Below are 230686 nucleotides of genomic sequence, written 5' to 3'. Positions count from 1 at the left end.
TATACTTAATGATTATTAAAAGAAAGTTTAAGATATTGATTAATTCATTGATGATATTTATAACGTTACTATTTACATCGACAAGCTTATTTCTGCTGTTTCTTTGGTATGGGAAAAGCTATTTTGATATCTTTGCTTATTATAGAGTTGTAAATAGAGTATTGCCATACTTTTCAGGTAATTTAGATAAGGCTCAGGATACAGATAGAGTCGATAAAATGCATTATTACCTGTTTGAATATAGTTATGACATGTTGCCTAGTGGCTTTATTATGAGAGCAAGAGGCTTAACAGGTGATTTTAATGACATTTCGCTGATAAACTTATTAATTACATTCGGGTTTGTACTAGGACTATTTATCATACTGGGTTTAATAGCTGCTGGTTTAAAATCTTTATTTAGATGTTTGCATAGCTCTAATGTTAGTAATATAGAAATTGCTTGCCTTTCTTTCGTGCCTTTTTTCTGCTTCTTATTGTTTGTAAATGGTAGATATCTTTATATTTCATACGAATGTGTTCTTTTTGGTATTGTGATTGGGCAATGGCTTAGCTCGCTTAATTCCTCAAGGATTACATCAAGAATTTCGGCATAAGTTATAAATCAGTTAGCAGTAATTGCAATAGTTACAGAGTTATATGTGGTTTTGTTATCATTTAATAAGTTTATTTTTAAGGTGGGGTAATGAAACAAGCGATTATTATAGTGGCCTTTAATAGGTCATTTGAATTAAATAGACTATTAGAATCAATTGCAAACTCGAAGATAGTTAGTGAAATTGACCTCGTGATCTCTATTGATCATAGTGCTTCGCAAGATGCGATAAAAGATATTGCCCATGACTTCGAGTGGATCTATGGTAATAAAAGAGTAATACTTCACAAGCAAAATCTAGGTTTAAAAAAACATGTCATAAGTTGTGGTGATTTGGGTTCCGAGTATGACATGTTCATAATGCTAGAAGAAGATATTGTAGTATCCCCATTTTTCTTACAATATACAAAAGATGCAATAAACTTCTACAAAGCTGATGACTCTATTTGCGGAGTCTCCCTCTATTCTTACATGGTTAAAGAGAGTGATAAGCAGCCACTGTATCCCGTCATAGATGGATATGATAATTTCTTCATGCAATTCCCTTCTTCTTGGGGACAAGCTTGGACTAGTAAACATTGGTTTGATTTTAAAGACTGGTTAATCCATAATGATTCTGAAACTAAGATTGATGGTGTAACTCCAGAATATATACTTAGATGGCCTAGTAGTTCTTGGAAAAAACAATTCGCAAGATATATGTGCCATAAAGATAAATACTTCGTGTATCCGCGTGTCAGTCTAACGACTAATTGTGGAGCTAAAGGACAAAATCATAGTTTTGTCTTTGATTTGTTTTCTACGCAATTATTGCTAGGTCATTATGAGTGGAGATTTTTATCATTTGATACAGCGCATATAAGATATGATAGTAGGTTCGAATTGAATGTTAGTGATGAATATATCAATAAATATCTACCGTATCTAAGGCTTGAATTTAATAATGGAGAGCATGGAAGTAGAAAATTCTTCAGAAAGTATCCTTACAGTTTCTTGTTCTATGGAAGATTAGCTGTGCTGTCATTTATTAATGACTTTAAAAAATCTATCGTTAAAATTGGGAAAAGTTTAAAATGAAAAAAGTTGCATTGATCACAGGCGTGACAGGACAAGACGGTTCTTATCTTGCCGAACTTTTGCTTGAAAAGGGGTATGAGGTGCATGGTATCAAGCGCCGTGCGTCGCTATTCAATACTCAACGTGTGGATCACATCTATCAGGACCCGCATGTTAAAAACCAGAACTTTGTCCTACACTATGGCGATCTCTCGGATTCTTCCAATCTGACGCGTATCATTCAAGAGGTGCAGCCGGACGAAATCTATAATCTGGCCGCTCAATCTCATGTTGCCGTCAGCTTCGAATCACCGGAGTACACCGCTGATGTCGATGCTCTGGGTACCCTGAGAATCTTGGAAGCGATTCGTCTACTGGGCCTGGAGAAGAAGACCAAGTTCTACCAGGCTTCTACCTCAGAACTCTTCGGTGAAGTGCAGGAAGTTCCGCAGCGCGAAACTACGCCTTTCTATCCGCGCTCTCCGTATGCGGCTGCCAAGATGTATGCTTACTGGATTACGGTCAACTACCGTGAGTCCTACGGCATGTACGCCTGTAACGGGATTCTCTTCAATCACGAATCTCCGCGCCGTGGTGAGACTTTCGTAACACGCAAGATTACTCGTGGCCTCGCCAATATTGCGCAGGGCCTGGAAGAGTGCCTGTACATGGGTAACATGGATGCCCTGCGTGACTGGGGGCATGCCAAGGACTATGTGCGCATGCAGTGGATGATGCTTCAGCAGGAAGAAGCTGAAGACTTCGTTATTGCGACAGGCAAGCAGATTTCAGTTCGTGACTTCATTCGACTGAGTGCCCAGGAGCTGGGTGTCACCTTGCGCTTTGAAGGTGAAGGGGTTGACGAGCAAGCCATTGTTGATCACATCGAAGGCGATAAGGCACCGGCTCTCAAGATTGGCGATGTGCTTGTGCGTGTTGATCCGCGTTACTTCCGTCCCGCTGAAGTCGAAACGCTGCTGGGTGATCCGTCCAAGGCCAAAGCCAAGCTTGGCTGGGAGCCGGAAATCACGGTAGAAGAAATGTGTGCTGAAATGGTGATGGAAGATCTCAAGGTCGCCAAGCGTCATGCTCTGCTCAAGGAGCATGGCTACGAGATCCCGGTTTCGGTGGAGGGTTGATCATGGCTCGCGATCTTGATCAGACAGTATTTGTCGCAGGCCATCGCGGTATGGTGGGGTCTGCCATCGTGCGTCACCTCCAGAAGCTTGGATACCGCAATATCCTGACGGCTAGCCGCGAAGAGCTGGATCTGCTAGATCAAGCCCAAGTGCAGGCTTATTTCAAGGCGCATGCCATTGATCAGGTTTACCTCGCAGCAGCCAAGGTCGGCGGGATTCAAGCTAATAACACGTATCCGGCTGACTTCATCTATCAAAACCTGATGATTGAAGCGAACATCATTCACGCTGCTCATCTGGCTGATGTGGACAAACTGCTTTTCCTGGGGTCTTCCTGCATTTACCCCAAGCATGCTGAGCAGCCGATGCGTGAAGAAGCGCTTCTTACTGGCACCCTGGAGCCTACCAACGAGCCGTATGCCATCGCCAAGATCGCCGGTATCAAGCTTTGTGAGAGCTATAATCGTCAGTTCGGGCGTGACTACCGCAGCGTGATGCCGACGAATCTTTATGGTCCACATGACAACTTCCACCCACAGAATTCTCATGTGATTCCTGCCTTACTGCGTCGCTTCCATGAAGCCAAGCAGCAAGGGGAAAAAGAGGTCGTTGTCTGGGGCAGTGGCACCCCGATGCGTGAGTTCCTGCATGTCGATGATATGGCAGCGGCCAGTGTGCACGTCATGGAACTCGACGATAGCATCTATCAGGCCAATACCTCACCGATGCTGTCTCATATCAATGTGGGGACTGGTGTTGATTGCACCATCCGCGAGCTGGCAGAGACAGTGCAGCGTGTTATCGGGTTTGAGGGTGAACTCACCTTTGATGCCAGCAAGCCTGATGGCACGCCTCGCAAGTTGATGGATGTTTCACGCCTCAAGGCATTGGGATGGGAAGCAAGCATTACCCTGGAAGAGGGGCTTGATGATGCCTATGGCTGGTTTATCGAAAATCAGGATCGCTTCCGTGGCTGAGCCTCATGCATGAGTTGCCAGCTATCACGCAGGGTGTTCTGGTCAAGTGAGAGCGGACACATTTTTAAGCCGCAGCAGCCAGTTCAATATCCCTCGGCGTTCGGTAGCCTAAGGTCGAGTGGAGTCGGCAGCTGTTGTACTCCATCTCGATATATTCGATCACATCTCGCCGTGCTGCTTGGCGGGTTCCATATCGCTGGTCAGCCAGCCACTCGCTTTTCAGTGAGCCGAAGAACCGCTCCATAACAGCATTGTCCCAGCAGTTTCCCTTGCGGCTCATGGAGGTCTGGAACCCGTGCCGATCCAGCGTGGATCGGTAGTCATGTGACGCGTACTGGCTGCCGCGGTCGCTGTGGTGGATCAATCTGCTCTTGGGTTGCCGGCGCCCTACGGCCATCTCCAAGGCGTCCAGAACCAACTGTGTGCGCATGTGGTCTGCCATCGCCCAACCAACAAGTTGCCGGTCGTGGAGATCGAGCACTGCCGCCAAGTAGAGCCACCCTTCCAACGTCCAGATCGCCGTGATATCGGCCACCCAGGCCCGGTTCGGTTCCGACACCAAAAACTGACGGTTGAGCAGGTTGGGCGCCACCGGGAGGCTGTGCTCACTGTCGGTCGTATGACGCCAGCGGCGCCGCTGCTTTGCTTCTACGCCGGCTTCCCGCATCAGACTCCGGGCCTGGTAACGGCCAACCTCGTAGCCACGACGTTGCAGCTCTTTGGCGATGCGGCGGCTGCCGTAGCTGCCTCGCTTCCGGCGGTGGATCTCTCTGACCTCACGGTGAAGGGCCTGGCGATGATCATCTGGGCCACGCCGTCGCCAGTCATAGAAACCACTCCGGCTGACCTGCATGACCCGACACAGCAAGGCCACTGGATAGGCGGCCTTCTCCGATTCGATGAACTGATATCTCAGCTCGATTCTTTGGCGAAGAAGGCCGCCGCCTTTTTTAAAATATCCTTTTCAATCTGAAGCTTACGAACCTCTTCGCGGAGCATCTTGATCTCGTCGTCGCGATCATCCGCGTGTTGGCTCGAGGCGCCTGAAGTCTGTTGACGTTGCTTGCGGCACCAACGGTCCAACAAGCTACGGTCAACTCCCAGGCGCCGAGCTGCCTCGGATACGGTATATCCCTGATCGCTCACCAGGCTCACCGCATCGGCCTTGAATTCATCGGAATACCGACGTCGAGTCTTCTTGGTCATGAACACCTCCATCGCCTCTATTATGAGGCTTATCGGGGTGTCCGCTCCAATTGGACCACTTCAGGGTTGGCTGAGCAGTGATGACTTTCGGCATATCGTATCGCATACACCGCTTGTCTCCATGGATTTTGTAATTACCAATCCTCAAGGCGAATGGTTATTGGGAGAGCGGCTGAATCGTCCGGCGCAGGGCAGTTGGTTCGTCCCTGGTGGGCGAATACTCAAGGGAGAAACTCTTGACGCGACTGCCCTGCGTTTGACTCAGGATGAGCTGGGTCAATCGGTACCGCTTTCAAGCATGTGCTTTCTCGGCGTCTATCAACATTTCTACATCGATAGCATGTTTGATGCCGAGATCTCGACACACTATATAGTGCTCGCTTATCAATTGAATATTGATATTGATCTCGCAACCTTGCCTCGCCAGCAGCACGGTGGCTACCAATGGTGGCCACCGGGCGCTATCGCACAAGACCAGAGAGTGCATGTCAATACCCGCGCCTACCTGCCAGCAGTAACACTCTGACATTTTCAAAAGGAATTACCATGATTACTCCCGTCATCATGGCCGGGGGCAGTGGCTCTCGGCTGTGGCCACTGTCACGTCAATTGAATCCCAAGCAGTTCCTGCCTCTCACCGGTGAAGGCAGCATGCTGCAGGAAACACTCAAGCGCCTTGAACCCCTTGATCATCGTGCCCCATTGCTGATCTGCAATGAAGAGCACCGTTTTCTGGTCGCAGAGCAAGTGCGTCAGCAAGGGGTATCTGACGCCCGTATATTGCTTGAACCAGAAGGCCGCAATACGGCACCTGCTATTGCTGTAGCCGCACTGCAAGCCATAGCGGAAGAGCCGGATGCGCTACTGCTGGTACTTGCGGCTGATCACCTGATCCGTGATGTCGAGAAATTTCATGAAAGTATCAGCCATGCGCAAACATTGGCTGAGGGAAATCATTTGGTCACGTTCGGGATCGTACCGACTCACGCTGAAACTGGATATGGGTACATTCAGCGTGGCGAAGGCCTCAATGACTTCGGTTTCCGCGTCAAGCGCTTCGTCGAGAAGCCCGACACCGATACCGCTGAAGATTACCTGGTCTCAGGTGGCTATTATTGGAACAGTGGGATGTTCCTCTTTTCTGCCAAGCGCTACCTGGAAGAACTGGAGCGCTTCCAGCCAGCCATGGTCGAGGCGTGTCGCGCGGCACTGGCTGGCGCGAGTCAAGATCTCGACTTCACGCGATTGGATGCGGAAGCCTTCAAGGCCTGTCCATCAGACTCCATCGATTATGCTGTGATGGAGCGAACTGAACAGGCGGCTGTTGTGCCACTTGAAGCAGGTTGGAGTGATATAGGCTCCTGGTCAGCGCTGTGGGACGTCAAGGAACATGATGCGCAGGGGAATGCCTGTCATGGGGATGTCATGCTTCACGATAGTCATGGCTTGATGGTGCATGCAGATCATCGCCTGGTGGCTACAGTCGGTGTTGAAGACTTGGTCGTGGTAGAGACCAAGGATGCTGTACTGGTCGCTCACAAGGACCGGGTGCAGGAAGTCAAGAAGATTGTCGAACGTCTCAAGCGCGAAGATCGACAGGAGCATATCAATCATCGCGAGGTTTACCGCCCTTGGGGTGTCTACGACAGTATTGATAAAGGCGATCGTTACCAGGTCAAATGCATTACCGTGAAGCCTGGCGCGAAACTCTCCGTTCAGATGCATCATCATCGTGCTGAGCATTGGATCGTCGTCTCTGGGACGGCGAAGGTTACCATTGGCGACAAGACTCAGCTTGTCAGCGAGAATGAGTCAACCTATATCCCGATCGGGCAGGTTCATGCGTTGGAAAACCCCGGCAAGATACCCCTGGAGCTGATTGAAGTTCAGTCCGGTTCTTATCTGGGCGAAGACGACATCATACGTTTCAATGATCGATATGGACGTACCTGATGGAGGATCAGTTGAAAATCTCCGTCGTGACGGCCTGCTTCAATAGTCAGGCCACGATAGGCGAAGCGATAGCCACACTGAAGCGTCAAAGCTGGGGCAATGTCGAGCATGTAGTCATTGATGGCGCCTCCAAGGATGATACTGTTGAGGTTGCGCGTAGAACCCTGGGCCCGGTCGATGTATTGGTATCAGAGCCAGACAAGGGTATCTACGACGCGCTCAACAAAGGTATCGTGAATTCGACAGGTGATATTGTCGGTTTCTTGCACTCTGACGATCTGTACGCGCATGACGAAGTCTTGTCACGTGTGGCTGACTGCTTTGAGGATCCTGAGATTGGTGCCGTATATGGCGACCTTCAGTATGTGAAAGCGGCCAATACTGCCCATGTCATTCGCCATTGGAAGTCGGGCAGTTTCAGCACTGGCAAGTTGAAATATGGCTGGATGCCACCGCATCCGACGTTTTTCATGCGTCGAGAACTCTATGAAGAGCTGGGGGGCTTTGATCTCGCTTACCGTATTGCCGGCGACTATGATGCATTGCTTCGCTATCTTGCCAGTGACAAGGTCAAGGTACATTACCTGCCTGAGGTTTTGGTGAAGATGCGTCTGGGAGGCGCCAGCAATGGTAGTTTGAAGCAGATCATCCGCAAGTCACGAGAAGATATATCCGCCATGATGAAGAATGGGGTTAATCCTGTGCTTGCGTTGCCTTACAAGAATTTATCCAAACTTCCACAGTTCATTATGAAAGGGTCGCAGTAAAGTTAGTGCTATCTTTTCGTGCTATATCTCAGGAAGTACGTGCTTGATTCAATTTGTCTCAGGGAACTTATTGTCACTTTTGTGGTTAGATAGAGACAGGATTTCTCGTGGCCTCAAGCACAAACGATAGTTGACACAGGATTGCAAATGAAAATTGCCATCGCAGGCACCGGCTATGTCGGCCTCTCCAACGCCATGCTGCTCGCACAGCATCATGAAGTGATCGCACTGGATATCGTGCCGGAGAAAGTGGAAGGGCTGAACCGTGGTGTCGCCCCGATTGAAGATGCTGAGATTGTCGAGTTTCTGGCACGTGGGGACCTGAGTTTCCGCGCTACCCTCGACAAGGAAGAGGCCTATCGTGGTGCCGATTTCGTGATCATCGCGACGCCGACGGATTACGATACCACCACCAACTACTTCAATACTTCCAGTGTTGAAGCGGTGATTCAGGACGTGCGCGACATCAATCCTGACGCGGTGATGGTGATCAAGTCCACCGTGCCGGTGGGCTACACGGCTGAGGCGCGTGAGCGTTTCAATACCGAGAATCTGATCTTCTCGCCGGAGTTCCTGCGTGAAGGCAAGGCACTGTATGACAACCTGCATCCGTCACGCATCATTGTTGGTGAGCGCTCCGAGCGTGCCGAGGTGTTCGCCGGGTTGCTCAAGGAAGGTGCCATCAAGCAGGGTGTCGATGTGCTCTTCACTGACAGCACCGAGGCAGAGGCCATCAAGCTGTTCGCCAATACCTACCTGGCAATGCGCGTCGCCTACTTCAACGAGCTGGATACCTACGCCGAATCACATGGCCTGGATGCCAGGCAGATCATCGAAGGGGTGGGGCTGGACCCGCGCATCGGCCAGCACTATCACAACCCGTCCTTCGGGTATGGGGGTTACTGCCTGCCGAAGGATACCAAGCAGTTGTTGGCCAATTATCAGGAAGTGCCCAACAACATGATCCAGGCCATCGTCGATGCCAACACCACGCGCAAGGACTTCATTGCGGAATCTGTGCTCAAGCGCAACCCGCAGGTGGTGGGGGTGTATCGTCTGGTGATGAAGTCCGGCTCTGACAACTTCCGCGCCAGTGCCATGCAGGGCGTGATGAAGCGCATCAAGGCCAAGGGGATTGAAGTTATCGTTTACGAGCCGGTGCTGGAAGAAGATACCTTCTTCGGCTCACGCGTCATGCGAGACCTAGGGGCGTTCAAGCAGGAAGCGGATGTCATCCTGAGCAATCGCATGGCGGAAGAGCTCGCCGATGTGGTCGACAAGGTCTATACCCGTGATCTGTTCGGCAACGATTGATCCAGAGCTCTGATTCTTGCTCGAAACGAAACGCCGCATCCTAGTGATGCGGCGTTTTCGTATGGGTTCACAGGCACGGGGGGAGAGGGATCAGGTGAAGACTTTCATGCTGCGCGCCTGATGCCAAGGTGAAGGGCAGTTGTGTCAGGCTATCCCGCTTATCAAGCTCACGATGGCGCTCTGCCGTATTCGGTTTAGTTGCCCGTATCACCGATTACATCGTCATCATTGGATCAGGAAGGCCAGGTATGCCGTCATTCACTTCTGCTGCGCGCTCGGATTCATCCGGTGTTGCTCGGTATTTTTCCCCTATGATCTCGCGCGCCGTTTCCTGCAGTGTCTTCCTGTTCGGCTTGCTCAGCCTGGTGATGCCTTCTGGCTATAGCATCGGGCCGGCATTGCTGGTGTTGATCAGTGGCTATTGTCTGTTGCGAGAGCCGCGCGCGCTGTTGGGGGCCGTCCACAAGGAAGACCTGTCGGTGATCGGCGTGGTGGCAGGCCTCGCGGCCCTGTTGCTGGTGAGCATCTTGCTGCAGGGGGATGCGTGGCAGACGACAGGCGTGCCTATCCGCCTGTTGCTGGCCGTTCCGGTGCTGTTGCTGGTGTTGTCGTGCCCACCCTCGCTCGGGGCCATGTGGGGCGGTTTGGTCCTCGGCAGTGTGCTGACCGGCAGTTGGGCGATGTGGCAGAAGCTGGTGTGGGGGTTGCATCGCGCAGGTGGCTTTACCAACACCATCAACTTCGGCGATATCTGCATGCTGATGGGGCTGATGTGTCTCGCGGGACCTGGCTGGGCGATGAGTCAGGTGGGAGCTCGGCGGCGCTATTGGTTGCTGGCGCTGCTGGTTGGCGGTGCGTTCGGCATCATCGGCTCGTTGATGTCGGGGACTCGCGGCGGTTGGATCGGCTTTCCCTTCGCGGCCTGGGTGCTGTATCGCAGTTATGGTGAGGTGATTTCACGCCGTGTGCTCAGGCTGGGCGTCTTCATGTGTGCTGGTGTGATCGCCTTGATGGTGATGACACCGGCAACCGGTATCCAGCAACGTGTCGAAGCTGGTGTCTCGGATGTCACGAAGTACGTGGAGGACCGCAATGCCGGTACTTCCGCGGGGGCGCGACTCGAGATGTGGCGGGGCGCCTTGCTGATGATTGCCGAGCAGCCTTGGCTGGGCAGGGGTGAGACGGGGTATGCCGATGCGCGCGATGCGATGATCGAACAGGGTGAGCTGAGCCGCCACGTGCAGGAGTATTCGCACCCCCATAACGAGTTTCTCGATGCGTGGGTCAAGCGCGGAGTGTTGGGGCTGCTTGCGTTGCTGGCCCTCTATCTGGTGCCGCTGCGCCTCTTCTATCGTTGCCTGGACAGTGACGACCTGACATTGCGCTCACTGGCTGTCGCCGGGGTACTGCTGCCGCTGACTTTCCTTGACTTCGGGATAACCTGGGTGATGTTTTCCCAGGCCAGCGGCGTGATGGTCTACGCCTTCTGGTTGGCGATCGTCTGGGGCACACTGCGCGCCCATGAGCGTGGCCTTGAGACACTACAGACACGCTGAGTATTTTGACCTGCGAAGGTGACGGGTCTACAGTACGCGCAAATTTGAGCAGTCGCTCACTAATATTGACGAGCGGTGAGGCGTGTTGCCTCGCTGATCAGGAGAATGGATATGCAAGACAAGCTCAAGATCGACATCGTCTCCGATGTGGTGTGCCCGTGGTGCATCATTGGTTACAAGCGCCTCGAGAACGCCATCCAGTCACTGGGCCTGGAAGACAGGGTCGAGATCGAATGGCAGCCCTTCGAGCTGAATCCGGACATGCCGGCGCATGGCGAGAACCTGCGCGCGCACTCTGAGCGCAAGTACGGCACCACGCCCAAGGGCAGTGTCGAGGCGCGCCAGAACCTCGCCAACCTGGCGGCTGAGGAAGGGCTGGTCTTCAACTACTTCGACGACATGCGCATGGTCAATACCTTCGAGCTGCACGTACTGCTCGAGTACGCCGCCGAGCAGGGCATGCAGCATGACCTGATGATGCAGTTCTTCGCGGACTTCTTCACGCTGCAGAAGGACATGTCGGACCGCGCCGTGATGGCGGACTCGCTGGCAGCGGTCGGGCTGGATGCCACGGAAGGGCTCGCGCAGCTCGATGACGCCGAGGCACGCGAGCAGGTCGTTCAGCACGAGAACCACTGGAAGCAGATGGGGATCTCCAGCGTGCCCACCTTCGTCTTCAACCGCCGCAGTGCCCTGAGCGGTGCTCAGCCCAAGGAAGTGTTCGAACAGGTGCTGAGTGAGCTAATGGCAGAGCAGTCTTGAGCCACTGATACCTGGCTTCGCCACTGACCCCTGTCGTGACAAAAACGCGGCCCCGCTGAAAAGCAGGGCCGCGTTTTTCGTTGTGGGGTGTGTCAGTCACTCAGAAGAGCACAGACATCCCCATCAAGAACGCTTGGGCGGATTGTTGCCACGTCCGCCTCCGGATGGGTTGCCGGTCGTGCTCGGCAGGTTCGGCGCTTTCGGAGCCGGGGTTTTGCGTGCTGGGGATTTGGAGGTAGTGGCTTGAGTCTTGGTCGTGTTTTTCATTGTGATAGCTCTCATTGAAGATGGTTTATTGGTCGACTTCAGATGCTTGTAGGCGACGCTTACTTGCAGGCTCCCTCGACGCGACAAGCGCATGAGGTAGGTACGTGACAAGCATGATCCTGACAACGCATTGCCTGTGATTCAGTGCCGCCGCCCGGATAGGCGCCAAAGTGCTTTTCATACAGCGCGACCGTCTGTGCAAAGGCATCCTTCAATTGCTGGTAGTCGTCTTCACCGTAGATGCCGAAGTAGGGATAGTGGTCAATGAAGCGACCGAATACCTGGTGGCAGTCTTCGCGGTAAGCACGCGTGTCCAGGATGTGCGCATGCCATAAGGCATCGACTTCCTTGCTGGGCACGAGTGAGACAGCAGGATAGAAGGCCTTCAGTGACAGGAAGCGGCGATACTCACGCTCCGCTTTATCCCAGGACTCGACTGTCATTTCGGCTTCACTGGAGGCCGTGTACTTGTGCTTCAGACGAGCAAAGTCGAGACGGCTGACATTGATGTCCAGTCCGTGGCGATCCACGAGGGGTTGGTTCAGAGAAACGATGGCATTCATGATCAAGACTCCTGTGAGGGGTGATTGCAGAACTTGATGTCCCGCCTTCGTTTCATCTCACGATCGAAGCTCTGACGACTGATCAAGGCACAGGGCTCATAGCCATTGGCGGTCAGCTGATAGAGCAGGCGCCAGGCATGGCCGATCTTGAAGCGCAGATAGCCTTTGCGGCAGCGCAGGCGTTTTCCGCCAAGTGATCGGTAGGGCGTGCCGTTGGCCATGGCTTGATCTATCTGGATGGCCTTGGACTGGTAACAGCTGCTGACCTCATGGGGACAGCGGGCGAGGATGGTATCGATGGTTGGCATGACTGGCTCCGTCTTGGTTGACGAAACCAGTATTTATTTGTGGATTCCACAACCCGCATGCTTCAGACATCTTTTTTGCGGAAGGTGTCCAGCAGTTCGTCGAAGGAGGTCGCATCCTCGTATCGTCGGATGATCAGCTTGCGATATTTCGCCAGGACCTCGTTGTCTGTCTCGATCGGGAGCGCTTGTTGATAGGCCTTTTCGAGATCACCACTCAAGTAGGCGGCCATCATGCTGTCCCCCTGGGAGAGGGCCGCCGTCTGAGCGGCTAGCCCCTTGAGAACATTCCCCTGTAGATGGCCCAGTCCCATCTGCGGTAGTGCATCGGCGAAAGGATTGGGCAGTTCCTCCGTCTTCAGGTCGGCATCTGGCAAACGCTCCAGCAAGTGGATCAATTCCTGGCGCAACAGGCCCAGCCCTGCCAGGGATTGTCGCTCGAAGAACAGCTCGCGTGCCCACTCGACCAGCTCGGTGCGCTTGGCTTTCTGCTCAAGGAGCTGAACGACGAGCTTTGGCTCACCGAAGATCCCCTGTAGCAGGATGGCGTTCCAGAGCAGGGTGACATCGTCGGGGTTGATACGTACTCGGTTCCGGCTATCACAGCCATGACCAATCGGTGAGTAATCCAGACGCAGGTGTTGCGTCTTGTTTCGATCAACCCTGCGAGAGACATCATCCTTGTGCTTGAGGGAGGGGCTCAGTGCACTGACAAGCGTCTTGATGGAGTTCAAGAGTTTGCCATGCCGACTGAGAGGCTTGCTCAACCCCACCTTGCGGCAGAGCAAGTCCTCGTACACGGAAGATATTTCGCGCCAGTTACCCTCGTCAGCTTCGCTCACAAGAGAACTCCAGCAAGTCATTGAGCGAGATGCGCTTGCTGTAATCTTCTGACATGTCCGCTATCTTTCGTGCCTGTGTGAACCAGTCTCTGGAATAACACCTGTCATGGCGACGGTACTCATCCAGAACGCCCATGCAGTAACCCGCCTGCAGGGCCTCTGACACGCTTGTCGTGACGCCAGCCAGTAGATTTTTCTCGTCTCTCTTGGCATAGATTCCGACCAGTTCATGACAACTCTGGATCAAGCGCTCCGAGCGGTCTCTGGCCTGAGTGGTTGGAGCCACAGTGAATGCCAGCGTGACTAGTAAGGCGCAAGATGTTCTGGTCAAGTGAGAGCGGACACATTTTTAAGCCGCAGCAGCCAGTTCAATATCCCTCGGCGTTCGGTAGCCTAAGGTCGAGTGGAGTCGGCAGCTGTTGTACTCCATCTCGATATATTCGATCACATCTCGCCGTGCTGCTTGGCGGGTTCCATATCGCTGGTCAGCCAGCCACTCGCTTTTCAGTGAGCCGAAGAACCGCTCCATAACAGCATTGTCCCAGCAGTTTCCCTTGCGGCTCATGGAGGTCTGGAACCCGTGCCGATCCAGCGTGGATCGGTAGTCATGTGACGCGTACTGGCTGCCGCGGTCGCTGTGGTGGATCAATCTGCTCTTGGGTTGCCGGCGCCCTACGGCCATCTCCAAGGCGTCCAGAACCAACTGTGTGCGCATGTGGTCTGCCATCGCCCAACCAACAAGTTGCCGGTCGTGGAGATCGAGCACTGCCGCCAAGTAGAGCCACCCTTCCAACGTCCAGATCGCCGTGATATCGGCCACCCAGGCCCGGTTCGGTTCCGACACCAAAAACTGACGGTTGAGCAGGTTGGGCGCCACCGGGAGGCTGTGCTCACTGTCGGTCGTATGACGCCAGCGGCGCCGCTGCTTTGCTTCTACGCCGGCTTCCCGCATCAGACTCCGGGCCTGGTAACGGCCAACCTCGTAGCCACGACGTTGCAGCTCTTTGGCGATGCGGCGGCTGCCGTAGCTGCCTCGCTTCCGGCGGTGGATCTCTCTGACCTCACGGTGAAGGGCCTGGCGATGATCATCTGGGCCACGCCGTCGCCAGTCATAGAAACCACTCCGGCTGACCTGCATGACCCGACACAGCAAGGCCACTGGATAGGCGGCCTTCTCCGATTCGATGAACTGATATCTCAGCTCGATTCTTTGGCGAAGAAGGCCGCCGCCTTTTTTAAAATATCCTTTTCAATCTGAAGCTTACGAACCTCTTCGCGGAGCATCTTGATCTCGTCGTCGCGATCATCCGCGTGTTGGCTCGAGGCGCCTGAAGTCTGTTGACGTTGCTTGCGGCACCAACGGTCCAACAAGCTACGGTCAACTCCCAGGCGCCGAGCTGCCTCGGATACGGTATATCCCTGATCGCTCACCAGGCTCACCGCATCGGCCTTGAATTCATCGGAATACCGACGTCGAGTCTTCTTGGTCATGAACACCTCCATCGCCTCTATTATGAGGCTTATCGGGGTGTCCGCTCCAATTGGACCACTTCAAGATGTGTATTTGTTGAATATGGACTTCACAGTGTGGGCTCCTTGAATGTATCACTCGTGTCAGCTTCTGCTTTCTCGGTGGCGCGTGTGTCCCCTTGCGCTTGTGGCTCATCCGTTGTCGTGGCGCGCCGGTTTGCAGTCGGTGCTGATAGGTAGAGTGCCACCAGCAGACTGGCATAAGTTGCCAATTTTACGAGCGGATCATCATCCAGAAGATGATTCCTTGGGAGATCTTCGTATTCTGACTGCCAGAGGAATATTTCACACAGGCCAATTACGACGAGCTCCACTACTGCCAGAATTCCGAGAGAGATCAGTAAGCGACTGGCCCCTCTCCAGAAGCCCGTCGAGAAATGCTGGCAGTAATTGACATGCCGCCACAGAAGCAAGCCCAGCAGTGCCATGAACGCCCATTCGAGTAGCGAAATATCTGCCAGGCCTTCACCGTATTCAAAGATGGCAAAGGGTAGCAAAGCCAGGATCATCAGGCCGATCAGCCAGAGCATGCCAGTCTTGATGGCATTCAATACCTGACAGAGAAATCGTGAGAACCCATTGTCGATCTTCCCTGTCAGGGAGAGACTTGTTGATTGTGACATCTTGCGTACATCCATGTAATTGCTGCGTGTATTGATACTTCATGGAGATGAGTCGTACACTCCGTTGTCCTAGACAGTCATATATCAACGCTGATTTGTAAGCCCTGTATAGATAATGTCGAGGAGTCATGGCAGGAGTTGTAACGATCATCTCGACCTGAATATACAGTATGTCGTAATCCGGTGCGGAATTTTTTGTTTGTCTTGGACAATAGTGGCATTCATTCCAAGATTGTTCTTTGTATGAGCGAGCAACGGAATCGGCCAGTCCATGGAAGGAGAAACAAGTTCGTGTTACTTCAGCAGTCTTACATTTAGATAATGCATTAAAGTTGAGGAATATAGCGGGCTCAGCAGGTTTACATGCGTATAAACGACACAGCCCCGCTGAAAAGCGGGGCTGTGTCGTTTATGGGGCATCGAATAGTTAGGGAGTCACAACCCCGCCTTGATATTGCTCAGTTGCTGCATGAGCGTGTCGAGGACGGCGTCTACCTGGGCTTCGGTATGCTCACAGGAGAGGAAGAAGCGCAGCCGCGCGCTCTTCTCTGGCACGGCGGGGTGCAGGATGGGCTGGACGTTGAAGCCTGCCTCGAACAGTTGGTTGGAGAGACGAGCGGCCACCAGAGAGCTGCCCAGTATCACCGGTACGACGGCAACGCCCAGGCTGTCGCCGACATCGAGCCTCAGTGCGCGGGCGCGCTTTAGGAAGTAGCCGGAGACGGCGTGCAAACGCGCGATGCGCTGCCTGGCATCGTCGCCCTGGAGCAGTTCGAGAATCTTCAGCGATGGCGCGGCGACCTGTGCTGGCATGCCCACCGAGTAGAGGAAGCCCGGCGCGAAGTAGCGCAGCATGCTGACCAGCTCCTTGCAGCCGGCGATGTAACCGCCGCAGCCGGACAGCGTCTTGCTCATCGTGCCCATCCAGATATCGACTTCATGCGCAGCGATGTCGAAATGCTCTCTCAGGCCGAGGCCGCGCTCGCCGAGCACGCCGAATGAGTGGGCTTCGTCAACCATCAGCCAGCAGCGGTATTTCTGCTTGAGGGCAATCAGGCGCGGTAGGTCCGGCACATCGCCGTCCATGCTGTAGAGGCCTTCGGTGACGATCAGTACGCGCTCGAACTTGCCCCGCTGGGCACGCAACAACGCCTCCAGCGCGTCCGGGTCGTTGTGCGCGAAGGGCATGCGGCGGGCGCCGGACAGCTGGGCGCCGACCAGCGAGCTGTTGTGGATCCACTCGTCATGCAGGATAAGGTCCTTCGGGCCGAGCAGATAACCCAGCGTGGAGACATTGGTGGCGTGGCCGCTGACGAAGACCACCGCATCCTCGACGTCGTATGTGCGCGCGACGGCGGCTTCCAGCTGCTGGTGGATCGGGCGCTCGCCGGAGACCGCGCGGGAGGCCGACACCGAGGTGCCATAGTGCGCGGCAGCGTCAGCGGCGGCCTTGACCACTTCCGGATGGCGCGAGTAGTCGAGGTAGTTGTAGCTGGCGAAGTTGACCAGCTCACGCCCCTCGATACGCGTCGTGGCGCCAGCACAGCCTTCATGCACGCGAAAGAAGGGCTCCGGCACGCCAAAGGCGGCACCGGCCTGCTGCATCATGCTGAGTTGCTGATAGCCGGGTTGGCGATCGAAACGCACGAAATCATCGCTGATCTGAAGCGGTTCAGCGCTCTTGTGGGCGAAGATATCCTCATCATTCGACTGCGTATTGGCCGGGCGAGTGCGGCGCGCACGCGCCTTGTCGAGCAGTTGCTGCTTCATGTCACTGGCGGATGAACCGGGGGAATTGCGGGTTGCCAAGAGTCGAGTTCCTTACACATGTGATGCTGACCCAAAAACGGGCGCAAGAGCCTTGGCTCTCCGCCCGTCGGGTATCTTCAAGCTGATCGTGTGCGCTGACGAGGCATGGGCCTTGGCGAGAGCGGGGGACTGCTGTCAGGGCCCGATCCGGCAAGTTCCGTTTGCCTGTCACCGTCGCGCGAATGGGTCGACGTTACGCCAAGATGGCGCATGGCACCAGCCCACACCTGCCATCCGGCATCACGGCGTGGGCTGGGTGCCGGGGGAAGATGGCTACTTGCTGACCATCTCTCCCCGCTCTGTCACCGTCGCCGTCTCCCCGCCATGCTGCTTCACCAACTGCGCCATGGCCTGGTCTTCCGAGCGGCTTTCGGCTTCCTCGCCGTCGGCATTGCCCATCTTGTGCATCAGGCGCTCCGCGAGTCGCCACAGGGTGGCGGCTTCGCTGATCATCATCACCGGGATGCTGATGCCCAGGCGTGCCTCCACCGCCGTCATCAGCTCGACTCCCATCAGCGAGTCGAAGCCCATGTCGTAGACGCTCTTGTTGACGTCGATGGCATCTACGTCGATCAACAGAATCTTGCTCAGCTCGCCCTTGAGAATCTCGACGATGGCGGTCTGCAACGCTTCGCCGCTCAAGCCCGCCAGTGCCGCGGCGATATCATCCTGCTGCGCCTGGCTGTTGTCATCCTCACCGGCGCGGCGAGCGATTTCCTCGAAGCGCGGCGTGGCGGCAGTCGGCAGGAAGCGCGCCAGCGCGCCCCAGTCCAGTTCCAGCACGCCCAGCGAGCGACCCGGCAGGCCGAGTGCCTGGGCCTTCTGATCCGCGCTGATCATCTCGCCGAGACAGGCCAGCGCGTGGTCCGCCATCAGCGCATCGCCGCCCAGACGATTCTTGAGCGCTTCACGGGTCTTCTCGTTGCGCGCCAGGAAGCCGGCATCCTCGATCGCGCCCCAGCGTGCGCAGGTGGCGGGCAGGCCACGCGCACGACGGTTGGCGGCAAGCCCCTCCAGCCAGTGGTTGGCCGCCACGTAGACGCTCTGTCCGGGATTGCCGAACAGCGTGGTGGCCGAGGAGTAGAGCACGAAGAAGTCCAGCGCATGCTCACCACTCAGGCGATCCAGCAGGCGCGCGCCTTCCAGCTTCGGCGTCATCACGCGCTGGATGCGCTCGGCGTCCAGATGGCGGATCAGCGCATCGTCGATCACCGCGGCGGCATGGATGATGCCCTTGAGCGGCGCGATAGCATCTTTCGCCTCACTGGCATCATTCTTACTGGCTTCATGGAACTTGGCGAAGCGTGCGAACACCTTTGATAGCGCGGCTTCATCGGCGACGTCACACGCCAGAGCATGCACACGCACGCCCTGCGCCTCGAGACGCGCGACACCGGCCTTGGCCTCTTCACTGGCCGCACCGGAGCGCCCGAGCAGTATCAGCTCACGCGCGCCCATCGCGGCCAGCCACTCGGCGCTGCGCAGGCCAAAGCCGCCCAGACCGCCGGTGACCAGATAGCTGCCCGCCGGGTCGAGACTCAGCTCGCCGGACAGGTCAGCCGGGGTAGAAGCCTCCGAGACAGTCCGCGCCTCGCTCAGCGGTGCAGTGAGGGAGCGCTGAGTGACGACGACCTTGCCGATCTGGCGGGCCTGCTGCATGTAGCGGAACGCCTCCACCACCTGGCTGGCATCGAAGGTGGTGTAGGGCAGCGGCGCCAGGGTGCCATCCTCGAAGAGCGCCATCATCTCGCGGAACAGGCGCGTGGTCAGGCCCGGGCATTCCTTCATCAGCTGATCGGAATCGATGCCGAAGTAGCTCAAGTTGTTGCGGAACGGACGCAGCCCCATCGGGGTGTTCTCGTAGAAGTCGCGCTTGCCCAGCTCACAGAAACGCCCGAACGGCTTGAGTACGCGCAGGTTCTGGGCGATGGCTTCACCGGCCAGTGAGTTGAGCACCACATCGACACCGCGGGCATCCACGCTTGGATCGCGCTGCTGGCGGGCGGCGAGATCGGCCAGGATGTCTTCCGCGAAGCCGTGGCTGCGCGAGTCATAGACGTTGTCGATGCCCATCAGCGCGAGGAAGTCACGCTTGGCGGGCGAACCGACAGTGGCGAACACCTCGGCGCCCAGCCACTCGGCGATCTGCAATGCCGCGATGCCCACGCCGCCGGCGGCGCCATGAATCAGTACCTTCTCGCCTTCTTCCAGCCGCGCCAGATGCTTGAGCGCGTAGTAGACGGTGAAGAAGGTGGTCGGGATGGTCGCCGCGGCTTCCAGGCTGACGCCGTGGGGCACATGAGCCAGCGCGGTATCCGCGATCACCAGACGGTCCGAGAAGCTGGCCGGGCCGAAGCCGACCACGCGCTCGCCGACCTTGAATTCGGCATTGGCGCCAGCCTGAGTGACGACGCCTGAGAACTCGAGCCCCAGGCTCGGGCCGGAGAAGCCGTGTTCGATGGCCTCATCCGACAACAGGCCGAGGGTGTACATGACATCGCGGAAGTTGAGGCCGGTCGCCTCGACACGCACTTCCACTTCACCGGCTGCCACGGTGGGCAGCATGCGTGGCTGCCATTCCAGATTGCGTAGTTGGCCGGGCTGGCTGAAGCCGAGGCTGACGCCGTGGCGCTGAGCGCCTGGGGCTTTAGAGGCTGATGCCTGAGCGCCTGAGGTCTGCGAGCCTGAGATCTGCGAGAGGTCACTCTCACCACCAGCGGCCTGCTGAGGCGCCGCCACCTGACGCAGGCGTGTCGCGAAGCGCGCGCCAGTGGCATCCAGCACCACTTCCTGTTCGTGATCCGGCGCTTCGAGCTCCTGCACCAGCGCGTCCAACAAGGCCGGCGTGCTGATGGCGTCTTGCTTCAGCGTCGGCGTATCCAGCAGGCGAATGGCCAGCGACTGGCTCTCGTTGGCCAGACTGCGTGCAAAGCCCCAGCTGGCCGCATCCGCTGGCGGCGTCGCTGCGGGCGCATTCTCTGTCTGCCACAGCGTCGCCACGTCATGAGTCAGCACCCACAGGGTCGGGGCGAGGCGGCTGTCGTCCTGCTCCTGGGCGCTGTCAAAGGCTTGGGCGATCTGTGTCAGCAGCTGTTGGCGTGCGCACTGGAAGGCGTTGGTGCTGTCCGCATCATTCTGCTCAGCTGTCGCCGCCGCACTGGGCAGCGCGATCAGGTGATCTACGTCGCCAAGTTGCTCGATCAATGCGGACACGTCCGCGGGCAAATTGGCTGACAGGCGCTGATGGCTGACCTGATGACCACGCGCGGTCAGTGAGTCGCTCAAGCGCGTCAGCAGTGCCTGTTCCGCCGGTGCCTGCGGGCTATCCAGCAGCGCGATGGAGAGCGTGACAGCTTGGCTTTCTGCGGTTTGGCTTGCCACTGACTCACTCTCGACTGATCCACTTGCCGCCATCTGGCCTTCAGCGGTTGTCGTAAGAGCCGCAAGTGGTGCCTGGGCGGCAAGCGTCGCGGACAGCCACCAGGCGCCTGATGTTTCAGTCCCCTGATTATCGTTGGCAGGCGCTGCCGACCCGATGTCGAGGCCCAGCTGGGTCAGGAGACGCTGCCATTGCGCGATGCCCGGATGACTGCGCAGTTGCTCACCATCATCGAGGGCCAGAATCGGCCCGGCCCAGGCCGCCGGTTCACAGCCACACAGCAGCAGCTGCGCACCGGGTGCCAGGTGGGCGATCAGCGCTGTCAGCAGCTCGCGCGCCTGTGACGGTGCCTCGAAGTCCAGATGCACGATGGCGAGCTGCGTCTTGCGGGTCGTGGCGGTATCCTGGAAGGCCTCGCCCGCGATCACGTCGATCAGCGGCAAGTCATCCTGCAGGCGATTGGCTTCACTGAGGGCGCCAGCACTGGTGGCCACGAAGCGGTAATCCAGCACTGAGTAACGACCGTTGCGTGCATCCGCCTCGCGCAGTGTCGCGAGACGCTGGCCCAGCCAGGGGCCGCCGGCCCCCAATTCCAGCACAGCGAGGCGCTGGCCGGCCGGCAGGGCGGCAAGCGCGCTGCTGATGCGTTGATCGAGCTGTGTGCTCAACCACTGCCAGCCAGCATTGCCGACCGCCGTCTTGAGCAGCGTCGGGATCAGCGGCTGGCGCAGATGTTCCAGTGCGGCACTGGCATCCGCCGAGAGTAGCGCCTCGAGGTCTGCCACCGCTTCATCGTCCTTGCTATCCGGCGTGGTACTGTCACCTAACGGCATCCCGCGATTGAGCCATTCATTCAGATGCAGGTGCAGGCGACCGGCGGCATGCGTCAGCGGGAACTGGCCCGGGTAGTCACGTACCAGCAGCTGCCAGATGTCATTGGCGGCGGGGAGATCCAGCGAGTTGATCTGCCAGTCGCCGCTATCGAGTGCTTCCGTCAGGCCTTGTGACTCGGCCCAGTCGAGCAGCGCACGACTGAACAGCGGACAACGGCGCTGCCAGCGCGACAGCGCCTCGTGATCCAGGTGGGCCAGCTCCGGGTCGCCCGGCGCGGCGTGACGCATCAGGGTCTCGTGGACGCTGGCGAGCATCAGGCTGTCGAGCAGCGGCTCCAGCTCATCGCGGAAGCACTGGCTGTCGGTCAGCAGCGTCTGTGCGCTGTCGGCCGCGTCGCTCTCACCAACACTCTCACCAACATTCGCATCATCATCCTCACCGTCATCGGCAGCCTCTGTGGCCTGCATGGCGTCATTCACCAGGCCTGCGAGATCCAAGGCCGGCGCGGAGGCTTGGGTGAGCGGGTGCGGTGCGGCAGTCAGTTCGATATCCAGATAATCCAGATGCGCCGTGCCATCACGTCCCAGACGCACGGCGCGGAAGCGGGCCTCTTCGGCGACTGCCACGGCGCGGCCTTCGGCATCGAACAGCTCGAAGTCGGCGCACAGGGAATGCGGGCCACGCGAGCGCAGCACGACACGTGCGGTGACGATCTGCGAGGCGGGTACCTGCTCACGTACCTGTAGGCGTCCAACGCGTACCGGTACGAAGGCCATGCCGTTGCTTGCCGCCATCTGGCCCTTGAGCACGCCCAGCAGCGGAATGAACAGCTGGAAGGCGCTGTCGAGCATGCCAGGGTGCAGGTGGAAGTCGGCATCCTGGCTGGCCATTTCCTCGGTCAGCGAGAAACGCGCGAGCACCTGCGGACGCGCAGTGCCCGGTGCGTGATGCTCGTTGCCTGCGTCGACCCAGATCTGCTCGGCGGCTTGGAAATGCGGGCCGTAATGCAGGCCGAGTTGCGCGGCAGCGGCCACGTGCTCATCGCGACCGAAATCGGCGGCGCGAGTCGGCATGACCGGGGCGGCTCGCTCCAGCAGGCGCCCACGCGTGGCGGTGAAGGCGCGCGCCACGGCGTGCAGATTCCACTTGTCGGCATCTTCCGCGCGTGTCTCACGACTCTCCAGACGCATGGCGCCATTGGCGCTGTCCAGTGACAGGCGTGTCAGACGCAGTGTGCTGTCATCGAGCAGCAGCGGGGCGCGAATCTCGAAGTCTTCCAGGTCCAGCACGTCGGGCAGGCTGTCCGGATCGGCGCTGGCGACCTGCCATTCGTGGGCGGCGGCCAGGCATTGCTCCAGATAGCCGGCTCCCGGGAAGACGGCACTCTCGCCGACCTGGTGATCGGCCAGCCACGCGACCTTCTGAGTATCGAGCTGAGCTTCCCAGGTCAGGCGTTGCTGGGCGAGACGATAGCCGAGCAGCGGATGTACGTAATGACGATCCAGCAGGCGCTGGCTTTCGCTGGTGGTCTGGATCCAGCATGGGATGCGTTGCCACGGGTAGCTTGGCAGCTCGACGAACTGGCCGGCGACCGGGAACAGGCCGGTGATGTTGACGGCGCCGGAGAGCAGCACGCGACCGCGCAGATGCACCAGGGCATCTACTCCGGCGTGGCGGCGATCGAGACTGGCGAGCACCTGGCCGGCGGGCGCTTCTTCACTGCGCGCCTTGAGGATGTCGTTCAGGTAGCTGCGCAGGATCGGGTGCGCGCCGATCTCGATCAGCAGGCGATGGCGGCCGAGGGCAGTGTTCTCTTCCGCATCGGCGTGCCAGTTGACCAGTGAGGTGATGGCGGCCTCGAACATGACCGGCTGACGGATGTTTTCCCACCAGTAGCGTGCATCCAACTGCTCGCCGGCAATGACGCTGCCGGTGGCGGTGGAGATGAACGGGGTATGGGTGGCACGGGGCGTCAGGCCGTCGAGGGATTCAAGCAGGCCGGACTTGATCGGGTCCATCGCCGGGCTGTGGAAGGCGTAGTCAAGCCCCAGTACCCGTGCGAAGGTGCCCTGGGCGGAGAGCTCCTTGCTCAACGCTTCCAGCAGCTCACGCTCGCCGGCCAAGGTGGTGCCGCGCGTGCCATTGATGCCGGCCAGTGACAGCGAGGCCCATTGTGGCTGCTCCAGCCATTCGCGCATCTCGCACTCGCCCAGGCCGACGGCCATCATTGCGCCGGTGCCACGGGTGCGCCCCTGGTGGTAGCTGCGCTGGAAGATGACGCGGGTGGCCTGCCCAAGCGTCAGCGCGCCACTCGCCCAGGCGGCAGCGACTTCGCCGACACTGTGACCGGTGACGGCAGCAGGACGGATACCACGCTCGATCAGCCACTCGGTGACCGCGACCTGCAGCGCGAACAGCGTCGGCTGGGCGATCTCGGTGGCGTCCAGACGATTTTCACCTTTCTCGCTCAGGCTGCCGTCCAGCTCCTTGAGCAACTCGAAGCCATTGAAGTCACGGAAGGCGGCATCGAGGCGCTCCAGGCAGGCGCGCACGCTGGGGGATTCTTCCATCAGGGCACGACCCATGCCGGCCCACTGGCAGCCATTGCCGGAATACACGAACACCGGGCCGCGCTCCTGTGCGGGAGCCGGGGCATTCGTCGTGGCACGCGGTGAAGCACCATTGTCGCTGACGCTCGGTAATGCCGGCAGACGGTCCGCCAGAGTGATGCGCGGATGGTCGCCGAGATCCCCTTCGCTGCCGAGGGTGTCGAGGTCCTCAAGCAGGGTGGTGAAGTTATCTGCGTTGAGCAGGGCACCATGCACATGGTGCTCGCGGCGGGCAGCCAGCTGCCAGGCGAGATCGTAGAGGCTGGGCGCCATGTCGTGGGCGGCGAGCTCACGCAGGTGCTCTGCCAGTTCCAGTGCGGATTGCTTGAGCGCCTGTGGGGAACGGGCGCTCAGGCGCAGCGGCGGCGTCTGTTCACCTTCAGTGTTCGGTTGCGCTACCGATTGTTCGGGGGCGCTTTCTAGCAGCACGTGGGCATTGGCGCCACCGAAGCCGAAGGAGTTGACGCCGACGACCAGGCGACCTTCCGCCTTGAGCTTGCGCGGCTGGGTGACGATATCCAGATTCCACTCGTCGGTACGAATCTTCGGATTCAGACGCTGGATCTTGATCGTCGCCGGCACTTCACGGTGCGCGATTACCCCCAATGCCTTGGCCAGACCGGCCACGCCAGAGGCGGTTTCCAGGTGACCCATGTTGCTCTTGATCGAGCCGATCGGCAGCGGACTGGTGCGCTTCTGGCCGATGGCAGCACCGATGGCGCGGGTTTCCAGCGGGTCACCGACCGCGGTGCCGGTGCCGTGGGCCTCAAGATAGTCGATCTCGTCCGGAGTGATGCCGGCCTGCTCGCAGGCCTGCTCCATCAGCTGAATCTGCGCCGCCGGGTTGGGCACGGTCAGGCCGGACTTGTAGCCATCGGTATTGACCACCGAAGAGGCCACCACGGCGAGGATGCGGTCGCCATCGGCGATGGCCTGGTCGAAATCCTTGAGCAGGAAGACGCCGCCGCCTTCGGAGCGCGCGTAGCCGTCGCCGGCTTCATCGAATACCTGACAGCGGCCGGTCTTCGACAGCATCGTGGCCTTGGAGAAGATCAGGAAGCCGTACGGATGCAGGTGCAGGCTGATGCCGCCGGTCAGTGCCATGTCGGTCTCGCCGCTTCTGATCGACTGGCAAGCTTGGTGGAAGGCGACCAGCGAGGAGGAGCAGGCGGTATCCAGCGACAGGCTCGGGCCGTGCAGATCGAAGGCATACGACAGGCGGTTGGAGGCTACGCTGGAGGTATTGCCGGTCGCGGTATTCGGGCCGATGGCGCTCAGGTCATCTGCCATGCGATAGGAGTAGTCCAGGCTCGCGATGCCCATGAAGACGCCACAGCGTGAGCCGCGCATCTTCTCGGCCGGGATACCGGCGTGCTCGATGGCTTCCCAGCTCATCTCCAGCAGCATGCGCTGCTGGGGGTCCATGCTGGCGGCTTCGCGCGGGCTGATGCCGAAGAAGGCCGGGTCGAAGCCCGTGATGTCGCCCAGTGAGCCTGCGGCGAAGCTGTAGCTCATGCCCGGGGCTTTCTTGTCCGGGTGCGAGAGAGACTCCTTGCTCCAGCGGTCGTCGGCGACTTCGGTCACCATGTCCTTGCCGGCCAGGAGGTCGTCCCACAGAGTGGCCTGAGTGGTGCCGGGGAAACGGCTGGCTGCGCCGATGATGGCAACGCGTCGGGTCATGACAAGCTCCTGAACTTCTGAGTCACGGCACTGTGGCGAGCATGTTTCGCGGTCGCCTTCAGCAGCGCACTTCCTAATGTATCGATATTGATGACGCGCGGGTCGCCCTTGCGGCATTGCTCGTCAGTCTTGAAGGGCCCTTCACAATCGAGGGCCCACTCCATCAGCTCCGGGTTCTTGTCGCGCACGGCCGCCATGGTCTGGCGGGCGGTGTCATCGGACTCCGGCAGGGCGCTGGACCAGATGAAGCTGTCGGTCACGCCATTGGGCTCGCCCAGGGTCGTATAGACCTCGGGCATGATCGGCACATGGTCTCCATAGAAACACAGCAGCCCGCCGCGTGGCAGTCGTGCCAGCGCGGTGGTGAGCTGTTCGATCATCGCATCGGCATTTACCAGATGACGTAGATAGATGCCCAGTTCCTGACAGTTCTCCGGCAGGTCTCCGTCATACCACTCCGGTAGACGTGTGCAGTCGAAGGCTTCCAGGTGCAGTGGGCCGTGATTCTCCATGGTAATTACCTGGATGAACAACGGCGTGTCGCCGGCTTCCAGCAGGCAGTCTTCGACCTTGGCCGCCACGGCGGCATCACTGATGTACTGGCCGCTCTTGTCGGCATCGCTGAAGTGGGCGATGTCGAGGAATTCATCGAAGCCGAGCTGTTTCAGCACCTGATTGCGCAGATAGAAGCTGCCGGGATAGGGGTGGATACATAGCGTGCGATAGCCCCTTGCCTTGTAGCTGGCGGCCAGATTGGGCACGGCGCGACGCGCCAGCTGGTGGTAGGGGTTGAACTGGTGCACGCCGAGCTCCTCGGCGGTCAGCCCCGTCAGAAAGGCGGTTTCGGTGCGCACGGTATTGGCGCCCCACGCCGGCACGGCCAGACGACCGCACGGCAGCCCTTGGGCCAAGGCGGTGAAGTAGCAGCGGTCCAGGTTCGGCAGCAGGTCGTCACGTACTCGGGGGTAGACGCGGCGGGCATCGAAGAAGGATTCGCTCTGCACGCTGACGACATGGGGGAGCGCTTGGGTGGCATTCTCGTCATCCAGCTCGCGCAGAGTATCGGCGAGATCGCGCTCTCCCTCATCCAGGGGATTGTGCTGCGGAGTGAGAGGACGTCGCGCCAGCCGCGCATAGGCCAGCAGGTAGGCCACCATGCCCAGTTCGCTGAGGTCGAACTCGGGCACCAGCATTACCTTGCTGGCCAGACGGTTGCCCAGGGCGTAGACCAGGAGGCTCGCACCGATCAGTACGCTGATCAACGGCACCAGCCACAAAGCGGCATTGCCTGAGTAGGCGGCGGAGAAGCCCAGCGCGGGTTCGAGCCAGAGCCCCAGACCGATCGCCAGCGCCCCTGCCGTGGTCGCGGCGATGGTCAGCCCGATGCCGAAGAAGGGGATATACAGGCGCGGATGCTTGATGGCGTCGGTAAAGTACTCGAAGTCCTGGCTGAGGAAGGGTTCGCGCAACGACACGTACTTGGTGTGGCTGACCTGCAGCACTACCAGCCAGAGCGCATTGACGACGATCAGCGAGAACCATGGCCGCTGGGTGATCAAGGTGCACAGTGACCAGCTGGCGCACCAGTACCCGACATGTGCCAGCCGGGCACTGACGGGGCGACGCCAGAATGCGGCTGGCGGTGTCGTCATCTGTTTCAACAGCAGATGCTCGAGCCCCAGCGTCAACCCGAGACCGACCAGCAGTGGCCCGGCCATGAAAGACACAAACGCAATGACAAACTCCATGTAATGCCGACCTCGTTAGCCTCTGCCGTCGCAGAGGCTGTGTAGTGTCCGGTCGAGTACTCGACCCTGATCAAGATCCATGGCGACGAGGGGAGTGGTAATCCGGCCCCTCGCCGCAGTAATTTCAGGCGCTCTGGTGTCCAGATCCTGATCGATCCAGCTTGTCCAACTGTTGCCAAGGTGTTGCCGCCACCGTCTTCCCCTTTGACCCTGGAGGGTATACCCCAGTGGCAAGTTCTGGGGTATTACGCTAACTCATTGTCATGACAATGGAAAAACGCTGAGCCATTGCCCGCTGTTCATGGCCGGCCGGCTCATGACTCGGATCCACCGCTCAGGTTCATGGCATATGAAGACGCAAGCCCGCTCCGTGGCGCGTAGGTGGATGCCCCGATCAATGAGTGTAATTGAACCACCCGAGCAGGCGTTGGGAGATTCCGGCGGGCAGGACACTCAACCACCAGCACCCGAAGTTGAGCGGGAAGGGGAAGCTGATACGGGCCCGGTTACGCGCTGCGCCCTTGAGGATGCGGCGTGCGGCTTTCTCGGGGGGCATCTCGAAGGGCTTGGGCCCGGGCATGGCCTCACACATCGGTGAGGTGACATAGCCGGGCATGACGACGGTGACCCCCACGCCGTGGGGTTTGAGCCAGCTGCGCAGGCCTTCGCCATACGCCTTGACCGCCGCCTTGCTGCCGCTGTAGCTGGGCGTCAATGCCAGGCCATGCCAGGCCGCCAGTGAGCTGAGCAACACCAGCTGGCCACTGCCGCGCTGCTTCATCGCCATGGCCAGTTGATGGGCCATCCCCAGCGTGCCGATCACGTTGGTCTGCAGCAGGCGGCGTGAATCCTCCCAACGCTCTCCGTTGCCCTGGGGGCCGATATCGGTATTCATGCCGGCATTGGCGATGGCGATGTCCGGCACGCCGCGCGCGCAGACTTCATCCAACCAAGTGAACAAGGTCTCTTCATCACACAGGTTGAGTACCGTGCATTCCACCTCGGCGCCCAGCTTGCGGCAGTCGCTTGCGATCGCATCGAGTCTGCGCTGTTTGCGGCCAGTGAGGATCAGCGTGGTGCCTGTCTCGGCATAGGCGCGTGCCAGAGCACCGCCGATCTCGCCCGTGGCACCGGTGATGAGGACGCGCCGCAGACGGCTGGCATCCTGCGCGGCTTGCGCACTGGAGTCGCTCTCTGCAGGTCGATGCTCTGCTGGTTGATGATCCGCTCGATGAGTGTCAGCGGTGCGCTCAGCGTCGGTGGGCTCTGGCTGCTGGGGGGGCATGGCCGTCATCTTTGGTCTCCTTGAATCCCGACACCGAAGGTCGGCAGTTCCCTTGCGTTTCTCGTTATGGTCGGGTGAGAGAGGCTGCCTTCATTGGCGTGTCTCACCAGTGTTGCGTGGTCCAGCAGTCTTTTTGCATTTTCAGCAGCGGCTCAACATGTTTTCCAGCGGCGAGCGTTCGGCGCACAGTATCTTGGACGCGCCCACCACGGCCAGTTGCATGCCCGGCTTGCAGTAGAAACCGCCATTGAGCTGCACGGTATGAATCACCGTATTGCGGAAATGTCGGAAGAGCGTCGGGTCAGGGCGTTGGCCCTGGGTCCAGAAATCATGTAGCGAGCCCTGGAAGGTCAGGCCCGGCAGATTGAAGATCGGGTCACCCATGCAGAAGGTCGGACAGCGATACTGCAACGCTACGTTACCGGTCGTGCTGTTGACCGTGATCATGCCCCTGGCCTGCTGCAGCAGCTTCTCCAGATTGCCGCTCTCCAGATAGACGATACGCCCGATCAGGTCGTAGCGGCGCTCCAATGAGCGAATCAGCCCCGGGTAATCCACCAGCCCCATGTCGAGAGGGTGGTTCTTGATCACCAGGCGCGCACCGCGTGGCGCATTCAGGGCAAAGCTCTTCATCACCCGCTGGATGACTTCCTGCATATTGGCGAAACGCGAGTGATGACGTATCTGGGCATCGGTATTCAGCTGCAGCGGTAGCATGTAGTAGGGCGCGCCACTGCCCATCAGCTGCTCGATACGCTTGGCATCACGCCGTTTGTACCAGCGCATCAAGGGCAGTCGTGTCGCATAGCCCGCGTATTCCTGCACGGCGTGAATGCTGTGCGGGCGGTAGCGCGGGAACAGCAGCGGATTGGCTGCGCCCGCCAGGTGGTAGGTGATGTCATGACGCGCACGCTCACTGAAAGGTGCCTTGAAACGCTGCGGCGTGGGGGCATCTTCGAGGTGTTTGCCTGCCTCACGGAACCAGTCAGGGTCGCGTGGCAGCAGAGAGTGGCCATTGACGCCTTCGCGCTCCAGTGTCACCCAGTAGGGGCGGAAGTAGCCCTCCTCGAACACGTGGGTACGAATGCCGAGATATTCCGCCTTGAGCACGGCATCACGGTGTACCGGGCGTCGGTCGCCGAATAATACCTGATCGGTGACGTGATGCTTGCGCCAGAGTTCGGCGATCCAGTCACCGAGGTCCTCAAGCTTGCCGCGATAGGCATATGCCTTGTCATGGCGCCAGTAGAAGCTGTCGCCGCTGTTGAAGTTGACCTTGATGACCTCATGACCATCCTGCTTGAGCTTTTTTGCCAGATGCAGGAAGAAGGGCGAACACACCCCCTGGAGCAACATGAAGACGCGCCGACGGCCGCCTCCCGGCCGGATGTGAGCAGAGGGGGGCTGTCCCGTAGTGTGCAATTCAGCATCACGCGAGACGTCGGGCTGAACTGGCGGGCGTGTCAGGATGGCATCATCCGACATCTTGAGCTGGCGCAGCTTTTCGATCGCGCTAGCCACGGAAGTTGCCGGTGAGATGCCTTGTTCCCCAAGGCTCGCTTGCGCGCGAGCGTCCGCGGGCATGAGGGCGGAAGCTGAAGTGGTGTGAGGCAATGCCAGACGTCCATGTAGCATGATTCAATGCTTCCCGATGAATAAGGCGCGATACACTCGATAAAGACGCGTTTTCCAAGGTAATGCAGGCTTCAAGGTACCCCTGCGAAGCTTGTCACGTTGTTGTTCCAGGATCGTGACGACTGTCTCGGCATTGCATAAGTGACCGTGCTCAGGGGCCACATACACGGGGTACTCGATCAGAGCGCCGGCCACCAGGGCATCCACACTCAAGTGCCGAGTTCTCCTTGGGCACTCAACGAGATCATGAGTCAACCCCCAGCCAGCATAGAAGGGTAGGCCATGGGTCGTGACGGGCACACCGCGTATCAGGGCTTCGAAGCCCGCGAGCGAGCAAAGCGTGTGTACATGATCCACCTGCTCAAATAATCGACTGATATTGCCGGTGGTCAATTCAAGATCGTAAGCTTCGTCTGCAGTCGTCACCTCGCCACTCCGCCCCCCTGTGATAACGTCGGGATGCGGTTTATAGATCACGTAAGCTTCAGGATGCAATTCCCGCGCCGCCTCAAGCAAAGCCTGGTTGGTACGAATGCCGGGGCAGGCATGGCGTATCGAGGCATCTGATTCCACCTGACCGACGACCAATATCACCTCACGGCCCTTGGCCATCGCGCGAAGGTTAGGCAATTCATCACCTTCTGAATTGTACTTGCTCAGTCCCAACGTGATCAGTCGCTCGCGTAATTGGCGTGCGCGGCCTAACTCGGCATCGGTGAAATCATGATGCATCAACCACTGCTCCAGCGCGCTTGAGCGACTGGCGTCAAAATGCATGCCGAGCGGGTCGAGGATCAACGAAAGTGGCCGCGTGAGATCCACGCCCAGGCCGACTGAGCGCAAGAAACCGTCCTCGATTCGCCACAGAGCGCCTCCTTGTGCAATGACGGAGGATTCCAGCTCTGCTGTTGTTCGGCTCGCCCAGCTCAGCACGCGGGTAGGGGGCGGGGATTTTTGTTCGCGCTGTGACGTCGCTTGCGGATCATGAGCGATCGTGACACTCGCTTTCTTTTGCAGCTTTCGCAGCGCGATGGCATCGCTTTTGACGAAGTCGCAGTGCGCCAACGGCCCCAGGAAGCCGGGCAGGAAATTACGCTTCCAGCGCGAGTACCCCGGCGCTATCCAGTGACCTGCCAGCTTGGTAGCCATTCGCTTCTGGTCTGCGAGCAGCTGAATGATATCTTCGAGCGTCGCGGCTTGGTGGGTATAGGGATTGGCATAGCGGCTGTATTCGAGATAGGTCGCGGCAAACACCTGCTCAAGCGTGCGTGACTGGCCTCGGCGCGGACATTGCTGCCGATCATCCGTCAGGCCCCAGCCGGCATAGAATGGCATGCCGTGACAGGTCACCGGCAGGCCTGCCATCAGGGCCTCGAATCCAAGCTGGCTGGTCACGACATGGACACCATCGACCTGTTCGAACAGGCTCCAGGGGTTGATGTCGTCGCTCAGCAGCCTGCAGTCAAGCTTGCGCGCCTCCTCCAGCAGGTAGCCGCGCTTCTTGCCGGCGATTACATCCGGATGCACCTTGACCCACACCTCGGCTCCCTCGATGGCACAGGCCTCCCTCAGCATGGCCAGAAAAGTCGCTGGGCTGGCCATGCCACCAATGACAGACGCATCCTCGGCGGTCTGGTCCACGACCAGAAGTCGCTGCACGCCGGGCTGGCGGGTAGGGAGCTTGCGCTCCGGTGCATGGTTGTACTTGCTCAAGCGATGCATGCGCAGGCTTTCGATGGCCGCGCGCGCCCGGGCCAGCAACGCCTCTCCCTGACGTGTCCGCGCTTCCTTGATCAGTTGCTCGAGATCGCTCGGTTGGCGCGCATCGTAATAGATGCCCTGATGATCGACCACCATCGCCATGCCAGGGTAACCGGCGCTTGCCAGGGTCAGGGAGCGCAGAAAACCATCCTCCAATGCGACGTAGGGCAATCCATGTTCAAGCGCATATTGGCGCGCACGTTTCGCCGTGGGTTTATGTCCCCAACCGACGACACGCATGATGTTTGTCGAGGATTCCTGGCCCACGAATTCTGGCGCAGTATTTATCCCTTTCGATGCCCCGAGTTCTGACAAAGTATCAGTCTCGCTCGCTGCTGAATGTTGTTCTTTTCCTACATTTTTTTTGCTCAGTGCACCTGTCGGGGCGCGTCGCCTGGCAGCGAAAGATAAATTCTTGAAGATGAGCGAGTTGTCATTGTTCTGACACGAAAGGGGTGTACGCCCTCTGGTCAGTGGCAGCAACTCGGGAATGAAGCAGGCAAGAAGTGGTTGGCGATAAATACCTGAAGAAAAACAGAGCGATGCCCCAGAGGTCGCGTCATGCGTGACATCTTCTGATCCGTGCTGAGCGTGAGAGGCGCAGGGCAGAGCACGCATGATAAGCCCCCATCCTTGGTTCATTGCCGCCTTCAGCATGCAGGGTGTCCGTTTCAGATAAGAAAAGTGACTGCTTACTAGTGATGCTCAGCACGCCTGGTGAGACTGTCGTGTGAGACCGTTGACTCAGAGTCCGCAAATAGGGAAAGTACGCAAAGTGACGAACGAATTCAATCAAGTCTTTGCTCGCGATATTGGTAGCAGGCAAATGATTAACCTGTGTTTTATTTTGTTTGTCAGCTTTTTCACTGCACGCTTCAGCAGTAATAGCTTTGCTGCTAAAGTGCCACGCTCTGCGATGCATTTTCATTAATGCTTGAGCTTCATATGAACGTGAAGCGCAGGGCTTGACCAGAAGAAGCGGCAGGACGCCAAGGGAACGCTAGTAGATGGAAATCGCGCAGCACATGGACGCTTTTGTCACCCTGGTGGTGACGGTAGGAGTGTTGGCAGGGCTTGTCTGGAATCGTTGGCCGGCGGAGTGGCTGATGATGGCAGCTGCCGTGTCGTTGATTCTGCTGGGCGTCATTTCTCCGGCGATCTTCCTGGCCGGATTCGCCAATCCGGGTATCATGACCATCGGCGCGCTTTTCGTGGTCGCCGCCGGTGTGCAGGAAACCGGTGCGCTGCGCTGGATGCTCGAGCGTCTCCTCGGGCGCCCCGGCTCTCCTTCTTCTGCATTGGCACGCCTGATGCCGATCACCTCGCTGCTCAGCGCCTTTCTGAACAATACTCCCGTCGTCGCACTCTTCATCGGCCTGGTTCAGGGCTGGTGTGCGCGCATGAAAATCTCGCCGTCGCGTCTGCTGATGCCCATGAGCTATGCCGCCATTCTCGGCGGTACCTGCACCCTGATCGGCACCAGTACCAATCTGGTCGTCGATGGCCTGCTGCAGTCCCAGGCCAATCTGCCCGGGCTCGGCATCTTTGATATCTCTGCGCTGGGCGTGCCTGTGCTGATCATCGGCACCCTGTGGATGGTGTTGATCGGCTGGCGTTTCCTGCCCCAGCGCAAGGGGCTGGTCGAGCAGCTCGGCAATGGTCGCGAGTATTCCGTGGCCATGCGAGTGGCCGACAAGGGGCCACTGCACGACAAGAGCATCGAAGAGGCGGGCCTGCGCAGTCTTCAATTCGGTTATCTGGCCGAGATAGAGCGTTCCGGCAAGCTGCTGTCCATGGTCGGCCCCGACACCATTCTCCAGTCTGGTGATCGCCTCATATTCGTCGGTGTGGCAGACACGGCACATGAAGTGCGTGTTTTCCGCGGCCTGGAGAGCGACGCCGCAGGCCTGGATCTGGATCATCACCAGCGCCGCATGGTCGAGGCCGTCATCGCTCCTAGCTCCCCCGTCGTCGGCATGAACGTGCGCGAAGCGCGATTCCGTACTCGCTACCAATCCGTGATCCTCGCCGTGTCACGTGATGGTGAGCGTATCAACAGCAAGGTCGGTGACATCGTACTGCGCCCCGGTGACACCCTGTTGCTGGAAGCCGCTGCCGATTTTACCCCCCTGCATCGCTATAACCGCGAATTCCTGCTGGTCAGTACGCTGGACGGCAATGGCATGCCCAATCTGACCAAGGCGCCCATCGCACTCGCCATCATGAGTCTGATGATCATCACGCACCTGGCGGGCATGGCCGAGCTGGTCGAGGCAGCGGTGGCGGCCGCCATTCTGATGGTCTTCACCGGTTGCCTCCCGGCCTCGCAGGCGCGCGCCAGCATTGATGGCAGCGTGCTGGTCGTCATTGCCGCTGCATTGGGGCTGGGACAGGCGATGACCGACAGTGGTGCAGCTCAGATGGTGGCGGACCAGCTCATGCAGCTGGGTGGCGGCTCGCCGCTTTTGATGCTGGCACTCGTCTATCTCACCACGACACTATTTACCGAGATCATCACCAACAACGCCGCCGCCGTGTTGATGTTTCCGATCGCCATGGCCGTCAGCGAGCAGCTGGGGGTCTCATTGATGCCCTATGCGATTGCCATCATGTTCGCGGCCTCGGCCAGTTTTCTCACCCCGCTGGGCTATCAGACCAACCTGATGGTGATGGGCCCGGGGGGCTACAAGGTGTCCGATTACATGAAGGTCGGTTTGCCGATGAGCCTCATCGTCGGCGTCACTTCGGTCGCTCTGATTCCGCTGATCTGGCCATTTTCGAGCTAAACCATGTTCTGCTTCGTCTGGCAGCCGCTGGCGAGCGTTACCCTTTACATCGCCAGCCTGGCTGGAGAATTCACACTGACAGGAAGGCACATGACGGATACGACAGTGAGCACGACCGACAGCACGACACGCGCCGTGTTGAATGCGTTGGAGGCCATTGCTCGCAAGGCGGGCGCTGCCATCATGGAGATCTACGAGAGCGGTGACTTCACGGTCGACATGAAGTCGGATGATTCCCCGCTGACCACGGCAGACCGCGCAGCGCACGCCGTCATCGTCGACGGTCTCAAGGCCATGGACGCCGAGTTCGGCGCCACACCGATCCTGTCCGAGGAAGACGCGGACATCAGCTGGGACGTGCGCAGTGACTGGACGCGTTACTGGCTGGTGGACCCACTGGATGGCACCAAGGAATTCATCAAGCGCAATGGCGAATTCACCGTCAACATCGCGCTGATCGAGAAGGGCGTGCCAACCATGGGCGTCGTCTACGCGCCGGCCATCGAGACGCTCTATGTGGGTGCCCAGCAAGGGGAAGGCCAGACGGCCATCGCCGAAAAGCAGGTCGGAGAGGGTGAGCGTCAGGCCATCGCCGTCAGTGACGTGCCGAGCAACACCGATAGCTGGCGCATCGTTGGTAGCCGCTCTCACCAGAGTGAAGAATTCAAGGCGTTCGTCGCCGACTTCGCTGCCTGCGATATCGTCGCCATGGGCAGCTCTCTGAAGCTATGCCTGGTGGCGGAAGGGGCGGCAGATCTCTATCCGCGCCTCGGCCCGACCTGTGAATGGGACACCGGTGCCGCGCATGCAGTGGTGGAAGCCGCGGGGGGCCAGGTGCTGAATGCCGAGACCCGCCAGGCACTGCGCTACAACCAGCATGACTTCGTGCTCAACCCCTATTTCATAGTGTGTGCCAAGCCGGCCGCTCCCTGGGCGTGAACCAGGCGCAAGGCAGGGGGTAGGCAAGCGTCACGGGACTGACGCAAGAAGATGTCAGTCTCGTGTCAAAGATACTATGTCCTCTTCGCAGCGAGTTTGGTGTGTCAGTGTGTGCGGAGAGGACAAGGACAACTAGCAGAGTGATCTCAAGGAACCTGTAATGACTGCATCATCTACGGCCGACAAGCTCGGCATCACACCGGAACGTCAGACCCACCTCAAGCAGCTTGAGGCCGAATCCATCCACATCATCCGTGAAGTGGCAGCGGAATTTGCCAATCCGGTCATGCTGTATTCCATCGGCAAGGATTCCGCCGTCATGCTGCACCTGGCGCGCAAGGCTTTCGCGCCGGGTGTCCCGCCGTTCCCACTGATGCACGTCAACACCACCTGGAAATTCCAGGAAATGATCAAGTTCCGCGACGAGATGGCCGCGGAAGTCGGCATGGAGCTGATCGAGCACATCAACCAGGAAGGCGTCGCGGCGGGCATCAACCCGTTTGATCACGGTAGCGCCAAGTACACCGACATCATGAAGACCGCTGGTCTCAAGCAGGCACTCGACAAGCACGGCTTCGATGCCGCCTTCGGTGGCGCACGTCGTGACGAGGAAGCCTCGCGGGCCAAGGAGCGTGTCTACTCCTTCCGTGACCAGTACCACCGCTGGGACCCCAAGAATCAGCGTCCGGAGCTGTGGAACATCTATAATTCCAAGATTAACAAGGGCGAGTCCATCCGCGTCTTCCCGCTCTCCAACTGGACCGAGCTGGACATCTGGCAGTACATCTACCTCGAGTCCATCAAGATCGTGCCGCTGTACTACTCCGCCGTGCGTCCGGTGGTCAAGCGTGATGGCCTCGACATCATGGTCGACGACGACCGTCTGCCGCTGGCAGAAGGCGAAGCGCCGGAGATGAAGTCCGTGCGCTTCCGTACCCTGGGCTGCTACCCGCTGACCGGCGCCGTGGAATCCATCGCCGCGACCCTGCCGGAAATCATCCAAGAAATGCTGCTGACGCGTACCAGCGAGCGCTCGGGACGTGCCATCGATCACGACCAGGCAGGCTCGATGGAGAAGAAGAAGCGCGAAGGTTACTTCTAAGCCGCGCGCCAGGTATCCGGCTCCGTCGCCAGCAACGGCGATGGCATGCTTCACGGCAAGCAAGACTCAACGAAATTGACAGGACGAGGGATGTCCCAAGCGCTGGAAGTGTCGCACGTCGCGCTTCGCACGCCACAAGACGCTCGCGCCGAATAGGCCTCGTTCAGGGAGAATGACAGTGTCACACCAGTCGACGATGATCGCGGAAAATATCGAAGCCTATCTCAAGGAACACGAGCAGAAAGACCTGCTGTGTTTCATCACCTGCGGCAGCGTGGATGACGGGAAGTCGACCCTGATCGGTCGCCTGCTTCACGACTCCAAGATGATCTATGAAGATCAGCTGGCCGCCATCACCCGCGATTCCAAGAAGAGCGGCACCACCGGCAAGGTCGATCTGGCGCTGCTGGTCGATGGCCTGCAGTCCGAGCGTGAGCAGGGCATCACCATCGATGTCGCCTACCGCTACTTCTCGACCGACAAGCGCAAGTTCATCATCGCCGATACCCCGGGGCATGAGCAGTACACTCGTAACATGGCGACCGGGGCTTCCACTGCAAGTCTGGCGATCATCCTGATCGATGCCCGCTACGGCGTGCAGACCCAGACCCGTCGCCACAGCTACATCTGCTCGCTGCTGGGTATCCAGCACCTGGTGGTCGCGGTCAACAAAATGGATATCGTCGACTACTCCCAGGAACGCTTCGACGAGATCGTCGCGGACTACAAGGAATTCGCCAAGGACCTGGAAGTCCCGGATATCCGCTTCGTGCCGCTGTCCGCGCTGGAAGGCGACAACGTCGTCTCCATCAGCGAGCACACCCCGTGGTACGACGATGCTGCCTACGAAGCACGTCCGCTGATGGACATCCTCGAGACCGTCGATGTCACCGAGGACAGCAATCTGACCGATCTGCGCTTCCCGGTGCAGTACGTCAATCGTCCGAACCTCAACTTCCGTGGCTACTGCGGCACCCTGGCCGCCGGTACCGTCTCACCGGGTCAGCAGATCAAGGTCCTCCCGTCCGGCAGCACCTCTACCGTCGAGCGTATCGTCACCTTCGACGGTGATCTCGACATCGCCTGGCCGGGGCAGGCCATCACGCTGACGCTGACCGACGAGATCGATATCTCGCGTGGCGACATGATCGTGGCGGAAGATTCTGATCTGGAGCCGTGCACCGCATTCACCGCAGATGTGGTGTGGATGCATGAAGACCCGCTGATCGTCGGCAAGGAATACGAGCTCAAGCTCGGCACGTCCAGTGTCATCGGTCGCGTCGGTCGCATCATCCATCAGACCGACGTCAACACCATGGCGCGCAACGAAGCGGAGAACATGCCGCTCAATGGCATCGCCCGCGTGCAGGTCGAGCTGACCCAGCCGCTGGCCATGGACAGCTACCAGCGCTCGCCGCATACCGGCAGCTTCGTATTCATTGACCGCCTGTCCAACATCACCATCGGTGCGGGCATGGTCAAGGAGACCCTGAGTGCCAGCAACATCGTGTGGCACGACATGGCGGTCACCAAGCAGCGCCGTGCCGATCGCAACAAGCAAAAGCCGTGCATCATCTGGTTCACCGGTCTATCCGGTGCCGGCAAGTCCACCGCCGCCAACGCGCTGGAGCGTCAGTTGTTCGCCATGGGCTACAACACCTACCTGCTGGATGGCGACAACGTACGCCACGGACTGTGTGGTGATCTGGGCTTCAGCGAAGACGACCGCGCCGAGAACATCCGTCGGGTCGGCGAAGTCGCCAAGCTGATGGTCGATGCCGGCATGATCACTCTGGTCAGCTTCATCTCGCCGTTCCAGGCCGATCGCCAGACCGTGCGTGACATGGTCGGTACTGACGAGTTCATCGAAGTCTTTGTCAACACGCCGATCAGCGTCTGCGAAGAGCGTGATCCCAAGGGCCTGTATCGCAAGGCGCGTGCCGGTGAGATCAGCGACTTCACTGGCATCAGCTCGCCTTATGAAGCGCCGGAGAACCCGGAAATCGAGATCAACACCGGTGAGCTGAGCCTCGAGCAGACCGCGCTCAAGCTGGTCAATCAGCTCAAGCACTACAACGTCATCGGCTGATGCATTCACCCCGATCAGCCCTCGCCGCAAGGCGGGGGCGTTTGCCGTTTCAGGACTTCCATATGACTTTCTCCCGATTCAAACAGCGCCTGCCGAACATCACGCGCCTCGCGACAGCCGCGGGACTGGCCATCGTCATCTCGGGGTGTGCCACGGATTATCCGATCTCAACCGGTGCCGGCAGCACCAATCTGGCCAATCTGACCGGCGCCGCGGTTCTTCCGGCCGATGTCTCATCGTTTCTCGACAGCGCCGCACCCGGTGGCATGATCGCCGTGCCGACCAGCCCCTGGGGCAGCAATGTCGAAGTGGTCGCCCATGAGCGCTACTTCGCGGCCAGTGGGCGCATCTGTCGCGAGCTGACGGTCTCCAACAACCGTGACCTGCCGAGCAAGGAGCTGGCCTGCCGTACCAGCAATGACGGCAAGGCCGGCGAGGGCACCTGGGTGACCCAGCGACTGGTGACCGGCCTGCTGGAAGAGGCGCGCTGATGCGCTTGCAGCACCTTCGCGCTGACAGGTCCGCCTCGGGTTCAGCGTGAACCGACGACAACAGGGGCAGGCTGGCATGACCGGCACTGACATTCCTGATCAACACTGCACCATTTCTGCACTACGAGGGGCCTAGCCCGATGACAATTTCCAGATTTTTGCTCCGGGCCGGGTGCCTGGTGGCGGTAGCGTGCCTGAACGCCAGTCCTGCCATGGCGGTCGGGCTGGACAGCGGCTCCATCCTGTCCAGTGGCGACCAGGCTTCCAGCATTCCGCAGAAGACCGACAGCGTGGAAGACAAGGCGCGTGCCGACTGGCGCAGTGGCACCTATGGCCCGCTGACGTCTCAACAGCAGACCGACCCGGACTCTCTGCCGCCGTTCGGCGAAAACCTCTTCAGTGGTGGTTTCCGCGGCATGATGGCCGATGGCCTCAACAGCAGCTACACCATCAAGCCGGGTGACCAGATCACTCTGCGGGTGTGGGGTGGGGTCGAGATCGAATCCGTGCTGCCGGTGGATGCCCAGGGCAATATCTTCCTGCCGGGTATCGGTCCGGTGATGGTACAGGGCACCACCAATGCTCAGCTGGACGGCAAGGTGCGCAGTGCCATCCAGGAGGTGTACCCGGAAAATGTCAGCGTCTACACCAACCTGCAGGGTGTGCAGCCGGTGGGTGTCTTCGTCACCGGTTACGTCAAGAACCCGGGTCGCTATGCCGGTACCCCGAATGACTCCATGCTGTATTTCTTGGATCAGGCCGGCGGCATCGACCAGGCACTGGGCAGCTACCGCAAGATCAAGATCAAGCGCAATGGCCGCGTCATCAATACGGTCGATCTGTATGACTTCCTGATCAATGGCGAGATCGCTCGTCCGCAGTTCCGCGATGGCGATACCGTCGTCGTCGAGGAGCGCGGCCCGGCGATCAGCGTGGTCGGGGATGTCGAGCGTGATTACCGCTATGAGCTCACCGACGCGCGCCTGAGTGGCGAAGACGTCCTGAACCTGGCGCGTCTCAAGTCGGGTGTCTCTCACGTGCTGCTGCGTGGCTCGCGTCCGGATGGGCCCATCTCGCGCTATCTGCCGGTGGTGGAATTCCGTGGTGCCGACGTGCGCGCCGGAGATGAAGTGCTGTTCAGTGCCGACCAGCGTGACGAGACCATCGTCGTACAGCTGGAAGGCAGCTTCTATGGCCCGTCACGCTATGCACTGCCGCGCGATGCTCATCTGGGCGAACTGCTCAATGCCGTCGGGGTGCCCAGGGGGCTGACGGACTATCAAAGCATTTCCATCCGTCGTGAGAGCGTCAAGGAACAGCAGGCCCAGGCATTGCAGGACAGCCTCAATCGTCTTCAGGCCACCTATCTCGGCGCCTCTTCCTCGACCACCGAAGAATCCGAGCTTCGTGTCCAGGAAGCCGAGATGATCGAGAAGTTCGTCGAGCAGGCCAAAAAGGAAGAGCCGACCGGCCGACTGGTAGTGGCACGTGATGGCGGCAATATCGCGGATGTTCGCCTTCAGGACGGCGATGTCATTACCATTCCGGAAGTCAGTGATTCCCTGCTGGTCAGCGGCGAAATCGTGGTGCCTCAGGCCATGGTCTACACCCAGGGCATGACAGTGATGGACTACATCAACAGCGCAGGTGGCTTTACCCAGCACGCGGATGAAGACCAGATTCTGGTGGTACGCCAGAATGGCGCCGTGCGCCGTGCCGAGGAAGTTGAGCTGCGCTCTGGTGATCAGATTCTGGTACTGCCGGAACCGCCGACCAAGAACCTGCAGCTGGCCACCAGCATCACGCAGATTCTCTATCAGGTCGCCGTCGCCACTAAAGTCGCGATAGACCTCTGATCATGGCCAGTGACATGAAAGGTGACATGACCCCACCATCAAATCACTCGACAGGTGACGACAAGAGCGGGCCTAAGGCCCGCTCCGCCTGGGCTGTGACGCGCAGTGTCTGGTTCGCCATGTTCATGCGTGAAGCCGTCGGTAGAACGATGACGGACCGCATGGGCTGGTTCTGGATGATTGCCGAGCCTGCAGCTTTCACGCTGGTCATGATTGGTATTCGGAGCTACATCCGTGGAGACAGCTTGATTGTCAATGCACCCTTCATCCCTTGGATGGTCGTGGGGTTGATGGGATTCTTCTTGGTGCGGGAAGGCATGATGCAAGGCTTGGGAGCCATCAATGCCAACAAGGCACTGTTTGCCTATCGTCAGGTACAGCCAGTGGATGGTGTCTTGGTTCGCAATGTATTGAATGGCCTGATTCGCACCTTCATCTTTTTGCTGTTTGTGCTGGGTGGTCAGTTACTCGGTACAGACTTCCTACCCGATAATGGGTTTCAAGTCATATTCGGCTGGCTATCTCTCTGGTTGCTGGGACTGGGCATTGGACTTCTGACATCAGTACTCGGAACACTGGTTCCCGAGATAGGTAAGATTATCAATATCTTGTCGTTACCGCTGCTGATACTATCCGGTGTCATCATGCCACTGAATCACTTCCCGCACTCGTTATTAGAATACCTGATGTGGAACCCTATCGTGCATGGCCTTGAATACATGCGGCACGGGTTCTTCGAAGGGTATCAGGTCGTACATGGTACGGATATGGATTACTTTTGGGGCTGGGTATTGTTTAGTTTGGCATTAGGATTATTGATGCATGTTCGTTTCAAGGAGCGCCTGAAACGCCAATGATCGACATTCAGAATCTCTCTAAACGCTTCTATCAATCACACTATAGTCAGGCTGAAGACCAATGGGTGTTGAAGGACATCAACCTGACTATACCTACAGGTGTCAGTGTCGGCCTGCTGGGTGCCAACGGCGCCGGTAAGTCGACGTTGTTGCGGTTGATTGCCGGCATGGATACTCCTCAAAAGGGTAGAGTGATACGCCACTCTCGAGTTTCTTGGCCTATCGGTCTTGCCGCAGGGTTGCAGAGCAGCATGACAGGTCGGCAGAATGCCAAGTTCGTCGCCCGGATGCATGGCAACCAATATGATGTAAAAAAAATCATTCAAAGAGTTCAGGCGTTTGCAGAAATCGGGCCCGCATTTGATGAACCGATCCGTACCTATTCGTCTGGCATGCGCTCACGGCTCAATTTTGGTTTGTCTCTAGCATTTGATTTTGACGTCTATCTTTCTGATGAAGCCACTTCCGTAGGTGATAGAGCCTTCAAGACCAAGGCCTCAAGGGCTTTCAAGGACAAGGTGGGAGAGGCAAGCCTGATTATGGTCTCTCACTCTGAGGGTATACTTAAAGAGCTGTGTCAAGCAGGTATCTATCTAAAAAACGGCCAAGCTCATTGGTTTGATGATATCAACGAGGCTATCAGTACCTACCATATCGATAGCGATGCAAAGAAAAAACAGTACTAAGAAATATACAATATTGACGGGAGGTATCAAACAGGCTATTTAAGTCCCGTTAGTAGGCTCTAATAACCAATATTTGATGAGATTTTACATGACAGTATTTATAAAACGTTACCCACAATGGGCGATTGTTCTGTTGTCGATACTGCTCGTAGGCTTTTACTGGACGGTGTGGGCAGAGGACCGCTATGTATCGAAGGCAACAGTAGTATTGGAAAGCCCGCAGATCAATTCGACCAGTGATGTGAGCTTTGGCTCTCTGTTGACTGGAGGACAGACAGATAGTGATTTGCTTCTTTTACGGGAATACCTCTTGAGTGTCGATATGCTCAAGAAGGCTCAGGAAGAACTGAATTTTCGAAAGCACTATAGTCAGCACGGTGATATTATTGCTCGTTTAAATGATGAAGCCGCACCCATTGAGGAATTGCATAAATATTACCTCAAGCGGGTTTTGGTTGAGATGGATGAATATTCGGGCGTATTGAAAATTGAAGTTCAAGCTTGGACGCCAGAGTTTGCCCAGAAACTAGCTCAGTTTTTGCTCGATGAAGGCGAGCGTCACATGAATCAGATGGGGCAGCGCTTGGCAGAAGAGCAAGTCAAGTTCTTAGGCAAGCAGGTGAGCCTACTGGAAGAGAGCTTCGAACAGTCCCGCCAGCAACTATTGGACTATCAGAATGAAAATGGTCTGGTCTCTCCTACTCAAACAGTTGAAAGTCTAAATACTGTGGTATCTTCACTAGAAGCCCAGCTGGCAACTTATAAGGCGCGCATGAGTGCCCTAGGTAGCTATCAGAGTAAGCGCTCCAGCGAGATGGTACGTATTGATAGTGAAATCAAGGCCCTGGAAAAGCAGATAGATCTCGAGAAAGAGCGCCTCGCGCGTCAATCCGGCAACGCACTCAATAGTGTTTCAAGTCAATATGAGACCTTGCAGCTTCGTGCAGATTTTGCCAAGCAGACTTATTCCAATGCATTAGCTGCGCTTGAGAATACGCGAATAGAAGCCGCTCGCAAGCTCAAGCAGGTGAGTATTTTGCAGAGTCCTATCTTGCCAGAGTACTCTGAAAAGCCGGAACGGCTGTACAACCTGTCTCTCTTTTCTATCTTTATGCTATTCGCTGGATTTATATTCACTATGTTGCTGATGATAATTCGAGACCATCGTGATTGATGCGAATGCTTCATTGAATAAAAAAATTAACGATAAGTTAATCGCTTGATGTTTAGTATTGGTTAAAAGAAGGGGCTTTAATGTCGAGTATAGTTCTCTTTGATGAGTGTAATGATAATCGCGCAGGAGAGTGAAATGGAAGATTCGCTGGGCACTGCCGACACGGCCCTGTTTGACCAAGTGACGTTGCTTCAGAAGTTGTATATTGAAGAGGTTGAGAAACACCGCTTGGATAGCCAGGAAGGACAAAAGTTCAGAGATAGGATAGAGACAGGGGCGGCGCTTTCCTCCCCGGTGGGCGCGAATGTCGAGAAAGTTATCGAGCGAGCCAATCGGCACAAGCACACTTTGGTACAAACGCGTGAGTTACTCTTTGCTTATGAAGCAGAAATAGATGGATTTAGCAATGCCCTGGCATCGTTAGATGACACACTGCGCAACGAGAAGATTATTTCCAAAAGATTGGAAGATCGTATACGTTTGCTCAACAGCGAGATAGGAGCTCTGCAGCGCGAACAGGAGTCAGAGCGTAGAGCCCATGTACTTGAATTGTTTGATGCGTACTCTAGCGTTAGTCAAGTCATGTCACGTAGAAAGGCTAGAAAGTCGAAAAGTGTAGATTATGACACCTTGCACAGATCATCCCTTTTTGATGCAGACTGGTATCTCATTGAGTATCCTGATGTCGCTACCGCTGGGCTTGACCCTATCAAACATTACTTGAATGAAGGGGCCAGAGAGGGAAGAAATCCAAGCACAGGATTTGATACTATCTGGTACCTCACTTCCAATCCTGATGTTGTTCAAGCTGGCAAGAATCCTTTGTTGCACTATCTGCGTTACGGCAAAATGGAAGATAGACAACCATTACCAAATATCTAGCAATATTTAATTATATAGATTGGGTCTTATGAGTTAAATGAAATTATAGGAGGGGATATGCAAGAGGTCGTTGAGAATGCTGCACGGTGTTTCAAGCAGGGCGATTTTCATAGAGCGAGAGAGATGTATCAGAAAGTTGCAGCATACTATGGAGAATCAATCGTTTCAGTTAACTTGTCTCTTTGTGATCAAGCGATCAAGGCTTCTTGTTGGGTGCCCTCAACAGCTGGTGGAAAAGAGACGGAAGACTATAGTGATGAAGAAAATATCAACCCATCCACCCAGAAAATTTCTAGACAGTTGCAAGAAACCCAGTCATTACTCGAAAAATATTTCATACTTTCCCAATAATAGTAATAGGCAAGCACTTAGCTGCAAATGGTATCCACTCCAGGAGTTATGAAATGAAGGTTCTTACGGTATTTGGAACACGGCCAGAAGCCATCAAGATGGCGCCGCTCGCCTTGCAGTTGGCGGAAGATGAACGCTTTGAATCCAGAGTCTGTGTGACAGCACAACACCGTGAGATGCTGGACCAGGTGCTGAGCTTGTTTGAGCTGGAACCTGACTATGATCTGAATCTGATGAAACCAGGCCAAGATCTCAACGACATAACCTGCGGTATACTGCAAGGGTTAAAGGATATCTTGGCAGATTTCAAGCCTCATATAGTGTTAGTGCACGGAGACACTGCAACTACCTTCGCCACCAGCCTGGCAGCCTATTATCAGCAGATCCCGGTTGGCCATGTTGAGGCAGGGTTGCGGACAGGTAACTTGTATTCGCCTTGGCCGGAAGAGGCGAATCGCAAGTTGACAGGTGCGCTGGCAGCCAAACATTTCGCGCCAACGGATACATCGCGTCAGAATCTTCTGAAAGAGAATATCGACCCAGCCAATATCCATGTCACTGGCAATACGGTCATTGATGCATTGTTTGAGGTAGTAAAGAAGCTTGAGGAAGGCCCGCTGGGGGATGAATTGCGCGCTCGCTTTGATTTTCTGAAAGATGACAAACGTCTTGTGCTAGTCACAGGCCATCGTCGCGAGAGCTTTGGTGAGGGCTTCGAGAATATCTGCCGAGCCTTGGCGGAAACAGCCAAGACGCACCCAGATGTCCAGATTGTCTATCCTGTCCATCTTAACCCGAATGTGCGTGAACCGGTCAATCGCTTACTAGCGGGCGTTGACAATATCATCCTGATTGAACCCCAGGATTATCTCCCCTTCGTCTACTTGATGAACCGCGCGTATATTATCTTGACAGACTCAGGCGGCATTCAAGAAGAAGCTCCTTCTCTTGGCAAACCAGTACTTGTCATGCGTAATACGACAGAACGTCCGGAAGCAGTGCAAGCAGGAACAGTCAAGTTAGTGGGAACGAGTGTGGATGTAATTACTTCTGAATTGACAAAGTTGCTGGATCAGCCGGAGTTATACAGTGCCATGAGTTATGCCCATAATCCCTATGGTGATGGTAAGGCCTGTAAACGTATACTGGATGCGCTCGTCGCGAAAGAAGTGGCCACTGCATGAGAAAAAATCGCATAAAAAAAATATTGTGTTAACTATCAGTTTTTAAATTTATCTCTTTATTATTCTTTTATCAGACACTTTGCAAGGGTAACTCAATGGAATTCAATACCATATCGATGATTGGCCTTGGCTATATTGGCCTTCCGACAGCAGCAGTATTCGCCTCCCGTCGCAAGAAGGTGATTGGTGTGGACATTGATCAGCGGGCTGTTGAGACCATCAATCAGGGCAAGATACATATCATTGAGCCGGAACTAGATATGGTGGTGAATGCCGCAGTCAAAGAAGGTTATCTGCGTGCCACTACCCAACCAGAGCCAGCTGACGCCTTTATGGTGGCAGTGCCGACTCCCTTCCACACCGACGAAAATGGCCAAAACCACAAGGCAGACCTGCGTTATATCCAGTCTGCCTGTGAGGCGATTGCCAAGGTGCTGGTGCCGGGAAATCTGGTGGTACTTGAATCGACAAGTCCGGTTGGCACAACTGAAGAAATGGCTGCTTGGCTGGCTGAGGCTCGCCCGGACCTCACCTTCCCCCAAACACATGGTGAGGCATCAGACATTCGTATTGCCCATTGCCCAGAGCGTGTATTACCGGGCCATGTAGTACGTGAGCTGGTAGAGAATGACCGCGTGATTGGTGGCATGACGCCCAAGTGTGCTGAAGCCGCCTGCGAGCTTTACAAAATTGTTGTAGAGGGTGAGTGCCTGCCGACAACTGCGCGGACTGCTGAAATGGCGAAGTTGGTTGAGAACAGTTTCCGCGATGTGAATATCGCCTTTGCCAATGAGCTTTCGATGATTGCCCACGAGCTTGATATCAATGTCTGGGACCTTATCTCGCTGGCCAATCGTCATCCACGCGTCAACATTCTGTCCCCAGGAGCAGGTGTCGGTGGCCATTGTATCGCGGTGGACCCCTGGTTTATTGTGGCGGCTTGCCCTGATCAGACGCGCCTGATTCGCACCGCTCGAGAGGTGAATGACTACAAACCAGTGTGGGTGCTTGATCAAATTAAACAGGCATTGGAAGAGTTGCATCGTGCTCAGCCGGGGGCGACGCGTCGTGACCTCAAGGTGGCCTGCCTAGGTGTTGCTTTCAAGCCAGATATTGATGACCTGCGTGAAAGTCCGGCCTTGGGGATTACCCAGAAAGTCATTGAGCTCGGCTGCCTAGTCCAAGTGGTAGAGCCCAATATCGATTCTTTGCCCAAAGAACTTCAATTCGAAAATGTTTCATTGGTTAGTTTTGATGAAGCTCTTGCACAAGCCGATGTCATCTGTGTATTGGTTAAACACAAGTCGTTTGTCCAGAAGGTTGATTCGGTGAAGGAAAAAACCGTCGTGATTGACGCCGTAGGTTTGTTGAGTTGATTTACGTAGATTGACTACAAACTTGTAGTGATGACAAAGGCGCCCATCGGACGCCTTTGGTGACTTCACTGTATATGCAGAAAGGTAAAGAAGGACTCAATGGACGATCTTCTAAAGCTTGCGATGCACCTGGCCGAAAATGACGACACTCCTTTGGTATTCCCGATACAGGGTCGTGTGGCCTATGTCGTCAGTCATGGACAGAGTTATGCCAGTAATGGCTACGCCATTCGGACACAGGGCATCGCCAAGGCCCTGAATCAGCACGGTCTGGAAACGTTATGCTTCGTGCGGCCAGGTAGACCATGGGAACTTGGAGGCGACATACAACGCATCGCTCCGGAGGTGGCCGTTGGTGGGGTTCGTTATATCCATAGCCCCTGGCCCGATGGCCAGCGCCCTGGAGATGAGCGCATGCGTATCGAGGCGAGCGCAGATCGGTTCACCGAGCTATTTCGCGTCTATCGACCAGAAATAGTACTGGCTGCCTCCAACCACGAAGTGGCCCTGCCGGCGCTGATTGCGGCTCGTCGGCTGGGGCTTCCCTTCCACTATGAAGTTCGTGGTTTCTGGGAGATCTCACGGATTTCTCGCGATCCGGCTTGGCATGACACGCCTGACTTCATGCACCACTACGACCATGAAACCTGGGTGTGCAACCACGCAGACCGGCTCTATACCTTGAACCGGTTCATGCATGATGAGCTGGTCAGGCGAGGTGTCTCGGCTCAATGTATCACGCTGGTGCCCAACAGCGTGTCTGATCTGCCAGATCCCATGCCGGTGGAGAGTCAGCAACTGCGAGCGTCCCTAGGGATTTCGAAAGATGCTTTCGTGGTCGGCTATATCGGTGCCCTGACTGAGTACGAAGGCCTGGAGTTGCTGCTGGAAGCGCTGGCCAAGCCCCAGTGTCAATCCGCCCATACGCTTATCGTCGGCGGCTACAGCCCTGTTAGCCAGCCCGGCCATGGCAAGAGTGAGCCTATCGTCGAGCAGCTTGCCCGGGACGCCAAACGCCTCGGCGTGGCCGACCGCGTGACGTTTACCGGCCGGGTTCCGCATGAAGCGCTGGGCGACTACTTCGGTCTGATCGACGCTACGGTGATTCCTCGTAAGCCGCTACCGGTATGCGAACTGGTCAGCGCCATCAAGCCGCTGGAGTACCTCGCCTGGGGTAAGCCGGTCATCGCCTCCGATGTGGCGCCGCAGGCCGAGCTGCTAGAGCATGGAGAACTGGGCTGGCTGTTTGCCAAGGGGAGTGCTGATGCCCTGGCAAACACTATCCAAGCGGTACGCAATACCTCTCCCGAGGCGCGTCAGGCAAAGGTGGACAAGGGGCGCGAGGCCATCAAGCACCATTACCTATGGCACCAGGCGGTACGGCCGATGGTGAAGGGGTTGAAGGGAGAGTCACTCTCAGCCAAGGCCACCAGGGTGGCCTGCATCATGGATAACTTCACCTACAGCTCCTACAGCCCCGAAGCCAACTGCTTTCAGCTGACGCCCAAGCATTGGGAGAAGGAACTGGAGGAATTCAAGCCGGAGCTGTTGTTCATCGAGTCCGCATGGCGCGGTAAGGATGAGCTGTGGGGCAGCAAGGTGGGCCACAAGAGCCAGGAGATTCAGGGCATTGTGGCCTGGTGCAATCAGCATGGCATCCCCACGGTGTTCTGGAACAAGGAAGACCCGATTCACTTCGAAACCTTCCTGAACACCGCCAAGCTGTTCGATCATGTCTTCACCACCGACCTAGACTGTATCCACCGCTACAAGGCGGCGCTGGGTCACGACAACGTCTACTTCCTGCCCTTCGCCTGTCAGCCTGCCCTGACCAATCCTGTGGAATCCTACCAGCGCAAGGACGGCTTCTGCTTTGCCGGTGCCTACTACGTGCGCTACCCGGATCGCACCAAAGACCTGGAAACTTTCGTGGAAGAGTTTCCCAAGTTCAAGCCGCTGGAGATCTATGACCGCAACTACGGCAAGGAGGATCCCAATTACCAGTTCCCGGAGAATTATCAGCCCTATATTGTGGGTACCCTGTCGTTCAGCGAGATCGACAAGGCCTACAAGGGGTATCGTTATGCGATCAACCTGAATTCCATCAAGCAGTCGCAGACCATGTTCGCGCGCCGCGTTTATGAGCTACTGGGGTCAAATACCATCACCGTCAGTAACTACTCGCGAGGGGTTCGCCTGCTGTTCGGTGAGCTGGTTCTGACCTCGGATAGTGGCGGCGAGATCGTTCGCCGGCTGCAAGAGTTGGAGAGCAATCCCGAGAAAGCCGATAAGTTCCGCCTCGCTGGGCTTCGCAAGATCCTCAGCGAGCATACCTATCAGGCCCGTTTCGACTATATCCTCAGCAAGGTGACCGGCACGCGCCATGAACACCCGCTGCCTAATTATACCGTGGTTAGCCTAGTCAATAGCGTTCAAGAGCTAAGCAACACGCTGGACAATGTGGCACGACAACAGCATGGCCCGGTAAAGCTGGTCGTTGTCACCGGGAAGGGGATCACTATATCCGACGTCGGGGTGCAGCTCGGTCAGCTGCCAGAGGGCATCTTCAAAGAGTGCCTAAATGTGGCAAGCTTGGCGGGTAGGGCGCTGAAGAGTTTCGCCAAGCCGGGTACTTGGTTGGCGGCCTTCAACTCGAATGACTACTACGGCCCTAACTATTTACGAGATATGGCCTTAGCTACACGCTTCACCAAGGTGCCGATGATCGGCAAGGCCGCTTATTATCAGGCCGATTCTCAAGGCATTCAGCAACAACACGCGGATCAGGCCTATCGGTCCGAAGTTGAACTTCCGCTACGCGCCGCTGTTCTGGCACCCGGCATGCAGCTTGGTCGGGCCAGCGCCTGGGTCGACGGCATCGAATCAGCTACCTACACCGGAGCCAACCAGCAGGCGCTTGATGCCTTCAACTATTGCCGTAATGGCCTGAGCGAGCAGATAGCGCCCAGCAGCGAGGCACTGGAAGCGCTGCAGACCAGGGTAGACGATGCCGAGTTTGATACTGGGATTCCGTTGGCAGAGCTTGAGCAGTTGGCGGAAACTACGGCGCCGGCTATCAACAGCGCCGTGCAAATTCCTAGCTTCTCGCCCAGTGAGCTAAACGGGATCTTCTCCAACCCGGGCACGGCCAGCAGCAAGATGGTTCTGATCGAAGAGGGGTTGGAGGTGACATCTACGCTGGAGGATGGCAAGCACGAGTATATCTACGTCAAAGAAGGCAACAACCTGACACTGGAGCAGTTGGGGAAACGTGCCATCAAGGATGGCAAGCTACCACTGCATCTTGAGGTGACACCGGGGTTAAATCTGACGCTTGTCATCATCTTTTTCGATGCAAAAGGGAAGCGGCTTAACCACTACATTATTCAGGCCAACAAGAATAACCTTTTGGATATTCCTGAAGGGGCAGAGATTATTCGCCTTGGCTTCCGTGTATACCAAGGCGGCGAGTGTGTCGTAAAGCGTCTGTTGGTGGGAGAGAAGGATCTTTCACCGGAAAATGTGATGGGACGTTCCGATGTATTATTGGTAACCAACCATTACCCCAGTTATGACGATCTTTATCGCAATGGTTTCGTACATAGTCGAGTCAAAGCCTACACGGCGCGTGGAGTCGAGGTCGATGTTTTCCGGTTTCGCAAGGACCAGGCAGTCAGCTGGCATGAGTTCCAAGATGTGGATGTCATCACGGGCTCACCGATTGCGCTGCGCCGCATGCTAGAAAAAGGGAAGTATCGGCACGTGTTGGTACACTTCCTGGATGCGGATATGTGGGAAGTGCTTGATGACTACATTGATAAGATAAAGGTAACGGTATGGGTACATGGTGCCGATATTCAGCCCTGGTATCGTCGCAAGTTCAATATAGAAAATCCTGAGCAGGAGAAAGTGGCGAAAGAGAAGAGTAAAGAGAGGATGACGTTCTGGCGCGGTATTCTTTCGCCCATGCATAAGAACCTTCAGCTGGTATTCGTTTCCAATTATTTTGCCGAAGAGGTGATGGAGGACCTTGGGTTCCGACTCCCAGAGGATCAGTACCACATCATTCATAACCCCATCAATACGGATCTTTTTATATATCAGGAAAAAGATCCTGAGCTGCGTAAGAAGATTCTTTCGATTCGCCCCTATGCCTCACATGTATACGCCAATGATCTGACTGTGAAATGTATTCTTGAGCTATCAAAAGAACCTTTCTTTGATGAGCTTGAGTTCAGGATTATAGGAGATGGTAGGCTCTTTGATGAAACGGTTGAGCCGATCCGAAAACTTGATAACGTTATCATCGAAAGAAAGTTCTTGAGCCAGACAGAGATTGCTGAGTTGCACAAGCATTATGGTATTTTTCTTTGTCCATCCAGGATGGATACGCAAGGCGTATCACGTGATGAGGCCATGTCTTCAGGATTGGTTCCTGTGTCAAATAGTGTTGGGGCTGTGCCTGAGTTTGTTAATGATGACTGTGGTTGTTTGGCAAGCGCTGAAAGTTTTTTTGATCTATATGAGTTTATCAAAAAATTGTATCATGATTCTGAGAAATTTAGAAAGTTAAGTGTAAATGCCTCAAAGACCTCTCGAGAGAAAGCTGATCAAACTATTGTAGTTAATAAAGAGCTAGAGTTATTTCTGGGGGAGTGTGATGAAAGTTTTTAATGAAAAAGTTGCATCTTTCGATGTGGATGGAAAGAGTTTTATATCTTCTGAAGATGTCAAGAAAGTTTTTAACTTGGTGGAGTTAAGGAAAGGAGAGTTAGGTTTCCATACCCCAAGGTTTGTAAGAGAGTTATATGATCCTTTAGGAGACTATCTTTCATTTAGCAAGCTTGGGGTAGAAGGCTGGGCTATTGTAAGATTGGATGAGAGTGGTATTCCAATAAATAACTTTCGGTGGGGAGAGTACTATTATCCAATAACCATTGCCCACTATGGGCTCCAGCTCTATGGGAAACATGTACGAAGAAATAAAATTACCACTGGAAGGTACATGGGTAGTTCAGGCCAGATTCATGTAGACTCATCAAGTCACTATACGAATATTAAATCAACTGGTAAGATTTCTGATGGATTTTTTATTAAAGACTTGCATATTGATAACTTAAATGAGCTAACGATTCGCTCAGATGATGACTTCAGGGTTTATATAGATATTAATTGTGTTGACGAAATAAAAAAGATATGCGTGTATAACGGAAAAGGAAGAGTGGATGATGCTAGTGAAATTAAGTATATTTCTTTGAATGATGGCGAGGTTGATAAATTTTATCCTACGCTCCATGAGTATTTTCCAATTAAAGAAATAAAAGTACGTGGAAATGTAGATTTAAGAATTCCTGTTAAACGAGAGTTAGAGGATACATCAGAATTTTTAGATAAAGCAATAAAGATTGCGGATTGGTTTGTTGATAATCAAGATGGAGATGGAGCTTGGGTATCTGATTTCGAACATCACTTTTTTAAATCAAGAACTAAGCCAATGGACGCAGGTTGGCCCTCAGCCTTAGGTCAAGGTTTAGGAATTTCTTTTCTTACGCGAATGTTCAAAATAGCCAAAAAAGATAAATACAGAATCGCATGTGAAAAAGCATTAACGCCATTTCAAATTGATGTCGAAGAAGGTGGTGTTAGAAGGTATTGGGATAAAGAAAAAGTTTTTTTTGAAGAGTATCCCACAACTCCTCCTAGCTTTGTTTTAAATGGCTTTATGTTCTCGGTGTTAGGATTATATGATTGTTGGAAAAGCTTGCATAATGAGACTGCAAAACAGCTTTTTGAGGATTCGTTCTCAACATTGCTAGACATACTCCCTCTATATGACCTTGGAAGCCATAGTGCTTATGATTTAACGCACTATACTTGCAAGAGCTATCCTAATGTTGCTAGATGGGGTTATCATCAAACGCATATTAATCAAATTTATGCACTTGAGTACATAACTGGAAGTTCTCAACTTAAACAGTTCAGGAAGCGTTGGGAAAAATACATGGTAGATGGCTATTCATGTCCACTTAATTGATTTTATATACATGCATAAATGTTAACGCTTTTTATCTTGAGGTCTCCTTATGTTTGTAGTATTATTTATGGCGCGAAGTGGTTCAAAATTCCTTAGAAGTTTATTGAATCAGCATCCTGATGTTAACGATTTTGGCGAGGTCTTTCATAATAGAGGTGGTGCCTTCAATGAAAATAGAACGTTGTTAAACGTCTTTTCTGAAGTTGCTATGTCACCCTACAAAGTTCCTGGGTTTCAATTCAGATATCCACGACACCCTAGCGAGTTTCCAGAAATTGATACAATTATTAAAAACAGATCTGAGGAAGGTTCATTAAAAATAATTCTTTTGAAGCGTAAAAATAAATTAAAAGCTGCAATTTCTCAACAAAACTCTGAAAGGCTGAAAAGAGAAACGGGAAAAGCGCATCTTTTTAAGTCATCGCTAGCGCATTTTGGCAAGCTCGAGCTTGATGTCAAGAGGGCCTGCAAGGAAGCATTGGATAGAAGTTCCAAGGATAAAGAGTACGTAAGTTGGGCAGAAAGTAAACGCTTGAGATTTATTGAGGTTTTTTACGAAGATATTTGCGATAATGCTGAGTTGGAAGTAAATAAGATATTTTCATTTTTGGGTGTAAGTAAGTTAAAACCTGGCACTCTTAAAGATAGTGATCTTGTCAAGGTAACTTCTGACAATCTCAGCGAATCGTTGAAAAACTATCAGGAGCTTGAAGAAGCTCTCTTTGAGTTAGGGCGCTTAGATTGGATTTATGATGGAGTGTCTGAGACGCAATTGCCTGTAAATTCAGCAGATACCAAAGTTTCTGTTCAAGATAAGGTGCTAGTCAAGAAGCTAGACGTGAAAGCAGGTGGTACACTATACGATTTCAGCTTTGAAATAAATGAAGACAAAAGAATCAATATAAAAATTGATGCACCGAGAGTTAAGACCAACTGTAAGTTTCTTGAGCATGTGCTGGATGGTGATTATATTGTTTGTTCCCAGCCCGATCTAATTAAGTTATCTTATGATGGTGGTAGTACTTGGGTTGATAATGAAGTAAGCAGTCAGTATATGAAGTGTTTTACTCTTAGTAATGGTATTCATCTGCTTCAAACCGACTCGGGCTCTGTGCATCGATACGATAGTGAGTGGAAGTTTTTGGGAGAAGTAGAAGGAGGGAGCTACCCATGGCATGGTACATGGAGTATTGATGAAAACCCTAGCACAGGTACTGTAGTATGGGGTGAATATCCTTACGCCGCTTCTGAGGTTGCATTGTGGAGAAGTGAGAATTCTGGAGCTTTATGGAAAAAGGTACTTTCTGTAAAAGGTGATCCTGATGACCCAAAAGGAGGTGATATCCGCCATTTCCATTTGGTTCAGAAATGCTCAACTGTTAAAGATCGTTGGTATGCGTCCAGTGGAGATACTGAAAATCAATCCAAGTTTTGGGTATCTGAAGACGATGGTATTAGCTGGACGCTTATTCCAATTTATTCAGTACATGGGCAAGGTGCTAGTGATATTCCAGAAAGTCTGAAGGGAAGGTTGTATCGATTTACAGGTATGATACAGACGTCGGATGAGTTGATATGGGCCACTGATGATACCTTTAAAGGGCTAGGCTCTAAGCTCTGCGTTGTGAAAAAAGATCGGCTAGGTGAAGTTTTAGTTGCTGAAAACCATTTGGGAATGAATGAGGTAAGGAATTTCATTAAGTTGGATGATAAGCTTGCACTAGCTGTTTCTGAATCTAAGTTAGACGTTGGAAATGCAACATTAACTTTGGTTGATCTTGAGGATCTATCCATTTTGTCAAGAAAGTTGCTGCCTAATGACTTACTAAACAAAGCCAACTTCATGAATGGTTTGAGTTCTAAGGCTGCATGTAATGGGCGGTTTTTTTGTCAAAACGATAATGTGGTTATTCGACCAAGCTCGATGACCTTGCGTTTTTCGCTGAGCTATCGATGACTGTTTATTATTGGGCGGATACAGACTCTGATCGCAACACCGTCATTGAAACGTTGATGCGTATACGTGATGTTTGGCCATCAGCTCATTATCTTACCCAGCAATTGTGGAGACTGATCTGAGCTATCCTGCGAGCTTCAAAAGCCTTCAGACTGATCATTCCGACTTCACTATGCCGACGCTGCTGATTCCAGTCCAACTCAATATACCGGAGTCTGTCAACATAGTTGCCATATAAAATCACTTCGGTTCTTTACAACCCTGTGATCTCTGGCCCCCGGAATCTGTCAACATAGTTGGTACATGACGTGGTTCTGGCTTTTTAAAACCCTACTGCCTGCGGTACCGGATCCCGCTCCGGATTCAGATGCACTATCTCCGGCAGGTCGAGTCTCCGGATGTCGTCTGACCGGCGCTCCGGGTAGCGCTGCTTCGCAGCCTCGAAGACCTCTCGGCGCTGCGTCAGAATGCTTTTGGCCTCGCCGTTATGACGCTGGCCCTGCGTAACGTAGCGAAGGGCGCTGTGCCAGTGCTCATGGTTGTACCACTCGGTAAATTGCTGAACCCAGTCCTGAGCCTCGGCCAGGGCTCAGGCTGTACAAGCATAACGATGAGTTACTGTCGAATTTGGCAGAAGAGAACTACTGGAACGTTCAAAGCACGGTGGCCAAAAACACTTGACCACTACACCAATGAAACAGGCTTCCAGAAAGTCAGCAATACTGAGCTGCGAAAGCTAGTCCATAAATTGAATGACCGGCCCCGAAAGCGCTTAGGCTATCATGCACTGTCCCAAATATTCTTAAGAAAATATTCAGTAGTTTTGGATACCGTAGGTTCAGCACTTGTTTCTTGGATTCAGGTCTACAGACTGCATTCGTCACCAATTCAAATTCTATTAAGCGGGAGAGCATAGTGAGAAAATATTTCGGAACCGATGGCATTCGCGGCTGCGTAGGGCAGTTCCCCATGACACCTGATTTTGCGATGAAGCTTGGGTGGGCGGCTGGCAAAGCACTATTGCGAAATGGCAGCAATGAAGTTGTCATTGGTAAGGATACCCGTGCTAGTGGGTATATGCTGGAATCTGCTCTTGAAGCAGGCTTTTCAGCGGCGGGTATCAACGTGGCCTTGGTAGGCCCCTTGCCAACGCCTGCTATTGCTTATTTAGCCACAACGTTTCGTGCTAGAGCTGGAGTAGTGATTAGTGCATCACATAATCCGTTTTATGATAATGGTATCAAGTTATTTTCTGATTCTGGGTTGAAACTGACTGACGATCAAGAACTAGATATTGAGGCTTGGCTCGACAAAGCCTTACAGTCTGGCATGGATTGCGTGTCCTCAGAAAACCTTGGTAAGGCGCGACGCATCCCAGATGCTGCTGGCCGGTATATTGAGTATTGCAAATCATTTCTTCCTAATCATCAAAGCCTCAAAGGCTTTAAGATTGTTGTGGATAGTGCAAATGGTGCCGCGTATCGCGTTGCACCGACGGTCTACCGTGAATTAGGTGCGGAAGTCGTCAGTATTCATGACCAGCCTGATGGCATGAATATTAATGATAAATGTGGTGCGACCCATCTTAATAGTTTACAAGCTGCTGTCATAAAGCACGGGGCTGACCTGGGTATTGCCATGGATGGTGACGCAGACCGTTTGATGATGGTAGATCATACCGGTGCTGTGGTAGATGGGGATGAGTTGCTGTTCATATTGGCGCTGATGGCAAAACAAGAAGGTTACGCTGGTGGTGTAGTGGGCACCCAGATGAGCAACTTGGGTCTTGAACTGGCGTTGGCGGAGCTGGAGGTCCCTTTCAAGCGCGCCAAGGTGGGTGATCGTTATGTAATGGAAATGCTGGGGGCTACCGGCTGGCGTATTGGGGGTGAGAACTCCGGTCATTTGTTGAGCCTGGACCACGCAGCGACGGGGGATGCCATCATCGCTTCTATGCGTGTACTGGCTGCATTGAATCAACAGGGTAAGACATTGCATGCTGCCAAGCAGGGTATGGAAAAGATGCCTCAGATACTCATCAACGTGGCTTATGACGCCGCGAAAGGAGCAGATCCGCTCGCTGCCCAATCCGTCCAAGCTGCTGTTCGGGATGTAGAGATGGCATTAGGTGACTCAGGCCGAGTTTTGCTTCGCAAGTCTGGCACCGAGCCTCTGGTGCGTGTAATGGTGGAAGCCAGAGATGTGCGCCAAGCCAATCAACACGCCCAGGAAATTGCTAACGTTTTGGGGTGAAATTGCTAGTCTGGATTTAAGGATATCTGGCAGAGCCATGGTCTCACTCTGTACAGCGAGGGCGAATAGTTGAAATACGGCTGGTATCGGAAGGTCAAGAAACGATCTAGGGCATGCGGGGATGTTATCTTCAAGTTGATTCGTCGCTGGCATGCTAGCTCTCGCCGCTTTCGGCTCATTGAACAGTCAAGTCTATTCGATGCTGCATGGTACTTGAGCCACCCCATGTTGGTAGATAACCAGTCTGCTCGGAGAGCGCCTATCCAGCATTATCTCAAGGAAGGGGCGGCGGCTGGGTTGTCACCAGGGCCTGACTTTGATGGTGTCTGGTATCTCAGACGCTACCCTGACGTCGCCGATGCAGGGTGGAATCCACTGCTACATTATCTGGAGCATGGTAAACGTGAAGGGCGCTTGCCGCGCAAGAACCGTGCCTTGGCTTGGGAGAATCATCTTTGGCGGGGGGCCGACAGTGTTATGTTACCGCGACTTGAGTACTTGTCTCATGATCCTCAGGCCAGTCGCGAAGAAGCTCACTATGCACGATGGGCACTGGCTCGGTGGTGGGCTTGGCGGAAGGATTGGGCACTCGTCAGGCAGTATTTGCTGCCTGACGGGCGGTTGATCGATTCGCCAACACATAGCGGGCCTGCCTTGTTGGCAGTCGAGGCGCTGTTGGCGACTTCCCAGCATGACGTGGCGGTAACATGTTTGTCTGAAAGAGTAGCCTCTGTTGGGACTGACGCTTCAAATGACTCTGCCTCTAACTTTGATTCTGGTCTCCCTAGCCTTGACTCAACAGACCATGCCTCGGACACGGCATTACTGGCTGATGTGCTGACTCATCTTGATCAGTATTTCGGCTCGCGTGCCGATACTGCACTGGCGCATGCCAACGCCACATGTGATCCTTCACAACGTCTGAGCTTGATAAATTTTGCATGGCAAAGCGCGGGGCTTGAGCCGGTGGGCTACCGTAACCCTAGGCTGCCGTTGTGTCTGGATAACCTGGGGTTTACGGATTCTGAGAAGCCTGCATTGGACTCTATGGCTCGACATACAGCAGCATCTTCTTCTGAAGGTGAGTCCCTTGTCAGTGTCATTCTGCCTGCCTACAACGTGGCTGGCACCATTGCAACGGCGATCCATGGTCTGTTTGCTCAGTTCGACGTTCGCCTTGAGCTGTTGGTCGTTGACGATGCAAGCGAGGACACCACCTGCCAAGTCGTGGAGGCGCTTGTTGCCCAGTGCCCGGGGCATGTGGCATTGCACCTCTTGCGACATAGGGAAAACAGCGGGGCTTATGCCGCGCGCAATACCGGCTTGAGACATGCGACCGGTGACTTGATTACGGTACATGACAGCGATGACTGGTCGCATCCACAAAAGCTGGTGCGCCAGGTGGCGGCTCTTCAAGCCCAGGCCGGTGCGGTCGCGAGTTTATCGTCATGGGTGAGAACCACACCGGCACTTCACTTCCATCGCTGGCGTATTGAGGAGGGGTGGGTATATCCCAATATCTCGTCATTGATGGTGCGCCGCACTGCGATAGAGGCATTGGGAGGCTGGGATAACGTCCGTGTTGATGCCGATACCGAGTTTCATGAGCGGTTGATCGCACGATTTGGTCATGACGCCGTCATCGAGGTACTGCCTGGTGTGCCGCTGGCATTCGGTCGAGCGGATGAGTCATCCCTCAGTCAGGCTGGGGCAACCCATCTCGTGACGCGGTTTGTCGGGGTTCGACAAGCCTATATTGAGGCCGCCCGTCGCTGGCATAGCCAAGGCAAGGAATCTGGCGAACTAACGCTCATTCCCGAAGCGTCTTGGCGACCCTTTGCTGCACCGGCTGCGATCTGTCGACAAGCGCTACCCGTTCGTTTTCAGCACCCTCTGGATGTTTTGCAAGCCTCTGGGCTCTTTGCACCGGGCTGGTATCTGCGCACACATCTGGATCTGCAGGATGTCATCATCGAGCCATTGGAGCATTACTGGCAAGCAGGGAGCCAAGAGGGGCGTGATCCAGGGCCGCATTTCAGTACTTCCGGTTATCGCTATTGTTATCCTGATATCGGTGACCAGAATCCGTTATGGCACTATGTGACACTGGGGCGAAGGGAGGGGAGATCTCCATGGCCGGTACTTTCGGGGGATCTGACACGCAATGAACAGTCACCCTGTATTCTTCTATGTGGCCATCAAGCGGGCAGCACCCTGTTTGGCGCCGAGCGTAGCCTGTTGGACGTTCTAAAGGCGATGAATACGCTTGGATGGAATGTAGTGGTGAGCTTGCCCTCGGCTGTCAATGGACCTTATATCGAGGCCCTTAGGGCGCATTCCATGGCGGTCGCGGTATTGCCTTATGGCTGGTGGCAGCGAGGGCGGTCGCCGGAACCGGCTACACTTCGCCATTTTCGGGGGCTGATAAAACGTTTCAAGATTGATGCCGTGCATGTCAACACCATCGTTCTTCATGAGCCGATGATAGCAGCACGTGAAAGTGGGGTGCCGGTAATTGTTCATGTCCGTGAGCTGCCCGAGCATGATTCCGGCCTTTGTCAGACGCTCAATGCTGAGGCTTCTACTGTGATGGCGCGTGTGTGCGGAGCCGCCGATCTCATTATTGCCAACTCTGAAATTACGGCGGAAGCTTGCCGCATGGCCATACACAATCAGCAAGAGGTAGAGGATGACACGTCAGGGGGGCCATCATCGCAAGCGCTGCCACCAATCACTGTTGTGCCCAATACTATCGATATGGTCCCTTTGTTGGCGCTTGCCTTGCGTAATGAGATGCCAGTGACACTAGGTATGCTGAGCAGCAATTTACCCAAGAAAGGCCTTGAAGACCTGGTATCAGTCGCAGCGCATCTCCAGCGACTGATACCCGAATTACAGATCAAGGTGTTTGGGCCCCGTACCTCAGCTCTTGACACCTTGATGGCCCGGCAGGTAGCGGGACTAGTGCCTTCCAATATCTTATATGCAGGCTATGTGGATGCGCCTCAGGAAGCGTTGGCCCAGCTGGATATTGTGGTCAATCTATCGCATTTTCAGGAATCCTTTGGTAGGACCGTGTTGGAAGCCATGGCTGCAGCTCGCCCAGTAGTGGGGTACGAATGGGGGGCTTTGCCTGAGCTGGTCGTCGGTGGCACCACAGGGTATCTCGAAACCTTGAGTGATACTCTGAGTGTGGCGCACCGGATCTTTGAGCTTGCACAAGACCCTATGTTGCGCCTCGACCTGGGGATGGCTGGACGACAGCGCGCCAAACAGTATTTTGATCAGCCAGCAATGGAGACTGCACTATATAAAGCTTATGAAATGTGTGCCGTTTTGTGATTTGTGGATTGGTAGAGTTTTTACTTAACTTAATGGCACATGCTTCCACTTGTCGATCTTTTTCTAGATCGTTCGTTGTTGGCCTCAATATATAAGGAAATTTTCTGTGAAGCTAGCTGTGGCCGCAATTGTAAAGAATGAGGTGGATTGTCTGCCTGAGTGGTTGGCATATCATCGGTTAGTAGGGGTTTCTCAGTTTTTGATAGCTGACAACAGCAGTAATGATGGTACAAGGGAGTTGTTAGCTGCATGCAACGATGTAATATTGAAGGATGTGGTAACAAAAAAAGGTGAGCCACCCCAACTGGCCGCTTATGAATATCTTTTGAAGGCTTGCCCGGCTGAGATTGATGTATTGGCATTTATTGATGCAGATGAATTTATACTTCCTCTACAGAGTGATGTTGGACGACAGGATAAGCCACCATCGATACTACCATGGCTTGAAAGTTGTTTTTCTGACGAAAGCGTTGGTGCGGTAGCATTGAATTGGGCTTGCTTCGGATCTTCTGGGCAAGTCTTTCGGGAGCAGGGCTTGGTGATCGAGCGGTTCACCTCGAGAAGTTATATCAATTTTGGGCCTAACCATCATTATAAAAGTATCGTAAGGCCTGCCAATGTATCTGGATTTGATAATCCGCATCATGTTCGTCTGAAGTACGGCCGATATGTCAATGCGTTAGGTGAGCCTTTAAAACCTCGTATTGCTCAAGATGGAACTCATCGAATAGGACTCAGTGAAGATATTGTTTGGCAAGGTGCTAGAATAAATCATTATATTGTGAAATCGGTTGAAGAGTTCCTTTCCGGTAAGTCCAAGCGTGGTAGCGCAGCTCAAAAAAATTATAACAAAGGACGCGACTATTTTGAGCGGCATGATCGTAATGATGAAGCTTGCACCATAGCAGCACAGATCGCACCTCATCTGAAGATGAGTATTGATAGTGTAGAGAAAGCTTCTGTTAAAAAATTAGAGTCATCTAATTCGAGCAAAGCTGACGTAGTGAACCTTATGTGTGATTTTGGGCGTCGTATTGTTCAAAAGATAGGATTCGGTGACGACCCCACACCTTATCGTTGGACATTGGATTATCCTTCAAGTGAACATGGGTCCTTGTTCTTGCCAGGCGGACGTGTCGTCCAGGGTTGGGTGCTATTACACCCGGATATAGCCTCCACAGTACCAAAGGTAAGAATAATTGCTCGCTGGGAAGATCAGTTTGAGGTCTGTCATCCTCTTGAAATTAAACGACCCGACGTAATAAATAAGATCTTGCATGATGTCGATGATTCACACCCACAGAGACAATGTGGTTTTCGCTTTACCATACCAACGAGAGTTACTCGCTTTTATCTAGAGTTGTTGATTGATGACTACCGTTGGCCTTTGCAGACCGTTAAGTGCGAAGCAGAGCAATGTGATACTGACGCACTCAAAGTGATCGAAGGAAGTGAGGGCTGGTTATTTCTGGATAATGATACTAATGGAAGCGTCGATCAGTATCGTGGGCGTATGCACTTGACCGAGTATGGTATAGAGCGTTGGGGGGGCTATTTTAAAGGAGTTGCCAAAATAGCAAATGATTATGGGTGCCGATGGTCAATGTTAATCGCCCCTGCCAAGGAAACGATAATGGGACCCCGTTACCATACAGCAGTGCAGGATGATAAGCGACCGATCAATCAGTTGCTAGCGCTCTCCGAAGCAACACACGTTGTTCATCCTGAAGCTGCTTTGCTTGCATTGGGTGATGATGCCTATATCCGAACTGACACTCACTGGACACAGCGAGGCGCGATGAAGGCTACTATTGAGCTTGCTGTGGAGCTCGGTCTTCCTCGAGACAAGGTTGAAAACCTCTTTTCAAAAGATCGTTATACTTCAAGAAGCATGGGGGGCGATCTTGGGAACAAGCTTACTCCTCGTCGAGTGTGTCATGTGGATATGTTGAAGTCATTCAGTTATATGAAACATCGACTTTACGACAACGGCTTGCCAAATTTTGGTAGAATGTTGGTGATTAGTTATCCTGAAGCATTGTTTGCGGAAACTTGTTTGATTTTTGGCTCTTCATCGACTAACTCCATGTTTCATTATATTAGCCGTGTTTTCAAGAGGGTAGTGTTTATTCATACTGCTGGCAGTATCGATCAAGATGTTGTCGATTCTATTTCGCCAGATTATCTCGTTGCTCAATCAAATGCCAGATTTCTGTTACAGGTACCTGAAGTTGAGTATTCTCTGACTGATTTGATTGATAGAAAAGTATCTCGACTGGATAGTACTGAGATTGAAAAAATTAGCGATAAAATGCTAGTTTCAGAAGAATCCTCGTTGAATGATGTGGGGATCTTGAAATGGCACCGGCAACTGACTCGAAGTATATCATCCTTTTGAAATTGGCTTTATTAATGGTTGAGTATTGTTGTGTGATTTCTTAGTTTGTAACATATAGATAATGCTTTAGCTTTACCAGAAATTTAGGGATCTCATGGAATTGGTTGCTACAAGAAAAATTCTCCTACTGGGTGGGACAGGGCAGTTAGGAGTAGAGTTACAATCTGCCCTTGCCGATATCGGCCAAGTATACGCTCCCACCCGTGAAGATTTGGATGTTGGGAGCTTTTTTGAGGTATCTAAATGTATCGATCTCTATCAGCCAGATATTATCTTGAATGCAGCTGCCTATACTGCAGTGGATAAGGCAGAAGTGGAAGTGGATAATGCGATGTTAATTAATGCATCACTACCATCTTTACTGGCTAAAAAATCAAGTGAGCTGGGGGCAATTCTCATACATTATTCCTCAGACTATGTGTATCCGGGGACGGGGAGTACTCCATGGACTGAAGAGAGTGATGTAAGCCCACTTTCAGTCTATGGAAGGTCCAAGCTAGCAGGTGATGAGTCTGTCTTGAGCAGCCATTGTCGACATTGGATATTTCGTACCAGCTGGATATATGCTCCGCATGGAAATAATTTCATGCGTACCATGCTTCGTTTGGGAGTGAAGCATGATAGTCTAAGGGTGGTGCATGATCAGATAGGGGCGCCAACCCCTGCCAAGTTGATTGCACAGGTAACATCTGAGGCCATTCGGCAGCAGATCCCAACTGGGCTTTATCATCTTACTGCAGGTGGTAGCACCAGCTGGCATGGTTTTGCACAAGCCATATTTCGTCATGCAATTTCTAGGGGCATTGCATTCAAGATACATCCTGATAATGTGGAAGGCATTTCAACCCAAGATTATCCGACTCCTGCTCGTCGCCCATTGAACTCTCGGTTATCATCGAAAAAACTCGAAACTGAACTTGGGCTTTCACTACCGGCTTGGGATTCTCAGTTGATATTGACGCTGAACGAATTTTTTGAAGAAAATTACCTAAATGATGGTAGTGATAGTGATATTTTATCCGATGCTTAGTCTGAACATGATTTACCTGACTTGGATAATTCTTCAAAGAACTGATGTGAGGTTTACATGATACGTAAGGGGATTGTTCTTGCTGGTGGAACTGGTACTCGGTTGCACCCTATTACTCTGGGCATATCCAAGCAACTGTTGCCCATTTATGACAAGCCTATGATCTTTTATCCGATTTCTGTATTGATGCTGGCAGGGATCAGAGAGATTCTTATCATTTCGACACCAGAGGATTTGCCCCAGTATCAGGCATTGCTGGGGAGTGGTTCACAGTACGGGGTGCGTTTCGAATATAAGGTGCAGTCATCTCCCGATGGATTGGCCCAGGCATTCATCATCGGGGCTGATTTTATCGGTAGCGACCCTGTCTGTCTCGTGCTGGGAGATAACATCTTCCATGGTCAGCATTTTTCAGACCAGTTGAAGCGCGCTTCTCAGAAAAAGTCGGGTGCGACGGTGTTCGGGTATTTGGTACATGATCCTGAGCGATTTGGTGTGGTCGAGTTTGACGACCATGGCAAGGCAATTTCGATAGAGGAAAAACCGGCTCAGGCCAAATCACCTTATGCTGTTACTGGGCTTTACTTCTATGATAGCGACGTAGTGGAGATTGCTCGGTCCGTTGTGCCCTCATCACGGGGTGAGCTTGAAATCACATGTGTCAATAATGCTTATCTACAGCGCGGCGATCTCTCTGTTGAGCGTCTGGGGAGAGGTTTTGCATGGCTAGATACAGGCACCCATGACAGCTTGCTAGATGCTAGCCAGTATGTGCAAACCATTGAACATCGCCAAGGATTAAAAATTGCTTGCCTCGAGGAAATCGCTTGGAACAATGGATGGATTACTGATTCGCAGTTGGAGGCTCAAGCTACCGCTTTGAGAAAGACCGGCTACGGACAGTATTTGCTGAAAAGGTTAGCTGACTGTCATCGTGATAATCACTCCCTGTAGGCTAACTGTATATACTATTGGATAGTGTTGTTTTATTGATTGAGTTGATGTCTTGTTTGCTCTGAGCAATGTGATTAAATCTTTTTGAGGCTGGTATGGAATTCGAATCTTTGAGTATACCTGATGTTGTATTGATTACTCCCAAGGTTCATGGTGATGAACGGGGATTCTTTATGGAGACATTTCGTCAAACTGAATTCACTAAGCATTGTGGTGAGTATATGTTTGTACAGGATAATCATAGCCGTTCTCGCCATGGTGTCCTTCGGGGGTTGCATTTTCAGCTTCAAAATCCCCAAGGGAAACTGATTCAGGTCACCCAAGGTGAGGTTTTTGATGTGGCGGTTGATTTGCGCCAGCATAGCGATACCTTTGGTGAGTGGTTAGGTGTTGTACTGAGCGATAAAAATCGCCAGATGTTATGGGTGCCGCCCGGCTTTGCACATGGTTTTTATGTGATCAGTGAAACAGCTGAGTTCCATTACAAGTGCACAGATTACTATGCCCCCCATGATGAGCACACATTGAAATGGGATGATACACGTGTTGGCATTTCATGGCCTCTTTCCGCCAACCAAGTACCGATTCTGTCTGAGAAAGACCGCGCAGGATTGCCCTTGGAGTCGGTTGCAGTCTTCGCATAGCACTCATGAGGTATTCAAGGTAATCTTATAGGTTGGCACAACCTAGTGCCTTGAAATTATCAGTTTTGCTGGCCCACGAATCGAAAGTCAGGTGAGTGCTTTGTCTACACCCTTATATCTGGAAAGTTCACAGTTTCAGTCTCATACTAACAAAGTGCCTACTCTGTTATCTTTCCCATTGCATATTCGCGTGCCTCGTTATCTACGGGTGCATTCTGGTATCGAGTCCTTGAATGGGGACGAGTGGCGTACTACTTCCAGCGCAGCGTCTTTTCTTTGGGAAGGGCCCATGCCACTTCCTGGTTGGAACATGATCGAAATCGACATGGACCGTTCAGTGACAGGAGCGGTTGCGATCCTTACGCTAGTGACGAAGTATGGTTCGCATGAGGTCGAGCTGCCGTTACGAGCAGGCAAGGTGACACGCCGTATGTGCTGGGTGCCTAGCGGTGTACGCAGTATATCCCTGTGTCCCATCAATACTGTGGGTAATTTTCGTCTCAAGCATTTCCGCCTTGTGTGGTTAACTCCGAGATTCGCCAAGGATCGCCTGATTCAGCGGTTGGTGACTGCTCATCGTCACTTTCGTGGGCAGAAGCACTCACACGTCAGCAAAATACTCAAACAAGAAGCGCGTCGCGGAGGCGAACCTTGGCGGTGCTTGGCACTTCGTCATTATGACAGCACTTTTGTTAGTCTGAGCTCGAAGCATAATTATCGTCAGTGGATCGATACTATTGAATCCATGATGTCGAAAAGTTCCGTGTCTCCTTCGATAACAACTGCCCGTGATGTTGGCAGGGCAAAAGATGGTTTTTTTTCTCTTGTACTGCCAGTGACGAGTTTTCATATACAAGACGCTATTGCCAGCACCCTTAACAGTTTTGTTGCGCAAACGTACACTCAATGGCGATTGTACGTGTTGGCTGTCGGGTTACCCCCAGGGCAACTTCAGTGGCTTGCCTCATTTTGCGAACAGGATGATCGCATACGCTTGATCCATTGTGGTCAGAAAGACCATGCATCAACCTTGGAAGGTTGGTCTGTAGCAATGAGGAAGACTGTAGCGCATAACGAATGGAAAGGCCTCATTGCGGTTGGAGGCGTGCTTTCACCTGACGCCTTGTCTGTATTTGCAGAAATAGTGCACTCTGAATCAAAAGCAAGTATGATTTATTGTGATGAGGATTGTCTGGATGAGCAGGGAGGCCGCCACTCGCCCAATTTCAAACCGGGATGGAATCCGGATTTATTGCTATCGACACCTTATCTTGGACACCTTGCCCTTTGGTCATCCACTTGCTGGGAGGAAGTTTGCAACTCATTGCCGAGTCTTGTTGAGTTTTCACATGATGCAGTCGAGATAATTCATACAATCAGCCTAGAATTGATGTACTTGGCTGACCCTGATCAGCTGTCATCTATAATTCGTGTACCGCGCATCCTGCTGCATGTTCGTGACGATAATCATCAACTCCGCGGGACGGAGTCGCAAAATGGTGAGTATGCTCATCTGAATCGAGTGCAGCGTTACTTGGAGCGGCACTCCTTGGCTGCCACCGCAGTCAAGGGTGCGGCCCTTGATGATGCCGTGTCCTTTAAAGAAGCGAACAGGACAGTCAGGGTACGCTGGGAGCTTCCCGATCCTACGCCGCTTGTCTCCTTGCTTGTCCCTACTCGTGATGGTGTCGAAATTCTCAAGCCGTGTGTGAATGCTATCTTGGCACATACTACGTATCGGAATTTCGAGTTGCTGATTCTCGATAACCAGAGCAGCTGCCCATTGACACTCGAATATATGCGTGAGGTATCCGAGCGGGACTCACGTGTACGTGTACTGCCATGGAACCATCCCTTCAATTACTCGGGAATCAATAATTATGGTGCCCGTGAATCCCGCGGTGACATAATTGGTTTGGTCAATAACGATATCGAACCTGTCAATGGCGAGTGGTTGAGCGAGATGGTATCCCAAGTCTGCCGTGGTGATATTGGCTGCGTTGGTGCCAAGCTCTATTACCCCAACGAGACCATTCAGCATGCTGGCGTGATACTCGGCCTCGGAAGTATTGCCGGGCATGCACACCGTTTCTTCCAACGTCATGAGGATGGGTTCCAAGGTCGTTTGAAAGCGACTCAGAATCTCTCTGCGGTGACAGCTGCATGCCTGCTATTGCGTCGCTCTGTTTTTGAGGAAGTCAACGGACTTAATGAGGAGCATCTGGCGGTTGCTTACAATGACGTTGACCTGTGCCTGAAAGTTCGTGAGGCAGGCTACCGTAATCTCTGGACACCTTATGCAGAGCTGTATCATCACGAATCCATCTCGAGGGGGGCTGATGATACGCCGAAGAAGCGAGCACGCTGGCTCTCTGAATGTGAGTACATGCGCACTACCTGGGCAGAGCAGCTTGATAATGATCCGGCCTACAACCCCAACCTGACTCTCGTCCACGAAGACTTTTCGTTACGCTGAGCAGGGTGCCGTCCCGTTATGCCTGTAGCTGCCCATTGAACATCGTCTTGCAAGGAACGCCATGCCCCGTTCACGATTTCTGCTCAAGGCTCCCCTGTGGGGTCTTGCGCTTTTCACCGGTGCCAAGTCCTTCATCGCCAATCCGCTGATCGGGAGCGAGCGTCTGAACCGCCGCGGGCTGCACGTCTGGCGGGTGAAGGCGGCGTCTCGGATCATGCGCTGGCGCATGGCCATGTTGAGTCGAGGCGTGCCGACAGCGGAGCGTGAAGCCTATCTGCGTGATGGCTACCTGCTCAAGCAGAACTTCTTGTCGCCAGAGCTGTTCGCGCGACTCAAGGCGGAGCTTGAAACCGTGCATGATCACGGCCCCGGTGAGGTACGTGAGTGTTGTCAGGGGGATACCCGCACGCATCGCGTATTGCTGGACCCGGAGACCTTGAGCGAGCTGCCGGTGACTAAGCAAGTGCTGGCTGACCCACAGCTCAAGCGTCTGCTGCGTTTCTGTGCTGGCCATCGCCGTCTGCCCATCGTGCATCTCGAGAAGGTGTTCAATGGCGCCCGCGTGAGTGAAGAGGCAGACCCGCAGAAGTCCCTGCACGTGGATACCTTTCAGCCGACGATGAAGTTCTGGCTTTACCTAGAGGAGGTGAGCGAGCGCAACGGACCTTTCATGTTCGTGCCCCAGTCCACGCAGTTGAACAAGGGCCGTCTGGATTGGGAGTATCACATGAGCCTGACGGCGCGTGAGCATACCAATCGCTATACCCAGAGAGGGTCCTTCCGGGTCGAGGGAGGCGCACTGGCTCGCTTCGGTCTCAATGCGCCCGCCCTGTTCAGGGTGCCTGCCAACACCCTGCTGATCGCGGATACCTTCGGTATGCACGGGCGTGGTCCTGCCGAGGCGGGCAATTCGCGTCTGGCGCTGTGGGGAATGAGTCGCACGACACCCTTTCTGCCGTTGCCGGGGCTGGGCGGCGAATGGCTCAATCGCCTGCAGTATCGTGTGCTCAAGGCGGAGCGGGCGCGGGATGACAAGCGTGCCGCGGCACGTGGTGTCGAGTCTTCCTGGCATGTCGTGACACGTGACTCCTCGCGTGGGCAGGACCCGTCCTGATGTCGGCTGAAGCTTCGCCCTTGGCAGGTGTGCGGTGGGTCGTTCTCAGCGATGCTGCTCGACCCACCGAAGATATCTACTTTCTTGAGTCGGCCGCTCCTGTTCTTCGCCAGCAGGGGGCCATCGTCGAGCGTTTCGACACCCGCCGCTACCACCTGCCGACGCGATGGGCATTGCGGCGCCTGGCGGGTGCCAATCTGTTGATCGTGCGCTCTCTGGGTGAGCGCTGGGTGCGTCTTCTCGAACGTCATCGGGAGCGATTCGGGCGTATCGTCTATCTGATTGATGATGATCTTGGTGCCGTGACCCGCACCAATGGCTTGCCGGCCGCCTATGTAGCGCGTCTGAGCGGCTTGGCGATGCGTCAGCCCGCACTGCTTGCGCTTGCGGATGAGGTGGTTGCCTGCTGTGAGGCGCTGGTGGAGAGGCTTGGGCGAGAGCACGCCAATGTTTCGTTGCTGACACCGCCAATACTTGCGTCAGCAACTGAGCTGGCCGATTTCACACAGCCGGATTGGACAATCGGCTATCACGGTACTCGCGCGCATCGTGATGACATCGCGCACCTGGCGACTGCACTCGCGCCACTGATGGCATCGCATCCCCAGGTACGCCTCGAGATCATGATGGGGCGGCACGTGCCGGAATCATTTTCCGGTATTGCACGGCTGGAGACTCCAGAGGCAATGCCTTGGAAGGCCTTTCAACAATATCAGGCGACACGCCGTATCCAGATCGGCCTCGCGCCGCTTCTGGAGACTCCGTTCAATTGTGGCAAGTCGTGGATCAAATTTCTCGATATCACCGCGATGGGCGGTGTCGGTATCTACAGTCGTCGGGCGCCGTATACCGAGGTTGTCGAGCATGGCGTCGATGGGCTGCTAGTCGGGGACGACCCTAGCGAGTGGCGGACAGCGCTGGAGCAATTGCTGGCTAACCCAGCCGCCACGCAAACCATGGCAGAGCGGGCACGGCAAAAAGCATCATGCCTTGCAGGGAAGGAGAGGTGTGCCGTTTTCTGGTCGGGTATGAGTTATTACGAGGGGTAGCAACATACCTCAAGGTGCTTATCGATAGCTGTCGGGTCCATTCCTGTTAAGAATGTCATTCATGTGTGGGACTTTTACCCCCCACTACATGAAAGATAGCTCATGTTGTGGTGGTAATCTTTGGTGGAGTAATTTCAGCGTGGTGGGTTCAGGTTATTCGGGCTAGGGATAGGTTAGAATCCAGTATTATTCGAGGATATATAGCACCGGTTAGCGCTGAATTGAGACTTGACCGGGATGCTGCCAATGCTGTCAAAACTCTCACATTTTATTTCTGCGCCGAGCGCGTGGTTGAGGTGAAGTATGAAGTTCCTGATTACCGGCGGCGCCGGGTTCATCGGCTCTGCCGTGGTGCGCGAACTGATCGATTCGACGTCCCATGAAGTGGTCAACCTGGACAAACTGACCTATGCGGGCAATCTGGATTCGCTGGTGTCCGTCAGTGATCATCCGCGGTATGTCTTCGAGCATGCGGACATCTGTGATGCCGAGGCGCTGGCACGAATCTTCAGTGTGCATCAGCCGGATATCGTCATGCACCTTGCTGCAGAGAGTCATGTCGACCGCTCCATCGACGGTCCGGAGGCCTTCATCGAAACCAATGTCATGGGCACCTGCCGATTGCTGGAGGCGTCACGACGTTACTGGAAGCAATTGGTGTTGACGGATCCAGCCAAGGCTGAAATGTTCCGCTTCCATCACATCTCGACCGATGAAGTGTTTGGTGATCTTGCAGAGGATGACCCTGGCTTCACGGAGCAGACACCCTATGCGCCGAGTTCGCCCTATTCGGCCAGCAAGGCGGGATCGGACCATCTGGTAAGAGCCTGGCAGCGAACCTTCGGTCTACCGACAGTGATGACCAACTGCTCGAACAATTATGGCCCCTATCACTTCCCCGAGAAGTTGATTCCCCTGACCATCCTCAATGCCCTGGCGGGCAAGCCGCTGCCGGTGTATGGCAATGGCCATCAGGTGCGCGATTGGCTGTACGTCGAGGACCACGCGCGTGCCTTGATCAAGGTGGCGTGCGAGGCGCCGCTGGGGGAAAGCTACAACATCGGGGGGCATAACGAGCAGCGCAATATCGACGTGGTTCGCCTGATCTGTGAGACGTTGGAAGCCTTGGTGCCGCAAAAGCCTGCAGGCCTTGCGCATTACCGTGATCTCATCACCTTCGTGACCGACAGGCCCGGGCACGATCTGCGTTATGCCATTGATGCCGACAAGATAGCGCGTGATCTGGGGTGGCGGCCGCGGGAGACCTTCGAGTCGGGCCTGCGCAAGACGATTCAGTGGTATCTGGATAATCCTGAGTGGTGGCAGCGAATTCGTGATGGCCGCTATCAGGGAGAGCGTCTGGGAGCCGAGATCTGATCCGGGCAACGCGCAGGAGATGAAGTGACTCAACAGCCGAGGTGACTTGGCATGAGTCTCATCATGCTCCTGCCTTGGCCAGCTCTGAGCTATATATATTGATTTGGTGATATTTTGATAAGCAGTATAAATAGCAATAAAATGCACAATCTTGCGGCGAAAACCATGCTGCAGGCGGACTTCTTGCTGTTTACCCTATGAGCTGACTCAGATGCTGCGTCAGGGAGCCCGGTGAGCTTGTCAGTTCACTGGGTCAGGGAGCGTAGGCACTGACTGATCCGCGACGACAGCGGAAATTCAGCAGGGACAGGGAGCGTAACATGGCACGGAAAGGCATCATTCTAGCGGGGGGCTCCGGGACTCGTTTGCACCCGATCACGTTAGGCGTTTCAAAGCAGTTGCTGCCTATCTATGACAAGCCGATGATCTTCTATCCCGCCTCGGTCCTGATGTTGGCCGGCATCCAGGACATCATGATCATCTCGACGCCTGAGGACTTGCCGCAGTATCAGCAGCTGCTGGGCAGTGGTGAGCAATATGGCGTTCGCTTTGAATATGCCGTGCAGCCTAGCCCGGATGGGCTGGCTCAGGCCTTCCTGATTGCCGAGGACTTCATCGGTGAGGATGATGTCTGCCTGGTGCTGGGGGACAACATCTTCCATGGCCCCAACTTCACGGGGCAGCTCAAGCATGCCGCATCTCGCGCCACGGGGGCGACCGTCTTCGGTTACCTGGTACAGGACCCGGAGCGCTTTGGCGTGGTGGAGTTCGACGAGCAGGGCAAGGCGCTTTCCATCGAAGAAAAGCCTGCCCATCCCCGTTCGCCCTTCGCGGTGACAGGCCTTTATTTCTACGACAACGATGTCGTGGAGATCGCCAAGCGCGTCAAGCCTTCTTCCCGGGGGGAGTTGGAAATCACCTGCATCAACAATGCCTATCTGGAGCGGGGCGATCTGCATGTCGAGCGCTTGGGGCGTGGCTTCGCCTGGCTGGATACCGGCACGCATGACAGCCTGCTGGAAGCTGGAAAGTACGTGCAGACCATTGAGCATCGTCAGGGGCTCAAGATCGCTTGTCTGGAAGAGATCGCCTGGGGTAATGGCTGGATCGATGACGATGAGATGTTCGCGCTCGGCCAGCGTCTCAGCAAGACAGGCTATGGGCAGTACCTGCTCAAGCGTCTGGAGGATGTGCGCCGCGCTACGGCACTCGGTGAAGACCGCCACGAATTGATACGCGTGGCGTGATAAGAGTCAGCTTCACCCAAGGCACATGACCCGATTCGACATCGGGTTCATCACCCCCCCAAGGCCCGCAGCTTACCCTGCGGGCTTTGTCGTTTCTGGGCCTGAGGCCGCTCGATCAGGTGCTGCCAGCGACGATTCAGCGCCCAACGCAGGTAACACGTTGATTACATCTGCTACACACCAGCAAAATTTGGGTGGTGTGATACCCAGAAATCATTAAGCTCAAAGTAAGCGTCCCAGGGTCAGTGTGTGCTCTCGCTCGCGCTTGTTCGGCGGTGACGCCGAACGTGCCGGGACCATGAATGCCTCGAGTAAAGGAGACTGACATGACCGCCTTCCCGACCACTCCTCGTTGGATCGTACTCAGTGATGAAGCCCAGGCGCTGGAAGATATCTACTTCTTCCTGCCTGCCATGGCCGCGTTGCGCAAGGAAGGCACACGTGTCGAGCGTTTTGAAACCCGCCGTTGGAAGTTCTCCCCCAAACTTGCCCAGGCGCGCCTCTCCGGCGCCTGTCTGCTGATCGCGCGTAGCCTGGGGCGAGAATGGATCGAGATGCTGGAAGCACATCGTGAGCAGCACGGTCGTATCTGCTACCTCGTCGATCATCTGTATTCCCCTGAGCCGTCGGCAGCGGAGCAGGGCGCCTCCAACCCTGAAGCAGGCTCTGAGGCTGAAGCCGCTCAGTTGCAGCAGCGGTTGTTCGCGCTGGCGGATGAGATCATCGTGGTCAGTGAGCAGCTGGAGGCCGCTCTAGCGAACCTGCATCCCAAAGTCAGCCTGTTGGCCCCGCCACTGACCGGCAAGTTGCCGGATCTTCACCATCTCGAGCAGAGCGACTGGTGCATCGGCTTCCACGGCACTCTGGCGCATCGGGAGGACATCCTCACGTTGGCCCCGGTACTGCGCGATATCCAGACTCGGCATACAGATAGCGAGGTGGAATTGATGATGGGCCGTCATCTGCCGCTGGCGCTCAGCGATATTCCCCGACTCAAGACGATGGAGGCCGTCAGCTGGGAGGCCTTTCAGGATTATTGTTCGCGGCGCCGGATCGCCATCGGCCTGGCGCCCTTGATGGAAAACTCCGGCAATCGCGCCGCCTCCTGGCTACGGTTTCTCGATATCACCCGCATGGGCGGGGTGGGCATCTACAGTCACCGGGCGCCCTATGTAAATCTGATCGAGGACGGTGTCGATGGCCTGTTGGTGGGGGACGATCCAGCAGAATGGACTGCCGCCCTGGAACGCCTTTTGGGCGATCGTGATGCGACGCGTGCCATGGCGCACAACGCGCAACACAAGGCCCATGAAGTGGGCGACCCATTGCGGGTACTGGATTTCTGGCGCGCGCGTTCGACGGTGGCGCGTGCCCGCTAGAGGTCTCATCCATGATGGCCTGCTACAGATCGCCGAAACGAGATAGCCTGGACGAGAAAGCCCGAGCGAGATAGCCATAAAGAGATAGCTGCCCAATCACTGTTCGTTCAAGCGCCGCGCCCCTCAGGGGTGCGGCGCTTTGTTATGATTTAGTCAACTTTTCGTTCTGAGTCATTTGCCTGTTGAAAGGAGTGCTGCATGGCCACCCCCGAGTTACCCGATGACTTGTCTGGCGAAGCGTCGCAGTCATCGCAGAAGGATGTCGAGGTGGCGCATAGCCAGCGTCTCGCCAGCCCAGCGGTCGCCCGCAATCGTGACGTGATTCTAGATGTCCTGCGCGATGTGTTGGCACAGCGGCGTGAGGTGCTGGAACTGGCCAGTGGTAGCGGTGAGCACGCCGTGCATTTCGCCCACGGACTGCCTCATCTGGCGTGGCAGCCCAGCGATGCCAGTCCGCGTGCGCTGGAGTCCATCGCGGATTGGCGCACCGAAGCCGCCTTGCCCAACCTCAAGGCGCCGATCACGCTGGATGTGCAGGCCGAGTGGCCTGAGGTGGCCTGCGATGCGCTGGTGGCGATCAATCTGATCCATATCTCGCCGTGGCGGGTCACGTCCGAGCTGATGTTGCAGGCCGGTCGACGCCTCCCGAAGGACGGCGTGCTGTATCTCTACGGTCCCTACAAGCGGGGAGGGCAGCACTCGGCGCTAAGCAACGAAGGCTTTGATGTGCAGCTCAAGAGCCGCAATCCGCTATGGGGCGTGCGTGATCTGGAAGCGGTCATCGAGGAGGCGGAGCGCAATGGTCTGACGCTCGACAAGGTGGTCGAGATGCCGGCGAACAATCTGAGTGTGGTCTTTCGGCGTTAGCGCTTTCGCTGGCGGCCAGCGGGCCGTCAGAGGGGGTGAGTTCACCTCCTGTGATCCCTTCACTACGACAATGCCCCGTCCTGGTAACAGGACGGGGCATTGTCGTGTATTAGGGTGGGAAACGCGTCACCCAGGCAGTGCGCAAGCGCTTGATTTGCCGACTCACCTTCAATAAGGGCCGTGATGTAGACGTGAGCGGTCGAGGAGCGCCGAGGCAGGCGCGAAGCCGGTGGCGGTCAGGAAGGCGCGGCGCGGATGGCCGTCAAAAAGGCCAGCCTCAAGGAGGCTGGCCAGGTCATGCGAGGGGCGGGAGTGGCGTCAACTTGCCGCTTGCGGCGCGGGCATCACGGCAGGGGGCGTGGCGCTATTGGCGCCAGGCGTCGTACGCCATACTGCGATGTTGGCGTAGCCGTACAACAAGGTGATGGCCAAGACCAGCATGTGATACCAGAGGAAGGGCAAATACGACAGTGTGGAGACACCTAGCGTGGTCGCCATGAAGACCCCACCATCCGTCCAGGGCACCATCGGTGTCGTGACAGTCCCCCCTGCTTCGGCATTGCGTGACAGGACACGCCGGTCGATGCCCTGGTCATCGTAGTTTTTCTCGGTAATCGTGCTGGCGGTAATCAACGAGACATAGGCGGCTCCGCCGAAGAAGTTACCGAAGAAGCCCCCCAGCATGGTAGAGAGCGTCAGGCGCCCAGGATTGCTGGCCCAGCGTAGGAAGCCTTCACTGATGGCTTTGAGAATTCCGATACGCTCCATCAATCCGCCCAGCCCCAGTGCGAAGAGAATCAACACGACGACCCCCAGCATGGAATCAATGCCCCCTCGATTGAGCAGGGTATTGAGAAACTCGACATCCGAATGCATCGCGTTGCCGACATAGGCGATCTGGATCGCCTCAACCGGGCTGATCCCTTGCGCCCACCAGGCACAGGCGCTCCCCAGGAGTGCGCCAAAGGTAATGACCGGGATCGCCGGGTAGCTCCGCGTCAGCAGAGCGATAATGACCACAGCAGGCAAGAGCAGCCAAGGGCTGATCGTGAAGTGCTCTTCCAGGGCCTGCATAGCGAGAGTGGCGCGTGAGGTATCGACGTCGCCATTCACATAAAAGAAGCCCACGATGAGAAACATGATCGAGGCAATGACAATCGCGGGTGCACTGACGAGCATCATCGAGCGAATATGGTCGATCAGACTGACTTTGCAAAGTGAGGCGGTCATGACGGTGGTATCGGACAACGGCGACATCTTATCGCCGACATAGGCCCCTGAGATCACCGCACCGGCGACAAGCGGCAGCGGTATGCCAAAGCTGTGGCCGATCCCTATCATGGCTACCCCGGCTGTCCCGACCGTCCCGAAGGAGGTGCCGGTGGCCAGCGAGGTGAGTGCGCAGATCACGAAGGCCGCAAACAGGAATATCTGCGGATTCATGACCGTTAGCCCGTAATAAATGATGCTAGGCACAATCCCTCCGGCAATCCATGTCCCGATCAGTGCCCCGACTGTGGTCAATACCAGTACGGCCTCCATACCGTTATGAATGCCATCGATGAGGCCTTCCTGCATGCTGGCATAACTGACCTTGAGCCTAAGTCCCAGCGCCATGACCAGGAACCATGAGGCAAAGAGTGCCAGTTGGATGGGAAGCTGGAGCACATTGATGCTCAGGAACATGATGGCAATGAATCCAACCATCACGGCCAGTACCTCACTGAGAGTTGGCAGCCGTATTGGGCCCGTAGTGGTAGACATGGTCTCTCCTTTGCGTTGTTGTCGTTATTGCGATTAAAAGCGAGTGAGCCGATAGGGCGTCATCTCGGGGAGGGCACTTGTGAGGGAAGGCTGACGCGTGCCCGCGAGGTGGGCGACCATCTCTGCGGTGATCGCAGCTTGCGTCAAACCAAGGTGATGATGACCGAAGGCCAACAGCACTTTGCCGCCGTGTACTTGGTCAATAATCGGGAGCGAATCTGGCAGTGACGGTCGGAAGCCCATCCATGGCGTGGCATTCGCTGGGTCGAGGGGAGTCTCAAACAATCCTTCGGTCAACTTGTGAAGTTGCCAGGCGCGTTGCATGTTTGGCGGTCGTTTTAGTCCGGCAAATTCGACGGTGCCTGCCAGACGAAGTCCATCTTGCATGGGCGTCATGATGAAGCGGCGCTCGAGTGATGTGACGGCGCTGGGAAGGCGGTCCGCTTCTCTCGGCAGCATCAAGTGATAGCCGCGCTCGGTATCCAGCGGGACGTTGATGCCCGTCAGGGCCTTGGTCAGGACGGCGGAATGCGCGCCACAGGCGATCAGTACACGGGACGCTTCCAGCGTTTGCGCATCATGCGTGCGCAATGCCACGCCGCTGGAGGTCAGTTTGCCTCCGACGATTTCCTGCTTCTGAAATTCGACACCTGCCTGCCGCGCTGCACGCACTAGCGCCTCGGTCACCGTTAACGGGTTGACGACATGGCCCGTCTCTGCGAAGTACAAGCCGCCTTGTATCCGGGAAGAAAGGGCGGGCAATTGTTGACGGATCGCTGCGCCTTCCCATAGGTCGACGGCTACGCCCTGTGCGGCCATCCGGGCGTGGATGGCCATGAGGTCACGGCGGGTGCTGGCATGCTCATGGATCAGGAACGAGCCATGGTCCTTGAGGAGGTCCTGCGCCCCGATAGACGAGAGCAATGTGCGCCAGGCCTCCAGGCTGGATTCATTTAGAGCCCGCAATGCCTTAACGCTATCGGCGTAAGGGCTCGCGCGCAGGTTGAGTAAGAGGCGGACGAACCAAGGGGTCGCGCGGTGGAGGTATCGCCAATCCAGACGCAGAGGCCCCATGGGGTCTGTCAGCATTCCCGGAATTTTTTTCAGTAGGCTGGCATCCGCAATCGGGAAGACTTGCTCGGTGGCCATGTGACCGGCATTCCCCCAAGAAGCGCCATACCCGGGGAGCTGGCGGTCAATGACTGTCACTTTTGCCCCCTGGCGAGCCAGTGACAAGGCGCAGGCCACGCCGATAATCCCTGCTCCGACGATCGTGATGTCGTCACCTGCTGTGACGGCCGCTTGTGTGCGGTTTACCGAACTCATGATGTCTGACCTGCGTTGTTGTTTTGTCGATTGTATAAAATATATGTTAGCCGATCGTCCGGAGCAATAACCCTGTGACTAAAGTCGGGGGAGTGTCGCTAGTGTTGCCCCCGACTCGGACATCGGGGGCGCATCACCCAGCGCAGAGGGAAGAGGCCAAACGCCTGCGCTGCTTAGAACGAGGCGATCGTGGTTGCTCGAATGCTCGTCGATATTGCGCAGTCACTGAGGGAGCGACGGTCGCGCCATTCTTGTGTGGCAAGACGAACGGGCCGTTGGGGGGATGACTCATTGGTAAGCGACCGGTGATCCCATCTACCGCAGAGTCCTGAATTCCGTCACGTTAGATGTCCACCTATCAATAAGTGGACACTTATCATGACGGAATCAAGCGTGTTGGAAGTTCCTCGCAAGCGTCGCCGCTTCACTGCCGCCTTCAAGGCCAGGATCGTCGAAGCGTGTCAGCAACCCGGTGCCTCCGTTGCCGGAGTGGCGTTGGAGCACAGCCTGAATGCTAACCTGGTCCACAATTGGATCCGTACCACCCGTCAGCAAACGGCTGTGCCAGAAATACCGGCATTTGTACCGGTTCCCATGACTCGCGAGTTGTCACCGGCCACTCCCCAGCATCAGGTGGCGGACCCTATTCGCCTCACCATCCCGCACCCCAACGGCCCGATGGTCATCGAGTGGCCTGCCTCGGAGGCCGACACCTGTCGATCTCTGATTCGGGAGCTGCTCGCATGATCCGCATCGACGAAATCTGGCTGGCTACCGCCCCCTGGATATGCGGGCCGGTCCGGACACTGCGTTGGCCCGAGTGGTGAAGGTCTTCGGCGCGGTTCGCCCGCATTGTGCTTATCTGTTCGCCAACCGGCGTGGCAACCGCATGAAGGTGCTGGTCCACGATGGTCTGGGCATCTGGCTGTGCGCCAGGCGCCTGAACCAGGGCAAGTTCCACTGGGCTGGCAACCGGCATGGCGATTGCGTCGAGCTCTGCCCCGAGCAGGCCATGGCACTGGTGCAGGGCCTACCCTGGCAGCGTCTCGGCACCGACGGCGTCATCTCTGTCGTCTGACACGCCAGGCCAGGTACGGCACAGAACCTCCCGGCCCGCTATTCGCTGATGCGCCAATCCCACTGCCTTCGGCGGGCTGGCATACTGGCGGAATGACGACGCCCCCCGACCTGACTCAACTCTCTCCCGATCAGCTCCGCCACTTGGCGGCAACGCTGATGACGCAGGTGGAGGCAAAGGAGAAAGCGCTACGCCACAGCGAGCAGGTCAATCAAAAGCTGACCTATGAAATGGCATTGCTCAAGCGCCACGCCTTCGGCAAGCGCAGCGAGCAGCTCAATGTCCTGCAGATCAGCCTGCTGGAGGAAGGGGTGGACGCCGACATTGCTGCCATCGAGACCGAGCTGGAAGAGCTCCACTTCACTGCTGCCACGCCAGTGGCAAGGAAGACGCCCAAGCGCACGCCCTTACCTCCCGAGCTACCGCGCACCGAGATTCATCATGATCCGGAGAATGATCACTGCCGGTGTGGTTGTCAGCTGAGGCGGATCGGCGAGGAAATCAGTGAGAAGTTGGATTACACGCCGGGCGTGTTCCACGTCGAGCGGCATATCCGTGGCAAGTGGGTCTGCGACCAATGCGAGACACTGACCCAGGCACCGATGCCGACGCAGATCATTGACAAGGGCATCCCCACCGCCGGCTTGCTGGCCCAGGTGCTGATCGCCAAATATGCTGATCACCTGCCACTCTATCGCCAGGAGCAGATCTTCGCCCGCGCCGGCGTAGCGATTCCGCGCTCCACCCTGGCCGAGTGGGTCGGCACCTGCGGGGTGCGACTTCAGCCGCTGATCGATGCACTGCGTGAAGTGTTGCTCAACGAGCCGGTGCTGCATGCCGACGAAACGCCGGTACCGATGCTGGCCCCTGGCAAGAAGAAGATGCATCGCGCCTATCTCTGGGCCTACGCCACCACCCCGTATGCCGGGTTGAAGGCCGTAATCTACGACTTCAGCGAGGGACGTGGCGGTCAACATGCCCGCGACTTCCTCGGGAAGTGGCGGGGCAAGCTGGTCTGTGACGACTACAGCGGCTACAAGCAGAGCTTCGCCAACGGTGTTACCGAGATCGGTTGCATGGCCCATGCCCGCCGTAAATTTGTCGATCTGCACGTCGCTGGCAAGAGCCAGATCGCCGGGCAGGCTATCGAACTGATCGGTCAGCTATACCAGGTGGAGCGTGAGGTACAGTCACTCAGTGCGGAAGAGCGTCAACAGCTGCGGGAGACGAAAGCAAAGCCCATCGCCGATGCGCTACATCGCTGGATGCTGGCGCATCGCGAGAAGGTCCCGAATGGTTCGGCGACGGCGAAAGCGTTGGATTACAGCCTGAAGCGCTGGGCGGCGTTGACGCGCTACCTGGATGACGGCGCGTTGCCGATCGATAACAACCGGGTGGAGAATCTGATTCGCCCCTGGGCGCTGGGGCGTTCAAACTGGCTGTTCGCCGGATCTCTGCGCAGTGGCCAGCGTGCTGCCACCATCATGAGCCTCATTCAGTGTGCCGAGCTGAACGGCCATGAGCCCTATACCTACCTGAAGAATGTGCTGGAAAGGCTGCCGACCCAAAAGGCTAGCCAAGTGCACGAACTTCTGCCCCATCATTGGCAGCATACTGCGTGATCACTCGCAAGCGGTGATGCCCGAACGCTTACACTCATTGGACCGATAAGGCCAGGTGACTGGCCGCGCCGCCAAGCAGGAGGCGTATCAATCATGACGTGGTAAGGGGGAGCAAGATGCCTGCGAGTGACGCGAGGCTGGGGGCAGGAGGCGTGTGCTACGCGAAAGGGAAATTGGGATACATTGGCGTATCAGTCATCGGGGGGGGGGGCGTTTAGGCTTGGGCAGGCCTGAGTGAGCATGGCGGCAGGCATTCGTCTGCGATTCATGAAGCGATAGCGCATTCGTTAGGCATGTGCTTGGGCCCTCGGGTACCTGGTTTTACCTGCACCTGTCCACTTGGCGAAGCGTTGTAGTGGCACAGTGAATCTGGCCACCTGACTTTGAGTGTATGATGGCTCACAGAGACAATCAGGTGCAGATGATGACGAAGAAGAGAACGTTTAGCCCGGAATTTCGCTTGGAAGCGGCCCAGCTCGTGGTCGACCAGGGCTACACGCTGAAGGCGGCGTGTGAGGCTATGGGAGTTGGCAAATCCACCATGGAGTATTGGGTTCGCAGGCTTCGCGCTGAGCGAGCAGGCAAGGCGTCGCTGAAAGGTGAGGCTCTGACGCCGGAACAGCGTGAGATCCAGGAACTGAAGCGCAAGCTGCGGCGAGTGGAAGAAGAGAAGGCAATATTAAAAAAGGCTACCGCTCTCTTGATGTCGGACTCCCTGAGCAATTCTCGATAATCGAGCGACTTGAAGAGAGCTACGCGGTGCAGCACTTGTGTCAGGTGTTTGGGGTGCATCGCAGTAGCTACCGGGCTTGGCGTAGTCGGGATAGAAGACCTTGTGAGACTGAGCAGAAGCTGCTGGATCAGGTTGTCGAGGCGCATACCATCAGTAACGGCTCTGCCGGCGCTCGCAGCATTGCAAAAATGGTCACGCAGGCAGGAATACAGTTGAGTCGTTATCGGGCCAGCAGGCGGATGAAGCAGCTGGGGCTGATGAGCTCGCAGCCGCCGAGGCACGCCTACAAGAAGGCTGATCAGCCACACCTGGATATACCGAATGTTCTTGATCGGGAGTTCGATGTAAAGAAGCCCAATCAGGTATGGACCGGCGACATTACCTATATTTGGACAGGGGCACGCTGGGCTTATCTGGCAGTGGTCATCGACTTGTATGCTCGTAAACCCGTGGGGTGGGCATTGTCCCTATCGCCGAACACGGAGCTGGTAAAGAAAGCGCTGACCATGGCCTACGAATCGCGTGGAGAGCCACGGAATATCCTGTTTCATTCGGATCAGGGTTGCCAGTACACCAGCCGGGCATTCCGGCAGATGCTCTGGCGCTACCGAATGACACTGAGTCTCAGTCGCCGTGGCAATTGCTGGGACAATGCCCCAACAGAGCGCTTCTTCAGAAGCCTGAAAACGGAATGGATACCAGAGATCGGCTATCCCGATGTTGCTGCGGCGAAGCGATCTGTCACTGATTATATGATCGGTTACTACAGCAGCCTGCGGCCGCACAAGCATAACGATGGGATACCGCCGAATTTGGCAGAAAAGAACTACTGGAATGCTCAAAGCTCGGTGGCCAAAAGCACTTGACCACTACACGTGCTCATGATCAGCGGCTGGTATCGGATCGGACATCTAAGGCCGGGATAAGAAAACGGTAAAGGTAAAGAGGACGGGCGGAAATAGCGCACCTTTGCCCCCTATCCGGCGAGTTGCGCGGGGCGGTGGGAGGGAGCTTCGCTATTGGAAAGCGCCCGCTGATATAGTGGGCCCGTCGTCACGAAGGAAATGCGACGCTAGCGAATAAAAGTATGCTCTACAGAGCCACGATCGCTCTGATTACGCCGAGACAGCGTATCAGCGCCCCGCTGCGAGGGGGGCAGGTCAGAGGCGTTGCTCGGGGAGCGTGCGGTTCTCCAGAAGCGTAATAATGCCATCGCAGGCCTCCTTGATGTGGGCTTCCAAGAGGTGGCAAGCCTCTTCGATCTTGCCGTGGCGTGCGAATTCCAAGAGTGCGTGATGCTCGCGCTCTGCTTTTTCGATCTCTTGGGTATACAGCAGCTGCATACGAATGTAGCGATCAGACTTGGTATTGAGGTGGCTAATCAGTGCCATCGTTTCTGGCAAGTTGGCGGGCGCATATAGCGTTTGGTGGAAAGCAAAATTGTATTCGCTCCAATTATCAATCTCACCGCGGGAATCCAATGCTTCATCGTATTTATTGAGAATTGACTCCGCTTTCTCTAAATCTTGCACTGTCAAATGATCGATAGAATGTCGGAGTACGTAAGTCTCCAGCAAGACTCGTAGGTCAAATAATTCTTGAATCTTGGCGATGGATAGCTCCGTGGTGAAAGCGCCACGGTGAGCATGAAATTCTACAAGTCCTTCGGCTTCTAGGGTTAGCAACGCCTCGCGGACAGGAATGCGACTGACACTATAATCGCTAGCCAGTGCATCCTGTCGCAGTTGAGTCCCCCCTTTGAACTCACCGCTGAGGATGCGGCTTCTCAGGTCGTCAGCGACGAGTTGAGCTCGAGTCTTGAACGCTGCCATGGGAACTCCCTGTCATCGGATGTAAGTTTGCACATTGTATACAAGGAGTCCCAGAAGTCTATTTGTCGAACAGCGTAGAAGCCTCGAGGTAGAGTGCTGCGCCCATTGAGCTCCTCATCCCAGGCACACATGGCGTGTCTGGGGTGCACAACCGGCGAGGCCTGTCACCAGTAATGCACGGGAACTCATTGTTCGCGGTTACCATTCACCAAGCGTTTCAGGGAGAGGGGGTTCCCCTGTTTGAGCGCATCTGACAGTAAGGTCTCAGGGAGATCTTGATAACACACCGCGCGCAGGAAGCGCTGAATGGCGGCAGTGCCAACAGAGGTTGATCGTCCATCTGATGTCGCCGGATAGGGGCCGCCATGCACCATGGCATCGCAAACCTCTACGCCTGTTGGCCAACCATTGGCCAAGATGCGGCCGGCTTTTCGTTCCAATATCGGGAGTAGGCTTGAGGCGAGAGCATAGTCGGCCTCGTCCATCTGAAGGGTTGCTGTCAGCTGGCCCTCCAGGGCTTTGAGAATGCTGCGAAGTTCCTCATCACTATCGCACGCTACGATAAGCGCAGTCGCGCCAAAGATTTCGGCTTGCAGTGAGGCGTCCTGCAAGAAATCTTTCGCAGTGGTCACAAATAAGCCAGTGCAACATTGATTCGCTGCCTCGCCTTGAGTGCCACGAGCGATTTCACGTGCCTTGTCATTGCGCTTCAGTGCGTCGACACCTTTCACATAGGCGTCATGGATGCCTGGGGTCAGCATCGTTTGGGAGGTGCTTTGCTCTACGGCTTGGCGTGCTGCACTGATAAAGGCATCCAAGGAAGCACCACGTCGGGCGATCAAAAGGCCCGGGTTGGTGCAGAATTGACCTGCTCCCATGTTCAGCGAGGCGATAAATGCTGAGCCCAGTGACTCGGCGCGACATTCAAGTGCAGATGGCATCAAGATGACGGGGTTGATTGAGCTCATCTCTGCATAGACGGGGATGGGCTGCGCACGCCCTTGGGCAAGGTTCAGTAGGGCGGTACCACCGCTACGCGAGCCGGTGAACCCAACGGCTTGAATCTCTGGGTGCTTCACTAACGCCTGGCCCACTTCACGTCCTGATCCAAATATCAGAGAGAAGACGCCCTCAGGCAGCTCGCAGCGTTTCACTGCCTTTTGTATTGCCCGGCCGACCATTTCACTGGTGCCGGGGTGGGCAGAATGAGCTTTCACAATCACCGGGCAGCCTGCTGCGAGTGCTGAAGCCGTATCTCCCCCTGCGACAGAAAAGGCCAGTGGGAAGTTGCTGGCGCCAAATACGGCGACTGGCCCTAGTGGAATCTGTTGCTGTCGAAGATCTGCACGAGGCAGGGGAACCCGCTCTGGCTGTGCTGGATCAATCCGCACATCGAGCCATTCCCCGGTGCGGAGCGTATTGGCAAACATGCGAAGTTGACCGCAAGTCCTTCCACGCTCTCCCTCAAGGCGCGCTGACGGGAGTCCAGTTTCTTGAAGAGCACGTTGAGTGAGGTGCTCACCTAGCAACTCGATCTCTTCGGCAATACATTCTAGGAACTGTGCGCGCCTCTCGATCGACGTTGAGCGATAAACCTCAAAAGCGTCGCTTGCCAATAGGCAAGCCTTGTTGACATCGGATGAATTGCCACCTGGATAAGCGGGACTGAGTTGCTGATTGTCAGCAGGGTTGATGGCATAAATAGGGGCTTGGTCACCCAGTATCGCGGATTGACCGATTAGCATCTTTCCTTCCAATAGCATATTAAATCTCCGCAGTAGTAAGAGGGGGATTACAGTAATGATGATAATTCTTGATAAAGATGGTCAGGTAGCCAGACACCCTCGCGCTGAGAGCGTGCGCGTGCCTCGTAACGCCGCTGTGAGGGGAGGCGTGCACCTTGTGATGTAATGGAGGCGAACACCTCTTCGGCTTGTTGGAGGAAGTGTTCCGTCTTCTCGCCAAGAAAGCGCTTCGGATCCATGGCGATCAGTAGCTCTCCGTGGTACGGGGAGCCTCCTGCCCCTGCATCATGCTTGAGTGACTGGACACTGGTCAGGTCCCCGATCAAGGGACCTGCAATCAATTCAATCATGGTGGACAGGGCAGACCCCTTATGGCCGCCAAACGTCAACATAGCGCCTTCCAGCACGGCTTCAGGGTCGCGAGAGGGATGACCACAACGATCAATTCCCCAGCCTTCCGGCAATGCCTTGTTCTCTCGCCGATGTAGCTCGATATCCCCTCGCGCGATGGCACTGGTAGCAAAGTCGAAGATGTAAGGTGGGTTGGCAGGGCGAGGCCAGCCAAAGGCCAGCGGGTTGGTACCGAGTACCGGCAAGATTCCACCCGCCGGGGCGACCCACGCATGGCTTGGGTTGCAGGCAAGCCCGACCAACCCGTGGTCGGTAATGGCTTCTATCTCTATCCACAGGGCAGAGAAATGGACGCAGTGATTGATCGCCATTGCCGCGATACCCTGTGTCCGAGCCTTGGAGGCGAGTAAAGGCAAGCCTGATTCGAAGGCGAGCTGGGAAAAACCGCCCTGAGCATCGACTCGGACGACACCGGGAGCAATGTCGTCTATCACCGGTGCGGCTTCTGCATTGACTTTGCCAGCGGTGAGTGTCTTGACGCAATTGAGCAATCGATAAAGGCCATGCGATCGGCATTCATCACGCTCGCCAGCGACAACGGCACGGGCCAGTGCCTGGGATTGTTCCTGGCTGAACCCTTGGCGACTCAATACGTTCAAGGCCAGCGTATGGGCTTCTTCTAGCGTTATAGGATGCATGCTCAACTCCTCACGACAGATGCATCGGCCCCTTTCGAGAGGGGCCGATGATGAATGGAGCAAGGTGCGGAGAGTTAGACCAGGTTTTCTGCCTTTGACCACTGTGCATACCAGCTTCGGAACTGGTCGTACTGCATCTCTACATAACGTTGCTGAGATTTACTCAGTTTGTCTGTCTCATTGAAGTGTAAGGCGTATTCGTTATCTCCATTGATGACCATCAGGTGCTTGTAATACAAAACGAGATCGGCTCCTTCATCGAAAGAGGATAAAACATTTAGGGCCTCTTCCAATTCTTGGGCCTGGCGGCGTGCAGTGGCATCTCCCTTGGCGGCCTTCTTGCTAAGTTCCACCATCTTGAGAACTTCTTTGGGAAGTGCGTTACCGATACCAGTGATCGCTCCCGTTGCACCACAGTTGACGAAGCCATGGTAGACCGCAGTATCGACACCCACCATCAGAGTCACATCTTCATCTTGAGAGGTAATGTTTTCTGCGGCATAGCGAAGTGCCTCTGCACCACCGAATTCTTTGAAACCAATCAGGTTCTGGTGATCTTTGCGCAAATTAAAGAACAAGTCGGCGCGTGTTTCGAAGCCATAATGAGGGCTATTGTAGATCACGGATGGAAGGTCAGGTGCGGCTTCCAGGATGGCCGAGAAATGCGCCTTCTGTGCGGTAATGGAAGAGCCACGCGACAACACACGAGGAATGACCATGAGACCGGCGGCGCCGACTTTATGTGCATGTGCAGCATGGGACACCGCTTCTTTTGAGTTGATTGCGCCAGTGCCCACAATCGTCGGTATCCCCGCTTCTACCAGTCGTGCCACGCCTTCTTGTCGCTGCGCTTCTGTCAGTAACGGCCAATCCCCCATGGAGCCGCAATACACGACACCACTCATGCCGGCCTCAATCAGTGCATGACCTTTCGCAACAAGTGCGTCGAAGTCAGGCTGACGTTCTGAGTTGCAAGGAGTCATGAGAGCCGGGATGCAGCCAGTAAAAATGGAATGGTTCATTGTTTATCCTATTTTTATAGAGGGTGTTTAATGCGAGCTCTTTAGAGCTACCGTATTGTTGTATGCGGTTGTATGAAACCGCACTAGTGGTGTATTCCCCAGGCGAAGGGGTCATTGTCATCAATTACTAATATACTTTCTGCACTGATATAGGCATGCCCTTTGATAGAGGGAATTAGGTCAGTGCCTTCTTGTGTATAGGAGGCTTCAAATATACCACCACAGATACCTTCCTGCCGCCAAGTGTGGCCAGGGGGCAGCGCACCGTCAGCCGCAAGACATGCTAATTTCGCACTTGTCCCAGTACCGCATGGTGAGCGGTCGTAGGCTTTTCCCGGACACAGTACAAAATTTCGGCTATCGGCATTATTTCCTTTTGCAAATAGCTCGATGTGATCAATGTCACCGCCACATTCCCCTTGTATATTTTGTTGAATTAATGCCTGCCTAACAGACCAGGTATATTCTGTTAGCGCATCAACATTTTCCAAGCTGAGTTGCTGGCCATGGTCGCTGATCAAAAAGAACCAGTTGCCCCCCCAGGCAATATCCCCCTTAACGATCCCATGCTCCGGAAGCGTTACTTCTACTTCTCTCCGGAAGCGATACGAGGGCACGTTGTGAACGGTAACTGCGCCATCTTCATCTAGTTGCACCGTTACGGTTCCTACCGGGGTGTCGATCTTATGAGTGCCTGAGGTGATCTTTCCTATATGAGCGAGAGAGGCGACTAACCCCATCGTGGCGTGACCACACATGCCCAAGTATCCACTGTTATTGAAAAATATTACCCCGCACAGGGAGTCCGGGGTCGTGGCCTCGCACAGTAGTGCTCCCACCAGCACGTCATTACCACGCGGCTCAAGAACGGTAGCCCGTCGCCAAGCATCGTGGTTCTCACGTAAATCATTGAGTTTCTCGGCTACAGTGCTGCCGCTGAGAGCTGGGAATCCATCAAGCACCAGGCGCGTGGGCTCACCGGCAGTATGAGAGTCAATGACATGCACACGCTTCATGGGACACCTTTGGAGTTGTTGTGGTGGACGAGGGCATGGTGCGCCTCTTTTGGATGATTTATATTTTATACAATCTTCAATGAGAGAAAGGAAGAGGCGCCTATGCTTCATATGGCATCGCGATAGGAGAGGAGGAGGACCAGTGAAGTGCAAAGCCGCATGGTTATTGGGCTGGCTGAGGATCAGGCTTAAGCGCGCAGGATGGGAAAGGGAGACTAAAGTAGAGCGTGACTGGTTGTGAGAGGAGAACGGGAATGCGTCTGGAGTGTATCGGGGGCCTAGGGAGTACGGACTCAATGACCAAGTGCAACACGTGAACCATCAGGTACGGTGTTGGCATGAACTAATGCTATCGCTATGTTTCTGCTGAAGGCCGAGCCGCTATCATGATGATGAGAGCGACTCACCCGGTCCGAGCTATTGCCCACCGTCTGGGCTGTGCACCGAGTACCGTATCGTGAGAAATCGCTCGCTACTCCAGCAATAGCCACGATGCCAGCCTAGCAGGGTACCGGGCTCGTTCGACGCCCCAAGCTGCACCCCGCCGGGGAGTTGTTTGAAGTCGTGGTTTATCTACTGCGTAAGTACTGGTAACCGCAACAGATAGTCCGCACACTGAAGCGCATGCCACCAATCGATTCACGTCGACAGGTCTCGCTCGAGTCCATCTATAACGCGTTCTATGTGATGCCCCGCGGTAGCCTCAAAAGGAACTCATCGCTTGGCTGCGACAAGGCAATGGCAAGCGCCGGCCACTAAGTCATCGTCTGCATCGGTGCAACCAGAATCCCGATCTGATCAGTATTCACTTGCAACCGCCTGAGGTCGAAGGTAGTTGATGTTCGGCCACTGGGAAGGCGATCTCATCATTGGCGCCAACAATCGCTCTGCCGTCGGTACGCTGGTGGAACGCGCCACACGATGGGGGATTCTGGCGAAAGTGGATGGCACCACCGCAGCGGCCGTTGACTTCAGCGACAAGCTAAACGAGGTGCTGTGATCGCTACGCTTCCCCATAGCCTGGGATCATGGAAAAGCGATGGTGGAACATGTCGAGACCACTCAGAAGACCGGCACGGCGATCTAGTGCGCTGCCCCGCATAGCCCTGGCAGCGAGGTTCTAACGAGAACACCAACGGGTTGTTGCGGCAGTATCTGCCAAAGGGCACGACTATCTCCGTCTACCGCTAGGTAGAGCTCGACGGGATCGCCGGCTCACTGAACACACGGCTTCGCTAGATCCTGCACTGGCAATCCCCACTGGGAGCCTACGCCGAGGTCCCCAAGAAATCTTTCGGCAGCCCAAGCCCCCTTCAATAACGTTGCGCTTGGAACTTGTGACTGCTGGGGACGTGTCGATGAGTTCAATGCGTAACCGAATATCCGCTATCAGTACCCCTCGAGTGTAATGGTGGTGAAGAGCGTGCTCTCCCGCGATATATCGAGACGGTCGACCGAAAGATAGATTTTACACAGCAAGTTGACTCCCTATCGGGATGGTCCAGTGGCGGTGACTCACGCGTCTGGCGTTTCCTCCCCGTCGTCTTCCTTGAGCGAGCCTTCTGTCAGAGGGGATAAGAAAGGTTGCGGATCGTGAGAGGCAGACCTCGCGTCACTCCCCATGGTAAAGGGCAGGAGGGCTGACAACAGGACCGCCGCGAACAGCGAGAACAATGAATCGAAGTGTTTCATGCGCATACCCCTCTAGACCGTGAGTGTGTCTACAGAGCCTATGCCGCCCGAGGCGTGATTGCCTTTCGGTAATCTCGATATGGGCTAGTGGCGCAACCGATCTCATCCCCTTCAGGCGTAGTGGCCGAGGTATCAGCGAACGTCGGGCTCTCGCTCGGTATCATTCCAGTCGATCACGTGGCTGATGATCTTCCAGCCAGCCTTGCGTGCCGCTTTCTCGGCATGAATGCGCGCTTCCATTCGCGAGATGCTGTCGGTCTGCACCGTGAAGGGTTCTTCCAATGCCAGTCGCTTCTGCTTGACGCCAAGCGTCACCCTCAGCCCCTTGAGGGGGGTGGTGGTCTCTCTGGCGCGTGGGGCTTCAGGACGCGCGCGAGGGGGGGTGTCACGGGAGGTGGAGCTGGCGGTTCCGTTGGTGGTGCGCACGAACTTGTCGAGTTCGCGTTTCATGTTTTCTTCGAATTGCTCGACTGATATGTCACTCATCTGGATAACCCCGTTTGATCAAAGGAATTCACAACTGAAGCAGCAGGGAATCAACACACATAGGTGGTGATGACTTGCGCGATTTCGGTAAGGCGTGTCTTGCCGGTAAATTCAAATCTCACCGTACCGAGTGCCGAGAAGTAGATCGTGAGCTCTGAATCAAGATCAAAGGTGCCGGAAGTTTCGATGGAATAGGTTTCGATCTTCTTGTAAGGGAGAGTGGTGAAATCTTTCTTGCTGCCTGTCAATCCTTGAACATTGACAGCAATAATACGCTTGTTGGTAAACACGACTCCATCACGCATTGATTTATAAGCTGAAATGATTTCTTCGCCATCAATCAGCAGGTCACTGACGCGTTCGGCATATTCATCGTTCTGTTTGAGTTTAAAAAAGCCTTTATTATTGAAATCTATCATTGTGTTACCTTGTGATTCGAAGTGCTGCCATCTGGAGATACTTCGATAGCGCATGAGAAGGGGTCTTCCCTTGGCCTCTGGCGGGACATGCGGCTTTAACCAGTATCACGACTAGAATAATCCATCTCGCGCCAACGGAGTAGCCCCGTGCCCTGACACCAGAGCCCCGGAGTGATCAGTGTGCTGCCCGGCAGTGCAAGAAGGGAGAACGTCGAAATGCACACCGGCCTCTCTGGTTAGCATGACGCTTGCTGTCTGATCTCGGGAGGCCACCTTCCTTTACTCAGACGGCCAGACCTCTTCGAGACTTTGCAGGGCAGCTTCGACACAGGGGTCATGTTGCTTGTCGTGACGCCAGACCACACTCAAGGCGCAGGGCAGACGGGTATCCGGCACGATATTGAGGCCTCGTTCCTGACGCTCGGCCAGCGCCAATACATCGCGAGCCAGTGTCAGTCCGACGCCGGCACGTACCAGGTCCAGCATGCAGACTTCCTGGTCCACCTGTGCCACGCGGTGAGGGGTGCACTGACTGTCGCGCATGGCATGCGCCAGCAGACGTGAGTGGACGGAATTCTCAGGCGTCACGATCCACGGCAGGGCGGCCAGGGAAGGCCAGTCAGTCTCCGTCAGGCGCGCTGACCAGCCGGTGGGGGCGAGAATGAAATAGTCGAAGAATGCCAGCTCACGATAACACAGGGAGTCATCGCGTGGGCCTTCTCCGGGGGGAGCGAGGTAGAAGCCGATTTCCAGCTCATTCTGGCGCAACGCCTTGAGGACGCAGCCGCTCATGCCGTGGTGGAGTTCCGTTTCCAGATTGGGTGCCCGCTCCAGTAGATGGCGAAGCAAGCTGCCCAGACGGATGAATTCCGGGTCGACGATGGTGCCGATGCGCAGCTTGCCGCGCACCGTGCTGTGCAGTGCCGCGGCGGCCTGCTCGAAGCCACGCGCGCTGGCCAAGGTCTTCTCGGCACTGGGCAGCAAGGCCTGGCCATCAGCCGTCAACAACAGGCCATGGGGGTGACGCTCGAACAGGCTCAATCCCAGGCCTTCCTGCAATTGCTTGAGCTTGAGGCTGATCGCGGGCTGGGTGAGGTGCAACGCCTGCGCCGCTCGCGACACGCTACCGGTGCGCGCCACGGTGACAAAGGCATTGAGTCGGGACAGATCCTGCATCAGTGGCATCCATGTGTTTGGCATTTTCTGGCCGGCGAGACACGTGCTGCTGGCCCTGCATCACGCATTGTGGCCTGAATGCCTTCTCTGCCACCTATTGGCCATTGGTCGCGGTAAGCCGTGTTCACCCGGGACAGGCCTCGTGATCGAAGCGCCTGTCGCTGTCGGCACTCCTTTCTTATTTGTCGTTATAACTGATTGATTACCAAAGCTTAACTGCTTCTCTGGTTCTCGAGGAGAGCGGAGGCGTTTTCGAGCGACATCGGATATCAGCAATCGTTATATCTCACCCAAGAATTACTCAATTGCACCCTGCGCGTGGCGGCGTAATTTCATGAACACCTGCTGATGGCATGTCCTCGTTCGTCATAGACCAGGCGAAGGACCTTCAGCGCCAGACATGCGCATTACACAGGCTTATTCCTATAAAACACCGCCAGCGGAGATCAGCACCATGACGACAGCAGCCAACGCTATCCAGCATTTCATCAACGGCCAGGTGACTCGAGGCGACTCCAGCGCCACTCAGGATGTCTTCAATCCGGCCACCGGCAAGGTGACCGGTCAGGTCGCGCTGGCCCGCAACAGTGATGTCGATGCCGCCGTGGCTGCTGCCGACGCCGCTTTCCCGGCCTGGGCCGACACGCCGCCGATTCGCCGTGCCCGAGTGATGTTCAAGTTCCTCGCACTGCTCAACGAGCACAAGGATGAACTGGCGGAGGCGATCACCCGCGAGCACGGCAAGGTGTTCACCGACGCCCAGGGCGAAGTGGCACGCGGCATCGATATCGTCGAATTTGCCTGTGGTATCCCGCAGCTGCTCAAGGGTGACTTCACCGACCAGGTCAGCACCGGCATCGACAACTGGACGATGCGCCAGCCGCTGGGCGTCGTCGCCGGCATCACGCCGTTCAACTTCCCGGTGATGGTGCCGATGTGGATGTTCCCGGTCGCCATCGCGGCAGGCAACAGTTTCGTGCTCAAGCCGAGCCCGCTGGACCCCAGCGCCTCGCTGATGATGGCGGACCTGCTCAAGCAGGCGGGCCTGCCGGATGGCGTCTTCAACGTGGTGCAGGGCGACAAGGATTCCGTCGAGGCGCTGATCGATCATCCCAAGGTGCGCGCCCTGTCCTTCGTGGGCTCGACCCCGATCGCCAACCTGATCTACGAGCGCGGCGCACGTCACCGCAAGCGAATCCAGGCATTGGGTGGCGCCAAGAACCACATGGTGGTGATGCCGGACGCCAACCTCGACAAGGCGGTGGATGCCCTGATCGGCGCGGCCTACGGCTCCGCCGGTGAGCGCTGCATGGCCATCAGTGTCGCGGTGATGGTGGGCGATGTGGCGGACACCCTGGTGCCGCGTCTGGCCGAGCGTGCCCGCGAACTCAAGATCAAGGACGGCATGAACCTGGACGCCGAGATGGGCCCGATCGTCACCCGTCAGGCGCATGAGCGTATCTGCGGTTATATCGAAAAGGGCGTCGCGGAAGGCGCCGAGATGATCGTCGACGGGCGTGAGTTCACCGGCAACGACATCGGCGGCGACAGCACTGAAGGCTTCTGGATGGGCGGCACGCTGTTCGATCACGTCACGCCGGACATGACCATCTACAAGGAAGAGATCTTCGGCCCGGTTCTGGCCTGTGTCCGTGTGCCGGACGTCGCGACCGCCATCCAGCTGATCAACGACCACGAATTCGGCAACGGCGTGAGTTGCTTCACCGAGAGCGGCAGTGTCGCGCGGGAATTCGGGCGCCGCATTCAGGTTGGCATGGTCGGCATCAACGTGCCGATTCCGGTCCCGATGGCCTGGCACGGTTTCGGTGGCTGGAAGAGCTCCCTGTTCGGGGATACCCACGCCTACGGAGAAGAGGGGGTGCGTTTCTACACCAAGCAGAAGTCCATCATGCAGCGCTGGTCGGATTCCATCGATGCCGGTGCCGAGTTCGCCATGCCGACGGCCAAGTAAGTCGCTCGCGACTGCGGTCATCTGCACTGTCGCCATCTGCATCGTAGTCATCTGCATTCTGGTTACTTACCAGCATACGCCAGCTGTCTGGAGAGGGACGCGCCATGTCAGACAACAAGAACAACCCGCATCGATCCCCGGAGGGCGAGCAGGACGCTCGCCCCGCCAAACCGGGCGACGATCTCTCTGAATTCGATTACATCATCGTGGGCGCCGGTTCCGCCGGCTGCCTGATGGCCAATCGCCTCAGCGCCAACCCTGACCACCGCGTGTTGCTGGTCGAGGCGGGCGGACGTGACAACTACCACTGGATTCACATTCCAGTGGGCTATCTGTACTGCATCAACAACCCGCGCACCGACTGGATGTTCCGCACCGAGCCGGACAAGGGACTCAACGGCCGTTCGCTGATCTACCCGCGCGGCAAGACGCTGGGCGGCTGTTCCAGCATCAACGGCATGATCTACATGCGCGGCCAGGCGCGGGATTACGATCACTGGGCCGAGGTGTCCGGCGACGACGAGTGGCGTTGGGAGCAGTGTCTGGCTGACTTCATGCGTCACGAGGATCACGCGCTGCTGGATGATGGCGCCAGCAGTGACCCCGAGCAGCGTGATTTCCATGGTCACGGTGGGGAGTGGCGCGTCGAGCGTCAGCGCCTCAACTGGGAAGTGCTGGATGACTTCGCCAGTGCGGCCGAGCAGGCCGGCATTCCGCGCACCAAGGATTTCAATCGCGGCAGCAATGAAGGGGTGGCCTATTTCGAGGTCAACCAGCGTGCGGGTTGGCGCTGGAACACGGCCAAGGCCTTCCTGCGCCCGGCGCTCAAGCGCAGCAACCTGACGCTATGGCATTCCACCCAGGTCAATCGTCTGCTGTTTGCGGGCGGCGAGCAGGGCACGGGGGCTGAAACAGGGGCGGCGGACGCAGCGAAGCAAGCCTCTGATCTGCGCTGCACGGGGCTGCAGGTCGTGCGTGACGGCAAGGTCATCAACCTCTCGGCGAAGCGTGAGGTCGTGCTGTGTGCCGGCGCCATCGGCTCGCCACATCTGCTGCAGGTTTCGGGCGTCGGGCCCAGGGCACTGCTGGAGGAACATGGCGTCGAGGTGGTGAAGGACCTGCCCGGCGTCGGCGAGAACCTGCAGGACCACCTGCAGATCCGCTCGGTCTACAAGGTCACCAATGCCAAGACCCTGAACGCCATGGCCAGCACCTTGCTGGGCAAGATGGGCATCGGCATGCAGTACCTGTTCAAGCGTTCCGGGCCGATGAGCATGGCGCCGTCACAGCTGGGGGCCTTCACGCGCAGCAGCGATGACTACGCCCACCCCAATATCCAGTACCACGTCCAGCCACTGAGCCTCGAGGCCTTCGGGCAGCCGTTGCATCCCTTCCCGGCGATCACCGCGAGTGTCTGCAATCTCAACCCCACCAGCCGTGGCACGGTGCGTCTGCAGAGCGCCGACCCGCGTCAGGCCCCGGCCATCGCGCCCAACTATCTGAGCACCGAGGAAGACCGCAAGGTCGCGGCCGATTCCTTGCGGGTCACGCGGCGTATCGCCTCCCAGCCTGCCTTTGCGCGCTACAAGCCCGAGGAGATCAAGCCGGGGGTCGAGTATCAGACTGATGAAGAGCTCGCCAGGCTGGCTGGCGATATCGGCACCACCATCTTCCATCCGGTGGGCACCACGCGCATGGGGCGCGCGGATGACTCGATGGCGGTGGTCGACAGCCGTCTGCGTGTGCGCGGTATCCAGGGATTGCGGGTGGCAGATGCCGGCATCATGCCGACCATCGTCAGCGGCAATACCAACTCGCCGACCCTGATGATCGCGGAAAAAGCCGCGGGATGGATCCTGAACGCACAGTAATACGCCACGACTTTGGGAGTTGACCGATGGCCATCTCGACGCAGACGGAACTCAAGAAGGGGCCACTGGACGGGATCACCGTGCTGGATTTCTCACGGGTACTCGCCGGGCCTTATTGCACCATGGTGCTGGCTGACCTGGGCGCACGTGTCATCAAGGTGGAGAAGATCGGGACCGGAGATGATACCCGCGAATTCGGCCCCTTCGTGGAGGGAGAAAGCGCCTACTTCAGCTGCTTCAACCGCAACAAGGAAAGCATCGTGCTGGACATCAAGTCGCCGCGTGACCGCGAGCTGCTTGAGCGCCTGCTGGATGAGGCGGATGTGCTGGTGGAGAACTTCCGCCCCGGGGTAATGGACCGCCTGGGCTATGGCCCGGAGCGTCTGGCCAGAACGCATCCTCACCTGATCTATTCCTCGATCTCGGGCTTCGGGCACACCGGCCCCTTCAGCGAACTGCCCGGCTACGACATGGTCGTGCAGGCCATGGGCGGCATCATGAGCCTGACAGGCTGGCCTGACGATGAGCCCGCCCGAGTGGGTACCAGCTTTGGCGACCTGAGCGCGGCGCTGTTTGCGGCGGTGGGAATTCTCGCATCGCTCTATAGCCGCACTCGGGATGCCCAGGGCACGCGGGTGGATATCGGCATGCTCGACTGCCAGGCGGCGCTGATGGAAACGGCGCTGGCGCGCTTCGATATCGAGGGCAAGGTGCCGCACCGCACCGGTGATTGCCATCCTTCGCTGGCGCCGTTTGAAAGCTTCAATGCGCAGGATGGCAAGCTCGTCATCGCGGCCGGCAACGACACCTTGTTCCTGTTGATGGCCGATGCCATCGGCGCGGCGCGGTTGGCCTTCGATCCGCGTTTTCTCAGCAACGACATGCGCTGCAGGAATCGTCCGGAACTGGTGATCGAGATGGAAAAAATCCTGGTGCAGCAGCCGGTTCAGCATTGGGTGGATCTGCTCAATGAGGAGGGCGTGCCGTGCTCGCCGATCAATACCATCGACAAGCTGTTCGATCACCCGCAGCTGAAGGCCCGCAACATGATCGTTCAGGTCCAGGGCAAGGCCGGCAAGCCATTCAGGACGGCGGGCAATCCGATCAAGCTCACGGGACGTCGGGACATCGACAGTCAGGTGCCCTGCAGTGCGCCGGGCCTTGGCCAGCATCGCGAGGCGATTCTGGACGAGCTGATGGCACGCCATGGTGCCTATCATCTGCCCGAATCTGAGCGCCAGAAGCACGGCGGAAAGACCGCCGAGAATGGCAGCGAACAGACAGTCGAGAATCGCAGCGAGAATGGCAGCGCACACAAGGCCAGTCCGGCTCGCAAGTCATCAAGTACCGCCGCGAAAACGCGCGGCGCAGCGCCAGACGCCGCGGCATCCAGTGAAGCGTCATCGCCCAGTACCGCAACGTCCTGCGATGCGCAGTAAGTAAGTGGCTAGGCCAAATTTACGCAAAAGTTACGCCAAGGCTCACGCCAGGACTCACGCCAGAACTCACGCCAGAGTGACGCACCCGACATCGGGAGACAAGAATGAACAAGATGGTGAAATCGCAACCCCAGGCCAAACAGTCGGCGTCTGACGCGCCGGAGCCGGAAACTCTCGAGATGATCGTCGTCGAACGCCGCGAGCGCGTCGGGTTGATCATCCTCAATCGCCCGAAAAGTCTGAATGCGCTCAACCGCCAACTGGCCGAGGAGACGCTTGCGGTCCTCCGCGAGCTGGACGCCGACCCGGGCATCGGCGCCATCGTCATCACCGGCAATCCCCGCGCCTTTGCCGCCGGTGCGGACATCGAGGAAATGGTCGAGAAGTCTTTCACTGATTTCTACATGGATGACTTTCTCTCGCCCTGGGACGAGGTGCGCAGGATTTCCAAGCCGATCATCGCCGCCGTCAGTGGTTTTGCCCTCGGTGGCGGCTGTGAACTGGCCCTGCTGTGCGACTTCATCATCGCCTCGGAAGACGCCCAGTTTGGCCAGCCGGAAATCAAGCTGGGCATCCTGCCGGGCATCGGCGGATCACAGCGCCTGGCCCGCTCGGTCGGCAAGGCGATGACGATGGATATGGTCTTGACCGGCCGCAACATCGGCGCTCAGGAGGCCAAGGAGATTGGCCTGGTGGCGCGGGTCGTGCCCAAGGATGAACTGATGCAGAACGCGCTCGAGGCCGCGCATACCATCGCGGGCTACAACACGCCGGCGGTCAAGATGGCCAAGTCAGCCGTCAACACGGCATTCGAGACCTCGCTCAATGAAGGGCTTCGTCAAGAGCGTCTGCTCTTTCAGGCCGCCTTCGCGACCGAGGGCCAGAAGGAGGGCATGAGCGCCTTCGTTGCCAAGCGAGCACCGGTCTTCCGTCATCGCTAGGCCCCGGGGTCTGGCAAGTTCGATGTTCATTCACCGCACCCCTTGCCCGGGTGCTAGCGGAGGCCATGATGCCCTTTGTCACCATCAATGTTCTGAAAGGCAAGTCTGATGCTTATCGCAAGGCGATTGCCGATGAGGTCAATGCCGCCGTCATCGAGACCCTGGATTTTCCGGCAGATGATCGCTACCAGGTGATCCATGAATGTGCCGATCAGGACCTCGAATTCCAGTCACGCAATCAGGACCGCGTGATGATGCATCTGGTGATGCGCAGCGGAAAGCCGGACCAGGCCAAGAAGGCGTTCTACGCCAGAGTGGTCGAGGCGCTGGGCAGAAACCCGGGGATTGCCCCCGGCAACGTCCTGATCACGATCTCGGAGAATCACGATATCGATTGGTCATTCGAGGATGGCATTGCGCAATTCTGTCCCGATTGAGCGGGGCTGACGAGCCTCGGCATCGTTTGTGCCGTGTCTGAGACGTGACGGCAATCGATGTGACGCGTCAGAGATTCCGGCTTTGGACAGCCATACCCTTTAGCCCCTTTCAACACCATGCGTTGAGTGGTCCACCAGCGATACGCCAATCGCGGTGGACCTCGCCTAAACACCGAACCGCATAACCACAATAACGGTGATCAACATGAGCAGTTCTGCGCCCAAGACGGCTTCCGGCAGCGGGAGCCCGACACGCGAGCCCCGCGCCTCCCACAAGGCCCGCGACGAGATCGACTGGCGGGTTTTCCTGCCCTCGGTGCTCGTCATCGCCGGCCTCATCATTCCCATCATCCTGTTTCCCGAATCCGGTGAGGCTGCCGTCAATGCGGCCTTCGCCTTCGCGACCGGCAATTTCGGCTGGCTTTACCTGCTGGCGGGCTTCTCCGTCGTCGTGTTCCTGATCGGTCTGGCGTTCAGCCGCTACGGCAATGTCCGTCTGGGCGGCCCGCAAGACACGCCGGAGTTCTCGTATTTCAGCTGGGTCGCGATGATCTTCGCCGGCGGCATCGGTATCGCCATCGTCAACTGGGCGTGGGTCGAGCCGATCTACTATTTCACCGGCCCGCCATTTGACGTCAAGGCCGGCAGTGACGCAGCGGCCGAGTGGGCGCTGGCCTATGGCCAGTTTCACTGGGGGCTGACGCCCTGGGCGTTCTATTGCCTGCCGGCGATTCCCATCGCCTATTCCATGTATGTCCGCAATCGCCCGGGCGTGCGTCTGTCCGTGGCCTCCAGCGGCGTGCTCGGCAAGCATGCCGATGGCTGGTGGGGCGTGTTGCTGGATGCAGTGGTGGTGTTCGGCATCGTCGGCGGTGTCGGCACCTCGCTGGGGCTGGCGGTGCCGCTGGTATCACGACTGCTCGGCGATCTGCTGGGCATCGAGCCGTCCTTTGCGCTCAATCTGGGAGTGCTGCTGATCTGGACGGCGATCTTCTCCGCCAGTGTCTGGTTCGGGCTGGCCAAGGGCATCAAGATCCTCTCCGACATCAACGTGATTCTGGCCATCGCCTTGCTGGCCTTCACCTTCACCGCCGGGCCGTCGCTGTTCATGGTGGAAGGCTGGGTCAACAGTCTCGGCACCATGCTGTCGAGCTTCGTGACCATGAGCCTATGGACCGACCCGGTGGGCGATTCGACCTTCTGGAAGGACTGGACCGTCTTCTACTGGGCCTGGTGGATCGCCTACGCGCCGATGATGGGGCTGTTCGTCGCCCGTATCTCGCGGGGGCGCACCATTCGTGAACTGATCATCGCCGAGCTGGTGTTCGGCTCGCTGGGCTGCTGGGTGTTCTTCGCGGTCTGGGGCGGTTATGCGCTGGACCTGCAGGTGAGTGGCACCCTGGATGTCGCGGCTGCACTCAGCGACGGCGGTATCCCCGGCGCCGTGTCCGCGATTCTCGCCACGCTGCCGTTCTCCGAGCTGATCACCGCAAGCTTCATCCTGCTGTGTTTCATCTTCCTCGCCACCACCCTGGACAGTTCGGCCTATGTGCTGGCGTCGGTGACCACGCGTGAGCTCTCAGGCTATCAGGAGCCCAAGCGCAGCGTGCGCCTGATCTGGGCCTTCCTGATCGCCGGTGTCGGGGTGGCATTGATCCAGCTGGGCGGCCTCAAGGCGGTTCAGACTTCCACCATCGTGGTCGCGCTGCCGATGATTCCGGTGCTGTTCATCCTGACCTGGTCGCTGGTGCGCTGGTTGCGCCAGGACTTCGCGCGCAAGGTGCTGGAACCGCATCTGGTGCTGGAGACCCCCAGCCCGCGCGATGACGCCAAGCCTCGCTGAGTGCACTTTTTCCTGTCTCTCTCAACACATGACGCTCACCGGGGCTGACGCGACCCGCATGCCCCCCGGACAGAAGGACCGCACCGATGACAATCCACTCCGAAACCCGCCTGCCGCTGACTGACGTCAAGGTAATCGATTTCGGTCAATACATGGCGGGCCCGGCCGTCGCCATGATCCTCGCCGATTTGGGCGCCACCGTGGTTCACGTCGATCCGCCCGGCGGGCCGATGTGGCAGTCGCCGGCCAACGCCACGCTCAATCGTAACAAGCTGATCGTCTCGCTGAACCTCAAGTCCGAGGAGGGCGTCGAGCAGGCGCTGGCGCTGATCGAGGAGGCCGACATCGTGATCGAGAGCTTCCGCCCCGGGGTCATGAAGCGGCTGGGCATCGACTTCCAGGCCCTGCGCGAGGAGCGCAATGAGCTGATCACGCTGTCGATTCCCGGCTTTGCCTCCAATGACACCCTGCGCCGCGACTGGCGCGCCTTCGAGAGCGTGATCGCCGCCAACTCCGGCGTCTTCACCGACATGGGCCTCAACCGGGTGCTGATGGGCATCAATCCGTCCTTCTCGCCGCTGCCGCTGGGCTCGGCCTACGGCACCATGCTGGCGGCCTCCTCGGTGGTGCTGGCGCTGCAGGCCCGCGAGCGGACCGGCATGGGTGACGAGATCGAGGTACCACTGGTCTGCGCGCTGATGGAGGGGCTCTGCTACAACTCGATCAAGATCGAGGGCCTGCCGGAGCGCTACAAGACCCAGCGCGAGAAGGAGATCGAACGTCGGCGTATCGAGGGCCAGCCGATGAATCTCGACTACGACGAGCTGCAGGAGCTGCTCGATCCCTTCTATCGCAGCTACAAGTGCAAGGATGGCCGCATGTTCTATGTGGTCTGTCCGAGTCATCGCGAGCACGCCAAGCGCTGCCTGAAGGTACTGGGCCTCTACGATGAGCTGGTCGCCGAAGGCATGAGCGAGGAGCCGGATACCTATCGCCCGAGCAGCGAATGGCAATCCGACATGTCGCTGGGCGTCTATCCGTTGCCCAAGTCCTGGGCGGACCATATCGCGGCGCGCATGAAGGAGGTCTTCCTCACGCGCACCTCCAAGGAATGGGAGAAGATCTTCGGCAGAGGCAAGTTCCCCGGTGCGCCGCAGCGCTGGCTGCAGGAGTGGATCCACGATGATCACGCCGAGACGGCGGGCCTGATGGTCGAGGTCGAGGACCCCGAATTCGGACTGATGATCCAGCCCGGCCCGATGGTGTGGATGGCCGACAGCGGCCAGGAGATGCTGACGCCCAGGCCGCGGCGCTGGGTGAGCGTCACCCATGCGCTGTCGGTGTTGACCCGCATCGAGACCAAGCTGCCACGGGTGCGGGCACGCAATGCCCGCGATGGCTGGCTGGAAGGCGTCAAGATTCTGGATCTGTGCAACGTGATCGCCGGGCCGCACTCGGTGGCGTATCTGGCGCGCTTCGGTGCCGAGGTCATCAAGGTCGACCCGGCTAAGCCGTTCTATGACTGCTGGAATACCGTCATCTTCGGCCTGTCCCACATGCGCTCCAAGCGCTCGCTGCTGACCGACGTCAGACAGCCCAGCGGGCGCGCCATCCTGGATGAGCTGATTCGTCAGAGTGATGTGGTGGTCTGGAATGCTACCGACCGGCAGGTGGCTTCCATGGGCCTGAGCGAGGAGGCCATGCGCGAGCTCAACCCGGACGCCGTCTTCTGTCAGCTGGACTGCTTCAGCGGCGTGCTGCCCGGGCCGCGCACCAACTACCTCGGCTATGACGATCTGGTGCAGGCCACCACCGGTATCATGCTGCGCTTCGGTGGCAGCATGGACACCCCCGAGGAGCACGCTCACGTCGGCACCATCGATGTCATGTGCGGCTTTGGCGCGTCGCTCGGGATTGCCACCGCGCTGTATCGCAAGCTCAAGACCGGCCGCACTTCGCGCATCAAGACCTCGCTGTCGGCGCTGAGCGGTCTCGCCCAGTTGCCGTTCTGCTATGACTATGAGCGCCGTGGCCTGTTCGACGAGCCCTCCGGTCGTGAGGCGACCGGCTACGATGACCTGGCGCGCTTTTATTCGGCCTCCGATGGCATCTTGCTGGTCAGTGTCTATGAGTCGGAGCTGGAGAAATTCCGCAAGGTCGAGGGGCTGGAAGAATTGCCGGAAATCCCGCGTGAGGAGCGTGCTGCCTACCTGGCACCGCGTTTTATCAGCGCGCGAGCCAATGACTGGGTCGAGCGACTGCAGGCGGCGGACATCGCCGCGGCCGTATGCGAGAACCTGGAGACATTGCGCTCCTACAATGTCCACCCGGCTGGCGAGCGGACCGGGATCGATGCCGGCAGCTATTCGTTCTCGGTCTACTCGGACCACCCCAGTGGTCACGAGATCACTCAGCTTGACCCCTATGCCATCCGTCCGCGGCGTGGACGTATCTACCCACTGTCGCCGGCCGAGAAATACGGCGCCTCGACCCGCTCGGTACTCAAGGGGCTTGATCACAGCGATGAAGAGATCGATCAGTTGATCGAGGAGGGCGTGGTGTCCGAAAGCTGGAGTGAGGAGTACCTGCCAAGCTGATCGCGCCATACGGTGCCTGTTCACTGAGGGCCGCCGACTAAAGGCTGTCGATAGCGCCTGAGACGTTCAAACACCTCATCTCGTGATTCACGAGGTGGGGCGTTTTCGTGACCCAGTACGTCAGCCAGTGCTGATTGCTCAAGGCCGGCTTGCCTGACCCTGAGCTGGCAGGGGGCAGCTCCCGGCGCATGAGAAGTGCTCAAGCGCTGAGCGTCTTGTGACATGAGGTGAACGTCGAGGCTTCTGCGTATGACGTTGGTGCATCGGCTGGCGTGACCCTCGCGATGCAAAGGCGAAAGACTGCTGCGACAGGTGCAGGATTCTGCGTGACAGTCGCCGCTCATGAGCGCTTGAGACCCACAGGCCGCCGACATTGACGTGTCGGCGGCCTGTTCGCGTCTGGTGGAAGTCAATGTACGAGGAGGGCGCGAGAAGGCGAGTGCGCAGTGCGAGATTAATGAATTAAATTCATGTTTTCATGAGAAAATACCGTGTCGCGATTCATACTCCCCGCAGTTTCCGGGAAAGTATAATGCGCGTGGAATAAAAAAATGTATAATACCGCGCTCTTTTCATTACGAAAAATTATTGAATACAGCGAACTGCCCGAGCAAGAGCGATGTCTCGCCCCTCTTGCTCGGGCTTTCTCACTAAGGTGGTAGTCGTGCAAGAAGCAGTTCCCCCCGCCAGTGATGGCGATCATCTGGACCCGCGTGTCTTCATCCCCGCCGTATTGGTCATCCTGGCCTTCATCGGCCCGGTCATCCTGTTCCCGGAGGCCAGCACCGCGCTGATCAATGCCGCTTTCTCCTTCGCCACCGGCAAGTTCGGCTGGCTGTATCTGGTGGCCGGCCTGAGCGTCGTCGGATTCCTCATCTGGCTGGCCTTCAGTCGCTACGGCAACGTCCGCCTGGGCGGGGCAGAGGACACGCCCGATTTCTCCTACTTCAGCTGGGTGGCGATGATCTTCACCTGCGGAATGGGGATCGCGATCGTCAACTGGGCGTGGGTCGAGCCGATCTACTACTACACCTCGCCGGCCTATCACGTGGCGGCCAAGAGCCGTGAGGCTGCGGAGTGGGCGCTGGCCTTCGGTCAGTTCCACTGGGGGCTGACGCCGTGGGCCTTCTATTGCCTGCCGGGCCTGCCGATCGCCTACTCCATGTACGTCAAGAAGCGTGATGGCGTGCGTCTGTCCGTCGCCTCGCGCGGCGTGCTGGGCCGTCATGCGGATGGCGCCTGGGGTGTGTTACTGGATTCCATCGTCGTGTTCGGGATCGTCGGCGGCGTCGGCACCTCGCTGGGGCTGGCGGTCCCGCTGGTATCACAGCTGGTCAGCGGTATCCTGGGCATGGAAGCCAATTTCGGGCTGGAAGTCGCGGTACTGTGCATCTGGACGGCGATGTTCTCCGCCAGTGTCTGGTTCGGCCTGGCCAAGGGCATCAAGATTCTCTCTGACGTCAACGTGATCCTGGCGATCTTCCTGCTGGCCTTCACCTTCATCGTCGGTGACTCGCAGTTCATGGTCGAAGGCTTCGTCAACAGCCTCGGCAAGACCCTGGGCAACTTCATTCCGATGAGCCTGTGGACCGACCCAGCGGGGGATTCCACCTTCTGGAAGGACTGGACCGTCTTCTACTGGGCCTGGTGGATCGCCTACGCGCCGATGGTGGGCCTGTTCGTGGCCCGTATCTCGCGCGGCCGTACCATCCGTGAGCTGATCATCGCGGAGCTGGTGTTCGGCTCGCTGGGAACCTGGGTGTTCTTCGCGGTGTGGGGCGGTTACGCGCTGGACCTGCAGATCAGCGGCGCGCTGGATATCAAGGCGCTGCTGGACAGTGGCGGTATCCCGCTGGCGGTGGAAGGCATTCTGCAGACCCTGCCGTATGCCAAGCTGGTCACGGTGGCCTTCATCCTCCTGTGCTTCATCTTCCTGGCAACCACGCTGGACAGCTCGGCCTACGTGCTGGCCTCGGTGACCTCACGCAAGCTGTCCGGGTATCAGGAGCCCAAGCGCTCGTTCCGCTTGATCTGGGCCTTCCTGATCGCGGCCGTCGGCGTTGCGCTGATCCAGTTGGGTGGCCTGCAGACGGTGCAGACCTCGACCATCGTGGTGGCGCTGCCGATGATTCCGGTGATGCTGATTCTGGCGCTCTCGATGCTGCGCTGGCTCAAGAATGACTTCCCCAAGGAAGAGCTGAATCCGGTACTGGTCATCGATGACATGCCGGCCTTCCAGCGCAAGTCGAAGAAGACGAATCGCCAGGCGTAACCGCTATGCGCTGAAAGAGACGTCGCAAGACCTAACGACAAGGGCCCCTCACATGAGGGGCCCTTGTCGTTTCTGGCGTATGGACACGCCTGACAGGGAGCAGGTTTGGCCTTGCTCAGGCATACCATGCCCATCCCTTCGCTCGGCCCTTTCTCTTGGTCATTTGTATTCGAGGTGGGCGACGGCCAGCATCGAGTATCTTGAGCCGTGCGGATTGGATGACAGGACGCAACAATCCTGGCCTGAACGTCTTGCCCTCAGACCTTGGATTCGCGTTTTCTCACTGGGCGATTGATGACGGTGAAGTTTGCATCTGACCTGAAAACCGCAGCAGCGCGACACCTGTATGCATTTACATGCAGAAAGTCGTGGTCGTCGTGGCGAACGCCACCTCGGGTTTCTCGCTGGCGGGATGAATCAACTGGTGCTTAAATTGCAACGAATTAGGTTTTCACTATCTTCTGGTTAGTTATTATTTATTTTTGCTATGGTGGCTTCTCGCTAATACTCCTCGCCCCGTTACTCCCTGATTTAACGAGGAATTTGCGAGATGCTGAACGTACGTTTTCCCATGAAGACCCTGACGGCCGTGATGGCGCTGGGCCTTTCTGCCAGCAGTCTGGCGCAGCAGGAAGTGATGACTCGCTCCAATGGTGCGCCGGTAGGCAACAACCAGAACTCCCTGACCGCCGGCCCGAACGGCCCGACACTCCTTCAGGACCACCACCTGCTGGAGAAGCTGGCGCACTTCGAGCGCGAGCGCATTCCGGAGCGAGTCGTCCACGCTCGCGGTACCGGTGCCTACGGTGAGTTCCGTGCCACCGCGGACCTGACCGACCTGACCGTCGCGGCACCTTTCCAGGACAAGGGCCAGGTGACGCCGGTCTTCGTGCGCTTCTCCAGCGTGATCAACAGCAAGGGTTCGCCGGAAACCCTGCGCGACCCGCGTGGCTTCGCCGTCAAGTTCTACACCGAACAGGGCAACTGGGACATCGTGGGCATCAACTTCCCGGTGTTCTTCATCCGCGATGCGATGAAGTTCCCGGACATGATCCATGCGCTGAAGCCGGACCCGCGTACCAACCTGCAGGACCCGAATCGCTACTTCGATTTCTTCAGCCACATCCCCGAAAGCACCAACATGCTGACCTACCTCTACTCGCCGCTGGGGATTCCGACCAGCCTGCGTGAGATGGATGGTTCCGGCGTGCATGCCTTCAAGTTCGTCAATGCCGAAGGCGACTGGAAGTACGTGAAGTTCACCTGGAAGTCGCGTCAGGGCAACCACGGCATGACGCCGCAAGAAGCCGCCAACGTGCAGTCCACTGACTTCAACCATCTGACCGATGACCTCTACACCCATCTGGATGCCGGCGATGACCCGGCCTGGGATCTCTATATCCAGACTCTGGATCCCAGCAAGCTGAACAGCTTCGATTTCAATCCGCTCGATACCACCAAGTTGTGGCCGGAAGACCTGATTCCTGCCCGCAAGGTCGGTGAGCTGACGCTGAATCGTACGCCGGACAACTTCTTCCAGGAAACCGAGCAGGCGGCCATGTCGCCGGCCAACCTGGTGCCGGGTGTCGAGCCCTCCGAAGACCGCATGCTGCAGGGACGTCTGTTCGCCTACGCCGATGCCCAGCGTTATCGCCTGGGGGCCAACTTCATGCAGCTGCCGGTGAATGCGCCCAAGAATGAGGTGCACAACAACCATCAGGACGGCGCGGGTTACTCCAAGCCGCGTTCCGGCTCCATCAACTATCAGCCGAGCCGCAACGCCGACTCGCTGGTGGATGACAGCCAGTACGAGTACAAGCGCTACACCCTGAATGGCACCACCCAGCAGCAGCCGATCGGCAAGCAGCAGAACTTCGCTCAGGCCGGTGAGCTGTATCGCTCCTTCTCCGAGCAGGATCAGGATGCTCTGATCCAGGCGCTGGGGACTGACCTGAGCAAGGTCAAGAACGAGGAGATCCGCGAGATCATGGTCAGCCACTTCTACCAGGCCGACCACGAATACGGTGAGCGTCTGGCCAAGGTGGCAGACGTCGACATGGACGACGTGGAAGAGCTGATCGAGGACTGAGACATCTGAGTCAGCGGCTGAAAGCAAAGCGTACAAAGAAAAGCGTGATGCGATCGCGATCAACCGCTGCCGGAAGTCCCGGGCCTGATTGACCCGGCAGGGGAGCTTGCGCTCCTCTGCCGGCCGGCACACGAGCGCAACATGTGCGCCAGACGAGCTCAACACGAGCGAAAGACGAGAGAGGAGCGCAAGATGCATACGATGCGAGCCACAGACTCCAGCGAGCAGCAACACGGCCTGGGCAGAAGATGGCTGGCGGTGTTGGCCAGTCTGCTGATGATGGTGATGGCGGGGCAGGCTGTCGCGGCTGGCGACATCGATATCTTTGACGCCGCACGCGATGGCGACAATGCCGCGATCCGGGAATATGTTCAGCAGGGCGGTGATCTCTCGGTCACCAATTCACGCAGCTATACCCCTTTCATTCTTGCGGCCTACTACGGGCATACCGACACCCTGGCGCTGCTCAAGTCTGCCGGTGCTGACGCCTGTGCACTCGATGAGAAAGGCAGCAATGCCTTCATGGGCGTGGCGTTTCGCGGCTTTGACGAGACAGCCAGATGGCTGATCGCCAATACCGACTGTGATGTGAATCATCGCAATTACAGTGGCCAGACGGCGCTGATGATGGCGTCTCTGTTCGGCAATGAAGACATCATCAAGCTGTTGCTGCAGGCCGGCGCGGACCCCTCGATCCAGGATGCGCGTGGCAATACTGCGCAGTCATTGGCGGCGGCCCAGGGCCTGTCACGTATCGTGACGCTGGTGAAGTTCAATATGTGAGGTCAGGCGTGCCAAGGGTGGCCAGTGAAGCCTGTTCAGGGAATCTATTGGCTGACAACGCGCTTGGCTCACAGGCCCTTGGCGCCACCAACCTGACGTTCTATCGACTTTACGTTCTATCGATTTTACGTTCCATCAATCTTGTGATCTATCAATCTGACGTTCAGCAAAGCGCAAGTCTTGCAGATCTGACCAACCCAACCCAACGAAAAAGACGAGAAGTGACACCATGAAAGCCATGAAAGTACTGTGTGTGACAGCTGCGCTGTGTGCTGTGAGCAATGCGGCATTTGCCGACAATGGCGAAAGCGACACCCGTGTCCGTGAGGCGTTGAGCGAGAGCCGTATCATGGGGCAGGCGCAGCCGGCCGAGCGCAGCACGCAAGTCTATGTGGAAAGCGGTATGAGCGTGGCGGCAGGCAGAGTGCAGCATGCCTTGAGTGAAGAAGGCAGTCGCGGACATGCTCGCAAGTGGGCCATTGAAGACAAGAATCACGCGACGGATTTCGTGAATGATGCCGGCAAGAGTGTCCCCGCCACCCGCATCGAACATGCCTTGAGCGAGAGCGCCTGACAGCCGATATCACCTCCGGGATGGAGTGTGCGTGACATCATGGTCGAGTCTTTCTGAGCGCTAGCTGCCAGCCAGCAATGATCAGTACGACACAATAACGTGAAGCCCGCCATTTGCGGAAAGACGCTTGACAATGACGATGTCATCTTGCTCCCGGAACCGGCAGGAACCCTTCAGCAAGGATTCTTGTTGAATCACGCTTTCAATCGCTGACGCCAGAATGTCTTCAATCGGCGTGATTCAGCGGAACAGAGTCCTTGCTCAAGCGCTCCTCGCGCCTATATCACAACCGACTGTGCCCCTCCCATTACCCCCAGTGTTGTGCCCTGATCAGTCCTTTACGCATCTCACCGAGAACATGCCACTTTTGCCAAGTGTCGCTCGGCGGATCTCGCCCTTGTGCGGATTCCACCAGGAGTAGGCCAGTGTTCTGGCAAACGCTTTGGTCGGCGTCGCCTCACTGCGGGTCCAGAATTCGGCGTAGGCGCCCTGGGTGATATACCAGCCTTTCCACTTCACGCCCGCCGGTCTGGCTGAAAAGCCGGCGAGATTGATGCGCGCCTGATCGAAGGACGTCAACAGGGAGTCGGATTGAGTCGCCTTGAGCGTGATGGCGATATCGTCATCGCCACGCCAGCCCATCGAGTCGATCTCCTTTTCTGCAGCTCCGATGGCGCGTTCCAGCGCTTTCCAGTCTTCATCCGAGGCGACTCTCCAGCCCACCGGGCAGAGATTGCGAGCATCACTGACATCGTGCCAGTCATACAGACGGCCATATGACAACAGGTTGTCAGGGTCATCCTCGGGGATGAATGCCGTCCGGATGGGCGAGCCATCCTGATAGCGAGTCGTTCTGAGGTTGTCGGCAAGCCAGGTCTGAGCGCCAATCTCCACGCTGCGATAGGTATTGCCTTCACTGTCCTGAATCGAGGTCTCCGGCTGGATGATCTCGTCATAAAGGCTGTTGGCAAAAGACATGTTCGGATTCATCATCAGAAGACCTGTCACTACCAGTGATACATTCATGGGATTCGCCTCCCTGAAGATAGGCGGGAAGGTCGGTGGTCGGCTCAAGGTCAAATCGGCCAGCTCAACTGCGTTGCCTTCTCCGAGACTTGCCATAGCCGGGTCATGACGCTCTTCTCCAGAACGAATGCCCCCAATTCGCACTCGCCCACCGGCCCGCCGAAATTCATCAGCCCCGTCGGGCCATGGTAGGCCCGCTGCCTGAGAGTCTCCTCGGTGGCGCACATGACTTCCGGGTAAGCGCCTTTCTCGGCCGTCTGCGCCATTCCCGTCTTCACCATCACTGCCCAGCTGAGTCGAGTCGCCAGATTGGCGTTGTCACGTATCAGTGAGGTGTTGGACGCGCCCGGATGGCAGACAAAGACTTTTACCTGGCGGCCTGCCGCCTCAATCCTGTCCTGCAATTCATAGGCGAACATCATCTGTGCCAGCTTGCTGTGGCTATAGACCTTGTTCGGGTGATAGTTGTGCTCCCAGTTCATGTCATTGAACTGGATGGTTTTCAGGCCCATCTTGTGGCCTTCACTGGAGACCACGACGATCCGCCCGTTGGAGGCATCGATACGCTCGAACAGCAGCCCGCACAGCAGGAAATGCCCGTAGTGATTCACTCCCAGCTGACTTTCGAAGCCGTCGACGGTGAGTTGCTGTCGGGAAACCTGAGCGATGGCGCCATTGCAGATGAGGGCATCGATCCGCGGGACCTTCTCCAGCACTTCCGCGGCCGCGCTGCGCACGCAGGCCAGCTCCGCCAGATCCATGTGTATATGACTGACATTCGCCGCGGGACCAAACTCTTCTTGCAGCGTCGCGATGGCCGCCTCTGATCTGGTCGGGTTGCGATTCAGCATCACGACGTCGGCCCCCTTGCTCAGCAATATGCGCGTCGCCTGAAAGCCCGCGCCGCTATTGGCGCCGGTGATGAGATAGGTCTTGCCGACGAGCGAGCCGATTCTGTCCGGGGTCCAGCCCTTGGGGCCAAATAGGGTGTTGCGAGTCATGGTCAAGATCCTGATGGCAGGTGTGCGGCGGTTGCGCTTGGGATACGTCAGGGGCGCGCACGAGAGCTGCGACTGGCTTTGCGTACGGCCGTGTCCTGCGAGCCTTGCGTATCTGGTACGTGTTTGCTGTAGAGACACTATAAGTATCGAGAAGAGCGACATATAGGCGCTATAGTCGCTAAAACTTGCCTATTCGTATCGGTTGGAGAGGGCGGCTTGCGGCATTCGCGAACGGGAGTGCGGGTGGCTGCAACAGGCAAAGCGAGTCACACCACGAGCAGCCTGTCTTGTGCGCCAGGCATGAAAAATCCCGCCTCAGGGGCGGGATTCTCGCTGCGGGACGTCATGAGACGGGGTTTCACGAGCCGGGGGGCATGGCGCGGGAACTGAGGGAGAAGGCGCGACGACGTCTAGTACTGCGCAGCGAGCTTCTGGGAAATCTGCGCCACCAGTCTCGGCAGCTCGCGCGCGTGGTGCATGCGCAGTGCGCCACGCGGCGTTTCATGGCCGTCGTCGTGATGGGCGAAGTGGATGACCTGCATGCCGGCATCCAGCCCTGCCTGTACCCCGACGATGGCATCATCGATCACCACGCAATGTGATGGCGAAAAGCCCATCTGCTCGGCCGCGAGCCGATAGATGCGCGGGTCCGGCTTCCACACGCCCAGGGTATAGGCGCTGTAGATATGGCCATCGAAGAAGCGCGCCAGGCGTGTGGTATCGAGCGCCAGACGCACCTTGCGCTCAGGCCCGTTGGACACCACACCACAGGGGTAGCCTGCAAGCTCCATCAAGGCGGCTGCCATGTCGGGCATCGCCGTCAGGCGTGCCTTCATCAACTCTTCCAGCAGGGCGCGCATCTCGCCTTCCATGCGCCGTGTGGGCGCTTCTTCCAGAACGCCATGGGCTGCCTCCAGCGTGCGCACGATGCTCATGAAGCGCATGCCGCGAAACTCGTTCATGTAGCGGTCGCTGGTAAACGGCAGACCATAGCGGGGCAGGGTGCTGGACATGGCCTCGGCGAGGAGGATTTCGCTATCAACCAGGGTGCCATCGGAATCAAACAGCAGGCAGAGTTCAGCCATCGATGCCTCTCGTGGGCGTCAGGAATGTGTGGCCTTCGACCTTAGCAGGTTCCCGCTCGCTGTCACCATGTCACGCAGCAAGAGTTGCCGAAAGCGCGCCTGGCAGTGGAGGGAAGAGTGATAGGCACATGAGGTTTTTGGCCTTAAGATGAGAATGCTTCTCGATCATGTTTTTGTTGACAGTATCAACCATCTGCCAATATAGTTGACCTATACCAACCATATGGTGAATGACACATGAGTCAGGCATCACTCAATGATGTGCTGCATCAGCTGATGCATGTCTATCGCAGGCAGCTTCGCATGGGCATTCAGCGCTACCAGCTTGATCTGCCTGTCACGCACGTTCGGGTGCTGAAGGGCATTGGCCGTACCTCCGAGTGCACGGCGCACAAGATCGTGCAGCATCTGGGGCAGGACAAGGCGCGCGTGACGCGGGTGCTCAATGAATTGATGACGGCGGGATTGATCGTCAAGACGGAAAATCCGCAGGACCGTCGCAGCCTGTTTCTCGCCCCTACCGCGGCGGGCCACGACATGCTCAAAGAGATTGAAGCCCTGGAAGATGAGACCGCTCGGCGGATGGCGGGAGACCTCAGCGATGAAGAGGTCGCCACATTCCTGAAAACGGCATCTGCCATGATCCACAATACAAGCGAGTGTGAAGCACGCGATGCTGAACAACTTGAAGGCGTTTGCCAGAGGAGTGCGCAAGATGGGTAAGCCCGCAATGCGAGAGCTTGAAGTGATTCGTTCCACCCCGGTGACGGAGCATATGCTGCGCGTCACCCTGGGCGGGGAGAATATCGGCTCCATCCCCGAGGGGCAGGAGAGCGCCTATATCAAACTGGTGTTTCCGCGCGGGGAAGGCGAGCGCCCGATGATGCGCACCTATACCATTCGTCATCAGCGTGCGACCGAGATCGATGTCGACTTCGCGCTGCATGATCACGCCGGCCCGGCATCTACCTGGGCCGTCAGCGCCCAGCCGGGGGACCGCATCACCATCGGCGGCCCGGGGCCCAAGAAGCTGATCAACATGGAAGCCGACTGGTTCCTGCTGGCGGGTGACATGACAGCCTTGCCGGCGATCAGCGTCAATCTGGCCGAGCTACCGGCCCAGGCGCGCGGTCACGCCGTCATCGAGGTGACCAGCGAAGCCGATATCCAGACGCTTGAGCATCCGGCAGGCATCGAGCTGCACTGGGTCATCAATGCGCAACCGGACCCGAGCGGCCAGCCGCTGCTGGACAAGATCGCCTCCTTGCCGAGCCTGGAGGGTCAGGTATCTGTCTGGGCGGCCTGTGAATTCGGCAGCATGAGAGCGCTGCGTGCTCACCTCAAGCAGGTGCACGAGATCCCCAAGTCCCACTTCTATGTCTCCAGCTACTGGAAGATCGGCCAGTCAGAAGACGGCCACAAGCTGGCCAAGCAGCGGGATGCCGAGGCGGAAGGGGCGAACTGAAGCCTGAGCCAGTGACGCCATCCAGCTCCAGAGAGGAAAATGCCCCGCAGGCCAGGCCTGTGGGGCATTTTTTCGTCAGCTGATCGCGAGCTGTTCGTGATGTCAGGGACTGGGTCAGAAGCGGTAGCTGGCACCCAGGCGGATGTCACGGCCCGGCTCGAGCATGCTGTCACCGCTGCTGAGCAGGTAGCTGCTGTGGTCGCTGTAGCGCTTGTCGAACACGTTGTTGACCGCCAGTGTCAGGGTCAGATCCTGATATGAGGCGGGTGTCCACTGGGCGCGGATGTCGTGCGTCACGTAGCCCGGCTTCTCCTCGTCGCCTTCTGCCACCCGATCCAGTCGTTCCACCGCGTTCAGGGTGTAGCCCAGGGTGACGTTGTGGTTTGGCAAGCGATACTGATGATCCCAGGTCCACTTGTCGCCGGTGGAGGCGCCGATGTTCATCTCGTCACCCAGCGGGTCGCCGTCGTTGTTCTTCATCACCACCTTGGCGTAGCCCAGGCGCGTGTCGTAGCCGCCCACGCCCCAGTTCAGGCTGGCTTCATAGCCACGGCTCTCGACTTCGCCCTCCAGGTTGTAGAGCACCGCCGGATCACTGCCGCGATCATAGGCCTGATAGTTCTCGATATCGGTATGGAAGCCGGTCAGCGCGAAGCCGAGGCGATCTCCCGCCATCAGGGCATCGCGCTGATGCCAATCCAGACCGATCTCGCGCTGGCGAGCGCGTTCCGGCTCAAGCCCCTCCGCGATGGTGACGTCATCGCCGATCAGGATCACTTCACGTGCCTTGGCGCCGCGAATGGCCTCGCCGTAGCCCGCATGCAGGGTGAGGTTGTCAGTGGCATCGACACTCAGAATCGCGTTGGGGGAGACCTCGCTGCCACTGACGCTGCCCGCCTCGCCGTAATCACTGTCGTAATCATCCAGCCGCGCACCAACGGACAGAGCCCACGGGCCCAGCGTCATGCGGTTCTGGGCGTAGATTCCCAGGTTGCGTGAGGTGTCTTCGTTGTTGGGGCCGGCGCTGCCTGAGTCATCGGAGCGACGAGTGTCCTGATCATAGAAGTCCACGCCAGTGGTCAGCGCATGTGCCACGTCACCCGTCTTGAGGCGCAAGGTGTTGCGGACATCCGCGCCGAATTCGCGGGAACGGCTGGTGCTGCCGGCCTCGACACGATCCAGTTCCTGGGTGGTGTGATAGAGGGTGGTTCTGGTGTCGATCAGGTCATTGCCCGGGTGCCAGGCATGATTGACGGTGAAGGTCTCGCGCTCCATTTCCTGATAGGTCGGCTGCTGACTGCTGAAGCTCGGCATATGCGGACGCGTGAAATAGGTGCCGTGATCGGTGGTGCGCTCGGCGCTGATGCGCAGGTCCTGATCATTGACGTCCAGCAGTGACACCTTGAGCAGGTAGCCGCGCTGCTGACCTGCGGTCTGTTCCTGCTCACCGCCACCGCCAACTTCATAGTCATCGCTGTTGCGGCCGCTGACATATCCCATCAGACCGAGATTCTCCCCCAGACGACCATAGAACGCCGTGGTACCGGAGGTGGCGTCCGCCGCACTTTCGGTGCCGACTGAGACGCGCGCGCCCAGGTCCTGGCCGGGCTTGAGCAGGTCCTGCGCATCCTTGGTCTCGAAGCGGAGGCTGCCGCCAAGCGCGCCCGGGCCGTCATCGGCGGTCGCGGGGCCTTTATCGACTTCCGCCTGCTTGAGCAGTGCCGGGTCAATGGTCAATCGACCGGTATGGTGGAAGAGGTAGCCGCCCTGACGCGCGCCATCGATGGTGACGTTCAGGTTGGTGTCTTCCAGGCCGCGTACATAGACCTTCTGGCCGATGGCGATGCCACCGCCGACACTGACGCCCGGTTCGGCGCGGAACAGGTCTTCCAGGTCGCGTGCCTGACGCTGATCGATCTCTTCAGCGCTGATCACGACATTCTGTTCGAGACGGTCTTCGCTGATGACGAGGGTGGACATGTCGTCAGCCGAGGCGTGGCCCGAGAGGCTCAGGGTCAACGCACTGGCGGAGAGGACGGCTGCGGTAAGCGGATGGAGGCGGAGGTGCACGTGAGATCCCTTGCTCTGAATAGTTATATGTTGCGTCTGGAAATGCTAATCGTTATCAATAGTGAATTGCAAGATTATTGCACAATTCTTGCCTGAAGGGTCTGCTGGCGTCGTATCGGGGAGAAAGACCGCGATTGAGTTGCCCGTGCAAGGCATTGTCACGGGCAAGCCGATAGGGTTGCTGAATAAGGGTTGCTGGATAAGGGCTGCCGGATATCGGTGCGCTCTGTATCGTGCTCGGTTATCGTGGCAAGCCACGCCCCCTTTTTTGACCACCGTCACGTGAGGCACCAGAGTGGATCAAGCAGAAGCACTGTACGAAGCCGTCAATCAGCTCATTCGTGTCCATCAGTTTCGCGACAGGGAAAGCATCTGCCACCACAACGTCTCCGTCGCTCAATGCTATGCACTGGAAACGCTGGTCAAGCGCGGACCGCTGAGACTGCAGGCGCTGGCGGACGAGATGTACCTCGACAAGAGCACGACAAGCCGGGTCGCCGACTCACTGATCCGCAAGCACTATGTGCGCAAGATCGAGGACCCCAACGACCGGCGTGCCGTTGAGCTTTCGCTGACCCCGGAGGGCAGGGCGCTGTACCAGCAGATTCACACCGAGCTGGTCGCGGAAGAGGCCTCGATGATCGAGGGCCTGTCGCCGGAGGTCGTGGAGGGCGCAGTGACACTGCTCAACAAGCTGACCCTTGCCGCGCGGCAGCGCCTGGGTGACTGATTGAGCGCCTGGCAGTAGACATTAGCGTGGAGGGATACTAGGTTTGTTGTCACTGACAACATATTGCTGCGAGAGACTGCCATGAGTCGTGATATCAAAAGCCTGCCGGTGGCCATCATCGGCGCCGGGCCGATAGGGCTGAGCGCTGCTATCAATCTGCTGGAGGCAGGGTTGGAGCCGATTCTCTTCGAGTCGGGCGCACACGCAGGCGCCAACCTGGCCAGCTGGGGACATGTACGCATGTTCTCGCCCTGGTCATGGAATATCGACGCTTTAGCGGCCGAGTTGCTGCAGGAACAGGGTTGGCAGGCCCCGGACGCCGCTGCCTATCCCACCGGGGCCGAGTTTCTCGACCGCTATGTCGCACCGCTCGCCGCGCACCCGTCGATCAGCTCGCGCCTGCATGTCGATAGCCGCGTCACCCATGTCAGTCGACAACAGCATGATGTGCTGCGCAGTGGCGGTCGCGATGAGGCGCCCTTCGTGCTGCGCGTCGAGGGCCCTGATGGCCCGCGCGATGTGCTGGCCCGCGCGGTGATCGATGCCACCGGCACCTACCAGACCCCCAACTGGATCGGGGCGCACGGCATTCCCGCCATTGGTGAGCAAGTGGCGGCCGAAGTCATTGCCTATGGCGTGCCGGACATCCGCGGCACACAAGCGGTTGAGTATGCCGGCAAGTCGGTACTCGTGATCGGCAGCGGCCACTCGGCGCTGAATGCGTTGCAGGACCTGATCGCGCTGGCAGACCGTGAAGAGGGGATGCGAATCGTCTGGGGTGTTCGCTCCGCCAATATCGAGGAGGTCATCCGCCCGGCGCCCAATGATGAGCTGGAGGAACGCAAGGCGCTCGAACTGCGTATCAAGGCACTGCTTGAGGAAGGCCGGATCGAGGTAGTGACCGAGCTTGCCGTCGAGGCGATCGAACACCAAGCGGGGCGCTGGGTAGTACAGAGTGGCGAACACCGGCTGCCAGCGGTGGATCGCATCATCGCGGCCACCGGCTTCCGCCCGTCTCTGGGGCTGCTGTCTGAATTGCGTGTCTCGCTGGACCCCGCGACGCAGAGCCCTATCAAGCTTGCGCCGCTGATCGACCCCAACCAGCACAGCTGTGGGTCGGTGCCGGAACACGGCGCGGCCGAACTGCTGCATGCCGAGCCAGGCTTGTTCATCCTCGGCATCAAGAGTTACGGCAGAGCGCCGACCTTCCTGATGCGCACCGGCTATCAGCAGGTCAGATCCGTGGTGGCCGCGCTGGCAGACCCCGCCTCCATTCGCCCGGCGCCAGTCTGCAATGCCCCAGCTACCCGCAACGCCTGCTCTGCACCCGCCTGATCGTCGCGCGCCGGCCTGGAAGTGTGATGTGTGGGCGTGATGTGTTGGCAGTAGTGGTGATCGGTTGGTCCGCGCGACGAGAGAACATGAAAATGCCCGCTACCTTTCGGTAGCGGGCATTTTTCGTTCAGGCATGGGGCGTGTGGATAGGCTCGTTCCCGGAAGCTGGTAAAAGGCTCAGCCCGTCGAACCTGCCTTCTCGGGGGCCACCTGCTTCAACTGCACCGGTTTGCGAATGCCGAGGAAGTAGACGAAGACCACCGTCAGCACGACGAAGAACAGGCTGTCCGGCGTGGTGATGAAGGTCATAGGGTTGCCGTTGGAGAGCGTCAGCGCGCGACGCAGGAATTCTTCCAGGTTCGGGCCGAGGATGAAGCCGAGCAGCAGCGTGATCACCGGATAATCATGTTTGCGCATCAGGTAGGCGACGATGCCCAGCACCAGCGTCATCATCATCTGGAACACGGAGTAGGTGGCCACGAAGCTGCCGACCACGGCCAGCAGTGCGATGGCGCCATAGAGCACGTCCTTGCGGATCGTGACGATGCGCAGGAAGTAGGGGCCCATCAGGTAGAGCGTGAGAGGAATCAGGATCAGCGCGCTGAACAGCAGCGAGGCCAGCATCGGTGCGATCAGGCCGGATTGCGAGGCCATCAGCTGCGGCCCCGGCTGGATGCCGTTGATCACCAGCACCCCCAGCACGATGGCCGTCACCGGGTCACCCGGAATCCCGAAGGTCAGCATCGGCACCAGGGCACCACCGCACACGGCATTGTTGGCGCTCTCGGCGGCGGCGATGCCTTGGGGATTGCCCTTGCCGAAGCTCTCCGGCTTCTTCGAGGTGCGCACGGTTTCCACGTAGGCGAGAAAACCACCCATCGAACCGCCTGCGCCGGGCAGGGTGCCGACCATGTAGCCGATCAGCGTCGACTTCAGATAGCAGCCGATGCCGATCTCGCGAATGGCGCTCAGCGGCGGAATGAAATCACGCCGCTTGAGCTGCTTGCTGGCCTTGAGTTGCTGGCGGATGGCGGCGTCCTTCTTGCGGTTGCCGACCTGGATCAACAGCTCGCTGATGGCGAAGGTGCCGATGATGACCGGCATCAGGTCGATCCCGGCGGTCAGCTCACTGATGCCGAAGGTGAAGCGGGCCAGCGGCTGCATGGCGTCCAGCCCGACGGTCGCGAGCATCAGGCCCAGGCAGGCAGTGATGCCGGCCTTGCGGATGTTGCCGCGTTGGGCGACCACGATCACGATCAGCGCGAAGGCGATCAGCGCACACTTGCCCGTCGTCTTGACCAGCAGTGAGGCCTCGGCGATGAAGGGGGCCAGCACGATCAACAGCAGCGCGCCGAGGCTGCCGCCGATCATCGAGCCGAAGGAGGCATGGCCCAGCGCCAGCGCGCCTTCGCCACGCTGCTGCATGGGGTAGCCTTCCAGCGCTGTCATCATCGAGGACGGCGCGCCGGGAATATTGATGGTGGTGGCCGTGATGCTGCCGCCACACATGCCGGCCATGTAGATGCTGGCACACGCCATCAGGGCGGTGGTGACATCGAGGCTGTAGGTCAGCGGCAGCAGCAGGGCGAGTGCCAGCGTCGCGGTCAGACCCGGAATGGCCGAGAAGATGGTGCCGATCACGAAGCCGGCGACCACGTAGAACAGGATCACGGGGTCGAGCAGCAGGGCGAAGCTCGAGAATACCTGGGCGATGAATTCCATGGGTCAGCTCCCGTTGTCCAGGCCGAGCGCTGACAGATCCAGCGCAGGGAGATGGACGTTGAACAGTTGCTCGAAGAGGCCATAGCCCAGCGCGGAAATGGCGCAGGCGATCACTGCCTTGCTGACCCACTTGTCGCGCCCCGCGAACAGCAGCATCACGGCGAAGACATACAGCGCTGACGAGAGCAGGTAACCCAGATGCGAGAACGCCAGGATATAGAGCGCGGTCACCAGCATCAGGCGCAGCGCCGGCGAGAAGAGAGACGAGCTTGCGTCGCTGTCCGCGCTGGAGGCGTCATCGTTGGCGGACTCGTTGCTGCGGGAGTCGCGGCTCGCCCGTTGTTGGCTCACCAGCTGCGCCACGCAGAGCACGAGCGCGATGCTGCCGATCAGAGCAGGGAAGAAGGAGGCCGTCAGGCGGTCATTGTCCAATGGCGGCGCCATCTGGAAGGCACTGATCAGATAGAGGGCGCTGATGGCGGTCATGGCCAGCGTCAGCGGTGTCGCCCCGCTGAGCAGCCAATGACGCCGGGCGGGAGGAGAGGCGGAAGGAGACATGACAGAATTCCCTGGCGGCGCCCGTGGCTGGGCGCCGCTTGACGATGGAAGTGAAGGAGGACGGGGAGACGTGGGATTGCAGCGGCACTCAGAGGTACCGCGTGGCAGCGCGTCTACAGGCCGAGTTCATCCATGGCAGTGAAGGTCTTCTGTTGGTAGTCCTCGATCCAGGCGTTGACCTCATCGGCCCCCAGCCAGCTGGGCGTGACGCCGACTCCCGTGATCCACTTCTGGAATTCTGGTGTCTCGTAGGCGCTGTGGTAGGCGCTTTCCAGGGTGCTGACCACTTCCTCCGGGGTGCCCTTGGGCACGGCCAGCACGATGAAGCTGCCGGTCTCGAGATTGCCGCCCAGTTCGCTCATCGGCGGCACTTCCGGGTAGGCCGGATTCTGCTCGGAGGAGAACTCGACGAGGCCGTGGGCGTCGCCGGAATCCAGAATGCCGGAGAAGTCTCCCAGGCTCGAGATGGCGCCGTCGATCTCACCGGAGAGCAGGGCCTCGGCTTCGGCGGTGGAAGAGCCAGGATAGCTGATGACATTGAACTCTACGCCCGCTGCCGCTTCCAGGCGGCGCACCGCCAGATAGGGGCCCGAGCCTTTAGGAGCGACACCGATCCTCACGGTGCCGGGGTTTGCGCGTGCGGCCTCGATCAGTTGCTCATAATTCTCGTAACCGGACTGCCTGGAGACCACGATGGCATCCGCTTCCTTGGTAATGCGGGCGAAGGGGATCATCCGGTCCAGCGAATAGCCGGGCACCAGATTGCCGCGTGGCAGGGTGATGATGCTGTCATAGGTCATCACGCCGACGGTATGGCCGTCCGGACGCGCCTTGCTGAGCTGCATCAGGCCGGTGGCGGTGATGGCGCCGCCGATATTCTCGACGTAGATCGATTTCGGCAGGTCCTGCTCGGCGAGGTTGCTGATCTTGCGACTGATAGCGTCGGCACCACCGCCGGCCGGCCATGGCACGATCAGGCGAATGTCTCGCACGGGATAGTCGGCCTGCACGCCGGTGCTGACGAAGGGCGAGGCCGCCACCATGCCGGACAGGGCCAGCGGGGCGAGCAAGGCCAGCAGCGGACGACTGCGGCGCTTGCGGTCTGCGCGGGATTGCTGACTGGCATCAGAGCTGGCGTGAGGGTTGGCGTTCACGTTGGCCTGATGGCTGTTGAGAAGGCTATTCAGATGGGTCATGGCATGACTCCAGTGTTGTTATGGTTGTGATCACTCGAGGCGCATTGAGGCAGGAGGGATGGCGGACGACAGGTCGGCGTGGCCTGTCGTCCGTGGCCGCCGTGGACAAGACGGCGGCTGGCGAGCCGATTACTGCTTGGCGGCCATATAGCGTTCGAATTCTGCGCGTGCTTCGTCGGTCGGCGGATACAGACCGATCACCGGCGTGCCGTTGCGTACCTTTTCCAGCACGTAATCCTCGAAATCTTCCATCTGGCTGGCTTCCTCGGCGATCTCGTCGGCCAGTTCCAGCGGCACGACCATGACACCATCGGCATCGCCGACCAGCACATCGCCCGGGAAGACCGGCACGCCACCGCAACCGATCGGCACCTGCAGTTCTACCGCGTGATGCTTGGTCAGGTTGGTCGGTGCGCTCGGCTTGGCGCAGAAGATCGGCAGGTTCATCTCGGCGGCGGCGCCTGAATCACGAATGCCGGCATCGGAGACGAAGCCCGCGCACTGACGATACTCCAGACGTGTTAGCAGAATGCTGCCGGCGCTGGCGGCCGAGGCGTCCTGGCGGCAGTCAGACACCATCACGTGACCGGCCGGGACGGTTTCCACCGCCAGACGCTGCGGGTGCTTGGGGTCGCGGAAGGCGGCGACGGTATCGATGTCTTCCCGCGCCGGGATGTAACGCAGCGTGAAGGCCTGGCCCACCATCTGGGTGGTCCTGTTGTTCATCTGCACCACGTTCTGGATGAAGGTGTTGCGCAGACCGCGCTTGAACAGCAGGGTGTGCAGGGAAGCGGTGGAGGCGCGCATCAAACGCTCGCGGGTCACGGAGGAGAGCTCGGCGTAGCTGGGATGCTCTGTGGAGGTAATGGCAGTCATATGGCGTCCGTCGTCAGTATAGGTAAGGAGTCTCGGCTCTCGGCAACGTGCCTGGCCCAAGTGATCAGTCGACACGTGCGTCTGATGTGTTTTCGAGACTCACTATAGGGGGGAAGGGGTGACTGATCAAACAAATATTGACAACTTTTGATGAGCAATAAGTCTAGTGTCGTGACCCAAAAAGCGCGTCTTGGTGGCCGCCAACAGACATGTCACGAAAGGGGTGTGGCAGCGATTGCGCAAGGAGGAATGATGGTGAGCTATTGGGTAATGATAGCAAACTACTGATTGCAAGGGGTTTTTTGTGAGGTGTGAGCGCTATGGGTATCTGGTCGGCCTGGTATCTCGAGACGCGATCAAGGGTTGAGCCCATCTTCAGAGGGAAGTGCGCCCGGTGAGCCGCTCGCCGGCAGCGACATAGGTCGCATGGCAGCAGCTGATACAAGTTGTCATATTTTGTCGGCAGGTGGCATTTGCCCCCTTTGACCGTCAAGGAGATGACATGGAAGCGACATGGCGCTGGTTCGGTCCCGCGGACCCCATCACGCTCGAGGAAATTCGCCAGACCGGCGCGACAGGTATCGTGACGGCGCTGCATGAGATTCCCAACGGCGAGGTCTGGCCGCTGGAGGCCATTCGTGAGCGCAAGGCGCAGATCGAGGCGGCTGGGCTCAGGTGGTCGGTGGTCGAGAGCATTCCGGTGCATGAGAGCATCAAGCAGGCCGCGCCCGGCAGTGATCGCCATATCGCCAACTATCAGCAGTCGCTGCGCCACCTGGCGGAATGCGGGATCGGCACCGTGTGCTACAACTTCATGCCGGTGCTGGACTGGATGCGCACCGACCTCGCCTGGCAGCTGCCGGAGGGCGGCACGGCGTTGCGCTTTGATCAGGATGCCTTCGCGGCCTTTGATCTCTATCTACTGGAGCGCCCCGGCGCTGAGCACGAGTACAGCAGCGAAGAGCAGCAGGCCGCGCTCAGGCATCTGGCGTCGCTCGATGATGCCGGGCGTGAGAAGTTGATCCGCACCATCATCGCGGGGCTGCCGGGGGCGGAAGAAGGCTACACGCTGGCCCAGTTCCGAGCGGCGCTTGCGGCCTATGATGGTATCGATGCCGCGCGACTGCGCCAGCACCTGGCCACCTTCCTCAAGGCCATCGTGCCGGTGGCGGAAGAGGTCGGCATTCGACTGGCCATTCACCCTGATGATCCGCCGCGGCCGATGTTTGGCCTGCCGCGCGTGGTCTCGAGCATGGTGGATGCCGATTGGCTGCTGGGTGTCGTGCCCAGCCCCGCCAATGGCCTGACGTTCTGCACCGGCTCCTACGGGGCCAATCCGGAGATCGACCTGTGCATCATGGCGCGGCGCTTCGCCCCTCATATCCACTTTGCCCATCTGCGGGCCACTGGGCGTGATAGCGAGGACAAGCGCTCCTTCCATGAGGCTGAACATCTCGAGGGCGACCTGGACATGGTGGACATCATCAGCGTGCTGGTCGCGGAGGAGCGCCGTCGCCTGGTGTCTGGTGGCGCGCCCTTGCCGATGCGCCCGGATCACGGCCACCACATTCTGGATGACGCCCGGCGCGAGACCCGCCCGGGGTACCCGCTGTATGGGCGCATGAAGGGGCTGGCGGAAATCCGGGGCCTCGAAATGGCGGTCCAAAGACTGGCCTGACGGCGTCGCCTGATGGCGGGTACGTATATCAACGCAACACAAACACGAACGGCCACCCGCGGTCTTGAGACCGGGGTGGCCGTTCGTGTTTGCTGCAGGTCGCGATGTCTGCTGATTCTGGTCTCAGAGCTCAGAGCTCAGAGCTCAGAGCTCAGAGCTCAGAGCCAAGAGTTCAGAGCCAAGAGTTCAGAGCCAAGAGTTCAGAGCCAAGAGTTCAGAACCAAGAGTTCAGACGACCGCAGGTTTCAGTCTTCGACGATGTCGAAATCACCATTGGTGCGCACGTAGAGCAGAGTCTCGCCGTCGGCGCCGGTGGTGATGTCATGGGTGATCTCGCCCTGAGAGCCGAAGTAGCTGCCAGTCGCCAGGCTCTGGCTGTCGTCCTTGCCTTCGGTCTCGTGGGTCAGGTCGCCCTTGATGACCACGGCGCGGAATTCGTCAGCGTGGCTGGTGATCTCACCGGAGAAGTCGGCCGGCAGTTTCACCAGGCGGCCGCTCAGCTGGCCGACGTCCGGGTTGCCCCACAGGAAGGCGGTCTTCGGGCCTTGCTCGGCGTCGTCGCTGCCCGGCAGGTTGATCCAGCGGATGTCATTGGCATCCAGCCACACCATGTTGTTCTCTGCGACATTCAGCGGCTCTTCATCGTTGTGGAAGGCCTCGGATTCCGGCTGTACCAGGTAGGGCCCTTCATTGATCTCGATGTAGGCCATGTTGACCTTGTCTCTGGCCGCGGTGATGTGCGATTCCCCTGACGGCTGGATCCAGAACGAGCCTGCGGGCAGCCACAGCTCATCGGCGTTCTTGTCATCGTTGTGGACCTCGCCCTGGATGACCACGCCACGGTAGGTGATGTTGTGGATGTGGGGCGGTGAGGAGAAGCCTTCGTTGAACTTCACCAGGAAGCCTGAAGCGCCATCCTTGGTGCGGTCGCCCCACAGGTCGCCGGCCGCCGGGCTCTGGTCACCGCGCAGCGGATTCAGGTAGCCCCAGTCGATGTCGGACTGCTGGACGACTTCACTGGACGGTGTGAGCGTGGAGTGGTCATCGGCGTGGGCGGTCATGCTGGCGAAGGCGACCGAGAGGCCGAGAAGAGCAAGGGAGAAGGGACGTTTCATGGTGGCTGCCTGTCTGGTCATGGGAAGAAGGGGGACAATGCCGATGCGCTGGCAATCGACGCAGTGAATCTTGGAACGGGCAGGCGGCGGAATATAGCGGCAGATGGCGTAAAGACTTTCAATAAAAACATGATAATCAGCCGTTCATCTTGGGCGTGTTATCGGCGCAAAGGCTCAAGACGATGCCATGACCTGTGGCGTGGCGCTCACCCTGAGTTGCGGAGGATTCTTCGACAGATCACGACGTTGGCGCGCTTTTGGGGCGGGTTCGTGCTGCTAGTGCGGCCCGGCCCGCTGGGATGAGGCGGGAAGGAATGAGCCGCTAGGGGAGGCAGAGAGGTATGCGAGGACGAGAAGTTGGCAGTTCCGGACATTCCTCAAACAGTTTTCGGAATGTCCGGATAGTGCGCCGGGTCAGACGAAGTCAGGGGCGATGAGGCGCGGAATGGTCAGCACGAATTCTGGGAACAGGATCATCAACAGGATCACGGCCAGCATCACGCCCAGATACAGCATGGTGGTCGCCATGGCCTTGAGCAGAGGAATGCCGCCTATCTTGGCGGATATCATCAAACACAGGCCGTAGGGCGGCGTGATCAGGCCCAGCCCCAGCGCCATCACGCCGATGACACCGAACTGCACGGGGTGCACACCTGCCGACATCGCCAGCGGATAGAAGATGGGCGCCATGATCGCCATCGCGGGCAGGGCATCCATGAAGGTGCCGATCACCAGCAGCACGATGGTCATCACGATCAACAGCACCGTCGGGTCGGTGATGCTGACGCCCGCCATCAGCTTGGGCGGAATCTGATAGAAGCTGATCAGATAGCCGAAGATGGCCGCGCCCACCAGGCTGAACAGCGACAGCGAGCACAGCCTGACGGTGTCGGTGGAAGCATTGAGCAACTTGGTGAGATCCAGCTCGCGATAGACCACGAAGCCCAGCGCTAGCGCATAGACCACCGCGATCACCGCGGCCTCGGTGGGGGTCACGATGCCCAGGGTGATGCCACCGATGATGACGATCGGAATCCCGGCGGCCAGCAGGCCATCCTTGCCGGAGCTGGCCAGCTCCTTGAGGGTGGCGCGCTTGCGCACCGGCACATCGTAGCGGCGGACATAGCGGGTATTGAGCAGCAGCTGGGCGACGCCGATCATCACGCCGGGCAGGATACCGCCGAGAAACAGGCCGGCGATCGAGGTATTGGTCAGCGCGCCCCACACGATCATGTTGATCGACGGCGGGATGATGGTGCCCATCACGGAGGAGGCCGCGGTGACCGCGACGGCGAAGCTGACTGGATAGCCTTCGCGTTTCATGGCCGGAATCAGCACCGTGCCCACGCCGGCACTGTCGGCGGTGGAGGAGCCGGACACGCCGGCAAACAGCATGCTGACCAGCACATTGACGTGGGCCAGCGCGCCGCGGAAGTGGCCGACCAGCCGCATGCACAGCGTGATCAGCCGGTCGGTGATCCTGGCGGCATTCATCAGGTTGCCGGCCAGCAGGAACAGCGGCACGGCCAGCAGCACGAAGGAATCCATGCCGTTGTACATGCGCTGGAACATGATCCAGTAGGTCAGGCGCGGGTCGAGCAGAATCAGGGTCGTCGCCGTCAGCACCAGCGCCATGGCGATGGGGATGCCGATCACGATCAACACGCCCAGCACGCCGAACAGCAGCCAGGGCATCAGGTAGAGCCAGTCCATTGGCATCATGACAGGGGCCTCCGATCAGTCGCGCCATGCGCATGGCTGGCGATGGCGGGAGACTGAACCGCTGCCGTCTCCTCCGGTATTGCCAGCGCTTCCGCCTCATTGGGCGTATTGAGCGCCTTCTCCATGGCTTGCATGCCGTGTAGCCAGGCATGCAGCAACCGTTGCAGGCTGAAAAGCACGATGAAGACGCCGCTGACGGTGAATACCGAGTAGACGTAGATCATCGACAGTCCCGAGGCCATGGCACTGCGGCGCAGACCGGAAAGGGCGAAGTCCTTGCCGTGCACGATGAACAGCACCCCCAGCAACAGGCAGGCGAGATCACGAATCCAGCGCGTGACGAGATCGGCACGGCTGCCACGCGCAAAGGCTTCCAGCACGAAGTGATCGGCGTGCAGCACCCCGACCGCAGTGCCCAGCATCACCATCCACTGGAAGGCGAAGCGACTGAATTCCTCGGTCCAGAACAGGCGCGGTAGGAAGGCCAGATTGCGACTGGCGATCTGATAGATGATGAAGACGATGAAGCTTGCCAGCAGCGCCAGCAATACGAGATAGAGCAGACGTTCGAGCGTCCGGTTCAGGCGCGAAAGCCCTGAGAGCACAGGATGCATGGCACTGTCCTCAAGAAGAGTGCGAGGGGGAGGAGCTCGACGCAAGGCGGCGAGATCATTCAAGCCAACCTGAAGACGGGGCAGCCAGACGCTGCATGGCTGCCCCCCAGGCGTGGCTTACTTGACCGCACGCACCTTGTCGTAGATTTCCTTGAGGCCCATCTCGGCGATCACTTCCTTGAGCGGCTCGGCCACGATTTCCTGCATGCGCTCACGGTCGATCTCATGCAGCTTGGCACCCTGCTTCTCGAGCTCGGCGAGGGCGTCCGCATCCTGCTCCAGCTGCACCTTGCGGGCATAGGCCGCCGCGTCATGGGCCGACTCCATCAGGGTCTTCTGCTGCTGCTCATCCAGGTTGTCCCAGGACATCTTGGACATGGTCAGCAGGCGCACGGTGATGTCGTGCTCGGACAGCGCGATATTGGGCGCGACTTCGTGGAAGCGCATGCGCAGGGTCCATTCCGGCTCGTTGAGCAGGCCGTGGATCGCGCCCAGCTGGATGGCGGTGTAGATCTCCTTCCAGGCCACCACGCTCGGTTCGACCCCGAGTGCCTGCCAGGCGACGATCAGCGGCTTGGTCGGGTTGGTACGCAGCTTGAGGCCCTCAAGGTCATCGAGTGAGGTGACCTCGCGCGAGCTGACGATATGTCGCTTGCCGCCCCCGAAGTAGGCCAGCACCTTCACATCGGTCTCGTCACTGATCTTCTGGGCGATCTCCTGGCCGACATCGCCATCCAGCACCTTCTGCCAGTGATCGACATCGCGATACAGGAAAGGAATCGTGAAGACGTTGGCGGTGGGCGAGAAGTCGGTGATCAGTCCGGGGCTGACGATGGACATGTCCAGCGCGCCGGCCATCTGTTGCTCGAACATCTCGGTCTCATGGCCCAGCACCGAGTTGCCCATGATGGTCATGTTGATGTCGCCATCGGTCTTCTCGGCGAGCAGGTCGCGCAGCCGCTCGGCGCCGAGTTGATAGGCAGTATCTTCGGTGCCGGCGTGGCCGAAGCGCAGCTCCATCGCCTGGGCGCTGGCCGAGAAACCGAGCGTGGCACCCAGCAGGGTGCCGGTGGTGGCCGCGACGGCCAGGCTCTTGCCTAGCCCTTTGCTTAGCCGTGCACTCAAACGAGAGCTCAGACGTGAGCGCTGGGAGGGAGAGACGGGGATAGAGGTAGAAATAGAGAGAGAGGCATTGGTTGGATTGATCCAATTCAGCATGATGGCGTTTTCCTTGGCGTTGTTTGTTGTTGTGCCTTGCATCTTCTGGTCTTGCGTCTTGCGCTTGCCAGACCGACAGTCTCCAGACTGCCGGACCATGCTCGGGTGCTGCGCGGCTTGTCGATGCTCTCCAGGCATGACGTGCCGTTCAGCTGAAGCTTGGTATCACCCCTTCGGGGGCGTCGCGACGCTGGCGTCGTCAGGACTCCCGCAGGAGCGGCGTATCTTGAGTTCCGGCGGCATGATGACGCTCTCTCGCTCGCCGCCGGGATTGGCAATCCGGCGCAAGGCCAGGCGCGCCGCCTGTTCCCCGATGGCGTAGGGGTGCGTGGCGATACTGGTCAGGGGCGGGTCGCCCAGCTCGGCTTCCTCGACGTCATCGGTGCCGATCACGGCGCAGTCGCGGCCGGGCTCGAGCCCCATTTGGCGCAGGCCCAGCATGGCGCCGAAGGCCACCAGGTCGTTATGGCAGACCACCGCCGTCGGGCGAGGGCTTTCCTGCATCAGGCTCTTGATCAGTTCATGGCCGACGCGTCGGGTCACGCCGTTGCCGCGTACCAGGCGGCGATAGGTCAGGCCGTGGCGATCCAGCGCGGCCTGATAGCCCAGCCAACGGTCATGGCTGACCGAGTGATCCGCGCCGCCGATGAAGGCGATGCGCTGATGGCCCAGGCTGACGAGATGATTGACGGCCATCTCGGCCACGCGCCGGAAATCGGTGCCGGCGTAATCGAAGGGCGGCGCGTCCAGATAGCGCATCACCTGGATGCAGGGCATGCCCCAGTCGGCCAGTTGATGGATCAGGTTGGGGTCTGTGTGTTCGGCGGGGCACAGCAGCAGGCCATCGACGCGATGTTCACGCATGCGCTCGATGAAGCGTTGCTGGCGCTCGGGGGAATCCTCGCTGTTGGCGAGAAATGACACATAGCCTTCCTGATGCAGGGCGGCATCGATACCCGCGACCATGGAGCCGAAGAAGGGGTTGGCGATGTCATAGACCACCACGCCCAGAGTGGCGGTGCGGCTGCCACGCATGGCGGCGGCGCCACGGTTGTAGACATAGCCCAGCGCCTTGATGGAGGCCTGGACCTTCTCGCGGGTGCGCTTCGCCACCAGCGGGCTTTCGCGCAGCACCAGCGAGACCGTGCTGCGCGAGACCTTGGCGTGGGCCGCGATATCCTGGAGCGTGATGCTGCTCGAGGCGCCCTGGGTTGAATGGCCCTGAGGTGAATGGCCCTGTGATGACGAGGCTTGCGATGACGTGTCGGCATCTTCCCGAGCAGGGGGTGGCGTGATGGGCGCTTTCATGGCGTCGTTCCTGGGCGTTTTCTTGTTGTCATCCCAAGCCTGGGCTGGGGCGCTGGCGTTTTGGATTGTTCCAATTCCTTGTCGTCAGCATAGAGCAATCCCTCGGCTATCCCTTCAGCACTTTGGTCTGGCAGGCGGGCCCGTGCTAGCGGCGCGTCCAGTGGGCTTCATTGACCGCGCTCAAGGGGGATTCGCTTGCCAGCGCCAACAGCAGGTTGTCCAGCGCACGCTGCGCCATGGCGCGTCGGGTCTCATGGGTCGCCGAGCCGATATGCGGCAGCGCCACGACTTGAGGCAGGCGCGTCAGCGGCGAGCTTGCCGGCAGCGGTTCCTGCTCGAAGACATCCAGCCCCGCCCCGCGAATGCCGCCGCGCTCGAGACACTCGATCAAGGCGCCTTCATCGATGACGCGTCCGCGGGCGATGTTGATCAGAAAGGCGCTGGCGGGCATCAACTCCAGCTCGCGCTTGCCGATCAGGCGTTCGGTCTGCTCGCTGAGCGGGACGGTGACGCACACGAAGTCGCTGGTCTTGAGCAGTGAGTCCAGTTCGACGCGGGTCGCGCCAAGCTCGCTTTCCAGCTCAGGCTTGAGAGAGGCGTTCGAGTACTGGATGCGCATGTTGAAGCCGAGCGCGCCGCGCCGTGCGATCGCCGCGCCGATGCGCCCCATGCCGATCATGCCCAGCGTCTTGCCGTGCACATCCGTGCCGAAGTGGGACGGTGTGAGGCTCTCTGTCCATTGGCCATCGCGAACCTTGCAGGCCAGCTCCACCGCGCGCCGCGCCGTGGCCATGATCAACAGGAAGCCGGTGTCCGCCGTGGTCTCGGTCAGCACATCCGGGGTATTGCACAACAGGATGCCGCGCGCGTTCATCGCCGCCAGCGGGTAGTTGTCATAGCCCACCGAGACCGAGCAGATCACCCGCAGGACTGGGGCGGCGTCCAGCAGCGATGGCGTGATCACATGGCCTGAGCTGATCAGGCCGTGGGCATCGCGCAGGACCTCGCGCAGCGCGTCTTCCCGCGCCTGTGCGGACAGACCCTCAGGCAACACCACGACATCATGATGCTCGCGCAGGTTGCTCATTTGGTCATCGTCGAGTGCCTTGAGCACGACGACCTTGCGGCGGGGTAGGGGGTTGGCCGCATCGCTGGCCATCTGGCTGGCTCCCTGTGGCGAGTAGTGCTGTGCGTGCATGGAGGTCTCCTTGAGTTCATGAGCGTTCGACAGGCGCGGATCGACAGGATTGGATCGCGGCTCAGGACACGAGACTGGCGGCCTCTCCGTTCTCGATCGCCGTGAGTGTCTGGCGATCCGGCAGGCCCTCCATGTCACCGCGCACCTGCACCGCGCGACTGCCCAGCAGGTTAGCGCGAATCATGGCAGCTTCAGGTGACAGTCCATCGAGCAAGGCGCTGATGGCACCCACCGCAAAGGCATCGCCGGCACCGACGGTATCGACGACCTGGTCGACGCGCTGGCCGGGGACACTGAAGGCGGCTTCCTGGCCGCCGATCAGCCCACGGTAATAGCTTCCCTCGGGGCCGAGCTTGATGATCACGGCCTTGGCACCTTGTTCGAGGTAGTGGCCCGCGATGGCCTCGGGGGTCTTGTGGCCCGTCAGACGTTCGCCTTCCGCCAGTCCCGGCAGTACCCAGTCAGCGCGGCTTGCCAGCTGATTGAGGGTGTCGCGCATCTCACGCTCGCTCGACCACAGGGTGGGGCGCAGATTGGGGTCGAACGAGATGCTGGCGCCTGAGGCGCGGGCCTGCTCGAAGAGGTGGAAGGACAGCTCGCGGCAGCTGGGGGAGATGGCCGGCGGAATGCCGGTGGCATGCAGGTGGCGCAGGGCGCTGAAATCGATGCCATCGGCATCGCGTGCATTCATGCGGCTGGCGGCGCTGCCCTGGCGGAAGTACTCGACGTGGGGGTCTTCGCCCTGACTGGCGCGCGCCTTGAACATCAGGCCGGTGGGCGCTTCGCTGTCCCGAGTCAGATGGCGACAGTCCAGGCCATTGTCTTGCAGGGTCTGGCGCAGATAGCACCCGAGACTGTCGTCACCCACGCGGCTCAGCCAGCCGACATGAAAGCCCAGGCGGGCGAGGCCGATGGCGACGTTGGTGTCGGCCCCGGCGATACGGCGCTCGTAATGTGAGACGTGCGCAAGATCTCCCTCGCTCTCGGCGACCAGCATGGCCATGGCTTCGCCAAAGGCGAGGATTTCCAGTGGCGAGGAAGAAGGGAAAGAGGTGGGCGTCGAAGACGCGCTGGCTTGCTCAGACATCATGGCGTGTCCTTTGTCTTGGAGACATTCCTTGTATTTGTCAGGCATGACGGCGCGGCTGGCGAAGCCGCGCCGTCATGGTAGTGCTGCGCCGTCTTGCTGGTCGCGTGTCACTTGTTGCGTACTGATTGTCGCGTACCAGTTGCCGACAGACTCAGTGCTGGCGCGACTCAGTGCTGGCGCTTGCCGTCCACCAGGCGTGGCAGGTCGGCGCTGTCACGCAGGGTCGGGCTCAGCAGTGCTTCGGGCAGGTCCTGGTAGCACACCGGACGCAGGAAGCGTTCGATCGCCGCGCTGCCCACCGAGGTGGTGCGGCTGTCGGAGGTGGCAGGCCAGGGGCCGCCGTGGACCATCGCCTGACAGACCTCGACACCGGTTGGCCAGCCATTGGCGAGAATGCGACCCGCGCGGCGTTCCAGTACCGGCATCAGGCTGCGCGCGGCATCGATATCGGCATCGTCCAGATGCAGGGTGGCGGTCAGCTGGCCATCCAGGTGCTCGCAGACCGCACGCATCTCGTCCAGATCGCGACAGGCGATGACCAGCGAGCTGGCACCGAAGACTTCTTCCTGCAATGCGGCTTCACTCAGGAAGTCGCTGCCGGTGGTGCGGAACAGCGCGGTCTGACACGGGCTTGCGTTATCGCCATCCAGCGCACCGCGCGCCACTTCCTGTACCTGGGGCAGGGCGGAAAGCTTCTCCACGCCACCGCGGTAGGCGTCATGAATGCCTGGCGTCAGCATCGTCTGGCAGGCACTGGCCGCGACGTTGTCGGCGGCGGTGTTGAGGAAGCGCTCCAGCGCCTCACCTTCCAGCGCCAGTACCAGCCCCGGATTGGTGCAGAATTGGCCGGCACCCATGTTGAGCGAGGCGATGAAGGCCTGTCCCAGCGCTTCGGCGCGAGCTTCCAGCGCGGCCGGCATCAGCAGCACCGGGTTGATGCTGCTCATCTCGGCGTAGACCGGAATCGGTTGCGGGCGGGCTTGAGCCGTCTTGAGCAGCGCCGTGCCGCCACTGCGCGAGCCGGTGAAGCCCACGGCCTGAATGCGCGGGTCATTGACCAGTGCCTGGCCCAGGGTGTTGCCGCTGCCGTAGAGCAGCGAGAAGACGCCTTCCGGCAGGTTGCAGCGCTTCACGGCACGCTGGATGGCACCACCGACCAGCTCGGACGTGCCCGGGTGAGCGGAATGCGCCTTGACGATGACCGGGCAGCCCGCCGCGAGGGCCGAGGCGGTATCGCCACCGGCCACCGAGAAGGCCAGCGGGAAGTTGCTGGCCCCGAACACCGCCACAGGGCCGAGACCGATACGCCGCTGACGCAGGTCGGCACGTGGCATCGGGCTGCGTTCCGGCATGGCCGGGTCGATGCGCACATCCAGCCATTCCCCTGCGCGTACGACACCGGCGAACAGACGCAGCTGACCGCAGGTGCGTCCGCGTTCGCCTTCCAGACGTGCACGCGGCAGGCCGGTTTCCTGAAGGGCGCGTTCGGTGATCTGCTCGCCGATGGCCTCGATTTCCTCGGCGATGGTCTCGAGGAAGCCGGCGCGGGTCTCGGCGTCCGTCTCCCGGAAGCTGTCGAAGGCGTCATGTGCCAACTGGCAGGCCAGCTCCACCTCGCAGGAACCACCGGCCGGATAGCCGGGGGCCAGTCGTTCGCCATTGGCAGGATTGATGGCATGAACCGTCTTGCCGTCAGCCAGCAGGCTCTGCTGGCCGATGAGCTGATGGCCGCGCAGTGTCGTCTGATCGGAAGGTGACATGAGGCGTCTCTCTTTTCGTTGGGCGTGCTGTGCGTGGGACGTACGGTGCTTGGTAGGTGCTGTGCGTAGGACGCGCAGTGGGACAAGGGGGCAGCCGCCTCGACAGGCCAGGCCGGTCGAGGCGTCACCGCCTTGGGGGTTGCGCGTCAATTCACGTCATTTCACCGCGCTGAAGGTGACAGGCGACATGCCTTACGGGCACATCTGGCCGCCGTTGATGTCGATCACCTGGCCCGTGATGTAGCCACTGGTGGCGTGCGAGGCGAGGAACAGGAAGGTCGGCGCGCATTCTTCGGAGGTGCCGAAACGGCCCATGGCGATGCTGCCGGCGATCTTGGTGCGCAGCTCTTCGCTCTTGTCGGCATGGAAGACGGTATCGATGGTGCCCGGCGACACGATGTTGAAGCGCACGTTGTCCTTGGTGAATTCCTTCACCCAGTTGCGATGCAGGTTGTGCAGCATGGCCTTGGTGCCGCCGTACAGGGAGGCGCCCAGACCGCCGCCTTCGCGACCCGCGATGGAGCCGGTGCTGATGACGCTGGCGGTGGTGCCGGAGTCCTTGGCGGAGGCCTTCAGGTGCGGCATGGCGTACTTGGTAGTCATGATCGCGGAGCGCAGGTTCAGGTCCATCACCAGGTCGAAGGCGGCATCGTCCAGACTCTCGAGTCCTGCACGCACGCCCAGGCCACCGGCGTTGTTGACCAGCACGTCCATGCCGCCGAAGGCCTTGGTGAAGTCTTCCACCAGGGCGGCGCAGCCTTCGCTGGTGGACAGATCACGTGCGAAATATTCAAAGCGTGCCCCGGTGGCTTCCAGCTGGGCGATGGCGTCACGCGCGGCGTCATCCTGCTGACGGCTGTTGATGCCGACCACGGCACCCTCACGGGCGAAGGCGACAGCGGCAGCCAGACCAATGCCCTTGGTAGAGCCGGTGATGAGAACTTTCTTCTGCTTGAGATCGGTGAACATGTGGGATTCCTGACGGTGGAAAGCCGTACGCTCTTGGAGGCGGCATGGCGAATGAAAGGTGGAGGGGCCTGCGGCGAGCATCGGCTCCCTCTCGGCACGAGTCACCTTAGCCCAGACAAACAGGATCGACAAACAAATAATGACAACTAACGAATAGTGCTTTAGTGCAGTCCCGCCTATCAAATGACGTGAGAAGGCTGTCCTGAGGCCTGGTTCGTGCGGTGCTGACTGGGGCTGGAGGGGGAGGGGGTTGTGCTTATCAGGCAAGAGACTGATTTGTCGTAAAAACTCTGATAAATAATCTATATCAACGGCTTATGGCGGCGCGTTCGATGCGGATCGGTCAATGAGTCGCAAGACATTGCGGCCATTGGATAAGGGTCGCAGGGGCCGGGGTCGGCTATCCTAGGGGTTGATCCGGCCAGCCCGTCACGACCTACAATCCCCGCTCCCTCCCTGCCGTCCATTTTTGGATTGGTCTAAAGTTCAAGTTGTCATAACTTGTAAAATTCGTGCATCCCGCTGACACTGATCTGCGTATTCGGGGCAGTCAACGCCAACCCTCAAAGCGGCTGCCCCACGCTGCAACGCCACAATCGACACAGCCACGCAACGCCTCCATAACAAGACAACGAGAGAGTCTTCGCCATGCGTAAATTGTCACAAGTCCTCTGTGCCTCCGTGCTGACCCTGTCCGCTTCCGCGGTAATGGCAGCCGACTATCCCTACAAGCCCATCACGCTGATCGTGCCTTGGTCTGCCGGTGGTGGTACTGATGCGGTCGGTCGTCAGCTGGCGGCGGGCCTGCAGGAAGAGCTCGGTCAGCCGGTCAATGTGGTCAACAAGACCGGCGGTTCCGGGGTGGTGGGGCACATGGCCATGAAGATGGCGCGTCCCGACGGCTATACCCTGGGGCTTGGCACGGCAGAGATCGCCACCTATCAGCACATCGGCACCGCGCAACTGTCCTATGAGGACTTTACGCCGATCGCGCTGCTCAACCTGGACTACGCCTCCTTCACGGTGAATGCCGATTCCGAATGGAAGACGCTGGATGATGCGCTGTCCGCGCTGAAGGCCAACCCCAGTGACTACACCGTGTCAGGTTCTGCGCCGGGGGCGGCCTACCATCTGTCCTTCGCGGGCTTCCTGGATCAACAGGGCATCAACCCGAATGACGTGACGCTGGTACCCAGCGAAGGCGCGGCACCGGGCCTGCAGGAACTGGCCGCCGGTGGCGTGGATGTCGTGTTCTCCTCGCTGCCGGAAATCGAATCCATGCGCCAGTCGGGTCGCGTCAAGGCGCTGGCGGTACTGGCCAATGAGCGTGTCGATTCCTTCGAGGACATTCCGTCTGCCAAGGAGCTGACCGGTTCCGAGTGGAGCCAGGGTTCCTGGCGTGGTCTGGTCGGTCCTGAGGGCCTGCCGGAAGAGGTCACCGCGCGTCTGTCTGAAGCCGCCGAGAAGGTCTGGAAGTCCGAGCAGTTCCAGGACTTCATGGCCAGCCGCGGTTACGGCACCGTGTGGGAAGATGCCGAAGGGTTCCGTGCCTTCATGAAAGATCAGGATGAAAAGAACGCTGCCACCATCGAAAAACTGGGTCTGGCCAACTGAGCATGTCGCATCGCTTCGTGTTCGAACGTTTCCTCCTGAGTCTTCATGAGTAACCGCACATGCGTACCAACGACAAGGTAACGGGTGTGGTGACGGCAGCCTTCGGGGCTGCCGTCATATATGCCTCCCTCGACCTAAAGAACCTGCCGCGCCAGGAATATGGGGCCGGTACCTTTCCCACCGTTATCGGCGCACTGCTGATACTGTTCGGGGCCATCCTGCTCGTCCGTGGGCTGCGCAATCGTGAAGTCTGGTTTGCCTGGCAGCACCCCGTGCCGCTGATCACCTTCATTCTGACGCTGGTGGCCATCTGTGCCTCCATCATCGCCTACATCTATCTCACCCCGGTGGTCGGCTTCCCCGTGGTGTCCTTTGTATTGCTCACCTTGCTGCTCTACACCTTCCATCATCGACGCTGGATGCCCGCTGCCGGCATTGCGGTGACGGCGACGGGGGTGATCTGGGGTGTGTTCGGCCAGTTGCTGCACGTGCCGCTCGAGCTGGGACTGCTGGAAAAGGTGATTTACTGATGAGTGACTTACTGCAAGCCGCCACTATGGTCTTCACTTGGGAAGTGATGCTGATCATCCTGGCCGCCTCCCTCTTCGGGCTGTTCATGGGCGCGATTCCGGGCCTGACCGCCACCATGGCCACGGCCCTGCTGGTGCCGGTCACCTTCTTCATGGACCCGCTACCGGCTATCGCCGCCATCGTGTCCGCTACGGCCATGGCGATTGTGGCCGGGGACATCCCCGGGGCGCTGTTACGAATCCCCGGTACGCCAGCCTCGGCAGTGTATACCGAGGAAGCCTATGCCATGGGCAAGCAGGGCAAGGTGGGTCTGGCGCTGGGCCTCAACGTGACCTGCTCGATGATCGGCGGCGTGATCGGGGTGCTGATCCTGGCCTTCTTCGCACCGCGCATCGCCGAGTTCGCCATCCAGTTCACCAGCGATGAGTACTTCTGGCTGGCACTGCTGGGGCTGTCTTGCGCGATCCTCGTCTCGGGGCGTGATCCGCTCAAGGGCGGCATCTCGATGCTGGCGGGTCTGGTCATCGCGATGGTGGGTATGGACAGTGTCTCGGGCCAGATGCGTTTCACTTTCGGCAACTACGACCTGCTGGCCGGTATCTCCATCCTGCCGGTGTTGATCGGGCTGTTCGCGATCTCCGAGCTGATCCGCCGCATGCCTGAGACGCGCAACCCGGCGCCGATCGTACCGCCGGTCATCAAGCGTCCCTTCGAGGGCGTCGGCTCGACCCTATGGAAGTACAAGGGCGGCGTGCTGCGCGGTGGGGCGCTGGGAACCGTGATCGGCTCTCTGCCGGGCGCCGGTGCCGACATCGCCTCCTGGATCAGCTATGCCGTTAGCCGCAAGTTCTCCAGAACGCCGGAGAAGTTCGGCAAGGGCCATCCGGAAGGCCTGGTGTCGGCCAGTTCTGCCAACAATGCCTCGCTATCCGGTGCCTACATTCCGGCGCTGGTGTTCGGTATCCCGGGCGATACGGTGACGGCAATCATCATCGGCGTCCTGATGACCAAGGGCATCACCCCGGGGCCGGACGTCTTCACCGACCAGGCACCGCTGGTGAACGCCATCTTCATGGTCTTCGTGCTGGCCAACCTACTGCTGTTGCCGCTGGGCTTCATGGCGATCCGTGGGGCGCGTCACATCCTGTCGATTCCCACCGGCATCCTGTTCCCGCTGATCCTGATGTTCTGCATCGTCGGTGCCTTCGCGGCCAACAATGCCATGTTCGACATCTGGATCATGCTCGGCATCGGCCTGATGGGCTTCTTCATGGCCGAGAATGACTTCCCGGTCGGGCCGATGATTCTGGCGGTGATTCTCGGACCGATCGTCGAGAGCAACTTCATGCGCTCGATTCTCAAGTCCAATGGCGACCTGACCGCCTTCGTGGACCGTCCCATCGCCATGGTGCTGGCCATCGCCGCGGTGGCGGTGTGGAGCATGATCATCGTCAACGGGGTGAAGGCAGGGCGTAAGGCACCGCAGGCAGAGGAAGCGACTCAGCCCCAGGATGCCTGAAAGGACGTCAGCCGAGTGGCCTTTCCTCAACTGGCAGGGTTTCCGGTAGAATTGCACACCATCCGACATGCCTGAAGGTGGACCAAGAGTGATGAGAAAGGGCGACATGACACGATGAGTGACGCAGCCAAGCATTCACTGGCGCTGGTGGTCTACGAGAAGATTCTGGCGGCCATCATCAGCGGTGATTATCCCGTCAACAAGAAGCTGCCCACCGAGGCGCGCCTGTGCGAGCTGTATGAGGTGTCGCGTCCGGTGCTGCGTGATGCGCTGGCGCGGCTGCGCGAGGACAATCTCGTCGTCTCGCGGCGGGGCTCCGGCAGTTTCGTCATCAATCGACCCGACAGCGCCGTGCTCGAATTCGCGCGCATTTCCAGCATCGCCGACATCCAGCGTTGCTTCGAGTTTCGCACCAATGTCGAGGCCAGTGCGGCGGGCCTTGCCGCACTGCGGCGCACCCCGGAGCAGCTGGAGCACATTCGCCAGCGCTTCGAAGCCATCAACCAGGCCAATCTCAACCACGATCGTGCCTCGGATGAAGACTTCGAGTTCCATCTGGCGATCACCGAAGCGGCCAGCAATCACTACTACGCCACCGTGCTGCGCTCGCTCAACCAGAGCATCAAGGAGGGCATGAACCTGACGCGTGGCCTGTCATTGCGCGCCTCGGAGGAACGCCTGCGCATCGTTCAGGATGAGCATCAGGCGATCATCGATGCGATTGCCGACAAGGACGCCACGGCGGCCGAAAGCGCGATGCGGGCGCATCTTGAAGGGGCGCGCCGACGCATGTTCGAAGGCGTTCATGCGCCCTAGCCCCTCAAGAGGCGAGCCCCTCGACAGGTAAGCGTTCCGCCGACACGTCATGACCCACGACAATGCCTCTGATCGTCACCGATCAGAGGCATTGTCGTATCAGGAGACGTGAAAACGCGGCCTGCAGGCACGCAAGCGGCCTGTGAAGATAGGCAGAGCACGATGCCCGCAAGGCTAGTGTTCGCCCAGCCAGCGACGTGCCACGGCGACGGCGCGTGGCAGGCTGCGGCACCAGCTGAGCTTGTGCGCACGCGTGCGAATGCCGGCTCGGCGCAGCTTGACGATCAGATGGCTCGGCAGCCCCGCCAGAATCAGCGCCACTCGCTGGTGATGCATGTCATCGATCAGGGATTTCAGGGCCACGATGGCCGTGCCATCCATGCTCGGCACATCGCTCATGTCGAGAATCACGACCCGGACCCTGTCATCGACCAGGCGCAGTGAGGTCAGCGCCTTCTCGGCCACGCCGAAGAACAGGGGGCCATCGATGTCGTAGAGCGCGATGGCGCTGCTGTCGCTTCCCTCGCACGGTGTCTGGCGAAGCGCCTCGCCCTGTGGCGTGTCGGTGATCTGGCGGGTCTGCGTCAGCTGCATCATGCGGCGTATGAACAGCGCCGCCGCCAGTCCGACGCCGACTGCCACCGCCAGCACCATGTTGAACAGCACGGTGAGGCCGAAGCAGATCAACAGGATCGCCACATCGCCTCCCGGGGCGGAACGCAGGCTATGCACGAAGTGGCGAGCTTCGCTCATGTTCCAGGCGACGATGAACAGCAGCGCCGCCAATGTCGCCATCGGCACCTTGCCCAGCAGATCCGCCAGTGCGATCACCGCAAGCAGTACCACCGCGGAATGCACCACTGCCGCCAGTGGTGAACGGGCTCCGCAGCGAATGTTGGTGGCGGTGCGTGCGATGGCGGCAGTGGCCGTGATGCCCGCGAACAACGGCGCTATCAGATTGCCCAGCCCCTGGCCGATCAACTCCGCATCCGGGTCATGGCGCGTTCGCGTCAGTCCATCGGATACCACCGAGCACAACAGGGATTCGATCGCCCCCAGCATGGCAATGGCGATGGCGGGGCCCATCAATGCACGGATCAACTCGAAATCCAGTGTCAGCGGCTGGCCATCCGCGCCGGGCAGCTGCCAGGGAGCCACCAGCATTGGGGCGATGGGCGGAATCCCCGTGCCGCTGCTGCCCGCCGCTTCCCAGCTGAAGCGGGAGGCGATGGTTTCCACCAGCGGACCCTGGGTGTCACCGCCGAAGGCGAGTTCGAGCGCATGGGCCGCCAGTGCGCCGACGATCAAGCCGACCAGTGGTGCGGGGACGGGCAAGTGCAGGCGTGGCCACAGCAGCATGACGGCCAGTGAAAAGACCCCGATGGAGAGTTCATGAGGGTTCAGCGTCGGCAGGGCGGCCAGAATATGCCCGACATTCTCGACGAAGTGCTCGCTGAGCTGTCCGACACTCAGGCCCAGAAAGTCAGGCACCTGCAGGACGGCGATCACCACGGCGATGCCGGCGGTAAAACCGAGCACGACCGGATAGGGCACGAACTGGATCAGCCGCCCCATGTGCGTCAGCCCCAGCAGTACCAGAATCGCCCCCGCCATCATGGTGGCGATCAACAGGCCGCCGAGTCCGTACTGCTGAACGATGGGAAACAGGATCACCACGAAGGCCGCGGTGGGTCCGGAGACGTTGACGCGTGAGCCGCCCGTCATGGCGATGATTGCCCCTGCGACGATGGCCGTGTAGAGGCCATGCTGTGGCGCGACCCCGGCCGCGATGGCCAGTGCCATGGACAGCGGCACTGCCACGGTGCCGATGGTCAACCCGGCCAGGATGTCCTGACGCAGATCGGTGAGGCCGTAGCCTGAGTGCCATGCACTGCGCAGGCCGGTGGCAATCGGGGGCAGGCGCATGGGAGAGCGCTTGGAGATCATCGGGGCGGGTCCTCGCGGAGGGAATCTCGACGCTGAACCTGGTGCTGGCCGTATCAGGGCATGGCGTGGCATGTCCGAACATGACACTGCGCCAGGCGACAGCAGGCCAGCCGTCTGTGACGGACTGCCCTGTCATGATCATATGATAATCACATGGTAAAAACATTAACATGTAATTAGCATGATCGTCATTCGCTTGCCCAAAGGTTCGGCGCGGGGTCACAAGGTTCGGCGCGGGTTCACAAGGATTGGCTTGTCGGTATCGGCGTCCCGGCATTACCATCTGATGTTAATGATTTCGGGAGAGCTGAAGATGGAAAAGAAGACCGCACGCCTGACCCTGATGATTGACCCGCACAAGAAGCAGGCCTTCGAGCAGCTGTGTGCCTCGCAGGATCAGACGCCGTCTCAGGTCGTCCGTCAGTTGATCCGCGAGTATCTGCAGGCGCATGGCGTCGAGTACGCGTCCCAGCCCGGGCGTCCACAACCCCCATCTTCCTGAACGAGCGGGTTGGGTGGGGCGCTCTGACAAGCCCTGCGCTGACGAGCCCTGCGCTGATTAGCCCGGCTCTGACGCAAGAAACAAGAAGCCCCTGACAGGTTCGCCTGTCAGGGGCTTTCGTCTTCAGGGGCTTTCGTCTTCAGGGGCAAGGGTGCCGTCCTGCTTGCTCAGGGGAGCGGGATCATTGGCAGAACCTGGCGGGCGACAGGCTGCGCGCGTATTCCGGCAGGGGCTCGTGCGCTACCGTGCGTGCCACCAGATCGCCCGTCTCGGCCGAGAGTGTCAGGCCCAGGTGGCCATGCCCGTAGGCGAGCAGCAGGCCGGGGCAGCCGGGCATTTCCCCCACTACCGGCAGGCCATCGGGAGTGGAGTGGCGTACGCCCATCCAGTGGCTGGCGACGTCGAGTGGCTGACCGAAGAGTGTCTCGCCCCATTGCTTGAGGGCTTGCCAGCGTTGTGGCGAGGCGGGGCGCGATGGCGCGCAGAACTCGGTGGTGCCCGCCAGGCGAATGCCTGCAGCCATGGGCGAGGCGTAGAAGTGATGTGCCAGCCAGCCCACCGGGCGTGCGAGTGGCAGCGATGTGGCGAGCTCGATGTGATAGCCGCGCTCGCTGACCACCGGCAGTCGCTTGCCGAGTCCCGCCAGCAGCGTATTGCTCGCGATACCGGCGCAGATCACCACATGCGAGACCTCCTGCGAGGTGGTGGCGGTGTCGATGCGCCAACCACCACTGGAAAGCGGCGTGAGGGCATCGACCTGCTGCGCTGTCCACTCAAGGCCGCCTTCTTCCAGCTGTGCGAAGAGCTGGCGGCTGAGTGACAACGGGCTGGTGAGATGGCGGGTATCAGGGTAGTAGAGGCCGCCTGTTAGTCCCTTCGAGTTGAGCGACGGTTCCAGATCCCGCAGCTGGTTCGCGCCCAGTGCCTGACATTCGACTCCGTCAAGGCGCTTCGCTTGGGCCATCTTCTCCAGCGCTGCCGGGGTGATGGCGGTGTCGCGCTGGATCTGCAGGCAACCTGTCTGGCTGGCCAGTGCAGTGGGCGCTCTGGTCTGCAGATCATCGATCAGAGCATGCTGTCGTTCGACGGCATTGGCCAGCAGGGCGATCAGGTCCGCCTTGTGGCGCTGGAAATTGGAGGGCGTTGCCGCCTTGAGGAAGCGCCAGCCGAAATCCGCGAGGGCAGGCGTGTGGCGCAGGGCGATGGCAAGGGAGGGCTGCCTGCTCAGCAGGTGGCCCGGCAGCTGACGCAGGGTATCGCCGCTGGCCATCGGTGAGGTGGCGTAGTTGGCGATGAGGCCGGCATTGCCGAAGGAGGTGCCTTCGCCGATGGGGTTCGGGTCATACAGTCGAACGTGATAGCCACGTGCCTGCAAGGCGCGGCAGGTCGCCAGACCGATGATGCCGGCGCCAATGACGGCAATGCTGGCGTGACTCGCCGCTTCGGCGGCGGAGGATTGCGGGGTCATCGCGCGTACTCTCTTTGCCGGCCATGCCGAGCGGATTGCCCGACATGATCGGCGTGATGAAGACGGTGGCAGGGTCGTGTCAGGGCCATGACAGGGCCTTGGATGACTCATGGTCGAGCGGCGCAGGCCCTGCCGATGGCTCAGTTGTCGCGGTAGAACTTCCAGGAGGCGATGGCGATGCCCACGGCGGTGAGGATGCTCAGCAGGCAGATCACATACAGGGTCAGTCCGAACATGGTCAGGTCCTCAGGAGTGGGTGGGCTGGGTCGGGGCGTTATTGCCGTTGTGGTCCGGCGCCGCGTTCAAGAACTGATAGACGAGGGTGAAGACCACGATATTGGCGATGACGCCGGCGATCAGCGGCGTGATGCCGCTCAATGCCTCAAGTTCCAGGCCGCTCCACTTCCAGACGCTGGTGGCCAGTGCCCCGGCGAGCATCGCGGCGATGCCGGCACGCTTGCAGCGAACCTTGAACAGCACGGCGAAGATGAACGGCAGCAGGATGGTCGGTGCCCACAGCGCGTAGCTCAGCAGCAGCGCATCGATGATCGAGGTGGCGTAAAGCGCGAAGACGATGGCGCCCAGTCCGATGGCCAGATTGACGCCGCGCTCGATCCACAGCTGCTGCTTGCCGGACATGGCGGGATTGATGAAGGGCTTGTAGATGTCGGTCACGAAGATGACCGCTGCCGAGTTCAGGTAGGAGTCCGCTGTCGACATCACCACCGCCAGCAGTGAGGCGAGCACCAGGCCGGTCAGGCCCAGCGGCAGGGCGTCGCGAATCAGTTCCGGCATGGCTTGATCTGGCGAGATCTGCGGATAGAGCACCAGCGCGATCAGGCCGATGGTGGAGCTGACGGCATAGAACAGCAGACCGAAGCCGCCGGCCAGCGAGTAGCCGATCTTGGCATGACGGGAATCCGGTGCCGACAGGGCGCGCTGGGTGTAGGGCGGGACGAGGGTCTCGCCGAGCAGGAAGGCGATGAAGATGCTGATGAACATCAGCGGCGTGTAATCGCCCATGATGCTGAAGTGCTCGGTGGGCAGCGCGGCGATCAGGGCATCGGGGCCACCGATCTTGTCGAGTCCCACGATCATGGTGATGGGCAGGAAGACCGCGAGCATCACGAACTGCACCACGTCGGTCTGGATCACGGCCCACATGCCGCCGGCCGTGGAGTACACCAGTACCACTGCCATGCCGATCAGAATGCCGGTGCTGATCTCGATGCCCAGGATGGCATTGAAGACGGTGCCGATGGCCAGCGCCTGAGCGCCGAGGATGCCGACGCAGAAGATTAGCGAGAAGATGCCGGTCAGCAGGCGAGCGCTGCGACCATAGTGATGCGCCATGATGTCACCGACCGTCTGGGCGCCCCCATAGCGCTTGAGGCGCGGTGCGATGTAGAGACCTGCGATGATGGTGGCGATGGGAAAAGCGGAGGCTGCGAACATGAAGGCGTAGCCCTCATCGAAGGCCTTGCCGGCGCGGCCCATCGAGGCGCCCCCGCCGAGGAAGGAAGCGGCGAGCGTGGCGAACAGCACCGGCCAGATGATCTTGTTGCCGGCGACGGCGAAGTCGGCACTGCTGGAGGTCTTCTTGGCACTGCGGTAGCCGATGTAGAGCAGTATCGCGAAATACAGCAATAGCCCCATGAGGTCGATCATATGCATTGTCTGTGGCCCTTTGTTGTTGGTTATGAGGGTCTGGTCAGCTTCCTCCCGCAGGGGGTATAAGCACAACTAAAGGCTGTCTATTAAGTCATAAGAACAATTTAGAGTCTGCCCGAGAAAGGCTAGTCTCGAGAATCCGGACGTGAGCGCCCCGCCGCGAGAGCCCTGCCACGAGATGAGAGCCCAGCCGTCATGAAACTCAGACACAACCTGCGTCAATTGCAGATCTTTCAGGAAGTGGTACGCACGGGCAGTCTCTCCCAGGCAGCGCGTCGCCTGGCCATCACCCAGCCCGCGGTAAGCACAGCAATCACCAATCTGGAAAGCGAAGTCGGCTTTCTGCTCTTTCGCCGTAACCACTACGGCACCCAGTTGACGCCGGAAGCCGTCCATCTGGCCGAGGGGGTCGACAAGGTGCTGGCCTCGGTGGGCCACCTTGATGAGCTGACCGATGGGCTGCGTGACGGCCATGCCGGCAAGCTCACCGTGGCCTCGATGCCGGGGCTGTCTCCCACGGTGATGCCCCGTGTGATGGCGCGCTATCTGGTCGATTTTCCCGACAGCCGCCTGTCGTTGCAGACGTTCAGCTCGCGCAAGATCGCCGAGTGGGTCGCCGAGGGCCAGTTCGATCTCGGCGTCATCGAGTCGGACGCCGCCATCGAGGAGCTGGTGCTCGAGGAGTATCGGCTGTGCATGGCGCTTGCGGTTCCCGAAGGCAATCCTCTCGCCGAGAAGGCATCACTGAACCCGGCGGACCTGGCCGGGGAGACCATCATCACGCTGGACCAGCATCACCAGAGCACTCTGAAACTCGCGGGTGCCTTCCAGCAGGTCGGCATGACATTGCAGGCGAGCATCGAGACCCATCTGTTTCCCTCGGTCGCGATGCTCGTCAATGAAGGGCTGGGGATTGCCCTGATCGATCCGGTGACGGCGGAGGCGATGCTGGCACGTCGCGATTGCCATCTGCGCATCGTGCCCTTCACACCGACCATCAATCTGGATGTCGCGCTGGTCACCTCGCGCTTTCATCCCGTCTCGCGTCAGGGGCAGCGCTTCATGCCCTATCTGGCGGCGGAGCTGGCCGCCTGGCAGCAACGCTCGCAGGACAGATACGCGCCAGGCGCCTGAGCGGGCGCCTCAGACCGATGTTCTCGGTACTGTGCGCTGCCAGTCACGGCGATGGACTTCCTCGTCGTCTTGCCAGGCGATCTGCTTGGCTTCGAGATATAAGTTCTCGGCGTCGCAGCGCATGCGATAGTGGCTCTCGACGCGGACGTCGAACTGGCCCGGGGTGGTCTCGCCAAGCGCACTGTCACGCCCGTGCTGATCGCGTCCGGCGTGGTAGTGCCAGACGATCTCGGCACGGGTGCGATCCGCATCTTGCGGGTGCGCGGTATAGCGCTCGGTGCAGCGATACTCGACCCGCATGCCGGTGTCCTCGAGCGTCATCGCGCCCAGGTCATCCGCGACGATGGTGGTGACTTCGCCGCTGGACACATCTTCGACCACGCTGCGACTCGGCCTGGCGGCACGCTGCTCGCTGATGTTGACCGGTGGGGCGGATTCCGGTGCCGCGAAGGGGTTGTCGACGGCCTCGCCGGTGAAGACCGGCAGCCCGAGTGATTGCAGGCCCGGTTGCAGGGTCAGAGCCGCTCGCCGGGGCGCCGGCCACACCATCGGGAAGTTGGCTGACGCCAGTGCCACGCGCAGTCGGTGGCCGGCCGGAATCCGATAGCCCGCCATGTCCAGTTCCAGCTCGATATTGACGGGCTCGCCGGGAGTGAGAGGCTGCGGAGTGTCATGATCGCGCAGCGCGAGGTTGAGCACGCCGTAGGTGATGCGTGCGACCTGGCCATCGGGCTGCACGTCACTCAGGCGCACCGTCAGCTGGCCGCAGGTCTGGTCACTGGTCAGTGTCAGCGTGACCCTGGGCTTGCCGAGGATATCCAGCGGCGCGTCGAGCGGTTCACTGTCAAAGCACACGGCGAGTGCATCATCCAGCCGCTGATCCCCCGGCAGGTCAGGCCCGAACCAGATGGCGCAATACTCGCCTTGATGGCGGCCAGCGGTCAGCGGTGAATCCACCACCACCGGCCTGGCAAGTGCCTGCTGACCCTGATGTGCGTCTTCGCTCAGGCCTGATTCGCTCAGCGACATCTGGCGCATTTCGACATCGCTGGCGGGCCAGCCGTCCGTCTGCACCCAGCGTCCCGGACGTTCGGCATACATCGTCTTCGGCGGCAGGGAATCCTGCAGGTAGAAGGTAGCGGACGGCTCGTCCATCACGCCGTTCTCCGCGCCTTTCAGCCAGTGGTCCCACCAGCGCAGCGCTTCCTGCAGGAAGCCGATGGCGGGGTCGGGCACCGCAAAGTGCGGATACTTGTGAATCCACGGGCCGATCAGCGCCTTGCGCGGACAGGTCAGGTTTTCCATCATCCGCCCGACGGTGTTCTTGTAGGCATCGCCCCAGCCACCGATGGTATAGACCGCCGCTTCGATGTCGGCGTAATCGGTATTGATGGAGCCCTGCTTCCAGTACGCATCGCGGTGCTGATGCGAAAGCCACGTCTCGGCCAGCAGCGGCATCTCGTCCAAACGCTCCCGCCACATGGCGCGCCACTCGTCACCGACCAGACGCGGGTCCGGCGGTGCCGCGGAGAAGCTCAGCATGGTGGCGGCCCAGGCCAGGTTCTCGTTGAGCAGACAGCCACCCTTGTAGTGGATGTCATCCGTGTAGCGATCATCGGTGGAGCAGAGGGTGATGATGGCCTTGAGTGGCTCAGGCCGGTGCGCGGCCAGTTGCAGCGAATTGAAGCCGCCCCAGGAGATGCCCATCATGCCGAGCTTGCCGCTGCACCATGGCTGATTGGCGATCCAGTCGATCACCTCCAGCGCATCGGACTGCTCCAGTGGCAGATATTCATCTTCCATCAGCCCCTGGGATTCGCCGTTGCCGCGCATGTCGACGCGCACCGAGGCGTAGCCGTGGCCCGCGAAGTAGGGGTGGGTGAGGGCATCACGCGCGACGGTGCCGTCACTCTTGCGATAGGGCAGGTATTCGAGGATGGCCGGCACCGGTGCCTGTTCCGCGTCTTCCGGCAGCCAGATTCTGGCGGCCAGCTGGGTGCCGTCAGAGAGCGGAATCAGCGTGTGCTCGATCTCGCGGACGCGATGGGGGAAGTCGGTCTTGACGCGCATTCACGTATCCTTGTGTCGTCGGGCCGATGGAGGGATGCCTTGTCTCGGGAGTATTGCTTGTCACGAGAGTACTGCTAGTCACGGAAGTACTGCTTGTCACTGGCCGCGACGCCGGGACTCAGAATTCGGAAATCAGAAGTCGGAAGTCGATGCTGGCGCATGCCGTCAAACGCCGCAAGGCGCCGTGGAGGGAAATCCACGGCGCCTTGCGGTGTCATGCGGGGAGGGAGCAAGGATGCATGGCATTTCAAGGCCATCCATCCCGTTAACCACTGCTTGTCTTGGGTGCTGCCCTGCTGACAGGCAACATGATCACATCTCGCTACTCCAGACTCGCCCCATAGCCGAAGCTGGCGGCGGGCTCGGCTGCCGTCTCGACCCACACGCTCTTCACTTCGCTGTATTCACGCAGCGCATCCAGCCCTGAGGAGCGGCCATAGCCACTCTCGCCGTAGCCGCCGAAGGGCGAGCTGACGTGAATGGTCTTGTAGCCATTGACCCAGAAGGTGCCGGCACGCACCTGGCGCGCCACGCGGTGGGCGCGGCCGACGTCGCGCGTCCAGACGGCGCCGGCCAGCCCGAAACGACTGTCATTGGCGATGCGGATGGCGTCGGCTTCCTCCTCGAAGGGAATGGCGACCACGACCGGGCCGAAGATCTCTTCCTGCGCGCAGGCCATGGCGTTGTCACCCAGCAGTACCGTCGGGGCGACATGATAGCCGCCGGTGTCTGGAATGGGTTCTGCTGAGCCATCGGCGAGGCGCGCGCCGTCCTCGATGGCGCCGGCAAGCATCGACCTCACATGCTGGTATTGCTTCGCGTTGTTGATCGGGCCGATCTGGGTTGCCGGGTCCTGCGGGTCACCGAGGGTGAATTGCGTGGCAGCCTTGGCCAGCGCAGTGGTGAACTTGTCGAAGATCGAGGCTTGCACCAGCAGGCGCGAGCCGGACACGCAGCTCTGCCCGGCGCCGGAGAAGATGGCCGCCTGGGCGCCGCGCAGGGCCACTTCGAGATCGGCATCCTCGAACACGATGTTGGCGGACTTGCCGCCCAGCTCCAGCACGCAGGGGATGCAACGCTGCGCCGCGGCGGTGGCGATGTGGCGGCCGGTGGCGGGCGAGCCGACGAACACCACCTTGCGAATGTCGCCCTCGGCGATCAACGCCTGGCCGATGCTATGGCCGTAGCCGGCGATGACATTGACCAGCCCGCGCGGCACACCGGCGCGCTCGATCAACACGCCCAGCGCCAGCGAGGACAGCGCCGTCAGCTCCGAGGGCTTGAGAATCACCGCATTGCCGGCGGTGATGGCCGGGGCGATCTGCCAGCCAGCGGTGAAGATGGGCGCGTTCCACGGCGTGATCTGCAGCACGGTGCCCAGCGGCTCGTAGGTGACGTAGTTGAGGTGCGAGGTCGGGACCGGAATCACCTCGCCGTGCAGCTTGTCGGCCCAGCCCGCGTAGTACTCGAACATCTCCGCGACCTTGGCCACCTCGACCCGCGCATCGCGAATCGGCTTGTTGGCGCTCAGCGCCTCCAGTTCGGCCAGGGTGTCGGCCTGCTCTCGGACCAGGCTGCCTATGCGGTAGATGGCGCGCCCACGGGCCTGGGCGGTCAGGGCGGCCCACTGCTGCTGGGCCTCGCGGCTGGCGGCATTGGCGAGCGCGACCTGAGAGATGTCGGCATCCGGGAAGGACAGCATCAGGCTGTCATCCTGGGCGTTGCGCACCTCGATGCTCTCACCGCTACCTTTGATGAACTCGCCACCGATCAGGCTGCTGACGACAAGAGTGTCGTCATGAGATTGGCTGCTGTCCTGAAACGCCTGCATCAGTTCGGCGATACGCTGAGTCGTTGAGGGTGCCGGGGTCATGTCGTGGGTCAGCATGGCTTATGCTCCGTGGCTGAAGAGAGTCGGGTCAGTGCGTTGCACGATGGCGCAGAAATCCTCGCGGTCATCCAGCGTCGCGCGGCTCTCGTTCCATAGCTGGGCGACGGCGTTGGCGAGGGGCAGTTCCATCCCGAGCTGTTGCGCCAGATCACTGGCCAGCCCGACATCCTTGCGCATCAGGCCCATGGTGAAGCCGGAATCGTAGGCCTTGTTGATCACCCAGTTGGGGAACATCACCTGGCTCGCGCCACTGCGCCCGGAACCCGCATTCACGCCTTCCAGCAACTTCTCAGGGGAGACGCCCGCTCTGGCGGCCATGGCAACGGCCTCCGCCGTGCTGATCAGGTGGCAGGCGGCCAGCATGTTGTTGGCGATCTTGGCGACATTGCCCGCGCCACAGCGACCGACATGCACTCGGCTGCCGCTCATGGCCTCCAGTACCGGCATGGCGCGTGCCAGCACCTCATCCTCGGCGCCGATCACCATCGACATGCTGCCGCTCGCGGCGCCCTTGGGGCCGCCGGACACCGGGGCGTCGATGAAGTCGATACCACGCGTCGCCAGCGCCGCTGCCACCTTGCGGCTGGTCTCGGGAGTCGAGGTGGTGGTGTCGATCACGATCAGCCCCGGCCTGGCCAGGGCCAGCAGGCTTTCGGCCTTATGGTCTTCTGCTGCATCGCTGACTGGCGCATCTTCGCCGCCCAGACACAGGCGTTCGACATGCTCGGCCTTGGGCAGCGAGAGAATCACCACATCAACCTTCTCGAGCAGCTCGGTGAGGGAATCGACCGGCGTGACGCCTGTCGCAGCCGCCCTGTCACGTGCAGCCTGAGAGAGATCGAACCCGAATACGGTGAAGTCGTGGCGGGCGAGAGTCGCGGCCATGCCGCCGCCCATGTTGCCCAGTCCGATGACACCGACGGTTGTTGTCATTGTGGTGTTCCTGTCGTGGTGAAAGGGGGAGTAACACTCGGTGACTCGAGTATGGACAGCGCTTCTGTGTTCCAGCAATAATCCCGAATTCACTTTAATGTTGCCTTCAAGGCAATGCTGGAGGCGTGATGAGTCTGGTGCAGGATCGACGTATCAGTCACTTCCATGAGGCTGCCAGGCTCGGTAGCGTGCGCGCGGCGGCGGATTTCCTGAATGTGGCGCCTTCCGCGGTCAGTCGACAGATCACACAGCTGGAGCATGAGCTGGGCATGCCGCTGCTTGAGCGCCATCGCCGCGGAGTCAAGCCGACGGAGGCGGGCGAGCGGGTGCTGGAGTATTATCGGCAGCGTCTGGCGCAGCAGGAGGTTCTGCTCGAGTCGTTGCAGTCATTGAAGGGGCTGCAGAGTGGCTCGATGGTATTAGCGATCGGTGAGGGCTTCATCGAGGGGCTGGCGGGGCCATTGAGCCGTTTCTCCGCGCGCTATCCGGGCATCGAACTCAAGGTGAATCTGTGCGGAACCAATGAAGTGATCCGGCAGGTGGTCGAGGACGAGGCGCATCTGGGATTGGTGTTTTACCCGACTCGGGATCCGAAGATTCGCACGCATGTCTCGCGGCCGCAGCCGGTGTGTGCGGTGGTCAATCCGCAGCATGCCTTGGCTCAACAGTTCGGGGCTCAGGAAGGCTCAAGGCGGGCGGCAGGTGAGGCCGCTCCGCTGTCGCTGGCGGCGCTGGCCGGTCACTCCCTGGCCCTGCCGGAGGTGTCATTCGGCATCCGCCAGATCGTGGCCCAGGCCGAACATCAGGCCGGCGTGATGCTGAGTCCGACCTTGACCTGCAACGCCCTCGCCATGCTCAAGCAATTCGCGCTGCATGGCGGCGTGACGCTGCTGCCGGAATTCGTGGTCTCCGAGGAGGTCGCCGCTGGCCGCCTGTGTCGAATTCCGCTGCAGGAAGCCCAGTTCGTCACGCCGCATGTGCAGTTGATCAGCCGCCTGGGCCGTCAGTTGAGTGATGGCGCCAGTCGGCTGTCGAGCCTGTTGCAACAGGACATGACGGCCTTCAGCCCGTTGGAGGGGGGCTCAGTCGGTCAATCGCGCTGACGGTGAGGGATTCAGTACAGAATTGGCGCGCAGGCGTTCGGCGGCAAAATCCAGGAAGGTGCGTACCTTGGCCACCGCGCCGCGCCCCTCGCTGTGCAACAGGTGGATCGGTAGCGGCGGTGGCTCTAGCTCCTCCAGTACGGCCTGCAGGCGACCCGCGGCGAGATCCTCGCCGACCTGATAGGACAGCACGCGGGTGATGCCCCAACCACTGCGGGCCGCCTCGATGCAGGCGGCAATGCTGCTCATCGTTAGCCGGGGGCTCACTCGTATGGCATGTTCTCCTGCGTGGCCGAAGCGCCACTCCTTGCTGGCATTCATGTTGCTCGAGGCAACGATGCGCTGTCCGGCCAAGGCCTCCAGCGAGTCCGGCGTGCCCTCGCGGGCGAAATAGCTCGGTGAGCCACACACCACGCGCCGCACGCTGCCGACTCTCAGTGCCGAAAGCCCCGAGGACGGCAGGGAACCGATACGCACGGCGATATCGAAGCCTTCCTCTATCATGTTGACCACGCGGTCCACCATGACCACCTCGGCGCGCATCTCGGGGTAGCGTTCGAGGTATTCCATCAGCAGTGGCATCACATGGAGACGGCCGAATTCGGTGGGACAGGTGATGCGCAATACGCCAGTGGGGCGTGTCGCGGCGCCGCTGACACCATCCTCCGCTGCCTGAAGCTCCGCCAGGATGCGCCGTGCATCCGCCAGATACCGCTCACCGATCTCGGTCAGGCGCACGCGACGTGTGGTGCGCGTGAACAGACGTGCGCCCAGGCGGGCTTCCAGGGCATTGATGCCGCGTGTCACCGAGGGGGCGCTCATGCCCAGCGCCCTGCTACCTGCCGCGAAGCTTTCGGCATCCGCCACGGCCACGAAGACCTCCAGTGTCTGCAGTCGGTCCATCTGTGGCTCCCATTGGCGTCGATTATTGTCATTATCTGGAATGATCAATTGTGTCTGCTGAGGATTCTAGCAGCCAGATGAGGAGAGTAGTGTGGGGATGTGTTTGATCACCCCAACCGCTGGAGCCTCTTTCATGTCAGCCAATCTCCCCCGCCATCCCTTGCCACCGTTCACGCCAGACACTGCGGCACACAAGGTGCGTCTTGCCGAAGACGGCTGGAATGGCCGTGACCCCGAGAAGGTAGCGCTGGCGTATTCGCCGGACACCCGCTGGCGCAATCGCGCCGAATTCGTGAACGGCCGTGATGAGGTGGTGGTCTTCCTCACCCGCAAGTGGGCAAGCGAGCTCGACTACCGCCTGATCAAGGAGCTGTGGGCCAGCGCAGGGAATCGGATCGCCGTGCGTTACGCCTATGAATATCGCAATGACAGCGGCCAGTGGTTTCGCGCCTACGGCAATGAGAACTGGCAGTTTGATGAGCAGGGGCTGATGACCCATCGCCACGCCAGCATCAATGAGCACCCCATCGCGCAGAGCGAGCGCAAGTTCCATTGGCCATTGGGGCGCCGACCGGATGACCACCCCGGGTTGAGCGATTTCGGCTTCTGAGTCGTCATCGTCTTCCACGTTTCCTGCAGCGCACTGCGCTTTGCCGCTCTCGGCTCTTTCCTCTTTCCTCACATCGTCAGGTGAATCATGAACCCACGCCTTGCTGCCGCGTCAGCGCCCATCCGTCTGTTCCGCAATCCGAAGTCCGGCCACTGTCACCGCGTCGAGCTGATGCTGGCGCTGTTGGACATTCCCTATGAGACGGTGGATCTCGACATGGCCAACGGCGCGCACAAGGCGCCCGACTTCCTCAGGATCAGTCCGTTCGGGCAGGTGCCGGCCATCGAAGACAATGGCGTCTTCCTGAGTGATTCCAACGCCATCCTCGTCTATCTGGCCCAGCGCTATGACGGCGAAAGACGCTTCATGCCCGGAGACGCCTTGGCAGCGGCCCAAGTGCAACGCTGGCTCTCGGTCGCGGCCGGGGAGATTGCCGCTGGCCCTGCACGGCACGTCTGGTGACCGTCTTCGGTGCTCCCTTTGACCACGAGCAGGCCATCGCCCGCGCGCATGCCCTGTTCGCCGTCATGGAGTCCCATCTGGATCAGCGGCAATACCTGGTGGAGGAGCGCCTGACGTTGGCCGACATCGCGGGTTACAGCTACATCGCCCATGCCCCGGAGGGGGGTGTCAGCCTGAGTCCTTATCCCGCCATTCGTGGCTGGCTTGCGCGTATCGAAGCCGAGCCGGGTTTCGTGGGCATGGCGACGAGTCCGGTACTGGCCTGAGCATCCACGCCTTCTTGAGGGATATTCCATGAATGAGCACCGCCAGGTATTTCATGCAGGTGAGCGACGCGTTCAGGCACGTGCAGGAGTGCCTGAGAGTTATGTCGACCAGGTGGCTTCCTATGTGCGTGACCAGATGCCTGAACAGCATGTCGCGTTCTTCGCGAGCCTGCCGGTGCTGTTCATGGGAGTGCCTGACGGTGATGGCTGGCCGTGGGCGGTGATGAGCCTTGCGCCGCCCGGGCAGCTTTGCAATGCCACGCCCGGTGAGCTGCAGGTGCATGCACGACCGGCGCTGGGGAAATTGCTGGGGCTGGATTTCACTCCCGGTACCAGGGTCGGCGTGCTGGGGCTGGATCTGGCCAGTCGGCGGCGCAATCGCCTGAATGGCACCCTGCTTGCCCCTGAAGCGGTGGCGGGCATGCGGCCCGATGGGCTGCGGATCCGGGTCGATCAGAGCTTCGGCAACTGTCCGCAATACATCCAGCAACGTGAGATCGACTGGGCTGCCGAGCAGGCGAAAGCGCTGGTCAGCCGCGAGGTGGCACTCAATGACGAGGCGACATGGAACGATGAAGAGGCGCGCGCCTTGCTGGCCCAGGCGGACACCTTCTTCATCGCGACCCGCGCAGGTGAGCTGGACGATGCTGCGCCCAACGGCGTGGATGTCTCGCATCGTGGCGGCAGGCCAAGCTTTCTGCACCTGAATGCCGATGGCAGCCTGTCGTTTCCCGATTTTGCCGGCAATCGCTTCTTCAACACCCTGAGCAATATCGAGCTGGATTCCCGCGTCAGCCTGTTGATTCCCGACTTCATCACGGGTGAGGCGTTGGTGCTCAAGGGGCATGCCCGGGTCGACTGGAACCCCCAGCGGGCAGCGCTGGTCGCGGGCGCCGAGCGCATCGTGGATGTGGTGCCGGAGCAGGTACTGCATGTCGAGCATGCCTTGCCGGTGCAGGGGCGTCTGATCGAACTCTCGCCGTCGCTTGAGCAGACCGGTGACTGGCCGGACCCTGACGAGGCGCCCGTACCCTTGCGTCGTTTGCGCGTCATCGACAAGGTGCGCGAAAGTGACTCGATCACCTCCTTTTATCTGGCGCCATGGCTGCTAGCGGGTCAGGAGCGCGAAACGGCGGAAATCGACGCCTATCGCCCCGGCCAGTTTCTGACCCTGCGTCTGGCCTCCACGCCACAGCGGCCCTTGTCCTGCGGCGAGATCGCGGTGATGCGTAGCTACAGCATTTCGCAGGCCTGGCGGGCGGGGCAGAGTGCCTATCGCATCTCGGTACGCCGCGACTCCAAGGGACTTGCCTCACGCCTGTTGCATGATGAATTCGCGGTGGGCGATGTGCTGGAAGCGACACCCCCGGCGGGGGATTTCGTGTTGCAGGACTCGCCAGCACCTTGCGTGCTGCTGTCATCCGGCGTCGGCATCACGCCGATGATCGCCATGCTGGAGGCCTTGATACAGCAGGCAGAAGCGGGGCATCCGCCGCTCGGCGAAGTGGTCTTCCTGCATGCTGCGCGTAATGGGCGTGAGCTGGCATTTCTCGACACGCTGGAGCGCTGGTCGCGCGCCCATGTGTGGCTGCATCTTCATATCGCCTTGTCGCGCCCGAGTGCGGCGGATCTCGTGGCCGGGCGGCATCAATCTGTGGGCAGATTGGAGCTGGTGAGTCTGGCGGGCAGCCTGCCGGAGCTTGCCTCCAGCCATGTCTATCTATGTGGCTCCGAGGGCTTCATGCGCGCGCAATATGCCGCCTTGCTGGCGCTGGGGTTACCGCGTGAGCAACTGCATCACGAATTCTTCGGGCGTGGTTCGCTGGAGGACGGGGAGGCAATCGCGGTTGCGCTATCGGCAGACTTCCAGGCGAGCTTGCCGGAGCGTGCTCGGGTCACCTTCACGCCTCGCGTGGCACCTGGGCAGCCATCGGCCAGCGACGTGGGAATCACACGACAGTGGACACCCGAACAGGGCAGTCTGCTTGAGCTGGCCGAGCAGTCAGGCGTGAATACCCTGTCCAGTTGCCGTGCCGGGCGCTGTGGCAGCTGCGCATTGCGACTGCTCGAGGGTGAGGTCAAGTATCCCGAGCCGCCACAGGCCTCCGTGGCTCAGGGTCAGGTTTTGATGTGCTGTGCCTATCCGGCCAATGATCAGCCGCTGGTCATCCAGACGCTTTGAGCTGCGTCGTCGGGCGCGAATGGCTTGGTGTGAATGGCTTGGTGTGAATGGCTCGGTGCGAAGGGCTCGGTGTGAATGGCTGGGCATGAATGACTCGCGCGGCTGACAAGCTTGAGGAGAATCAGTGAGATAGCGATAGATCAGTTCATGGTCCTGACAAGTGGCTGGCGGTATAGTACGAAGCGTGTGTCATTTATCCGAGCTTGTCGCAGCTTGTTGCCCGCTCGGCATCACAGACAAGGATTTTCACGATGGCTTCATTTCGTATTCTGACGCATCCCGAGCACGGGACGCGTGCCGTCAAGATCGGCTGGTCGTGGCCGGCATTCTTCTTCGGCCTGTTCTGGGCGCTCTACAAGCGCATGTGGCTGCTGGCGGCCAGTCTGTTCGGCTTCATCGTGCTCAGCTCGGTCTTCATTCCGGCGACGCAGGGAGGGCAACTGATCTCCAATATCCTGTTCCTGGGCCTCAACTTGACCATCAGCCTCAAGGGCAACCTGTGGTACGCGAGCCTGCTGGAAACCCAAGGCTATCAAGAGCAGGCTCAGGTCTCGGCGCGCAACCCCGATGATGCGCTCGCCGTGTACGCCAATTCGCAAAAGGCCTCTGCTGCCGATATCCGCGATCATGAACAAGGCAGCGCTCGCTCTCAGGATCAGGACCCTTGGGGCGATCAGCGTGACGAGCGGGAGACCGAGCGTGAGCGTAAGGATGGCAGGGGTGACAGAGTTGAAAGAGATGAAAGAGATGACGACGACAACGGCAATGGTGGCGCCAGTGGCAAGGGCGGCGGCAACACCACGGGCACCTTCATCGGCTAAGGGCCGGACCGGGAAGAGATGAGACGATGAACCTTCAAGGACGATTGACGCGCTGGAACGATGACAAGGGCTTTGGCTTCATTACTCCGGCGTCGGGTGGCAAGGATGTCTTTGCCCATATCAGCGCCTACCAGGGGCGCGGGCGACCCAAGGCCAGCGCGCAGGTGCACTATCAGTTGGGCATGGATGATAACAATCGCCCACGTGCCATCCGCTTTCGCACCCATGGGGCCGGAGCTTCCACCACCTCTATCGGGGTGTGGCTTGCATGGTTGGTGGCGTTAGCCGTGATGGTCGTACTCGGAGCGGGCTGGTGGCAGGAGCGTCTGCCATGGATGTTGCCTGCAGCGTATCTGGGCATGAGCCTGGTGGCGTACATGGCGTATCGGGTAGATAAACTGGCCGCTGCTGAGAGTGAACAGAGAGTTCGCGAGGATACCTTGCACTTCATGGAGCTGCTGTGTGGCTGGCCGGGGGCGCTGATCGCCCAGCAGAGCCTGCGTCACAAGACGCGCAAGACAAGCTACCAGTTCGTGTTCTGGTGTGCGGTACTGCTCAATATCGCCGCCGTGAGCTGGCTGACTCTCTCGCCGGATGCCGCGTCCCTTCGTGACCTGCTCGGCTTTCCCGTCATGGCAGGCGAGGCCATGATCAGGTGGTCATGAGCGGATGATTGAGCGGCGTTATCGAGCGCATGACAACGACAAAGGGGGCCTATCAAAGACCCCCTTTGTCGTTGTTGCTCACTAATGTTTACCAGTAAAGCACGCTGGCCATCAGAACGGTGCGAAATCATCCTGTTCGGAGCTCGAGGCGACCCAGCGGTCTCTGGCAGGTATCGCCCGACGCTGGGCGCCCTGTGGCGGTATCTGGCCTCGCTCACCATACAGCCACAGCACCAGGTTGGAGCGCTGGCCGCTGGTGATCGGCTGCGCGGCATGCGGCACATTACCGCGATGCAGCATGGCCGAGCCGGGCGTGAACGAGAAGCGCACTGCGTCGCCGCTCGCGGCGTCCAGGACGTCCAGCTCAGAGCCCTCGAAGGTCTCGTCGGGCAGGTTCATGTTGATGTTGAGAGTCACGGACGAGGCATCGGTATGCGGCCGAATCGAGGCGTCCGTGGTGGGCTGATAGTGGATCGAGAAGCCGAAGGACTGGCTGTCGTAGCCGATGATTTCCGGGAACAGCAGCCGCGAGATCGGGCGCATGTAGGTGTCCACCAGCTGCTGATAGAACGCCTGGAAACTCGGTGCCGCCAGATAACCCTCTGAGCGACGGTCGAGCATGGCGCCGCGTCGATTGAGCACGATGCCGTAGGGCGGGCGCAACGGAATACCGGCGTCCCATGCCTGTTCCAGCATGTTGCGCAGATCAGCAATGCGCTCGACATCGAAGAGCTGGAACTGATAGACGTTAGTGGCGACTTCTGTCATCAGCGCCTTGACGTCCGTCTCGCGCTCGGGATTTTCCCACGCCTGCTTGACGGCAGTGCGCAGCGCTTCGTCGATCAATCCACTATCGAGGATGGCGAGGTCGTCTTGCTCGACGGCTTCCCATTCACGCCAGGCGTCACTCAGCAGCTGACGATGGCTGTCCCAGAATTGCTGGACGGAGGGGGCGCGCCGCAGCATGGCCTCGCGGGAAGGAAGTTCAAGCTCGCGGGCCTGCTGCAACCGGGTCTGCTGTAGTCGGGTAGGGTGCAATACAGAATGGGTCATGGGATGTCTGCTCCAGAAACTTGCGACATGAAGGCTGCCGTTTCGGCGATGTTGGGCAATTTATTACGCCGTGCCTTGTTGATAAACAGGCCCCTGGAGTAAACACATTCAATATTCTGTTGATGATCTCCACACGACAGCAGGCCCGCACACAATGCGGGCCTGCTGTCGTTTGCCAGAGTGATACGAGGCGCGCTGTCAGCTCATCAAGCCATCGACCACCCCCAGGCCGTGGAAGGCGATCATGCCGATGATGCCAGCGAAGATCACGTAGTAGAGCGTCGGCAGGATCGTCTTGCGAAGCGTGACGCCTTCGCGACCCAGGAGGCCGACGGTGGCCGAGGCGGCTACCACGTTGTGGATGGCGATCATGTTGCCGGCAGCCGCGCCGACCGCCTGGAGGGCGACCATCATGGTGCTGGAGATGCCCAAGGCCTGGGCGACGTTGAACTGGAAATCGGCCAGCATCAGGTTGGAGACGGTGTTGGAGCCGGCGATGAAGGCCCCGAGGGCACCGACACTCGGCGCGAACAGCGGATAGATATCGCCCACGCTATCGGCGATGAACTGCGCCATCGCCACCGGCATCGACACCAGATCCGCCTCGTTGACGCCGGAATTGATCAGGATACGCACCATCGGAATCGTGAACAGCAGCACGAAGCCTGCGCCGAGGATGGTGCGGCTGGATTCGCTGACGGCAGCACTGACGTCTCGCATGCGCATGCGGTGCAGCACGATGGTCAGCAGTACCACGACCACCAGGATACCGCCGGGCAGGTACAAGGGCTGCAGGCTGCCGGAGATGTCAGCCTCCCCGAGAATGCCGCTCCAGCCGAAGCTCCATGAGGTCAGCGCCTCCTTGATCGGCGCGATGACGCGCGACATCACCAGCAGCACCGCGAGCAGCACATACGGCAGCCACCCCATGCCGACCGAGAGCGGCTTGCGGCCCTCGACGGGCTCAAGTGTCATGTCCAGCTTGCCGATCCACTCTGCGGGCCAGTTGTCTGCGTTCGGGAAGTCCCAGGTCCGGCTGGGCAGCAGAAAGCCCTTGCGCGCTGCGGGTACCACGATGGCGAGCCCCACCATGGCGCCGATCATCGACGGGAATTCCGGCCCCAGCAGCATGCCCGCCAGTACGTAAGGCACCACGAAGCAGACACCGGCGAACAGCGCGAAGGGCGCGACCTCCAGCCCTTCACGCCAGGAGCGATTGGCGCCGAAGAAACGCACCATTACCGCGACCATGATCAACGGCATGCAGATCCCGATGATGCCGTGGGTGATGGCGACCTCAGAGGTCACCAGCTGGAAGTAGGCGTCCCAGCTCGAGCCATTCGCGGCCAGTGTCTCGCTGACACCGGCCTTGTCGAGGCCACCGGAGACCCCGACTACGATGGGCGTGCCGACCGCACCGAAGGAGACCGGCGTCGATTGCACCATCATGCCCACCACGACCGCCGCCAGGGCCGGGAAGCCCAGCGCCACCATCAAGGGGGCGGCGACGGCGGCAGGGGTGCCGAAGCCGGAGGCACCTTCGATGAAGCAGCCGAACAGCCAGGCGACGATGATGGCCTGTACGCGGCGGTCCGGGCTGATGCCGGAGAAGCCGTTGCGTATCGCGGCAATGCCGCCGGAATGCTTGAGGGTATTGAGCAGCAGCAGGGCGCCGAAGATGATCCACAGGATCGCGACCGTCAGTATCAGCCCCTGTAGGGACGAGGCCAGGACACGAGTGAAGGTCATGTCCCAGGCCAGCAGGGCGATCAGTGCAGTGACCACGAAGACGATGGGCATGGCGAGGCGGGCGGCCATGCGAAAGCCGATCAACAGCACCCCGGCGAGCAGCAATGGCACGAAGGCCAATAGTGCCAATAGCGACTGATTCATTTGCAGCACACTCCCTATGTTGCGTGGCGAACGTCGTTTTATAAGTCTTTGTTGTTGGTGGGTGCGTGATTATGTCGCACCTGACGCTAGCTCAAGGTAAGAGAGTCCATTTGTTTCTGCTACTTGAGGTCATCTGGTATTACCAGTGATGATCACGAGGTTTATTTGCGCCAACTCATTGATAGTCAATGACTCTGTGAGGTGTCTCAGCCTACTCATCACGCGCAGCAGGTCAGCTTATTAGACTAAAAGGCGGCAGTTTACCGGGTGAGAGGCGTCTGTTTTCTGAGCGTGACAGGAAGGGTGTCCGGCCAATGACATCTGCATGTCACGCGCTTCACGTGCCCCAAGCGCCCCAATAGAAGGAGGAATGGCGAACAAGAAGCTGGTCGGGTGGGGGTGTCTTGCGGTCCATAAGGGCGGCTCACGCCTTGCTGGCTTGCGTGAATCCCCTCTTTCTGGTGGTCGTCATTGTCTCGAGATGATGGGCAAAATCAAGACCTGTTCAGACAAGGATATATCCACTGATTATTCAAGAAGTCGCGCACGATTCAGTGACAAGTCACTAGTAGCCGTCATGTCTGTCATGCATTGGCGACAGGTTTTCAAGTTTAACTTTCGTTGGCTGATTGTGAATAACAATTGGATGCCATTTAAATAAAAGAAAGTACAAATAAGCCGGCTGTGTATATTTACAGGGTGTGGGCGTGTCTTGTTACGCTGTCTTTCCTCAATCAATCACGTCTATGGAGAGCGCATGGCACAATGGGGCACGTTATTGGTCATTCTGGCAGCCCTCCAGTGGGGGATTACCGGTGGGCTGGGAAGTCAGTTGATGTCGTGGGGCTGGCAGGCCGAAGTCATTTCGTTCTGGCGCGCCATGGTGGGGTTCATCTGCATGCTGGGCTGGATGTTTCTGCTGGGCTATCACAAGCGCCCGGCCGACTCCACGCGTGGTCTGTTGGGGTGGTCATTGCTGGCGGGGCTGGGTGTCGCCGGCAATTTCATGTTCTATTTCAAGAGCGTCAATGAAAGCAGCGTCGCGGTGGCTGCCACGCTGATGTACAGCGCGCCCATCTTTGTCTATATCGCCTCTTTCCTGGCGCGGGTCGAGAAACCGACGCCGGTCAAGTTGGGGTCGATCGTGGTGGTGATGATCGGCATCGTATTGCTGACAGGCGTGCTGCAATCCGGCTCTGCCTCTGTCACCCCATTGGGCATCGCCTTTGGCTTGTTGGCGGGCGTGTCTTATGCCGTGTTCATCTTTGCCTTCAAGTCCGCTTCGCGGCATGGCAGTGTGCCGGGCATCCTGGCCATCGCGCTGGGCTTGAGCACCTTGATCATGGTGCCGTTCACGGACATGGGACAGGCGATTGCGGTGCCCTTCGCCGATGAGTGGTGGGTCTTCATCCTGTTCGGGCTGGTGGGCGGTGGCCTGTCCTTCTATTGCTATATTGCCGGGCTGCGTCATAGCTTGCCCTCGGTCGCCTCCATCGTCGCCATGATCGAGCCGATCACTGCCACTCTCTACGGCCTGTTGATTCTGGGACAGGGGCTGGATGCCATGCAGATAGGTGGCATGGTGCTGATTCTGCTCGCGATCACGGTGCTGAGCCTGGCGCAGAATCGCCCGGATGTGTTGCTGCGCATGCCACTCGGGCTGCGCAAGGACACCTCAAGAGACGCGCAGGCGAAGCAGACGGAACAGACAAGTCAATGACGCCTTTTGAGTCCTGAACTGATGTCTTCATTCTGCTCGCGATCGTGCTGAATGCCGCGCGGTACACGATGTGCAAGTCTCGAGGGCAATAGCGAAGGGATGAAGGGGCCTGAAACACGACAACGCCTCGTCAGCATGGCTGACGAGGCGTTGTCGTGTTTACGGTTGTCATGAGCTCGTGCGTGCTGGATTTGCCTCGCCGTCAGCTATCGCTGAGCACGGCGGCAAGTTCAGGGCTCGGGCGACTGGCGTTGACGAAGAAGTCATTCATCGTCAGCAGCAGGTACTTCTTCATCATGTTCTGGGCCGGCAGGAAGATGCGATCACCGAAGTCGAAGTTGCCTGCCTGGTGCGGCACGGAGTCCTGAACGGCGTAATCCTTGCTGAACAGCAACTGCTCGTTCTTGTCGTAGAGACGATACTGGACATCGAAATCGGCAATGATATCGAAATCTTCATTGGCGACACCGAAGGTCAGCAGATTCTTGGTCAGGTTCTGGGCGATCAGGTAATCAAGATAGACAGGGCCACGATTCTCATGGGCCTGGATTTCCACCTGCAGGCGGTAGTCGCTGGCACGTGCATCATGCGTGATGCGCGAAGACGCGGGCAGTTGCTCACGCAGCAATTGATTGAAGTGGGTCATTGCCGGTGAACAGATGCGCGACAGCTTGATGTTGCCCAGTGGTTGCATGGCCTGTTGGGCTGCGCCGGAAAACAGGTTGGCCTGTGGCTGGCTGTAATAGACGTCGGAATAGAACACCTTGTGCTGGTAGGCCTGCGCCTCCACCGGCGTGACCTTCGGGACATCGATCTGCGCGCGCGACACGCAGCCGGCCAGCACCATGAGGGCAATGCCCGCGCTAGCGAGTTTCATCAATGGCATGGGCATTCGAGTGACGGGCATATGACGAATTCTCGGGCGTGGCGAAGTTGTCGCTCACCGTAACATGCGCATGTCACAAGGCTAAACACGGGCCAGACAACGCCTTTCAACCATTGTTAACTTTTGTTTAATATTGTTGCATTTGTATATGTGAAGAGTCGCAAGAGGCGCCAGCTCAATCGAACCAGCGCTTGAGCGTCGTCTCCGCGCGCGTGGAATGTTCCGGCTTGATATGCGCGGCGACGATGGCGACGGCACCCGCCATCAGCGTCAGGTCATCGGTGTAGCCAAGCAGTGGCGTGAAGTCGGGCAGGCCGTCGATGGGCGAGATGAAATAGCCCAGCGCCCCATAGATGGTGGTGCGCGCCCAGAGAGGCGTATCGGGGTCCTGGGCGGCAAAATACATGCGAAATGCGGGGTTGAGCACGCGCTTGCCGGCCTTTCTGGCGGCGCCGCTCACCTTGCGCCAGAAGCCGGCCTCCGAGTAGTCCTCGGCATGGGCGTCGAGGGCCTCCTGGTGTGGACGGCTGCCATCGCCCGTCTGCGCTACCTGATCCGGTGCTGGCAGCCTGAGTGTCTCAGGCGGCTCGGCGGCGATGATGGTCTCATTCGTCATGGCGCTGTCTCCGTCATCTGAAGGTGTCGGCAATGGCTGCCAAGCTCATATTTCGCGCTGCAGGTCTTACTCTACCATGTGACTTTGTGCGGGTTGCGTCGTTCCATGGTTCACTCCGTGAGTCACTTCGGGGATCGCTCCATGTGTCGTTCTGTGGAGCGCTTTGTGAGCCGCTGCGTGCTGGCAATGACAGACAGAAAGACGCCGCCTCCTCACCCGTATCGACTGGGCAGGGAGGCGGCGTCTTTTTTGGCTATCAGGAATTGGTCAGCATCAACGGCTCAGGTGGGCAGGTCGAACAGCAGGGCATGCAGCCGGTGGGCTTCGCTCAGCGCGAGCCGTGATGCTTGATCCAGCGTCACGGCGTCGCCTGCGCCAAGCGAGACACTATGCGCATCCTCCGCGCTCAAGCGCGTGGACCCTTCGATCACGTGCAGATAGTAGCGGCGCCTTGCGTCCAGCGGCAGTTCCAGTGCTGTGCGCTGCTCGTCATCTCCTTGCAGGCCGATGCGATACATCCGGGCATCCTGATTGATGGTCAGCACCCCAGGCGCGGCTTGCGCCGGTGGTGCGATCAACAGGGTAAGGCCGTCGCGGGCGGCGAAGGGCTGCTGCTGATAGCGCGGCGGCAGCCCCTTGGCCTGTGGCGTGATCCAGATCTGCAGAAAACGCAGTGGCTCGCGGGACGAGGCGTTGTACTCGCTGTGCTCGATGCCCGTCCCCGCACTCATCAGCTGGACTTCGCCGACCCCCAGGGTGTGTCGTGAGCCCATGCTGTCGCGGTGCTCGATGCTGCCTGACAGCACATAGCTGATGATTTCCATGTCGCTGTGCGAGTGCGGATCGAAGCCCGCGCCCGGCGCCACGCGGTCATCGTTGATCACGCGCAGCACGGAGACGCCCATGTGAGCCGGGTCGTAGTAGCTGGCGAAGGAGAAGCTATGGCGGCTCTCCAGCCAGGCGAACCTGGCATGGCCGCGCTCATTGCCGGGGCGTAACGTGAGCATGGCAACCTCCTGAGACTGTGCGGGCGCGCATTGAGTGATGAATAGCCAGCCTTCAGCAGGCTTATGAATCGTGCCTGGCCGGGCTCAGCAGACGGTCGAGTGACAGCTTGCCGCCGCCGGTGATCACCAGGCTCGCCGCGATGGTCAGCAGTGCCAGCGCGTATTCGTAGCCATTGTTGCTCGCGAACAGCCCATTGCCGATATGCACGGTCAGGATGGCGACCAGCATGGTGAAGGCCAGCACGGCAGCCGCCGGACGTGTCAGCAAGCCGATCAGGATCGCCAGTCCGCCGAAGAACTCGCCGCTGCCGGACAGCAGCGCCATCAGATAGCCGGGCTCGATACCGATGGAGGCCATCCACTGACCGGTGCCTTCCAGACCGTAGCCGCCGAAGGCGCCGAACAGTTTCTGTGAACCGTGGGCCATGAAGATGATGCCGGTTGGGACGCGCAGCACCAGGCTTGCGAGGCTGGAATCGGTGGTCATCAGGCGAGAGAGGGCAGACTTGAACATGTGTGGCTCCCTTGATCAGGGATATGAGGTCTTTCAGATCAGTGTGTTTGATCGATAGAGCTACTATAGAATGTGGCTTATCAAAAAAATAACGGAGGATTCTGGTCTCAATGATCAGAATTTTTGAATCATGGTCTCACCCATCACACTCGACGCCCTGCGCGTGCTGGATGCCATCGAGCGGCGCGGCAGTTTCGCCGCGGCCGCCGAGACACTGCATCGCGTGCCCTCGGCGATTTCCTATTCGGTCCAGAAGCTGGAGGAAGAGCTGGGCGTGCCGCTGTTCGATCGCTCGCGCCGCAAGGCCGAGCTGACCGATGCGGGCCACCTGGTGCTGGCGCATGGGCGGCGCATTCTGCTGGCCACCGAGGAGATGACGGCGCTGGCGCGTCAGGCGGGAGCCGGCTGGGAGGTCGAGCTGCGTATCTGCGTCGATACCATTCTTGATCCGGACGCGCTCTATCCGCTGTTGGAGGAATTCCAGGCCATCCAGCCGCGCACGCGGGTGGTGTTGAGTGAGGAGGTGATGGCGGGGGCCTGGGATGCGCTGCACGACAATCGCTGTGATTTGGTGATCGGCGCGCCTGGCGAGCCACCGGTGTCTGGGCTTGCGTGCCGGCGGTTCGGCGCAATAGAACCGGTCTTCGCCGTGGCGGCAGATCATCCGCTGACCCGGATGGCGGAGCCGATTGCCATCGAGGCGCTGCAGGAATATCCCACCGTGATCGTGGCGGACAGTTCGCGCAGCCTGCCCGGCCATTCTTCCGGCTTGCTGGATGGCCGCAGCCAGATCATCGTCAAGACCACGGCGCAGAAGATCGAGGTCCAGCGCAAGGGGCTGGGGGTCGGCTATCTGCCGCTGCATCGAATCCATCGCCAGTTGGAGGAGGGCAGTCTGGCACTGCTGCAGCTGGAGACGGCGCGCGCGCCGATCGATCTCTCGCTCGCCTGGCGCAGTGGTCGACATGGCAAGGCGCTCAAGTGGTTCCTCGAGCGCCTTGCCGCCCCCGGCATGGGCGAGGCCTTCGGGCTGTTGCCGCGCGCGCCGGCGACTGACTTGTGTGGAGACTGAATCGCGCAAGCGCCCTCAGCCCCAGTCGAGCACCACCTTGCCCGACTGACCGGAGCCCATGATCTCGAAGCCCTCTTGAAAGTCTGCGACGCCCAGGCGATGGGTGATGATGGGCGAGAGATCCAGCCCTGACTGGATCAGGCTGGCCATCTTGTACCAGGTCTCGAACATCTCGCGGCCATAGATGCCCTTGATGGTCAGTCCCTTGAAGATGACCTTGGTCCAGTCGATGGCCATCTCGCCGGGCGGAATGCCCAGCATGGCGATCTTGCCGCCATGATTGATGACGTCGAGCATCTGCTCGACGGCGGAAGGCACGCCGGACATTTCCAGCACCACATCGAAACCTTCATGCATGTCGAGCTCCGCCATCACCTCCTGCAGGGATTCGCGGCTGACATTGACGGTACGCGTCGCGCCCATCTGCTCGGCCAGTGCCAGCCGATAGTCATTCACGTCGGTGATTACCACGTGGCGAGCCCCGATATGGCGGATGACCGCTGCCGCCATGATGCCGATGGGCCCGGCGCCGGTGATCAACACGTCCTCGCCGACCACATCGAACGCCAGCGCCGTATGCACGGCATTGCCGAAGGGGTCGAAGATGGCCGCCAGGTCATCGCTGATTTCATCTGGCAGCTTGAAGAGGTTATAGGCGGGCAGGGCGAGGTATTCGGCGAAGGCGCCGGGACGGTTGACGCCCACGCCTTCGGTATTGCGGCATATATGGCGACGCCCCGCGCGGCAGTTGCGGCAATGGCCGCAGGTGATGTGCCCTTCGCCTGAGACACGGTCGCCGATCTCGTAGCCACGCACCTCGCTGCCCAGTGCGACGATCTCCCCCGCATACTCATGACCGGTGACCATCGGCACCGGCACGGTCGCCTGCGACCACTCATCCCATTGATAGATGTGCATGTCCGTGCCGCAGATCGCGGTCTTGCGGATCTTGATCAGCACATCGTTGTGGCCGATTTCCGGCACGGCCGTCTCGGTCATCCAGATGCCGGGTTCGGCCTTGAGCTTAGCCAGCGCCTTCATGCATCACCTCCCGTCGTGGACTCGATCACGCCCATCTCGCCCCCGATGCGCGTGAAGGCGGCAATGGCCGTCTCGATCTGCTCCGGGGTATGCGCCGCCGAAATCTGGATGCGAATGCGCGCCTGTCCCTTGGGCACCACCGGGTAGGAAAACCCGATCACGTAGATGCCGGCCTCCAGCAGGCGATTGGCGAAGTCGCCCGCCAAGCGTGCATCGCCGATCATCACCGGAATGATGGCGTGACCGGCACCCGCGAGGGTGAAGCCGACCTCCTGCATGCCATGACGAAAGCGTTCGACGTTCTCCCAAAGCTTACGGCGCGCCTCGGCGCTGTCCTCGACCTTGTCCAGTGCCTTGAGAGTCGCCGCCACGATGGGCGGTGCCAGCGAGTTGGAGAACAGATAAGGGCGCGAGCGCTGGCGCAGCCACTCGACGATGGGCCCGCGCGCGGCCGTCACGCCGCCCGAGGCCCCGCCCAGTGCCTTGCCGAAGGTGGTGGTGATGATGTCGACCTGATCCATCACGTCATGGTATTCGTGGCTGCCACGCCCGTTGGCCCCCACGAAGCCGGTGGCGTGGGAGTCATCCACCATCACCAGCGCATCGTAGCGTATGGCGAGCTCGCAGATGCCCTTGAGGTTGGCGATCACGCCATCCATCGAGAAGACACCGTCGGTGGCGATCAACTTGAAGCGTGCACCGGCGGCGTCCGCTTCCTTGAGACGGGCCTCGAGTTCGCGCATGTCATTGTTGGCATAGCGATAGCGGCTTGCCTTGCACAGACGCACGCCATCGATGATGGAGGCGTGATTGAGCGCATCGGAAATGATGGCGTCTTCAGGGCCGAAGAGTGTCTCGAACAGGCCGCCATTGGCGTCGAAACACGAGGAATAGAGGATGGCATCGTCCATGCCGAGAAAGGCTGCGAGGCGTTTTTCCAGCACGCGATGCTGATGGTGAGTGCCGCAGATGAAGCGCACCGAGGCCATGCCGAAGCCGTCACGCTCCAGCGCCTGTTGCGCGGCCGCGATCAGCTCGGGGCTATCGGCCAGGCCCAGGTAGTTGTTGGCACAGAAGTTGATCACCTCCGACCCTTGCCCCTCGTGTTCACCCCCGCCCGCGACCCGCAGGCTGGCACACTGGGGCGAGGTGATCTCGCGCTCCTGCTTGTAGAGACCTTCTTCATGCAGCTCATTGATCTGACGGCTGAGGTGGTCGTGGAAACTGGCTGGCATGCGTCGCTCCTGTGGTCCGTCACACTGTCGGGTGTCACCGCTGGGCTCGGTCTGCTTGAGCCGTCTTGTTCGCAGAGACGGTCAACCTGTTACTGACAGCATAGTGGTCTGCTAGAGCGTATGCCGACAAGGGCGCGTGAGCGTCGGGGGAGGGAAAGGGTCTGCAGCAGACGTGACACGGCCCTGCACCTCGTTAGAGGGCAGGGCCGTTGTTTTGGACAGACTGCATTGCGTCAGTGCGCGCTGCGATGCCTCTCACGCCATGGCGGTTCAGCGCTGGGTGAGTGGCGCCGCTGCCGGGATGGTGCGGGTGGCGCGATCACGGCGTACACGGATCACGAAGGCGATCACCAGCGCGAAGATACCGAAGGCGACCGGGATGGCGGCGACCGAGATCAGGCTCAGCAGGGTCTTGTAGACATCGCCGCCCAGCCAGCTGACCACGACGGCCAGTGCCGCCATGGAGACGATCCAGAAGGCGCGTGAGCGTTTGACGGTCAGCATCTCGCACACCAGGCCTGCGGAGTCGGCGCTGGTGATGAAGAACAGCAGGATGTTGAGCGTCAGGATCAGGGACAGCAGGCCGCTGCTGTCGATGGTGTCGATCAGCTTGAACACGTCATCGACGCCCAGGCTCAGACTGCCGAGCCCGAAGACCACGAACCACAGGCACGAGAACAGGGTCGGCACCAGCATCACGCCCAGCACCATGCCACGCAGGGTACGGCCCTTGGAAATGCGGGCGATGAAGACGCCGGTGAAGATGAACCAGCCATACCATGCCGCCTCGAAGGCATATAGCCAGTCTGTCAGCCATGTCTTGCGCTCTGGGTCGCCCAGGCCGATATCGGTGGCCATCGCGGGGTACTTGAGCAGGTATTCCGGCACCAGGCGCACGAAGGTGGAGAGGATATCGCCGGGCACGGTCAGCACCAGCACGCCGAGCATCAGGATGATCGCGAACAGGGTGTTGTAGTTGCTCAGCCACTTGATGCCGCGCTTGAGGCCCGAGGCGGAGGAGATGATGGCGCACACGGCCAGCACGCAGATGATCAGGGTCGGGCTGAACTCGATGCCGACCAGCTTGACCAGCCCCTGCTGGATCGGGGTGGTCGCGTAGGTGAAGGACAGCGACAGGCCGATGACGGTGGAAACGACGAGGCTGATCAGGTTCAGCTTGCTCCACAGGCCGTTGCCCAGCAGTTCTTCGGCGGGCTTGGCCATCTTCATGTTGTACATGGCGTGGGCGAAGAGCGCGCCGATGGCCAGATAACCGGCCCAGGCCAGCAGGCCCCAGTGATTGAAGGCGTTGAGCAGCGCCATGTCGGTGCTCAGGCCGGCATCGGTGTGATATTTGGGTTCCAGCACGCCCCAGGTGAGCAGGCCGATGCCCATGCCGGTGGCGAACAGCATGCCCATCCAGCTCAGGGTATGGAATTCAGGGTCGCCTTCGCCGAAGCGCAGCTTGCCCAGCGGGGTAAAGCAGACCGCGACCAGCAGCAGCGAGACGGCAAAGGCCGGCCAGGTGAACAGGAAGCCGAAGTTGCCGATCACCGAGCCCTTGATAAGGTCGAGACTGGCCAGAAATCCTTGGGGAAACAGGGCGGCGGCACCGATCAGCAGCGCGATCACGCAGACGGTCGCGATCGAGGTCAGGTACTGCTCCTTGCCACAGGTCGAGTTTCCCAGCCCGCAGATGTCGTCAGCGGAGTGCGTGTTCTGTTGTTCATGATTGGACTGTCCAGAGACGGACTGTTCAGACGCGGATTGATCAGAAGCAGGCTGTGCAGAGGGCGAGTGGTGGGTCATTGTGCGAGTCCTGGTGTTGTTATTGTCGTGGCTGGCAACGTGATGCGGGGATGAGGTGACGCGTTGAAGAGGCCGATGCTGAGCTCCTGTGAATGGCAAGGACCTCATAAGACTATCCGTACTGGGTAAGCAGTTTTGGATATGCACGACAACTAATTGGCTTGTTGCGACATGACGGCCCACTCCAGCGCGATATCGGCAGGCATGAGCTTGATGTGTTGCCCAACGCGACTCGCCGAGCCGCCCCTGTGACGGGATGGCTCGGCGAGTGGGGGTGGGCAGGACCGGTCTGGCAGAGCATGTCATGCCAGTGAGGCTTTATATGGGGGCTGACACAGGTTCAGGCTTACTCTCAGCCTCGAGCTCAGGCCTGGCTTCTGTCCGGCTTCGGCTTGCCGAGCTTCATGAGGGCGATGCCGGATTCCTGACATAGCGCCACCAGAAGGCCCAGCGTCATCGCCAAGATCACGAAGCTCATCGGCAGGGCGGCGGCCATCAGGATGGTCTGTAGCGCCTTGAGCCCGCCCGCCATCAGCAACGTACCGGCCACTAGCCCGATGCAGATGCCCCAGAAGATGCGGTGGCGCGCCAGCGGTTCTTCATCGCCCAGCGACAGGATGGTCGTGACTACCAGGGTGCTGGAATCCGAGCTGGTGACGAACCAGCTGATCAACAGGAAGATCAGTAGAGACGACAGGATGACGCTCAGCACGCTGTTGCCCGCCAGGGCATCGGCGGTGGCGAACAGCGCTTCGGGCAGATTCCAGTTGCGCACCAGCGTCATCAGCTCGCCGCTGCCGGCCCCCATGCTGGCCGTCAGCTCCTGATACAGGCCAGTACCGCCGAACAGCGCCTGCCAGATGAAGATGATCAGCGGCGGGGCGATCAGCACGCCCAGAATGAATTCACGCAGGGTGCGGCCCTTGGAGATGCGGGCGATGAACAGCCCGATGAACGGCGCCCACGCCAGCCACCAGGCCCAGTAGAAGATGGTCCAGCCGACCTGCCAGCTGTTTTCTCCCGCGGTCTCGGCGACCCACAGTCCCATTGGCACCACATCGCGCAGATAGGCCAGCAGCGTCTCGCCGAACAGCGAGATCAGCCACAGCGTCGGGCCACCGATCAGGAAGCTGCCGACCACGAGGACCGACACGCCGATGTTCAGCTCGGAGATGAAGCGAATTCCGCGCTTGATGCCGGAGACCGCCGAGGCGATCGAGATCGCACTGATCGCGACGATCAGCGCCAGCTGGGTGCCGATGCCGGCATCCAGACCGGTGAGGCGATTGAGGCCCACCGCGATCTGGCTGACGCCCAGCCCCAGCGATGTGGCGATACCGAACACGCAGCCCAGCACGCCCATGATGTCGACGGCATGGCCGATCGGGCCGTAGATGCGATCACCGATCAGCGGATAGAGCGCTGAACGCAGCGCCAGCGGCAGTTTCTTGCGATAGGCGAAGTAGGCCAGTGTCATGCCGACCATGCCGTAGATCGCCCAGCCATGCAGCCCCCAGTGGAAGAAGGCCACCTTGAGCGCCTCGACGGCGCGGGCGTGATCCATGGCGGTCGCGCCGGCCAGATCCGCATGCGGGTTGTTGGGGTAACCGAAGCCACCGGAGTTGTCGAAATAGAACATCGGCTCCGCGACACCGAAGAACAGCACGCCGATGCCGACACCTGCCGATAGCAACATCGAGATCCAGGTGAAGCGCGAGAATTCCGGGACACTGTCCTTGGGGCCGAGGCGCAGGCTGCCCCACGGTGAGCACACCAGTACCAGCGACAGGGCGATCATCGCGACCACCAGCACCAGGTAGTAGGTGCCGAAGGTATGTTCGATCCAGCTGCGCGCGGCACCGAAGATGGCGGCTGCCCCATCGGGAGAGAGGCCAGCCCCGACGACGAACGCCAGCAACAGGCCGGCCGAGGTCAGGGTCATGCCCTTGTGCATGCCCTTGAGCGGGCCACTGGTTTCCACCTGGATATGTGCCGTGAGGGCATTGTTCTGCGAAGGGTGTGGTGCGGGATCACCGAGCGGATCATGGTCTGTCGCTGCCATGAGAAGACTCCTGAATTGTTGTAGTTGTTGTGTGAGCTGTCGTTCTAATGCTGTTCGAGCTGTCGTTCTAATTACTGTTTGAGCGTCGCTCCTGCTGCAGCCTGAGTGCCTTGAGGCCTTGAGTGCGAAAGCGGTAGGGGCTAAGCCAGTGGCTAAAGTGGGGGATGGGGTTCTCGATCAGGCCAAGGCCGGGGATGGCCAATCTCGAGAGCGCAGAGTGCGTCATGCGTGCCTGGCTGGGCGCTTTTGCTGTCTGCCTCCTGTCAGCAGCGCAACCGGCTGTAAGGCCGAGGGGTGCGCCTTTCCAGACTAGTCAGGTGCGGTGTGGGGACGTTGGAGGCAAGCGACGCCTGCTTGCCACAACACGACGTGAGGAGCATGCAAAAGACGCCAGAAATGACAATGCCCGCTCAGGTGTTGGCCTGAGCGGGCATTGATGATGCTGTGGTCACACGCATTCTGATAAGTGCGGGCCAACGAGCCTGTGATTCCGGTGCAAGTGCCGAGAGCGCCACGCTGCCTTCTCTACGCTTGCATCATGGAATCCTGCGTCACGAAATCACTGTCAGAGGCCTTAGCTCGCGTTGGTCTGGCTGACCGTTCGCGGCGTGGCTTGCGGGCCGGTCTTCGGCTGACGACGCGACGTGATCATGCTGCGTGATTCATCGACCAGCGCGACCAGCAGGCCAAGCGTCATGGCGAGGATCACGAAGCTGACCGGCAGGGCGGCAGCCATCAGAACCGTCTGCAGCGCCTTGAGTCCGCCTGCCATCAGCAGCACCGCCGCGACGGAGCCGATGCAGACACCCCAGAAGATGCGGTGACGCGGCAGCGGGTTTTCATCACCCATCGACAGGATGGTGGTGATGACCAGGGTGCTGGAGTCGGAGCTGGTCACGAACCAGCTGATCAGCAGGAAGATCAGCAGCGACGTCAGCACGGTACTGAGAATGTCATTGCTCACCAGCGCATCGGCGGTAGCGAATAGTGCCTCTGGCAGATTCCAGTCGCGAATCATGCCCATCAGCTGGCCGGTGCCCGGGCCCATGGCCGCGTTCAGCTCCTGATGCAGTGCGGTGCCGCCGAACAGGGTCTGCCAGATGAAGATGATCAGCGGCGGGGCAATCAGCACGCCGAGGATGAACTCACGCAGGGTGCGGCCCTTGGAGATACGCGCGATGAACAGACCGATGAACGGCGCCCATGCCAGCCACCATGCCCAGTAGAAGATGGTCCAGGCATCCTGCCAGTCGCGCTCGACCGGCGTGCTCGCGACCCACAGCCCCATGGGAATGACGTCACGCACGTAGGAGACGACCGTCTCGCCGAACATGCTGATCAGCCACAGGGTCGGGCCACCGATCAAGAAGCTGCCGACCACGATGACGGACACGCCGACATTCAGCTCGGAAATGATGCGGATGCCGCGCTGGACGCCGGAGACCGCCGAGGCGATGGAGATGACACTGATGACCGCGATCAACACGACCTGGGTGCCGATACCCGAGTCGATACCGGTCAGGCGGTTGAGGCCGACGGCGATCTGACTGACGCCCAGCCCCAGTGAGGTGGCGATACCGAACACGCAGCCCAGCACGCCCATGATGTCGACGGCATGGCCGATGGGGCCATAGATGCGGTCACCGATCAGCGGATAGAGCGCGGAGCGCAGTGCCAGCGGCAGATTGCGACGATAGGCGAAGTAGGCCAGCGTCATGCCGACGATGACATAGACCGCCCAGCCGTGCAGGCCCCAGTGGAAGAATGCTTGCTTGAGAGCGTCGACGGCGCGGGCGTGATCCATCGCCATATGGCCGGCGAGGTCAGCGTGCGGATTGTTGGGGTAGCCGAAGCCGCCGGAGTTGTCGAAGTAGAACATCGGTTCGGCGACGCCGAAGAACAGGATGCCGATCCCGACGCCTGCCGAGAGCAGCATCGAGATCCAGGTGAAGCGCGTGAATTCGGGGCGGCTATCCGGCGCGCCCAGGCGCAGCTTGCCCCAGGGGGAGAAGACGAGGGCAATGCACAGGCCGATCAGACCGACGATGGTCACCAGGTAATAGGTGCCGAAGGTGGATTCGATCCAGGCGCGCGCGGCGCCGAACAGGCTGGAGGACAGCTCGGGAGCCAGGCCGGTGGCGAGAACGAAAAGCAGCAGCAGGCCGGCGGAGGTCAGGGTCATGCCCTTGTGCATGCCCTTGAGCGGGCCGGAGGTCTCGACGCGCAGGCTCAAGTCCGGCGAATGGTAGCGCTGAGAACCGACGACTGCCGCGGCGCTGCCGTCTGAGGTGGTTTTTTTGGTGCTGGCGTTTTTGGTACTGGAATTGTCAGGTGAGGCGGGGTCAGGCTGAGGTGGGGTCACGCAATATCTCCTGTTCGAGCTGGTCGTAGGGCCAGCGTTCCCTGTCGCGGTCACGGCGGAATGACCGTTCATCTGTCGCGAAAAATTGTTGTCGATAAGGCAACGAGATGAAGACGTGAATGCTTGTCGAGCGGCGCGGGAAGACGCTAACTCCCTCAAAGCATTACAATATATTATGAATTGAATTGATTTTTATGGCTACGGCTTCTGGAAAATTGGCTGTTTCAGAAAAGCGCGTTCGCCAGCGAGCCCATTCGGTCACGCAGACTCATTGGCAAGGGCTATCGCGCAGTGGCGTCGTGGCTATCCGAGAGGCAGAAATCATGCAATGATATTCTTGACGTGATGCGACCACTTATTGCCTTAAAGCGACAATGTTGGCCGTCTGTGGGACGCTTTCGGGATAACATTCCGGCGATGCAGGGGCGTGAGCGGAGCCTGCACCCCGGACGCTTGCCCTCACAACGTCATTGACGCTGCTTGCGCTCAGCCGCCGGGCAGGACGGATTCACCTTCTCACTCTCTGGAGCCACTGCACGATGCGACTTGATTACATCGGCCCGCTACCGGAAACCATCGGGTTTCTCTTGCTGCCACGCTTCTCGATGATGGCGTTCTTCGCGGCCGTGGAGCCTCTGCGCATCGCCAATCGCATCAGTGGCAAGCCGCTTTTTCGCTGGATGCTCATCAGTGAGGATGGCCAGCCGGTCACGTCTTCCAGTGGCATGACGCTGGTCGCCGACCACAGCATTCTCGATATTCGCTCCCTGCCTTCGCTGGCGGTATGCAGTGGTTTCGAGCCCGAGGCGCACCTCAATCGCGCCTTGACGGGCTGGCTGCATCGTCTCGATGGCGGAGGCTGTGTGCTGGGCGGCCTGGATACCGGCTGTTTCCTGCTGGCGGCGGCAGGACTGCTGGACGGCGAGCGGGTCACGCTGCACTGGGAAAGCCTGCCGGCGTTTCGTGAGCGCTTCCCGACCATCAGTACCTCGGATGAGCTGTTCGAGCTGGGCGCGCGGCGCTTTTCCTGTGCCGGTGGGGCAGCCGCGATGGACATGGCGCTGGATGTGATTGCCCGCCGACACGGTACGGCGCTGGCGGTGGATGTCTCGGAGCAGCTGGTACACGACCGCATGCGCACGCGGACGGACCAGCAGCGCATGACGTTGGCGCGCCGCCTGGGCACCCACAAGCGCCAGCTGGTGGATGCGGTCGCCCTGATGGAGCAGAACCTGGACACCCCCTTGTCGCTGGAGGAGCTGGCGAAGCGCTGTCGCGTCTCGCTGCGCCAGTTGCAGCGCCTGTTCGAACAGGAGCTGTCGACCTCGCCGCGGGCCTGGTACCTGCGGCTGCGGCTGGAGCGGGCGCGGCATCTGCTCAAGGAAACCGACCTCGATATTCTCTCGGTCGGGCTGTCGAGCGGTTTTACCTCCAGCTCCAGCTTCTCACGTGCCTACCGCAACCACTTCGGGCATTCCCCGCGCCAGACGCGCTGAGACCTGGCCAAGGACGCTGCTTTCAACAATTGCCGCAAGTTCTTGCGCCACCTTGCCTGCGTTCGGCTCTCACCACTGGCTTTTGCCGGTGGTCCTCATGCGGCTGTCATACCCGCGTGTCAAAAACGTGATCTGATGGGAAAGGCTGCCAGAAGGCGGGTATCCACGCCTTGAGGTGCCATGCTGTCGGGCAGGGTGCGTCTTTTGCTGGATGAAGTACGAGGTTTCAGCCGGCGTTTGCCGCGGGTGAGTGACAGCTGAGTGTGGCCTGCAGAGGCATGACAGCGACTTTCGCAATGACAAGGGGGGAGTGATGCATCTGACAAGCAAGCTGCTATTGGGGAGCGCCATCGCCTTGATGGCCTCCACCACCGCCGTGGCCCATGGCACCGACATGAGTGAGCGCCTGGCAACCCTCAAGACGATGTTCGATGCCGACAGCGTCGTGGCAGGCCCCGAGGTGGTGGATTGCACGCTTTCCGGCGGCACCGAGACCCAGTGCTTCAGCATCACGCTCAAGAACCCGCTGGCCGCCGATGAGATGGGCCCCTGGTGCCCGGGCAATATCTCAGACACTGCTGATGAGGGCGGTATCTGGGTGCGCGACGGCACGCAATACGACGTGGATGGTGCCTTCATCGAGAATCTGGCCACCTTCTATGATGACCCAGAGTGGCAGCTGTTCGACAAGGACACCGGCAAGGTTCACGTCACCGATACCAGGACCGCGTGCGATCGGGCGGCGCGGCCGGATGTGGCCGAGGAGTACAACAACTACTGCGTGGAATGCCGCACGGAATACATGGATGAGGTCGTCGAGACCACCTATGTGCTGCCCTTGATGCCTGCCCCCCGTCAGGGTGAGGCGGCAGGGCGCACGCCAGGCCCACGGGGTATCGCCTTCAATGGCGTCAGATTCGATGCCGCTGCGCCGCAGGATGCGATTCTCGCTGCCCATACTCTGGCCCCGTTCGATGATTGCGGGGGGCATGTGAATCTGCACGTGGGCTATCACTACCACGGTGCCAATGGCTGTAGCCCAAAACAGGAGAAGTCTGAAGCGGATGCCCCGATGATCGGCTTCGCGATGGACGGTTACCCGATTCTGGTCAGGCTGACCGGTGAGGATGCTGAAAAGGCCGAGCTGGATGCCTGCAGTGGTCACGTCGCTCAAGGGATCGGCTATCACTATCACGGCAACAGTGCCGAGAAGAACGAGATTCTGGGCTGCTTCAAGGGCGAGATTGGCTGTGCGCTCGACTCGCCGGATGCGGTCTGCAAGGCAGATGAACGCCCGGCAGGTGGGCCGCCCGAGGGCAGGCCTGAAGGGCAAAAGCCTCACGACGAGGCGTGAGGCCGAAGGCTTCTCTCGTGTGGCTGGGAGAGCCCTTGTAAGTGCTGGGGTTGCCCCGGGTTGTCGGCGTGGTTGCGGCTTTCTGACATATTGCCTGCACACTCTGGCGGCACCCTGCGTTCATCCGCACGAATACACAAGGAACGAGCATGATGAAGCTTTCTGGTCTCTCTGGCGTGAGTCAGGCCATCGCCCGCAGTGGCGCAATGTTTGCCATCACCGGCGCCCTGCTGGCAGTCAGTGCCGTGAGTGCGGCGCAGCAACCTCCGCGCGGCAAGCCGCCTCAGGAAGCGTTGGAGGCATGTATCGCCAAGCAGGTGGGAGACCAGTGTCAGATTCAGGTGCAAGGGCAGCAGGATCTGATCCCCGGTCAGTGCATCGCTTCGCCCGAGAGCGGCCCTGGCCCGGGGGCATCAGGTGACGCGCCGGCCGATGGCGGTGAAGGTCTTGCCTGTTTGCCCGAGGGTGCCAAGCTGCCGCGTGGCCCAGCGGAACGTTGAGACTGAAGTCGTCTGCGCCGCATGCATCGTGAATGCTTCGCCCGCCACTCTGATGATGTTGCATGGAATCAGAGGGCGGGCGTTGCTGTCTGTGGCGCCGCTTGTCAGTGCTGGCTTTTGGACTGAAGCGCTCTCTTTTTCATGCGTTCTGGTTGATTCATCCTTTCTGTCGCGGTGACATCTTGCGCTTGCCGCGGCGTTCAAGCGTCCTGTCAGGAGTCATTGAATGACCATCACACCTCCTAGTCGTGCAGCTGCCGCGCGGCACAAGGCACGCTTTCCCGCTTCTGTGCTGTCAGCATCGGTCGCGATGCTGATGGCCGGCGCGGCTCACGCTGAAGTCGTGCCGAGCCAATTCTCCTCGGCCGCGCTGGTGAAAGCCCCTGAAACGGTGAGCTGTACGCTGGAAAATGGCACGCAGACCCAGTGCACCCGTCTGGTGGTCAAGTACAAGCCGGATGGCCTGAAAACCGGCCCGTTCTGCCCGCCAACTCTGGATGACGAGGGCGGCATCTGGGACTGGGATGGCGAGAACTCGGGCCTCTATCGTCTGGATCGCGCCTTCTTCGAGATGCTCGATACGCTCGGCTTCCATTTCCATGATGACGACGAAACGCTCCACATCATGACGGACCTGAGCAAGAGGCCGGTCGAGGCCAATAACTGCCTCAACGTGGCCGAGGATGAAAGCGTCGAGATGACCGTGCTGCTGCCCCTCGAACCGGTCGAGGCTGACGAGCCCACGCCGCTGGGCACCGTTGCCAAGATCGGTCTCGCCGTGGATGGCGTGCCGATCTTCGCTGACGCCCCGTCAGTGCTGGATACCGGCAACCTGCCGGCGCTGGATACCTGTGGCGGGCATGTCGATCCCGGTGGCTGGTATCACTGGCATGCCACGGCGACCGATATCGACACCCTCTATGATGAGCACGGTGTCGATGCCCACTGTCAGCTGCCACAGAGCCATACCGCCCAGTTCGCCTATGCCTTCGATGGCTATCCGATGTTCGGCACTCAGGATTCCGGCGGCAGCGTCCCGACGGACCTCGACAGCTGCAATGGTCACTTCGGCCCGACAGAGCGCCACCCCGAGGGCGAGTACCATTATCACGCCACCGACGAGTTCCCGAATCTGCCCAAGTGCCTCAAGGGCGTGGTCGCCAAGGACAACTTCGTGACCACGGCCAGCATGGGCATCGGCTCGCCGCGCATACCGGGCCAGGGCCCCGGCCCGGGCGGGCCGGAGAAGGACACATCTGATCGCCCGGAGTCTGATCAGCCGTCAGAGACCCCGTCTCAGGCATCCAGCGAGCAGTAGAGGCGGATGTTCATCAGGCTGTTGAGTAAAAGCCTGGGGCGGTAGCTTGGAGTGGCAGCCTGGCACGCCACCTTGCCGACATTCGCGCGGACTGCCTGAGCACACGAGCTGCATGAAATAGCGTGCTGTATGAAGAAGCCCTGCGGCCATGCGAGAGACCTGCATTGCCGCGGGGCTTCATGCTTTTACCGAAGGATCGTTACCACATGACGTTCACCCGCTTTTCGGCGCCGCGACTCACGCGGACAGCCATCTCCCGCCTGGGCCTGTTGCTGGTCATGTTCTCCGGAGCTGCGCATGCCCATGTCGATACCGATTCGGTCGGTGGCTTTGCTGCAGGCTTCCTGCATCCTCTGACGGGGCTTGATCATTTCACGGCCATGGTGGCGGTGGGCCTGTGGGGCGTGATTCTGGGGGGCCCGCCACCTGGCTGCTGCCGGTCGTCTCCCCGATGATCATGGCGCTGGGCAGTGTGGTCGGCATCGTGGGCCTGGCGCTGCCGGGCATCGAGATCGGTATCGCGCTTTCCGCGCTGGTGCTCGGCGCCTTCATCGTGTGGCGGGTCGCATTGCCGCTGTGGCTCGCCTGTCTGGTGGTCTCGGTGTTCGCGATCTGTCATGGCTACGCCCACGGGGCGGAATTGCCCCTGACCTCTGATCCCTGATCCCTTCGCCTTCGCGATGGGTTTCATGTTGGCCACCGGCAGTCTGCATGCCGCCGGTATCGGCGTGGGCGTAGTGGCAGAGCGCTTGCGTCAGGGCGTGTTGCTGCGGGTGTTGGGCGCAGTGACGGCGCTGTTGAGCGTCTACTTCCTGATGGAGGCCCTGGCATGATGATGTGGGATCAATGGCTGTTGGGTGTTCGCGCCGCCACCGGAAGCCCGGTGATTCTTTATCTGCTGCTGACGACAGGGCTGGTCGGTGTTGCCACTCAGAGTCGTTTCACGGCTTGCGAGGTAATGCGCCATGTTCTGCGTCTGATCAATGCCATGGTGCTGGGTATCGCGGTGGCGCTGTTCGCACCGGATTACCTGGTGATGGGAGTCGTGGGTTTCGCGATCGTCGTGGCCTTGCTGGTGTCGATTCATCTACCGCTGCGCACGCTGTGGGGCAGGGCGCTGATGGCGCGTATCCCGGCAGTGTTGTCGGGGCTGGTGGTCGCCCTGCTGTTCGTCGGTCATGACGTGGCCACTACCCCAGTGGCAATACTGCTGGGCGTGATGACGGCCATACTCCTCATCGTTGTCGCCGGCTGGGGAGTTCTTGCACTAGCCGGGCGTTTGCTCCCCGAGACGGCTTTCGTCATCGCCCAGCGCGTGCTGGGCGCCTGGCTGGCCGCCATCGGCGTGATGACCCTGACCTTCATCGTGATGCAGTGGTGAGGCTGTCCTCTTGCATTATCAGGCTGCTCGCCCCCATTGCATGAGGATGCCCTCAGTAAGCCCCAAGGAATGGAGCGCGTATGCAGTTCATGAAATATGCCAGGCAGTTGGCGAGGAACCCGCTGGGGATCATCGCGTTGTTCATCTCGTTGATCTATGGCTTCGCGAGTCTGCTGCTGAATTCGGCGGCCGAGACGCTGACAGTGGCGGAGCGATGGCCGTTGATCGGTTTCATCGTGGTGTTTCCGCTGCTGGTGCTGGCGGTGTTCTATCGACTCGTGACCCATCATCACGGCAAGTTGTATGCGCCGGGGGATTACGACAAGGATCGCTCCTTCATGCGCACGCTATCGCCAGCCGAGCAGGAGAAGCGTCTGACTCGCGAGGTGCAGGAGTCGCTGGGGGAGAGTGATTGGCAGCAGGGCGGAGTAGGCGCCGAGGCTCAGGTATCAGCCGCAGATGAGTATAGTGGGCACGCTGTCGACGATGCCGATGTTGCGCAGCTGTTGAGCCCTCAGGACGGCACCGACGAGAAGGCGCCGTTATCGCGTGCCGAACATCTGGATCATCATCGCCAGCAGATGACCCAGCTGAAGGATGCGGTGCTGTGTCAGATGCAGGAGTCCTCCACTGCGGGCGGTGGTGCTAGCGTTGGGATGACGCGGCATGTGCGTGTCGGCGAGACCGATGCCTGCTTCGATGCGCTGCTCGAGGGAGAAAGTGCCCCCTTCACGTTCATTGAAGTGAAAGTGCTCAAGCACTACGCCAGAGCGCAGACGGTGCTGCAAAGTCTGCTCTACGAAGCGCTGCTGGCGGACCGGACCCTGGAGGCCAATTTCAGACTGATCGTCGTGGTCGTACTGACGGACGATTCGTCTCAAGACATGACGCGGGAGCGGCTGGAGCAGGAGTGGCATCAGCGCATCCGTCAGTGCCCGGTCGCCATCGAGCTGCGCTTCATGTCACCGGCGAGTCTGAAGACTTAGGCGACGGCTTGACGCTCGAGCGGTCATCACTAGGCCTTTCATTCATCAGTTATATCTGCCGTCAACTATGTCGGTCACCAGCTATGTCTGTCACCAGATACACAAACGCCCAGTCACGACTTTCGTGGCTGGGCGTTTTGCGCTAGTCCAGGGCGCACAGACGCCGATCGAGGGCTTCACAGAAGGCCTGCCAGGCGTGCTGCATCTCGGGGAGCGCATGATGTGCATGCAGCGCCGCATGCACCATGCCGCTTGCACTGCGATAGCCGACATCGGCACCGCGCCAGCGCCAGACATCCACCGCTGCCTCCAGCGGTTGGGTCAGCGGGTCATGTTCGGCGGCCAGCACTTCGATCTGGCGTGCCGGCGGCTGCTGGGAATGGGCCGGCGAGGGCGAATAGCTGGCGGAGCGGTCGCCCTCGGCGACGGTCAGCCACATGCTGACCACTTCATCGCGGCCGAGTAGCGGCGCATCCGAACCCAGCGCGAACTCGTTCTCCTTGGCCAGCACGAAGACCGGGTCCATCGGCGGGTAGATCAGCCCCAGCACATAGCTTGTGGGCTTCTCGGGGGCCGGATGTTCCTGATGGTGGGCCGTCTCCATTTCCGCGCCGTGGGTGCCGAGGCTTTGCATGCGCGTGCCCTGCAGGCCGATGTTGGGCATCTCGGTATCGAGTCGGCGCGCCACATCCATCGCCAGTCGAGCGCCGGCGCTGTCACCGACGATGGCCACCGGTTCGACAGTGGCGGAGAGGTGCTCGATGGTCGCCAGGCAATCCGCCAGTGCGTCCTGATAGTTGGCTTCCGGCAGCAGGCGATAATCGACACTGACCACCTCACGACCCAGATGGGCGGCCAGGCTGGAGGCGATGCCCTGATGGCTCTCCGGCGAGCCTATTTGCCAGGCCCCGCCGTGCAGAAACACCACCGGTGCCGGCAGGTTGCCTTCCGCCTTGCGTGCCACCTCCGGGATGAAGTGGCGCAGGCGCAGCGGCGTCGCCCGGCCAGCGACCTCGACGTGATTCTCGTGGGTCGTGACGCCCTCGGCGAGCGGCGCGCCAAGTTGCTGGCACAGTTGTTCATAGCGCTTGCGGGCGTCTGCCAGCGGCATCTCTACCATTTCATCCATGCCGCGCGCGAAGTCATCGATGAAGGCGCGACAGGTGATGGGGGAAGGCGTCATGGTCATGAGTCGGCTCTCGGCGGGTGTCCCAATACAATAACACCCCGCCAGAAGACTGGCAGGGTGCGGGTTTCGACGCTAAATCAGCGACTTGTTATCCGAAGCGGACATCGGTTGTCACACGTCTCAGGCCGTCTTGCGGCGGATGGCGATACGACGACCGGCCGCCTTGGGCCAGTCCTCGTCGCCTGCCGGCTGGGGCAGGGCGGCAATGCGCTCCGCCACCGATTCCGGGCAGGGCGTCGGACGACCGCCGCTGATGCTCATCGCCATCAACATCTGCTCGCTGGTGGCGATCTCGCCGCCGTCGGCATCCGTCAGGGTGAACAGCACATGCTGGCGCTTGGCGTCATGGTCCAGCAGCAGCACCTTGACCTTGAGCGTCTGACCTTCATGCGTTTCCGCCAGATAGCATAGGTGCGTCTCCAGGGTGTAGATGGTCAGGTCGTGTTCGCGACGCCCCTCGGCATCCAGCCCCACGTGCTCCATCAAGGCTTCGACCGCCATCGAGAAGGCACGCGCGTACTCGGCATCATTCATGTGGCCGTTATAGTCGACCCACTCATGCGGTACCGTGATCTCGAGTAGGTCCATCAGATACGCCCCTCGAGACCTTCGGCTTCCGGCCAGTACTTGCGCGTCAGGCTCAAGAGCTCGACCAGGAATTCATCGCGACGACGGTCCAGCTCGGCAACCGGGCGGCCCGCAGCCTGGTATTCGCAGCCTTCCACGACCTTGTCGATCAGCTCGTCGGTCAGCTCCGGCGCTTCGAGTTTGGTCCACGGCAGTTTCAGGGCCGGGCCGAACTGCTCGAGCATATGACGCATGCCCGGCTCGCCGCCTGCCAGGTGGAAAGTCAGGAAGGTGCCCATCAGCGACCAGCGCAGACCACAGCCGTAGACGACGGCAGCGTCGATCTCTTCGGTGGTGGCGACGCCGTCGTTGACCAGGTGCAGGGCTTCACGCCACAGCGCTTCCATCAGGCGGTCAGCGATGTGACCTTCAATCTCGCGACGCACGATCAGCGGACGCATCGCCAGCTTCTGGTAGTCATCGCGGGCGCCTTCCAGCAGTGCCGGTGAGGTGTGCTCGCCACCGACCAGCTCGACCAGCGGCAGCAGATAGACCGGGTTGAAGGGGTGAGCGACGATGACGCGGCCCGGTGCCTTCTTGCAGTCCTGTTGCAGATCGGTCGGCTTGAAGCCGGAGGTGGAAGAGCCGATCACGACGTGTTCTTCGGCCGCCGCGTCTATGGCGCTGAGGATTTCCTGCTTGAGTGGCAGACGCTCCGGCACGTTTTCCTGGATCAGATCGGCGCCGACCACAGCTTCCTCGAGGGTCGCGGCGAAGCGCAGACGATTGACGGAGGCTCCTTCTGCCAGGCCATCCTTCTCAAGCGCATGCCAGGCATTTGCGACGAAGGCGCGGGTGCGGGCTTCGGCGTCCGGCGCCGGGTCAAAGGCGACCACATCCCAGCCATTGGCCAGTGCGCGTGAGATCCAGCCATTGCCGATGACACCGGTTCCTACGACAGACAACTGGCTCATGCGACACCTCCAGCGGTTTCAAGTGCGGCGATATCGCCAGCGGTCTTGCCGGTGGACGGATCACGCAGCTTGAGGAATTCACGCGTCTCGGCCGGGGTCATCACGCTGGAACCCAGGTTCTCGATGATGCCGGAGGACTTCTCGACCAGCTGGGCATTGGTCGCCATCACGCCCTTGGCCAGATAGAGGTTGTCTTCGAGACCGACGCGAGCGTGACCGCCCAGCAGCACGGCCTGTGCGACCATCGGCATCTGCATGCGGCCGATGCCGAAGGCGGCCCAGTTGGAGTTGGTCGGCAGCTTGTTCTTCATGGTCAGCATGGTTTCGGTGTCGGCTTCCGCGCCCCACGGAATGCCCAGGCACAGCTGGAACAGCAGGTCGTCGTCGAGCAGGCCTTCCTGCTGCAGCTGACGGGCGAACCAGACGTGGCCCAGATCGAAGCACTCGAGCTCCGGCTTGACGCCAGCGGCCTGCACCAGACGAGCGTGCTCGCGCAGCCAGTCGGCGGTATTGATGTAGACCATGTCGCCGAAGTTCAGGCTGCCGCAGTCCAGGGTGCACAGTTCCGGCAGCAGTTCCTGGATCGGCGCGTGACGCTCGGCCGGGGTCTGGATGTCGGTGCCCGGGCCACCACGAGTCGGGTCGTTGACGTCCGGAATCCAGTCGCCGCCGCCACCGGCGGTGATGTTCATGACGATGTCGGTGTCGGCGGAACGCACACGGTCCATGACTTCACGGAAGTGCTCGGTGGAGTGGCTGATGCCGCCGGTCTCCGGATCACGAACGTGAATGTGGGCCACGCTGGCACCGGCCTTGGCGGCCGCGATGCAGTCATCGGCGATCTGCTTCGGCGTCACCGGGACATTCGGGTTCTTGCTGGCGGTATCACCCGCGCCAGTGATGGCGCATGTCAGGATAGTCTTACGATTCATCGTCGGGCCTCACGTGTCAGAACACTTGTCTGCGGTAAGTCGCAGCGGCCATGTCACCAGACGTCAACCTGCACGTCCCGGTCGCATCGCCTCTGCGCCTTTGTTGAACACAGTGTCGTGAAGTTGAGGGCAGCGAGATGATCAGAAGACGCCGAATACTTTGCGTTTTACGTCAACTTTGCTCAGGCCGGGCGCCAACCCGCCCTGACGGACGCGAATGCGTCGTTGAGAAGCCTCAATCGTGAGCCAATCGAGCTGCGTCAAAGGGAGGCTTTTCGGCCTCAGGTGCTGCCACCGACCCGCAGCGTGAACCCCAGGTCGTGGCTCAGTTCTCCGACGGGTTCGCCATTGATGCGCGCCAGCAGCTTGCGCGCTGCCATGCGGCCGATCTGCTCCCGCGGTGAGACGATGGTGGTGAGGCGCGGCGTGACATGCTCCCCGATCGGCAGGCCATTGAAGCCGGCGATGGCGATGTCGTCCGGGATACGCACGCCAAGCCGCGCGGCGGCGAGAATGGCGCCACAGGCCATGTCATCGTTGGCGAAGTGGATGGCGTCGCAGTCAGGGAATGTCGCTTTGATACGCTCAAGCGCCTGAGCACCGCTGGTCATCTGTTGACGCACGGGCAGGTCGAGTAGGGGGGCGTCCTCGATGCCGGCCGCCGCCAGCGCCTCACGGTGCCCGGCATAGCGCATCGCCGCGCGATAGTCGCGATCGAGCTCGGCACCGGCGAAGTGGATCGTGCGATATCCGCGTGCCAGCAGGTGCTCGGTCATGGCGCGCCCAGCGGCGACATGATCCATCCCCACGTTCAGATCCAACCCTTCCCCCAGCTCCATGATCTCAACGATCGGCTGATTCCAGTTCTCCAGTATCTGGCGCGTCGCATCGTCATGGCGCAGCCCCGTCACTACCAGGCCCGCGGCCGACCAGCCCAGAAAGGTACGGATCAGCTGGGTTTCCCGAGCCAGATCGTAATCCGTCTTGCCCAGCAGCAGCTGATAGCCGTGTGCCTCGAATTCGTCCTGCAGGCCCTTGATCACGTCGATGAATACCACGTTGGACAACGAGGGCACGATCACCGGAATCACGCGACTGGAGGCCGAGGCCAGGCTGCCAGCAATCATGTTGCGCACGTAGCCGACCTTCTCGATGGCCGCTTCGACCTTGACGCGTGTCGCTTCGCGCACGCTGTCGGGGCTATTGAAGTAGCGCGAGACGGTGATCGAGGAGACCCCGGCTTCCCGGGCCACGTCATTCAGGGTCGGCTGCATGGCACCCTTGCGGTTGCGGCGGGGAGATGATGGTGGATTAGACATATGTCGCGTTTTCTCATTTGCCGCTTGTCGTGGCTTGGAGCCTAATCTATTAATGATGTTAGCGCTAACATGGTAGCGCTAACATTCAGTGAAGTGTTGATCGGTGTGCCGCATGAGGCCGCCTTGATCAGCACTTGAACAGCTTCCGCGGGAGATGCGAGATGACAGCAGCAACGACTTCACCGGTGATCGGCCTTGTCGGCCTCGGCGCGATGGGAATGGGCAGTGCGCGCGCCATGCTGGAAGCAGGCCTGGACGTGATCGGCTGTGATATCTCGCCCGCCGCCTGTCAGGCGTTCGAAGCGGCGGGTGGCCGCGCCGTTGCCTCGCCGCTGGAACTGGCGGCCGAGTGTCAGGTGGTGGTGCTGGTCGTGGTGAATGCCGATCAGGTTGAGCAGGTGCTGCTCGGGGCGCAGGGTGAGGGCGGTCTGGCCGAGCGACTCGCGCCGGGTAGCCTGGTGATCCAGTGCGCCACCGTGGCGCCGAGCTTCGCACGTGAACTGGAAACCCGCCTGAACGGCATGCAGCTGGAGCTGCTCGACGCCCCGATCAGCGGCGGCACCGTCAAGGCACGCAGTGGTGAGCTGTCCGTGATGTCCTCCGGCAGTGAAGCGGCTTACGTCAAGGCGGAACGCGTGCTGGCGGCGATGGCAGCCAATGTCTATCGGCTGGGCGACTGCGCCGGCCCGGGCTCGAGCGTCAAGCTGGTCAACCAGCATCTCGCTGGCGTGCACATCGCGGCGGCGGCAGAAGCCATGGCGCTGGGCATGAGCATGGGGATCGACCCCGACACCCTCTATGACGTCATCACCCATTCCGCGGGCAATTCCTGGATGTTCGAGAATCGCGTGCCGCACATACTCAAGGGCGATTACACGCCGCTGTCGGCCGTCGACATCTTCGTCAAGGACCTGAACATCGTGCACAGCACCGGGCGCGAGCTGAAGCTTGCCATGCCGGTGGCCGGTAGTGCCCTGCAGCAGTTCACCGCCGCCAGTGGCGCAGGTTTCGGGCGCGAGGACGACTCGGCCGTCATCAAGGTCTATCAGCGTCTCGGCAGCTTCAGCCTGCCGGCCGCGAATGATGAAGGAGCGCAGTGATGCCGATCGTACTGGGCGGAATCGCCGATGACTTCACCGGCGCGACGGATCTTGCCAACAACCTGGTACGTGCCGGCATGCGCACCGTGCAGGTGATCGGGGTACCCCAGGACGCGCTGCAGGAAGGGGCGGCGAACGGGCTGGATCTGACTGAGGTCGACGCCGTGGTGGTCGCGCTCAAGTCGCGCAGCTGCCCGGTGGATCAGGCGATCAGTGAATCTCTCGCGGCGCTTGAATGGCTGAAAGCCCAGGGCGCGCGCCAGCTGTTCTTCAAGTACTGCTCGACGTTCGATTCCACGCCCGAGGGCAATATCGGGCCGGTCGCCGATGCCTTGCTGGAGGCCTTGTCTGCCACGCAGACGGCCTTCGTGCCGGCCTTCCCCATCAACGGACGCAGTGTCTATCAGGGCCATCTGTTCGTCGGCGACCGCCTGCTCAATGACAGCGGCATGCAGCATCATCCTCTCAACCCGATGACCGATGCCGACATCGTGCGCGTGCTGTCACGCCAGACGCCGCATGGCGTGGGGCTGCTCGATCACGCCACTCTGTGCCGCGGCGCGCAGGAGGCCCGTCAGCGTCTGGACGAGCTTGCCCATCAAAACGTTCGTCATGTGGTCTGTGACAGCCTCGATGAGCAGGATCTCGAGGTACTGGCCGAGGCGCTGGTCGATCACGCGCTGGTCACCGGTGGCTCTGGCCTCGCGCAGGCCTTGCCTGCCCAGTACCGCCGCAAGGGCTGGCTTGAGCCGATCGATGATGCAGCGGTGCTGGCCCCGGCGCAGGGCGCCGCGATGGTGCTGTCCGGCAGTTGTTCTCGCATGACGCTCAAGCAGGTGGCGCACTTCACGCAGCAGCATGCTGCCTTCGCGCTGGACCCCGTCAAGCTCAACGCGAGCGATACCCACTTCGAGGCGGCGCTGGAGTTCGCCCGTGAGCAACTGGCGGCGACGGACCCCAAGCCATTTCTGATCTACGCCTCGGCCGAGCCGGAAAGCGTCAAGGCGGCGCAGGCGTCACTGGGCGTCAAGCAGGCCGGTGAGCTCATCGAGTGCGCCCTGGCCAGTCTGGCCAGCACCCTGGTCGCGGAAGGCGTCGGGCGCCTGCTGGTGGCGGGGGGAGAAACCTCCGGCGCGGTGGTCTCGGCGCTCGACATCCGTGAGCTGCGTATCGGCGGTCAGATCGACCCCGGTGTGCCCTGGACACAGGCACCGCACCCGGCCGCCGGCCCCTCGCAGCCGGAGGCGATGCTCTCGCTGACACTCAAGTCCGGCAACTTCGGGGGTGAAGACTTCTTTACCCGGGCATTCGACGTGCTGGATGCCATGAATCCTCGCGAGGAGAACGCATGAGTCAGTCACAGCACGATATCAACGTGTTGCGTGAGCAGATCGCCACCTACGGCAAGTCACTGTTCGACCGCGGCCTGACCATGGGGGCCAGCGGCAACATCAGCCAGCGGCTGGACGATGGCGGCTGGTTGATGACGCCGACCAATGCCTGCCTGGGGCGTCTGGACCCGGCGCGCATCTCGCGCCTCGATGCCCAGGGCGTGTTGATCGATGGCGACGCGCCGACCAAGGAGCACTTCCTGCATCGCGCCATGTATGACGAGCGCCCGCAGTCGGGTGCCATCGTCCACCTGCATTCGACCCACTCGGTGGCGGTGTCCTGCCTGCCGGACGTGAATCCCTGCGAGTGCATTCCTCCGCTGACGGCCTATTACGTGATGCGGGTCGGCAAGTTGCCGCTGGTGCCTTACTACATGCCGGGCGACCCCGCGCTGGGCGATGCCGTGCGTGGCCTGGCCGGCAAGCACTGCGCCGTGTTGCTGGCCAATCATGGCCCGGTGGTGGCCGGCAAGACCCTGGAAGCGGCGGTCTATGCCACGGAAGAGCTTGAGGAAACCGCCAAGCTGTTCCTGCTGCTGCAGGGCAAGAACCCACGTGGGATGACCCCGGAACAGGTGGCGGAACTCGAAGCCAGGTTCGGGCGCCCCTGAGTGATGACGTCTTCGTCTGTGAAATCCAAGGATCTGACATGACCCGATTGGCCGCCAATCTCAGCATGCTGTTCACCGAGCATGACTTTCTCGATCGCTTCGCGGCTGCGGCCGAAAGTGGTTTTCGCGGGGTCGAATATCTCTTCCCCTATGCCTATTCCCCGCAAGAATTGCGCGCAAGGCTCGATGAGCACCAGCTGTCGCAGGTGCTGTTCAATCTGCCGCCGGGCGACTGGGAGGCCGGTGAGCGTGGCCTGACCTGTCTGCCGGGGCGCGAGGAGGAGTTTCGGGCCTCGGTGGCCGAGGCGATTCGCTATGCCCAGGTGCTCGACTGTCCGCGCGTGCATGCCATGGCGGGCCTGGTACCGCAGGGCGCGGATGACGCCATGCGCGCGCGTTGCACCGAGACCTACATCCACAACCTGCGTTACGCCGCCGCCGAGCTTGAGAAGGTCGGCAAGACACTGCTGATCGAACCGATCAATCCGCGCGACATGCCCGGCTTCTATCTGAGTGGTCAGGCGCAGGCACGCGAGATTCTCGCCCAGGTCGGCGCCGCCAACCTCAAGGTGCAGTTCGATCTCTATCACTGCCAGATCGTCGAGGGCGATCTGATCCGCAATCTGGAAGCGCAGTTCGCGCATATGGGCCATGTGCAGATCGCCGGCGTGCCGGACCGTCGCGAGCCGGATGTCGGTGAAGTGCATTATCCGGCGCTGTTCGACCGGCTGGAGAGTCTGGGTTACGACGGCTGGATCGGCTGTGAATACCGTCCGCGGGGTGAGACGCGCGCAGGCCTCGGCTGGGGTCGCGCCTTCGGGCTCAACGACGGCCAGTCCGGCACCGCCTGATCACGACTCAAGACAGCAGAAACGCCAATAACGACAACACGTCATGAGCCGTCATGCCAGGCGGCGAGCAAGGAGTCCACACGATGCACGTCATGATTACCGGCGCTGCCGGATTTCTCGGTCAGCGCCTGACCGAGGCCTTGATCGACACGGGCAGCCTGAAGGGGCAGCCATTGTCACGCTTGACCCTGTTGGATCAGATCGAGGCGCCACGTCCCGAGGCGGCGTCATGTCTGGCAGTCGAACCGGCCACCTCGCTGGATATCGAGATCGTGGCAGGCGATATCGCCGATGCCGAGGTGCTTGATCGCTGCCTGGCGGGCGAGCCGCAGGTGATCTATCACCTGGCAGCCGTGGTCAGCTCGGCGGCCGAGGCGGACCTGGCGCTCGGCATGCGCGTCAACTTCGACGCGACTCGCCTGCTGCTGGAAGGCTGCGCGGCGCGTGGATTGCGCGACACCCGGCTGGTGATGGCCAGTTCGGTCGCCGCCTACGGAGGCGATCTTCCCGAGACGCTGAGCGACATGACTGCGCTGGTGCCGCAGAACTCCTACGGCACCCAGAAGGCGATGTCGGAACTGCTGATCAATGACTACAGCCGTCGCGGGCTGGTGGATGGCTGCGTGCTGCGTCTGCCCACCATCATCGTGCGCCCCGGGCGTCCCAATGCGGCAGCCTCGAGCTTCGCCTCCTCCCTCCTGCGCGAACCGCTCAATGGCGAAGCCGCCATCTGCCCGGTACCGAGCGAGCTCGAGATGTTCGTAATGTCGCCCCGTCGGGTGGTCGCGGCCCTGCTCAAGGGCGCGGAGGTGGCGAGCGCGGACTTCGGCCTCTCTCGCTGCTTCATGCTGCCGGGCATCACCGTCAGCGTCGCGTCAATGCTTGCGGCGCTCAAGGATGTCGCCGGCGAGCAGGCGCTGGCACTCGTCAAGCATGAGCCTGACCCGCGTATCACCGCCATCGTCGGCAGCTGGCCGGCGCGCTTTGACACCCGCAAGGCGCGTTCGCTGGGCTTCGTCGGCGATGCCGACCTGCACGAGATTCTCAATGCGTATCGCGATGAGAGCGCCAACGCCTAGCCAGCGTCTGGGCATCTTATCCAAGACGAGCTCGCTAGACACCTTTGCCAGAGCTGCTCGTCACATCAGTACGTCAATAACAACGATCGGCGTCATGCCAGCCGGCAGCGCCGACACCGCATACCTTGCGCCACACAATAACAAACTACAGGAGTAGCCCCCCATGACAGACGCCGCCGTCGCGGGGCCACAGGTCATCATCGGCCTGGGCATCGCCATCTTCGTCATGATCTATCTGGTATTGAAAACCCGCGTGCATGCCTTGCTGGCCTTGATCATCGCCGCCTCACTGGCGGGGTTGATCGGCGGCATGCCGCCCAATGAGGTCATCAGTGCCATCACCACCGGTTTCGGCAAGACGCTTTCCACCATCGGTCTCGTGATCGGCTTCGGCGTGATGATGGGGCGTATCCTGGAGGTGACTGGTGCCGGGCAGCGCATGGCCTACGCTATCCTCAATCTGCTGGGCAAGAACAAGGAAGAGGCCGCGATGGCGCTGACGGGCTACATCGTCTCCATTCCGATCTTCTGTGATTCGGCCTACGTCATCCTCAACCCGCTGGTGCGTTCACTGGCTCGCAACAGCGGACGTTCGGTGATCGGTCTGGGCATCGCGCTGGCGGCTGGCCTGATCATCACCCACTCTAGCGTGCCACCGACCCCGGGTCCGCTGGGCGTGGCGGGTATCTTCGGTGTCGACATCGGTCTGATGATCGGCTGGGGCCTGGTGATCACCGCTCCTGCGCTGATCGCACTGGTGATCTACGCCCGTATCATGGGCCCGCGCATCGAGGCGATGCTGGAAGCCCAGCCGGGTGGCTTCGAAGATAGCGTCAAGCATGACACCGACAGCATGCTGCCTGAATCGGAACTGCCGTCCCTGCTGATGTCCTGCATGCCGATCGGCCTGCCCATCGCGCTGATCTTCCTCAACACGCTGGTCAGTGCCGTGATGGGCGATACCAGCAATGCGCTTACCAGTACCATCGCCTTCATCGGCAACCCGGTGATCGCCGTGGGCATCGGGGTGCTGGTCGCCATCTATGGCCTGATGCCGAAGACCCCCAGGCAGGAAGTGTTCGATCATCTGGAAAAGGGCGTCGAGACGGCGGGGATCATCCTGCTGGTCACCGGTGCCGGTGGTGCACTGGGCTCGGTACTGCGTGCCAGTGGCGGCGGCGATTACATCGCCATGCAGGTCGCGGCACTGGGGCTTCAGCCGCTGTTGATCCCGTTCATCATCGCCACGCTGGTGCGCTTCATCCAGGGGAGTGGCACGGTGTCGATGATTACCGCGGCCTCGATCTCCGCGCCGATCCTGATGGGCATGCCGGACGTCAACATGGTGCTGGCCGCGCAGGCCGCCTGTATCGGCGCGATGTTCTTCAGCTACTTCAATGACAGCTATTTCTGGGTCGTCAATCGCATGCTCGGCGTCAAGAGCACCAAGCATCAGATGCTGGTGCTGACCCTGCCGACGACGCTGGCCTGGGCCATTTCCATCATCACCCTGTTGCTGCTCAACGCCATTGTCGGTTGAACCAGCCAGAGAAATCAGCTTTATCAGGAACGCCGGGCCTCATCGAGGTCCGGTGTTTTCGTTGGATTTTCGTTCACGAGCGAGGTATCAACACGGACATGCGGCGCTTGAACATCTCCGTCAGCGTGGCTTTCAACATTTGCGCATGTGATAAAGAAAGCAGGGCGATTGAAGGGAAATCAGACATGCCTTCACGAATGGCAATATTGGAGCAACACCTGAGTGCCACGACTCCTGCAAGGCTGAGCTTTGCCCCTGAACTCGAGAGGGACTTTGAACAGTTCGAGCATCGTCGGCGCATGAGTCGTGCAGTAATGGGCTGCTGGAGCCTGATCATCTTTCAGCTGATGTTCGTGCTTTATGACACCGTCTATGCGCCGGTCGCGATCCTCGTGCTGGCCCTCAAGAGCGAGGTCTGTCGCCCCGTCGGGCGTGAGGCGCTGCTGGTCGCGACCCTGTGGGGCGTGATCGGCCTGGCGGCGTGGCTGGCAGTGCGCGAGAACCACCTGCGCTGCTTCCTCGAACTCTATGCGCTGGGCGTGGTGCCACTGGTCGGTATCGTCCTGATGCAGCTGCGTTTCGTCGCGGCTCTGGTGCTGTCGGCAGGGGGGATGGTCATCGTGATCAGCGTAGCGCTGAGCGTATCGATGCCCTATGCCCATATGGACTTCGCGATCGTCTTCGTCTTCATGGCGTTCTGCCTGTTTTCGCTGATTGCCAGCTTCCGCATCGAGTTCTCGGCCCGTCATGCCTATCTGATGACCTCCATCGATCAACTGCGCCTGCAGGATGTGGAGTCACGCAATGCCGAGCTGCAGGAAATGGCCTGTCTCGACCCGCTGACCCAGCTCTACAATCGCCGTCATCTGATCGAGGTGCTCAAGCAGCACCATGGCGATGCTCAGCAGGCGAAGAACGGCGTGTCCGCGTCCCATCCGGTGCCACCGTTACCATGTCTGGCGCTGATGATGATGGATGTCGATCACTTCAAGGCCTTCAATGATCACTACGGACATGTCCCGGGCGACAACTGCCTGTATCAGATCGCCCAGGCCTTGCAGGAAACACTGGACAGGGAAAAAGGCGCTGGCATCGCCGGTGCTCTCGAGGGGAAAGAGGCTGCGTTGGCCAGCGTCGTCCGCTTCGGTGGCGAGGAATTTACCGCCCTGGTGGCCGTGCGAGATCTCGAGCATGCGCACAGCCTGGCCGAGGCGATGCGCTATGCCGTCAAGTCGCTAAAGCTGCCTCACCGCGAGTCGGAACTCGGCGTCGTCACTGTGAGTGTGGGGCTTTGCGTCATCCCCTTGTCGCGCCTGCTCGAGGGCGAGGGAATGGAGGATGAGATGACGCGTGACATGGCGGTCGAGACGCTGCTCAGCCGCTGGGTCGATCAGGCCGACAAGGGGCTCTATCGTGCCAAGCGCCATGGCCGCACCGTACCTGCGTGCAACGTGGTAACGGCCATGGCAAGGTGCGCGCCCAGGCCAGTGATGACCTGCGTGATGGCCTTCACGATGGCCTTGATGATGAGCGCCAGGCTGCGCAGCAGGGTGAGCGGCAGAATGCGCAGCACAATGAACAGAAGGCAGAGTCGCCTGATCACAGGCCGCCGATGGGCGGAGCGGGCCTGTCATGAGAAGTCAAAAGCGACTCCCCGGCGCCGGCGAGGCGACGATGCCGGCGGCGTTGGCCGCCGAGCGCGGTGTCGTCGAGGGGTTGATCGACGGTCGCGGCGCGTCACGCTGGCGGCTCATGTTCCCCGACGCCCTCGAGACCCGGTATGTGGAAGAGGCACGCGTCTCGCGCACGCGCGGCTTGCTGTATTCCGGCATCTTCGCCTTCGTGATGTATGCCACCTTCCTGATCAGTGACACTATTCATCGCAGTGAGGACCTGGCACTGGCCGCCATGCTGCGGCTGGGCTGTGTTTGCGTGGTGGCCATGCTGGTGCTTCCTCTGGTGCAGCGCGCGCCTTCCATGCGGCTCAAGGAGTGGCTGATGACCGCGCTGGTGATCAACACCATGCTGGTCAGCGCCATCCTGTTGCAGCTGTCGCGCACCGAGCTTTCGCATGTCGATACGCTGTTGTTCGGCTTCTTTCCGATGGTCGGCAACATTCTCTTTCGACTGCGCTTCCTCCAGGCACTGACGGCGTCGCTGACCTGCACGCTCATCATGGCCGGTGTGATCGCGTTGGAACCTGCCGGCCAGGAGGGGCTGGAGCTGCTGGCGATGGTGATCTTCGCCAGCACCACGGGGCTCTCGCTATTGGCCAACCATCAGCTCGAGTACAATCAGCGTCAGGTGTGGTTGCTGCGCCAGCGTGAGCGGCTGTTGCTGGAGGAGAAGCGCGCTGCCGGGCAACGTCTTACCCGAGAGGCCAACTGCGATGCACTGACGGGCGTCTACAACCGGCGTCACCTGGAGCGGGATCTGGCCCAGCGCTGGGCGGACCTGACCCGAGAGGACGGGCTGGCGATCCTGATGGTGGATGTCGATCACTTCAAGGCCTACAACGACCATCATGGACATGTGGAAGGGGATCACTGCCTGCAGCAGGTTGCCGGTGCGCTCCAGGCCGGCATCGGCCCGCAGCCGGGCATGGTGGTGCGCTATGGCGGCGAGGAATTCCTGGTTCTGCTGGAGTCAGTGACCGAGCGGCAATTGCGTGCCTGCGCCGAACGCATCCGCCGCAAGGTGCGTGCGCTCAAACTGATCCACCCTGACAGCTCCGTGGCGAAAGTGCTGACCGTCAGCGTCGGGGCGGTGAGCTACAAGGCCGAGCAGCACACCAATCTGACCGATCTGGTACGTGCCGCCGATGCGGCGCTCTATGACGCCAAGCATCAGGGGCGCGACTGCTGTATCGTACGGTGAGAAGAGGTGGGCTGTACTGACAGCAGACGCCGGGTCTCGCTGGCGATGATACCTTCTTCATCGGTGGGGATGACGAGGATCTCGAGGGCAGAGTCCTTGCCAGTGATTGAGGTGGCGTTGCGCTGATTGGCATCAGTGTCCAGCGTCGCACCGAGCCAAGCGAGACGCTGGATGATCAAATGGCGCACCAGTGCCGAGTTCTCGCCGATACCGGCGGTGAACACGATGCTATCGAGGCCTCCCAACGCCGTTGCCAATGATGTCATTTCGCAGGCGGTGCGATAGCAGAACATCTCGATGGCTTCGCGTGCCTCGGGCGCTGGATGGGCCTCCAATTCTGCCATGTCATTGCTGATGCCGGAGACCCCCAATAGCCCCGATTCCTCATAGAGGAGGTGGCGAAGTTCCGTCGTGCTCATGCCCTTGCCATCCAGCAGGTGCAGCAGTACACCGGGGTCTAGCGAGCCGCAGCGCTGACCCATCATCAATCCTTCCAGTGCAGTGAAGCCCATGCTGGTGGCGACACTCCTGCGCTGCCTCATAGCGCACAGGCTGGCCCCATTGCCAAGATGCGCGACGATGACTCGACCTTCGCTGCGCGTTCCGAGTGGCGTCTCGGGCAGCCGGTCGGCGATGTACTGATATGAGAGACCATGAAAGCCATAGCGCACGATGCCAGACTCGCTGAGGGCTCGGGGTAGGGCGAAGGTCTGCGCCATTGAATCCTGGGTGCGATGAAAGCTGGTATCGAAGCACACGACCTGCGGGAGTCGTGGGACTGCATCGACGAGACACTGGATCGCTACCAGGCTGTGGGGCTGATGATTGGGGGCCAGCGGGATCAGCTCGGCCAGATCGTCAAGCAAGGTCGGGCAGACACGTGCGGGGCCGTGATGCTCGCGGCCGCCATGCACGACGCGATGACCGGCTGCAGTGATGGTCAGGCCATCATCATGGCGCTCCAGCCAGTCGAAAAGCGCCGGTATCAGATCCTCGTGACTGGCCCTCGGATGCAATGGCAGCTGAGCATCCCAATTCGGGGTGGTGCCATCGCGGGTTTGCGCTGTGAACCTGGGATGGCTGCCGATGCCGGAGAGCTTGCCGCGCAATACTGGCTCCTGTACACCCTCCACTGCTGGGAAGAGGGCAAACTTGATGCTGGAGGAGCCTGCGTTCAGCACCAGCGTGACATCTGTCATGAGCGGATTTCCGTCTGGTGGTTTAGATAGCGCTGTGCCAACGCGCAGGAAGCCAGTCGTGACAGCAGGCTGTCTGCGCGACTGGTGAGAATGATCGGGACTCGTGCACCGAGCACGATACCGGCGGCATCGGCTCCTGCAAGATAGATCAGCTGCTTGGCGATCATGTTGGCGGCTTCCAGATCTGGCGCGACCAGGATATCGGCATCCCCCGCGACCTGAGAATGAATGCCCTTCTCGGCAGTGGCCTTGGCCGAGATGGCATTGTCGAACGCCAGAGGACCATCGATCATCCCTCCCTGGATCTGGCCACGGTCCGCCATCTTGCAAAGGGCAGCGGCATCGAGCGTGGAGGTGATGTGAGGATTGATCGTTTCCACCGCCGACAGCAGCGCTACCTTTGGGCAGGTCACGCCAAGTGACTGCATCATGTCGATGGCGTTCTGAACGATATCTCGCTTGTGGGCGAGATCGGGATAGATGTTGATGGCGGCATCCGTTACCAGCAGTGGCTTGGGATAGGTTGGCACATCCAGCGCATAGACATGACTCATGCGGCGCTCGGTGCGCAGGCCAAGCTCTGCATTGACCACTGCTTCCATCAGTTCATCGGTATGCAATGCGCCTTTCATGAGCGCATTGACCTTGCCACTGCGCACCATTGCTACGGCCATTGCGGCCGCTGCGTGGCTATGGGGAGCATCGATGATCTCGATGCCTGTGAGTGATTCGCCGGCCTGGGCGGCAGCGGCGAGAATGCGCGCCTTCGGTCCGATCAGGACAGGCTGGATCAGTCCATGGCGACCCGCTTCCAGCGCACCTCCCAGCGATAGCACATCGCAGGGATGCACGATGGCGGTGGCAATCGCGGCCAGTCCTTCGGTGGCCGCGATCAAGCGCTTGTACTGAGCGCCCTGGACGTGCAGATGCACTTCGGGCAATACCACGCGCGGACGTCTTATGCGCTCGCGTGGCGCGATGACCTTGGCCACACCCTCAATGACCGTCTCACCTTGCTGGTTCGTGCAGCGGCATGCCAGGAGCAGGCGTCCCTTGGGCAGCTTCTCGCTGACCTCCAGACGCACGGCGAGGGTATCGCCCAGACGCACCGGCGCCTTGAAGCTCAGGGTCTGGTCGAGAAAGATGGTGCCCGGCCCCGGCAGTTCGGTTCCCAGCACGGCCGAGATCAAGGCGCCGCCCCACATGCCATGTGCGATGACGCCATGGAACATGTCAGTACTGGCAAATTCCTCATCGACGTGGGCGGGATTGACGTCACCGGACATCACCGCGAAGAGCTGAATATCCTTCGCCTGCAGAGTACGCACCAGCTCGGCGCTATCGCCAACGGCGATATCATCCCAGGTACGATTCTCGATGTACTGCAAGCTGTCGCTGGGGGCTGTGTCGTGAACTGTCTGTCCTTCTCGGGGTGGGACGAGTGGCTCACCGAATCCGAGCAGCCCCTCCTGCATCGGGCCTTTGCGGGGTGGCTCATCTGATGAATCATTCGGACCTTTCTCAGGCGAGCTTGCGCGTGACACGTTGTCGTCATGCTCGGACATGCAGACCTCCATCGATATGGACCGTTTCCCCTGTGACGCGACGGGTCGCGGGGCTTGCGTAAATCACCGCCAAGTTGCCGACATCCTCGATCGTCACCAGAACACCTTCAGGGGCGCGAGTACGAGCATCGTCGATCAGCTCATCGAAATGTGCGATGCCGGACCCGGCTCGTGTCTTGAGTGGGCCCGGTGACAGGGCATTGACACGGATACGACGTGGCCCCAGCTCCACGGCCAACGAGCGTACCGTTCCCTCCAGTGCCGCCTTGACCGGCCCCATGATGTTGTAGTGATCGACTACCTTCTCGCCGCCGTAATAACTCATGGCCAGGATGCTGCCACCTTCGAACATCAATGGTTCGGCCAATCGTGCCATGCGGATCAATGAGTGCACCGAGATATCCATCGCGCGTGAGAAGCCTTGGCGTGAACAGTCCGTTACCCGGCCATGCAGGTCTTCCAGCGGACAATAGGCGATGGAGTGCACCAGAACATCGAGGCGCCCGAAGCGAGTTTCGATCTGAGAAAACACGGTTTCCATCTCGCCTGCGGCCTCGACATCCAGCGGCAACAGCAGCGCTGCACCCACCTCCTTTGCCACAGGCTCCACATAGGCTCTGGCCTTGGCATTCAGATAGGTCATCACGATGTGTGCTCCGGCCGCACGAAACGCCTTCACGCAGCCGGTAGCAATGGAATGCGCATTCGCCACGCCCACCACCAGCACTACCTTGCCTTCAAGCGGCTTGAGAGGGGCGGGAGAGTCAGCTGTACCGGGAGTCTCAGATGAGTCTGGCGATTGGAGCGACATGATTGGCCTCGTTGATCGGATGTGTCGGGTGGCTCAGGTTTGCTTCACGTAGGTGCCGGGTGCATCACAGAGCACGCGATAACGCCCGTGCTCCATGCCCATCGGCGGAGGCGCAACGCGCTGACTTGAGTGCGCCTCGAGCCAGTTGGCAAAGGCCGGCCACCATGAACCGTCCTGCTCGGTGGTATCGGAAAGCCATTCGTTTGGTGCGCGATAGGCGTCAGTAGCCCCTGTCGTGGCGATGCGATAATGGCGTCGAGAGTGGCCGGGTTCCGAGATGATGCCGGCGTTATGGCCACCATTGGCCAGCACGAAGGTCATTTCGCTATCCGCGAACAGATGCAATTTGTAGACCGATTCCCAAGGGGCGACGTGATCATCCTCGGTCCCCACCGCAAAGATGGGCGCGCGGATATCGGAAACGCTGACGGCCTTGCCAGCGACTCGATAGTGGCCTTCGGCCAGGTCGTTGTTCAGATAGAGGCGTCGCAGATACTCGGCATGCATTGTGGCTGGCATGCGCGTGGCATCAGCATTCCAGGTCATGAGATCAAAGGAGTGGCTGGGCTTGCCGAGCAGGTAGTGGTCGACGACGGGTGCCCAGATGAGGTCTCTGGCGCGCAGCAAGGCAAAGGTGCCAGCCATCTGCTCGGAGGAGAGATAGCCCTTGTCGGCCATCATGTCCTCGATCAGCGTGACCTGGGAATCGCTGATGAACAGACGCAGTTCACCGGCTTCGGTGAAATCCGTCTGCGCGGCGAACAGGCTGACGCTGGCAAGGCGTTCATCGCCATCGCGACCCATCGCTGCGGCGGCAATGGAGAGCAGGGTGCCGCCGAGACAATAGCCGACGGCATGCAGGTGTTTGGCGGCTGTGACTGCCTGGATGGCATCGATGGCCTCGAGCACGCCCAGATGGCGATAGTCCTCCAGGCCCATGTCGCGAAGCGTTGCATCGGGGTTGGTCCACGAGACCATGAAGACGCTGTAGCCCTGGTTCACCAGGAAGCGCACCAGCGAATTGTGGGGCGAGAGGTCGAGAATGTAGTACTTCATGATCCAGGCGGGCACGATCAATACCGGCTCCGCCTGGACCGTTTCCGTGGCAGGCGAGTACTGGATCAACTCGATCAGGCGGTTGCGCATCACCACCTTGCCAGGTGTGATCGCCAGTGTCTGGCCAACCTCGACAGGTGGTTGCTGTGCCGATGAGGCAGCGTCATGCAAAGCTGAAGTGGAGGCCGGTGTTGCACTCGCTGCCCGTCCGCGCCGTTCCAGGTCCTCCATCAGATGCTGAGCACCTCGCATCAGGTTTTTGCCACCCTCACTGAGGGTGGTCGTCATCACTTCAGGGTTGGTCTGCGCATAATTCGAGGGTGACAGAGTATCCACCATCAGCCCTGACACGAAGGCCAGCAGGTTCTCGTGCGCCGGCGACATGCCGTGTACACCGGTCACCGCCTGTTGCCACCATTGCCAGTTCTGGGCATGGGCGTTCGCCCACAGTGAGAAGGGGAGCTGCTGCCAGGCGGCATCACGGAAGCGCCGATCGGCAATATGTGGGCCTGCCTGTGCTCTACCTTTTGCCCCGCTTTCCTGAGCCTCGCTTTCTTGAGACTTGCCGCCTTGATCCTTGCCGTCCGGTTGGTCGACAGCCTGTTCCTTTATCCCGAGCGCTTCCTGATAGACGGCCCAGCTCCCCCACAGGGCAGATTCCAGCAACTGCATCTGCTTGCCGGGAGAGATCGCCATGTGTACGGCCCAGTCCATCCAGGCCTCTGTAAGCACCGAGGGGGAAAGGCCCAGGGTGGACCTGGCGACTCCTGCATGCACGATGCGGTCGATTGTGTCGTAAAGCGATGGTGCAAGCGTTGTCTCATCGTCACCCTCGATCGCGTGTGACACGGTGCTGGTCTGTGTCGTGCAAGTGGCTTCTGCGCCACCCTCGCGCTGAGACAGATGATAGCTCGATGCACCGGGCTGGGCTGGCGACTGCATGGCACCTCCTGTTGAGACGCACCTTGACTGGGGGCATCTTGATTTGGGCACACTTCGTGCGAGACGGTGTGCGGTCTGATCCGATCATGCCTGCGTACTGGCGATGGCAGCCTGATCTTCGTCAGTGATCCTGTCTGGTGTTGGCATTAGCGGGTCTTGCGTTCAGTGCTGCTGGCGCCCGTGCCCAGCTCGATGATTTCAGCGGTAATCGTTTCTTGGCGTACCTGCTGCAGTGTGGTCTTGTAGTCGGCAAGTTCTCGCTCTATTTGGCTGGCGGCGGAGGCCATGGCTTGCATGCGCGCCTCGTTCTCGGCGGCGAAGGCGTGCAGTGCCGCCTGGCAGAGTTGGGCATGCACCACATCTTGATAAAGTTGCTCAAGCAGCTGCGCAGGGGGCAATTGCAGCAGAGGACGCTCCCGTGGTCTGGCAGCGGTGTGAGGCGTTGATATGCGCGCGTCCTGGGGACTCCCTGGCGCGAAGCTCTCAAGCTCCAGTGGCAGCAGGCGGCGATGTACCCGCTGTGGTGCCCCCCCTTCCCAGCGGGTATACACCAGCTCCAGGCGCTCAAAATGCCCTTTGCTTAGTTGATCATGGATGACTGTCGTCAGGGTGTCGGCCAGTGCCGGGATGCCAGGCGAGTGGGATGGCATGGGCGCCGACCACAATGGCGTGATCTCGCGTGCGGCCAGTATCGAGAGTCCGCGTGTTCCCACCACCATGAGAGGGGCGGAACCGAGCGCAGTGCCGAGGCTGTCCAGGAGTCGCTCACTGAAGGCGCCGGCAAAACCCTGTTCGGCCAGAAACAGCAACCACCCGGTGCTTGCATCATCACTGGCAGGCTCCTGCTCACGAGTGTCGTGAGTGCAGGTGGCAATATCGTGACCGAATGCTGACACCACTGCTTCGACTATCACCGCGCTGTAGCGATCCACTGCCTGCACCTCGGCGCGGGCGTTGCGAGCACGTGCAGCGGCAATCCCCTTGATCGCGTTCACCACGGAGCCCAATTGGCGAACGCTGTCGATATGGGCGCTGATCTCGGCCATGCGTTCGCTCATTTTTCGGCCTCACTGATTCTGCCCATCAGACTTGTCACCGCTGTCAGCAGACGATCATGCGTCGCGTCGCTGCAAGGTGCATGTGTGTCAGCGCTCAACTCGGCGACTCCCGACGCTGCATCGCGGTCCAGTGCGGCCGGCAGTTCGCGAACGAGGGCGGGAAGGAAGCCGACCGGCAGGTCATCGAAGTGTCCGGCATGCAGTGCCAGCAGCAATGCGACCTCATCCACCAGGCGCAACGGCATATGTTGTGGTTGATGCAGGAGGGCGCGAATACGCTCACCACGCTTGAGTTGGTCGCGGACCCGGCCATCCGGCATGCCGCCGAACCGCGTGAAGACCTCCAGTTCGAGAAACTGGGCATAATCCAGACGCAGGGTGCCCGCGGCCTTGCGCAGCGCGACAGCTTGCGTCTTGCCGCCGACTCGGCTGACGCTCAGACCGACATCAACTGCCGGTTTCTGGCCTTGATGGAAGAGTGCGGCGTCCATCACCACCTGGCCGTCAGTGATCGAGATCAGATTGGTGGGGATATAGGCCGAGAGATTGCCCGAGTCCGTCTCGGCGATGGGCAGGGCGGTCAGGGAGCCACCGCCACATTCGGACGAGAGTCTGGCGGCACGCTCCAACAGGCGTGCATGCAGATAGAAGACATCGCCGGGATAGGCCTCGCGACCTGGCGACTGGCGCGTCAGCAGTGCAATCTCGCGATGGGTCGCGGCGTGTTTGGAGAGGTCGTCGATCACGATCACGGCATGTTGTCCGTTGTCGCGGAAGTACTCCGCCATGGTCATCCCCGCGTAGGGCGCGATCCATTGCAGACCGGGCGCCGTGGCCGAGCCGGCCACCATCACGATACAGCGCGAGAAGTTGCCGTGAGCGGAGAGTGCATCGATCACACGCCTCACGCTGGAGGTCTTCTGGCCTACCGCGACGTACACACACACCATGTCGTTGTCGCGCTGGGCAATCAGGGTGTCGATGGCCAGCGTCGTCTTGCCGGTGGCATGATCGCCAACGATTAATTCGCGCTGACCGCGCCCCAGTGCGAACAAGGTATCGATGGCCAGAATGCCGGTCTGCACGGGTTCGGTGACCAGTTCACGTTCGATGATCGAGGGGGCCGGTCGTTCGATGGGCCAGTGCAGTTCACTCTCGAGGGGCCCAAGGTCATCCAGCGGGCGGCCAAGCGGGTCCACCACGCGGCCCAGCAATACCTCCCCCACCGGTACCTGCACGACGTCTCCGCTGGCATGGACGGCATCGCCAGCTTCGACGGCATTGCCGGCATCGAAGGTGTCAAGCAGTACGCAGCCGATGCGGTCCTCATCGAGTACCTGCACGAACCCCAGCTGGCCACGTGCAAAGTGCAGGACTTCCTCCAGGCCGACATCGGGCAAACCGGAGATGGTGGCGACACCGTCGGCGATCTCCTCGACGCGTCCATGTTGCTCGGCGTGGACTCCCAGAGGGGCATCTTCCAGTGCCTCTTTTGCCGCCAGCAGCCAGCTCGGTGTCTGATCAGATGACATCCTGCATCTCCCTGTCGACGCTTCTGAGGTCGGCACGCCAGCTGTTGTGCAGCACGAAATGCGCGGAACGCAATTCCAGCCCCGCGATCATCTCAGGGTCGCACTCGAAGGCTATCCTTGCCTGTTGGCCCAACGTGTCGGCAATGGCGTCTCTCAATGCGTGCTGCTCATGGAGGGGCAGTGTCGCGACGGAGACCACGTGGATAGGTTCCTGCGTGGTGACCAACGCCTCGCGTTGCGTCGCTGACATCGATGCCAGGGAGTCCAGCAGTCGTGTGCGAAATGCCTCATCAAGACTCTGGCCGTTGAGCTGCTTGAGTAGACGCGTCGCGATATCCACCGCCAATGTAGTGGCGTCTCGCACATCTTGCTGACGTGCCTGATGGCGTTGCTGCGTGATCTGGGACTGCGCTTGCTGCTGCAAGCGTTCTACCTGCTGGTGAGCACTGCTGAGGAGCGCATCGGCGCTGGCGGCGGCTTCACTCAGGCGAGCCTCGCGTATGGAGCCGCACTCCGCCATGAGCTGTGCCCGCGTCTGCTCGACCTCGGCCAGGAGAGCCTCTGCTCTGGTCTGTGTCGCACTGGCAGTCTCCAGCTCGGCTTGGATGGCGGCGCGACGCTGCTCAATGGCATTGACGATCGGTCGCCACAACACTCGTGACAACAGCCAGGTCAGAATCAGGACATTGAGTGCCTGCAGACCGATACCCCACCAGTCGATGGTCATGGCGTCATCCCAGCAAGGGGTTGGCGAACAGCAGCAGCAACGAGATGACCAGACAGTAGATGGCGGTCGTCTCGATCATGGCCAGACCGACGAACAACGTGCGCGAGATGGTGTTGGCAGCCTCGGGCTGGCGAGCGATGGCATCCATTGCCGCGGCGACGGCGCGTCCCTCGGCGAGGGCAGGGCCAATGGCACCGAAGGCCACGGCAAACGCTGCCCCGATGATGCTGGCGAAAGCTATCAGGTCCATTTCGACTCCTTGTCTCTTTAAGCAGTGGTCAATATATGTACTGGTCAACAGCGGTGTGGCGGATCGTACGGGGATTGTTCTGACAGGCCTTTCCGCCATCACTTGAGACAGGTCTTGGAGAAGCCCCCCAACACGATTCCCTGCCACGAGTGTCAATGATTCCTTGCCTGTCCTTCCTCGATGGTCGAGGTGATGAACACCAGCGCCAGAATCGCGAAGATATAGGCCTGTACCAGACCGGTGAGCAAGTCCAGCGCCATCAAGGGGATAGGTACCAGCAGCCCCGCCAGTGAAGCGACGATGCCGATGATGAACACGCCACTCATCACGTTGCCGAACAGGCGCACGAACATCGAGAAGGTGCGGGTCACACTCTCCATCATGTTTAGTGGAATCATCACGGCATTGGGTGCCGCAAACGAGCGCAGGTAGCCACGCACACCATTGCTGCGTATCCCGAACCAGACCACTGACACGAAGACCAGTAGTGCCAGCGCCACATCGGTCTCCATCTGGGCAGTAGGGGGCTCGACCCCTGGCAGCAGCGAAGATCCGTTGGCGACGAGAATGAACAGGAACAGGCTGCCGATGAAGCTGCGGTAGGGGGCCGGTGACGCACCGCTAGTCTCACGAATCTGGAGGTCGAGCACCGAGACCATCAGCTCAAGCGCTGCCTGGCGTTTGTCGGGCAATCGCGTCAGATGGCGCGTCAGCAGATAGCTTCCGATCACCAGAATGGCCATGATGGCCCAGCTGGTCACGATGGCCTGGGTGATCGGCAGGGGGCCGAGGTAAAACAGGGGCTGTGATTCCAGAGGAGAGTTCATGACTGAGTCTCCCGTGGCTTTCCTGGTGGGAGCGTGCCTGATTTGAGCTCGTCAGATCGGAGCTTGTCTGGCCTCAAGCTGCCTTGTCGTAAGCTGTCTGGCCGCAAACTGACAGGCGGTGGCTTGCGCATGTGCCCTGCCTTGGCGATGAGGATGCCGATCAGAGTGACCAGCAAGGCGGTAGCTCCCGCCTGCACGGCCAGCAGCAGACCCAGTGTCATCAAGGTCAGTCGTCCCAGGGTCAGCAGCACGCCGAGCATCGGGTTTGTCTGGCGGACGATCAGCTCTGCCGTCCGTTTCAGCGCATGAAAATAGCCATGTCCCAGCAACAGGCCACCGATCAGACATGCCGGATACAGCACGCTGGCGGGTATCTCACTCAGCCAGTGCGCCAGCAGTTCTCGCAGCACCAGCACCTGGGGCATGTCCGTCATGTCGATCATCGTGCGTTCATCCATTTCCAGGCGGACCAGCCGCCGATCGCCACCCCGGCCATCATCAGGGGAGCACTCCAGAAGATGTCAGTTGCCAGTCGGCCATCGAGCCAGCGACCAAGATAAAGACCAGCCAGCGTAGGCGTGATGATGATCCAGCCCAGCACGCCGATCTGCGCCAGACGGCGGCCGACGGAAAGATCTCCCTCGCGTAGCCAGCGTGAGTGGCGTTCTCGCTTGCGGCGAACGGCATTTAGCAGAGGATCATTGTCACCGTGGGGCGTGGCGTCTCTTGTTGCCCGTGCACTCGGTGCAGGTTTGTGTGGCACTTTCATCGCCACTCTCTCTTGGCTTTGCCACGTCGCGCCACCATCTGGCGCAGGGCATTGAGCTGGAGCCGAAGGCCCTCGACATGCTCGTGCCGCTCATGCTCCCGGTCTTCACGAAAGCGTGTCAGTACCTGGCGATCCAATGTCTCCAGGTCATCGCCAGTCACGGCTTCGCGGGTTGCGATCGTGATGTCACCTTGGCGGAGGGTGAGCACGCCGCCACGTAGCGCACAGAAGTGTTGCTCAGCTCCCAGTCGCCAGCTGATGGCCGAGATGCTGAGTGCCGTCATGAAGTCGCAGTGGCCCTTGAGGATGCCGAAGCTGCCGCTGGGATCCTCGGCGCGCAGACTGTCGATGTCTTGTTCGACGATGATGCTCAGCGGTGTGACGATGGAGAGCTTCATGCGCCACCCCTTGAGCTCGAGGCTTCCTTGCACTGCGCGGCGTCAAGGCTGCCGACCATGTACAGAGAGCTCTCGGCCCAGTCATCGGTCTCACCTGCCAGGATGGCGCGGCAGCCGGCCAAGGTGTCAGCCAGGGGCACGCTGGCGCCGGGAGAGCCGGTGAAGGCTTCGGTGACCATGAATGGCTGGGTCAAGAAGCGCTGCAGACGACGCGCACGGACCACTACCAGGCGATCTGCAGCCCCCAACTCCTCGACGCCCAACAACGAGATGATGTCGGCCAGCTCGCGAAAGCGCGCCAGCGTGCGGCGAACCTCATCGGCGACCTGGTAATGCGTTTCACCTACCACCAGCGGGTCCAGCAACATCGAAGAGGATTCCAGCGGGTCAATCGCGGGGTAGAAGCCTTCCGCCGCCATGTTGCGCGACAGCATGATGACGCAGTCCATATGACTGGAAATCGTCGTCACTGCCGGGTCGGTGAAGTCATCCGCGGGTACGTAGACGGCCTGGATTGCCGTCACGGCCGAGCCTGCGACCGATGCGATACGCTCCTGCAGACTTGCGACTTCACTGGCCAGCGTCGGTTGATAGCCGACGCGTGAAGGCAGTCGCCCCAGCAGACTGGAAACTTCCGCACCGGCTTGCACGAAGCGAAAGACGTTATCCATCAGCAGTAGCACGTTGCGGTGTTGCTGGTCGCGGAAGTATTCCGCCATGGTCAAGGCCGTCAATGGTGCACGCCAGCGGGCGCCGGGCGGCTCGTTCATCTGGCCATAGACCAGCACGCTGCGTTCGAGAACGCCGGAGCTCTTCATTTCGGTGAGCAACTCATGGCCCTCGCGGGAGCGCTCGCCGATACCGGCGAAAACCGAAATACCCTGGTATTTCTCGACCATGGCACGGATCAGCTCCATCACCAGCACCGTCTTGCCAACACCGGCACCGCCGAACATCGCAGCCTTGCCACCCTGGGCCATCGGCGTCAGCAGGTCGATGATCTTGATGCCGGTCTCGAACATCTCGCTGGCCCCTATCTGTGAATCAAGGGCAGGGGCCAGGGCATGGATGGGGCGTCGTGGGGTGTCAGCAGGCAGGACTGGGCCATTGTCACGCGTGTCACCCACGACATTGAGCAACCGACCGAGCACGGCGTCTCCCACGGGGACACTGACCGGACTGCCGGTGGCGTGGACGGCTTGACCGCGTGCCAGCCCGGCGGTGGAGTCAAAGGCCACCGCACGCAGCGTGTCGACACTTAGATGACTGTGTATTTCAAGTATCAGAGTGGGCCGGTCCGCACGCTCGATGAACAACGCCGTCTTGAGCGCCGGTAGTTCAGATGTGAGGAAGGTGACATCCACCACAGCCCCGCGTACGGCAATGACCTTGCCCATGGCAACGGAGCCTGAGCCTGCCTCAGCGAGTGTATGCAGATCTTTATCATGCGCCGACGAAGGAGCTGAGTCAGGCGTCGGAGCTGCAGAGATCGAGGCTTCAGAGGTCGAGGCGACAGAAGCCGATGGCGTAGAAGTCGCTGGGGAGACTGATGAAGATGAAAAGATAGAGGCAGGAAAGACGTTGGACGAAGAGGAGGTCGTGGCAGAGTCGACCGCAATATTGGAGGAATAGACGTTCATGTCGACCTGGCCTCCCTTGTCACGGCTGCGCTACTTGATACTTTCTGTTCTATCACCTAATTCGGGCACGATCAGCTTCATTGGTCGAATCCGATGCTCGTCTTGTGTTTCTCTTGATGTACGTCAATAAAGGCGGATGTGCGGCGAAATATAGATGGCAAGCCTGAGCATGCCGAGTGGAAAATACGTGGATGCTGTCACGCAATATGGCGGGCCTGATCGATCACCACCATGGCGATTGATCGGTTGGCTGGGCCTGCGGCAAAGCGTCATCGTGCACGATAGCCTGGTGTTTTCTATGCTCTTTGGGTCAGCTGGTAGAAAGATGACTGCCATGATCGATGGAGTTTGGTGGTATGCCTTGTCGTCACGGGCCTGACCGTGATATCGCTGCGACTGTGCGTCCCACAACGGGATGAACAGAGTACAACCCCTGGAGTCCTGAGGAGTCGCCCATGGAACTGGATCCCGTGATCCTGTCACGCATACAGTTCGGATTTGTCGTGTCATTTCATGCCGTCTTTCCGGTGTTTACCATCGGCCTGGCATCCTATGTGGCCTTGTTGCATGGCCTTTTCTACAAGACAGGCAATGCCGCCTGGGAGCGCCTTGCAGCGTTCTGGGTGAAGGTATTCGCCGTGGTCTTCGCGATGGGCGTGGTCTCCGGCATCGTGATGGCCTTCCAGTTCGGCACCAACTGGAGCAACTTCAGTTATGCCACCTCCAACTTCATCGGCCCGATGCTCAGCTATGAGGTGGTGACTGCCTTCTTCCTCGAAGCCGGCTTCCTCGGCGTACTGCTGTTCGGGCGTGGCAAGGTGCCGGAAGGCGTCCACCTGTTCGCGGCACTGATGGTGTCATTGGGCACCTTCATCTCCTCCTTCTGGATTCTGTCCTCCAACAGCTGGATGCAGACACCGGCGGGCGTCGACTTCATTGATGGCCACTTCTTCGTGAATGACTGGAGTGCGGCCATCTTCAATGCCTCCTTCCCGTATCGCTTCACGCATATGGCGATCGCCTCGTTCTTGACCGGCGGCTTCGTGGTGGCCGGGGTGAGCGCCTGGTATCTGCTGATCGGACGTGATGTCGAGGCCAACAAGCGCGCGCTGTCCATGTGCATGTGGCTACTGCTGGTGCTGGCGCCGGCGCAGGCGGTGGTGGGTGACATGCACGGCATCAACACGCTGGAGCATCAGCCGACCAAGGTCGCGGCGATGGAAGGCAACTGGGAAACCCAGTCGGGCGCGCCCTTGCTGCTGTTCGCCTGGCCGGACAAGGAGGCCCAGATGAACCACTTCGAGATCGCGATCCCGAAGCTGGCCAGCCTGATCCTGACCCATGACCCCGATGGCGTGGTGCCGGGCCTCAAGGAGGTCGAGCCCGACATGCAGCCGCCGGTGTGGTTCGTGTTCTGGTCGTTCCGCGTGATGGTGGCGGTGGGGCTGGTGATGATCGCGGTGGCGTTCATCGGCCTGTTCCTGCGTCGCGATGGCAAGCTCTACCGCTCGCGCCCCTTCCTGCAGACGCTGCGTCTGATGTCGATCGCGCCATTCTTCGCCGTGCTGGCCGGGTGGTTCGTCACCGAGGCCGGACGCTCTCCGTGGCTGGTCTACGAGATGATGACCCAGCAGGAGGCCGTCACGCCGTCACTGACCGGCTGGATGGTGCTTGCCACGCTGATCGGCTACTTCCTGGTCTATCTGGTGGTCTTCGTGACCGGTAGCTACTACCTGACGCGCGTCATCCGTGGCGGCATGCAGCCCGAGCTGCCGCATGACGATGTCGAAACCGCGATGCGCCCGCTGTCCGCCGCGCACGAGAGTCTCGATGATGATGCCAGCCGTACGGTAAGGAGTTGAGCACATGGAACTGATCAATCTGACCATGATCTGGGCGCTGATCATCGGCTTCGGCATCATGATGTACATCCTGATGGATGGCTTCGATCTCGGGGTCGGCATCCTCTATCCCTTCGCCCCGGATGAACACGCCCGTGACGTGATGATGAATTCGGTCGCGCCGGTCTGGGACGGCAATGAAACCTGGCTGGTGCTGGGCGGGGCCGGCTTGCTGGCGGCGTTTCCGGCGGTGTACTCCATTCTGCTGCCGGCGCTGTATCTGGGGGTCTTCCTGATGCTGGCCGGCTTGATCTTCCGCGGGATTGCGTTTGAATTCCGCTTCAAGTCCACGCGCAATCGGCATTGGTGGAACGTCGCCTTCAGTGGCGGTTCCTACGTGGCGACCTTCTGTCAGGGCGTGGTGGTCGGGGCCTATATCCAGGGCTTTGCCACCGAAGGCCATGTCTATGTCGGCGGCGCCTTTGACTGGCTGACCCCCTTCACGGTGATCACCGGGCTCGCGCTGGTGGCGGGCTACGCTCTGCTGGGGGCCACCTGGACCATTCTGAAGAGTGAAGGCGAGGTTCAGGCATGGGCCTATCGCATCACGCCCAAGTTGCTGATTGCCGTGCTGGTCGGCTTCGGGGTCATCAGCCTCTACACGCCGTTCGTCGATGAATACGTGCGGGAGCGCTGGTTCAATCATATCGGCATGTTCTGGGTCTTCCCGGTGCTGGCGCTGTGCTGTGCGGCCTTCATCTGGCGTGCCGTCAGCAAGCGTTTGGAGGGCCAGCCGTTCGTCGCGACTCTGGGACTGTTCCTGTTCACCTATCTGGGGCTGATCTTCAGCAAGTGGCCGTATCTGGTGCCGCCGGACATCACCATCTGGGATGCGGCGTCAGACCCGGGCGCGCAGCTGTTCCTGCTGATCGGCGTATTGTTCGTGATTCCCATCGTGCTGGGCTATACCGCCTGGAGCTACTGGGTCTTCCGCGGCAAGGTGCAGGACGGTGGCTATCACTGACCTCACGCAGGGGGCAGCGCAGGAGGCCCCGACCAGCGCCGCTGGCAATGACACGGCGCGCGCCAGCGTCAGCGACGACAGTGTCACTGGCAAGGAGCGCGACAAGGCCAGACGCAAGGCTGCCGGCAAGTGGCTCAGCCAACAGGCGACGCGCGAGCGTCGCCTGTTGGCTATGGCGGCGCTGTGCGGCGCATTGGCGGGGCTGGCAACGGTTGCGCAACTGGTACTGCTGGCCTGGCTGGTCACTCAGGTAATCGAACAGCCCGCGGCGTTGGCTCGCCTGTGGTGGCCGTTCGGCGGCCTGGTGGCGCTGCTGGCGGTGCGTGCCTTGCTGAGTGCCGCGCAGGAGCTATGTGCCCAAAAAGCCAGTCAGCGCCTGCGCCAGCGGGTGCGTCGAGATGTAATGGATCACCTGCAGGCATTAGGCCCGGTGCGCGCCGCGCAGTTTCATGGCGCCGATGTGGCCCAGCGCTGGGTCGAGCAGGTCGAGGCGTTGGAAGGCTACTTCGCGCGTTTCTACGTCCAGCTGCGCCTGGTGCTGATCAGCCCGCTGGTGATTCTGGCCATCGTGGTCAGTCAGGACTGGCTGGCGGCGATTCTGCTCGCGCTGACCGCGCCGCTGATTCCGCTGTTCATGGCGCTGGTCGGCATGGGGGCCGAGTCGCTCAATCGCGAGCAGTTCGTCGCGGTCGCGCGCCTGTCGCGCCACTTCGTCGATCGCGTACGCGGGATCACCACGCTGCGCCTGTTCGGCTTGGGCGAGCAGGCCACGCGCGAGGTCACGCTGGTCGCCGATGATTATCGCCGCCGCAGTCTGCGCACGCTGCGCCTCGCCTTCCTCTCATCAGCGGTACTGGAGTTCTTCTCGTCGGTGTCGATCGCGGTGGTCGCGATCTATATCGGCTTCGGCCTGCTGGGCGACATTCCCTTCGGGCCCGCCCAGTCGCTGACCCTGTTCAGCGGCCTGCTGATCCTGCTGCTGGCGCCGGAGTTCTTCCAGCCGCTGCGCACCCTGTCACAGCACTATCATGATCGCGCCTCGGCCTTGGCCGCCGCGGACTCGCTGCTGGAGCTGCTCGACACGCCCATTGCGCCGGCGCGTCAGGCCTCCACGATGGCGTCGGCCAGTATGTCGCTCCCTGGCGATGTGATGTTGCAGCTGGAGGCCGTCACGCTGACGCATCCCGGACGGGGCAGGGTGCTTGGCCCGCTGGATCTCACCTTGAAGACCCACGAGGTGCTGGTGATCAGCGGCCCGTCCGGGGCCGGCAAGTCATCGCTGTTGCAACTGATGGCGGGATTCGTGGCACCCGATGAAGGCCGCTGTCGTCGCCATGCGGCCATACGCCTTGCCTGGATGGATCAACGGCCGCTGCTGATGCAGGGCAGTCTGGCCGACAACCTGCGCATCACCGCGCCAGACGCCAGTGACGATGACATCGCGCAGGCGCTGACGCGTGCCGGCCTTACCGAGGTGCTGGCCGCATTGCCGCAGGGCATCGCCAGCCCGTTGGGCGAAGGCGGGCGTGGGCTGTCCGGCGGCCAGGCTCAGCGTCTGGCGCTGGCGCGGGTCTTCTTGAGCGATGCGCCGCTGGTGTTGCTCGACGAGCCGACCGCCAGTCTGGACGCCGAGACCGAACAGCGCCTGATCGCCGGCTTCCAGGCGTTGGCCGAAGAAGGCCGTACGCTTGTCATCGCCACCCACCATCCGGCCTTGAGGGCCATGGCGACGCGTCAGCTGTGCCTGACCCGCGATGGGGTCGTTGGCACCATTGGAGAGACACAGGATGCTGGGGAGGGCACATCATGATCGAACCCGCTCGCACTCTCGGCCCTGGCTCCACTCCCTCGACGCGCGAGGCACTGGCCACGCTGGCGCCCTGGTGGCGGGTGCATGAGCGCTACCGTCGTCGCTTGCTGCTGGGCGTGGTGCTGATGACAATGACCGCGCTGTCGGCACTCGGGCTGCTGGCGGTCTCGGGGTGGTTCATCACGGCGTCGGCCCTGACGGGGGCTGCGCTGGCTGCCGGTGCCGTCGCCGTGCTGGATGTCTACACGCCGGGCAGCGCGATTCGCCTGTTTGCCGTCTCGCGCACCGTCTCGCGCTATCTGGAGCGTCTCTACAATCACGACACCATCCTGCGACTGCTGGCCAGCCTGCGCGGCAGTGCCTTTGCCTCGCTGGTCAGCATGGACCCCGCACGGCTGGCAGCCCGGCGCTCCAGTGACTGGCTCAATCGTCTGACCGCGGATATTGACACCCTCGATGCGCTCTATCTGCGTCTGGCGGCGCCTCCGGTGATGGCCTTGCTGCTGATTGTGGCGCTGCTTGGCATCACGCTGGTGTGGCTACCGGGCGCGACGCCGTGGCTGGCGCTCTTGCTGTTGACTGGCTGGGCGTGGCTGACACTCGGGCAGGCACGTTGGGGGCTGGTGGCCAGCCGTCGGCGTGTGACCACTCTCGAGGCATTGCGCTCCAGCCTGATGGAGGCGCTGCGCGGGCATGCCGAACTCGAGGCCTACGCGGCGCTTGGCCATGTGCGTGAGCAGCTGGAGGCGGTGGAGGCGCGTCTGCTGGCGGACCAATGGCGGCTGGCGGTCATCAGTGCCGTCGGCAATGCGCTGGCCGTGCTGGTGATCGGACTCGCCTGGTTGCTGTTGCTAGCGATGGGCATGCTCGCCCTGCGCGATGGCCAGCTCAGCGGCCCGATGCTGGTGATGCTGCCGCTCGCGGCGATGGCGCTGGGTGAGGGGCTGGCGGGGCTGCCGGCGGCCTTCAGCCAGGCCGGGGCGACGCTTGGCGCCGCGGAGCGCCTCAACGATATCGAGCACGCCGCGGGGGTCGTGCACGGTGATGCTCGCCTGTCAGCGGGGCCGATCAGCGTCTCGCTGGAGCAGGTCAGCTATCGCTATCCGGGCGCCTTGTTTGAGGCATTTTCAAACGTCTCGCTCACTGTCGAAGCCGGTGCGCAGGTCGCGATCTGTGGCGCCTCCGGCGCTGGCAAGTCGACGCTGGCGGCGCTGCTGACCGGGCAGACCAGCCTAGCCTCCCGCGGCCTGCAGAGCAGATGTAATGAACAGCAGGGCGGGGGTACTGAAGAGCAGGGCGGGCGGGTGTTACTCAATGGCCGTGAGGTGCATCACTACGCGCCTCTGGCGATTGCCGAGGGCGTCGGCTGCCTCACCCAGCAGGTCGATCTGTTCGATGCCAGTCTGGCTGACAACCTGCGACTGGGGGCAGCCGACGCCGATGATGCCGCGCTGTGGCGGGTGCTGGCCGCGGTGGATCTCGCCGACTGGGTCGCGAGTCTGCCGCAGGGGCTGGCGACACGCGTTGGTGAGGGCGGTCGTCAGGTGTCGGGTGGCCAGGCCCGGCGCATCAGTCTGGCGCGCCTGGCGTTGACCAACCCCGGCCTCGTGCTGCTGGATGAGCCTTTCTCGGGGCTGGATGCCACGACAGCGCAACGCGTCGCGCAGGGTCTCGCTGACTGGCTGGCGGGCAGGACGGTGATCTATCTACTGCATGAGCATGATTTCGCGGCGCCACGCCCCGGCACCGAGGCCGTGACCCGTGTCTGCTGGCTGGATCGCTGAGCATCCATCGGGATCAAATCATGGCAGGGGGAAACGGAAAAAGCCTCCCGGGCAGGGTGCCCGGGAGGCTTTCTTGTCACTGGACCCGTCGATCAGGTTCAGTCAGTTGGGCTCAGTCCATCAGTCCCAGTCGGGGGCGATGTCCGGGTTGGCGATACGCTCGCCGCGGTCCAGCTCGGCGATCTTGGCCATGTCCTCGCCGGTCAGTGTCAGCGAGAAGGCCTCGAAGTTGCTGCGGATGTTCTTCGGCTTGGTGGAGGACGGGAAGGTCACGATATCCTGCATCTTCAGCCACGCCAGAGCGATCTGCGCCGGGCTGACACCATGGCGGTCCGCGATGATCTTGAGCGTCTCGTCATCCATCACCTTGCCGACGGCCAGCGGCATGAAGGCGCTGACCTCGAGCCCCAGCTCCTGACACTTGTCGAGTACCTTTCGGTTCTGCAGGAAGGGATGCACTTCGACCTGATTGGTCAGCAGCTCATCACGCCCCAGAATGCCGACGGCGCGTTCCATCTGCTCGCAGGTGAAGTTGGAGATGCCGATATGGCGTGTCTTCTCCTCGGCCTTCATCTTGGCGAGCGCCGGCAGGTAGTCCTCCATTGCGACTTCGTCATTGGGTGACGGCCAGTGGATCAACAGCAGGTCGACGTAGTCCATCTGGAGCTTTTCGAGGCTTTCCTCGACGCTCTTCTCAAGATCACCGGGCTGGAGGCGGTCGTACCAGATCTTGGTGGTGACGAACAGCTCGCTGCGCGGGATGCCGCTGTCGGCGAGCACCTGTCCCACTTCGGCTTCGTTGCCGTAGAACTGGGCGGTATCGAAATGACGATAACCGGCGTCCAGCGCCGCCTTCATGCTCTCACGCAGGGTATCGCCTTCCAGACGGAAGGTGCCAAAGCCGGGATTCGGTAGGGTAGTCGACATGCGGTAACTCCTGTTGACGTTCTCGCCGGGTGCGGCGGGGACGTTTCCATGTGTTGTGTCGTGTTTACTGGGGCTGTGAAACTGGCGCGACAATGGCGTGCCTACGCATCAGTCATGTGCCGGTTGCGCAACAATCCTGCGCCGCCCTCCATGCGCCTCATTCGTTGGCCGTGATCACGAATTTCAGGGCGCGACGCTCACCACTCTTCAGTTCGGCGAGGCAGGCCGGCAGCGCCGTGAACGGCTCGATGCAGGGCGCCGGCTGGTTCATGGAGCCATCGGCGATCGCTTCGAGCAGACCTTCCCCCGCCTCGACCAGGCGTGCCCAGTCCTCGTCGTCACCCGCCCAGTGCAGCGCACCCAGTGCAACTTCGTGCTGCGAGATGGCGCGATCGAAGGCCGGCGCGGCCGCCTGCTCCAGGCGGTCCTGAATGCAGACGATGTGGCCATTGGCCCCCAGATGACGGGTCATCTTGTGGGCGTGATCACCATTGACGGTATCGATCACGGCGAAGACCGGCGCGTCCAGCTGCTCGGCGTCCGCAAGCGTCTCGTCGGCGCCCAGCGCCTTGAGGTCCGCGTGGCGCTTCTCGGAGGCAACGCCAATGACGTGGAAGTTGCGCTGTCTGGCCAGCTGGATCAACCAGCGGCCCACGCTGCCGGAGGCGCCGGTGATCAGCAGGCGTCGCCCGGCCTTGACGGGCAGCTTGTCGATCGCAAGCCAGGCGGTCAGTGCCGGGCACGGGAAGGCGGCGGCGTCATTGAAGCCCAGGGTGACGGGCAGGCGCATCACGGCGCGCGCCGGGACACGCAGGCGTTTGCTGAAGGTGCCCGGCCCCGCCAGGGTGGTGTGGACCGCGATGCGATCGCCCGGCGATACGTGGCGGACATTGGCACCGCAGGCAATCACCTCGCCGGAGGCATCGACGCCGGGAATCTGGCCGGCTTGCCACAACTCGCTGTCCATCGCCATGAACTTCCAGTCGACGGGATTGAGGCCGATGGCACGCGTGGCGACCAGTACCTCGTCGTCTCCCGGCGCGCCGATGTCCACCTCTGACTGCTCGAGCGTCTCAGGCTCGCCCGGGCCTTGCCATACCCAGGCGGGTGCCCGAGTGGCGCTGTGACTGATGTCTTGTGTGGTGGTCTCTGTGGAATTTGACATGGGATCTCCTTGCAGCGTGAACGATGAATCCTTTCCGCCATGGCGAGGGCAGGCCGCGCGACCCGCCCGGCTTGCCAGTGCGCTCAGTCAGCCGGGCAGATCAGTGCAACCCTTGCGCCCTCATGAGAAGTGCGGCAGCACCTCACGCCCCAGTTCCTCGAGGGTTTCCGTGAGCGGGCGGCGATTGCGACGCAGGTGGAAGCCGATGTGATTCACCCCGGCATCCTGCATGGCCGACAGTTCTTCCATGAGGGCAAGGCGGCCACTCGACAACCCGAAGCGATGACGACGCACCGGGGCGTGCGGATCTTCTTCCAGATTGAGGTGGATGAAACTGACGTAGGGCTTGTCGCCGGCGACCTGACGCCAGAGGGCCACGCGACGGATGTGGTCCTCCGGCGTGCCCGGGTAGGCCAGCCAGCCGTCCATCTCGCGACCGATCCACTCGGGGGTCTGCTGGGAGAGCCCGGCACTCAACAGCGGCGCACGCGTCGCGGCAGGCAGGATGGCCTGACCTTCGCTCAGGGCGTCGTCCGCCTGGCCCTTGATGACATCCACCGCATGACGGAAGGCGGCACCACGGGTCGCGAACTCTTCGCCGAACAGCGGGTATTCCGCCGGTCGGTCGCCACTGGCGACGCCCAGCAGCAGGCGGTCTTCGCTCAGGGCCTGCACGCTGGCGGCGGCCTTTCTCACCAGCCACGGCTGGCGCAGTGGCAGCACCGCGGCGGCAGTGCCCAGCAGCAGGTTGTCGGTGTGACTGGCCAGATAGCCCAGGTAGGTGAACAGCTCGAAGACCTGACCGGCATCGCCGAAGGCGGGGTCGAACAGCGGCACGTCACGCAGCCAGGCGGCGCGGAAGCCGAGCCTGTCGACCTGACCGATCAGCTCGGCATGGGCGCGCATGTCAGGCACGCCGAAGGGCGTGGAGGGGGCTCTGTCAGTGCGGACCCAGTCATTGTCGAGGGGCAGTTCGACGCCCAGGGTCAGGGGGCCTTGGGTGAGGCGATCCAGCGGACGGGACGGGGAGATCATGGTGGACTCCTTCAGCAAGCAGGTGGGTAGACGACGGTGCCCCGAGCCAGCAGGCTGAGCTGTCGGAATCGGGGGCACGTCGTGATGGCGGGAGGCTTCGCGGCGGATCAGGCGGTCGCGATGGAAGAGGCGTGACGCTTGTCGAGGCGACCGGCCAGCAGGGTCAGCAGCAGGGCGGCGGTGACGATCAGCGCGCCGATCCAGGCGGTGTCGGTCAGTGCCATCCCGGAGACCACCTGGCCACCGACGATGGAGCCCAGTGCGATGCCGATGTTGAAGGCGGCGATGTTGAGGCCGGAGGCCACATCAACGGCCTGCGGCACGAAGCGTTCGGCCTGCTGCACGACGTAGACTTGCAGGCCCGGCACGTTGCCGAAGGCGAAGGCACCCCAGATCAGGATGGTGATCACGGCGGTGATCGGGTTGGCGGCAGTGAAGGTCAGCACGCCGAGGATGACGATCAGGCCACCGAAGATCAGGGTCAGGGCGCGGATCGGGCCCATGCGGTCAGCCAGCTTGCCGCCCTGGATGTTGCCGATGGCGACCGAGATACCGTAGACCAGCATGATCAGACTGATGGCGCCTTCATTGAAGCCACTGACGTCCTGCAGCAGCGGGGCCAGATAGGTGAAGGCCGTGAAGGTGCCGCCGTAGCCGAGAATGGTGATCAGGTAGACCAGCAGCAGGCGCGGATGGGTCAGAACCTTGAGCTGTTGGGCGAAGGTGGCCGGTACGCTCTTCTTGAGATTGTTGGGCACCAGGATGGCGCTGCCGATCAATGCCAGCACACCGAGGACCGAGACCACGAGGAAGGTGGCGCGCCAGCCAAAGTGCTGACCGATCCAGGTGCCCAGCGGCACGCCGGTGACCAGTGCCACGGTCAGGCCGGTGAACATGATGGCGATCGCACTGGCTTCCTTGTCCTTGCTCACCAGGCTTGTCGCGATGGTGGAGCCGATGGAGAAGAAGACCCCGTGGGCCAGGCCAGTCAGGATGCGCGCCGTGATCAGCGAGCTGTAGCTGGGTGCCTGCCAGGCCAGCAGGTTGCCGGCGATGAACAGTGCCATCAGGGCCAGCAGTACCAGCTTGCGATTGAAGCGGCCGGTCATGGCGGTCAGCACGGGGGCGCCGATGGCGACACCGACGGCATACAGGCTGACCAGCAGGCCAGCGGAAGGCAGAGAGACGCTCAGGTCCTGAGCGATGGTGGGTACCAGTCCGACGATCACGAACTCGGTGGTCCCGATGGCAAAGGCGCTCAATGTCAGCGCCAGCAGGGCAAGGGGCATGCAGTTCTCCATCAGCAATGGGTGGGTCTTGGATGCTGTGCAGTCTGCCGTGAGTTACCTTTGTGATAAACGCACGAAATGATGAAAGACTTTTGCAGTTTTCGTAAAAATGTCCGGCGACGGCGTCATTTCTCCCATCCTTGCAGCGCCTTTCCCTGTCCCTGTCAGCTTGTATCGTCGCCGCGATCTCACGCCAGATGGCGCCACAGGGTGACTCAACAGCGTGATTCAACAGCGTGATTCAACAGGGGGACTCGACAGGGCGACTCAACAGCGGGATTCACCAGGGTGACTCCACAGGGCAGGGCGCAGCGGCTACACTGCGCGCCGAGAATTTTCATTCACTCCCTGTTCACATCGGAGATCGTCTTGGCCGCGCCTGACACCCCGTCTTCCTCTCAGCCTGATGCCCGGGCTGTAGAGACTCCCTGTTCCTTGCCGCGCCTCGTCGTGCCCTCGACCTGGCGGGGCTGGTGCCTGCTGGTGATCTTCCTGCTGCTGGTCGTGATGGGTATCTGGCCGGTGATCGGCTGGATCAATCAGCAGACCCTGTTGTGGGGCATGCCGTCATTGATCATCTGGAGTTACCTGATCATCTTCGCCTGCAGTGGCGCGATGTTGCTGGGCAATTGCCTGTTGCGCCGCCGCCACGGCGCAGACCCGCTGTCAAAAGCGTCCGCTGGCGAAAGAGACGGAGGCACCGCGTGATCGATCCGAATGCCTTTTCGTCCGTGCATGACAGCGTGCCCTTGCTGGTCACCCTGGGGTATGTCGTCCTCGCCATGGCCATCGGTCTCGGCGCGCGGGGTGGCCGACGCATGGACACGCTGGAGCAGTGGGGGGTCGCCGGACGCTCGATGGGGCCCGTGACGCTCTATCTGTTGATCGCCGCCGGCAGCGTCAGTGCCTACACCTTCATGGGCGCGCCGGGCTGGGCCTACAGCAAGGGCGTGCCGGTGTTCTATGTCGCCATCTATCTGGCCTATCTGGCGCTGGTGGCCTGGTACTTCGGCCCCAAGGTGTGGAAGTTCGGCGAGCAGTTCGGGCATGTCACCCAGGCAAGCGCGATCGCGGACCGCTATCAGAGCCCTCTGCTGGGCGCGCTGTCGGCGCTGGTGATGTCGATTGCCTCCATCGCCTATGCGGTCCTGCAGACCATCGGCTCGGCCTACATCCTGCTGGTGATGAGCGGCGGGCGCATTCCGCTCTGGGCTGGCGTGTTGCTGGTGCTCAGCGCGATTGCCGTCTATCTGTTCGTCAGCGGCCAGCGCGCCATCGGGCGCACCAATGCCTTCCAGGGCGTGTTGATGCTGGTCGTTGCCTGGGCAATCGGCCTGTGGGCGGCCTATCTCTCCACCGGCGAATGGGGCTTCAGTGGCGTGTTCACGCGTCTTGAGGCCAGCCATCCGGAGTATCTGCGTCTGCCCGGCGCCGGCGGCGACATGAGCTTCAGCTTCTGGACCACCTCGATCATCGTCTCGATGCTGTCCTTCATGCCGCCGGTATGGACCCAATGGATGAGCGCCGCCTCCGCCGGCACCATCCGCCGCAGTGCCAGCTGGCTGCCGACCTACTATGTGGTGATCCTGCCGCTGGTGGTGGTCGGCTTCATTGGTATCTACAGCCTGCCGGAGCTTGCGCGCGCCGACACCGTGGTGCTCGAATACGCGATGGCCAACATGCCGGTCTGGCTGGTGGGCCTGTTGGGCGCGGGCACGCTGGCGGCCTCGATGTCCTCCAGCGAGCCCTTCATTCACTCGGTAGCCCTGAGCCTGAGTCGTGATGTGCTGCAGCCGGGCCTGAAGCTTGATGACCAACGCGCTGGCAAGCTGGCGCGCTGGCTGATCTTCCCGGTGATGTTTCTGATCGTGGCACCCCTGGCGATCTGGGAGCCGGGCAATCTGGTGATGATTCTCTTGATCGGGCTGGGCTTTGCCTCTCAGGTATTGCCGGCATTTCTGGGCATGTTCTTCTGGCCACGTGCCTCGGCGGCAGGTGTCATCAGCGGCATCAGTGCCGGCTTCGTGGTCACGGTGCTGTTTACCGTCGTGTGGCCACATCCGCTAGGCTTGCATGCCGGTTTCTGGGGACTGATGCTCAACCTGCCGGTCTTCGTGCTGGTGTCGCTACTGACACGGCCGGTGGATGAGGCAGTGGCGTTGCGCTTCTTCCGCATCGCCGCTCCCTGGAGTCTCAAGCGCTGAGATTGCGCAGGGAATATCGTGAGCGGAGGGATGTCGAGGGGCACTCCGCTCTGGTAGTCGAGCGCTGGGCTCGATCAAGAAGTTGTATTAAACTTGGACAGGCATTTCACAAGGTTGTGAACGATTGTCACGTTTGCGCCCGATCGCTTATTGATCCGTGTCGCCTTGTATAGAGTGAGATCATTGATTGGCTGTCCTCAAGGGAGGGGACGTGAATGAATGATCTGATGGTGCAGGTGGACAGACAGATACAGCGTGAGGGCGGTCTGGGAGTGCATTTCCCGGCCGAGATAGAAGCGCGCTTCGAGCACGATATCCATGTCGCGCGCAGTCACAAGCTCGCCTGCATGGGCGCGGTGGCGATCAGTATCTATGTGCTGTTTCTGCTCAATGACTGGCGCTTTCGCCCAGACCACATGCTGGAGGCCATCGTCATTCGCGTCGGGGTCATGACGCCCATCGCCTTGATCTGCATCTACCTGCTCAAGCGGGGTGTCTCGCCGGTATTGCGTGAGATGTTGATGACTGCGCTGGTGTGCTTCGCGATGATCTTCACCGCCCTGTTGATCCAGTTGTCAGTCTCGCCACATTCCTTCCTCGATCTGTTCGCACTTGGCCTTATCGTGCTGGTGGGCAATGTCCTGTTTCAGCTGCGCTTCTGGTATGCCCTGTGCTCTTCGGCCTTCCATTTCGGCGTGATGCTGTATCTGGTCAATGCCCATCCTGCGCCCTATGCCTCGGCGGGTTTCATGGCGTTGATGGTGTTTTTGTCCATCACGCTGTTTTCGATCATTTCCAATCTGCGCAGCGAAAAGGCCGAGCGCCTTTCCTACCTGCTGTTGCTGCGTGAGCAGCTCAGGGTCGAGGAGTTCACCGAGAAGAATGAAGAGTTCCGACGCCTGGCCTCGATCGACCCATTGACCGAAGTCTATAACCGGCGTCACTTCGACAGTCTCGTGAGTTCGCTGCTCGGAAAGCAGGTTGACAGCCGTCTTCAATACGGCGTGGCCATGATCGATGTCGACCATTTCAAGTCCTACAACGACCACTATGGTCACGTGAAAGGGGACCTATGTCTCAAGCGTATCGCGACGGCCATCTTCGAAAGTGTGCACCCTGATGTCGATATCGTGGCGCGCTTCGGGGGAGAAGAGTTTGTGGTGCTGCTGCCATCCAGTTCATCGCAACAAGCATTAGCGCGCGCAGAAGAGATTCGCCGCCATGTTCGCGACCTGGCGCTACCGCATGCGGGAAGTTCACGCCATGGTATTGTCACCATCAGTATCGGGGTCTCTGCTGCAGGCACCGGCCAGGGTTGCAGCTTCGAGACCATTCTCAAGCAGGCGGATGAGGCGCTTTATCGCGCCAAGGCCTCGGGACGAGATCGCTGCGAGCTGTTTGCTCAGCAGGATCCGCAAGCGCTGGGCCGAGCCTTCGCCGGCTAGCGTCGCTTAGGCCGTTCTCGGGTTTCAACCCCGTGCCACTTACCTCAAGTGCCTGACACGGGTAAGGTTGAGGTAAATGGCCGCAAGTTGATGAAATTTGCTACATGTCTGAACCGCCACCCGAACCAGTTGAATCCTCTGAACTGTCAGCACGGTCTGAATTGTCAAAACCGTCTGAACACTCTGAACGGCCCTCGCAATCCCGCATGCTTCCTCTAGCGACGGCGCCGGAGCCTCTCTCTGCGCCGTATCCGCGCCCGGATTCACCGCCGCTGCTGGCGCCGGGGGCCGCCGAGCACACGCTGAATGTCTGGTTGGTGCCGCGCTTCTCGATGTTGACGTTGTTCTGCCTGCTGGAACCGCTACGGGTCGCCAATCGCTTTGGACGGCCGCTGTTCGCCTGGCGCCTGTTGTCCAGTGATGGCGAGGCTGTCGTGGCCAGCAATGGCGTGCGCATCGACGTCGATGGCGCCTTGTCGTCTCTAGTCGATGAGCCGTCGTCGGGTGGCCAGAGTGGGGCGCAAACGCGCCTGATGGTGGTGTCATCCTACGGACCGGAAGTCAGCGTCGGCAGCCTGGCGCGTGGCGTGATTCGTCATCTGGCAGCCCATGGCGCCTGGCTGGGAGGCTTGGATACCGCCCCCTTCATTCTGGCGCGCGCCGGGGTGCTCGCCGGTCATCGGGTCGCCCTGCACTGGGAGAGCGTGCCGGCCTTTCGCGAGGAATTTCCTCAACTCGAGATCAGTCAGGCCGACTATGAATGGCAGGGCGAGCGGCTGACGGGCTCTGGCGGCGCGGCCAGTATCGACATGATGCTGGCGTGGATCGAGTTTCTGTACGGGCCGTCGCTGGCGGACGCCGTCGGGCGGCAGCTGGTGCATCAGCGCGGGCATCTGGCGTCGCCTGCTGCTGTCAGTACTCGAGACGATTCGCTGCCACGCAGTGTGGTCAAGGCGCTGGCCGTGATGGAGGCCAATCTTGCCCAGGTGCTGACGATCCCCGACATCTGCCGTCTGGTCGGCCAATCCCAGCGCCAGTTGACGCGTCTGTTCATGGCGCATTTTGAGGAAACGCCCAAGCAGCGCTATCTCGGCATGCGCCTGGATCATGCGCGGTGCGTATTGGCCGACAGCAGTCGCAGCGTTTCCCAGGCGGCTCTCGGCGTCGGATTCACGCATCTGGCGCACTTCTCGCGTGCCTATCGTCAGCGATTCGGTGAGCCGCCCAGCGCGACCGCCCGCCGTGGTCAGGCCACGCCCTGAGGCGGTTCATCATCCTGCGCTCTCTGAAGGTGGCGCGGATGATGTCGAGGGCGCAAAAAAAGCCGCAAAAGGGAGTATGATCGCGCCGCTGCGCCGAAACGCCATCGCAGCAGACGACTTGGCAGAGAGTGCCATCACGGTTCGCGACAAGCATACACGCCATTGTTTCATGCGCCCGCCAGCGCACTGCAGGAGGCTTCACGAGAATGAACTGGATAACCTGGCTCGACCTGGCCGGTGTGATGATCTTTGCCCTGACCGGTGTCGTCGTGGCGTGCCGTTCACGCATGGACCCGATCGGCATGCTGGTGCTGGGCGCCGTGACTGGTATCGGCGGCGGTACGCTGCGTGATCTCGTGCTGGGAATCGGCCCGGTGTTCTGGGTCGAGCAGCCGATCTATCTGTGGGTCATCCTGTTGACGGTAATGGTGGCGACGCTGGGCTTTCATTATATCCACCGCCTGACGCGGGTTTTCCTGCCGGTGACTGATGCCTTCGGGTTGGCGCTGTTTACGGTGTTGGGCGCACACAAGGCGCGCATGCTGGGCGTGGATGGCATCGTGGCCGTCTTGATGGGCACCATGAGCGGCGTGGCGGGTGGCATGATCCGCGATGTGCTCGCGCGCCGTGTGCCGATGGTGTTGCGTCAGGAAATCTACGCCTCGGCGTCGCTGGCGGGTGGCATTCTCTATATCGCGCTTCTCGAGGCGGGCGTTGGCCTGGCGTGGGCCACTGGCGCTGCCATCTTGCTGATACTGGCGATTCGCCTGCCGGCGATCTATTGGCATCTGACCTTGCCGACCTTTGCCTGGGTGATCATTCCGCCGCCTCCGCTGGCTTCGCAAGTCAACGGCCAGAGGCATGATCAGGATCCGTCGGAGGCAGCGGGCACGGGCGGGGAGAGTCGCGAGGGTGCGCACGCCGCGCCAGATGGCAGGCCTCGTCAGCGCTCGGAATTCGCGACGACGCTGGGCGGCTCGATCGGCGCCAGTGATGTCTCGCCCTCGGGTCAGCTGGAGACACCGCCGGCGCCTCCGGCATTGCCGCGGCGCACCCCCAAGGCACGCGTCAGGATGTTGCGCCCCGGCGAACGCCGCCGTGGTGGGCTCTAGGCGACATCCTTTTGCTGAGTGATTTGATCGGCAAGCCATATTGCAGAAGCGATCATGATGCGGATGATTATTGTGATTTCTGCAAAGATGCATGGGACCATGCATCTTGCACTTTCAAGGAGATCGCAGCATGCGCAGCCGTTCGGATGACCTCGAGTTGCTACTGGCCGTGGTGGATAGCGGGGGCTTCAGCGCCGCCGCCAATCGGTTGAACATTCCGGTGGCCAAGGTATCGCGGGCCATCCAGCGCCTGGAAGGTGAGCTGGAAACGCCGCTACTGAACCGCACTACACGCAGCGTGGCGCTGACCGATGAGGGGCGCGGCTTCGTCGAACGCGTGCGCGAGGGCTTGTTGCTGCTCGGCAGTGCCGAAGAGGCTCTGTTGCAGCAGCGCGATCAGCCCAGTGGCCGGCTGCGCGTCGATGCCGCGAGCCCCTTCGTGCTGCATCAGCTGGTGCCGCTGGTCGCGGAGTTCTCACGCAGCTATCCCGGCATCGCGCTGGAGCTGTCAGCGGCCGATGACATCATCAACCTGCTGGAACAGCGTACCGATGTGGCCATCCGCATCGGCGAGCTGGATGATTCCACGCTGCACGCCAAGGTGCTGGGGCGCTCCACGCTGCATCTGGTCGCAAGCCCTGCCTATCTGGCCGAGCATGGCGTGCCGTCCAGTGTCGCGGCGCTGCAGACCCATCAGCTGCTGGGGTTCCTGCCCCCCAGTCGTCTCAATCGCTGGCCGCTCAAGGGTTCCGCACAGGGCTTTGACACGACACCTCATCTGCCGACCACCAGTGGCGAAGTCATGCGTCAGCTGTGCCTGGCGGGGCATGGTATCGCGCTGATCTCGCGCTTCATGCTGGGCAATGACCTCAAGACCGGCGCTCTGGTGGAAGTGTTGCCCGGCCAGATCCAGAGTCCCAACCCCCGCGAGCAGATCCAGGCGGTCTATTACCGCAACAGTACGCTGTCGCCGCGCATCAGCGCCTTCGTCGAGTTTCTCGCCACCCGCCTGACGCTGTGAGTGGCTGATGTCTGGCGCCCCAGACTTGTCCTGACAACAGCGCGTAAAGTGGCGCGGATATGTCCTGGCGCAGAGTGTTAACGATTATCCCGCACCTGAAGCATGGCAGTGGAGTCGGGCTGATTTAAATAAACTTTATAATCTCTTGATGAAAACTGTTTATTGACGCATGTTGCATGGCGTATTTACGGGCAATAGCGATATATTGGGCTGACAAGGATGTAATCAGCGCTTCAGGGACGAGCAGATGATAGCCAAGGAAAAAGAGGTCTACAGTGGCGACGATGAGCGCGCCAGGTATGGTCACCGCCAGGAAGAGGATGTGGCCTTCCATCTACGGCGTGCCTTCGGGGACGACCCCGAGGTCGTGATCTTCAATGATCTGCGACTGAAACATGGTGAGGAGAATGCCCAGATCGATCATCTGGTCATGCATCCCTTCGGCTTCATCATCATCGAGTCGAAAAGCATCACTGGTGAAGTCAGGGTCAATGCGGCAGGTGAATGGCAGCGCAGCTATCGAGGCAATTGGTCTGGGCTCAAGTCACCACTGCGTCAGGCGGAATTGCAGCAGGATATTCTCAAGCGCCTGTTGATCGAGCATCGCACTCGTTTGATGAACAAGACCCTGGGGCTGCAAGGCGGCTTTGCCGGTCGACAATGGAAAGTGCTGTGCGCCGTCTCGAGCAATGCCATTGTGCACCGTGACGATATGGCCAAGGGGGTCTCGGCTCAGGTGGTGAAGCCGGAGTTTCTCCACGAGCAGGTCAGTGGCCTGATCGGGGCGCGGTCGATGGTCAAGCGTGCCTTGCTGTTCGATACGCGTCCGGAGTTCACCAAGGATGAGCTTGAGCGTGTCAGCGAGTTCCTGCTCAAGCAGGACGCCCGTTCGCGTCGCGCGCATGTCGTCGAGAGCGTCCGTCGCGAGGTGAGTCGTCGCCCGCCGCCGGCAGCGAAGACGCCTGATGCCGCTGACAGTGCTGCGAGTCGATGGGCGGTCAATGAGGGTGGTATCCGCGAATCTGCCAGCAAAGTCCTCGCCAACAAAGACCTCGCTAACAAAGACCTCGGTAGCAAAAATCTCGTTAACAATGGCGCGGGCTACAGTGCTCATGGCGGCAATGGCATTGGCGACAATGCGCCTGGCAGCAATGGGCGTGGCGAACAGGAGCGCGGCAGCCAGGGGCGCTGTAATAAGAAGCCGCGCGCCATGGCCAGGCAGGGAGGCGATTCGAGTGCAGCGGCAGTTGCCATCCCCGCCGCCGAGGCAGTCAATGAGGCGAAGGCAAGCGCCGAGAGCGTCGCCAAGCCCAAAGCTGAAACCAGAGCCGAAACACCAGTGCTGCCGACCGAGGCACTTGTCGGGTCGCCAGTGCCTGAAGCATGTCTGGCCTCGCCACAGTTGAGCGAGCACCTCGACAGAATCACCGCACGCCTGAAGGCTTCCGCCACCACGCAAGCGCCACAGGAAGTGCGAGTCCAGTGCCAGAAATGTCAGGAAAAAGATGCACTGCTGGGGCGTTACGGCCCCTACGGCTATTACGTCAAATGTCAGGTCTGCAACGCCAACACATCACTCAAGCAGGGCTGTCCGGCCTGCGAGCATCACAGCGTACGCCTGAGCAAGTCCGGGGCGGTCTACTCGGGGCATTGCCCGCAATGTGAGCATGAGTTCGTGATATTCCGACAGCCCGACTGATGTGGTGCCTTGCAGAAAGACAACGCCCGCATTCCTGACCAAGGAATGCGGGCGTTGTCTTTCAGAGGGTCGACGCGACCGACCTCTCTATTGCCGATTCAATTATCGACTCAATTGTCGACGGGCCAGACCTTGAAGATACGGTACGGCGCCTGGCCGCTTTCCTTGCCGTCATTGAAGGACGGCGTGCTGTCGAGCTGATTGACGGTGACATAGAGCCAGCCGTCGGCCGCCATGCGCACGCCATCCGGCCAGTCGAGACGCTCATCGCGCACCAGCGGCGTCAGTTTGCCATCGGCGCCCAATACATCCAGCCCGTGCTGATTGAGGTTGGTGAAGTAGTGAGTGCCACCGGCGGTGTCCGCACCATCGGAAACGGGCTTGTCGCCGACGCGCGTGATGGCAGCGGCGATGGTGGCGTGATCGGCGCCTTCGCGCAGCAGTCTGGCCGGTACGCTGTACCAGCTGTGGCCGGTCATGGCGCCGAAGAAGACCGTCTCGCCATCGCCGGACAGGGTGATCGGGTCGACGCCGACCTGGGCAGGCTTGCCATTGAACTGGACGGCCTTGCCATCGATCTTGAGCTTGGCACCAGGTTCTGCCTCAAGCGCCGGGTGCTCGCTGAAGCGGGTGGCCTCTCCGCTCTCTAGGTCGACGGTGATCAAGCCCGGATTGGCGATGTCTGCCAGATAGGCCACGCCGCGGCTGCGGTCCACTGCCAGGTCCTGCACGAAGCTGCCCTCGGGGGCGATATTCGCCGGCAGAGTCAGCTTGGTGATCAGCTTGCCCGAGGCAATATCGAAGCCCCACAGGCGGGTCTTGCCCAGATGCAGCCCCATGTCGGTGAT

The 230686-nt window shown here is 59.7% G+C and carries 180 protein-coding genes and 6 pseudogenes (2 of these 186 only partly in view); 104 read left to right on the top strand and 82 right to left on the bottom strand.

The genetic code is table 11. The features are described from left to right. The 4 genes from CLAM6_RS10960 to fcl form a co-directional block, all read left to right on the top strand. Positions 1-596 carry the final stretch of a hypothetical protein gene (locus CLAM6_RS10960; protein ID WP_153636095.1) on the top strand. 640 nt of this gene lie to the left of the window's left edge, so only the last 596 of its 1236 coding nucleotides appear in the window; the start codon falls outside the window, past its left edge; its stop codon occupies positions 594-596. A gap of 89 nt (positions 597-685) precedes the next feature. Next, positions 686-1672, top strand: coding sequence for a glycosyltransferase family A protein (locus CLAM6_RS10955; RefSeq protein WP_153636094.1), 987 nt, complete (start codon positions 686-688; stop codon positions 1670-1672). After that, positions 1669-2790 (top strand): GDP-mannose 4,6-dehydratase, encoded by a 1122-nt coding sequence (gmd, locus tag CLAM6_RS10950; protein ID WP_153636093.1) that lies wholly within the window; start codon positions 1669-1671, stop codon positions 2788-2790. Before CLAM6_RS10955 ends, gmd begins: the two co-directional genes overlap by 4 nt. A gap of 2 nt (positions 2791-2792) precedes the next feature. After that, positions 2793-3767, top strand: coding sequence for a GDP-L-fucose synthase (gene fcl, locus CLAM6_RS10945; protein WP_153636092.1), 975 nt, complete (start codon positions 2793-2795; stop codon positions 3765-3767). A 64-nt stretch (positions 3768-3831) separates the two neighbouring features. Here the strand turns inward: fcl and CLAM6_RS10940 are convergent. Further along, positions 3832-4973, bottom strand: a pseudogene (locus CLAM6_RS10940) (IS3 family transposase). Between CLAM6_RS10940 and CLAM6_RS10935 the strand changes: the two are divergent. The 6 genes from CLAM6_RS10935 (at position 4972) to CLAM6_RS10910 (ending at position 11325) form a co-directional block, all read left to right on the top strand. After that, entirely contained in the window at positions 4972-5499 is a 528-nt protein-coding gene (locus CLAM6_RS10935) for a GDP-mannose mannosyl hydrolase (RefSeq protein ID WP_197738669.1), read from the top strand. The pseudogene CLAM6_RS10940 and the gene CLAM6_RS10935 overlap by 2 nt on opposite strands. A gap of 20 nt (positions 5500-5519) precedes the next feature. Next, positions 5520-6926 carry a mannose-1-phosphate guanylyltransferase/mannose-6-phosphate isomerase gene (locus CLAM6_RS10930; protein ID WP_153636091.1) on the top strand — a complete coding sequence of 469 codons (1407 nt, stop codon included), beginning with the start codon at positions 5520-5522 and terminating at the stop codon, positions 6924-6926. Between the two features lie 11 nt (positions 6927-6937). Further along, on the top strand, positions 6938-7693 hold the full coding sequence (locus CLAM6_RS10925; RefSeq protein WP_153636090.1) for a glycosyltransferase family 2 protein: 756 nt from the start codon (positions 6938-6940) through the stop codon (positions 7691-7693). Positions 7694-7840: 147 nt separating this feature from the next. Then, a complete protein-coding gene (locus CLAM6_RS10920; protein WP_153636089.1) occupies positions 7841-9007 on the top strand; it encodes a nucleotide sugar dehydrogenase in 1167 nt (388 codons plus the stop codon). Positions 9008-9255: 248 nt separating this feature from the next. Beyond that, the gene (locus tag CLAM6_RS10915; protein ID WP_153636088.1) at positions 9256-10563 is read left to right on the top strand and encodes an O-antigen ligase family protein; all 1308 of its coding nucleotides are present in this window, start codon (positions 9256-9258) and stop codon (positions 10561-10563) included. Positions 10564-10674: 111 nt separating this feature from the next. Then, on the top strand, positions 10675-11325 hold the full coding sequence (locus CLAM6_RS10910; protein WP_153636087.1) for a DsbA family oxidoreductase: 651 nt from the start codon (positions 10675-10677) through the stop codon (positions 11323-11325). 326 nt (positions 11326-11651) lie between these two features. Here the strand turns inward: CLAM6_RS10910 and CLAM6_RS10905 are convergent, their stop codons facing one another. The 11 genes and pseudogenes from CLAM6_RS10905 to CLAM6_RS10855 form a co-directional block, all read right to left on the bottom strand. Further along, on the bottom strand, positions 11652-12155 hold the full coding sequence (locus CLAM6_RS10905) for a glycine-rich domain-containing protein (RefSeq protein WP_153636086.1): 504 nt from the start codon (positions 12153-12155) through the stop codon (positions 11652-11654). Between the two features lie 2 nt (positions 12156-12157). Next, on the bottom strand, positions 12158-12463 hold the full coding sequence (locus CLAM6_RS10900; protein WP_054557319.1) for a ParE family toxin-like protein: 306 nt from the start codon (positions 12461-12463) through the stop codon (positions 12158-12160). 62 nt (positions 12464-12525) lie between these two features. Next, positions 12526-13302 (bottom strand): hypothetical protein, encoded by a 777-nt coding sequence (locus CLAM6_RS10895; protein WP_153636085.1) that lies wholly within the window; start codon positions 13300-13302, stop codon positions 12526-12528. 349 nt (positions 13303-13651) lie between these two features. Then, a pseudogene (locus CLAM6_RS10890) lies at positions 13652-14793 on the bottom strand (IS3 family transposase). Positions 14794-14882: 89 nt separating this feature from the next. Next, entirely contained in the window at positions 14883-15470 is a 588-nt protein-coding gene (locus tag CLAM6_RS10885; RefSeq protein WP_153636084.1) for a hypothetical protein, read from the bottom strand. A 420-nt stretch (positions 15471-15890) separates the two neighbouring features. Beyond that, complete coding sequence (locus CLAM6_RS10880) at positions 15891-17225, bottom strand: aminotransferase class I/II-fold pyridoxal phosphate-dependent enzyme (protein ID WP_153636908.1); 1335 nt, start codon at positions 17223-17225, stop codon at positions 15891-15893. A 312-nt stretch (positions 17226-17537) separates the two neighbouring features. Continuing rightward, a complete protein-coding gene (locus CLAM6_RS17980; RefSeq protein ID WP_153636083.1) occupies positions 17538-25766 on the bottom strand; it encodes a type I polyketide synthase in 8229 nt (2742 codons plus the stop codon). Then, on the bottom strand, positions 25763-27484 hold the full coding sequence (locus tag CLAM6_RS10870) for an LTA synthase family protein (RefSeq protein ID WP_172978688.1): 1722 nt from the start codon (positions 27482-27484) through the stop codon (positions 25763-25765). Before CLAM6_RS10870 ends, CLAM6_RS17980 begins: the two co-directional genes overlap by 4 nt. Before the next feature lie 424 nt (positions 27485-27908). Then, positions 27909-28808: an SDR family NAD(P)-dependent oxidoreductase gene (locus CLAM6_RS10865; RefSeq protein WP_242007653.1), complete on the bottom strand. Its 900-nt coding sequence runs from the start codon at positions 28806-28808 to the stop codon at positions 27909-27911. Between the two features lie 132 nt (positions 28809-28940). Continuing rightward, positions 28941-30320 carry a capsule biosynthesis protein gene (locus CLAM6_RS10860; protein WP_242007652.1) on the bottom strand — a complete coding sequence of 460 codons (1380 nt, stop codon included), beginning with the start codon at positions 30318-30320 and terminating at the stop codon, positions 28941-28943. A gap of 117 nt (positions 30321-30437) precedes the next feature. Then, complete coding sequence (locus CLAM6_RS10855; protein ID WP_242007651.1) at positions 30438-32852, bottom strand: capsular polysaccharide biosynthesis protein; 2415 nt, start codon at positions 32850-32852, stop codon at positions 30438-30440. A 350-nt stretch (positions 32853-33202) separates the two neighbouring features. On the opposite strand from CLAM6_RS10855, the gene CLAM6_RS10850 reads away from it, so the two are divergent. The 29 genes from CLAM6_RS10850 to CLAM6_RS10710 all read left to right on the top strand — a co-directional run bounded on the left by CLAM6_RS10850 (position 33203) and on the right by CLAM6_RS10710 (position 76089). Continuing rightward, the gene (locus CLAM6_RS10850) at positions 33203-34981 is read left to right on the top strand and encodes an SLC13 family permease (protein WP_242007650.1); all 1779 of its coding nucleotides are present in this window, start codon (positions 33203-33205) and stop codon (positions 34979-34981) included. A gap of 90 nt (positions 34982-35071) precedes the next feature. Beyond that, a complete protein-coding gene (cysQ, locus tag CLAM6_RS10845; protein ID WP_153636081.1) occupies positions 35072-35920 on the top strand; it encodes a 3'(2'),5'-bisphosphate nucleotidase CysQ in 849 nt (282 codons plus the stop codon). Positions 35921-36080: 160 nt separating this feature from the next. Then, complete coding sequence (gene cysD / locus CLAM6_RS10840) at positions 36081-37022, top strand: sulfate adenylyltransferase subunit CysD (RefSeq protein ID WP_153636080.1); 942 nt, start codon at positions 36081-36083, stop codon at positions 37020-37022. Between the two features lie 172 nt (positions 37023-37194). After that, a complete protein-coding gene (cysN, locus tag CLAM6_RS10835) occupies positions 37195-39111 on the top strand; it encodes a sulfate adenylyltransferase subunit CysN (protein ID WP_172978687.1) in 1917 nt (638 codons plus the stop codon). A gap of 62 nt (positions 39112-39173) precedes the next feature. Beyond that, positions 39174-39602, top strand: coding sequence for a DVU3141 family protein (locus tag CLAM6_RS10830; protein ID WP_172978686.1), 429 nt, complete (start codon positions 39174-39176; stop codon positions 39600-39602). Between the two features lie 140 nt (positions 39603-39742). After that, positions 39743-41458: a polysaccharide biosynthesis/export family protein gene (locus CLAM6_RS10825; protein WP_153636077.1), complete on the top strand. Its 1716-nt coding sequence runs from the start codon at positions 39743-39745 to the stop codon at positions 41456-41458. Between the two features lie 26 nt (positions 41459-41484). After that, a complete protein-coding gene (locus CLAM6_RS10820; protein WP_153636903.1) occupies positions 41485-42315 on the top strand; it encodes an ABC transporter permease in 831 nt (276 codons plus the stop codon). Continuing rightward, positions 42312-43001 (top strand): ABC transporter ATP-binding protein, encoded by a 690-nt coding sequence (locus CLAM6_RS10815; RefSeq protein WP_153636076.1) that lies wholly within the window; start codon positions 42312-42314, stop codon positions 42999-43001. Before CLAM6_RS10820 ends, CLAM6_RS10815 begins: the two co-directional genes overlap by 4 nt. A gap of 88 nt (positions 43002-43089) precedes the next feature. Then, the gene (locus CLAM6_RS10810; protein WP_153636075.1) at positions 43090-44175 is read left to right on the top strand and encodes a chain-length determining protein; all 1086 of its coding nucleotides are present in this window, start codon (positions 43090-43092) and stop codon (positions 44173-44175) included. A gap of 135 nt (positions 44176-44310) precedes the next feature. Next, positions 44311-45057 carry a hypothetical protein gene (locus tag CLAM6_RS10805; RefSeq protein WP_153636074.1) on the top strand — a complete coding sequence of 249 codons (747 nt, stop codon included), beginning with the start codon at positions 44311-44313 and terminating at the stop codon, positions 45055-45057. A 57-nt stretch (positions 45058-45114) separates the two neighbouring features. Then, on the top strand, positions 45115-45408 hold the full coding sequence (locus CLAM6_RS10800; protein WP_153636073.1) for a hypothetical protein: 294 nt from the start codon (positions 45115-45117) through the stop codon (positions 45406-45408). A 53-nt stretch (positions 45409-45461) separates the two neighbouring features. Then, positions 45462-46592 (top strand): non-hydrolyzing UDP-N-acetylglucosamine 2-epimerase, encoded by a 1131-nt coding sequence (gene wecB, locus CLAM6_RS10795; protein WP_153636072.1) that lies wholly within the window; start codon positions 45462-45464, stop codon positions 46590-46592. A 95-nt stretch (positions 46593-46687) separates the two neighbouring features. Then, positions 46688-47968, top strand: coding sequence for a UDP-N-acetyl-D-mannosamine dehydrogenase (gene wecC, locus CLAM6_RS10790; protein WP_153636071.1), 1281 nt, complete (start codon positions 46688-46690; stop codon positions 47966-47968). A 99-nt stretch (positions 47969-48067) separates the two neighbouring features. Continuing rightward, the gene (locus CLAM6_RS10785) at positions 48068-52642 is read left to right on the top strand and encodes a glycosyltransferase (RefSeq protein ID WP_153636070.1); all 4575 of its coding nucleotides are present in this window, start codon (positions 48068-48070) and stop codon (positions 52640-52642) included. Then, positions 52629-54002, top strand: a complete 1374-nt coding sequence (locus CLAM6_RS10780) for a D-glucuronyl C5-epimerase family protein (RefSeq protein ID WP_153636069.1) — start codon at positions 52629-52631, stop codon at positions 54000-54002. Before CLAM6_RS10785 ends, CLAM6_RS10780 begins: the two co-directional genes overlap by 14 nt. 49 nt (positions 54003-54051) lie before the next feature. Further along, entirely contained in the window at positions 54052-55959 is a 1908-nt protein-coding gene (locus tag CLAM6_RS10775; protein ID WP_153636068.1) for a sulfotransferase domain-containing protein, read from the top strand. A 912-nt stretch (positions 55960-56871) separates the two neighbouring features. Continuing rightward, positions 56872-58212 (top strand): phosphoglucosamine mutase, encoded by a 1341-nt coding sequence (gene glmM / locus CLAM6_RS10770; RefSeq protein ID WP_153636902.1) that lies wholly within the window; start codon positions 56872-56874, stop codon positions 58210-58212. Positions 58213-58437: 225 nt separating this feature from the next. After that, complete coding sequence (locus CLAM6_RS10765) at positions 58438-61554, top strand: glycosyltransferase (protein ID WP_153636067.1); 3117 nt, start codon at positions 58438-58440, stop codon at positions 61552-61554. Between the two features lie 106 nt (positions 61555-61660). Beyond that, the gene (locus CLAM6_RS10760; protein WP_153636066.1) at positions 61661-63952 is read left to right on the top strand and encodes a glycosyltransferase family 2 protein; all 2292 of its coding nucleotides are present in this window, start codon (positions 61661-61663) and stop codon (positions 63950-63952) included. A 94-nt stretch (positions 63953-64046) separates the two neighbouring features. Continuing rightward, positions 64047-64982 (top strand): dTDP-4-dehydrorhamnose reductase, encoded by a 936-nt coding sequence (gene rfbD, locus CLAM6_RS10755; protein ID WP_153636065.1) that lies wholly within the window; start codon positions 64047-64049, stop codon positions 64980-64982. Between the two features lie 57 nt (positions 64983-65039). Then, positions 65040-65936, top strand: coding sequence for a glucose-1-phosphate thymidylyltransferase RfbA (gene rfbA / locus CLAM6_RS10750; RefSeq protein WP_153636064.1), 897 nt, complete (start codon positions 65040-65042; stop codon positions 65934-65936). Positions 65937-66031: 95 nt separating this feature from the next. After that, on the top strand, positions 66032-66580 hold the full coding sequence (gene rfbC, locus CLAM6_RS10745; RefSeq protein ID WP_153636063.1) for a dTDP-4-dehydrorhamnose 3,5-epimerase: 549 nt from the start codon (positions 66032-66034) through the stop codon (positions 66578-66580). 289 nt (positions 66581-66869) lie between these two features. Further along, positions 66870-69056: a glycosyltransferase family 2 protein gene (locus CLAM6_RS10740; RefSeq protein WP_153636062.1), complete on the top strand. Its 2187-nt coding sequence runs from the start codon at positions 66870-66872 to the stop codon at positions 69054-69056. 61 nt (positions 69057-69117) lie between these two features. After that, positions 69118-70170 (top strand): phytanoyl-CoA dioxygenase family protein, encoded by a 1053-nt coding sequence (locus CLAM6_RS10735; RefSeq protein WP_153636061.1) that lies wholly within the window; start codon positions 69118-69120, stop codon positions 70168-70170. After that, on the top strand, positions 70170-71219 hold the full coding sequence (locus tag CLAM6_RS10730; RefSeq protein ID WP_153636060.1) for a glycosyltransferase family protein: 1050 nt from the start codon (positions 70170-70172) through the stop codon (positions 71217-71219). The genes CLAM6_RS10735 and CLAM6_RS10730 overlap by 1 nt, the downstream gene beginning before the upstream one ends. 303 nt (positions 71220-71522) lie before the next feature. Continuing rightward, positions 71523-72596: a dTDP-glucose 4,6-dehydratase gene (rfbB, locus tag CLAM6_RS10725; RefSeq protein ID WP_153636059.1), complete on the top strand. Its 1074-nt coding sequence runs from the start codon at positions 71523-71525 to the stop codon at positions 72594-72596. Positions 72597-72916: 320 nt separating this feature from the next. Then, positions 72917-73843, top strand: a complete 927-nt coding sequence (gene rfbA / locus CLAM6_RS10720; protein WP_153636058.1) for a glucose-1-phosphate thymidylyltransferase RfbA — start codon at positions 72917-72919, stop codon at positions 73841-73843. A gap of 326 nt (positions 73844-74169) precedes the next feature. Beyond that, on the top strand, positions 74170-75222 hold the full coding sequence (locus tag CLAM6_RS10715) for a glycosyltransferase (protein ID WP_153636057.1): 1053 nt from the start codon (positions 74170-74172) through the stop codon (positions 75220-75222). Between the two features lie 198 nt (positions 75223-75420). Continuing rightward, on the top strand, positions 75421-76089 hold the full coding sequence (locus CLAM6_RS10710; RefSeq protein WP_153636056.1) for a DUF938 domain-containing protein: 669 nt from the start codon (positions 75421-75423) through the stop codon (positions 76087-76089). A 318-nt stretch (positions 76090-76407) separates the two neighbouring features. On the opposite strand, the gene nhaC is transcribed toward CLAM6_RS10710, so the two are convergent. Both nhaC and CLAM6_RS10700 read right to left on the bottom strand, forming a co-directional pair. After that, positions 76408-77853 (bottom strand): Na+/H+ antiporter NhaC, encoded by a 1446-nt coding sequence (gene nhaC / locus CLAM6_RS10705; protein WP_153636055.1) that lies wholly within the window; start codon positions 77851-77853, stop codon positions 76408-76410. 33 nt (positions 77854-77886) lie between these two features. After that, positions 77887-79215: an NAD(P)/FAD-dependent oxidoreductase gene (locus CLAM6_RS10700; RefSeq protein ID WP_347237585.1), complete on the bottom strand. Its 1329-nt coding sequence runs from the start codon at positions 79213-79215 to the stop codon at positions 77887-77889. A 357-nt stretch (positions 79216-79572) separates the two neighbouring features. Between CLAM6_RS10700 and tnpA the strand changes: the two genes are divergently transcribed. From tnpA to CLAM6_RS10680, 4 genes are all read left to right on the top strand, one after another. Beyond that, on the top strand, positions 79573-79926 hold the full coding sequence (tnpA, locus tag CLAM6_RS10695; protein ID WP_156941220.1) for an IS66-like element accessory protein TnpA: 354 nt from the start codon (positions 79573-79575) through the stop codon (positions 79924-79926). Between the two features lie 40 nt (positions 79927-79966). Further along, on the top strand, positions 79967-80257 hold the full coding sequence (tnpB, locus tag CLAM6_RS10690) for an IS66 family insertion sequence element accessory protein TnpB (RefSeq protein WP_153636052.1): 291 nt from the start codon (positions 79967-79969) through the stop codon (positions 80255-80257). A gap of 92 nt (positions 80258-80349) precedes the next feature. Beyond that, positions 80350-81879 carry an IS66 family transposase gene (tnpC, locus tag CLAM6_RS10685; RefSeq protein ID WP_153636051.1) on the top strand — a complete coding sequence of 510 codons (1530 nt, stop codon included), beginning with the start codon at positions 80350-80352 and terminating at the stop codon, positions 81877-81879. Between the two features lie 424 nt (positions 81880-82303). Further along, positions 82304-83478 (top strand): IS3 family transposase gene (locus tag CLAM6_RS10680; RefSeq protein WP_242007794.1). Its coding sequence is split into 2 segments (ribosomal slippage): positions 82304-82559 and positions 82559-83478, totalling 1176 coding nucleotides; the frame shifts between segments, so codons are not numbered across the junction. A 294-nt stretch (positions 83479-83772) separates the two neighbouring features. Here the strand turns inward: CLAM6_RS10680 and CLAM6_RS10675 are convergent. The 5 genes from CLAM6_RS10675 to CLAM6_RS10655 all read right to left on the bottom strand — a co-directional run bounded on the left by CLAM6_RS10675 (position 83773) and on the right by CLAM6_RS10655 (position 89276). Continuing rightward, a complete protein-coding gene (locus tag CLAM6_RS10675) occupies positions 83773-84444 on the bottom strand; it encodes a GntR family transcriptional regulator (protein WP_153636050.1) in 672 nt (223 codons plus the stop codon). A gap of 185 nt (positions 84445-84629) precedes the next feature. Continuing rightward, positions 84630-86207 (bottom strand): aldehyde dehydrogenase (NADP(+)), encoded by a 1578-nt coding sequence (locus tag CLAM6_RS10670; protein WP_153636049.1) that lies wholly within the window; start codon positions 86205-86207, stop codon positions 84630-84632. A gap of 29 nt (positions 86208-86236) precedes the next feature. Beyond that, a complete protein-coding gene (locus tag CLAM6_RS10665) occupies positions 86237-87238 on the bottom strand; it encodes an Ldh family oxidoreductase (RefSeq protein ID WP_153636048.1) in 1002 nt (333 codons plus the stop codon). A gap of 74 nt (positions 87239-87312) precedes the next feature. Then, the gene (locus CLAM6_RS10660) at positions 87313-88260 is read right to left on the bottom strand and encodes a dihydrodipicolinate synthase family protein (RefSeq protein WP_153636047.1); all 948 of its coding nucleotides are present in this window, start codon (positions 88258-88260) and stop codon (positions 87313-87315) included. Between the two features lie 83 nt (positions 88261-88343). After that, entirely contained in the window at positions 88344-89276 is a 933-nt protein-coding gene (locus CLAM6_RS10655) for a 4-hydroxyproline epimerase (RefSeq protein ID WP_153636046.1), read from the bottom strand. Positions 89277-89662: 386 nt separating this feature from the next. Between CLAM6_RS10655 and CLAM6_RS18220 the strand changes: the two are divergent. Then, a pseudogene (locus CLAM6_RS18220) lies at positions 89663-90596 on the top strand (IS30 family transposase). Positions 90597-90791: 195 nt separating this feature from the next. Here the strand turns inward: CLAM6_RS18220 and CLAM6_RS10645 are convergent. The 4 genes from CLAM6_RS10645 to CLAM6_RS10630 all read right to left on the bottom strand — a co-directional run bounded on the left by CLAM6_RS10645 (position 90792) and on the right by CLAM6_RS10630 (position 93049). Continuing rightward, positions 90792-90968, bottom strand: coding sequence for a hypothetical protein (locus tag CLAM6_RS10645; protein WP_153636045.1), 177 nt, complete (start codon positions 90966-90968; stop codon positions 90792-90794). A 132-nt stretch (positions 90969-91100) separates the two neighbouring features. Continuing rightward, the gene (locus tag CLAM6_RS10640) at positions 91101-91454 is read right to left on the bottom strand and encodes a hypothetical protein (protein WP_153636044.1); all 354 of its coding nucleotides are present in this window, start codon (positions 91452-91454) and stop codon (positions 91101-91103) included. Positions 91455-91504: 50 nt separating this feature from the next. Beyond that, positions 91505-91873: a PH domain-containing protein gene (locus tag CLAM6_RS10635; RefSeq protein ID WP_153636043.1), complete on the bottom strand. Its 369-nt coding sequence runs from the start codon at positions 91871-91873 to the stop codon at positions 91505-91507. A gap of 279 nt (positions 91874-92152) precedes the next feature. Continuing rightward, entirely contained in the window at positions 92153-93049 is an 897-nt protein-coding gene (locus CLAM6_RS10630) for a LysR family transcriptional regulator (RefSeq protein ID WP_153636042.1), read from the bottom strand. A gap of 454 nt (positions 93050-93503) precedes the next feature. On the opposite strand from CLAM6_RS10630, the gene CLAM6_RS10625 reads away from it, so the two are divergent. From CLAM6_RS10625 to CLAM6_RS10570, 12 genes are all read left to right on the top strand, one after another. Next, complete coding sequence (locus CLAM6_RS10625; RefSeq protein ID WP_153636041.1) at positions 93504-95021, top strand: CoA-acylating methylmalonate-semialdehyde dehydrogenase; 1518 nt, start codon at positions 93504-93506, stop codon at positions 95019-95021. 104 nt (positions 95022-95125) lie between these two features. Then, positions 95126-96892 carry a GMC family oxidoreductase gene (locus CLAM6_RS10620; protein WP_153636040.1) on the top strand — a complete coding sequence of 589 codons (1767 nt, stop codon included), beginning with the start codon at positions 95126-95128 and terminating at the stop codon, positions 96890-96892. A gap of 26 nt (positions 96893-96918) precedes the next feature. Continuing rightward, positions 96919-98331, top strand: a complete 1413-nt coding sequence (locus tag CLAM6_RS10615) for a CaiB/BaiF CoA transferase family protein (RefSeq protein WP_242007648.1) — start codon at positions 96919-96921, stop codon at positions 98329-98331. 104 nt (positions 98332-98435) lie between these two features. After that, positions 98436-99272 carry an enoyl-CoA hydratase-related protein gene (locus tag CLAM6_RS10610; RefSeq protein ID WP_172978685.1) on the top strand — a complete coding sequence of 279 codons (837 nt, stop codon included), beginning with the start codon at positions 98436-98438 and terminating at the stop codon, positions 99270-99272. Between the two features lie 68 nt (positions 99273-99340). Then, the gene (locus CLAM6_RS10605; RefSeq protein WP_153636900.1) at positions 99341-99709 is read left to right on the top strand and encodes a tautomerase family protein; all 369 of its coding nucleotides are present in this window, start codon (positions 99341-99343) and stop codon (positions 99707-99709) included. A 205-nt stretch (positions 99710-99914) separates the two neighbouring features. Further along, positions 99915-101552 carry a BCCT family transporter gene (locus tag CLAM6_RS10600; RefSeq protein ID WP_107334496.1) on the top strand — a complete coding sequence of 546 codons (1638 nt, stop codon included), beginning with the start codon at positions 99915-99917 and terminating at the stop codon, positions 101550-101552. Positions 101553-101638: 86 nt separating this feature from the next. Continuing rightward, positions 101639-104149, top strand: coding sequence for a CoA transferase (locus CLAM6_RS10595; RefSeq protein WP_131432287.1), 2511 nt, complete (start codon positions 101639-101641; stop codon positions 104147-104149). Positions 104150-104813: 664 nt separating this feature from the next. Beyond that, the gene (locus CLAM6_RS10590) at positions 104814-106421 is read left to right on the top strand and encodes a BCCT family transporter (protein WP_197738664.1); all 1608 of its coding nucleotides are present in this window, start codon (positions 104814-104816) and stop codon (positions 106419-106421) included. 550 nt (positions 106422-106971) lie between these two features. Continuing rightward, positions 106972-108510 (top strand): catalase, encoded by a 1539-nt coding sequence (locus CLAM6_RS10585; protein WP_153636039.1) that lies wholly within the window; start codon positions 106972-106974, stop codon positions 108508-108510. Between the two features lie 192 nt (positions 108511-108702). Continuing rightward, positions 108703-109293: an ankyrin repeat domain-containing protein gene (locus tag CLAM6_RS10580; RefSeq protein ID WP_197738662.1), complete on the top strand. Its 591-nt coding sequence runs from the start codon at positions 108703-108705 to the stop codon at positions 109291-109293. A 17-nt stretch (positions 109294-109310) separates the two neighbouring features. Beyond that, positions 109311-109526, top strand: a complete 216-nt coding sequence (locus CLAM6_RS10575; protein WP_153636038.1) for a hypothetical protein — start codon at positions 109311-109313, stop codon at positions 109524-109526. After that, a complete protein-coding gene (locus tag CLAM6_RS10570; RefSeq protein WP_153636037.1) occupies positions 109523-109867 on the top strand; it encodes a hypothetical protein in 345 nt (114 codons plus the stop codon). The genes CLAM6_RS10575 and CLAM6_RS10570 overlap by 4 nt, the downstream gene beginning before the upstream one ends. 330 nt (positions 109868-110197) lie before the next feature. Here CLAM6_RS10570 and CLAM6_RS10565 read toward each other — a convergent pair whose 3' ends face one another. From CLAM6_RS10565 to CLAM6_RS10555, 3 genes are all read right to left on the bottom strand, one after another. Beyond that, positions 110198-110845, bottom strand: a complete 648-nt coding sequence (locus CLAM6_RS10565; RefSeq protein ID WP_197738661.1) for a fibrobacter succinogenes major paralogous domain-containing protein — start codon at positions 110843-110845, stop codon at positions 110198-110200. A 98-nt stretch (positions 110846-110943) separates the two neighbouring features. Beyond that, positions 110944-111894: an SDR family oxidoreductase gene (locus CLAM6_RS10560; protein ID WP_153636036.1), complete on the bottom strand. Its 951-nt coding sequence runs from the start codon at positions 111892-111894 to the stop codon at positions 110944-110946. A gap of 410 nt (positions 111895-112304) precedes the next feature. Then, entirely contained in the window at positions 112305-112979 is a 675-nt protein-coding gene (locus CLAM6_RS10555; protein WP_153636035.1) for an HAD family hydrolase, read from the bottom strand. Between the two features lie 303 nt (positions 112980-113282). Between CLAM6_RS10555 and CLAM6_RS10550 the strand changes: the two genes are divergently transcribed. Continuing rightward, positions 113283-113702 (top strand): MarR family winged helix-turn-helix transcriptional regulator, encoded by a 420-nt coding sequence (locus CLAM6_RS10550; protein WP_197738660.1) that lies wholly within the window; start codon positions 113283-113285, stop codon positions 113700-113702. Next, on the top strand, positions 113695-114444 hold the full coding sequence (locus CLAM6_RS10545) for a siderophore-interacting protein (RefSeq protein WP_153636034.1): 750 nt from the start codon (positions 113695-113697) through the stop codon (positions 114442-114444). Before CLAM6_RS10550 ends, CLAM6_RS10545 begins: the two co-directional genes overlap by 8 nt. A gap of 114 nt (positions 114445-114558) precedes the next feature. Here CLAM6_RS10545 and CLAM6_RS10540 read toward each other — a convergent pair whose 3' ends face one another. Next, complete coding sequence (locus CLAM6_RS10540; protein WP_153636033.1) at positions 114559-116514, bottom strand: TonB-dependent receptor domain-containing protein; 1956 nt, start codon at positions 116512-116514, stop codon at positions 114559-114561. 295 nt (positions 116515-116809) lie between these two features. On the opposite strand from CLAM6_RS10540, the gene CLAM6_RS10535 reads away from it, so the two are divergent. Together CLAM6_RS10535 and CLAM6_RS10530 are read left to right on the top strand one after the other, a co-directional pair. After that, positions 116810-117244, top strand: coding sequence for a MarR family winged helix-turn-helix transcriptional regulator (locus tag CLAM6_RS10535; RefSeq protein WP_131432280.1), 435 nt, complete (start codon positions 116810-116812; stop codon positions 117242-117244). Between the two features lie 81 nt (positions 117245-117325). Beyond that, positions 117326-118579, top strand: coding sequence for an NAD(P)-binding domain-containing protein (locus CLAM6_RS10530; RefSeq protein ID WP_153636032.1), 1254 nt, complete (start codon positions 117326-117328; stop codon positions 118577-118579). A gap of 177 nt (positions 118580-118756) precedes the next feature. On the opposite strand, the gene CLAM6_RS10525 is transcribed toward CLAM6_RS10530, so the two are convergent. The 4 genes from CLAM6_RS10525 to CLAM6_RS10510 form a co-directional block, all read right to left on the bottom strand. Further along, complete coding sequence (locus CLAM6_RS10525) at positions 118757-120301, bottom strand: tripartite tricarboxylate transporter permease (RefSeq protein WP_153636031.1); 1545 nt, start codon at positions 120299-120301, stop codon at positions 118757-118759. A 3-nt stretch (positions 120302-120304) separates the two neighbouring features. Beyond that, positions 120305-120859: a tripartite tricarboxylate transporter TctB family protein gene (locus CLAM6_RS10520; RefSeq protein ID WP_153636030.1), complete on the bottom strand. Its 555-nt coding sequence runs from the start codon at positions 120857-120859 to the stop codon at positions 120305-120307. 113 nt (positions 120860-120972) lie between these two features. Further along, the gene (locus CLAM6_RS10515; RefSeq protein ID WP_197738659.1) at positions 120973-122055 is read right to left on the bottom strand and encodes a Bug family tripartite tricarboxylate transporter substrate binding protein; all 1083 of its coding nucleotides are present in this window, start codon (positions 122053-122055) and stop codon (positions 120973-120975) included. 129 nt (positions 122056-122184) lie between these two features. Then, a complete protein-coding gene (locus CLAM6_RS10510; RefSeq protein WP_052384648.1) occupies positions 122185-122931 on the bottom strand; it encodes a ribonuclease activity regulator RraA in 747 nt (248 codons plus the stop codon). A gap of 502 nt (positions 122932-123433) precedes the next feature. Here CLAM6_RS10510 and uxuA point away from each other — a divergent pair. Next, positions 123434-124609: a mannonate dehydratase gene (uxuA, locus tag CLAM6_RS10505; RefSeq protein WP_153636029.1), complete on the top strand. Its 1176-nt coding sequence runs from the start codon at positions 123434-123436 to the stop codon at positions 124607-124609. A gap of 245 nt (positions 124610-124854) precedes the next feature. Here uxuA and CLAM6_RS10500 read toward each other — a convergent pair whose 3' ends face one another. From CLAM6_RS10500 to CLAM6_RS10460, 9 genes are all read right to left on the bottom strand, one after another. After that, a complete protein-coding gene (locus tag CLAM6_RS10500; RefSeq protein ID WP_153636028.1) occupies positions 124855-125724 on the bottom strand; it encodes a DUF4437 domain-containing protein in 870 nt (289 codons plus the stop codon). Positions 125725-126138: 414 nt separating this feature from the next. After that, positions 126139-127446, bottom strand: a complete 1308-nt coding sequence (locus CLAM6_RS10495) for a TRAP transporter large permease (protein ID WP_054557135.1) — start codon at positions 127444-127446, stop codon at positions 126139-126141. Continuing rightward, positions 127443-128060, bottom strand: a complete 618-nt coding sequence (locus CLAM6_RS10490; RefSeq protein WP_153636027.1) for a TRAP transporter small permease — start codon at positions 128058-128060, stop codon at positions 127443-127445. Before CLAM6_RS10490 ends, CLAM6_RS10495 begins: the two co-directional genes overlap by 4 nt. A 117-nt stretch (positions 128061-128177) precedes the next feature. Next, the gene (locus tag CLAM6_RS10485) at positions 128178-129278 is read right to left on the bottom strand and encodes a TRAP transporter substrate-binding protein (RefSeq protein ID WP_153636026.1); all 1101 of its coding nucleotides are present in this window, start codon (positions 129276-129278) and stop codon (positions 128178-128180) included. 165 nt (positions 129279-129443) lie between these two features. Then, positions 129444-130586, bottom strand: a complete 1143-nt coding sequence (locus tag CLAM6_RS10480) for a LacI family DNA-binding transcriptional regulator (RefSeq protein WP_153636025.1) — start codon at positions 130584-130586, stop codon at positions 129444-129446. Between the two features lie 145 nt (positions 130587-130731). Beyond that, positions 130732-131745, bottom strand: coding sequence for a 2-hydroxyacid dehydrogenase (locus CLAM6_RS10475; protein ID WP_153636898.1), 1014 nt, complete (start codon positions 131743-131745; stop codon positions 130732-130734). Between the two features lie 100 nt (positions 131746-131845). Beyond that, the gene (locus CLAM6_RS10470) at positions 131846-132871 is read right to left on the bottom strand and encodes a sugar kinase (protein ID WP_153636897.1); all 1026 of its coding nucleotides are present in this window, start codon (positions 132869-132871) and stop codon (positions 131846-131848) included. 170 nt (positions 132872-133041) lie between these two features. Further along, positions 133042-134634 carry an aldehyde dehydrogenase (NADP(+)) gene (locus CLAM6_RS10465; protein WP_153636024.1) on the bottom strand — a complete coding sequence of 531 codons (1593 nt, stop codon included), beginning with the start codon at positions 134632-134634 and terminating at the stop codon, positions 133042-133044. 192 nt (positions 134635-134826) lie between these two features. Beyond that, a complete protein-coding gene (locus tag CLAM6_RS10460) occupies positions 134827-135603 on the bottom strand; it encodes an SDR family NAD(P)-dependent oxidoreductase (protein ID WP_107334523.1) in 777 nt (258 codons plus the stop codon). A gap of 648 nt (positions 135604-136251) precedes the next feature. Here CLAM6_RS10460 and CLAM6_RS10455 point away from each other — a divergent pair. The 4 genes from CLAM6_RS10455 to CLAM6_RS10440 all read left to right on the top strand — a co-directional run bounded on the left by CLAM6_RS10455 (position 136252) and on the right by CLAM6_RS10440 (position 140083). Beyond that, a complete protein-coding gene (locus CLAM6_RS10455) occupies positions 136252-137217 on the top strand; it encodes a Bug family tripartite tricarboxylate transporter substrate binding protein (protein ID WP_153636023.1) in 966 nt (321 codons plus the stop codon). 59 nt (positions 137218-137276) lie between these two features. Then, on the top strand, positions 137277-137747 hold the full coding sequence (locus CLAM6_RS10450; protein ID WP_107334525.1) for a tripartite tricarboxylate transporter TctB family protein: 471 nt from the start codon (positions 137277-137279) through the stop codon (positions 137745-137747). Beyond that, entirely contained in the window at positions 137747-139267 is a 1521-nt protein-coding gene (locus CLAM6_RS10445) for a tripartite tricarboxylate transporter permease (RefSeq protein WP_043334188.1), read from the top strand. The genes CLAM6_RS10450 and CLAM6_RS10445 overlap by 1 nt, the downstream gene beginning before the upstream one ends. A gap of 114 nt (positions 139268-139381) precedes the next feature. Continuing rightward, positions 139382-140083: a FadR/GntR family transcriptional regulator gene (locus CLAM6_RS10440; protein ID WP_043334187.1), complete on the top strand. Its 702-nt coding sequence runs from the start codon at positions 139382-139384 to the stop codon at positions 140081-140083. Positions 140084-140257: 174 nt separating this feature from the next. Here CLAM6_RS10440 and dauA read toward each other — a convergent pair whose 3' ends face one another. Continuing rightward, positions 140258-142030: a C4-dicarboxylic acid transporter DauA gene (gene dauA / locus CLAM6_RS10435; RefSeq protein ID WP_153636022.1), complete on the bottom strand. Its 1773-nt coding sequence runs from the start codon at positions 142028-142030 to the stop codon at positions 140258-140260. A 313-nt stretch (positions 142031-142343) separates the two neighbouring features. On the opposite strand from dauA, the gene CLAM6_RS10430 reads away from it, so the two are divergent. After that, on the top strand, positions 142344-142532 hold the full coding sequence (locus CLAM6_RS10430) for a CopG family transcriptional regulator (RefSeq protein WP_131432268.1): 189 nt from the start codon (positions 142344-142346) through the stop codon (positions 142530-142532). Between the two features lie 181 nt (positions 142533-142713). Here CLAM6_RS10430 and CLAM6_RS10425 read toward each other — a convergent pair whose 3' ends face one another. Continuing rightward, the gene (locus tag CLAM6_RS10425; protein ID WP_172978684.1) at positions 142714-144000 is read right to left on the bottom strand and encodes an NAD(P)/FAD-dependent oxidoreductase; all 1287 of its coding nucleotides are present in this window, start codon (positions 143998-144000) and stop codon (positions 142714-142716) included. A gap of 246 nt (positions 144001-144246) precedes the next feature. Next, a complete protein-coding gene (locus CLAM6_RS10420; protein ID WP_107334532.1) occupies positions 144247-145674 on the bottom strand; it encodes a sodium:solute symporter family protein in 1428 nt (475 codons plus the stop codon). A 192-nt stretch (positions 145675-145866) separates the two neighbouring features. Here CLAM6_RS10420 and CLAM6_RS10415 point away from each other — a divergent pair, with 192 nt between their 5' ends. Further along, a complete protein-coding gene (locus CLAM6_RS10415; protein WP_153636020.1) occupies positions 145867-146805 on the top strand; it encodes a LysR substrate-binding domain-containing protein in 939 nt (312 codons plus the stop codon). A 9-nt stretch (positions 146806-146814) separates the two neighbouring features. Here CLAM6_RS10415 and CLAM6_RS10410 read toward each other — a convergent pair whose 3' ends face one another. From CLAM6_RS10410 to CLAM6_RS10400, 3 genes are all read right to left on the bottom strand, one after another. Further along, positions 146815-148875, bottom strand: coding sequence for a CocE/NonD family hydrolase (locus CLAM6_RS10410; protein ID WP_153636019.1), 2061 nt, complete (start codon positions 148873-148875; stop codon positions 146815-146817). A 322-nt stretch (positions 148876-149197) separates the two neighbouring features. Further along, positions 149198-150763: an aldehyde dehydrogenase family protein gene (locus CLAM6_RS10405; RefSeq protein ID WP_242007646.1), complete on the bottom strand. Its 1566-nt coding sequence runs from the start codon at positions 150761-150763 to the stop codon at positions 149198-149200. 3 nt (positions 150764-150766) lie between these two features. After that, entirely contained in the window at positions 150767-151774 is a 1008-nt protein-coding gene (locus CLAM6_RS10400; protein ID WP_441303526.1) for an NAD(P)-dependent oxidoreductase, read from the bottom strand. A 53-nt stretch (positions 151775-151827) separates the two neighbouring features. Between CLAM6_RS10400 and CLAM6_RS10395 the strand changes: the two genes are divergently transcribed. Continuing rightward, complete coding sequence (locus CLAM6_RS10395) at positions 151828-152802, top strand: LysR family transcriptional regulator (protein WP_153636017.1); 975 nt, start codon at positions 151828-151830, stop codon at positions 152800-152802. Here CLAM6_RS10395 and CLAM6_RS10390 read toward each other — a convergent pair. After that, positions 152782-153705 (bottom strand): LysR substrate-binding domain-containing protein, encoded by a 924-nt coding sequence (locus tag CLAM6_RS10390; RefSeq protein WP_153636016.1) that lies wholly within the window; start codon positions 153703-153705, stop codon positions 152782-152784. The two genes, CLAM6_RS10395 and CLAM6_RS10390, sit on opposite strands and share 21 nt — an antisense overlap. A 133-nt stretch (positions 153706-153838) precedes the next feature. Between CLAM6_RS10390 and CLAM6_RS10385 the strand changes: the two genes are divergently transcribed. The 6 genes from CLAM6_RS10385 (at position 153839) to CLAM6_RS18100 (ending at position 158711) form a co-directional block, all read left to right on the top strand. Further along, positions 153839-154315 carry a nuclear transport factor 2 family protein gene (locus CLAM6_RS10385; RefSeq protein WP_153636015.1) on the top strand — a complete coding sequence of 159 codons (477 nt, stop codon included), beginning with the start codon at positions 153839-153841 and terminating at the stop codon, positions 154313-154315. 87 nt (positions 154316-154402) lie between these two features. Continuing rightward, positions 154403-154777: a glutathione S-transferase N-terminal domain-containing protein gene (locus tag CLAM6_RS17970; RefSeq protein ID WP_242007645.1), complete on the top strand. Its 375-nt coding sequence runs from the start codon at positions 154403-154405 to the stop codon at positions 154775-154777. Continuing rightward, the gene (locus CLAM6_RS17965) at positions 154774-155043 is read left to right on the top strand and encodes a glutathione binding-like protein (protein WP_242007644.1); all 270 of its coding nucleotides are present in this window, start codon (positions 154774-154776) and stop codon (positions 155041-155043) included. Before CLAM6_RS17970 ends, CLAM6_RS17965 begins: the two co-directional genes overlap by 4 nt. Positions 155044-155071: 28 nt before the next feature. Beyond that, positions 155072-157225 (top strand): 2Fe-2S iron-sulfur cluster-binding protein, encoded by a 2154-nt coding sequence (locus tag CLAM6_RS10375; protein ID WP_153636014.1) that lies wholly within the window; start codon positions 155072-155074, stop codon positions 157223-157225. A 251-nt stretch (positions 157226-157476) separates the two neighbouring features. Then, positions 157477-158046 (top strand): DUF2628 domain-containing protein, encoded by a 570-nt coding sequence (locus tag CLAM6_RS10370; protein ID WP_153636013.1) that lies wholly within the window; start codon positions 157477-157479, stop codon positions 158044-158046. Between the two features lie 26 nt (positions 158047-158072). Then, entirely contained in the window at positions 158073-158711 is a 639-nt protein-coding gene (locus tag CLAM6_RS18100) for a DUF1294 domain-containing protein (protein WP_153636012.1), read from the top strand. 111 nt (positions 158712-158822) lie between these two features. Here the strand turns inward: CLAM6_RS18100 and CLAM6_RS10360 are convergent, their stop codons facing one another. Beyond that, positions 158823-159764 carry a 2OG-Fe(II) oxygenase gene (locus tag CLAM6_RS10360; protein ID WP_153636011.1) on the bottom strand — a complete coding sequence of 314 codons (942 nt, stop codon included), beginning with the start codon at positions 159762-159764 and terminating at the stop codon, positions 158823-158825. A gap of 198 nt (positions 159765-159962) precedes the next feature. Then, complete coding sequence (locus CLAM6_RS10355) at positions 159963-161657, bottom strand: L-lactate permease (protein ID WP_153636010.1); 1695 nt, start codon at positions 161655-161657, stop codon at positions 159963-159965. Between the two features lie 757 nt (positions 161658-162414). Here CLAM6_RS10355 and CLAM6_RS10350 point away from each other — a divergent pair. Then, on the top strand, positions 162415-163377 hold the full coding sequence (locus tag CLAM6_RS10350) for a DMT family transporter (RefSeq protein ID WP_082388906.1): 963 nt from the start codon (positions 162415-162417) through the stop codon (positions 163375-163377). Positions 163378-163579: 202 nt separating this feature from the next. On the opposite strand, the gene CLAM6_RS10345 is transcribed toward CLAM6_RS10350, so the two are convergent. The 4 genes from CLAM6_RS10345 to CLAM6_RS10330 form a co-directional block, all read right to left on the bottom strand. Further along, entirely contained in the window at positions 163580-164263 is a 684-nt protein-coding gene (locus CLAM6_RS10345; protein ID WP_153636009.1) for a hypothetical protein, read from the bottom strand. A 175-nt stretch (positions 164264-164438) separates the two neighbouring features. After that, positions 164439-164879 (bottom strand): YkvA family protein, encoded by a 441-nt coding sequence (locus tag CLAM6_RS10340; protein ID WP_153636008.1) that lies wholly within the window; start codon positions 164877-164879, stop codon positions 164439-164441. Between the two features lie 281 nt (positions 164880-165160). After that, complete coding sequence (locus CLAM6_RS10335; RefSeq protein ID WP_153636007.1) at positions 165161-165886, bottom strand: pirin family protein; 726 nt, start codon at positions 165884-165886, stop codon at positions 165161-165163. A gap of 61 nt (positions 165887-165947) precedes the next feature. Next, positions 165948-166400 (bottom strand): DoxX family protein, encoded by a 453-nt coding sequence (locus CLAM6_RS10330; RefSeq protein ID WP_131432257.1) that lies wholly within the window; start codon positions 166398-166400, stop codon positions 165948-165950. Between the two features lie 130 nt (positions 166401-166530). Between CLAM6_RS10330 and CLAM6_RS10325 the strand changes: the two genes are divergently transcribed. Beyond that, a complete protein-coding gene (locus tag CLAM6_RS10325; RefSeq protein ID WP_153636006.1) occupies positions 166531-167472 on the top strand; it encodes a LysR family transcriptional regulator in 942 nt (313 codons plus the stop codon). 15 nt (positions 167473-167487) lie between these two features. Here the strand turns inward: CLAM6_RS10325 and tdh are convergent, their stop codons facing one another. The 5 genes from tdh to CLAM6_RS10300 all read right to left on the bottom strand — a co-directional run bounded on the left by tdh (position 167488) and on the right by CLAM6_RS10300 (position 175981). Continuing rightward, complete coding sequence (gene tdh, locus CLAM6_RS10320) at positions 167488-168513, bottom strand: L-threonine 3-dehydrogenase (RefSeq protein WP_153636005.1); 1026 nt, start codon at positions 168511-168513, stop codon at positions 167488-167490. Next, positions 168510-169748, bottom strand: coding sequence for a glycine C-acetyltransferase (locus CLAM6_RS10315; RefSeq protein ID WP_153636004.1), 1239 nt, complete (start codon positions 169746-169748; stop codon positions 168510-168512). Before CLAM6_RS10315 ends, tdh begins: the two co-directional genes overlap by 4 nt. 270 nt (positions 169749-170018) lie before the next feature. Continuing rightward, positions 170019-171557 (bottom strand): BCCT family transporter, encoded by a 1539-nt coding sequence (locus CLAM6_RS10310; protein WP_153636003.1) that lies wholly within the window; start codon positions 171555-171557, stop codon positions 170019-170021. A gap of 364 nt (positions 171558-171921) precedes the next feature. Then, complete coding sequence (locus tag CLAM6_RS10305) at positions 171922-173619, bottom strand: BCCT family transporter (RefSeq protein WP_153636002.1); 1698 nt, start codon at positions 173617-173619, stop codon at positions 171922-171924. A gap of 574 nt (positions 173620-174193) precedes the next feature. Continuing rightward, positions 174194-175981 (bottom strand): BCCT family transporter, encoded by a 1788-nt coding sequence (locus CLAM6_RS10300; protein WP_242007643.1) that lies wholly within the window; start codon positions 175979-175981, stop codon positions 174194-174196. Between the two features lie 539 nt (positions 175982-176520). Between CLAM6_RS10300 and CLAM6_RS10295 the strand changes: the two genes are divergently transcribed. From CLAM6_RS10295 to CLAM6_RS10265, 8 genes and pseudogenes are all read left to right on the top strand, one after another. Beyond that, a complete protein-coding gene (locus tag CLAM6_RS10295; RefSeq protein WP_153636001.1) occupies positions 176521-177477 on the top strand; it encodes a GlxA family transcriptional regulator in 957 nt (318 codons plus the stop codon). A gap of 313 nt (positions 177478-177790) precedes the next feature. Next, a complete protein-coding gene (locus tag CLAM6_RS10290; RefSeq protein ID WP_153636000.1) occupies positions 177791-178831 on the top strand; it encodes a YHYH protein in 1041 nt (346 codons plus the stop codon). 149 nt (positions 178832-178980) lie between these two features. Continuing rightward, a complete protein-coding gene (locus tag CLAM6_RS10285) occupies positions 178981-179331 on the top strand; it encodes a hypothetical protein (protein ID WP_153635999.1) in 351 nt (116 codons plus the stop codon). Between the two features lie 226 nt (positions 179332-179557). Continuing rightward, positions 179558-180649, top strand: a complete 1092-nt coding sequence (locus CLAM6_RS10280; protein ID WP_153635998.1) for a YHYH protein — start codon at positions 179558-179560, stop codon at positions 180647-180649. Positions 180650-180828: 179 nt separating this feature from the next. Further along, a pseudogene (locus CLAM6_RS18215) lies at positions 180829-181313 on the top strand (HupE/UreJ family protein). Next, positions 181303-181482, top strand: coding sequence for a HupE/UreJ family protein (locus tag CLAM6_RS18090; protein ID WP_347237584.1), 180 nt, complete (start codon positions 181303-181305; stop codon positions 181480-181482). The pseudogene CLAM6_RS18215 and the gene CLAM6_RS18090 overlap by 11 nt, the downstream one beginning before the upstream one ends. Then, positions 181479-182030: a hypothetical protein gene (locus tag CLAM6_RS10270; protein WP_153635997.1), complete on the top strand. Its 552-nt coding sequence runs from the start codon at positions 181479-181481 to the stop codon at positions 182028-182030. Before CLAM6_RS18090 ends, CLAM6_RS10270 begins: the two co-directional genes overlap by 4 nt. 80 nt (positions 182031-182110) lie before the next feature. Continuing rightward, a complete protein-coding gene (locus tag CLAM6_RS10265) occupies positions 182111-183016 on the top strand; it encodes a hypothetical protein (protein ID WP_153635996.1) in 906 nt (301 codons plus the stop codon). Between the two features lie 142 nt (positions 183017-183158). On the opposite strand, the gene CLAM6_RS10260 is transcribed toward CLAM6_RS10265, so the two are convergent. The 5 genes from CLAM6_RS10260 to CLAM6_RS10240 form a co-directional block, all read right to left on the bottom strand. Further along, a complete protein-coding gene (locus CLAM6_RS10260; protein ID WP_153635995.1) occupies positions 183159-184205 on the bottom strand; it encodes an alpha/beta hydrolase in 1047 nt (348 codons plus the stop codon). 120 nt (positions 184206-184325) lie between these two features. Continuing rightward, positions 184326-184793 (bottom strand): thioesterase family protein, encoded by a 468-nt coding sequence (locus tag CLAM6_RS10255; RefSeq protein ID WP_153635994.1) that lies wholly within the window; start codon positions 184791-184793, stop codon positions 184326-184328. After that, complete coding sequence (locus CLAM6_RS10250) at positions 184793-185746, bottom strand: L-carnitine dehydrogenase (RefSeq protein WP_153635993.1); 954 nt, start codon at positions 185744-185746, stop codon at positions 184793-184795. The genes CLAM6_RS10255 and CLAM6_RS10250 overlap by 1 nt, the downstream gene beginning before the upstream one ends. Then, positions 185743-186678 (bottom strand): 3-keto-5-aminohexanoate cleavage protein, encoded by a 936-nt coding sequence (locus CLAM6_RS10245; RefSeq protein ID WP_153635992.1) that lies wholly within the window; start codon positions 186676-186678, stop codon positions 185743-185745. Before CLAM6_RS10245 ends, CLAM6_RS10250 begins: the two co-directional genes overlap by 4 nt. 281 nt (positions 186679-186959) lie before the next feature. After that, a complete protein-coding gene (locus CLAM6_RS10240; RefSeq protein WP_153635991.1) occupies positions 186960-187997 on the bottom strand; it encodes a LacI family DNA-binding transcriptional regulator in 1038 nt (345 codons plus the stop codon). Between the two features lie 161 nt (positions 187998-188158). Here CLAM6_RS10240 and ltnD point away from each other — a divergent pair, with 161 nt between their 5' ends. From ltnD to CLAM6_RS10200, 8 genes are all read left to right on the top strand, one after another. Further along, positions 188159-189097, top strand: a complete 939-nt coding sequence (ltnD, locus tag CLAM6_RS10235) for an L-threonate dehydrogenase (protein ID WP_153635990.1) — start codon at positions 188159-188161, stop codon at positions 189095-189097. Further along, positions 189097-190449 carry a 3-oxo-tetronate kinase gene (gene otnK / locus CLAM6_RS10230; RefSeq protein WP_153635989.1) on the top strand — a complete coding sequence of 451 codons (1353 nt, stop codon included), beginning with the start codon at positions 189097-189099 and terminating at the stop codon, positions 190447-190449. Before ltnD ends, otnK begins: the two co-directional genes overlap by 1 nt. Further along, positions 190446-191099, top strand: coding sequence for a 3-oxo-tetronate 4-phosphate decarboxylase (otnC, locus tag CLAM6_RS10225; protein ID WP_153635988.1), 654 nt, complete (start codon positions 190446-190448; stop codon positions 191097-191099). The genes otnK and otnC overlap by 4 nt, the downstream gene beginning before the upstream one ends. Before the next feature lie 38 nt (positions 191100-191137). Beyond that, positions 191138-191950, top strand: a complete 813-nt coding sequence (otnI, locus tag CLAM6_RS10220) for a 2-oxo-tetronate isomerase (protein WP_153635987.1) — start codon at positions 191138-191140, stop codon at positions 191948-191950. An 83-nt stretch (positions 191951-192033) separates the two neighbouring features. Next, positions 192034-193029 (top strand): D-erythronate dehydrogenase, encoded by a 996-nt coding sequence (gene denD, locus CLAM6_RS10215; RefSeq protein WP_153635986.1) that lies wholly within the window; start codon positions 192034-192036, stop codon positions 193027-193029. A gap of 163 nt (positions 193030-193192) precedes the next feature. Further along, positions 193193-194569 carry a GntP family permease gene (locus tag CLAM6_RS10210; RefSeq protein WP_153635985.1) on the top strand — a complete coding sequence of 459 codons (1377 nt, stop codon included), beginning with the start codon at positions 193193-193195 and terminating at the stop codon, positions 194567-194569. After that, a complete protein-coding gene (locus CLAM6_RS10205) occupies positions 194566-196440 on the top strand; it encodes a GGDEF domain-containing protein (protein WP_153635984.1) in 1875 nt (624 codons plus the stop codon). The genes CLAM6_RS10210 and CLAM6_RS10205 overlap by 4 nt, the downstream gene beginning before the upstream one ends. After that, positions 196322-197446, top strand: a complete 1125-nt coding sequence (locus CLAM6_RS10200; protein ID WP_172978683.1) for a GGDEF domain-containing protein — start codon at positions 196322-196324, stop codon at positions 197444-197446. Before CLAM6_RS10205 ends, CLAM6_RS10200 begins: the two co-directional genes overlap by 119 nt. On the opposite strand, the gene CLAM6_RS10195 is transcribed toward CLAM6_RS10200, so the two are convergent. From CLAM6_RS10195 to atpD, 14 genes and pseudogenes are all read right to left on the bottom strand, one after another. Beyond that, on the bottom strand, positions 197416-198645 hold the full coding sequence (locus tag CLAM6_RS10195; RefSeq protein WP_153635983.1) for an acetate/propionate family kinase: 1230 nt from the start codon (positions 198643-198645) through the stop codon (positions 197416-197418). The two genes, CLAM6_RS10200 and CLAM6_RS10195, sit on opposite strands and share 31 nt — an antisense overlap. Continuing rightward, entirely contained in the window at positions 198642-200210 is a 1569-nt protein-coding gene (locus CLAM6_RS10190; RefSeq protein WP_242007642.1) for a bifunctional enoyl-CoA hydratase/phosphate acetyltransferase, read from the bottom strand. Before CLAM6_RS10190 ends, CLAM6_RS10195 begins: the two co-directional genes overlap by 4 nt. Continuing rightward, positions 200197-201021 carry an enoyl-ACP reductase FabI gene (gene fabI, locus CLAM6_RS10185; RefSeq protein WP_153635982.1) on the bottom strand — a complete coding sequence of 275 codons (825 nt, stop codon included), beginning with the start codon at positions 201019-201021 and terminating at the stop codon, positions 200197-200199. Before fabI ends, CLAM6_RS10190 begins: the two co-directional genes overlap by 14 nt. Before the next feature lie 33 nt (positions 201022-201054). After that, positions 201055-202773, bottom strand: coding sequence for a PHA/PHB synthase family protein (locus CLAM6_RS10180; RefSeq protein ID WP_409337977.1), 1719 nt, complete (start codon positions 202771-202773; stop codon positions 201055-201057). Positions 202774-202809: 36 nt separating this feature from the next. After that, positions 202810-203019: pseudogene (locus CLAM6_RS18210) on the bottom strand (poly-beta-hydroxybutyrate polymerase N-terminal domain-containing protein); the annotation flags it as partial. A gap of 146 nt (positions 203020-203165) precedes the next feature. After that, positions 203166-204065, bottom strand: coding sequence for a F0F1 ATP synthase subunit gamma (locus CLAM6_RS10175; protein WP_197738655.1), 900 nt, complete (start codon positions 204063-204065; stop codon positions 203166-203168). Positions 204066-204073: 8 nt separating this feature from the next. Next, on the bottom strand, positions 204074-205609 hold the full coding sequence (locus CLAM6_RS10170) for a F0F1 ATP synthase subunit alpha (protein WP_153635979.1): 1536 nt from the start codon (positions 205607-205609) through the stop codon (positions 204074-204076). Continuing rightward, complete coding sequence (locus CLAM6_RS10165; protein ID WP_153635978.1) at positions 205599-206336, bottom strand: F0F1 ATP synthase subunit delta; 738 nt, start codon at positions 206334-206336, stop codon at positions 205599-205601. Before CLAM6_RS10165 ends, CLAM6_RS10170 begins: the two co-directional genes overlap by 11 nt. Before the next feature lie 4 nt (positions 206337-206340). Beyond that, entirely contained in the window at positions 206341-206586 is a 246-nt protein-coding gene (locus tag CLAM6_RS10160) for a F0F1 ATP synthase subunit C (protein ID WP_107334590.1), read from the bottom strand. A 152-nt stretch (positions 206587-206738) separates the two neighbouring features. Then, positions 206739-207413: a F0F1 ATP synthase subunit A gene (locus CLAM6_RS10155; protein WP_131432228.1), complete on the bottom strand. Its 675-nt coding sequence runs from the start codon at positions 207411-207413 to the stop codon at positions 206739-206741. Continuing rightward, complete coding sequence (locus CLAM6_RS10150) at positions 207410-207856, bottom strand: N-ATPase subunit AtpR (protein ID WP_172978682.1); 447 nt, start codon at positions 207854-207856, stop codon at positions 207410-207412. Before CLAM6_RS10150 ends, CLAM6_RS10155 begins: the two co-directional genes overlap by 4 nt. Then, a complete protein-coding gene (locus CLAM6_RS10145) occupies positions 207853-208182 on the bottom strand; it encodes an AtpZ/AtpI family protein (protein WP_153635976.1) in 330 nt (109 codons plus the stop codon). The genes CLAM6_RS10150 and CLAM6_RS10145 overlap by 4 nt, the downstream gene beginning before the upstream one ends. Further along, positions 208179-208580, bottom strand: coding sequence for a F0F1 ATP synthase subunit epsilon (locus tag CLAM6_RS10140; protein ID WP_153635975.1), 402 nt, complete (start codon positions 208578-208580; stop codon positions 208179-208181). The genes CLAM6_RS10145 and CLAM6_RS10140 overlap by 4 nt, the downstream gene beginning before the upstream one ends. Continuing rightward, the gene (gene atpD, locus CLAM6_RS10135) at positions 208577-209977 is read right to left on the bottom strand and encodes a F0F1 ATP synthase subunit beta (protein ID WP_131432225.1); all 1401 of its coding nucleotides are present in this window, start codon (positions 209975-209977) and stop codon (positions 208577-208579) included. Before atpD ends, CLAM6_RS10140 begins: the two co-directional genes overlap by 4 nt. Between atpD and CLAM6_RS17815 the strand changes: the two genes are divergently transcribed. The 5 genes from CLAM6_RS17815 to CLAM6_RS10110 all read left to right on the top strand — a co-directional run bounded on the left by CLAM6_RS17815 (position 209976) and on the right by CLAM6_RS10110 (position 216679). Continuing rightward, on the top strand, positions 209976-210212 hold the full coding sequence (locus CLAM6_RS17815; RefSeq protein WP_153635974.1) for a hypothetical protein: 237 nt from the start codon (positions 209976-209978) through the stop codon (positions 210210-210212). The two genes, atpD and CLAM6_RS17815, sit on opposite strands and share 2 nt — an antisense overlap. Before the next feature lie 463 nt (positions 210213-210675). Beyond that, complete coding sequence (locus CLAM6_RS10125; RefSeq protein ID WP_054557186.1) at positions 210676-212082, top strand: cytochrome ubiquinol oxidase subunit I; 1407 nt, start codon at positions 210676-210678, stop codon at positions 212080-212082. Between the two features lie 4 nt (positions 212083-212086). Next, positions 212087-213085, top strand: a complete 999-nt coding sequence (gene cydB / locus CLAM6_RS10120) for a cytochrome d ubiquinol oxidase subunit II (protein WP_153635973.1) — start codon at positions 212087-212089, stop codon at positions 213083-213085. Beyond that, positions 213072-214895 carry a thiol reductant ABC exporter subunit CydD gene (cydD, locus tag CLAM6_RS10115; RefSeq protein ID WP_242007641.1) on the top strand — a complete coding sequence of 608 codons (1824 nt, stop codon included), beginning with the start codon at positions 213072-213074 and terminating at the stop codon, positions 214893-214895. Before cydB ends, cydD begins: the two co-directional genes overlap by 14 nt. Beyond that, positions 214892-216679, top strand: a complete 1788-nt coding sequence (locus CLAM6_RS10110; RefSeq protein WP_153635972.1) for an amino acid ABC transporter ATP-binding/permease protein — start codon at positions 214892-214894, stop codon at positions 216677-216679. The genes cydD and CLAM6_RS10110 overlap by 4 nt, the downstream gene beginning before the upstream one ends. Positions 216680-216799: 120 nt before the next feature. Here CLAM6_RS10110 and dkgB read toward each other — a convergent pair whose 3' ends face one another. The 4 genes from dkgB to CLAM6_RS10090 all read right to left on the bottom strand — a co-directional run bounded on the left by dkgB (position 216800) and on the right by CLAM6_RS10090 (position 221095). Beyond that, on the bottom strand, positions 216800-217606 hold the full coding sequence (dkgB, locus tag CLAM6_RS10105; RefSeq protein ID WP_153635971.1) for a 2,5-didehydrogluconate reductase DkgB: 807 nt from the start codon (positions 217604-217606) through the stop codon (positions 216800-216802). Positions 217607-217763: 157 nt separating this feature from the next. Continuing rightward, entirely contained in the window at positions 217764-218771 is a 1008-nt protein-coding gene (locus tag CLAM6_RS10100; protein WP_153635970.1) for an alcohol dehydrogenase catalytic domain-containing protein, read from the bottom strand. Between the two features lie 120 nt (positions 218772-218891). After that, positions 218892-219806 carry a TIGR03571 family LLM class oxidoreductase gene (locus CLAM6_RS10095; RefSeq protein WP_153635969.1) on the bottom strand — a complete coding sequence of 305 codons (915 nt, stop codon included), beginning with the start codon at positions 219804-219806 and terminating at the stop codon, positions 218892-218894. A 107-nt stretch (positions 219807-219913) separates the two neighbouring features. Continuing rightward, entirely contained in the window at positions 219914-221095 is a 1182-nt protein-coding gene (locus CLAM6_RS10090; RefSeq protein WP_153635968.1) for an MFS transporter, read from the bottom strand. Between the two features lie 435 nt (positions 221096-221530). Between CLAM6_RS10090 and CLAM6_RS10085 the strand changes: the two genes are divergently transcribed. The 7 genes and pseudogenes from CLAM6_RS10085 (at position 221531) to CLAM6_RS10055 (ending at position 229838) form a co-directional block, all read left to right on the top strand. Next, positions 221531-221803, top strand: a complete 273-nt coding sequence (locus CLAM6_RS10085) for a hypothetical protein (protein ID WP_197738654.1) — start codon at positions 221531-221533, stop codon at positions 221801-221803. Between the two features lie 74 nt (positions 221804-221877). After that, on the top strand, positions 221878-223299 hold the full coding sequence (locus CLAM6_RS10080; protein WP_242007813.1) for a sodium:solute symporter family protein: 1422 nt from the start codon (positions 221878-221880) through the stop codon (positions 223297-223299). 215 nt (positions 223300-223514) lie between these two features. After that, positions 223515-224744 carry a GGDEF domain-containing protein gene (locus CLAM6_RS10075; protein ID WP_153635967.1) on the top strand — a complete coding sequence of 410 codons (1230 nt, stop codon included), beginning with the start codon at positions 223515-223517 and terminating at the stop codon, positions 224742-224744. 206 nt (positions 224745-224950) lie between these two features. Next, a complete protein-coding gene (locus tag CLAM6_RS10070) occupies positions 224951-226006 on the top strand; it encodes a GlxA family transcriptional regulator (RefSeq protein WP_153635966.1) in 1056 nt (351 codons plus the stop codon). Positions 226007-226212: 206 nt separating this feature from the next. Next, positions 226213-226833: pseudogene (locus CLAM6_RS10065) on the top strand (trimeric intracellular cation channel family protein); the annotation flags it as partial. Between the two features lie 415 nt (positions 226834-227248). Further along, positions 227249-228139 (top strand): LysR family transcriptional regulator, encoded by an 891-nt coding sequence (locus tag CLAM6_RS10060; RefSeq protein ID WP_153635964.1) that lies wholly within the window; start codon positions 227249-227251, stop codon positions 228137-228139. Positions 228140-228386: 247 nt separating this feature from the next. Continuing rightward, complete coding sequence (locus CLAM6_RS10055; protein WP_153635963.1) at positions 228387-229838, top strand: nuclease-related domain-containing protein; 1452 nt, start codon at positions 228387-228389, stop codon at positions 229836-229838. Positions 229839-229948: 110 nt separating this feature from the next. Here the strand turns inward: CLAM6_RS10055 and CLAM6_RS10050 are convergent, their stop codons facing one another. Further along, a protein-coding gene (locus CLAM6_RS10050; RefSeq protein ID WP_153635962.1) for an L-dopachrome tautomerase-related protein crosses the window boundary here: on the bottom strand, positions 229949-230686 show its 3' portion. The gene runs 381 nt beyond the window's last position; the window shows 738 of its 1119 coding nt (coding positions 382-1119); the start codon falls outside the window, past its right edge; its stop codon occupies positions 229949-229951.

Origin of the sequence: Cobetia sp. AM6 (genome assembly GCF_009617955.1) — a bacterium.
Classification (GTDB): domain Bacteria; phylum Pseudomonadota; class Gammaproteobacteria; order Pseudomonadales; family Halomonadaceae; genus Cobetia; species Cobetia amphilecti.
Note: the sequence above shows the minus strand (reverse complement) of the source record. Positions and strands in the feature narration are given on the sequence as shown.

What these genes read in the sequence shown, in the direction of transcription:
- CLAM6_RS10920 (WP_153636089.1), top strand. Translation starts at nt 7,841, where the DNA reads ATGAAAATTGCCATCGCAGGCACCGGCTATGTCGGCCTCTCCAACGCC.
- CLAM6_RS10165 (WP_153635978.1), bottom strand. Translation starts at nt 206,336, where the DNA reads ATGACCATCGACTGGTGGGGTATCGGTCTGCAGGCACTCAATGTCCTG.
- CLAM6_RS10450 (WP_107334525.1), top strand. Translation starts at nt 137,277, where the DNA reads ATGCGTACCAACGACAAGGTAACGGGTGTGGTGACGGCAGCCTTCGGG.
- CLAM6_RS10625 (WP_153636041.1), top strand. Translation starts at nt 93,504, where the DNA reads ATGACGACAGCAGCCAACGCTATCCAGCATTTCATCAACGGCCAGGTG.
- dauA (WP_153636022.1), bottom strand. Translation starts at nt 142,030, where the DNA reads ATGATCTCCAAGCGCTCTCCCATGCGCCTGCCCCCGATTGCCACCGGC.
- CLAM6_RS10655 (WP_153636046.1), bottom strand. Translation starts at nt 89,276, where the DNA reads ATGAAGCGTGTGCATGTCATTGACTCTCATACTGCCGGTGAGCCCACG.
- CLAM6_RS10415 (WP_153636020.1), top strand. Translation starts at nt 145,867, where the DNA reads ATGAAACTCAGACACAACCTGCGTCAATTGCAGATCTTTCAGGAAGTG.
- CLAM6_RS10160 (WP_107334590.1), bottom strand. Translation starts at nt 206,586, where the DNA reads ATGGACCTGATAGCTTTCGCCAGCATCATCGGGGCAGCGTTTGCCGTG.
- CLAM6_RS10815 (WP_153636076.1), top strand. Translation starts at nt 42,312, where the DNA reads ATGATCGACATTCAGAATCTCTCTAAACGCTTCTATCAATCACACTAT.
- CLAM6_RS10600 (WP_107334496.1), top strand. Translation starts at nt 99,915, where the DNA reads ATGAGCAGTTCTGCGCCCAAGACGGCTTCCGGCAGCGGGAGCCCGACA.
- CLAM6_RS10305 (WP_153636002.1), bottom strand. Translation starts at nt 173,619, where the DNA reads ATGGCAGCGACAGACCATGATCCGCTCGGTGATCCCGCACCACACCCT.
- denD (WP_153635986.1), top strand. Translation starts at nt 192,034, where the DNA reads ATGCACGTCATGATTACCGGCGCTGCCGGATTTCTCGGTCAGCGCCTG.
- CLAM6_RS10315 (WP_153636004.1), bottom strand. Translation starts at nt 169,748, where the DNA reads ATGCCAGCCAGTTTCCACGACCACCTCAGCCGTCAGATCAATGAGCTG.
- CLAM6_RS10250 (WP_153635993.1), bottom strand. Translation starts at nt 185,746, where the DNA reads ATGAGCCAGTTGTCTGTCGTAGGAACCGGTGTCATCGGCAATGGCTGG.
- CLAM6_RS10560 (WP_153636036.1), bottom strand. Translation starts at nt 111,894, where the DNA reads ATGACTCGCAACACCCTATTTGGCCCCAAGGGCTGGACCCCGGACAGA.
- CLAM6_RS10170 (WP_153635979.1), bottom strand. Translation starts at nt 205,609, where the DNA reads ATGTCATCTGATCAGACACCGAGCTGGCTGCTGGCGGCAAAAGAGGCA.
- CLAM6_RS10490 (WP_153636027.1), bottom strand. Translation starts at nt 128,060, where the DNA reads ATGCATCCTGTGCTCTCAGGGCTTTCGCGCCTGAACCGGACGCTCGAA.
- CLAM6_RS10245 (WP_153635992.1), bottom strand. Translation starts at nt 186,678, where the DNA reads ATGAATCGTAAGACTATCCTGACATGCGCCATCACTGGCGCGGGTGAT.
- CLAM6_RS10140 (WP_153635975.1), bottom strand. Translation starts at nt 208,580, where the DNA reads ATGAAGCTCTCCATCGTCACACCGCTGAGCATCATCGTCGAACAAGAC.
- CLAM6_RS10430 (WP_131432268.1), top strand. Translation starts at nt 142,344, where the DNA reads ATGGAAAAGAAGACCGCACGCCTGACCCTGATGATTGACCCGCACAAG.
- tdh (WP_153636005.1), bottom strand. Translation starts at nt 168,513, where the DNA reads ATGAAGGCGCTGGCTAAGCTCAAGGCCGAACCCGGCATCTGGATGACC.
- CLAM6_RS10740 (WP_153636062.1), top strand. Translation starts at nt 66,870, where the DNA reads ATGCCACTTCCTGGTTGGAACATGATCGAAATCGACATGGACCGTTCA.
- CLAM6_RS10445 (WP_043334188.1), top strand. Translation starts at nt 137,747, where the DNA reads ATGAGTGACTTACTGCAAGCCGCCACTATGGTCTTCACTTGGGAAGTG.
- CLAM6_RS10080 (WP_242007813.1), top strand. Translation starts at nt 221,878, where the DNA reads ATGGCCATCGGTCTCGGCGCGCGGGGTGGCCGACGCATGGACACGCTG.
- CLAM6_RS10805 (WP_153636074.1), top strand. Translation starts at nt 44,311, where the DNA reads ATGGAAGATTCGCTGGGCACTGCCGACACGGCCCTGTTTGACCAAGTG.
- CLAM6_RS10830 (WP_172978686.1), top strand. Translation starts at nt 39,174, where the DNA reads ATGACTTTCTCCCGATTCAAACAGCGCCTGCCGAACATCACGCGCCTC.
- CLAM6_RS17970 (WP_242007645.1), top strand. Translation starts at nt 154,403, where the DNA reads ATGAACCCACGCCTTGCTGCCGCGTCAGCGCCCATCCGTCTGTTCCGC.
- CLAM6_RS10280 (WP_153635998.1), top strand. Translation starts at nt 179,558, where the DNA reads ATGACCATCACACCTCCTAGTCGTGCAGCTGCCGCGCGGCACAAGGCA.
- CLAM6_RS10440 (WP_043334187.1), top strand. Translation starts at nt 139,382, where the DNA reads ATGAGTGACGCAGCCAAGCATTCACTGGCGCTGGTGGTCTACGAGAAG.
- CLAM6_RS10090 (WP_153635968.1), bottom strand. Translation starts at nt 221,095, where the DNA reads ATGCCCCTTGCCCTGCTGGCGCTGACATTGAGCGCCTTTGCCATCGGG.
- atpD (WP_131432225.1), bottom strand. Translation starts at nt 209,977, where the DNA reads ATGGGCAAGGTCATTGCCGTACGCGGGGCTGTGGTGGATGTCACCTTC.
- gmd (WP_153636093.1), top strand. Translation starts at nt 1,669, where the DNA reads ATGAAAAAAGTTGCATTGATCACAGGCGTGACAGGACAAGACGGTTCT.
- CLAM6_RS10295 (WP_153636001.1), top strand. Translation starts at nt 176,521, where the DNA reads ATGCGACTTGATTACATCGGCCCGCTACCGGAAACCATCGGGTTTCTC.
- CLAM6_RS10340 (WP_153636008.1), bottom strand. Translation starts at nt 164,879, where the DNA reads ATGACGAATGAGACCATCATCGCCGCCGAGCCGCCTGAGACACTCAGG.
- CLAM6_RS10565 (WP_197738661.1), bottom strand. Translation starts at nt 110,845, where the DNA reads ATGTCTTTTGCCAACAGCCTTTATGACGAGATCATCCAGCCGGAGACC.
- CLAM6_RS10905 (WP_153636086.1), bottom strand. Translation starts at nt 12,155, where the DNA reads ATGAATGCCATCGTTTCTCTGAACCAACCCCTCGTGGATCGCCACGGA.
- CLAM6_RS10335 (WP_153636007.1), bottom strand. Translation starts at nt 165,886, where the DNA reads ATGCTCACGTTACGCCCCGGCAATGAGCGCGGCCATGCCAGGTTCGCC.
- CLAM6_RS17980 (WP_153636083.1), bottom strand. Translation starts at nt 25,766, where the DNA reads ATGACCCGACGCGTTGCCATCATCGGCGCAGCCAGCCGTTTCCCCGGC.
- CLAM6_RS10620 (WP_153636040.1), top strand. Translation starts at nt 95,126, where the DNA reads ATGTCAGACAACAAGAACAACCCGCATCGATCCCCGGAGGGCGAGCAG.
- CLAM6_RS10370 (WP_153636013.1), top strand. Translation starts at nt 157,477, where the DNA reads ATGGCTTCATTTCGTATTCTGACGCATCCCGAGCACGGGACGCGTGCC.
- CLAM6_RS10550 (WP_197738660.1), top strand. Translation starts at nt 113,283, where the DNA reads ATGGGCATTCAGCGCTACCAGCTTGATCTGCCTGTCACGCACGTTCGG.
- CLAM6_RS10290 (WP_153636000.1), top strand. Translation starts at nt 177,791, where the DNA reads ATGCATCTGACAAGCAAGCTGCTATTGGGGAGCGCCATCGCCTTGATG.
- CLAM6_RS10455 (WP_153636023.1), top strand. Translation starts at nt 136,252, where the DNA reads ATGCGTAAATTGTCACAAGTCCTCTGTGCCTCCGTGCTGACCCTGTCC.
- CLAM6_RS10730 (WP_153636060.1), top strand. Translation starts at nt 70,170, where the DNA reads ATGTCGGCTGAAGCTTCGCCCTTGGCAGGTGTGCGGTGGGTCGTTCTC.
- fabI (WP_153635982.1), bottom strand. Translation starts at nt 201,021, where the DNA reads ATGTCGCTCCAATCGCCAGACTCATCTGAGACTCCCGGTACAGCTGAC.
- CLAM6_RS17815 (WP_153635974.1), top strand. Translation starts at nt 209,976, where the DNA reads ATGGCAACGGAGCCTGAGCCTGCCTCAGCGAGTGTATGCAGATCTTTA.
- CLAM6_RS10515 (WP_197738659.1), bottom strand. Translation starts at nt 122,055, where the DNA reads ATGACCCATCTGAATAGCCTTCTCAACAGCCATCAGGCCAACGTGAAC.
- CLAM6_RS10775 (WP_153636068.1), top strand. Translation starts at nt 54,052, where the DNA reads ATGTTTGTAGTATTATTTATGGCGCGAAGTGGTTCAAAATTCCTTAGA.
- CLAM6_RS10345 (WP_153636009.1), bottom strand. Translation starts at nt 164,263, where the DNA reads ATGCCATTGATGAAACTCGCTAGCGCGGGCATTGCCCTCATGGTGCTG.
- CLAM6_RS10955 (WP_153636094.1), top strand. Translation starts at nt 686, where the DNA reads ATGAAACAAGCGATTATTATAGTGGCCTTTAATAGGTCATTTGAATTA.
- CLAM6_RS10630 (WP_153636042.1), bottom strand. Translation starts at nt 93,049, where the DNA reads ATGCAGGATCTGTCCCGACTCAATGCCTTTGTCACCGTGGCGCGCACC.
- CLAM6_RS10865 (WP_242007653.1), bottom strand. Translation starts at nt 28,808, where the DNA reads ATGACGGCCATGCCCCCCCAGCAGCCAGAGCCCACCGACGCTGAGCGC.
- CLAM6_RS10855 (WP_242007651.1), bottom strand. Translation starts at nt 32,852, where the DNA reads ATGCTGAAGGCGGCAATGAACCAAGGATGGGGGCTTATCATGCGTGCT.
- CLAM6_RS10785 (WP_153636070.1), top strand. Translation starts at nt 48,068, where the DNA reads ATGGACGATCTTCTAAAGCTTGCGATGCACCTGGCCGAAAATGACGAC.
- CLAM6_RS10465 (WP_153636024.1), bottom strand. Translation starts at nt 134,634, where the DNA reads ATGTCACCTTCCGATCAGACGACACTGCGCGGCCATCAGCTCATCGGC.
- dkgB (WP_153635971.1), bottom strand. Translation starts at nt 217,606, where the DNA reads ATGTCGACTACCCTACCGAATCCCGGCTTTGGCACCTTCCGTCTGGAA.
- fcl (WP_153636092.1), top strand. Translation starts at nt 2,793, where the DNA reads ATGGCTCGCGATCTTGATCAGACAGTATTTGTCGCAGGCCATCGCGGT.
- CLAM6_RS10180 (WP_409337977.1), bottom strand. Translation starts at nt 202,773, where the DNA reads ATGGCGATCTCTCCCGGCAAGCAGATGCAGTTGCTGGAATCTGCCCTG.
- CLAM6_RS10635 (WP_153636043.1), bottom strand. Translation starts at nt 91,873, where the DNA reads ATGATAGATTTCAATAATAAAGGCTTTTTTAAACTCAAACAGAACGAT.
- tnpB (WP_153636052.1), top strand. Translation starts at nt 79,967, where the DNA reads ATGCGGGCCGGTCCGGACACTGCGTTGGCCCGAGTGGTGAAGGTCTTC.
- CLAM6_RS10670 (WP_153636049.1), bottom strand. Translation starts at nt 86,207, where the DNA reads ATGCTATTGGAAGGAAAGATGCTAATCGGTCAATCCGCGATACTGGGT.
- CLAM6_RS10330 (WP_131432257.1), bottom strand. Translation starts at nt 166,400, where the DNA reads ATGTTCAAGTCTGCCCTCTCTCGCCTGATGACCACCGATTCCAGCCTC.
- CLAM6_RS10545 (WP_153636034.1), top strand. Translation starts at nt 113,695, where the DNA reads ATGGGTAAGCCCGCAATGCGAGAGCTTGAAGTGATTCGTTCCACCCCG.
- ltnD (WP_153635990.1), top strand. Translation starts at nt 188,159, where the DNA reads ATGACAGCAGCAACGACTTCACCGGTGATCGGCCTTGTCGGCCTCGGC.
- otnI (WP_153635987.1), top strand. Translation starts at nt 191,138, where the DNA reads ATGACCCGATTGGCCGCCAATCTCAGCATGCTGTTCACCGAGCATGAC.
- CLAM6_RS10155 (WP_131432228.1), bottom strand. Translation starts at nt 207,413, where the DNA reads ATGAACTCTCCTCTGGAATCACAGCCCCTGTTTTACCTCGGCCCCCTG.
- CLAM6_RS10425 (WP_172978684.1), bottom strand. Translation starts at nt 144,000, where the DNA reads ATGACCCCGCAATCCTCCGCCGCCGAAGCGGCGAGTCACGCCAGCATT.
- rfbA (WP_153636064.1), top strand. Translation starts at nt 65,040, where the DNA reads ATGATACGTAAGGGGATTGTTCTTGCTGGTGGAACTGGTACTCGGTTG.
- CLAM6_RS10100 (WP_153635970.1), bottom strand. Translation starts at nt 218,771, where the DNA reads ATGTCAAATTCCACAGAGACCACCACACAAGACATCAGTCACAGCGCC.
- CLAM6_RS10480 (WP_153636025.1), bottom strand. Translation starts at nt 130,586, where the DNA reads ATGAAAGCGCCCATCACGCCACCCCCTGCTCGGGAAGATGCCGACACG.
- CLAM6_RS10935 (WP_197738669.1), top strand. Translation starts at nt 4,972, where the DNA reads ATGAACACCTCCATCGCCTCTATTATGAGGCTTATCGGGGTGTCCGCT.
- CLAM6_RS10800 (WP_153636073.1), top strand. Translation starts at nt 45,115, where the DNA reads ATGCAAGAGGTCGTTGAGAATGCTGCACGGTGTTTCAAGCAGGGCGAT.
- CLAM6_RS10195 (WP_153635983.1), bottom strand. Translation starts at nt 198,645, where the DNA reads ATGACAGATGTCACGCTGGTGCTGAACGCAGGCTCCTCCAGCATCAAG.
- CLAM6_RS10190 (WP_242007642.1), bottom strand. Translation starts at nt 200,210, where the DNA reads ATGTCCGAGCATGACGACAACGTGTCACGCGCAAGCTCGCCTGAGAAA.
- CLAM6_RS10605 (WP_153636900.1), top strand. Translation starts at nt 99,341, where the DNA reads ATGCCCTTTGTCACCATCAATGTTCTGAAAGGCAAGTCTGATGCTTAT.
- CLAM6_RS10915 (WP_153636088.1), top strand. Translation starts at nt 9,256, where the DNA reads ATGCCGTCATTCACTTCTGCTGCGCGCTCGGATTCATCCGGTGTTGCT.
- CLAM6_RS10660 (WP_153636047.1), bottom strand. Translation starts at nt 88,260, where the DNA reads ATGAACCATTCCATTTTTACTGGCTGCATCCCGGCTCTCATGACTCCT.
- CLAM6_RS10910 (WP_153636087.1), top strand. Translation starts at nt 10,675, where the DNA reads ATGCAAGACAAGCTCAAGATCGACATCGTCTCCGATGTGGTGTGCCCG.
- CLAM6_RS10200 (WP_172978683.1), top strand. Translation starts at nt 196,322, where the DNA reads ATGTTCCCCGACGCCCTCGAGACCCGGTATGTGGAAGAGGCACGCGTC.
- CLAM6_RS10395 (WP_153636017.1), top strand. Translation starts at nt 151,828, where the DNA reads ATGAGTCTGGTGCAGGATCGACGTATCAGTCACTTCCATGAGGCTGCC.
- CLAM6_RS10390 (WP_153636016.1), bottom strand. Translation starts at nt 153,705, where the DNA reads ATGGACCGACTGCAGACACTGGAGGTCTTCGTGGCCGTGGCGGATGCC.
- CLAM6_RS10525 (WP_153636031.1), bottom strand. Translation starts at nt 120,301, where the DNA reads ATGGAATTCATCGCCCAGGTATTCTCGAGCTTCGCCCTGCTGCTCGAC.
- CLAM6_RS10075 (WP_153635967.1), top strand. Translation starts at nt 223,515, where the DNA reads ATGAATGATCTGATGGTGCAGGTGGACAGACAGATACAGCGTGAGGGC.
- CLAM6_RS10420 (WP_107334532.1), bottom strand. Translation starts at nt 145,674, where the DNA reads ATGCATATGATCGACCTCATGGGGCTATTGCTGTATTTCGCGATACTG.
- CLAM6_RS10850 (WP_242007650.1), top strand. Translation starts at nt 33,203, where the DNA reads ATGGAAATCGCGCAGCACATGGACGCTTTTGTCACCCTGGTGGTGACG.
- CLAM6_RS10645 (WP_153636045.1), bottom strand. Translation starts at nt 90,968, where the DNA reads ATGAAACACTTCGATTCATTGTTCTCGCTGTTCGCGGCGGTCCTGTTG.
- wecB (WP_153636072.1), top strand. Translation starts at nt 45,462, where the DNA reads ATGAAGGTTCTTACGGTATTTGGAACACGGCCAGAAGCCATCAAGATG.
- CLAM6_RS10475 (WP_153636898.1), bottom strand. Translation starts at nt 131,745, where the DNA reads ATGGCCAGCGATGCGGCCAACCCCCTACCCCGCCGCAAGGTCGTCGTG.
- CLAM6_RS10735 (WP_153636061.1), top strand. Translation starts at nt 69,118, where the DNA reads ATGCCCCGTTCACGATTTCTGCTCAAGGCTCCCCTGTGGGGTCTTGCG.
- CLAM6_RS10175 (WP_197738655.1), bottom strand. Translation starts at nt 204,065, where the DNA reads ATGGCCGAGATCAGCGCCCATATCGACAGCGTTCGCCAATTGGGCTCC.
- CLAM6_RS10070 (WP_153635966.1), top strand. Translation starts at nt 224,951, where the DNA reads ATGCTTCCTCTAGCGACGGCGCCGGAGCCTCTCTCTGCGCCGTATCCG.
- CLAM6_RS10265 (WP_153635996.1), top strand. Translation starts at nt 182,111, where the DNA reads ATGCAGTTCATGAAATATGCCAGGCAGTTGGCGAGGAACCCGCTGGGG.
- CLAM6_RS10355 (WP_153636010.1), bottom strand. Translation starts at nt 161,657, where the DNA reads ATGAATCAGTCGCTATTGGCACTATTGGCCTTCGTGCCATTGCTGCTC.
- CLAM6_RS10555 (WP_153636035.1), bottom strand. Translation starts at nt 112,979, where the DNA reads ATGGCTGAACTCTGCCTGCTGTTTGATTCCGATGGCACCCTGGTTGAT.
- nhaC (WP_153636055.1), bottom strand. Translation starts at nt 77,853, where the DNA reads ATGTCTACCACTACGGGCCCAATACGGCTGCCAACTCTCAGTGAGGTA.
- CLAM6_RS18100 (WP_153636012.1), top strand. Translation starts at nt 158,073, where the DNA reads ATGAACCTTCAAGGACGATTGACGCGCTGGAACGATGACAAGGGCTTT.
- CLAM6_RS10780 (WP_153636069.1), top strand. Translation starts at nt 52,629, where the DNA reads ATGAAAGTTTTTAATGAAAAAGTTGCATCTTTCGATGTGGATGGAAAG.
- cysQ (WP_153636081.1), top strand. Translation starts at nt 35,072, where the DNA reads ATGACGGATACGACAGTGAGCACGACCGACAGCACGACACGCGCCGTG.
- CLAM6_RS10210 (WP_153635985.1), top strand. Translation starts at nt 193,193, where the DNA reads ATGACAGACGCCGCCGTCGCGGGGCCACAGGTCATCATCGGCCTGGGC.
- CLAM6_RS10570 (WP_153636037.1), top strand. Translation starts at nt 109,523, where the DNA reads ATGAAAGCCATGAAAGTACTGTGTGTGACAGCTGCGCTGTGTGCTGTG.
- CLAM6_RS10255 (WP_153635994.1), bottom strand. Translation starts at nt 184,793, where the DNA reads ATGGACCTACTCGAGATCACGGTACCGCATGAGTGGGTCGACTATAAC.
- CLAM6_RS10615 (WP_242007648.1), top strand. Translation starts at nt 96,919, where the DNA reads ATGGCCATCTCGACGCAGACGGAACTCAAGAAGGGGCCACTGGACGGG.
- otnK (WP_153635989.1), top strand. Translation starts at nt 189,097, where the DNA reads ATGCCGATCGTACTGGGCGGAATCGCCGATGACTTCACCGGCGCGACG.
- wecC (WP_153636071.1), top strand. Translation starts at nt 46,688, where the DNA reads ATGGAATTCAATACCATATCGATGATTGGCCTTGGCTATATTGGCCTT.
- CLAM6_RS10820 (WP_153636903.1), top strand. Translation starts at nt 41,485, where the DNA reads ATGACCCCACCATCAAATCACTCGACAGGTGACGACAAGAGCGGGCCT.
- cysN (WP_172978687.1), top strand. Translation starts at nt 37,195, where the DNA reads ATGACAGTGTCACACCAGTCGACGATGATCGCGGAAAATATCGAAGCC.
- CLAM6_RS10055 (WP_153635963.1), top strand. Translation starts at nt 228,387, where the DNA reads ATGATAGCCAAGGAAAAAGAGGTCTACAGTGGCGACGATGAGCGCGCC.
- otnC (WP_153635988.1), top strand. Translation starts at nt 190,446, where the DNA reads ATGAGTCAGTCACAGCACGATATCAACGTGTTGCGTGAGCAGATCGCC.
- CLAM6_RS10260 (WP_153635995.1), bottom strand. Translation starts at nt 184,205, where the DNA reads ATGACCATGACGCCTTCCCCCATCACCTGTCGCGCCTTCATCGATGAC.
- CLAM6_RS10060 (WP_153635964.1), top strand. Translation starts at nt 227,249, where the DNA reads ATGCGCAGCCGTTCGGATGACCTCGAGTTGCTACTGGCCGTGGTGGAT.
- CLAM6_RS10885 (WP_153636084.1), bottom strand. Translation starts at nt 15,470, where the DNA reads ATGGATGTACGCAAGATGTCACAATCAACAAGTCTCTCCCTGACAGGG.
- CLAM6_RS10880 (WP_153636908.1), bottom strand. Translation starts at nt 17,225, where the DNA reads ATGAAGCAGCAACTGCTCGACAAGGCGCGTGCGCGCCGCACTCGCCCG.
- CLAM6_RS10675 (WP_153636050.1), bottom strand. Translation starts at nt 84,444, where the DNA reads ATGGCAGCGTTCAAGACTCGAGCTCAACTCGTCGCTGACGACCTGAGA.
- CLAM6_RS10585 (WP_153636039.1), top strand. Translation starts at nt 106,972, where the DNA reads ATGCTGAACGTACGTTTTCCCATGAAGACCCTGACGGCCGTGATGGCG.
- tnpC (WP_153636051.1), top strand. Translation starts at nt 80,350, where the DNA reads ATGACGACGCCCCCCGACCTGACTCAACTCTCTCCCGATCAGCTCCGC.
- CLAM6_RS10285 (WP_153635999.1), top strand. Translation starts at nt 178,981, where the DNA reads ATGATGAAGCTTTCTGGTCTCTCTGGCGTGAGTCAGGCCATCGCCCGC.
- CLAM6_RS10150 (WP_172978682.1), bottom strand. Translation starts at nt 207,856, where the DNA reads ATGATCGACATGACGGACATGCCCCAGGTGCTGGTGCTGCGAGAACTG.
- CLAM6_RS10350 (WP_082388906.1), top strand. Translation starts at nt 162,415, where the DNA reads ATGGCACAATGGGGCACGTTATTGGTCATTCTGGCAGCCCTCCAGTGG.
- rfbD (WP_153636065.1), top strand. Translation starts at nt 64,047, where the DNA reads ATGGAATTGGTTGCTACAAGAAAAATTCTCCTACTGGGTGGGACAGGG.
- cydB (WP_153635973.1), top strand. Translation starts at nt 212,087, where the DNA reads ATGGAACTGATCAATCTGACCATGATCTGGGCGCTGATCATCGGCTTC.
- CLAM6_RS10485 (WP_153636026.1), bottom strand. Translation starts at nt 129,278, where the DNA reads ATGCTGAATTGGATCAATCCAACCAATGCCTCTCTCTCTATTTCTACC.
- rfbB (WP_153636059.1), top strand. Translation starts at nt 71,523, where the DNA reads ATGAAGTTCCTGATTACCGGCGGCGCCGGGTTCATCGGCTCTGCCGTG.
- CLAM6_RS10240 (WP_153635991.1), bottom strand. Translation starts at nt 187,997, where the DNA reads ATGTCTAATCCACCATCATCTCCCCGCCGCAACCGCAAGGGTGCCATG.
- CLAM6_RS10520 (WP_153636030.1), bottom strand. Translation starts at nt 120,859, where the DNA reads ATGTCTCCTTCCGCCTCTCCTCCCGCCCGGCGTCATTGGCTGCTCAGC.
- CLAM6_RS10145 (WP_153635976.1), bottom strand. Translation starts at nt 208,182, where the DNA reads ATGAAAGTGCCACACAAACCTGCACCGAGTGCACGGGCAACAAGAGAC.
- CLAM6_RS10460 (WP_107334523.1), bottom strand. Translation starts at nt 135,603, where the DNA reads ATGTTCACCGATCTCAAGCAGAAGAAAGTTCTCATCACCGGCTCTACC.
- CLAM6_RS10500 (WP_153636028.1), bottom strand. Translation starts at nt 125,724, where the DNA reads ATGAAACGTCCCTTCTCCCTTGCTCTTCTCGGCCTCTCGGTCGCCTTC.
- CLAM6_RS10495 (WP_054557135.1), bottom strand. Translation starts at nt 127,446, where the DNA reads ATGATGCCAATGGACTGGCTCTACCTGATGCCCTGGCTGCTGTTCGGC.
- CLAM6_RS10385 (WP_153636015.1), top strand. Translation starts at nt 153,839, where the DNA reads ATGTCAGCCAATCTCCCCCGCCATCCCTTGCCACCGTTCACGCCAGAC.
- CLAM6_RS10095 (WP_153635969.1), bottom strand. Translation starts at nt 219,806, where the DNA reads ATGATCTCCCCGTCCCGTCCGCTGGATCGCCTCACCCAAGGCCCCCTG.
- CLAM6_RS10825 (WP_153636077.1), top strand. Translation starts at nt 39,743, where the DNA reads ATGACAATTTCCAGATTTTTGCTCCGGGCCGGGTGCCTGGTGGCGGTA.
- CLAM6_RS10870 (WP_172978688.1), bottom strand. Translation starts at nt 27,484, where the DNA reads ATGGCCGGGCCACTGCTGGTCGGTCTCGGGTTGACGCTGGGGCTCGAG.
- uxuA (WP_153636029.1), top strand. Translation starts at nt 123,434, where the DNA reads ATGGAAGCGACATGGCGCTGGTTCGGTCCCGCGGACCCCATCACGCTC.
- CLAM6_RS10125 (WP_054557186.1), top strand. Translation starts at nt 210,676, where the DNA reads ATGGAACTGGATCCCGTGATCCTGTCACGCATACAGTTCGGATTTGTC.
- CLAM6_RS10530 (WP_153636032.1), top strand. Translation starts at nt 117,326, where the DNA reads ATGAGTCGTGATATCAAAAGCCTGCCGGTGGCCATCATCGGCGCCGGG.
- CLAM6_RS10810 (WP_153636075.1), top strand. Translation starts at nt 43,090, where the DNA reads ATGACAGTATTTATAAAACGTTACCCACAATGGGCGATTGTTCTGTTG.
- CLAM6_RS10360 (WP_153636011.1), bottom strand. Translation starts at nt 159,764, where the DNA reads ATGACCCATTCTGTATTGCACCCTACCCGACTACAGCAGACCCGGTTG.
- CLAM6_RS10310 (WP_153636003.1), bottom strand. Translation starts at nt 171,557, where the DNA reads ATGACCCACCACTCGCCCTCTGCACAGCCTGCTTCTGATCAATCCGCG.
- CLAM6_RS10665 (WP_153636048.1), bottom strand. Translation starts at nt 87,238, where the DNA reads ATGCATCCTATAACGCTAGAAGAAGCCCATACGCTGGCCTTGAACGTA.
- CLAM6_RS10900 (WP_054557319.1), bottom strand. Translation starts at nt 12,463, where the DNA reads ATGCCAACCATCGATACCATCCTCGCCCGCTGTCCCCATGAGGTCAGC.
- CLAM6_RS10110 (WP_153635972.1), top strand. Translation starts at nt 214,892, where the DNA reads ATGATCGAACCCGCTCGCACTCTCGGCCCTGGCTCCACTCCCTCGACG.
- CLAM6_RS10325 (WP_153636006.1), top strand. Translation starts at nt 166,531, where the DNA reads ATGGTCTCACCCATCACACTCGACGCCCTGCGCGTGCTGGATGCCATC.
- CLAM6_RS10930 (WP_153636091.1), top strand. Translation starts at nt 5,520, where the DNA reads ATGATTACTCCCGTCATCATGGCCGGGGGCAGTGGCTCTCGGCTGTGG.
- CLAM6_RS10510 (WP_052384648.1), bottom strand. Translation starts at nt 122,931, where the DNA reads ATGACTGCCATTACCTCCACAGAGCATCCCAGCTACGCCGAGCTCTCC.
- CLAM6_RS10610 (WP_172978685.1), top strand. Translation starts at nt 98,436, where the DNA reads ATGAACAAGATGGTGAAATCGCAACCCCAGGCCAAACAGTCGGCGTCT.
- CLAM6_RS10375 (WP_153636014.1), top strand. Translation starts at nt 155,072, where the DNA reads ATGAATGAGCACCGCCAGGTATTTCATGCAGGTGAGCGACGCGTTCAG.
- CLAM6_RS10715 (WP_153636057.1), top strand. Translation starts at nt 74,170, where the DNA reads ATGACCGCCTTCCCGACCACTCCTCGTTGGATCGTACTCAGTGATGAA.
- CLAM6_RS10270 (WP_153635997.1), top strand. Translation starts at nt 181,479, where the DNA reads ATGATGATGTGGGATCAATGGCTGTTGGGTGTTCGCGCCGCCACCGGA.
- CLAM6_RS10765 (WP_153636067.1), top strand. Translation starts at nt 58,438, where the DNA reads ATGTTGGTAGATAACCAGTCTGCTCGGAGAGCGCCTATCCAGCATTAT.
- cysD (WP_153636080.1), top strand. Translation starts at nt 36,081, where the DNA reads ATGACTGCATCATCTACGGCCGACAAGCTCGGCATCACACCGGAACGT.
- CLAM6_RS10470 (WP_153636897.1), bottom strand. Translation starts at nt 132,871, where the DNA reads ATGTCTGAGCAAGCCAGCGCGTCTTCGACGCCCACCTCTTTCCCTTCT.
- CLAM6_RS10580 (WP_197738662.1), top strand. Translation starts at nt 108,703, where the DNA reads ATGCATACGATGCGAGCCACAGACTCCAGCGAGCAGCAACACGGCCTG.
- CLAM6_RS10710 (WP_153636056.1), top strand. Translation starts at nt 75,421, where the DNA reads ATGGCCACCCCCGAGTTACCCGATGACTTGTCTGGCGAAGCGTCGCAG.
- CLAM6_RS10595 (WP_131432287.1), top strand. Translation starts at nt 101,639, where the DNA reads ATGACAATCCACTCCGAAACCCGCCTGCCGCTGACTGACGTCAAGGTA.
- rfbA (WP_153636058.1), top strand. Translation starts at nt 72,917, where the DNA reads ATGGCACGGAAAGGCATCATTCTAGCGGGGGGCTCCGGGACTCGTTTG.
- CLAM6_RS10405 (WP_242007646.1), bottom strand. Translation starts at nt 150,763, where the DNA reads ATGCTGACCCACGACATGACCCCGGCACCCTCAACGACTCAGCGTATC.
- CLAM6_RS10410 (WP_153636019.1), bottom strand. Translation starts at nt 148,875, where the DNA reads ATGCGCGTCAAGACCGACTTCCCCCATCGCGTCCGCGAGATCGAGCAC.
- rfbC (WP_153636063.1), top strand. Translation starts at nt 66,032, where the DNA reads ATGGAATTCGAATCTTTGAGTATACCTGATGTTGTATTGATTACTCCC.
- CLAM6_RS10640 (WP_153636044.1), bottom strand. Translation starts at nt 91,454, where the DNA reads ATGAGTGACATATCAGTCGAGCAATTCGAAGAAAACATGAAACGCGAA.